At 43.2% G+C, this 230,686-nt stretch carries 197 protein-coding genes, 6 rRNA genes, 3 pseudogenes and 8 riboswitches (2 of these 214 only partly in view); of the genes and pseudogenes, 151 read left to right on the forward strand and 55 right to left on the reverse strand.

Going from position 1 to position 230,686, the window contains the following annotated elements; genetic code table 11:
• The 3 genes from esaA to ABE28_RS01770 form a co-directional block, all read left to right on the forward strand.
• Positions 1-1,875: the 3' portion of a type VII secretion protein EsaA gene (gene esaA, locus ABE28_RS01760; RefSeq protein ID WP_064462413.1), read on the forward strand. Its footprint begins 1,056 nt before the window's first position; the window shows 1,875 of its 2,931 coding nt (coding positions 1,057-2,931); its start codon lies beyond the left edge, outside the window; it ends in the stop codon at positions 1,873-1,875.
• Positions 1,862-2,338: a type VII secretion protein EssA gene (gene essA, locus ABE28_RS01765; protein WP_064462412.1), complete on the forward strand. Its 477-nt coding sequence runs from the start codon at positions 1,862-1,864 to the stop codon at positions 2,336-2,338. The genes esaA and essA overlap by 14 nt, the downstream gene beginning before the upstream one ends.
• A 202-nt stretch (positions 2,339-2,540) precedes the next feature.
• Complete coding sequence (locus ABE28_RS01770) at positions 2,541-3,698, forward strand: IS256 family transposase (protein ID WP_064464241.1); 1,158 nt, start codon at positions 2,541-2,543, stop codon at positions 3,696-3,698.
• Positions 3,699-4,634: 936 nt separating this feature from the next.
• Here the strand turns inward: ABE28_RS01770 and ABE28_RS01775 are convergent.
• Together ABE28_RS01775 and ABE28_RS01780 are read right to left on the reverse strand one after the other, a co-directional pair.
• Positions 4,635-5,582: an ABC transporter substrate-binding protein gene (locus tag ABE28_RS01775; RefSeq protein WP_064464225.1), complete on the reverse strand. Its 948-nt coding sequence runs from the start codon at positions 5,580-5,582 to the stop codon at positions 4,635-4,637.
• Positions 5,583-5,597: 15 nt separating this feature from the next.
• The gene (locus ABE28_RS01780; protein ID WP_064464239.1) at positions 5,598-6,092 is read right to left on the reverse strand and encodes a hypothetical protein; all 495 of its coding nucleotides are present in this window, start codon (positions 6,090-6,092) and stop codon (positions 5,598-5,600) included.
• Positions 6,093-6,293: 201 nt separating this feature from the next.
• Positions 6,294-6,511, reverse strand: a riboswitch (cobalamin riboswitch).
• Positions 6,512-6,698: 187 nt separating this feature from the next.
• On the opposite strand from ABE28_RS01780, the gene ABE28_RS01785 reads away from it, so the two are divergent.
• The 15 genes from ABE28_RS01785 to ABE28_RS01855 all read left to right on the forward strand — a co-directional run bounded on the left by ABE28_RS01785 (position 6,699) and on the right by ABE28_RS01855 (position 29,531).
• The gene (locus tag ABE28_RS01785; RefSeq protein ID WP_064464227.1) at positions 6,699-7,655 is read left to right on the forward strand and encodes an AAA family ATPase; all 957 of its coding nucleotides are present in this window, start codon (positions 6,699-6,701) and stop codon (positions 7,653-7,655) included.
• Complete coding sequence (locus ABE28_RS01790) at positions 7,655-8,851, forward strand: DUF58 domain-containing protein (protein ID WP_064464229.1); 1,197 nt, start codon at positions 7,655-7,657, stop codon at positions 8,849-8,851. Before ABE28_RS01785 ends, ABE28_RS01790 begins: the two co-directional genes overlap by 1 nt.
• On the forward strand, positions 8,848-11,046 hold the full coding sequence (locus ABE28_RS01795) for a DUF4129 domain-containing transglutaminase family protein (RefSeq protein WP_064464231.1): 2,199 nt from the start codon (positions 8,848-8,850) through the stop codon (positions 11,044-11,046). Before ABE28_RS01790 ends, ABE28_RS01795 begins: the two co-directional genes overlap by 4 nt.
• 36 nt (positions 11,047-11,082) lie before the next feature.
• Positions 11,083-11,184, forward strand: a riboswitch (purine riboswitch).
• Positions 11,185-11,362: 178 nt separating this feature from the next.
• Entirely contained in the window at positions 11,363-12,883 is a 1,521-nt protein-coding gene (guaA, locus tag ABE28_RS01800; protein WP_167353425.1) for a glutamine-hydrolyzing GMP synthase, read from the forward strand.
• A gap of 222 nt (positions 12,884-13,105) precedes the next feature.
• A riboswitch (purine riboswitch) is annotated at positions 13,106-13,207 on the forward strand.
• A gap of 99 nt (positions 13,208-13,306) precedes the next feature.
• Positions 13,307-14,638: an NCS2 family permease gene (locus ABE28_RS01805; protein ID WP_064464233.1), complete on the forward strand. Its 1,332-nt coding sequence runs from the start codon at positions 13,307-13,309 to the stop codon at positions 14,636-14,638.
• 149 nt (positions 14,639-14,787) lie between these two features.
• Positions 14,788-15,630 carry a glucose PTS transporter transcription antiterminator GlcT gene (glcT, locus tag ABE28_RS01810; protein WP_064464235.1) on the forward strand — a complete coding sequence of 281 codons (843 nt, stop codon included), beginning with the start codon at positions 14,788-14,790 and terminating at the stop codon, positions 15,628-15,630.
• A gap of 212 nt (positions 15,631-15,842) precedes the next feature.
• The gene (gene ptsG, locus ABE28_RS01815) at positions 15,843-17,912 is read left to right on the forward strand and encodes a glucose-specific PTS transporter subunit IIBC (protein WP_064464237.1); all 2,070 of its coding nucleotides are present in this window, start codon (positions 15,843-15,845) and stop codon (positions 17,910-17,912) included.
• 372 nt (positions 17,913-18,284) lie between these two features.
• A 16S ribosomal RNA gene (locus tag ABE28_RS01820) occupies positions 18,285-19,835 on the forward strand.
• Between the two features lie 173 nt (positions 19,836-20,008).
• Positions 20,009-22,941, forward strand: a 23S ribosomal RNA gene (locus ABE28_RS01825).
• 64 nt (positions 22,942-23,005) lie between these two features.
• Positions 23,006-23,121 (forward strand): 5S ribosomal RNA (gene rrf, locus ABE28_RS01830).
• Together the 16S, 23S and 5S rRNA genes form the textbook arrangement of a ribosomal RNA operon.
• Before the next feature lie 833 nt (positions 23,122-23,954).
• Positions 23,955-25,160, forward strand: a complete 1,206-nt coding sequence (locus ABE28_RS01835) for an MFS transporter (protein WP_064463736.1) — start codon at positions 23,955-23,957, stop codon at positions 25,158-25,160.
• 55 nt (positions 25,161-25,215) lie between these two features.
• Positions 25,216-25,977: a type I 3-dehydroquinate dehydratase gene (gene aroD / locus ABE28_RS01840; RefSeq protein ID WP_064463734.1), complete on the forward strand. Its 762-nt coding sequence runs from the start codon at positions 25,216-25,218 to the stop codon at positions 25,975-25,977.
• 68 nt (positions 25,978-26,045) lie between these two features.
• Positions 26,046-26,930: a quinate/shikimate dehydrogenase gene (locus ABE28_RS01845; protein WP_064463732.1), complete on the forward strand. Its 885-nt coding sequence runs from the start codon at positions 26,046-26,048 to the stop codon at positions 26,928-26,930.
• 255 nt (positions 26,931-27,185) lie between these two features.
• Positions 27,186-28,394: an MFS transporter gene (locus ABE28_RS01850; RefSeq protein ID WP_064463731.1), complete on the forward strand. Its 1,209-nt coding sequence runs from the start codon at positions 27,186-27,188 to the stop codon at positions 28,392-28,394.
• A 123-nt stretch (positions 28,395-28,517) separates the two neighbouring features.
• Complete coding sequence (locus tag ABE28_RS01855; protein WP_064463729.1) at positions 28,518-29,531, forward strand: LacI family DNA-binding transcriptional regulator; 1,014 nt, start codon at positions 28,518-28,520, stop codon at positions 29,529-29,531.
• A 101-nt stretch (positions 29,532-29,632) separates the two neighbouring features.
• On the opposite strand, the gene ABE28_RS01860 is transcribed toward ABE28_RS01855, so the two are convergent.
• On the reverse strand, positions 29,633-30,190 hold the full coding sequence (locus ABE28_RS01860; protein ID WP_064463727.1) for a shikimate kinase: 558 nt from the start codon (positions 30,188-30,190) through the stop codon (positions 29,633-29,635).
• Between the two features lie 609 nt (positions 30,191-30,799).
• Here ABE28_RS01860 and ABE28_RS01865 point away from each other — a divergent pair.
• The 16 genes from ABE28_RS01865 (at position 30,800) to purD (ending at position 49,159) form a co-directional block, all read left to right on the forward strand.
• A 16S ribosomal RNA gene (locus ABE28_RS01865) occupies positions 30,800-32,350 on the forward strand.
• A 172-nt stretch (positions 32,351-32,522) separates the two neighbouring features.
• Positions 32,523-35,455, forward strand: a 23S ribosomal RNA gene (locus ABE28_RS01870).
• 63 nt (positions 35,456-35,518) lie between these two features.
• A 5S ribosomal RNA gene (gene rrf / locus ABE28_RS01875) occupies positions 35,519-35,634 on the forward strand.
• 201 nt (positions 35,635-35,835) lie between these two features.
• On the forward strand, positions 35,836-36,036 hold the full coding sequence (locus tag ABE28_RS01880; RefSeq protein ID WP_064462245.1) for an NETI motif-containing protein: 201 nt from the start codon (positions 35,836-35,838) through the stop codon (positions 36,034-36,036).
• Between the two features lie 74 nt (positions 36,037-36,110).
• Positions 36,111-36,212: riboswitch (purine riboswitch) on the forward strand.
• A gap of 178 nt (positions 36,213-36,390) precedes the next feature.
• Positions 36,391-36,879 (forward strand): 5-(carboxyamino)imidazole ribonucleotide mutase, encoded by a 489-nt coding sequence (gene purE, locus ABE28_RS01885; protein WP_064462246.1) that lies wholly within the window; start codon positions 36,391-36,393, stop codon positions 36,877-36,879.
• Positions 36,863-38,023: a 5-(carboxyamino)imidazole ribonucleotide synthase gene (gene purK / locus ABE28_RS01890; protein WP_064462247.1), complete on the forward strand. Its 1,161-nt coding sequence runs from the start codon at positions 36,863-36,865 to the stop codon at positions 38,021-38,023. Before purE ends, purK begins: the two co-directional genes overlap by 17 nt.
• A complete protein-coding gene (gene purB, locus ABE28_RS01895; protein ID WP_064462248.1) occupies positions 38,020-39,312 on the forward strand; it encodes an adenylosuccinate lyase in 1,293 nt (430 codons plus the stop codon). The genes purK and purB overlap by 4 nt, the downstream gene beginning before the upstream one ends.
• Before the next feature lie 102 nt (positions 39,313-39,414).
• Positions 39,415-40,134, forward strand: coding sequence for a phosphoribosylaminoimidazolesuccinocarboxamide synthase (gene purC, locus ABE28_RS01900; protein WP_064462249.1), 720 nt, complete (start codon positions 39,415-39,417; stop codon positions 40,132-40,134).
• Positions 40,127-40,381: a phosphoribosylformylglycinamidine synthase subunit PurS gene (gene purS / locus ABE28_RS01905; RefSeq protein WP_064462250.1), complete on the forward strand. Its 255-nt coding sequence runs from the start codon at positions 40,127-40,129 to the stop codon at positions 40,379-40,381. Before purC ends, purS begins: the two co-directional genes overlap by 8 nt.
• Entirely contained in the window at positions 40,378-41,064 is a 687-nt protein-coding gene (purQ, locus tag ABE28_RS01910) for a phosphoribosylformylglycinamidine synthase subunit PurQ (RefSeq protein ID WP_064462251.1), read from the forward strand. The genes purS and purQ overlap by 4 nt, the downstream gene beginning before the upstream one ends.
• Positions 41,048-43,270 carry a phosphoribosylformylglycinamidine synthase subunit PurL gene (purL, locus tag ABE28_RS01915; protein WP_064462252.1) on the forward strand — a complete coding sequence of 741 codons (2,223 nt, stop codon included), beginning with the start codon at positions 41,048-41,050 and terminating at the stop codon, positions 43,268-43,270. The genes purQ and purL overlap by 17 nt, the downstream gene beginning before the upstream one ends.
• Entirely contained in the window at positions 43,255-44,670 is a 1,416-nt protein-coding gene (gene purF / locus ABE28_RS01920; RefSeq protein WP_064462253.1) for an amidophosphoribosyltransferase, read from the forward strand. The genes purL and purF overlap by 16 nt, the downstream gene beginning before the upstream one ends.
• 42 nt (positions 44,671-44,712) lie before the next feature.
• Positions 44,713-45,738 carry a phosphoribosylformylglycinamidine cyclo-ligase gene (gene purM, locus ABE28_RS01925; RefSeq protein ID WP_064462254.1) on the forward strand — a complete coding sequence of 342 codons (1,026 nt, stop codon included), beginning with the start codon at positions 44,713-44,715 and terminating at the stop codon, positions 45,736-45,738.
• The gene (purN, locus tag ABE28_RS01930) at positions 45,738-46,313 is read left to right on the forward strand and encodes a phosphoribosylglycinamide formyltransferase (protein WP_064462255.1); all 576 of its coding nucleotides are present in this window, start codon (positions 45,738-45,740) and stop codon (positions 46,311-46,313) included. Before purM ends, purN begins: the two co-directional genes overlap by 1 nt.
• An 18-nt stretch (positions 46,314-46,331) precedes the next feature.
• Complete coding sequence (gene purH / locus ABE28_RS01935) at positions 46,332-47,867, forward strand: bifunctional phosphoribosylaminoimidazolecarboxamide formyltransferase/IMP cyclohydrolase (RefSeq protein WP_064462256.1); 1,536 nt, start codon at positions 46,332-46,334, stop codon at positions 47,865-47,867.
• Between the two features lie 20 nt (positions 47,868-47,887).
• Positions 47,888-49,159 carry a phosphoribosylamine--glycine ligase gene (gene purD / locus ABE28_RS01940; protein WP_064462257.1) on the forward strand — a complete coding sequence of 424 codons (1,272 nt, stop codon included), beginning with the start codon at positions 47,888-47,890 and terminating at the stop codon, positions 49,157-49,159.
• A gap of 54 nt (positions 49,160-49,213) precedes the next feature.
• Here the strand turns inward: purD and ABE28_RS01945 are convergent, their stop codons facing one another.
• The gene (locus ABE28_RS01945) at positions 49,214-49,480 is read right to left on the reverse strand and encodes a YgaP-like transmembrane domain (RefSeq protein ID WP_064462258.1); all 267 of its coding nucleotides are present in this window, start codon (positions 49,478-49,480) and stop codon (positions 49,214-49,216) included.
• A 147-nt stretch (positions 49,481-49,627) separates the two neighbouring features.
• Here ABE28_RS01945 and ABE28_RS01950 point away from each other — a divergent pair, with 147 nt between their 5' ends.
• The 16 genes from ABE28_RS01950 (at position 49,628) to ABE28_RS02025 (ending at position 67,740) form a co-directional block, all read left to right on the forward strand.
• Positions 49,628-51,373: an adenine deaminase C-terminal domain-containing protein gene (locus ABE28_RS01950; RefSeq protein WP_064462259.1), complete on the forward strand. Its 1,746-nt coding sequence runs from the start codon at positions 49,628-49,630 to the stop codon at positions 51,371-51,373.
• Positions 51,374-51,416: 43 nt separating this feature from the next.
• Entirely contained in the window at positions 51,417-52,454 is a 1,038-nt protein-coding gene (locus tag ABE28_RS01955) for a DUF3048 domain-containing protein (RefSeq protein ID WP_064462260.1), read from the forward strand.
• 26 nt (positions 52,455-52,480) lie between these two features.
• Complete coding sequence (locus ABE28_RS01960) at positions 52,481-52,795, forward strand: YerC/YecD family TrpR-related protein (protein ID WP_057913894.1); 315 nt, start codon at positions 52,481-52,483, stop codon at positions 52,793-52,795.
• Between the two features lie 230 nt (positions 52,796-53,025).
• On the forward strand, positions 53,026-53,709 hold the full coding sequence (locus ABE28_RS01965; protein ID WP_064462261.1) for a heptaprenylglyceryl phosphate synthase: 684 nt from the start codon (positions 53,026-53,028) through the stop codon (positions 53,707-53,709).
• 61 nt (positions 53,710-53,770) lie between these two features.
• A complete protein-coding gene (gene pcrA / locus ABE28_RS01970; protein WP_064462262.1) occupies positions 53,771-56,017 on the forward strand; it encodes a DNA helicase PcrA in 2,247 nt (748 codons plus the stop codon).
• 104 nt (positions 56,018-56,121) lie between these two features.
• Positions 56,122-58,128, forward strand: a complete 2,007-nt coding sequence (gene ligA, locus ABE28_RS01975; RefSeq protein WP_064462263.1) for an NAD-dependent DNA ligase LigA — start codon at positions 56,122-56,124, stop codon at positions 58,126-58,128.
• Positions 58,129-58,139: 11 nt separating this feature from the next.
• On the forward strand, positions 58,140-59,309 hold the full coding sequence (locus ABE28_RS01980; RefSeq protein WP_064462264.1) for a CamS family sex pheromone protein: 1,170 nt from the start codon (positions 58,140-58,142) through the stop codon (positions 59,307-59,309).
• Positions 59,310-59,630: 321 nt separating this feature from the next.
• Positions 59,631-59,921: an Asp-tRNA(Asn)/Glu-tRNA(Gln) amidotransferase subunit GatC gene (gene gatC, locus ABE28_RS01985; protein ID WP_034306082.1), complete on the forward strand. Its 291-nt coding sequence runs from the start codon at positions 59,631-59,633 to the stop codon at positions 59,919-59,921.
• Positions 59,922-59,933: 12 nt separating this feature from the next.
• Positions 59,934-61,394 carry an Asp-tRNA(Asn)/Glu-tRNA(Gln) amidotransferase subunit GatA gene (gatA, locus tag ABE28_RS01990; protein ID WP_064462265.1) on the forward strand — a complete coding sequence of 487 codons (1,461 nt, stop codon included), beginning with the start codon at positions 59,934-59,936 and terminating at the stop codon, positions 61,392-61,394.
• A 12-nt stretch (positions 61,395-61,406) separates the two neighbouring features.
• Complete coding sequence (gene gatB / locus ABE28_RS01995) at positions 61,407-62,834, forward strand: Asp-tRNA(Asn)/Glu-tRNA(Gln) amidotransferase subunit GatB (protein ID WP_064462266.1); 1,428 nt, start codon at positions 61,407-61,409, stop codon at positions 62,832-62,834.
• 171 nt (positions 62,835-63,005) lie between these two features.
• Positions 63,006-63,548: an RNA polymerase sigma factor gene (locus tag ABE28_RS02000; RefSeq protein WP_064462267.1), complete on the forward strand. Its 543-nt coding sequence runs from the start codon at positions 63,006-63,008 to the stop codon at positions 63,546-63,548.
• A complete protein-coding gene (locus tag ABE28_RS02005; RefSeq protein WP_064462268.1) occupies positions 63,545-64,009 on the forward strand; it encodes a hypothetical protein in 465 nt (154 codons plus the stop codon). The genes ABE28_RS02000 and ABE28_RS02005 overlap by 4 nt, the downstream gene beginning before the upstream one ends.
• Positions 64,002-65,072 (forward strand): hypothetical protein, encoded by a 1,071-nt coding sequence (locus ABE28_RS02010; protein WP_064462269.1) that lies wholly within the window; start codon positions 64,002-64,004, stop codon positions 65,070-65,072. The genes ABE28_RS02005 and ABE28_RS02010 overlap by 8 nt, the downstream gene beginning before the upstream one ends.
• On the forward strand, positions 65,069-65,998 hold the full coding sequence (locus ABE28_RS02015; RefSeq protein ID WP_064462270.1) for a LiaF transmembrane domain-containing protein: 930 nt from the start codon (positions 65,069-65,071) through the stop codon (positions 65,996-65,998). Before ABE28_RS02010 ends, ABE28_RS02015 begins: the two co-directional genes overlap by 4 nt.
• A gap of 182 nt (positions 65,999-66,180) precedes the next feature.
• Entirely contained in the window at positions 66,181-67,095 is a 915-nt protein-coding gene (locus ABE28_RS02020) for a diacylglycerol kinase (RefSeq protein WP_064462271.1), read from the forward strand.
• A gap of 66 nt (positions 67,096-67,161) precedes the next feature.
• On the forward strand, positions 67,162-67,740 hold the full coding sequence (locus ABE28_RS02025; RefSeq protein WP_064462272.1) for a GNAT family N-acetyltransferase: 579 nt from the start codon (positions 67,162-67,164) through the stop codon (positions 67,738-67,740).
• 35 nt (positions 67,741-67,775) lie between these two features.
• On the opposite strand, the gene ABE28_RS24295 is transcribed toward ABE28_RS02025, so the two are convergent.
• The gene (locus ABE28_RS24295) at positions 67,776-67,994 is read right to left on the reverse strand and encodes a hypothetical protein (RefSeq protein WP_057913908.1); all 219 of its coding nucleotides are present in this window, start codon (positions 67,992-67,994) and stop codon (positions 67,776-67,778) included.
• 189 nt (positions 67,995-68,183) lie between these two features.
• Between ABE28_RS24295 and rlmD (ABE28_RS02035) the strand changes: the two genes are divergently transcribed.
• On the forward strand, positions 68,184-69,557 hold the full coding sequence (rlmD, locus tag ABE28_RS02035) for a 23S rRNA (uracil(1939)-C(5))-methyltransferase RlmD (protein WP_064462274.1): 1,374 nt from the start codon (positions 68,184-68,186) through the stop codon (positions 69,555-69,557).
• 180 nt (positions 69,558-69,737) lie between these two features.
• Positions 69,738-70,286, forward strand: a complete 549-nt coding sequence (locus ABE28_RS02040) for a YitT family protein (protein ID WP_306807322.1) — start codon at positions 69,738-69,740, stop codon at positions 70,284-70,286.
• An 11-nt stretch (positions 70,287-70,297) separates the two neighbouring features.
• On the opposite strand, the gene ABE28_RS02045 is transcribed toward ABE28_RS02040, so the two are convergent.
• The 4 genes from ABE28_RS02045 to ABE28_RS02060 all read right to left on the reverse strand — a co-directional run bounded on the left by ABE28_RS02045 (position 70,298) and on the right by ABE28_RS02060 (position 72,772).
• Positions 70,298-71,158 carry a DUF421 domain-containing protein gene (locus ABE28_RS02045; RefSeq protein WP_064462276.1) on the reverse strand — a complete coding sequence of 287 codons (861 nt, stop codon included), beginning with the start codon at positions 71,156-71,158 and terminating at the stop codon, positions 70,298-70,300.
• A gap of 30 nt (positions 71,159-71,188) precedes the next feature.
• On the reverse strand, positions 71,189-71,395 hold the full coding sequence (locus ABE28_RS02050; protein ID WP_064462277.1) for a DUF1657 domain-containing protein: 207 nt from the start codon (positions 71,393-71,395) through the stop codon (positions 71,189-71,191).
• A 26-nt stretch (positions 71,396-71,421) separates the two neighbouring features.
• Positions 71,422-72,444, reverse strand: a complete 1,023-nt coding sequence (gene spoVAD, locus ABE28_RS02055; protein WP_064462278.1) for a stage V sporulation protein AD — start codon at positions 72,442-72,444, stop codon at positions 71,422-71,424.
• 124 nt (positions 72,445-72,568) lie between these two features.
• Complete coding sequence (locus ABE28_RS02060) at positions 72,569-72,772, reverse strand: DUF1657 domain-containing protein (RefSeq protein WP_061140543.1); 204 nt, start codon at positions 72,770-72,772, stop codon at positions 72,569-72,571.
• Positions 72,773-73,131: 359 nt separating this feature from the next.
• Here ABE28_RS02060 and ABE28_RS02065 point away from each other — a divergent pair, with 359 nt between their 5' ends.
• The 3 genes and pseudogenes from ABE28_RS02065 (at position 73,132) to ABE28_RS02075 (ending at position 74,930) form a co-directional block, all read left to right on the forward strand.
• The gene (locus tag ABE28_RS02065; RefSeq protein ID WP_064462279.1) at positions 73,132-73,374 is read left to right on the forward strand and encodes a hypothetical protein; all 243 of its coding nucleotides are present in this window, start codon (positions 73,132-73,134) and stop codon (positions 73,372-73,374) included.
• Positions 73,371-74,657, forward strand: a pseudogene (locus tag ABE28_RS02070) (ammonium transporter). The gene ABE28_RS02065 and the pseudogene ABE28_RS02070 overlap by 4 nt, the downstream one beginning before the upstream one ends.
• 36 nt (positions 74,658-74,693) lie before the next feature.
• Entirely contained in the window at positions 74,694-74,930 is a 237-nt protein-coding gene (locus ABE28_RS02075) for a hypothetical protein (RefSeq protein ID WP_064462280.1), read from the forward strand.
• A gap of 393 nt (positions 74,931-75,323) precedes the next feature.
• Here ABE28_RS02075 and ABE28_RS25925 read toward each other — a convergent pair whose 3' ends face one another.
• Positions 75,324-75,641 carry a hypothetical protein gene (locus tag ABE28_RS25925; protein ID WP_373921330.1) on the reverse strand — a complete coding sequence of 106 codons (318 nt, stop codon included), beginning with the start codon at positions 75,639-75,641 and terminating at the stop codon, positions 75,324-75,326.
• A 382-nt stretch (positions 75,642-76,023) separates the two neighbouring features.
• Here ABE28_RS25925 and ABE28_RS02085 point away from each other — a divergent pair, with 382 nt between their 5' ends.
• From ABE28_RS02085 to ABE28_RS02105, 5 genes and pseudogenes are all read left to right on the forward strand, one after another.
• Positions 76,024-76,680 carry a 5-bromo-4-chloroindolyl phosphate hydrolysis family protein gene (locus tag ABE28_RS02085; protein WP_064462281.1) on the forward strand — a complete coding sequence of 219 codons (657 nt, stop codon included), beginning with the start codon at positions 76,024-76,026 and terminating at the stop codon, positions 76,678-76,680.
• Positions 76,677-77,855 (forward strand): toxic anion resistance protein, encoded by a 1,179-nt coding sequence (locus tag ABE28_RS02090; protein WP_064462282.1) that lies wholly within the window; start codon positions 76,677-76,679, stop codon positions 77,853-77,855. The genes ABE28_RS02085 and ABE28_RS02090 overlap by 4 nt, the downstream gene beginning before the upstream one ends.
• 13 nt (positions 77,856-77,868) lie before the next feature.
• Positions 77,869-78,438, forward strand: a complete 570-nt coding sequence (locus ABE28_RS02095; protein WP_064462283.1) for a nitroreductase family protein — start codon at positions 77,869-77,871, stop codon at positions 78,436-78,438.
• Positions 78,439-79,015: 577 nt separating this feature from the next.
• A pseudogene (locus ABE28_RS26175) lies at positions 79,016-79,093 on the forward strand (SEC-C metal-binding domain-containing protein); the annotation flags it as partial.
• Between the two features lie 302 nt (positions 79,094-79,395).
• Positions 79,396-80,394 (forward strand): S8 family peptidase, encoded by a 999-nt coding sequence (locus ABE28_RS02105; protein WP_064462285.1) that lies wholly within the window; start codon positions 79,396-79,398, stop codon positions 80,392-80,394.
• 42 nt (positions 80,395-80,436) lie between these two features.
• Here the strand turns inward: ABE28_RS02105 and ABE28_RS02110 are convergent, their stop codons facing one another.
• Both ABE28_RS02110 and ABE28_RS02115 read right to left on the reverse strand, forming a co-directional pair.
• On the reverse strand, positions 80,437-81,084 hold the full coding sequence (locus tag ABE28_RS02110) for a YcnI family copper-binding membrane protein (RefSeq protein ID WP_180319975.1): 648 nt from the start codon (positions 81,082-81,084) through the stop codon (positions 80,437-80,439).
• A gap of 18 nt (positions 81,085-81,102) precedes the next feature.
• Entirely contained in the window at positions 81,103-82,743 is a 1,641-nt protein-coding gene (locus tag ABE28_RS02115) for a copper resistance protein CopC (RefSeq protein ID WP_064462287.1), read from the reverse strand.
• 279 nt (positions 82,744-83,022) lie between these two features.
• Between ABE28_RS02115 and ABE28_RS02120 the strand changes: the two genes are divergently transcribed.
• Entirely contained in the window at positions 83,023-84,270 is a 1,248-nt protein-coding gene (locus ABE28_RS02120) for a cadherin-like beta sandwich domain-containing protein (protein ID WP_064462288.1), read from the forward strand.
• 121 nt (positions 84,271-84,391) lie between these two features.
• Here the strand turns inward: ABE28_RS02120 and ABE28_RS02125 are convergent, their stop codons facing one another.
• The 3 genes from ABE28_RS02125 to ABE28_RS02135 form a co-directional block, all read right to left on the reverse strand.
• The gene (locus ABE28_RS02125) at positions 84,392-86,023 is read right to left on the reverse strand and encodes a PAS domain-containing sensor histidine kinase (protein ID WP_064462289.1); all 1,632 of its coding nucleotides are present in this window, start codon (positions 86,021-86,023) and stop codon (positions 84,392-84,394) included.
• A gap of 115 nt (positions 86,024-86,138) precedes the next feature.
• Positions 86,139-86,795, reverse strand: coding sequence for a TVP38/TMEM64 family protein (locus tag ABE28_RS02130; protein WP_083231915.1), 657 nt, complete (start codon positions 86,793-86,795; stop codon positions 86,139-86,141).
• Positions 86,796-86,915: 120 nt separating this feature from the next.
• The gene (locus ABE28_RS02135) at positions 86,916-87,401 is read right to left on the reverse strand and encodes a QueT transporter family protein (RefSeq protein WP_064462291.1); all 486 of its coding nucleotides are present in this window, start codon (positions 87,399-87,401) and stop codon (positions 86,916-86,918) included.
• 5 nt (positions 87,402-87,406) lie between these two features.
• A riboswitch (PreQ1 riboswitch) is annotated at positions 87,407-87,451 on the reverse strand.
• A gap of 163 nt (positions 87,452-87,614) precedes the next feature.
• On the opposite strand from ABE28_RS02135, the gene ABE28_RS02140 reads away from it, so the two are divergent.
• Both ABE28_RS02140 and ABE28_RS02145 read left to right on the forward strand, forming a co-directional pair.
• Positions 87,615-88,088 carry a YbaK/EbsC family protein gene (locus ABE28_RS02140; RefSeq protein ID WP_064462292.1) on the forward strand — a complete coding sequence of 158 codons (474 nt, stop codon included), beginning with the start codon at positions 87,615-87,617 and terminating at the stop codon, positions 88,086-88,088.
• Between the two features lie 100 nt (positions 88,089-88,188).
• Positions 88,189-89,001 carry a hypothetical protein gene (locus ABE28_RS02145; protein ID WP_064462293.1) on the forward strand — a complete coding sequence of 271 codons (813 nt, stop codon included), beginning with the start codon at positions 88,189-88,191 and terminating at the stop codon, positions 88,999-89,001.
• An 86-nt stretch (positions 89,002-89,087) separates the two neighbouring features.
• On the opposite strand, the gene ABE28_RS02150 is transcribed toward ABE28_RS02145, so the two are convergent.
• Entirely contained in the window at positions 89,088-89,384 is a 297-nt protein-coding gene (locus ABE28_RS02150; protein ID WP_061140562.1) for a DUF3892 domain-containing protein, read from the reverse strand.
• A gap of 263 nt (positions 89,385-89,647) precedes the next feature.
• Between ABE28_RS02150 and ABE28_RS02155 the strand changes: the two genes are divergently transcribed.
• The 6 genes from ABE28_RS02155 to ABE28_RS02180 all read left to right on the forward strand — a co-directional run bounded on the left by ABE28_RS02155 (position 89,648) and on the right by ABE28_RS02180 (position 94,935).
• The gene (locus ABE28_RS02155) at positions 89,648-91,045 is read left to right on the forward strand and encodes a M28 family peptidase (protein WP_064462294.1); all 1,398 of its coding nucleotides are present in this window, start codon (positions 89,648-89,650) and stop codon (positions 91,043-91,045) included.
• A 233-nt stretch (positions 91,046-91,278) separates the two neighbouring features.
• Positions 91,279-91,704 carry a YwqH-like family protein gene (locus ABE28_RS02160; RefSeq protein ID WP_156775662.1) on the forward strand — a complete coding sequence of 142 codons (426 nt, stop codon included), beginning with the start codon at positions 91,279-91,281 and terminating at the stop codon, positions 91,702-91,704.
• A complete protein-coding gene (locus ABE28_RS02165; protein ID WP_064462296.1) occupies positions 91,704-91,991 on the forward strand; it encodes a YwqI/YxiC family protein in 288 nt (95 codons plus the stop codon). The genes ABE28_RS02160 and ABE28_RS02165 overlap by 1 nt, the downstream gene beginning before the upstream one ends.
• A complete protein-coding gene (locus ABE28_RS02170) occupies positions 91,988-93,880 on the forward strand; it encodes a ribonuclease YeeF family protein (protein ID WP_064462297.1) in 1,893 nt (630 codons plus the stop codon). The genes ABE28_RS02165 and ABE28_RS02170 overlap by 4 nt, the downstream gene beginning before the upstream one ends.
• Positions 93,881-93,892: 12 nt before the next feature.
• Positions 93,893-94,363: a hypothetical protein gene (locus ABE28_RS02175; protein WP_064462298.1), complete on the forward strand. Its 471-nt coding sequence runs from the start codon at positions 93,893-93,895 to the stop codon at positions 94,361-94,363.
• A gap of 380 nt (positions 94,364-94,743) precedes the next feature.
• A complete protein-coding gene (locus tag ABE28_RS02180) occupies positions 94,744-94,935 on the forward strand; it encodes a hypothetical protein (protein ID WP_064462299.1) in 192 nt (63 codons plus the stop codon).
• A gap of 156 nt (positions 94,936-95,091) precedes the next feature.
• Here ABE28_RS02180 and ABE28_RS02185 read toward each other — a convergent pair whose 3' ends face one another.
• Both ABE28_RS02185 and ABE28_RS02190 read right to left on the reverse strand, forming a co-directional pair.
• Positions 95,092-96,348 carry a DUF445 domain-containing protein gene (locus ABE28_RS02185; RefSeq protein ID WP_064462300.1) on the reverse strand — a complete coding sequence of 419 codons (1,257 nt, stop codon included), beginning with the start codon at positions 96,346-96,348 and terminating at the stop codon, positions 95,092-95,094.
• Between the two features lie 228 nt (positions 96,349-96,576).
• Entirely contained in the window at positions 96,577-97,551 is a 975-nt protein-coding gene (locus ABE28_RS02190; RefSeq protein WP_064462301.1) for a bile acid:sodium symporter family protein, read from the reverse strand.
• A 257-nt stretch (positions 97,552-97,808) separates the two neighbouring features.
• On the opposite strand from ABE28_RS02190, the gene ABE28_RS02195 reads away from it, so the two are divergent.
• From ABE28_RS02195 to ABE28_RS02260, 14 genes are all read left to right on the forward strand, one after another.
• Positions 97,809-98,486, forward strand: coding sequence for a response regulator transcription factor (locus ABE28_RS02195; RefSeq protein WP_064462302.1), 678 nt, complete (start codon positions 97,809-97,811; stop codon positions 98,484-98,486).
• Positions 98,483-99,862 (forward strand): sensor histidine kinase, encoded by a 1,380-nt coding sequence (locus ABE28_RS02200; protein WP_064462304.1) that lies wholly within the window; start codon positions 98,483-98,485, stop codon positions 99,860-99,862. The genes ABE28_RS02195 and ABE28_RS02200 overlap by 4 nt, the downstream gene beginning before the upstream one ends.
• A gap of 99 nt (positions 99,863-99,961) precedes the next feature.
• On the forward strand, positions 99,962-101,065 hold the full coding sequence (locus ABE28_RS02205; RefSeq protein ID WP_064462305.1) for an ABC transporter permease: 1,104 nt from the start codon (positions 99,962-99,964) through the stop codon (positions 101,063-101,065).
• Positions 101,065-101,775: an ABC transporter ATP-binding protein gene (locus tag ABE28_RS02210; protein WP_064462307.1), complete on the forward strand. Its 711-nt coding sequence runs from the start codon at positions 101,065-101,067 to the stop codon at positions 101,773-101,775. The genes ABE28_RS02205 and ABE28_RS02210 overlap by 1 nt, the downstream gene beginning before the upstream one ends.
• Positions 101,776-101,993: 218 nt before the next feature.
• Positions 101,994-102,833, forward strand: a complete 840-nt coding sequence (locus tag ABE28_RS02215) for a YitT family protein (protein WP_061140576.1) — start codon at positions 101,994-101,996, stop codon at positions 102,831-102,833.
• Positions 102,834-103,043: 210 nt separating this feature from the next.
• Positions 103,044-103,244: a hypothetical protein gene (locus tag ABE28_RS02220; RefSeq protein ID WP_064462309.1), complete on the forward strand. Its 201-nt coding sequence runs from the start codon at positions 103,044-103,046 to the stop codon at positions 103,242-103,244.
• A 351-nt stretch (positions 103,245-103,595) separates the two neighbouring features.
• On the forward strand, positions 103,596-104,888 hold the full coding sequence (locus ABE28_RS02225) for an ABC transporter substrate-binding protein (RefSeq protein WP_064462311.1): 1,293 nt from the start codon (positions 103,596-103,598) through the stop codon (positions 104,886-104,888).
• Between the two features lie 123 nt (positions 104,889-105,011).
• Positions 105,012-105,872 (forward strand): carbohydrate ABC transporter permease, encoded by an 861-nt coding sequence (locus ABE28_RS02230; RefSeq protein WP_064462313.1) that lies wholly within the window; start codon positions 105,012-105,014, stop codon positions 105,870-105,872.
• Positions 105,872-106,690 carry a carbohydrate ABC transporter permease gene (locus tag ABE28_RS02235; protein WP_064462315.1) on the forward strand — a complete coding sequence of 273 codons (819 nt, stop codon included), beginning with the start codon at positions 105,872-105,874 and terminating at the stop codon, positions 106,688-106,690. The genes ABE28_RS02230 and ABE28_RS02235 overlap by 1 nt, the downstream gene beginning before the upstream one ends.
• Positions 106,691-106,747: 57 nt before the next feature.
• Positions 106,748-107,791, forward strand: a complete 1,044-nt coding sequence (locus ABE28_RS02240; protein WP_064462317.1) for a LacI family DNA-binding transcriptional regulator — start codon at positions 106,748-106,750, stop codon at positions 107,789-107,791.
• Between the two features lie 192 nt (positions 107,792-107,983).
• Entirely contained in the window at positions 107,984-108,712 is a 729-nt protein-coding gene (locus tag ABE28_RS02245; RefSeq protein WP_064462318.1) for a ThuA domain-containing protein, read from the forward strand.
• A gap of 13 nt (positions 108,713-108,725) precedes the next feature.
• On the forward strand, positions 108,726-109,748 hold the full coding sequence (locus ABE28_RS02250) for a Gfo/Idh/MocA family protein (protein ID WP_064462320.1): 1,023 nt from the start codon (positions 108,726-108,728) through the stop codon (positions 109,746-109,748).
• Between the two features lie 17 nt (positions 109,749-109,765).
• Positions 109,766-110,806, forward strand: coding sequence for a Gfo/Idh/MocA family protein (locus ABE28_RS02255; protein ID WP_064462322.1), 1,041 nt, complete (start codon positions 109,766-109,768; stop codon positions 110,804-110,806).
• 21 nt (positions 110,807-110,827) lie between these two features.
• On the forward strand, positions 110,828-111,796 hold the full coding sequence (locus ABE28_RS02260; protein WP_064462323.1) for a sugar phosphate isomerase/epimerase family protein: 969 nt from the start codon (positions 110,828-110,830) through the stop codon (positions 111,794-111,796).
• Positions 111,797-112,089: 293 nt separating this feature from the next.
• Here the strand turns inward: ABE28_RS02260 and rluF are convergent, their stop codons facing one another.
• Both rluF and ABE28_RS02270 read right to left on the reverse strand, forming a co-directional pair.
• The gene (gene rluF / locus ABE28_RS02265; RefSeq protein WP_064462325.1) at positions 112,090-112,797 is read right to left on the reverse strand and encodes a 23S rRNA pseudouridine(2604) synthase RluF; all 708 of its coding nucleotides are present in this window, start codon (positions 112,795-112,797) and stop codon (positions 112,090-112,092) included.
• A gap of 244 nt (positions 112,798-113,041) precedes the next feature.
• Positions 113,042-113,974, reverse strand: a complete 933-nt coding sequence (locus tag ABE28_RS02270; RefSeq protein ID WP_064462327.1) for an aldo/keto reductase — start codon at positions 113,972-113,974, stop codon at positions 113,042-113,044.
• Positions 113,975-114,230: 256 nt separating this feature from the next.
• Here ABE28_RS02270 and ABE28_RS25395 point away from each other — a divergent pair, with 256 nt between their 5' ends.
• The 5 genes from ABE28_RS25395 (at position 114,231) to ABE28_RS02290 (ending at position 121,570) form a co-directional block, all read left to right on the forward strand.
• Positions 114,231-114,404 (forward strand): hypothetical protein, encoded by a 174-nt coding sequence (locus ABE28_RS25395; RefSeq protein WP_164468807.1) that lies wholly within the window; start codon positions 114,231-114,233, stop codon positions 114,402-114,404.
• Positions 114,405-114,835: 431 nt separating this feature from the next.
• On the forward strand, positions 114,836-117,577 hold the full coding sequence (locus ABE28_RS02275) for a GTPase domain-containing protein (protein WP_257390681.1): 2,742 nt from the start codon (positions 114,836-114,838) through the stop codon (positions 117,575-117,577).
• A 97-nt stretch (positions 117,578-117,674) separates the two neighbouring features.
• Positions 117,675-117,780, forward strand: a riboswitch (SAM riboswitch).
• Positions 117,781-117,894: 114 nt separating this feature from the next.
• On the forward strand, positions 117,895-119,007 hold the full coding sequence (locus ABE28_RS02280; protein WP_064462329.1) for a sugar ABC transporter substrate-binding protein: 1,113 nt from the start codon (positions 117,895-117,897) through the stop codon (positions 119,005-119,007).
• Positions 119,008-119,064: 57 nt separating this feature from the next.
• Positions 119,065-120,567, forward strand: a complete 1,503-nt coding sequence (locus ABE28_RS02285; protein ID WP_064462331.1) for a sugar ABC transporter ATP-binding protein — start codon at positions 119,065-119,067, stop codon at positions 120,565-120,567.
• Between the two features lies 1 nt (position 120,568).
• On the forward strand, positions 120,569-121,570 hold the full coding sequence (locus ABE28_RS02290) for an ABC transporter permease (protein ID WP_064462333.1): 1,002 nt from the start codon (positions 120,569-120,571) through the stop codon (positions 121,568-121,570).
• A gap of 363 nt (positions 121,571-121,933) precedes the next feature.
• Here ABE28_RS02290 and ABE28_RS02295 read toward each other — a convergent pair whose 3' ends face one another.
• Entirely contained in the window at positions 121,934-122,290 is a 357-nt protein-coding gene (locus ABE28_RS02295) for a hypothetical protein (RefSeq protein ID WP_064462335.1), read from the reverse strand.
• 166 nt (positions 122,291-122,456) lie between these two features.
• On the opposite strand from ABE28_RS02295, the gene ABE28_RS02300 reads away from it, so the two are divergent.
• The 3 genes from ABE28_RS02300 (at position 122,457) to ABE28_RS02310 (ending at position 125,111) form a co-directional block, all read left to right on the forward strand.
• Positions 122,457-123,143, forward strand: coding sequence for a hypothetical protein (locus ABE28_RS02300; RefSeq protein ID WP_064462337.1), 687 nt, complete (start codon positions 122,457-122,459; stop codon positions 123,141-123,143).
• 162 nt (positions 123,144-123,305) lie between these two features.
• Positions 123,306-124,535 carry a S1C family serine protease gene (locus ABE28_RS02305; RefSeq protein ID WP_156775664.1) on the forward strand — a complete coding sequence of 410 codons (1,230 nt, stop codon included), beginning with the start codon at positions 123,306-123,308 and terminating at the stop codon, positions 124,533-124,535.
• Between the two features lie 270 nt (positions 124,536-124,805).
• The gene (locus ABE28_RS02310; RefSeq protein ID WP_061140594.1) at positions 124,806-125,111 is read left to right on the forward strand and encodes a hypothetical protein; all 306 of its coding nucleotides are present in this window, start codon (positions 124,806-124,808) and stop codon (positions 125,109-125,111) included.
• 19 nt (positions 125,112-125,130) lie between these two features.
• Here ABE28_RS02310 and qoxD read toward each other — a convergent pair whose 3' ends face one another.
• The 6 genes from qoxD to ABE28_RS02335 all read right to left on the reverse strand — a co-directional run bounded on the left by qoxD (position 125,131) and on the right by ABE28_RS02335 (position 130,675).
• Positions 125,131-125,415, reverse strand: coding sequence for a cytochrome aa3 quinol oxidase subunit IV (qoxD, locus tag ABE28_RS02315; protein WP_064462407.1), 285 nt, complete (start codon positions 125,413-125,415; stop codon positions 125,131-125,133).
• Between the two features lie 7 nt (positions 125,416-125,422).
• Positions 125,423-126,019 (reverse strand): cytochrome aa3 quinol oxidase subunit III, encoded by a 597-nt coding sequence (gene qoxC / locus ABE28_RS02320; protein ID WP_064462341.1) that lies wholly within the window; start codon positions 126,017-126,019, stop codon positions 125,423-125,425.
• Complete coding sequence (qoxB, locus tag ABE28_RS02325; RefSeq protein ID WP_064462343.1) at positions 126,016-127,965, reverse strand: cytochrome aa3 quinol oxidase subunit I; 1,950 nt, start codon at positions 127,963-127,965, stop codon at positions 126,016-126,018. Before qoxB ends, qoxC begins: the two co-directional genes overlap by 4 nt.
• 57 nt (positions 127,966-128,022) lie before the next feature.
• The gene (qoxA, locus tag ABE28_RS02330; RefSeq protein WP_064462345.1) at positions 128,023-128,949 is read right to left on the reverse strand and encodes a cytochrome aa3 quinol oxidase subunit II; all 927 of its coding nucleotides are present in this window, start codon (positions 128,947-128,949) and stop codon (positions 128,023-128,025) included.
• A 472-nt stretch (positions 128,950-129,421) separates the two neighbouring features.
• Positions 129,422-129,556: a BA3454 family stress response protein gene (locus ABE28_RS24815; protein ID WP_156775665.1), complete on the reverse strand. Its 135-nt coding sequence runs from the start codon at positions 129,554-129,556 to the stop codon at positions 129,422-129,424.
• 261 nt (positions 129,557-129,817) lie between these two features.
• Positions 129,818-130,675 (reverse strand): DMT family transporter, encoded by an 858-nt coding sequence (locus ABE28_RS02335; protein WP_257390682.1) that lies wholly within the window; start codon positions 130,673-130,675, stop codon positions 129,818-129,820.
• A 129-nt stretch (positions 130,676-130,804) separates the two neighbouring features.
• Positions 130,805-130,850: riboswitch (PreQ1 riboswitch) on the forward strand.
• A gap of 107 nt (positions 130,851-130,957) precedes the next feature.
• On the opposite strand from ABE28_RS02335, the gene queF reads away from it, so the two are divergent.
• The 7 genes from queF (at position 130,958) to ABE28_RS02370 (ending at position 138,954) form a co-directional block, all read left to right on the forward strand.
• Positions 130,958-131,455, forward strand: a complete 498-nt coding sequence (gene queF, locus ABE28_RS02340) for a preQ(1) synthase (protein WP_064462349.1) — start codon at positions 130,958-130,960, stop codon at positions 131,453-131,455.
• A 559-nt stretch (positions 131,456-132,014) separates the two neighbouring features.
• Positions 132,015-133,361 (forward strand): aspartate kinase, encoded by a 1,347-nt coding sequence (locus tag ABE28_RS02345; protein WP_064462350.1) that lies wholly within the window; start codon positions 132,015-132,017, stop codon positions 133,359-133,361.
• A gap of 315 nt (positions 133,362-133,676) precedes the next feature.
• Positions 133,677-134,870: a sensor histidine kinase gene (locus tag ABE28_RS02350; RefSeq protein ID WP_083231916.1), complete on the forward strand. Its 1,194-nt coding sequence runs from the start codon at positions 133,677-133,679 to the stop codon at positions 134,868-134,870.
• On the forward strand, positions 134,867-135,526 hold the full coding sequence (locus ABE28_RS02355; protein ID WP_064462353.1) for a response regulator: 660 nt from the start codon (positions 134,867-134,869) through the stop codon (positions 135,524-135,526). Before ABE28_RS02350 ends, ABE28_RS02355 begins: the two co-directional genes overlap by 4 nt.
• A 141-nt stretch (positions 135,527-135,667) precedes the next feature.
• The gene (locus ABE28_RS02360; RefSeq protein WP_064462355.1) at positions 135,668-136,603 is read left to right on the forward strand and encodes an ABC transporter ATP-binding protein; all 936 of its coding nucleotides are present in this window, start codon (positions 135,668-135,670) and stop codon (positions 136,601-136,603) included.
• 12 nt (positions 136,604-136,615) lie between these two features.
• A complete protein-coding gene (locus ABE28_RS02365) occupies positions 136,616-137,809 on the forward strand; it encodes an ABC transporter permease (RefSeq protein WP_064462357.1) in 1,194 nt (397 codons plus the stop codon).
• The gene (locus ABE28_RS02370; RefSeq protein ID WP_064462359.1) at positions 137,806-138,954 is read left to right on the forward strand and encodes an ABC transporter permease; all 1,149 of its coding nucleotides are present in this window, start codon (positions 137,806-137,808) and stop codon (positions 138,952-138,954) included. Before ABE28_RS02365 ends, ABE28_RS02370 begins: the two co-directional genes overlap by 4 nt.
• Before the next feature lie 77 nt (positions 138,955-139,031).
• Here the strand turns inward: ABE28_RS02370 and ABE28_RS02375 are convergent, their stop codons facing one another.
• A complete protein-coding gene (locus tag ABE28_RS02375) occupies positions 139,032-139,592 on the reverse strand; it encodes a nitroreductase family protein (protein WP_064462360.1) in 561 nt (186 codons plus the stop codon).
• Positions 139,593-140,052: 460 nt separating this feature from the next.
• Here ABE28_RS02375 and ABE28_RS02380 point away from each other — a divergent pair, with 460 nt between their 5' ends.
• From ABE28_RS02380 to ABE28_RS02395, 4 genes are all read left to right on the forward strand, one after another.
• The gene (locus tag ABE28_RS02380) at positions 140,053-141,801 is read left to right on the forward strand and encodes an ABC transporter ATP-binding protein (protein ID WP_064462362.1); all 1,749 of its coding nucleotides are present in this window, start codon (positions 140,053-140,055) and stop codon (positions 141,799-141,801) included.
• A complete protein-coding gene (locus tag ABE28_RS02385) occupies positions 141,776-143,560 on the forward strand; it encodes an ABC transporter ATP-binding protein (protein ID WP_257390683.1) in 1,785 nt (594 codons plus the stop codon). The genes ABE28_RS02380 and ABE28_RS02385 overlap by 26 nt, the downstream gene beginning before the upstream one ends.
• 221 nt (positions 143,561-143,781) lie before the next feature.
• Positions 143,782-144,363 (forward strand): TetR/AcrR family transcriptional regulator, encoded by a 582-nt coding sequence (locus ABE28_RS02390; RefSeq protein ID WP_064462366.1) that lies wholly within the window; start codon positions 143,782-143,784, stop codon positions 144,361-144,363.
• Between the two features lie 25 nt (positions 144,364-144,388).
• Positions 144,389-145,591 (forward strand): MFS transporter, encoded by a 1,203-nt coding sequence (locus ABE28_RS02395; RefSeq protein WP_064462368.1) that lies wholly within the window; start codon positions 144,389-144,391, stop codon positions 145,589-145,591.
• A gap of 166 nt (positions 145,592-145,757) precedes the next feature.
• Here ABE28_RS02395 and ABE28_RS02400 read toward each other — a convergent pair whose 3' ends face one another.
• The gene (locus tag ABE28_RS02400) at positions 145,758-145,970 is read right to left on the reverse strand and encodes a hypothetical protein (RefSeq protein ID WP_064462370.1); all 213 of its coding nucleotides are present in this window, start codon (positions 145,968-145,970) and stop codon (positions 145,758-145,760) included.
• Positions 145,971-146,379: 409 nt separating this feature from the next.
• On the opposite strand from ABE28_RS02400, the gene ABE28_RS02405 reads away from it, so the two are divergent.
• From ABE28_RS02405 to ABE28_RS02440, 8 genes are all read left to right on the forward strand, one after another.
• Complete coding sequence (locus tag ABE28_RS02405; RefSeq protein ID WP_064462372.1) at positions 146,380-148,437, forward strand: carbon starvation CstA family protein; 2,058 nt, start codon at positions 146,380-146,382, stop codon at positions 148,435-148,437.
• Between the two features lie 13 nt (positions 148,438-148,450).
• A complete protein-coding gene (locus ABE28_RS02410; protein ID WP_064462374.1) occupies positions 148,451-148,654 on the forward strand; it encodes a YbdD/YjiX family protein in 204 nt (67 codons plus the stop codon).
• A 233-nt stretch (positions 148,655-148,887) separates the two neighbouring features.
• A complete protein-coding gene (locus tag ABE28_RS02415; protein WP_064462376.1) occupies positions 148,888-150,102 on the forward strand; it encodes an ammonium transporter in 1,215 nt (404 codons plus the stop codon).
• A gap of 15 nt (positions 150,103-150,117) precedes the next feature.
• Entirely contained in the window at positions 150,118-150,480 is a 363-nt protein-coding gene (locus tag ABE28_RS02420; RefSeq protein WP_064462378.1) for a P-II family nitrogen regulator, read from the forward strand.
• Positions 150,481-150,540: 60 nt separating this feature from the next.
• Positions 150,541-150,723: a hypothetical protein gene (locus ABE28_RS02425; RefSeq protein WP_064462380.1), complete on the forward strand. Its 183-nt coding sequence runs from the start codon at positions 150,541-150,543 to the stop codon at positions 150,721-150,723.
• Positions 150,724-150,980: 257 nt separating this feature from the next.
• Positions 150,981-151,631 (forward strand): LytTR family DNA-binding domain-containing protein, encoded by a 651-nt coding sequence (locus tag ABE28_RS02430; RefSeq protein WP_064462382.1) that lies wholly within the window; start codon positions 150,981-150,983, stop codon positions 151,629-151,631.
• Between the two features lie 131 nt (positions 151,632-151,762).
• Positions 151,763-153,289 (forward strand): succinyl-CoA:acetate CoA-transferase ScpC, encoded by a 1,527-nt coding sequence (locus ABE28_RS02435; protein WP_064462384.1) that lies wholly within the window; start codon positions 151,763-151,765, stop codon positions 153,287-153,289.
• Positions 153,290-153,743: 454 nt separating this feature from the next.
• A complete protein-coding gene (locus ABE28_RS02440; protein WP_064462386.1) occupies positions 153,744-154,850 on the forward strand; it encodes an AI-2E family transporter in 1,107 nt (368 codons plus the stop codon).
• Between the two features lie 47 nt (positions 154,851-154,897).
• On the opposite strand, the gene ABE28_RS02445 is transcribed toward ABE28_RS02440, so the two are convergent.
• The 5 genes from ABE28_RS02445 to ABE28_RS02465 form a co-directional block, all read right to left on the reverse strand.
• Entirely contained in the window at positions 154,898-156,316 is a 1,419-nt protein-coding gene (locus tag ABE28_RS02445) for an NAD-dependent succinate-semialdehyde dehydrogenase (RefSeq protein WP_064462388.1), read from the reverse strand.
• 207 nt (positions 156,317-156,523) lie between these two features.
• Complete coding sequence (locus ABE28_RS02450) at positions 156,524-157,792, reverse strand: dicarboxylate/amino acid:cation symporter (RefSeq protein ID WP_064462389.1); 1,269 nt, start codon at positions 157,790-157,792, stop codon at positions 156,524-156,526.
• Positions 157,793-157,974: 182 nt separating this feature from the next.
• The gene (locus ABE28_RS02455) at positions 157,975-158,895 is read right to left on the reverse strand and encodes a ketopantoate reductase family protein (protein ID WP_373921315.1); all 921 of its coding nucleotides are present in this window, start codon (positions 158,893-158,895) and stop codon (positions 157,975-157,977) included.
• A 146-nt stretch (positions 158,896-159,041) separates the two neighbouring features.
• Entirely contained in the window at positions 159,042-159,602 is a 561-nt protein-coding gene (locus ABE28_RS02460) for a 3D domain-containing protein (RefSeq protein ID WP_064462391.1), read from the reverse strand.
• A gap of 885 nt (positions 159,603-160,487) precedes the next feature.
• Positions 160,488-161,552 (reverse strand): M20 family metallopeptidase, encoded by a 1,065-nt coding sequence (locus tag ABE28_RS02465; protein ID WP_064462392.1) that lies wholly within the window; start codon positions 161,550-161,552, stop codon positions 160,488-160,490.
• 162 nt (positions 161,553-161,714) lie between these two features.
• Here ABE28_RS02465 and ABE28_RS02470 point away from each other — a divergent pair, with 162 nt between their 5' ends.
• Positions 161,715-162,221 carry a general stress protein gene (locus tag ABE28_RS02470; RefSeq protein ID WP_064462393.1) on the forward strand — a complete coding sequence of 169 codons (507 nt, stop codon included), beginning with the start codon at positions 161,715-161,717 and terminating at the stop codon, positions 162,219-162,221.
• Positions 162,222-162,271: 50 nt separating this feature from the next.
• Here ABE28_RS02470 and ABE28_RS02475 read toward each other — a convergent pair whose 3' ends face one another.
• From ABE28_RS02475 to ABE28_RS02485, 3 genes are all read right to left on the reverse strand, one after another.
• Complete coding sequence (locus ABE28_RS02475; protein WP_064462394.1) at positions 162,272-164,263, reverse strand: methyl-accepting chemotaxis protein; 1,992 nt, start codon at positions 164,261-164,263, stop codon at positions 162,272-162,274.
• Positions 164,264-164,467: 204 nt separating this feature from the next.
• A complete protein-coding gene (locus ABE28_RS02480) occupies positions 164,468-165,934 on the reverse strand; it encodes a PH domain-containing protein (protein ID WP_064462395.1) in 1,467 nt (488 codons plus the stop codon).
• A 2-nt stretch (positions 165,935-165,936) separates the two neighbouring features.
• Complete coding sequence (locus ABE28_RS02485; RefSeq protein WP_064462396.1) at positions 165,937-166,431, reverse strand: PH domain-containing protein; 495 nt, start codon at positions 166,429-166,431, stop codon at positions 165,937-165,939.
• 133 nt (positions 166,432-166,564) lie between these two features.
• On the opposite strand from ABE28_RS02485, the gene dacB reads away from it, so the two are divergent.
• Positions 166,565-168,055, forward strand: a complete 1,491-nt coding sequence (dacB, locus tag ABE28_RS02490; protein ID WP_257390684.1) for a D-alanyl-D-alanine carboxypeptidase/D-alanyl-D-alanine endopeptidase — start codon at positions 166,565-166,567, stop codon at positions 168,053-168,055.
• Here dacB and ABE28_RS02495 read toward each other — a convergent pair.
• Positions 168,038-168,718, reverse strand: a complete 681-nt coding sequence (locus ABE28_RS02495) for an HAD hydrolase-like protein (RefSeq protein WP_064462410.1) — start codon at positions 168,716-168,718, stop codon at positions 168,038-168,040. The genes dacB and ABE28_RS02495 overlap by 18 nt on opposite strands.
• A 119-nt stretch (positions 168,719-168,837) precedes the next feature.
• On the opposite strand from ABE28_RS02495, the gene ABE28_RS02500 reads away from it, so the two are divergent.
• A complete protein-coding gene (locus ABE28_RS02500) occupies positions 168,838-169,410 on the forward strand; it encodes a uridine kinase family protein (RefSeq protein ID WP_064462397.1) in 573 nt (190 codons plus the stop codon).
• Positions 169,411-169,770: 360 nt separating this feature from the next.
• Positions 169,771-171,513: a glycosyl hydrolase family 18 protein gene (locus ABE28_RS02505; RefSeq protein WP_064462398.1), complete on the forward strand. Its 1,743-nt coding sequence runs from the start codon at positions 169,771-169,773 to the stop codon at positions 171,511-171,513.
• 76 nt (positions 171,514-171,589) lie between these two features.
• Here the strand turns inward: ABE28_RS02505 and rpoN are convergent, their stop codons facing one another.
• Positions 171,590-172,963, reverse strand: coding sequence for an RNA polymerase factor sigma-54 (gene rpoN, locus ABE28_RS02510; RefSeq protein WP_064462399.1), 1,374 nt, complete (start codon positions 172,961-172,963; stop codon positions 171,590-171,592).
• 359 nt (positions 172,964-173,322) lie between these two features.
• Between rpoN and ABE28_RS02515 the strand changes: the two genes are divergently transcribed.
• From ABE28_RS02515 to ABE28_RS02525, 3 genes are all read left to right on the forward strand, one after another.
• Positions 173,323-174,648, forward strand: coding sequence for an aminotransferase family protein (locus ABE28_RS02515; protein WP_064462400.1), 1,326 nt, complete (start codon positions 173,323-173,325; stop codon positions 174,646-174,648).
• Between the two features lie 18 nt (positions 174,649-174,666).
• Positions 174,667-176,100, forward strand: a complete 1,434-nt coding sequence (locus tag ABE28_RS02520) for an aldehyde dehydrogenase family protein (protein WP_064462411.1) — start codon at positions 174,667-174,669, stop codon at positions 176,098-176,100.
• 189 nt (positions 176,101-176,289) lie between these two features.
• Positions 176,290-177,810, forward strand: a complete 1,521-nt coding sequence (locus ABE28_RS02525; protein ID WP_064462401.1) for an aldehyde dehydrogenase family protein — start codon at positions 176,290-176,292, stop codon at positions 177,808-177,810.
• A 415-nt stretch (positions 177,811-178,225) separates the two neighbouring features.
• Here the strand turns inward: ABE28_RS02525 and ABE28_RS02530 are convergent, their stop codons facing one another.
• Entirely contained in the window at positions 178,226-180,271 is a 2,046-nt protein-coding gene (locus ABE28_RS02530) for a molybdopterin-containing oxidoreductase family protein (protein ID WP_064462402.1), read from the reverse strand.
• 357 nt (positions 180,272-180,628) lie between these two features.
• Between ABE28_RS02530 and ABE28_RS02535 the strand changes: the two genes are divergently transcribed.
• Both ABE28_RS02535 and ABE28_RS02540 read left to right on the forward strand, forming a co-directional pair.
• On the forward strand, positions 180,629-181,906 hold the full coding sequence (locus ABE28_RS02535) for an ATP-binding protein (protein WP_064462403.1): 1,278 nt from the start codon (positions 180,629-180,631) through the stop codon (positions 181,904-181,906).
• Between the two features lie 47 nt (positions 181,907-181,953).
• On the forward strand, positions 181,954-183,093 hold the full coding sequence (locus ABE28_RS02540) for a DEAD/DEAH box helicase (protein WP_064462404.1): 1,140 nt from the start codon (positions 181,954-181,956) through the stop codon (positions 183,091-183,093).
• Between the two features lie 62 nt (positions 183,094-183,155).
• Here ABE28_RS02540 and ABE28_RS02545 read toward each other — a convergent pair.
• Both ABE28_RS02545 and ABE28_RS02555 read right to left on the reverse strand, forming a co-directional pair.
• A protein-coding gene (locus ABE28_RS02545; RefSeq protein WP_373921307.1) for an IS3 family transposase occupies positions 183,156-184,321 on the reverse strand; the annotation gives its coding sequence in 2 pieces (ribosomal slippage) (positions 183,156-184,045 and positions 184,045-184,321; 1,167 coding nt in all).
• A gap of 124 nt (positions 184,322-184,445) precedes the next feature.
• Positions 184,446-184,898, reverse strand: coding sequence for a MarR family winged helix-turn-helix transcriptional regulator (locus ABE28_RS02555; RefSeq protein ID WP_064464192.1), 453 nt, complete (start codon positions 184,896-184,898; stop codon positions 184,446-184,448).
• A gap of 124 nt (positions 184,899-185,022) precedes the next feature.
• On the opposite strand from ABE28_RS02555, the gene ABE28_RS02560 reads away from it, so the two are divergent.
• From ABE28_RS02560 to megL, 3 genes are all read left to right on the forward strand, one after another.
• Positions 185,023-185,463: a GNAT family N-acetyltransferase gene (locus tag ABE28_RS02560; protein ID WP_064464190.1), complete on the forward strand. Its 441-nt coding sequence runs from the start codon at positions 185,023-185,025 to the stop codon at positions 185,461-185,463.
• A gap of 20 nt (positions 185,464-185,483) precedes the next feature.
• On the forward strand, positions 185,484-186,113 hold the full coding sequence (locus ABE28_RS02565; RefSeq protein ID WP_064464223.1) for a YczE/YyaS/YitT family protein: 630 nt from the start codon (positions 185,484-185,486) through the stop codon (positions 186,111-186,113).
• A 166-nt stretch (positions 186,114-186,279) separates the two neighbouring features.
• On the forward strand, positions 186,280-187,455 hold the full coding sequence (gene megL / locus ABE28_RS02570; RefSeq protein WP_064464188.1) for a methionine gamma-lyase: 1,176 nt from the start codon (positions 186,280-186,282) through the stop codon (positions 187,453-187,455).
• 15 nt (positions 187,456-187,470) lie between these two features.
• Here megL and ABE28_RS02575 read toward each other — a convergent pair whose 3' ends face one another.
• Positions 187,471-188,202, reverse strand: a complete 732-nt coding sequence (locus ABE28_RS02575) for a TspO/MBR family protein (RefSeq protein ID WP_064464186.1) — start codon at positions 188,200-188,202, stop codon at positions 187,471-187,473.
• A gap of 194 nt (positions 188,203-188,396) precedes the next feature.
• Positions 188,397-188,527: riboswitch (FMN riboswitch) on the forward strand.
• Between the two features lie 144 nt (positions 188,528-188,671).
• On the opposite strand from ABE28_RS02575, the gene ribE reads away from it, so the two are divergent.
• The 4 genes and pseudogenes from ribE (at position 188,672) to ABE28_RS02595 (ending at position 192,228) form a co-directional block, all read left to right on the forward strand.
• Positions 188,672-189,310 (forward strand): riboflavin synthase, encoded by a 639-nt coding sequence (gene ribE / locus ABE28_RS02580; protein ID WP_064464184.1) that lies wholly within the window; start codon positions 188,672-188,674, stop codon positions 189,308-189,310.
• Between the two features lie 19 nt (positions 189,311-189,329).
• Positions 189,330-189,968 (forward strand): annotated as a pseudogene (gene ribB / locus ABE28_RS02585) (3,4-dihydroxy-2-butanone-4-phosphate synthase); the annotation flags it as partial.
• A gap of 64 nt (positions 189,969-190,032) precedes the next feature.
• Positions 190,033-190,503 carry a 6,7-dimethyl-8-ribityllumazine synthase gene (gene ribH / locus ABE28_RS02590; RefSeq protein WP_064464182.1) on the forward strand — a complete coding sequence of 157 codons (471 nt, stop codon included), beginning with the start codon at positions 190,033-190,035 and terminating at the stop codon, positions 190,501-190,503.
• Positions 190,504-191,061: 558 nt separating this feature from the next.
• A complete protein-coding gene (locus ABE28_RS02595) occupies positions 191,062-192,228 on the forward strand; it encodes a DHH family phosphoesterase (RefSeq protein ID WP_064464180.1) in 1,167 nt (388 codons plus the stop codon).
• A 68-nt stretch (positions 192,229-192,296) separates the two neighbouring features.
• On the opposite strand, the gene ABE28_RS02600 is transcribed toward ABE28_RS02595, so the two are convergent.
• A complete protein-coding gene (locus ABE28_RS02600; protein WP_064464178.1) occupies positions 192,297-193,160 on the reverse strand; it encodes a YihY/virulence factor BrkB family protein in 864 nt (287 codons plus the stop codon).
• Between the two features lie 692 nt (positions 193,161-193,852).
• On the opposite strand from ABE28_RS02600, the gene ABE28_RS02610 reads away from it, so the two are divergent.
• From ABE28_RS02610 to ABE28_RS02645, 8 genes are all read left to right on the forward strand, one after another.
• Positions 193,853-194,740: an alpha/beta hydrolase gene (locus ABE28_RS02610; RefSeq protein ID WP_064464174.1), complete on the forward strand. Its 888-nt coding sequence runs from the start codon at positions 193,853-193,855 to the stop codon at positions 194,738-194,740.
• Positions 194,741-194,842: 102 nt separating this feature from the next.
• Positions 194,843-195,823, forward strand: coding sequence for a phytoene/squalene synthase family protein (locus ABE28_RS02615; protein WP_257390686.1), 981 nt, complete (start codon positions 194,843-194,845; stop codon positions 195,821-195,823).
• On the forward strand, positions 195,801-197,309 hold the full coding sequence (locus tag ABE28_RS02620; RefSeq protein WP_064464172.1) for a phytoene desaturase family protein: 1,509 nt from the start codon (positions 195,801-195,803) through the stop codon (positions 197,307-197,309). Before ABE28_RS02615 ends, ABE28_RS02620 begins: the two co-directional genes overlap by 23 nt.
• Positions 197,302-198,699, forward strand: a complete 1,398-nt coding sequence (locus tag ABE28_RS02625; RefSeq protein WP_064464170.1) for an aldehyde dehydrogenase family protein — start codon at positions 197,302-197,304, stop codon at positions 198,697-198,699. Before ABE28_RS02620 ends, ABE28_RS02625 begins: the two co-directional genes overlap by 8 nt.
• 57 nt (positions 198,700-198,756) lie before the next feature.
• Positions 198,757-199,242: a glycosyl-4,4'-diaponeurosporenoate acyltransferase CrtO family protein gene (locus tag ABE28_RS02630; RefSeq protein WP_083231919.1), complete on the forward strand. Its 486-nt coding sequence runs from the start codon at positions 198,757-198,759 to the stop codon at positions 199,240-199,242.
• A 33-nt stretch (positions 199,243-199,275) separates the two neighbouring features.
• A complete protein-coding gene (locus ABE28_RS02635; protein WP_064464168.1) occupies positions 199,276-200,802 on the forward strand; it encodes a phytoene desaturase family protein in 1,527 nt (508 codons plus the stop codon).
• A 39-nt stretch (positions 200,803-200,841) separates the two neighbouring features.
• Complete coding sequence (locus ABE28_RS02640) at positions 200,842-201,948, forward strand: glycosyltransferase family 2 protein (RefSeq protein ID WP_064464166.1); 1,107 nt, start codon at positions 200,842-200,844, stop codon at positions 201,946-201,948.
• 112 nt (positions 201,949-202,060) lie between these two features.
• Positions 202,061-202,258 (forward strand): gamma-type small acid-soluble spore protein, encoded by a 198-nt coding sequence (locus tag ABE28_RS02645; RefSeq protein ID WP_064464164.1) that lies wholly within the window; start codon positions 202,061-202,063, stop codon positions 202,256-202,258.
• Between the two features lie 452 nt (positions 202,259-202,710).
• Here the strand turns inward: ABE28_RS02645 and ABE28_RS02650 are convergent, their stop codons facing one another.
• From ABE28_RS02650 to mreBH, 4 genes are all read right to left on the reverse strand, one after another.
• A complete protein-coding gene (locus ABE28_RS02650) occupies positions 202,711-203,937 on the reverse strand; it encodes a cation:proton antiporter (RefSeq protein WP_064464161.1) in 1,227 nt (408 codons plus the stop codon).
• A gap of 6 nt (positions 203,938-203,943) precedes the next feature.
• Positions 203,944-204,441, reverse strand: a complete 498-nt coding sequence (locus ABE28_RS02655) for a cation:proton antiporter regulatory subunit (protein WP_064464159.1) — start codon at positions 204,439-204,441, stop codon at positions 203,944-203,946.
• Between the two features lie 51 nt (positions 204,442-204,492).
• A complete protein-coding gene (locus ABE28_RS02660; protein WP_064464157.1) occupies positions 204,493-205,056 on the reverse strand; it encodes a tyrosine-type recombinase/integrase in 564 nt (187 codons plus the stop codon).
• A gap of 223 nt (positions 205,057-205,279) precedes the next feature.
• Entirely contained in the window at positions 205,280-206,287 is a 1,008-nt protein-coding gene (gene mreBH / locus ABE28_RS02665) for a rod-share determining protein MreBH (protein ID WP_064464155.1), read from the reverse strand.
• A 275-nt stretch (positions 206,288-206,562) separates the two neighbouring features.
• Here mreBH and ABE28_RS02670 point away from each other — a divergent pair, with 275 nt between their 5' ends.
• The 6 genes from ABE28_RS02670 to map all read left to right on the forward strand — a co-directional run bounded on the left by ABE28_RS02670 (position 206,563) and on the right by map (position 211,376).
• Positions 206,563-207,660 (forward strand): AbrB family transcriptional regulator, encoded by a 1,098-nt coding sequence (locus ABE28_RS02670; RefSeq protein ID WP_064464153.1) that lies wholly within the window; start codon positions 206,563-206,565, stop codon positions 207,658-207,660.
• Positions 207,661-207,945: 285 nt separating this feature from the next.
• Positions 207,946-208,737 (forward strand): flagellar motor stator protein MotA, encoded by a 792-nt coding sequence (gene motA / locus ABE28_RS02675; protein WP_064464151.1) that lies wholly within the window; start codon positions 207,946-207,948, stop codon positions 208,735-208,737.
• Positions 208,730-209,485 carry a flagellar motor protein MotB gene (motB, locus tag ABE28_RS02680; RefSeq protein ID WP_064464149.1) on the forward strand — a complete coding sequence of 252 codons (756 nt, stop codon included), beginning with the start codon at positions 208,730-208,732 and terminating at the stop codon, positions 209,483-209,485. Before motA ends, motB begins: the two co-directional genes overlap by 8 nt.
• A 45-nt stretch (positions 209,486-209,530) precedes the next feature.
• Entirely contained in the window at positions 209,531-209,806 is a 276-nt protein-coding gene (locus ABE28_RS02685; protein ID WP_064464147.1) for a late competence development ComFB family protein, read from the forward strand.
• A 194-nt stretch (positions 209,807-210,000) separates the two neighbouring features.
• On the forward strand, positions 210,001-210,516 hold the full coding sequence (locus ABE28_RS02690; RefSeq protein WP_064464145.1) for a type 1 glutamine amidotransferase domain-containing protein: 516 nt from the start codon (positions 210,001-210,003) through the stop codon (positions 210,514-210,516).
• Between the two features lie 113 nt (positions 210,517-210,629).
• Entirely contained in the window at positions 210,630-211,376 is a 747-nt protein-coding gene (gene map / locus ABE28_RS02695) for a type I methionyl aminopeptidase (protein ID WP_064464143.1), read from the forward strand.
• A 204-nt stretch (positions 211,377-211,580) separates the two neighbouring features.
• Here map and mobB read toward each other — a convergent pair whose 3' ends face one another.
• The 3 genes from mobB to ABE28_RS02710 form a co-directional block, all read right to left on the reverse strand.
• A complete protein-coding gene (gene mobB, locus ABE28_RS02700) occupies positions 211,581-212,147 on the reverse strand; it encodes a molybdopterin-guanine dinucleotide biosynthesis protein B (RefSeq protein ID WP_064464141.1) in 567 nt (188 codons plus the stop codon).
• On the reverse strand, positions 212,141-213,406 hold the full coding sequence (locus ABE28_RS02705; RefSeq protein WP_064464139.1) for a molybdopterin molybdotransferase MoeA: 1,266 nt from the start codon (positions 213,404-213,406) through the stop codon (positions 212,141-212,143). Before ABE28_RS02705 ends, mobB begins: the two co-directional genes overlap by 7 nt.
• Positions 213,407-213,496: 90 nt before the next feature.
• The gene (locus ABE28_RS02710) at positions 213,497-213,721 is read right to left on the reverse strand and encodes a DUF1128 domain-containing protein (RefSeq protein ID WP_064464137.1); all 225 of its coding nucleotides are present in this window, start codon (positions 213,719-213,721) and stop codon (positions 213,497-213,499) included.
• A 228-nt stretch (positions 213,722-213,949) separates the two neighbouring features.
• Between ABE28_RS02710 and ABE28_RS02715 the strand changes: the two genes are divergently transcribed.
• Both ABE28_RS02715 and ABE28_RS02720 read left to right on the forward strand, forming a co-directional pair.
• Positions 213,950-214,351 (forward strand): hypothetical protein, encoded by a 402-nt coding sequence (locus ABE28_RS02715; RefSeq protein ID WP_064464135.1) that lies wholly within the window; start codon positions 213,950-213,952, stop codon positions 214,349-214,351.
• Between the two features lie 16 nt (positions 214,352-214,367).
• The gene (locus ABE28_RS02720) at positions 214,368-215,207 is read left to right on the forward strand and encodes a YihY/virulence factor BrkB family protein (protein WP_064464133.1); all 840 of its coding nucleotides are present in this window, start codon (positions 214,368-214,370) and stop codon (positions 215,205-215,207) included.
• 224 nt (positions 215,208-215,431) lie between these two features.
• On the opposite strand, the gene ABE28_RS02725 is transcribed toward ABE28_RS02720, so the two are convergent.
• Together ABE28_RS02725 and ABE28_RS02730 are read right to left on the reverse strand one after the other, a co-directional pair.
• Positions 215,432-217,354 (reverse strand): heavy metal translocating P-type ATPase, encoded by a 1,923-nt coding sequence (locus ABE28_RS02725; RefSeq protein WP_064464131.1) that lies wholly within the window; start codon positions 217,352-217,354, stop codon positions 215,432-215,434.
• Between the two features lie 334 nt (positions 217,355-217,688).
• Positions 217,689-218,855 (reverse strand): MFS transporter, encoded by a 1,167-nt coding sequence (locus ABE28_RS02730; protein WP_064464129.1) that lies wholly within the window; start codon positions 218,853-218,855, stop codon positions 217,689-217,691.
• 190 nt (positions 218,856-219,045) lie between these two features.
• On the opposite strand from ABE28_RS02730, the gene cax reads away from it, so the two are divergent.
• Positions 219,046-220,104, forward strand: a complete 1,059-nt coding sequence (gene cax / locus ABE28_RS02735) for a calcium/proton exchanger (protein ID WP_061143636.1) — start codon at positions 219,046-219,048, stop codon at positions 220,102-220,104.
• A gap of 456 nt (positions 220,105-220,560) precedes the next feature.
• Positions 220,561-221,373: a YfkD famly protein gene (locus ABE28_RS02740; RefSeq protein ID WP_064464127.1), complete on the forward strand. Its 813-nt coding sequence runs from the start codon at positions 220,561-220,563 to the stop codon at positions 221,371-221,373.
• A 33-nt stretch (positions 221,374-221,406) separates the two neighbouring features.
• Here the strand turns inward: ABE28_RS02740 and yfkAB are convergent, their stop codons facing one another.
• Positions 221,407-222,534, reverse strand: coding sequence for a radical SAM/CxCxxxxC motif protein YfkAB (yfkAB, locus tag ABE28_RS02745; protein WP_064464125.1), 1,128 nt, complete (start codon positions 222,532-222,534; stop codon positions 221,407-221,409).
• Positions 222,535-222,684: 150 nt separating this feature from the next.
• Here yfkAB and ABE28_RS02750 point away from each other — a divergent pair, with 150 nt between their 5' ends.
• Both ABE28_RS02750 and ABE28_RS02755 read left to right on the forward strand, forming a co-directional pair.
• On the forward strand, positions 222,685-222,873 hold the full coding sequence (locus ABE28_RS02750) for an SE1561 family protein (RefSeq protein WP_064464123.1): 189 nt from the start codon (positions 222,685-222,687) through the stop codon (positions 222,871-222,873).
• Between the two features lie 417 nt (positions 222,874-223,290).
• Positions 223,291-224,859 carry a fumarate hydratase gene (locus ABE28_RS02755; protein WP_064464121.1) on the forward strand — a complete coding sequence of 523 codons (1,569 nt, stop codon included), beginning with the start codon at positions 223,291-223,293 and terminating at the stop codon, positions 224,857-224,859.
• A gap of 47 nt (positions 224,860-224,906) precedes the next feature.
• Here ABE28_RS02755 and ABE28_RS25400 read toward each other — a convergent pair whose 3' ends face one another.
• Positions 224,907-225,044, reverse strand: coding sequence for a hypothetical protein (locus tag ABE28_RS25400; protein WP_167353375.1), 138 nt, complete (start codon positions 225,042-225,044; stop codon positions 224,907-224,909).
• Between the two features lie 112 nt (positions 225,045-225,156).
• Here ABE28_RS25400 and ABE28_RS02760 point away from each other — a divergent pair, with 112 nt between their 5' ends.
• The 5 genes from ABE28_RS02760 to ABE28_RS02785 form a co-directional block, all read left to right on the forward strand.
• Complete coding sequence (locus ABE28_RS02760; protein ID WP_061143622.1) at positions 225,157-225,342, forward strand: hypothetical protein; 186 nt, start codon at positions 225,157-225,159, stop codon at positions 225,340-225,342.
• Between the two features lie 1,010 nt (positions 225,343-226,352).
• Positions 226,353-227,138: a delta-lactam-biosynthetic de-N-acetylase gene (gene pdaA, locus ABE28_RS02770; RefSeq protein WP_064464117.1), complete on the forward strand. Its 786-nt coding sequence runs from the start codon at positions 226,353-226,355 to the stop codon at positions 227,136-227,138.
• A 123-nt stretch (positions 227,139-227,261) separates the two neighbouring features.
• Positions 227,262-228,146 carry a DNA-3-methyladenine glycosylase family protein gene (locus ABE28_RS02775; RefSeq protein ID WP_064464115.1) on the forward strand — a complete coding sequence of 295 codons (885 nt, stop codon included), beginning with the start codon at positions 227,262-227,264 and terminating at the stop codon, positions 228,144-228,146.
• Positions 228,143-229,531, forward strand: coding sequence for a 23S rRNA (uracil(1939)-C(5))-methyltransferase RlmD (gene rlmD, locus ABE28_RS02780; protein WP_064464113.1), 1,389 nt, complete (start codon positions 228,143-228,145; stop codon positions 229,529-229,531). Before ABE28_RS02775 ends, rlmD (ABE28_RS02780) begins: the two co-directional genes overlap by 4 nt.
• 184 nt (positions 229,532-229,715) lie before the next feature.
• A protein-coding gene (locus ABE28_RS02785; protein ID WP_064464111.1) for a tRNA dihydrouridine synthase crosses the window boundary here: on the forward strand, positions 229,716-230,686 show its 5' portion. It continues 10 nt past the right edge of the window; 971 of the gene's 981 nt are visible here — the first part of the coding sequence; its start codon is at positions 229,716-229,718; its stop codon lies off the right edge, out of view.

Genomic DNA, 230,686 nt, shown 5'->3' on the forward strand with positions numbered 1-230,686 from the left:
ACGGAAGAATTTGATCTTGATAAGCTTCAGGCGTCCATGCTTGCGCAAAGAAAAAACCTCGCAAGCGATTCTGGTGATGGGACGGATGTCACTGGAGGGAGTGGGACACAGATAGAGGATATCGAAACCGAAACCGGAAAGGGTGAATCGGCCGGTGCCCCTTCAAGGAAGGATCCAATCGATGAGCTCTCGCTTCAGGCATTGCTCGACCAAATAACGGGCATCCACACGGCGCTGGAAGGTTTGGTGCCGGCTGAGGGGAGTGAAGGAGCTGCTGAGCAAATCAATATTCTTACAGCAGAACTTCAAGCAGAAATCAATAGTCTCAGCGGAACGGTGAACGGCAGAACCGAAAATTATAATCAAGTGATAGTGGAGTTCAATACACTTGTAGATTCATACAATGAACTGCTGGCACAGCATACACAGCTACAAGCTGATTATAATGAACTTGGTGCCGATTATAAGGATCTTGGTGATCAATGGAAAAAATCACAGGAGGATATAGAAGAACTGAAGAACCTCCAAAATATGACCATTGACGAGGCCATTGCGGAAATCAAGAGTTCGGAGCAGAACCTCCTTGAAAAAGTGGGGGGAGAAAGGCGAGCGGCGCTAGTGTCGGTTTTTAATGATTCCATTAATAACCGTAATGCAAATGAGCTTCTTTCCTATTATGGCTCGCTTTCCTCTTATAGTGAATTGGCTGAACGAGTCACGGCAGCGAAAGTGGATAAGATATTTGCCGCTAATATAAAGGAATTGGAAAACTTGAAAAATGGGGTTTCTCCAAACGTTGATCAGGGAGCGAACCTTGTCAAAGCAAGTTTAGCAGGAGTCGATGATAATCTCGGCGCATTCTCCAACTCCATTATCGGTTATATGAATGAATATGATGCAAACGTGAAAGCGGGGCAGGAAGCCACGTTAGCCGAATTGGCGTCAATTACCGCGCAAGCCCAAGAAGTATCTGCCGATATGTCGGAAAATATGGAGAGACCTGAAATGGAACCAGAACCACCGGTGAGCCTTGATGGTGAAATGTTTGTATCGCTTCAAGATAAAACAGCGACAAACATGGGCTTCATTTCCGACCTAGTCAATTCGGTGGCAGAGCGTCAAGATACGGTTACGAAGGATACCGCCGACCTGCAAGTGAAAGTGGGCTCCGTACAGGAAAGGGCCGATCAGCTTAATGATAATTGGTCAAAAAATGTAGATTCGACCGTTCAAATCAAGACGGACGTATACAGCGTCTTGAATAACACACTAGTCGATGATCAGCAGAATGGATATGTGTATGAATATTTAGCCAACCCCGTTCAAATCAGCGGTGAGGTCCTTCATCAGGAAAAGGTTAATATTCCACCGATCGTCATGTTGGTGATCATACTCATTTCCGGATTATTGATCGGTTTCTTCCTGCATCATTATGGAACCTTACCAATGATGGTCCATGCGGCACTGAACGCTTTATTGAATTTAATTGTTGGTTTGATCATCAGCATCTATGGCTTGAAAATATATCCCCTGGGGGATATGCAGGAGATTAAATGGACCGCTTTCACCGTCCTGCTCTTATTCTTCTGTTCTGCCTGTACACGGCTCGCCTTCTCCATCGGGCCGTTTGTCGGAGCAATCCTTGTGATTGGTTTGATCAGTTTCTTCACCCTTCCATTATTGGATTTGATCATGCCTAATTTCAACATCGATCACCCGGTGGCAGACGTTTACATGTCCATCCAATTCGGTGATCAGTCGGCTTTCACTCCGGCCATGATCATCTTGTTGATACTGACGCTCATCGGATCAATCCTTCCCTATATAGTGAAGCGTTTTTCCGAAAGAAGAGAAATGGCCCATGAAGCGGAATAAATACGTTTTTGCCATTTTGTTCATCTTGTTTTTAAGCCTTAACCCTCATGTTCACGCCGAGGATCCGATGGTGGAGCCTAATGAATATCAAGAAAAGGATATTGATATTCAAACGGAGTACTTCCATGAGGAAGGCTTGCTGGAGCAAAAGAAGACACTGCCGGAAGAGCAAAAGGCACTAACCTTTGAAAGGGGGAAATATGATGTCATCGATTCGGTGACGGACTCACTGTTTCTTTCCCCGGTTACGGAGAATAATAATACCATCGCTTCAAAGGCGGAACAGCTTGGATTATTCGAAGAGGTAGGCAAGAGAATGACAAGCGAAGAAGAAGCGGAGCTTCCGCTTCATTTTGACCTGACGATTTTGCTCGGTATCATTTTAGTGCTTGCGGTCGTATGTCTGTTTTTTATTATCATCCCGAAAATGGGCAAGCTCAATGGAGACGCTAAGCGAAAATGAAAAAAAGTTTTAGCTAAAATGTACCCTGCAGGTAGATGCTTTGAAAAAAGTCTATCTTGTAGGGTACTTTTGTTTGTAATATGTAGCGTTGCATGCGACTTTAGATTAAGTCCGTATAATTGTGTAAAAAAAGAGAGTCATTTCGTTCACTCTTGGAAACAATGTTTTCTACCACAGAAATCACATTGAAAAGAGGAATAAAATGACTCAGTTACAGTTTAACCTTGATCTCGATCTTTTAAAAGTATCCATTATGAATTCTACAATGGATGACGTGATTAAATCAGCGGTTGTATTAATCTTAAATGAGTTTATGGAGAAGGAGAGAGACGCCTATCTACAAGTTTCATCTTATGAGCGTTCCTCCGAACGTCAGGATTATCGGAATGGCTATTATGAACGTGACTTTACGATGAGTATTGGGAAGATTAAATTGAAGGTACCCAGGACGCGTACTGGTGACTTTTCCCCTTCTGTTTTTGAAAAATATGCCCGGTGTGATCAGGCGCTTATCCTTTCCATGTTGGAGATGGTGATCAATGGGGTCTCTACACGGAAAGTCACCCATGTTGTCGAACAGCTTTGCGGAGAAAGTGTTTCAAAGTCTTTTGTTTCCTCGCTTACCCAAAAGCTGGATCCCATTGTTAATGGCTGGGCAACTAGGCCCCTAAATATCACATACTATCCCTTTATTTTCGTGGATGCCATGTATATCAAGGTGCGTGAGCACCAACAGGTTGTTTCAAAAGCCGTATATATCGCCACAGCTCTTACCAAACAAAATAAGCGGGAGATTATAGGGGTACATATCGATCATGTTGAAAGTTTTGAATGCTGGTCCCAGTTCTTTAAACAACTAAAATCTCGTGGCCTTCAATCCCCTAAGCTGGTGATTTCTGATGCCCATCAAGGATTACAAAAAGCGATCCAACGCGATTTCATTGGAACCTCCTGGCAAAGATGCAATGTCCATTTTAAGCGGAACATTTTAGAGAAACTGCCCAAAAAGGGATCATCCGACATTCGTTTAATGATTAAACGGGTATTTGAGGCTGTCACGATTGAGGATTGTCGTCTATTCAAAGCGGAGTTAATCGATAAATTCGGGGAGGAATTAAAATATGAAAAAGCCCTTCAAATTTTAGATGAAGGGTTCGAAGACACCGTTCAATACATGAATCATCCAGAAAAAATCAGGCAGCACATCCGCAGTACCAACTCGCTGGAACGTTTAAACCAAGAAGTTCGTAGAAGAGAAAGAGTCATCCGAATCTTTCCTAATACCCAATCAGCCTTCCGATTAATAGGTGCCGTATTAATGCAGTATCAAGACACGGTTTACGCTAAGAAAAAAGGATAGTCCAAGTACCTATTTTGTGAAACTTTCATCATGAATAATTTCACATTCGAACAGGACCGTCAAAGTGAAAAGCCTTTGACAGCCCTGCCCGAATGTGAGAGAAGATGATCATGAAAGTTTCGCAAAAAAATGTGTCAGGATAGAGTTTTGCGTACCTCTAAAACAGCTTTTTAATCTGAGGAAACATCAAATTATATGGTTGAAAACATTGTGTTAGTGAATTTACACAATAATAAGGGCTTGACTCGACTTTAGGTGAAAATGCAGATGGAATCTGATTAGCGACATATAGCTGGCGGGGAACGATACAAAAATTGCGATTATACGATCCAAAACGTAAACTCGCGAGTAAAGTCGTTAAATTGGCGAGTAAAAGTGACAAATTGGCGAGTAACGCTCCGAAATGGTGAAAGAAAGCAGTAATTTATAAGAGAATCCAGACCGAATTCGGGAGTAACGCAAGAATTTAACGAGAAACGGCCCCAATTGCGTGTGAAAAGCGCAATTTTGATGAGAACCCACCTCACATTGAGCGTTTCACTATACTGCACTCTTCATGGGTACTTAAAGATAATTAGATCAATTTCAGCCTATGAAGTAGTCGATAAGGTCACCTTACAGGCTCTCTTATTTACAAAAATCAATCTTCGGTATAAGGAGAAAGTGGAACTAAAAGAAGATGCCGTCTGTATATTGCAGACAGCATCTCCTATTAGTTTTTTTGCTATAAGTCCATAATGGTTCTAAGAAGCCCTAAGAGAAGGGCGATTGCCAGGACCCAAATGAAGAATCTTTTAAACATGTCGATACCTCGGCTATTCTTTGTGTTTGAAATGCCTTCATTTTAGCATAAATAAAGGAAGAAAGGCAGAGGCCATTGCCATCCCTTAATGTATGGAAGGATGCTTCAATATATTGGAGCATCCTTGTTCCATATTATTTAAATAAATCCGGGTAAACGGTTTTAGCAGCAAGCTCTACTGCTTCACCGATCCTTGGTCCGGGACGGGACATGACACTTTCATCAAGCAGATGGACATCATCGTTTTTCACGGCATCGATATCTTCCCAACCTTTACGTGACTTAATTTCACCGACGGCATCTTTAACATAGGTGGCAGTCGTAAGGATCGTTTCAGGGTTGCGCTTGACGACTTCTTCACCAGATATTTTTACCCAGCCCTTTTGGTCGTCAAAGACATTTTTAATGCCAGCGGTTTTCAGGATTTCTTGTTGGAAGGTTTCATCACCTGTTGTATAGATTTCTGGGGCAGGACTGATTTCAAAGTATGTTTGCTCTTGTTCATCCAGCGTTCCCACTTTTTCTTCGACACTTGCAATTTGGGATTTGATATCCTTCACCAATGCATCGCCTTTTTTACTAACTCCCATCACTTTGGCAATTTGTTCGATATCGCCGTATACGTCCTCGAAGTTGGCAGCCGATTTAATGATGAATATAGGAATGCCAGCATCTTCGAGTGGTTTCAGCGTCTCTTCATCGCCAACGGTATAAGCGATGATGGCATCAGGCTTCAGGGCAATGATCTTTTCTGCATTGATATTGACTGAATCGGAAACATGTTCTATTTTTTTGGCTTCCTCGGGATAATTATCGAAGTCCGTCACGCCAACCACTTTCTTCCCTTGTCCTAGGGCGAATAGAATTTCCGTATTGCTTGGCTGTAGTGAAACGACTTTCTCTGGTGCTTTATCGAATGTTATTTTCTTTCCAGTATCATCCGTAACTGTATAGGTCTGAGTCTCTTTCGCTTTGTCCGAATTTTTATCATCTTTTGCAGATTGATCCGTTACGCCACATCCTGTAAGGAAAAGGGCAAGCATAAGCACGGAAATCCAGCTGAATCTTTTAGTGAATTTCATTATTCATTCCTCCGTCTATTTTTTCATTGGTTTAGTAGGATAAGATTTGCTAACAAAAGGTATTTCTTCAATGCCTTGTCGCTTGTTGATATAGACTGCCATTACGAATAAAACGTTTGCAAGCAAGTGGGTGTAATCGAAAAGGATTCCTGGAACTTCCCTTTCCAGACTGACTTTGTGCAAAGCGCGAACGGACTTTTTGGCTTCGCTGCGACAGGCATGCAGGGCACAGGCCGCTGTTGACCCTTGGGGTAGCACAAATGTCTCGATCTGTTCTTTAACTTCTGCGACATACCGGTCATAAATCGAACTTAAATGATCCAAATCATCTTCGGTGATGGCTAGTTTTCCACGGACTGAACCATTTAGATGGTAGGCCATGGGCAGCAGATCCATTAAATCCCGGTAAACGTCAGGAGCATCCTTCATCAGCGATGCGGCCAAGCCGATTTGCGTCGTCAATGAGTCTGTTCGTATCTCAAAATCGACTGTGGAGGCGGATTCGCGCATGTATGGATAGCATAAAAAACGAAGATCTTTCTTTGCCAAAACTTTTCCTCCTTTACGTGGTTTGGTGAATGAGCTCCCGTATCGCTTTTCGCATCAAAACAAAAAGCCGACCAAGAGTTTTGGTCGGCATCGAGCATCCATGTATTCCCAGTAGAAAAAAAGATGGAAGACTGCCGTACAATCTCCTATCTTCCGAAGAGCATGATACGATAAAAAAAGGCAGGTCTCCTGGCTTGTGCGTCATTTTACTCTAAGAACCTTCCCATTTGAATCATTGAATGGCACTTAAAGTACGATCCATCATCAAATAGTGGTATGCATCTTATTTCATTAGCACTTACAGTTGCGGAAACAGCTTCGGATTAGAACCGAATTCCCTTTTAAGCTGACAAGGCAGCACCCTTTTCTGCAAGGTTCATATTCACTTAGGAATAGTTTACCATACCTTTTTCCTTAAGCTGCATTAATATTTTTGGAGAATTTCGTTTATGGTTTCCCGAATATCTAGTAAACTTACAATGTAAGGATTAATTGGTTGTTACTGTAAAGGTAAGCGGGATATAGATTGGAAATGAAATAAGTAATAGATTTCCCAGGAGGTAGAGAATGATCTTTAAGCAGGCAAATCAAAAACTTGAGAAGGTTCTAGGGAATATTGAAAAAGTGATTATCGGTAAGCGGGATATTGCAGAACTGAGCATTGTGGCACTGCTTTCAGGTGGTCATGTTTTATTGGAGGATGTTCCGGGAGTAGGCAAGACGATCATGGTCCGGGCACTTGCAAAATCGATAGGGGCAAGCTTTAAACGTATACAATTCACACCTGACTTACTGCCGTCTGATGTAACGGGTGTTTCGATCTTCAACCCAAAGGAACAAGCTTTCATTTTTCGGCCAGGACCGATAATGGGCCATATCATTTTAGCGGATGAAATTAACCGGACCTCGCCAAAAACGCAGTCTGCCTTGCTTGAAGCGATGGAAGAGGCAAGCGTGACGATCGATGGCGTCACAAGAGGATTGGAGAAGCCCTTTTTTGTCATGGCGACGCAGAATCCCATTGAGTATGAGGGAACATATCCGCTTCCGGAGGCACAATTGGATCGATTCCTGCTAAAAATGAAAATGGGCTATCCGAGTGCTGCGGAAGAAATTGAGGTCCTGCAAAGGGCTCAATACATGGCTCCGCTTGAAGAGTTGGAATCGGTCATCACTTTGGACGAATTGAGAGCTTTGCAGGCAGAGGCTAGAACGGTGATAGTGGATGACACGATAAAAGGCTATATTGTTGAACTCTCCAATCGAACGAGAAGCCATCTATCGGTCTATCTAGGCGTAAGCCCGCGTGGATCGATTGCCTTGATGAAGGCAGCCCAAGCGTATGCACTGGTCCAAGGGAGGGACTATGTTCTGCCTGACGATGTTCAATATTTAGCTCCGTACGTGTTTTCACACCGCCTGATTTTAAAACCTGAAGCGAATTATGATGGCTTCGATGCGGAAATGGTAATCCATGAAATTCTCGCGAAAACTCATATACCTGTGAAGCGGGCTCTGACATAATGCGACGCTTTTTTAATCTTCTAAAGAAAAACATGAATGCGTTCGGGCTGGTATTCCTTATGGCCATTTCTTTTTGCTTTGCGATGTTTCAAGGCGGTTTTGTCAGTTGGTTCATATTTTATTCATTTTTGCCGTTCGCTGCGTACGCCGCGATTTTGCTTTTTTATCCCCTACATGCCATTACGGTTGAAAGAAAGGCCAGCAAAAGGGAATGTCAGGCAGGTGAATCCGTTGAAATCGTCCTGACGTTCACCCGGAAAAATCGGCTGCCTCTCTTATTTATGGTGATAGAGGAGGAAATGCCAGACGAATTGGAAGATAGGGGAATTCATAGGAGGTTACTGACCTTCCCTGGATTCAAGCGTACCATCAGTATGTCGTATGTTTTGGAAAGCCTGCCGCGTGGTGACCATAGTTTTCAATCGATTCGCTTTTGGATAGGCGATTTCTTTGGGATGATTGAAAAGGAAGCGATATTCGATTCTCCATTGAATATTACTGTTTTCCCCCCATATCATGAGCTTGATTCCTTATATCTTGATCGATTGTTCAATCAGGGACAAGCAGGGTCGACAAAGAAAATACAGCGGGAACATTCAGTGGTATCTGGAGTAAGGGAATATCAGCCAGGTGATCAGCTGTCATGGATTAACTGGAAGGCGACGGCTAGAACGAGTGAAATCATGACGAAGGAATTCGAAGTGCAGAAGAATCAGGATGTATGGATCATCCATGATGATCAGCCATCGATTTTATTTGAGGAGACCATTGAAGTGGTCGCTTCCTTTGTGCACAGCATGTTAAAAAAAGGCATGAGGGTTGGGTATGCGAGTACGGGTTCGAGTCTAATCCTGCCTGCAGGGGGAGGCAGGCACCAGAGGCGGAAGATTTTTACACGTCTTGCTAAAGAAGGACCGGGTGCAACGAATGAATTGGCCGAGAAAGGTAGGAAGGGGGATTTGCCGGCAAACGCTGCCGTTATTTTCATCGTTTCCGAAATAACCCGGGAAAAGGTGGATATATTGAATGCTTTCCGCACTAATCAAGGGTTAACGATGTTATCCATGAAGAATCCGGCAATTCTATCCGATGAGGGAAAACAGGCAATGACTGCAGCTATAACAAAAGGAATCAAGGTAAGTTTCATTGAACATGAGCAGCTGCTGTTCGACAGAACGGAGGCGATGGCAAAATGACCGTCACTCCAAACAAGCTGGAAAGGTTCATGCATGTCATCCTGTATATTTTTGGCCTGATCTTGATCACTGAGTGGCTAAGACCTGTCGATAAACTCACGGATACAGGTAATGTTTTCATTTTTGTGCTGTTTTTAATCTTTTCCCTGCTGCTGCACTATTTTCGGATTCATTGGTCAATCCGCCTTATTCTCAATTCCGCTTATATCCTGCTTTCATTACAGCTCCTTTATTCAGAAATTGCATTACCATGGATGAAAGGACTTCTAGTGGATGTTACGGCTAATGCTGGGTATGTATACAATGGAAATTGGGAGCTTATCACCAACCCATTTCGAACGTTGCTATTTTTTGTGCTTCTTTGGCTTGTTACGTATTTGATCCATTACTGGGTTATGGTGAGGCAAAGCATTTTTTTCTTTTTTATTTTAACGGTGATTTTTGTATCTGTACTTGATACATTCACTCCCTACGCGGGGGACATGGCAATGATAAGAATCATCATCATTGGATTTTTAATGCTCGGTCTGCAGTCCCTGCTTCGTCTGATGATACAGGAGCAACTTGCATGTACGGCGACGTCCATCAAAAAGTGGGGCATGGTGCTGATTGGCGTGATTTTGTTAAGTGTCCTCGCTGGCTTCGGTGGCCCCAAGCTTTCTCCCCAATGGCCCGACCCAGTTCCTTATATCACTTCTTATTCAAATAAAGCGTTGAAGGAAGGCGATGGTTCCAAGGACAAAAGCGTCGGTTACGATGAAGATGATTCTAGTCTTGGCGGTTCGATAGAGCCTGATAGCTCCGTCGTTTTTTATAACAATGCAACTGAGGGGCATTATTGGAAAGTGGAAAACAAAGATGTTTATACAGGGAAGGGTTGGGTTTCCATTGAGGAACCGGACGTTGCCTCCTTTTCCATTGGTCAGGATATAGGCCCACTGGATATTTATGAAGTTCCTGAAGTGATGAAAACGAAGGAAATGACAGCGAAAGTATCCATGGAAGAAATGTATCCACATATCCTGCATCCTCAATCCGGGTATTTAAAGAAAATTGAGGGTAACAGCAATGCCGAAATGAATTTTATATATTATCTAGGTATGGACAAAATCATTACCGAGTGGCAAAATGGCGAACCTCAATTAATGAAACAATATGAGTTGACCTATGATATGCCTAGTTTCGACATAGCAGAGCTAAGAAACGTCACGGAACCCGATGAATCAATGGATTTGGTAATGGAAAAAAACACGCAGCTTCCAGAGGGATTGCCTAACCGGGTCTATGAATTGGCATCACGGCTTACGAGAGATGAAACGAATTGGTACGATAAGGCAAAGGTCATCGAGAATTATTTCGATCGACCTGAATTCATTTATTCAAAAGATGATATTCCCTATCCAGACACCAGTCAGGATTATGTCGATCAATTTTTATTCGAGTCAAAGATAGGGTATTGCGATAATTATTCGACAGCCATGGTCGTATTACTACGTGCCGCCAATATACCTGCCAGGTGGGTGAAGGGCTATACCGAAGGGGATAAAACCGTTTATCGAGGCGAATCCGTTTATAAAGTCACCAATAATAATGCACATTCCTGGGTCGAGGTTTATTTCTCGGGGATAGGCTGGGTGCCTTTTGAGCCAACAAAGGGATTCAACGGCGAAGTGGAATTTTTTGACTCGGAATTGAAACAGGAAGATATCAAGGATCCAGAGGAGGCTCCCGCTAACGCAGAGCAACCAAAGGAAGAGGCAAAGGAACGCCGGGATACACCCGATCAGGAAGACAAATCCGCAGGGGCAACTGGTGAACACGGACTGAAAGGGCCATTGAAATGGATCGCAATCGTACTTGCGAATGTATTGATTATCACGGCAATCGGCTATTTCTTCAGAAGAAAATGGGTGCCGCGTCTGCACATCCTAATGTTTAGGCGGAAATCCGGCCCGCATTTCACAGCTGCCTATTCCATATTATTGAAACAATTAAAACGGGCTGGGTTAATTCGTCCAACTGGGCAAACTTTAAGGGAGTACGCAGCTTATGTCGATGCAGTGTATGGTACAAGTGATATGAGCGAATTGACGGCTGGATACGAATTAATGATATATCGCGGAGACGTGGAAGATGGCGAATGGGAGCACTTACAAAGCGCCTGGGAAAGGCTGATGAAAAAAACTAGCTCTTGACCAGGTTTTTATTATATTGATACAATAACAAAAACTAACTTAAACCAATATATCCTTCATATATCCTCGATAATATGGATCGAAAGTTTCTACCGAATCACCGTAAATGATTTGACTATGAAGGCGGATTTTAACAGGAAAGCTGAAAATCTGCCTTCGTCTGTACTTTTTGTGTATTTTTGAGGGTGGATTTTTAGTTTTTCTTTTTTTATGATAATATTTTTCTTAAGAAAGTATCACTCGGTTTTACGGGTGAATTACATTAATAGAGGTGACGTTTGTGCCGGGGAAAACAGAATTGCAAAAAAACCAGGAAATGATCGTAGTACTAGATTTTGGAAGCCAATATAATCAATTGATCACTCGACGTATCCGTGAATTCGGTGTGTACAGTGAGCTTCATCCTCATACAATCACGGTAGAGGAAATCGAGAAAATGAATCCTACCGGAATCATATTCTCAGGAGGCCCGAACAGTGTTTATGATGCTGCCGCGTTTGGCTGTGATGAGCGCATTTTCGAAATGGGTCTGCCGATTTTCGGTATTTGTTATGGCATGCAGCTTATGACCAAACATTTTGGCGGAAAAGTCGAGCCGGCGAAAAACCGTGAATACGGAAAAGCTACACTTGCCATCCAAAATGAATCTAAGCTATTCAGTGACCTGCCGCAAGAGCAAATCGTCTGGATGAGCCATGGCGACTTAGTGGTGGAGACACCTGAAGGCTTCACCGTCGATGGAACCAACCCATCATGCCCGATTTCTGCTATGAGTGACGAGTCACGTAAATTATACGCGGTGCAATTCCATCCGGAAGTCCGCCATTCGGTATACGGAAACGATATTTTGAAAAATTTCGTATTTGGCGTTTGCGGCTGTAAAGGCGACTGGTCCATGGAGAACTTTATAGAAATAGAGATGGAGAAAATCCGTCAAACGGTCGGAGATAAAAAGGTATTATGCGCTTTAAGCGGCGGTGTCGATTCTTCCGTTGTTGCCGTATTGATCCATAAAGCGATTGGCGATCAGCTGACATGTATATTCGTTGATCATGGACTGCTTCGTAAAGGTGAAGCTGAAGGCGTAATGGAAACATTCAGTGAAGGCTTCAACATGAACGTGATCAAGGTCGATGCATCTGAGCGTTTCCTATCGAAACTAGCTGGCGTATCCGATCCGGAGCAAAAACGGAAAATCATCGGTAACGAGTTCATCTACGTATTCGATGACGAAGCAACGAAGCTTGAAGGCATCGATTTCCTTGCACAAGGAACGCTATACACGGACATTATTGAAAGTGGTACGGCCACTGCGCAAACAATTAAATCGCATCACAATGTTGGCGGCCTGCCGGAAGATATGCAATTTAAATTGATTGAGCCTTTGAATACGCTATTCAAGGATGAAGTGCGTGCACTTGGAAGTGAAATGGGCATTCCGGATGAAATCGTATGGCGTCAACCATTCCCAGGTCCAGGTTTAGGTATTCGTGTATTGGGTGAAATCTCTGATGAAAAACTTGAAATCGTTCGTGAATCTGACCATATCTTGCGCGAAGAAATTAAGAAGAATGGTTTGGAACGAGAAATTTGGCAATATTTCACGGTGCTGCCTAACATCCGCAGTGTCGGGGTCATGGGAGATGCCCGTACGTACGACTACACCATTGGCATCCGTGCGGTTACATCGATTGACGGGATGACTTCGGATTGGGCACGTATTCCATGGGATGTACTTGAAATCATCTCAACGAGAATCGTGAATGAAGTGAACCACGTAAACCGCGTCGTGTATGACATTACATCCAAGCCACCTGCAACGATCGAGTGGGAATAGAAGCATGAAAGCAAGTAACCAGTGAAGGGTGACCTTCACTGGTTTTTTTCGTTCAATGAAAGGGGAAATTGCGTGAAGTGGTTATATTTCACGTATGATGGTGAACGTATAACCAAAATTAGTCAGTAATATAAGGTGAAACGCGAACGTTGCCTATTTTTACATAAAAAATATTCGTGAGATATATTGACGATTATTTTTGGGGCGTGTACACTATACCTATAATAATAAAAACATAATCGTCGTATAATGTTGGGGATATGGCCCAAAAGTTTCTACCAAGCTGCCGTTAACGGCTTGACTACGATGTGAATGGATTGGCCTAAGGGTCATTTCTTTACATAAATAGTAGTCAAGTCCCGTTCGGAAGCGAATCGGGCTTTTTATCGTTGGCATACGACCTTATGATAGGGGAGACTCATAATGAAGAATTATTTCCGCTTTAATGAACTGGGAACGAATTATCGCCGTGAAATACTTGGCGGTCTAACGACGTTCCTTTCTATGGCATATATCCTGGTCGTTAACCCTGTGATGCTGACTTTGCAAAGCATCGAGGACTATCCAGATGAATTGAGAATGGATTACGGAGCCGTTTTTGCAGCGACCGCCTTGGCAGCCGCAATCGGCTCGATATTGATGGGACTCATAGCCAGGTATCCAATCTCGCTTGCACCAGGGATGGGATTGAATGCTTTCTTTGCTTTTACCGTTGTGCTTGGTTTTGGAATTCCTTGGCAGACAGCTTTATCGGGAGTATTGATTTCAGGTATTATCTTCGTTTTGCTTTCCCTATCGGGAATACGTGAGAAAATCATTAATGCAATTCCAGTCGAGTTGAAATACGCAGTTGGTGCCGGTATCGGTTTATTCATTACTTTTGTAGGATTTCAAAATGCTGGAATCATCACGAATGATGACAGCGTTCTTGTCGGACTGGGCGACTTGACATCAGGAAACACTTTATTGGCTGTGTTTGGGATTGTCGTAACCGTCATTTTAATGACGAGAGGCGTCAAAAGCGGTGTGTTCATCGGAATGGTCATAACAGCCATTGCAGGAATGATCTTTGGTCAAGTGCCAGTTCCGGAGAAAATCATCGGGGCTGTCCCAAGTATAGCACCAACATTCGGAGTTGCATTTGATGCCTTCGGAAATCCTGGTGACCTCTTCACTGGACAAATGTTAATCGTGATTTTGACCTTCTTGTTCGTTGCTTTCTTCGACACGGCTGGTACGTTAGTGGCTGTAGCGCAACAAGCAGGTCTTATGAAAGATAATGTTCTTCCGAGAGTGGGAAAAGGACTGCTGGCTGATTCATTGTCCATCGTTTCAGGAGCCATCCTTGGTACATCTACAACTACATCATATGTTGAGTCAACATCCGGTGTAGCGGCTGGTGCTCGAAGTGGATTTGCGGCTGTGGTAACAGGTTTGCTGTTCATCCTATCGCTTTTCTTCTTCCCGCTTCTTTCGGTCGTTACATCTGCGGTGACCGCTCCGGCATTGGTCATAGTCGGTGTGCTGATGGCATCATCACTTAAAAATATTGACTGGCACAAGTTCGAAGTTGCCGTACCAGCCTTCTTTACCGTTATCATGATGCCGATGACCTATTCCATTGCCACGGGGATAGCTTGCGGATTCATCTTCTATCCGATCACGATGTCGATGAAGGGAAGAGCAAAAGAAGTTCACCCAATCATGTGGGGCCTTGGGGTCGTCTTCCTTCTATATTTTATATTTTTGAAGTAATGATATGCATTGTTGAGAAGAGCCTTGTTTTAAGGGCTCTTCTTTCTGTTGTAAGAGAAAGGATATATCGTGTATAGTAAAGGGACTAAGCACTAAGTACTTTATCCTGTGGGCATAAGGCTGACTTTGTGAAAAAATGAGGGAGAAAAATGAGCGGTTTTATCGTTGAAAAGGTATTGAACAATAACGTGGTGATTGCCACGCACCCGTCGTACGGTGAAGTGGTCTCCATTGGAAAGGGCATAGGCTTCAACCGAAAGAAAGGCGAGGAGTTAAGTCCGCAACTTTTTGATAAAACGTTTGTTCTAAAAGATGTCAAGGAGCAGGAAAGTTACAAAAAACTTTTGCCGCAGATCGACCAAAATCTACAAGCTGCCATAATAGAATCCATTCATCTTATTGATGATCGAGTGTCAGGGAAACTCAATGAACATATACATGTCGGATTAACCGATCATTTGTTGTTCGCCCTTCAGCGTGTTTCGCAAGGAATGACTATCAAAAACCCATTTCTGAAAGAAACGATTACCCTCTATCCTTTTGAACATGATATCGCCGTCGATGTCATCGATTTAATTCAAGACAAGACAGGGATTGGCCTGCCGCAAGGGGAAATCGGTTTCATAACGCTTCACATTCATAGTGCAATAGCCAACAAGGACTTATCGGAAGTCAATCAGCATTCGCAATTGATCTACCATCTCATAAAAGTTGTTGAAGAACAGTTGGACGTACAAATAAATAAGGAAAGCATCGATTATTCCCGCTTGGTCCGTCACTTAAGATTCATGATAGAAAGGGTCCTGGCCGGGGAAAAAGTAGATGAACCAGAAAAAATCGCTTTGCTATTGAAAGAAGAATATCCTTTGTGCTACAATATCTCATGGAAGCTAATAAAAATTATGCAAAAGAAATTAGGTAAGCCGGTTTGTGATGCGGAAGCTGTCTATTTAACGATGCATATTCAACGATTACAAAAGAAAATAAAATAAAAATACATTATCTTACGTGTTACTGATTCGATCAGGCATAAGTGGGGAGAATGATTGTTGTGAAAAAGGGTATTATATACCTGATTTCATTTCAATCCTATCTTTGCTTATGCCTTTTTTGTATTGATGAAATGCTGCGTGGGAAGATGCATTCTATCGCCAAATGTAACCGTTTTTATTAGCGTGGGAATTTTTAAAGAGGAGGAAAATATATGTTTAAGAAGTTGTTTGGTGTGTTGCAAAAGATTGGTAAAGCTTTGATGCTACCTGTAGCCATTCTACCAGCGGCCGGAATCTTGCTTGCGTTTGGTAATGCGCTGCAAAACGAGACTTTGTTGGATATCGCCCCGTTCTTAGCGAGTGGCGGAGTTGAAATGGTTGCATCCGTCATGGAGAATGCCGGGAATATTATTTTTGGCAATCTTCCCTTGCTGTTTGCTGTTGGGGTCGCGATTGGGTTAGCTGGCGGAGATGGAGTTGCCGGACTTGCTGCTATTATAGGATTTTTGATCATGAATGTAACGATGGGGACAGTGCTTGGAATTGATGCTGTCGACATTAAGAACAATGGTGCGATGTATACGAATGTTCTTGGAATCCCAACATTGGGAACAGGTGTCTTTGGCGGTATCATTGTCGGTGTCATGGCTGCTTTTATGTATAATAAATTTTATGAAATTGAACTGCCTCCATATTTAGGATTCTTTGCGGGTAAACGGTTTGTACCGATTGCAACAGCTGTAAGTGCAGTTGTTCTTGGGCTGTTGATGATATTGGTTTGGCCGACTATACAGTCCGGTTTAAATGCCTTCTCTGAAAATATGTTAGGTGCCAACCTAACGCTTGGAGCATTTATATTCGGGGTAGTGGAACGTGCTTTAATCCCGTTTGGTTTGCATCATATCTTCTATTCTCCGTTTTGGTATGAATTTGGAAGCTATGTCAATTCAGCTGGTGTTGAGGTTAAAGGTGACCAACGTATTTTCATGGAACAAATCAAAGATGGTGTACAAAATCTAACGGCAGGTACCTTCATGACTGGTAAATATCCATTCATGATGTTCGGTTTACCAGCTGCGGCTTTAGCCATTTATCACGAGGCCAGACCGGAACGTAAGAAAATCGTCGGCGGATTGATGGCCTCTGCAGCACTTACGTCGTTCTTGACGGGGATTACGGAACCACTTGAATTTGCATTCTTATTTGTTGCGCCGGTACTTTTCGGTATCCACTGTGTATTTGCGGGTCTTTCTTTCATGACGATGCATTTACTTGATGTAAAAATCGGGATGACATTCTCGGGTGGATTGATTGACTATGTCTTGTTCGGTTTGATCAATCCGCAAACGAATGCATGGATTGTCATTCCAGTCGGTTTAGTTTTTGCGCTTATCTACTACTTCGGATTCAGGTTTGCCATCCGGAAATTCAACTTGAAAACTCCGGGACGTGAAGTGGAAGAAGAAGAGGACGCTGAAACTTCAGGATCTGCAAGTACAGCTGGAAGTCTGCCTGGTGATATCCTTGATGCCATGGGCGGAAAAGAAAATATCTCTCATTTAGACGCGTGTATCACTCGTCTTCGTGTATCTGTGAATGATATCGGCAGCGTCGATAAAAACAGGTTAAAGAAACTCGGAGCTGCTGGGGTTTTGGAAGTGGGCAATAATATCCAAGCTATCTTCGGACCGCGTTCGGAAACGATCAAGGGACAAATGAAAGATATCATGGATGGAAAAAGACCTCGTAAGGTTGAGGCCTCTCAAGAAAAAGGCGTCGAAAACCAAATCGAGGATATCATTCCGAAGCCGTTACGGACTGAAGGGGTAACTGATCACTTCGTTTCACCTATAAAAGGGGAATTGAAGCCGATTACGGAAGTGCCTGATGCAGTTTTTGCAGAGAAAATGATGGGGGATGGATTTGCCATCCTGCCACTTGAAGGGCTGGTTGTTTCCCCCGTGGATGGCACGATCGTTAATCTGTTCCCGACCAAGCATGCAATAGGCATCGTCTCCGATGCGGGACGTGAAATCTTGATTCATGTCGGAATCGATACGGTTAAGTTGGAAGGCAAAGGCTTTGAGGCGCTTGTCTCCCAAGGTGATAAGGTGAAAAGCGGGCAGCCGTTGCTTAAAGTTGATTTGGAGTATGTTAAAAATAATGCTGCTTCCATCATCACGCCAATCGTCTTTACGAATCTTTCCGAGGGGGAAAGCGTGAAGATTGAAAAGGCGGGTAAAGTAGATAGGGAAGAAGCGAACGTTATTTCCATTGAATAATGATGAAACAGGAGGGCGGCCGTCATGGCTACCCTCCTGTTTCATTTCATTTCATTTTATTTTTGGTAACGATTAAGCAGGAAGGATAACTTATAATAGAAGAAGATTGCAACTTCATAAAAAATGAAATATTTAATTGACTTGTCTTAGTTCCAATGATAATATATTAAATACACCGCTTGAGACATTAATATCATGTTTTAATAAACGAAACTTTTTGTTGACATGTTATTGAGAGGGTGTTATAATCATAAAGTTGCTAAAGCGACGATGTGATTGATTGCTCTTTGAAAACTGAACAAAACAAAGCGCCAACGTTAAATTTTAAGTGAGCACACACTATAAAAAAAGCAAATGAGCAAGTCAAACATTTCTTCGGAGAGTTTGATCCTGGCTCAGGACGAACGCTGGCGGCGTGCCTAATACATGCAAGTCGAGCGAATGGATGGGAGCTTGCTCCCTGAAGTTAGCGGCGGACGGGTGAGTAACACGTGGGCAACCTGCCTATAAGACTGGGATAACTTCGGGAAACCGGAGCTAATACCGGATACGTTCTTTTCTCGCATGAGGGAAGATGGAAAGACGGTTTACGCTGTCACTTATAGATGGGCCCGCGGCGCATTAGCTAGTTGGTGAGGTAATGGCTCACCAAGGCGACGATGCGTAGCCGACCTGAGAGGGTGATCGGCCACACTGGGACTGAGACACGGCCCAGACTCCTACGGGAGGCAGCAGTAGGGAATCTTCCGCAATGGACGAAAGTCTGACGGAGCAACGCCGCGTGAACGAAGAAGGCCTTCGGGTCGTAAAGTTCTGTTGTTAGGGAAGAACAAGTACCAGAGTAACTGCTGGTACCTTGACGGTACCTAACCAGAAAGCCACGGCTAACTACGTGCCAGCAGCCGCGGTAATACGTAGGTGGCAAGCGTTGTCCGGAATTATTGGGCGTAAAGCGCGCGCAGGTGGTTCCTTAAGTCTGATGTGAAAGCCCACGGCTCAACCGTGGAGGGTCATTGGAAACTGGGGGACTTGAGTGCAGAAGAGGAAAGTGGAATTCCAAGTGTAGCGGTGAAATGCGTAGAGATTTGGAGGAACACCAGTGGCGAAGGCGACTTTCTGGTCTGTAACTGACACTGAGGCGCGAAAGCGTGGGGAGCAAACAGGATTAGATACCCTGGTAGTCCACGCCGTAAACGATGAGTGCTAAGTGTTAGAGGGTTTCCGCCCTTTAGTGCTGCAGCTAACGCATTAAGCACTCCGCCTGGGGAGTACGGCCGCAAGGCTGAAACTCAAAGGAATTGACGGGGGCCCGCACAAGCGGTGGAGCATGTGGTTTAATTCGAAGCAACGCGAAGAACCTTACCAGGTCTTGACATCCTCTGACAACCCTAGAGATAGGGCGTTCCCCTTCGGGGGACAGAGTGACAGGTGGTGCATGGTTGTCGTCAGCTCGTGTCGTGAGATGTTGGGTTAAGTCCCGCAACGAGCGCAACCCTTGATCTTAGTTGCCAGCATTCAGTTGGGCACTCTAAGGTGACTGCCGGTGACAAACCGGAGGAAGGTGGGGATGACGTCAAATCATCATGCCCCTTATGACCTGGGCTACACACGTGCTACAATGGATGGTACAAAGGGCTGCGAACCTGCGAAGGTAAGCGAATCCCATAAAGCCATTCTCAGTTCGGATTGCAGGCTGCAACTCGCCTGCATGAAGCCGGAATCGCTAGTAATCGCGGATCAGCATGCCGCGGTGAATACGTTCCCGGGCCTTGTACACACCGCCCGTCACACCACGAGAGTTTGTAACACCCGAAGTCGGTGAGGTAACCTTCATGGAGCCAGCCGCCTAAGGTGGGACAGATGATTGGGGTGAAGTCGTAACAAGGTAGCCGTATCGGAAGGTGCGGCTGGATCACCTCCTTTCTAAGGATAATACGAGTGCGCTTTTGTTTTGTTCAGTTTTGAATGAGTAATTCATTCAATCACGGAAGAAGCATCACGTTGTGATGGGTTCTTTCCACTTTGTTCCTTGAAAACTAGATAATAGATAGAAGGCAATTAATTTTTTTAAAAAGCATCTGTAAGACTTTTTTAACGGTTAAGTTAGAAAGGGCGCACGGTGAATGCCTTGGCACTAGGAGCCGATGAAGGACGGGACTAACACCGATATGCTTCGGGGAGCTGTAAGTAAGCTTTGATCCGGAGATTTCCGAATGGGGAAACCCACTGTTCGTAATGGAACAGTATCTTTACCTGAATACATAGGGTACTGAAGGCAGACCCGGGGAACTGAAACATCTAAGTACCCGGAGGAAGAGAAAGCAAATGCGATTTCCTGAGTAGCGGCGAGCGAAACGGAATTAGCCCAAACCAAGAGGCTTGCCTCTTGGGGTTGTAGGACACTCAACATGGAGTTACAAAGGAACGGGGTAAATGAAGTGATCTGGAAAGGTCCGTCAAAGAAGGTAAAAACCCTGTAGTTGAAACTTCGTTCCCTCCTGAGTGGATCCTGAGTACGGCGGGACACGAGAAATCCCGTCGGAAGCAGGGAGGACCATCTCCCAAGGCTAAATACTCCCTAGTGACCGATAGTGAACCAGTACCGTGAGGGAAAGGTGAAAAGCACCCCGGAAGGGGAGTGAAATAGATCCTGAAACCGTGTGCCTACAAGTAGTCAGAGCCCGTTAATGGGTAATGGCGTGCCTTTTGTAGAATGAACCGGCGAGTTACGATTTCATGCGAGGTTAAGTTGATGAGACGGAGCCGCAGCGAAAGCGAGTCTGAATAGGGCGAATGAGTATGAGGTCGTAGACCCGAAACCAGGTGATCTACCCATGTCCAGGGTGAAGTTCAGGTAACACTGAATGGAGGCCCGAACCCACGCACGTTGAAAAGTGCGGGGATGAGGTGTGGGTAGCGGAGAAATTCCAATCGAACCTGGAGATAGCTGGTTCTCTCCGAAATAGCTTTAGGGCTAGCCTCAAGATGAGAGTATTGGAGGTAGAGCACTGATTGGACTAGGGGCCCCCAACGGGTTACCGAATTCAGTCAAACTCCGAATGCCAAATACTTATTCTTGGGAGTCAGACTGCGAGTGATAAGATCCGTAGTCGAAAGGGAAACAGCCCAGACCACCAGCTAAGGTCCCAAAGTATACGTTAAGTGGAAAAGGATGTGGAGTTGCTTAGACAACCAGGATGTTGGCTTAGAAGCAGCCACCATTTAAAGAGTGCGTAATAGCTCACTGGTCGAGTGACTCCGCGCCGAAAATGTACCGGGGCTAAACGTATCACCGAAGCTGTGGATTGACACCATTAGGTGTCGATGGTAGGAGAGCGTTCTAAGGGCGTTGAAGTCAGACCGGAAGGACTGGTGGAGCGCTTAGAAGTGCGAATGCCGGTATGAGTAGCGAAAGAAGGGTGAGAATCCCTTCCACCGAATGCCTAAGGTTTCCTGAGGAAGGCTCGTCCGCTCAGGGTTAGTCGGGACCTAAGCCGAGGCCGAAAGGCGTAGGCGATGGACAACAGGTTGATATTCCTGTACCACCTATACATCGTTTGAACGATGGGGGGACGCAGAAGGATAGGGTAAGCGCGCTGTTGGATATGCGCGTCCAAGCAGTTAGGCCGGAAACGAGGCAAATCCCGTTTCCATCAAGGCGGAGCTGTGATGGCGAGGGAAATATAGTACCGAAGTTCCTGATTCCACGCTGCCAAGAAAAGCCTCTAGTGAGATGTAAGGTGCCCGTACCGCAAACCGACACAGGTAGGCGAGGAGAGAATCCTAAGGTGTGCGAGAGAACTCTCGTTAAGGAACTCGGCAAAATGACCCCGTAACTTCGGGAGAAGGGGTGCTTTTTAGGGTGAATAGCCCAGAAAAGCCGCAGTGAATAGGCCCAGGCGACTGTTTAGCAAAAACACAGGTCTCTGCGAAGCCGCAAGGCGAAGTATAGGGGCTGACACCTGCCCGGTGCTGGAAGGTTAAGGGGAGAGGTTAGCGCAAGCGAAGCTTTGAACCGAAGCCCCAGTAAACGGCGGCCGTAACTATAACGGTCCTAAGGTAGCGAAATTCCTTGTCGGGTAAGTTCCGACCCGCACGAAAGGTGTAACGATCTGGGCACTGTCTCAACGAGAGACTCGGTGAAATTATAGTACCTGTGAAGATGCAGGTTACCCGCGACAGGACGGAAAGACCCCGTGGAGCTTTACTGCAGCCTGATATTGAATTTTGGTACAGCTTGTACAGGATAGGTAGGAGCCTGAGAAGCCGGAGCGCTAGCTTCGGTGGAGGCGTTGGTGGGATACTACCCTGGCTGTATTGAAATTCTAACCCGCGCCCCTTATCGGGGTGGGAGACAGTGTCAGGTGGGCAGTTTGACTGGGGCGGTCGCCTCCTAAAGAGTAACGGAGGCGCCCAAAGGTTCCCTCAGAATGGTTGGAAATCATTCGTAGAGTGTAAAGGCACAAGGGAGCTTGACTGCGAGACCTACAAGTCGAGCAGGGACGAAAGTCGGGCTTAGTGATCCGGTGGTTCCGCATGGAAGGGCCATCGCTCAACGGATAAAAGCTACCCCGGGGATAACAGGCTTATCTCCCCCAAGAGTCCACATCGACGGGGAGGTTTGGCACCTCGATGTCGGCTCATCGCATCCTGGGGCTGTAGTCGGTCCCAAGGGTTGGGCTGTTCGCCCATTAAAGCGGTACGCGAGCTGGGTTCAGAACGTCGTGAGACAGTTCGGTCCCTATCCGTCGCGGGCGCAGGAAATTTGAGAGGAGCTGTCCTTAGTACGAGAGGACCGGGATGGACGCACCGCTGGTGTACCAGTTGTCTTGCCAAAGGCATAGCTGGGTAGCTACGTGCGGACGGGATAAGTGCTGAAAGCATCTAAGCATGAAGCCCCCCTCAAGATGAGATTTCCCATGGCGCAAGCTAGTAAGATCCCTGAAAGATGATCAGGTTGATAGGTCAGAGGTGGAAGCGTGGCGACATGTGGAGCTGACTGATACTAATAGATCGAGGACTTAACCAACGCTTTTCAAAAAATGAAATACCTTCTTATTATCTAGTTTTGAAGGAACAACGTTCCTGATATGTTTGGTGGCGATAGCGAAGAGGTCACACCCGTTCCCATTCCGAACACGGCAGTTAAGCTCTTCAGCGCCGATGGTAGTTGGGGGTCTCCCCCTGTGAGAGTAGGACGCCGCCAAGCCCATTCAAAAAGATCAGCCATCCGGCTGGTCTTTTTTTCGTTATGATAGGATGATTTGTGAAATTGGAGGAAAATCAGTAGTTTAATTCGGCCTAGAAGCAATAATCGACTCAGTCAGCAATTAATTCGACCCCAATCAACAATAATTCGTCCCAAGCAGCAATTAATCCGACCTAATATGCAATAATTCGTCCCGATCAGCAATTAATCCGACCTACCAGCGATTTGGACCTACCGCAACCAAATCGATGCAAAATTGGATATAAGTTAACTGCCTTTCATTTATTTTAGTTAAAAAGTAATTTATTCAGTATTTGGAAAAGAAAATTGCTTATGGAAACACCAAAATAGTATAGAAGGCGAGAATTATCATGATTCTGAAGACAAAGAGGAGCATGGAGCTACCCTCAAATAGTAAAGGATGGTGCAAGTATAGCGTTTAAGGCGAGACCAAGGACTTTTTCATAGGTTTGACACAATTAAATTAGAGCAGTATAATAACTCAGGTAGAACGATATACTTAATAAAGTTAACAGATCCTTTTTTGGTACCCTTTATCCAATGGATTTTGAAATAAGGTTAGTAGAACGATATACCAAATGGAAACTTCGTTAGTAGAACGATATACTAATAAAAATGAATATTTAGTAGAACGATATACTAATTACTAACAACCAACTACTAACAACCAAGAAATCGTTAACTAAATACAGTTTATCGTTTTAGTCGCACGTAATTTGTTTCCTGAATTCATTATATGGGGCAAGGGGAAACTTCTGAACGATTTAAGAATCAAATTACATTTGAATAACTATCATAGGGGTGTGTGTTTCATGAAAAATCCATTTATAAAAATGGCAACAGGTTTATATATTAGCTATTTTATTTTGGGGATGATCAATGTCATCATCGGATCGAATATGGAGAACTTATCGGAGCAATTGAATACAAGTGCTTCAAGTATTAGTTACTTGGTCTCTGCTATAGGAATCGGTAAGTTGGTTTCATTATTTTTTGCTGGTAGACTGTCGGATAAATTAGGAAGGAAGCCATTTGTCGTTGCAGCATCTTTTATCTACCTAATCTTCCTCGTGGGCATTCCTTTGGCTCCTAACTATACGTTGGCATTCATATTCGCCATATGTGCTGGTATGGCAAACTCATTTTTAGATGCAGGTACGTATCCTGCACTTATCGAAGCGTTTCAAAAGAAAGCGGGATCCGCTACTGTTTTAATAAAAGCGTTCGTTTCCGTCGGGGCGGCCTTGCTTCCATTCATCATGGCATTCTTCATCGCCAGAGATATGTTTTATGGATATACATTTTTCTTAATGGCTGCTGTATATCTCGTTAATGGATTTTTCTTGCTTAAGGTTTCATTCCCGAACCATAAAGCACCGATTAATAACAAAAATGATGAGCAAGTTGCAACGGTTCAATACCAGTTCCTTTCAAAACCTAAGTTCGCTCAGGAAGGGGTGGCGGTCGTCCTTTTAGGATTCACTTCAACAGCTTTATTCATGCTTGTTCAAGTTTGGCTGCCGAATTTTGGACAAGAGGTATTGGGGCTAACCCAGGCCAAGGCTGTTCAATTGCTCAGTTACTATAGCATTGGCTCCCTTGTTTCCGTCATTTTACTGGCAGTACTATTAAATAAGGTAATAAAACCAATTACCGTCATGATCATTTATCCAATCATAGCTGCATTATCTTTATTATCTCTCATTTACATCGAGCAGCCATTGATGACTGTTTTGAGCACTTTCTTCATCGGACTTTCAACTGCAGGAGTGTTCCAGCTAGCCATGACAATAATTACTGAATTCTTCCCAGCAAAAAAGGGGACGATTACTTCATATGTAAACATCGCGGCAAGTTCTGCTTTTATTATCATTCCTTTCGTTACAGGGATCATTTCCAAGAGCGCGGGTTTAACTGCAGTCTTCTTATTCGACGTTGCGATTGCGGTAATTAGCTTTCTATTGGCCGTATTTGTAGCTTATCGATATAAAAAAGTAATTAAGGTTTCGTCCAATTAAGAAGTCGAGCCATCAATCACATAACAGTTGTTAATGATATAAGGGGGAAATAACGATGCAAAACATCACCATCAAGGACGTAACGATTGGCGAAGGGGCACCTAAGATCATCGTTCCACTAATGGGGACAACGAGGGAAGAGCTGCTTATAGAAGTAGAAACGGTAAATGCATTAGCGCCGGATATCATAGAATGGCGAGCGGATGTTTATGATCAGGTTGAAAACTTAGAGGACGTTTCCGAAATGATTACTGAACTTAAGCGTGCTTTGCCAAGTACCCTGCTTCTTTTCACTTTCAGAAGCCATAAAGAAGGCGGAAACAAGGAAATCACTGATGATCTTTATTTTAGCCTGCTTCATACAGCCATCATAACAAAGGCTATCGACCTCGTTGACGTAGAGTTATTTTTTGAGGAATCTGCAGTAAAAGAGACAGTGAAGATAGCAGAAGAAAATGGAGTCTACGTAATTATGTGTAACCATGACTTCGATAAAACACCGGATAAGGAAGAAATCATTTACCGCTTGCGTAAAATGCAGGAACTTGGAGCTCATATTCCAAAAATTGCAGTAATGCCTCAAGGCGTTGAAGATTTACTCGTTTTATTGGATGCAACCCATACGATGAGAACAAAATATGCGGACAGGCCGTTCATTACGATGTCTATGTCAGGTACAGGTCTTGTCAGTCGATTGGCTGGTGCGGTGTTTGGTTCTGCATGTACATTTGGTGCTGGAAAAGAAGCGTCTGCACCTGGACAAATTCCAGTGAGTCAATTAAGAAGTGTATTGGAAATCATCGATCAAAATATTTAATTCATTAAAATTTCTTCCAAGAAGGAATTTATATATAAATTCAATAAAAACATCAGGGGGAATCAAACATGGAAAATTTAGCACGCATCAATGGGAAAACGGAATTAGTCGGTTTACTGGCAACACCTATCGGACATTCTTTATCACCCGCCATGCATAATATGGCTTTCGATAAATTGGGATTGAATTGCGCCTATTTAGCTTTTGAAGTAGGAAATGAAAAACTTGAAGATGCTGTGAAAGGAATGCGCGCATTAAATGTAAAAGGGTTTAACGTATCCATGCCGAATAAAATGAAAATCCTTCCTTACCTCGATGAATTGGCAGATAGCGCCAAATTCTCAGGAGCCGTTAATACGGTTGTCAATATCGATGGGAAATTCGTCGGTCACAGTACGGATGGAATGGGCTATACACGGAACCTGAAAGAACATGGTATTGATATTAAAGGAAAGAAAATGACGCTTATTGGTTCTGGCGGGGCAGCCACACCTATCGCTATTCAATCAGCATTGGAAGGAATTGCTGAAATCAGTATTTTTGCACGTGATGATGCTTTCTTCCCGCAAGCGGAGGAGAATGTACGAATCATCAATGAAGATATGAAGCATTTAAACGTGAAAGCTAACGTATACCCTCTAGAAAATGTTGAACGATTAAGAGCTGAAATATTAACTAGTGATATTTTGGCAAATGGTACAGGCGTTGGAATGAAGCCGCTTGAAGGGTTAAGCGTCATTCAAGACGAGTCAATGTTACGCCCTGATTTAATCGTAACCGACGTTGTTTACATTCCGCGCAAGTCCAAACTGATGGAACAAGCCGAAGCTGCTGGCGCTACTGCCATTAATGGTCTTGGAATGATGCTTTGGCAGGGTGCATTGGCCTTTGAATTATGGACTGGCCAACAGATGCCCGTCGATTATATTAAAGAGCAACTGTTTGCAGAATAAGGAGACTTCAATTCCGGATCGTCCTCCATTTTATCGTAATTGGGGTTTTTGATACTTGCGGTGCAGTAAACGATTAGGGTAAACCTCGGAGCTAAGAAAAACAAGGGATTGAAATGCCTTGTTTTTCTTAGCATTTTTTTTTGAAAGTGGTTTTTCAATTAAATGGATACCATATAGGGGAGACTTATATACCTGTATTTTTGGGTGTAAGCATTATAGGGGAGTAATATCATTGTGATTTATAGGGGTGTAATAATGAAAAATCAGTATTATAAAGCGGCATCAGGCTTATATATTAACTACTTTCTACTTGGGATGGTCAATATAATCCTAGCCTCGAACATGTCCTCATTGACCGAACAATGGAATACGGATTCTACTGGCATCAGTTATCTCATTGCTGCAATAGGTATTGGGAGATTACTTACGTATGGGCTCTCGGGAGTGCTGTCAGACAAATTCGGCAGGAAGCCATTAATCATTGTCTCTTCAATCTTAATGGGAGTTTTTTTGCTTGGTATTCCATTTTCATCCACATATGAAATGGCGTTTGCATTTGCGTTACTAGCGGGTGTCTCCAACTCAGCCATGGATGCAGGCACTTATCCGGCATTAACGGAAATGTTTCCTAAATCGGCTGGTTCAGCCAGTGTCATGGTAAAGGCATTTGGCTCACTTGGTGCAACCATCCTACCGTTCATCATCTTATTTCTTTCCAACAATAACTTATTTTATGGCTTTGCCTTTTTAATTCCTGCTGCCATCTATTTCATTAATATGTTTGTTATAATTTCCGCTTCATTTCCGAAAAGCAAATCCGATACTGCTAGCAGTGAAGGAGATTTTCAAATGAGCCGCTTCATCTCCGAGCCTGAATTTTGGGGTGAAGGGCTGGCGCTGATCATAATTGGATTTACATCGACTGCACTATTTACGGTTTCACAAATCTGGTTACCGAGCTACGGTTACGAAGTCGCAGGGATGTCCCATGCAGGGTCGATTAAATTATTGAGCTATTATAGTGTCGGGTCACTCATTTCAGTCTTGTTATTGTCCATTTTATTAAACAAATGGGTCAAACCAGTGTGGGTGATCTTACTTTACCCAATGATTACGTTACTTACAGTCATCATTATCTTAAAAGTCCATACACCCATCGTCCTAATAATCACTTCCTTTTTCCTGGGCGCCTCAACAGCTGGGATATTTCAATTAAGCATTGCCATCATGACTGAACTTTTCTGGAGGAGAAAAGGAACCGTAACAGGGATCGTTGCGACGGCCTCCAGTTTGGCAAGTGTCATTTTGCCAATTGCAACAGGGCTAATTGCCAAGGGCGGGGATATATCGCATATATTTTTCTTCGATTGCTTTATTGCAACTCTGGGCATTCTGGCTGCAGCATTTGTTAATTATCGATATAGAAAATTGACACGGCATGAGATGACCAGGAACCATGTGTAATGATGGGGGACTGAAAACCTTATGTTCCAAGGGTATGCTAATGCCAGTAACTATATTATTATTATAGTAAGAACATGATATGAATATATACATTAAAAATACATTCAAGATGGTGATGGAACTATGAAGCAATCAAAAAAAGGGCGGGTCACATTGCAACAGGTGGCTAAACATGCTGGTGTGTCCACTTCCACGGCATCCCTTATTGTTCGCAATAATCCGCGGATCTCGGATGCGACACGAAAAAAGGTCTTGAAATCGATGCAGGAACTTGGCTATGTGTACGACAGAGTTGCCGCGAATTTAAGGTCACAAAGTTCTGATACGGTGGGAATCATTATTACCGACATTTCGAATACCTTTTTCTCTGAATTTCTGATTGGTGTTCATGACGCATTGGATGAAGTCGGTTACACGGTGTTACTTGGGACAACATTCGATTCGGTTACCAAGCAAGACCATCTCCTTTCAACGATGCTGGAACATAGGGTTGGAGGGTTAATTCTGTGTCCTGTCTCTGAGAGTACACAGGAGACGGTGGATCGATTAAATGAAATTGACACGCCGATGGTTCTTGCGGTTAGAGAATTGCCTGGAGTGAATAGCGACTATGTTGGAATCAATTATCCAGAAGGTGCCCGAATTGCCGTTGATCATCTTATAGAGAAGGGGCATAAAAGAATTGCACTGCTTGGGGGCATCAGGGAATCTTCAACATGGATCGAAAGAATGGAGGGGTATCGTAAAGCACTTTCAAGTGCGGGTCTGGAAGTGGATGAATCGTTAATGATAGATAGTGCACCGACACGTGAGGGTGGCTTGGAGGCTGTATTGAAAGTACTTGAAAATCCTGAACCTCCAACTGCCATCTTTTGCTTTAGCGACTTAATTGCTTTTGGCGTCATGCAAGGATTAAGGATGAAAGGATTTACTCCTGGAAAGGATATGGATATCGTAGGGTTCGATAATGTTCCAGTAGCAGAGATCTATCATCCTCCTTTAACGACCATTTCTTCATTTCCTAGACGTACGGGAAAAGAGGCAGCAAATCTTTTGTACCAGCAAATGGAAAAAATCAAACGTGAGCAGCAGCGCATCATATTAACTCCGGAATTGATTGTCAGGGAGTCTTCCTAATACCGAATAATGAAAAGATACGGGGGTGGTAAACAGCCGCTGTATCCTTTTCATCTTTTTAGCACTCTCTTATGCGGGATTTTCATAACGTCAAGATGTAATTATTTCAGCGGTTCATAAATATCCCAAGCGACCTTTAGCGAATCAACAATGAAGTCTGCCACTTCGTCCACATCAAGGTCATTCGTATTCACTTTTGAATGATGATAGGAGTAAATTTCCTGCCTGGTGTAAAAAAGCTCTTCGATTTCTTCAAGCGTACGGCTTTGTAAAACCGGTCTGCTATCAATAAGCAAGCCTATTCTCTCTTTCCAATAGTCCCAAGATAAATCGAGGTAGAAAACAATGCAGTTGGATAAACAGATATTCCGTATATCCTCCTGTAAAAATGCCCCGCCGCCTACGGAAATTATTTTCAATTGTTGTTTACTAAAGCTATCTATCATGCTTTTTTCTTTTTCTCGAAAAACTTTTTCACCAAACGTTTTAAAGATTTCTGTAGTGGGCATATTGAATTCCTTTTCAATCTCCCGATCTATATCCACAAAATCCCTATATAGCTTCTGCGCCACCTTTTGACCGATTGTCGTTTTTCCAACCCCCATAAAACCAATAAAAACGATACTTTGCATCCTCAAAGATGTGTTTTTATTAATCATTTATAAATCCCTCTCCCAACTATTTTTATAATGATTAAAAGCCTATCCTGAAATTTTTAAAATAAATTTATTATAGTACAAGAAAGTAAAATTGTAAAAAATATTTTTTAATATTTGGACAAAGAGAGGGATGCTCCTGAGGTTTTAATCCTTGAAGTGTTCGGTGGATAAAATGAAAAGATTAACGTTGGCTTTTTGCGATGGAGCTAAAGGGCTTGAAGGATTACCTTTATAGCTGCTATATATTGAATAAATAAATGACTAAGAAATCGCTTGAAAACTAGTTGACTTTAATGGGGAAAAGGATTAATATAAAAAAGCACTACAACTTCATCCCTTTTGGTAGACTACTGAAAGAAATAAAAACTGTTGACTTCTTACTATGAAAATGATAAGATGAAATGGTCGCTGAGAAACACAGCGATTTAAAATAAGTTAAAAACTTCGCAGAAGTTGACAACTAATCAATAGCGTGTTATGATGAATCAGTAAGCCGCCAAGTGAGGCGATTACGAAATTGCTCTTTGAAAACTGAACAAAACAAAGCGCCAACGTTAAATTTTAAGTGAGCACACACTATCAAAAAAGCAAATGAGCAAGTCAAACATTTCTTCGGAGAGTTTGATCCTGGCTCAGGACGAACGCTGGCGGCGTGCCTAATACATGCAAGTCGAGCGAATGGATGGGAGCTTGCTCCCTGAAGTTAGCGGCGGACGGGTGAGTAACACGTGGGCAACCTGCCTATAAGACTGGGATAACTTCGGGAAACCGGAGCTAATACCGGATACGTTCTTTTCTCGCATGAGAGAAGATGGAAAGACGGTTTACGCTGTCACTTATAGATGGGCCCGCGGCGCATTAGCTAGTTGGTGAGGTAATGGCTCACCAAGGCGACGATGCGTAGCCGACCTGAGAGGGTGATCGGCCACACTGGGACTGAGACACGGCCCAGACTCCTACGGGAGGCAGCAGTAGGGAATCTTCCGCAATGGACGAAAGTCTGACGGAGCAACGCCGCGTGAACGAAGAAGGCCTTCGGGTCGTAAAGTTCTGTTGTTAGGGAAGAACAAGTGCCAGAGTAACTGCTGGCACCTTGACGGTACCTAACCAGAAAGCCACGGCTAACTACGTGCCAGCAGCCGCGGTAATACGTAGGTGGCAAGCGTTGTCCGGAATTATTGGGCGTAAAGCGCGCGCAGGTGGTTCCTTAAGTCTGATGTGAAAGCCCACGGCTCAACCGTGGAGGGTCATTGGAAACTGGGGGACTTGAGTGCAGAAGAGGAAAGTGGAATTCCAAGTGTAGCGGTGAAATGCGTAGAGATTTGGAGGAACACCAGTGGCGAAGGCGACTTTCTGGTCTGTAACTGACACTGAGGCGCGAAAGCGTGGGGAGCAAACAGGATTAGATACCCTGGTAGTCCACGCCGTAAACGATGAGTGCTAAGTGTTAGAGGGTTTCCGCCCTTTAGTGCTGCAGCTAACGCATTAAGCACTCCGCCTGGGGAGTACGGCCGCAAGGCTGAAACTCAAAGGAATTGACGGGGGCCCGCACAAGCGGTGGAGCATGTGGTTTAATTCGAAGCAACGCGAAGAACCTTACCAGGTCTTGACATCCTCTGACAACCCTAGAGATAGGGCGTTCCCCTTCGGGGGACAGAGTGACAGGTGGTGCATGGTTGTCGTCAGCTCGTGTCGTGAGATGTTGGGTTAAGTCCCGCAACGAGCGCAACCCTTGATCTTAGTTGCCAGCATTCAGTTGGGCACTCTAAGGTGACTGCCGGTGACAAACCGGAGGAAGGTGGGGATGACGTCAAATCATCATGCCCCTTATGACCTGGGCTACACACGTGCTACAATGGATGGTACAAAGGGCTGCGAACCTGCGAAGGTAAGCGAATCCCATAAAGCCATTCTCAGTTCGGATTGCAGGCTGCAACTCGCCTGCATGAAGCCGGAATCGCTAGTAATCGCGGATCAGCATGCCGCGGTGAATACGTTCCCGGGCCTTGTACACACCGCCCGTCACACCACGAGAGTTTGTAACACCCGAAGTCGGTGAGGTAACCTTCATGGAGCCAGCCGCCTAAGGTGGGACAGATGATTGGGGTGAAGTCGTAACAAGGTAGCCGTATCGGAAGGTGCGGCTGGATCACCTCCTTTCTAAGGATAATACGAGTGCGCTTTTGTTTTGTTCAGTTTTGAATGAGTAATTCATTCAATCACGGAAGAAGCATCACGTTGTGATGGGTTCTCTCCACTTTGTTCCTTGAAAACTAGATAATAGATAGAAGGCAATTAATTTTTTTCAAAGCATCTGTAAGACTTTTTTAACGGTTAAGTTAGAAAGGGCGCACGGTGGATGCCTTGGCACTAGGAGCCGATGAAGGACGGGACTAACACCGATATGCTTCGGGGAGCTGTAAGTAAGCTTTGATCCGGAGATTTCCGAATGGGGAAACCCACTGTTCGTAATGGAACAGTATCTTTACCTGAATACATAGGGTACTGAAGGCAGACCCGGGGAACTGAAACATCTAAGTACCCGGAGGAAGAGAAAGCAAATGCGATTTCCTGAGTAGCGGCGAGCGAAACGGAATTAGCCCAAACCAAGAGGCTTGCCTCTTGGGGTTGTAGGACACTCAACATGGAGTTACAAAGGAACGGGGTAAATGAAGCGATCTGGAAAGGTCCGTCAAAGAAGGTAAAAACCCTGTAGTTGAAACTTCGTTCCCTCCTGAGTGGATCCTGAGTACGGCGGGACACGAGAAATCCCGTCGGAAGCAGGGAGGACCATCTCCCAAGGCTAAATACTCCCTAGTGACCGATAGTGAACCAGTACCGTGAGGGAAAGGTGAAAAGCACCCCGGAAGGGGAGTGAAATAGATCCTGAAACCGTGTGCCTACAAGTAGTCAGAGCCCGTTAATGGGTAATGGCGTGCCTTTTGTAGAATGAACCGGCGAGTTACGATTTCATGCGAGGTTAAGTTGATGAGACGGAGCCGCAGCGAAAGCGAGTCTGAATAGGGCGAATGAGTATGAGGTCGTAGACCCGAAACCAGGTGATCTACCCATGTCCAGGGTGAAGTTCAGGTAACACTGAATGGAGGCCCGAACCCACGCACGTTGAAAAGTGCGGGGATGAGGTGTGGGTAGCGGAGAAATTCCAATCGAACCTGGAGATAGCTGGTTCTCTCCGAAATAGCTTTAGGGCTAGCCTCAAGATGAGAGTATTGGAGGTAGAGCACTGATTGGACTAGGGGCCCCCAACGGGTTACCGAATTCAGTCAAACTCCGAATGCCAAATACTTATTCTTGGGAGTCAGACTGCGAGTGATAAGATCCGTAGTCGAAAGGGAAACAGCCCAGACCACCAGCTAAGGTCCCAAAGTATACGTTAAGTGGAAAAGGATGTGGAGTTGCTTAGACAACCAGGATGTTGGCTTAGAAGCAGCCACCATTTAAAGAGTGCGTAATAGCTCACTGGTCGAGTGACTCCGCGCCGAAAATGTACCGGGGCTAAACGTATCACCGAAGCTGTGGATTGACACCATTAGGTGTCGATGGTAGGAGAGCGTTCTAAGGGCGTTGAAGTCAGACCGGAAGGACTGGTGGAGCGCTTAGAAGTGAGAATGCCGGTATGAGTAGCGAAAGAAGGGTGAGAATCCCTTCCACCGAATGCCTAAGGTTTCCTGAGGAAGGCTCGTCCGCTCAGGGTTAGTCGGGACCTAAGCCGAGGCCGAAAGGCGTAGGCGATGGACAACAGGTTGATATTCCTGTACCACCTATACATCGTTTGAACGATGGGGGGACGCAGAAGGATAGGGTAAGCGCGCTGTTGGATATGCGCGTCCAAGCAGTTAGGCCGGAAACGAGGCAAATCCCGTTTCCACCAAGGCGGAGCTGTGATGGCGAGGGAAATATAGTACCGAAGTTCCTGATTCCACGCTGCCAAGAAAAGCCTCTAGTGAGATGTAAGGTGCCCGTACCGCAAACCGACACAGGTAGGCGAGGAGAGAATCCTAAGGTGTGCGAGAGAACTCTCGTTAAGGAACTCGGCAAAATGACCCCGTAACTTCGGGAGAAGGGGTGCTTTTTAGGGTGAATAGCCCAGAAAAGCCGCAGTGAATAGGCCCAGGCGACTGTTTAGCAAAAACACAGGTCTCTGCGAAGCCGCAAGGCGAAGTATAGGGGCTGACACCTGCCCGGTGCTGGAAGGTTAAGGGGAGAGGTTAGCGCAAGCGAAGCTTTGAACCGAAGCCCCAGTAAACGGCGGCCGTAACTATAACGGTCCTAAGGTAGCGAAATTCCTTGTCGGGTAAGTTCCGACCCGCACGAAAGGTGTAACGATCTGGGCACTGTCTCAACGAGAGACTCGGTGAAATTATAGTACCTGTGAAGATGCAGGTTACCCGCGACAGGACGGAAAGACCCCGTGGAGCTTTACTGCAGCCTGATATTGAATTTTGGTACAGCTTGTACAGGATAGGTAGGAGCCTGAGAAGCCGGAGCGCTAGCTTCGGTGGAGGCGTTGGTGGGATACTACCCTGGCTGTATTGAAATTCTAACCCGCGCCCCTTATCGGGGTGGGAGACAGTGTCAGGTGGGCAGTTTGACTGGGGCGGTCGCCTCCTAAAGAGTAACGGAGGCGCCCAAAGGTTCCCTCAGAATGGTTGGAAATCATTCGTAGAGTGTAAAGGCACAAGGGAGCTTGACTGCGAGACCTACAAGTCGAGCAGGGACGAAAGTCGGGCTTAGTGATCCGGTGGTTCCGCATGGAAGGGCCATCGCTCAACGGATAAAAGCTACCCCGGGGATAACAGGCTTATCTCCCCCAAGAGTCCACATCGACGGGGAGGTTTGGCACCTCGATGTCGGCTCATCGCATCCTGGGGCTGTAGTCGGTCCCAAGGGTTGGGCTGTTCGCCCATTAAAGCGGTACGCGAGCTGGGTTCAGAACGTCGTGAGACAGTTCGGTCCCTATCCGTCGCGGGCGCAGGAAATTTGAGAGGAGCTGTCCTTAGTACGAGAGGACCGGGATGGACGCACCGCTGGTGTACCAGTTGTCTTGCCAAAGGCATAGCTGGGTAGCTACGTGCGGACGGGATAAGTGCTGAAAGCATCTAAGCATGAAGCCCCCCTCAAGATGAGATTTCCCATGGCGCAAGCTAGTAAGATCCCTGAAAGATGATCAGGTTGATAGGTCAGAGGTGGAAGCGTGGCGACATGTGGAGCTGACTGATACTAATAGATCGAGGACTTAACCAACGCTTTTAAAAAATGAAATACCTTCTCATTATCTAGTTTTGAAGGAACAACGTTCCTCATATGTTTGGTGGCGATAGCGAAGAGGTCACACCCGTTCCCATTCCGAACACGGCAGTTAAGCTCTTCAGCGCCGATGGTAGTTGGGGGTCTCCCCCTGTGAGAGTAGGACGCCGCCAAGCACAATAAAAAGATCAGCCATCCGGCTGGTCTTTTTTTGCATGTAAAGAGGCTGAAATCCGGACAAAAGGAATCGATCCTCAACAAATTTAATCCGTTTGGTTTTAATGTCTTGCCTTTCCTTGTTCTATTCCTTATACTAGGAAGAATTTCATTGAACGGAAAGGCAACAATAAATAATAAAAAAGAAAGGAAACGATAGTGTGAGTAAAAAGAGTAAGGTGAAATTTGAAGTTAATGAGGGAGAGACAATTGATGCTTGCCTGGACCGTATGAAGGCCGCGGGGTACTTTCCTGTAAGAAGGACGGAAGAACCGATATTTGCAGAGAGAAGGGAGAATGGCAAAGTCCATTATGAGCCAATTGGTCGAAAAATCGTATTCGAAGCAAAATTAATCGAGTAAAACACGAACAATCAATTAGTGTTTTAGTAAAATATTCGATTTTAACTTGACATTAAAATAGCCGAAAGGTAATATGAAGGTACATTAATACATCTCATATAATCATGGGGATATGGCCCAAAAGTTTCTACCTGATGACCGTAAATCATCGGACTATGAGAGAAGCATCTGACTAATTCGGAATTTAGCCAAGTCTTTTTGTGTTTTTTTACGAAGGCTTTCTTTTCCGGACAGATCGCTTCCTCGATGAGGAAGGGATCTGTCCGGTTTTTTAATTTATATGTTATAGATAATGAGAAGCGTCCATCTGCATACTCTGGACGCCACAATTTGAGTGTTGGAGGGATAGATGATATGAAGCCGCAGGTTGGGGTTATTATGGGAAGTGCCTCGGATTGGGAAACGATGAAATATGCTTGTGAATCATTGGAACAGCTTGAGATTTCCTATGAGAAAAGAGTCGTTTCCGCCCACAGGACGCCGGATTTACTATTTGAATATGCAGGAAGTGCAAAAGATCGAGGCATTAAAGTGATCATCGCCGGTGCAGGCGGGGCAGCGCATCTTCCAGGTATGACAGCCGCCAAAACGATTGTCCCCGTGATTGGTGTACCGATACAATCAAAGGCATTGAATGGGATGGATTCATTATTATCAATTGTTCAAATGCCTGGCGGTATACCGGTTGCGACGGTGGCGATCGGAAAAGCCGGAGCAGTCAATGCCGGTTTGTTTGCGGCTCAAATGTTAGCGGCTTTCGATCCTGAAATTGCCGGGAGATTGGAAGCTTTAAGAGACGAAACCAGGGAAAAGGTGTTAAGAAGCAGTGAACAACTTAAATAATAAAACCATTTTACCGGGACAGACCATTGGAATAATCGGCGGAGGGCAATTAGGCAGGATGATGGCTTTGTCGGCAAAGGCATCAGGATTTAGGATAGCCGTCCTTGAGCCAACTGCAGATGGTCCGTGTGCACAAGTTGCAGATATTGAAATAATTGGTGCTTATGACGATATAGCTGCATTGAAAAGGTTGGCAGAGGTAAGTGACGTCATAACTTATGAGTTTGAAAATATCAGTTCGGAGGCGCTGGATTGGTTAAAGCAGCATGCATATCTTCCGCAGGGCTCCGAATTATTAAAGCTGACACAGGATCGCCTTACTGAAAAAAAGGCCATTTCTGATGCAGGGGCATCGGTTGCTCCCTATCAGGAAATACAGGATATTTCGGAAATATACCTTCATATAGAAAAAATAGGGTACCCTAGTGTGTTAAAAACGACCCGGGGCGGTTATGATGGAAAAGGGCAGTTGGTCATTAAGGAAAAAGCAGATATCAAAAAGGCTGAATCCCTGCTCGAAACAGGTGTATGTGTGCTGGAAGCCTGGATTCCTTTCGTAAAAGAAATCTCCATTATCGTGACGCGTAAAGCAAATGGGGAGGCAACTCATTTCCCGATAGCGGAAAACATTCATATTGATAACATTCTTCATAAAAGCATAGTTCCCGCCCGTATTAGTCAACAAGCTCAAAGGAAAGCTATCGATAAGGCTTTACAGCTTGCTGAGAACCTTGATTTGATCGGGACATTGGCAGTCGAAATGTTTTTAACCGATCAGGATGAAATCATCATTAATGAATTGGCGCCAAGACCTCATAACTCGGGCCATTATACAATGGAAGCTTGTGAGACTTCACAGTTTGAACAGCATATAAGGGCTGTCTGCAATTGGGAGCTAGGAAATACGGCGCTATTGAAGCCGGTTGTAATGGTCAACATCCTAGGAGAGCATATTGGGCCTTTGATGGATGGAATTCCTACGCTTTCGGATTGGAAGGTTCACCTTTATGGTAAGAAAGAAGCCAAGCTTAAGCGGAAAATGGGGCATGTGAATATTTTACGTCCAACGATTGAGGAAGCTCTTTTGGAAAGTGATCGAAGCAAAATTTGGAAACAACAGGTTGAAACGGAGGAAGTAAAATGATTGAACGTTATACCCGCCCAGAGATGGGAAACATTTGGACAGAGACGAACCGCTTTAATGCATGGCTGGAAGTCGAGATATTGGCTTGTGAAGCGTGGTCTGAACTTGGTGTCATTCCGAAAGAAGATGTGAAGCTTCTTCGTGAAAATGCTACGTTCGATGTGGAGCGCATCAATGAAATCGAAAAGGATACCCGACACGATGTCGTAGCCTTTACACGTGCAGTTTCTGAAACGTTAGGGGAGGAACGGAAGTGGGTACATTACGGCTTGACTTCGACTGATGTAGTGGATACAGCCCTTTCATATGTGATCAAGCAAGCGAATGAAATCCTTTCAAAGGATTTGAATAACTTCGTCGAGATCCTGAGAAATAAAGCAAAAGAACATAAATACACGGTTCAGATGGGACGTACGCATGGAGTTCATGCAGAACCGACTACCTTTGGTTTGAAGCTGGCTCTATGGTATCAAGAAATGAAGCGCAATGTCGAACGCTTTGATGAAGCGAGAAAGACCATCGAGGTCGGGAAGATCTCCGGTGCTGTTGGAACTTATGCAAACATCGACCCGTTCGTTGAAAAATTCGTTTGTGAAAAGCTTGGACTTGAAGCAGCACCCATTTCGACCCAAACATTGCAGCGCGATCGCCATGCACATTATATGAGCACCTTGGCGTTGATTGCGACATCAATTGAAAAGTTCGCAGTCGAAATCCGCGGCTTGCAAAAAAGCGAAACACGTGAAGTGGAAGAGTTCTTTGCAAAAGGACAAAAAGGTTCGTCGGCAATGCCTCATAAACGGAATCCGATCGGCTCTGAGAATATGACAGGGATGGCCCGTGTCATCCGCGGTTATATGATGACAGCTTATGAGAATGTGGCATTATGGCATGAGCGTGACATTTCCCATTCTTCAGCAGAACGCATCATCTTGCCGGATGCAACGATTGCATTGAACTATATGCTTAACCGCTTCAGCAACATCGTTAAGAACTTAACCGTGTATCCAGAAAACATGAAACGCAATATGGACCGTACTCTAGGGTTGATTTTCTCGCAACGTGTGTTGCTTTCCCTTATCGATAAAGGGCTTGTCCGTGAAGAAGCTTATGATACGGTTCAGCCAAAAGCGATGGAAGCATGGGAACAGCAGGTGCCATTCAGAAGCCTGATCGAAAAGGATGATAAGATTACAAGCCTGCTTACAAAAGAAGAGCTTGATGATTGCTTCGATCCTACCCATCACTTGAAAAATGTTGATGTGATCTTTGATCGTTTAGGTTTATAAAAAAGCAGGCGGCAAACATGGGCATGTAGCCTGTCCCATGTTTGCCAAGCCTGACAAATGACAGGAAAATTCATAATATTCACAATGTGGGGGTCTTGACAGATGGAAAAACGAGAATTGTTGTATGAAGGAAAAGCGAAGCAGATTTATGCAACGGACAACAATGAAATAGTATGGGTGGAATATAAGGATTCGGCAACAGCGTTCAATGGTGAGAAGAAGTCAGAGATTGCCGGAAAAGGCAAGTTGAACAACCAAATTACCAGCTTACTATTTTCAAAGCTTGCCAAAGAAAATATTCCGTCCCATTTTATTGAAATGCTTTCCGAACGGGAGCAGTTGGTCAAAAAAGTCTCCATCATCCCCCTTGAAGTCGTCGTCAGGAATACTGCTGCGGGAAGCTTCTCTAAAAGAACCGGCATAAAGGAAGGCCAACCCCTAAAGAAGGCACTGACTGAGTTTTACTATAAAGATGACGAGCTCGGCGATCCACTGTTAACGGAAGACCATATTGAAGAATTGGAACTAGCCAGCAAGGAAGATGTAGCCATTTTAAAAGAAAAGGCACAGGAAATAAATACAGTCCTAACCTCATTTTTCAAAGAGCTGGATATTAGATTGATAGATTTTAAATTAGAATTCGGAAAAACATCGAATGGAAACATTCTGCTGGCTGACGAGATATCACCTGATACGTGCCGGTTATGGGATGTAACAACGAACGAAAAGTTAGACAAAGATGTATTCCGTCGTGATTTAGGCAGTTTAACAGATGCCTACGAAAAAATTCTAGCAAAATTGGAGGGCATTCAACATGCATAAGGTTAAGGTATATATCACACTAAGGGAAAGTGTACTGGATCCACAGGGAGCGGCAGTCCAACAATCGCTTCATAGTTTGACTTATAACGAAGTAAGTGACGTTCGGGTGGGGAAATACATTGAACTTACAATTGAGGATACGGATCGTGATTTAGATCAACTTGTAAAGGAAATGTGTGAAAAACTATTGGCCAATACGGTTATTGAGGCTTACCGTTATGATGTTGAGGAGGTTATCACCCAATGAAATTTGCTGTCATAGTTTTCCCTGGCTCCAATTGTGATGTCGATATGTATCATGCGATAAAGGATGCACTGGGGGAAGAAGTGGAGTATGTATGGCATTCCACAGACAACCTAGATCAGTATGATGGGATTCTCCTTCCTGGGGGCTTCTCTTATGGAGACTATTTACGCTCAGGAGCGATTGCCCGTTTTTCCAATGTGATGGTCGAAGTCGTAAAAGCGGCTCAAGCAGGGAAACCCGTTCTTGGTGTCTGCAATGGTTTTCAGATTTTGCTTGAAGCAGGACTTTTACCTGGCGCGATGCGTCGTAATGAAGGCTTGAAATTCATTTGCCGCAATGTTGGATTAAAGGTTGAAAATAATCAATCGATGTTTACGTCAGGCTACGAGTTGCAGGAATCGATTACGATCCCGGTTGCGCACGGTGAAGGGAATTATTACTGCGATGATGAAACATTGGCTGTATTAAAACGGGATAACCGCATCTTGTTCACTTACGACGGCGACAATCCAAACGGAAGCTTGGAACGGATAGCGGGTATTACGAATGAACAAGGAAATGTCCTCGGAATGATGCCTCATCCCGAACGTGCTGTTGACTCACTGCTTGGCAGTAAAGACGGCTTAAAGATTTTTCAATCCATCGTAAAAAACTGGAGGGAATCACATGTTATTACAGCTTGAACCAAGTCCGGATAAAATTAAATCGGAGCGATTGTACGCAAGTATGGGGCTTTCCGATGAAGAATTTGCCATGGTGGAGAAAATCTTAGGCAGACTGCCGAATTATACGGAAACAGGATTGTTCTCCGTTATGTGGTCAGAGCATTGTTCCTACAAAAACTCAAAACCCATCTTAAGGAAATTCCCGATTACGGGTGAAAAAGTGCTTCAAGGTCCTGGTGAAGGAGCGGGAATCGTTGATATCGGTGACGACCAGGCCGTCGTTTTTAAAATCGAAAGTCATAACCACCCGTCGGCAATCGAACCTTACCAAGGTGCAGCCACTGGTGTAGGCGGCATCATCCGTGATGTATTCTCCATGGGTGCACGTCCGATTGCGATGCTGAATTCACTTCGCTTTGGAGAACTGGATAATGATCGCGTGAAATACTTATTCAAAGAGGTCGTAGCAGGGATTGCCGGATATGGAAATTGTATCGGGATACCGACTGTCGGCGGTGAAATTCAATTCGATCCGTCTTATGAAGGAAATCCGTTAGTCAACGCCATGTGTGTCGGGTTGATCGATCATAAGGACATAAAAAAAGGCCAAGCGCATGGAGTAGGCAACACAGTCATGTATGTGGGTGCCAAAACTGGACGCGATGGCATTCATGGGGCAACGTTTGCATCTGAAGAGCTGTCAGAGTCTTCCGAAGAGAAGCGCCCAGCCGTTCAAGTGGGAGATCCTTTCATGGAGAAGCTGCTTCTAGAGGCATGCCTTGAATTAATTCAAAACGATGCGCTTGTTGGCATTCAGGATATGGGTGCGGCTGGACTCACCAGTTCATCTGCAGAGATGGCGAGCAAGGCGGGATCGGGCATTATAATGAACCTGGATTTGGTGCCGCAGCGTGAAACGGGAATGACGGCTTATGAAATGATGCTTTCGGAATCACAAGAGCGGATGCTCATCGTAGTCACGAAAGGCCGTGAACAGGAAATCGTTGATTTGTTCACGAAGTATGATTTAGAGGCAGTGGCAGTCGGCGTAGTGACGGACGATAAAAACTTGACCTTGACACATCAAGGTGAAACCGTTGCAGAGGTTCCGGTCGACGCCTTGGCGGAAGAAGCCCCGATCTATCATAAGCCATCCGCGGAACCGCAATATTTCCGTGACTTCCAAAGCATGAAGGCTGAAATGCCAGTCATCGAAGATCATAAAGAAACACTATTGGCATTATTGAAGCAACCGACGATTTCAAGCAAGGAATGGGTCTACGATCAATATGATTACATGGTCCGCACGAATACGGTAGTATCACCTGGTTCGGATGCAGCTGTAGTTCGAGTCAGGGGAACGAATAAGGCTCTTGCGATGACGACGGATTGCAACTCGCGCTATATCTATCTTGATCCTGAAACAGGCGGGAAAATCGCAGTCGCTGAAGCAGCCCGCAATATCATTTGCTCAGGAGCCGAGCCATTGGCAATAACGGATTGCTTGAATTTCGGGAACCCGGAAAAACCTGAAATCTTTTGGCAGCTGGAAAAAGCGGCTGATGGCATGAGTGAGGCTTGCAGAAGCTTAAGCACACCGGTCATTGGCGGAAATGTCTCGCTTTACAATGAAACGAATGGTGAAGCGGTTTATCCGACACCTGTAGTCGGAATGGTCGGTCTTATCAGTGACCTGCAGCATATCACGACGCAAACGTTTAAAAATGAATCTGACTTGATTTATGTAGTCGGTGAAGCAAAAGTTGAATTTGGCGGCAGTGAATTGCAAAAAATGCTTGAAGGAAAAATCTTTGGACGCGCACCGGAACTTGATTTGACGGTTGAACAAAAACGTCAGCAGCAAATCCTTGCGGCGATCCAATCTAGTCTTGTTGCATCTGCACATGATCTTTCGGAAGGCGGTTTGTCCGTTGCCTTAGCTGAATCTTTATTCGGATCAGGCCAGCTTGGGGCAAAAGTTAATATTTCCGGTGAAGCGGTATCCGAACTATTCAGCGAAACGCAATCACGGTTCTTGCTTTCCATCAAACCTGAAAACAAAGAGGCCTTTGAAGCCCTTGTGGAAGATGCGATTTGCATAGGCTCTGTAACGGAGGATCGTAAGCTAATCGTGACGGCAGGCAGTGATGACCTTGTATTGGAAGCGGACGTTGATGAATTGCAAACAGCTTGGAAAGGGGCCATACCATGCTTGCTGAAATAAGAAGCCTTAACGAAGAGTGCGGCGTAGTCGGAGTCTGGGGACATCCTGATGCGGCTCAGCTTGCGTATTACGGGTTGCATAGCCTGCAGCATCGTGGACAAGAGGGTGCGGGCATCGTCGTCACGGACGGTGAGCAGATGTCCATCTCTAAGGGGGAAGGACTCGTCACTGAGATCTTCACTGCTGAAAAAATGCAAGCACTATCCGGTACAGGAAAAGCGGCAATCGGCCATGTCCGCTATACAACGGCAGGCGGCGGCGGCTATCAAAACGTCCAGCCTTTCTTGTTCAATTCACATACAGGCGGCCTGGCACTTGCCCATAATGGGAATATCGTCAACGCAAATCAGCTAAAAGCACAGCTTGAGGGACAGGGAAGCATCTTTCAAACGACATCGGATACGGAAGTGCTTGCCCATTTGATTAAAAGGTCCGGCTACTCGGATGTCAGGGATTCCGTGAAAAACAGTTTAAGCATGCTGAAGGGTGCGTATGCTTTCGTCATCATGACGGAAAACCAAATGATCATGGCAAGAGATCCGCACGGTTTCCGCCCCCTTTCATTAGGGAAATTGGGCGATGCGTATTTTGCTGCATCCGAAACCTGCGCCCTTGATATCGTAGGTGCAGAATTCATCCGCGATATTGAGCCCGGAGAACTCGTTGTCATCAATGATGAGGGAATCTCATCCGAGTACTTTTCACTTTCCAGTCAACAGGCTATGTGCACGATGGAATATGTGTATTTTTCCCGTCCCGATAGCAATATCGATGGAATCAATGTCCATACGGCCCGCAAAAACCTTGGTAAGCAAATGGCACTTGAAGCGAGGATTGAAGCAGATGTCGTCACGGGTGTACCCGATTCCAGCATATCGGCAGCGATTGGTTATGCGGAGGCAGCAGGCATTCCATATGAAATGGGCTTAATCAAAAATCGATATGTGGGCAGGACATTCATTCAGCCATCGCAGAGCTTGCGTGAACAAGGCGTGAAGATGAAGCTTTCACCTGTAAGAGGGGTAGTAGAAGGCAAACGGGTGATAATGGTTGATGATTCCATTGTCCGTGGGACAACGAGCAGAAGGATCGTCGGCATGTTAAAAGACGCAGGAGCGAAGGAAGTGCATGTTGTCATCAGCTCGCCCCCAATCAAGAATCCTTGCTTTTACGGAATAGATACGTCTAAAAAAGAAGAACTGATAGCGAACTCTAAATCTGTGGAGGAAATCAGGGAAATAATTGGTGCGGATTCCTTGACTTTCTTAAGTGTCGAAGGCATGGTCGAAGCTATTGGCCGTCCTTTTCCAGGAGAAACGCGCGGTTCATGCCTAGCTTGTTTCACCGGAAATTATCCGACTGAAATTTTTGAATACGAACGGGAAAAAACAAAATGTTGAGCATGTCGGAAATGCAGAATGATTTTCTGAGGGGGATTCAAAATGGCTAATGCGTATAAACAGGCCGGCGTGGATATTGAGGCTGGTTATGAAGCGGTAAATCGAATGAAAAAACATGTGAAGCGCACACTCCGTCCAGAAGTGATGAACGGGTTGGGCGGTTTCGGGGGCATGTTTGATTTGTCGTCCTTGAACCTTAAAGAACCGGTGCTCATTTCAGGTACGGATGGAGTGGGTACGAAACTTTTATTGGCTTTCATGATGGATAAACACGATACAATTGGAGTGGATTGTGTAGCGATGTGCGTCAACGATGTTGTCGTTCAGGGTGCTGCACCTTTATACTTTTTAGATTACATTGCCTGCGGAAAGGCCGACCCGGCACGAATTGAAATGATCGTCAAAGGGATTGCAGATGGCTGTGAACAAGCGGGCTGTGCTCTAATCGGCGGGGAAACGGCGGAAATGCCGGGGATGTACGAAACCGAAGAATACGATGTGGCAGGTTTCACTGTCGGTGCAGTCGAAAAATCACGTCTGATTACGGGTGAGTCCATTCTTGCGGGCGATGTCGTGATTGGACTCTCTTCGAGCGGCATCCATAGCAATGGCTATTCCCTTGTTCGTAAAATCCTTCTTGAAGAAGCAGGGATGAATCTTCAAGATTTCGTGCCACAGCTTGATTGCAAGCTAGGCGAGGAGCTGCTGAAACCGACCAAAATTTATGTCAAGTCGATTTTATCGACCTTGGAAAAATTTGAAATCAAGGGTCTTGCCCATATTACGGGGGGCGGATTCATCGAAAATATACCACGCATACTGCCTGAAGGATGCGGTGTGGAAATCGAGCATGGCAGCTGGGTCATTCCACCTATATTCTCCTTCCTTGAGGAAAAAGGAAGCCTTGTGAAAGAGGAAATGTTTAATATATTCAATATGGGAATCGGAATGACGGCCATCGTAAAAAAAGAAGAAGCAGCTGATGTGCTGGCGTACCTTAAAGACTGTGGTGAAGAGGCATCGGTCATCGGGACGATTGTGGCTGGAAATGGAGTGTCTTTCAAATAATGAAGCGTCTTGCTGTCTTTGCATCAGGTAACGGTAGTAATTTTCATTCAATTACAAATGCGATAAAAAGCGGAAAGGTGAAGGCGGAAATCTGTCTGGTCGTTTGTGATCGAAAAGACGCATATGTGCTAGAGAGGGCGAGACTCGAAAATATCCAATCTTTCTCCTTTTCAGCGAAGAATTACTCGAACAAGGCTGAGTTTGAAGAGGAAATCCTCACTGAACTTCAGCAACGTGATGTGGACTTGATCATTCTGGCCGGCTATATGCGTTTGATAGGTCCTACATTATTACAAGAGTATCCACAAAGCATCGTGAACATCCATCCATCTCTCCTTCCTGCTTTTCCAGGCAAGGATGCAGTCGGTCAGGCTTTTGCAGCTGGAGTGAAGGAAACTGGGGTCACAATACATTACGTCGATGAAGGAATGGATACAGGACCGATCATTGTCCAAAAAACGGTGCCGATTCTCGAAGGAGATACGATTGACATTCTTCAGAAAAGGATTCAGGAAACGGAGCATGATTTGTATCCGTCCGTTTTGCAGCAGCTTTGCCAACAGCAACTTACTTAATGGAGGGACCAACATAACATGAAAAAACGTGCTTTAATAAGTGTATCGGATAAAACAGGTATCATTGAATTTGCTCAAGGATTGATTGAGGCAGGATTTGAAATCATTTCAACAGGCGGTACGAAAAAAACGCTGCAGGATCATGGTGTTGATGTGATTGGTATTAGTGATGTCACTGGATTTCCAGAAATCCTTGATGGTCGTGTCAAAACACTTCATCCGAATGTCCATGGTGCGGTGTTGGCCAAACATGATGACAAGAATCATGCGGCGCAGCTTGCAGAGCATAATATCGAACCGATTCAATTAGTCTGTGTAAATTTATACCCATTCCAAGCGACTATCTCCAAGCCGGAAGTCACTGTGGAAGATGCGATTGAAAACATCGATATCGGCGGACCGACAATGCTTCGTTCTTCTGCTAAAAACCACGAATATGTGACCGTTATCGTCGATTCCAATGACTACCCTACCGTATTGACCGAGCTGAAGCAAAACGGTGGCGTATCAAAAACCACGAATCGCCGTCTGGCAGCAAAAGTATTCCGTCATACTGCAGCCTATGATGCTGTCATTTCAGAGTATATGACAGAGCTTGCCGACGAAGAAAATCCTGAATCATTGACTGTTACCTATGAATTGAAGCAGTCACTTCGTTATGGGGAAAATCCACATCAAAAAGCTTCATTCTATAAAAAACCGCTTGGTTCCGTTTTTTCAATTGCCAATGCGAAGCAATTACACGGGAAAGAGCTTTCATACAACAACATCAATGATGCAGATGCAGCCCTTCAAATCGTTAAGGAATTCGATGAGCCTGCTGCAGTTGCCGTCAAGCATATGAATCCTTGCGGCGTGGGGGTAGGGAGAACGATTTTAGAAGCTTATGAAAAGGCTTATGAAGCGGATTCCACCTCCATTTTCGGCGGCATCATCGCCTTGAACCGTGAAGTTGATAAGGCGACCGCAGAGAGGCTTCATGAAATTTTCCTTGAAATCATCATTGCTCCTGGATTTACGGGTGAGGCAGTGGAAATCTTGACGAGCAAGAAAAACCTTCGTTTATTAACGATTGAATTCGATATCGCCAATAAAACGGAACGTAAATTGACTTCGATAGAAGGCGGCTTACTTATTCAAGACCGTGATTCATATTGCTTAAAGGATGCAGAAGTGAAGGTAGCAACGAAGCGTGAGCCAACACCTGCAGAATGGAAGGCTTTAGAGCTTGGTTGGAAGATCGTGAAGCATGTGAAGTCGAATGCCATTGTCGTCTGTGATGAACAAATGACCTTAGGAGTTGGCGCAGGTCAAATGAATCGCGTCGGAGCGGCGAAAATCGCACTTGAGCAAGCTGGAGAAAGAGCGAATGGAAGCGCATTGGCCTCGGATGCCTTCTTCCCGATGGACGATACCGTTGAAGCCGCAGCGAAAGCGGGAGTTACGGCAATCATTCAGCCTGGTGGCTCTGTAAAAGATCAAGATTCGATCAGGAAAGCTGATGAATACGGAATCGCAATGGTATTCACAGGGATTCGTCACTTTAAACATTAATCAAAGGATGAGGTGCGATAATGAATGTACTAGTGATTGGCCGGGGTGGCAGGGAGCACGCTATAGCTCGTAAACTATTTGAAAGCGAGCGAGTCGGGACGGTTTTTGCGGCTCCTGGAAATCCAGGCATGATGGATGTGGCGACGCTTGTGCCAATTTGTGAAAGCAATCATGGGGAATTGATTGCTTTTGCCAAGGCAAATGACATTTCATTGACTGTGGTTGGACCAGAAACACCATTACTGAACGGGATCGTTGATGATTTTACGGAAGCGGGCTTAAAGGCTTTCGGTCCTAATAGCCGTGCTGCGGTCATTGAAGGAAGCAAATCATTTGCTAAAGATTTAATGAAGAACTATAACATTCCAACAGCCGAATATGAAACATTTACCGACTATGATCTTGCAAAGGATCATATCGAAAAAATCGGGGTGCCCATCGTAATCAAGGCGGATGGACTTGCTGCTGGGAAAGGCGTCGTTGTCGCAATGACGATGGAAGAGGCGTTGGACGCCATTCACGATATGCTTGTCGGCTCTAAGTTTGGAGAAGCCTCTGCCAAGGTCGTGATAGAAGAATTCCTTGACGGCGAGGAATTTTCGCTAATGGCATTCGTCAATGGGGATAAGGTGTATCCGATGGTCATTGCGCAAGATCATAAGCGGGTTTTTGATGGAGATCAGGGACCGAACACAGGTGGAATGGGCGCTTACTCACCGGTACCGCAAATTACTGATGAAATGGTTCAATCTGCAGTCGAAATGATTCTCAAGCCGACCGTAAATGCGATGATTTCCGAAGATCGACGTTTTACAGGCATATTATATGCGGGGTTGATCGCTACTGAAAAAGGAACGAAAGTCATAGAGTTCAATGCCCGTTTTGGCGATCCGGAAACGCAAGTGGTCTTACCGCGCTTGAAGACGGATTTCATTGAAACGCTCGAAGCGGTCCTTTCTGGAGCTGATTTACAACTTGAATGGCATGAAGAATCCGTTCTTGGTGTGGTCGTGGCAGCCGAGGGATATCCTGGTGATTATACAAAACAATCCATTATTAAAGGCTTGGAAAAGATTGATGATGGAGCCCATATTTATCATGCTGGAACAGCTCTCAATAGCGAGGGGGAGTTCATCTCCAACGGGGGGCGTGTTCTTCTGGTTGCAGCAAAAGGGAAAGATTTGGCCTCAGCCCAAGCTCACGTATATAAAGAGTTAGGTTGCTTGGGAAAATCAGGGTTGTTTTGGCGTACCGATATCGGTTATCGTGCAATCCAATACAATTTTTCTTGAAAAATGAAAGAAGCTGACTCTCATCGGAGTCAGCTTCTTCTATAGGAGCGAAAATTAATTGCTCTCTGATGGATGCGTGACTTTTTCCTGAATGCGTTCCTTCTTCATTGTAGCTTGCCCATTTTCCATAACATCTACGATTGGGCAATAGCGGAGGATACCTTCGCCTATTTTCATGGCAGACAGCATGACGACTACTAGGTAGGATTGTTTTTTCCATGGTTTTTTCACCATTTTTGCCGCTGCCCATGTGAGCAAGGTTAAACCGCAGGTAATGCGCATTAATGCATTAATTATACTGATATTTTGTTTGAATTTCATGATTATGTCCATCCCTTCACAAAAATTTAACAATATTCCGGTTAACATTACTGTTCTAATGAGACAAGTATGTTACTATGAAATAAAATTGGATTGAAAATGGTTTTTTTTATACATTTGTTTCTAAAAATTATGGGGGAATGTTTTATGCTTGAACAGCGCTATAGATGGAAAAATAAACATCTTAGAGAACATATAGATGTGCTGGATGGCAATAGGGCACCACACATTCTGCTTAAAAATACGACTTATTTAAATCAAGCTTTACGAAAATGGATGAAGGCGAATATATGGATATATGAGGATCGCATCATCTATGTTGGCGAAAAGCTTCCTGATAATATAGATAATTGTGAAATGGTCGATTGCACAAACCAGTATTTGGTACCGGGATATATTGAGCCGCACTCACATCCTTCTCAACTATATAATCCCCTTTCTTTTTCACGTTATGCATCTCATTTTGGCACAACGACACTAATCAATGATAACCTGCCATTTCTATTGCAATTAGAAAAAAAGAAAGCGTTTTCTCTTTTGAAAGAATTACGTAACATTCCTGTCACGATGTATTGGTGGAGCCGTTTTGACGGTCAGACTGAATTGATTGATGAAGATACGGTATTCTCCCATGGTGCGGTCAAATCCTGGCTGGAGCATGATGCCGTATTACAGGGCGGGGAACTGACGGGATGGCCGAAGCTTCTTGACGGGGACGACATGATGCTGCATTGGATTCAGGAAGCGAAGCGAATGAGAAAGAAAATTGAAGGGCACTTTCCAGGAGCATCCGAGAAGACGTTAGCAAAAATGACCTTATTCGGTGCTGACTGTGATCATGAAGCAATGACGGGTGATGAAGTCATGTCCCGCCTGTTGCAGGGCTTTTATGTATCGCTGAGGCATTCTTCGATACGTCCGGATTTGCCGAAGCTGATTTCCGAAATCCATGAACTTGGCATCGATCAATACGATAAATTCTTTTATACGACAGATGGATCGCCGCCATCTTTTTATGAGGGTGGTTTCATAGACTGCTTGATCAAAATAGCGATAGAGCACGGCGTACCTGTCATCGATGCTTATAATATGGCAACGATCAACATTGCTCGTTATTATAATATTGAGTACCTGCATGGAAATATTGCTACTGGAAGGGTGGCGAATATCAACTTCCTTACCGATATGATGGAGCCTGCGCCAGTTTCGGTAATGGCGAAGGGGAAATGGGTGAAGAAGGATGGTGAAGTCATTCCAGATGAACAGGAAATCGAATGGAGCGATTTCGATTTTAAGCCACTTGATCTTGATTGGGATCTTAGCTTAAAGGAGGATTTTGAGTTTTCAATGCCTTTTGGGATCGAACTGGTCAATAACGTAATTACGAAGCCTTACTCCCTTTCCAATGATGTGGGGCATGAAGAGCTGACCTTTGATGATGACGAATGTTTTTTCATGCTTATTGATCGGGAAGGGAAATGGCGCATAAATACGATCTTGAAAGGTTTTGCCAATAAGCTTTGTGGCTTTGCTGGATCGTATACAAATACGGGCGACATCATGCTGATCGGCAAGCGGAAACGGGATATGCATTTGGCATTTAAACGTTTGAAGGAAATTGGCGGTGGCATCATTTTAACGGAGCACGGCGAGGTGATCCATGAACTGCCTCTAAAATTACAGGGAATCATGTCTACCAAGGAGGTTCCTGAACTGATCGAAGAAGAAAATGAGCTGAAAAGCTTGCTATGCGAGAGGGGATATCGCTTCGACGACCCCGTGTACACACTTTCATTCTTTTCGACGACCCATCTTCCTTATATAAGGTTGACCCAGCGAGGCGTGTATGATGTTATGAATAAAACTATACTCTTTCCTACTATAATGCGTTAAAATATAAGAGAAGAAGATGCTAGTAAATCAGGGGAGTGGAAAGATGAATCTTAAGGGAGTTCTTTTCATCGTTTTGACTATTTTACTGTTGTCAGGCTGTTCGGCAAAAGAAGAACCTGCATTGGATGACAGTAAGACGAAAGACCAGGCTGTCAAAGAAAACACGGATGTGAACGATGAATCTCGCAATAAGTTTCCACTTACTGGTGTATCGACCGGTGAAAGTATGGAGCAACGGGCTGTAGCCGTGATGATTAACAATCATCCAAAGGCAAGGCCGCAATCCGGCCTCTCTGAAGCCGATTTGGTATACGAAATGCTCGCAGAAGGTGATATAACCAGATTTTTAGCCATCTTCCAAAGTGAAAAGCCTAGCCAGATCGGACCGATACGGAGCGCAAGGGACTACTATATCGAAACGGCTAAAGGCCTCGATTGCATCTATGTGTGTCATGGGAACAGCCCCGATGCGAAAACCATGCTCGACAAAGGGTATATTGATAACTTGAACGGATTATATTATGATGGTACTTTGTTTCAACGCTCGGACGATCGAAAGGCGCCCCATAATTCCTATATCTCCTTTTCTGACATTTTAAAAGGCGCTAAAGAAAAGGGATATGAAATGAAGGGTGCACCAGAGCCATTCACTTTCCTTTCAGAGAAAGAGGCAGCTGGACTTCAAGGAGAACCGGCACTCAGAGCCGAGATATCCTATGGTTTACAAGAGTATGATGTTGAGTATGAATACGATGCCACGGATAAGAAATATAAACGTTATTCGAATGGGGAGCAAACAGTCGAATATAAATCGAACAAACCGATTTTACTGGATAATATATTGATCATTGAAGCCACTCATCAAGTGATTGACGAAAAGGGACGTCGCAAAATCGATTTGAAAAGCGGCGGAAAAGGTTATTTACTTCAACAAGGGAAAGTGAATGAGGTAGAATGGGTTAATAAGGATGGGCGGATCATTCCAGTGAAAAACGATGAGGAAGCAGGTTTGGTCCCAGGGAAAACTTGGATCAATATCATTCCTGATCAACCTGGTTTAGGAAAGGATGTCTCATTCTGATACCCGTGAAATTGAGGGGGAGTAACATGCAAATTGATAAGTTAAGAGGAAAAGAAACGGATCAGCTGTTCAAGTCGATCCTTTCCTTGCGTGATTTGGACGAATGCTATCGATTTTTTGATGATTTATGTACAGTTAACGAGATATCATCTTTAGCGCAGCGTCTAGAAGTGGCACGGATGCTTGAGGAAGGTAAAACCTACCATAAGATTGAAACGGAAACAGGTGCAAGCACTGCTACGATTTCCAGGGTGAAACGCTGTTTGAACTACGGAAATGACGCATATACAATGGCTCTTAACCGCATTAAGGAAAACGTTGAGGAAACAACTGAATCTTAATGCTATCGATTTTTTATATGGTGAATTAGAAAAAGCCGAGGAATCCATCCCCGGCTTTTTCTTTTGAGTTCAGCACATGCCAGGTTTTGTTTTTAGACTGTTTCGTTCATGTTGAGGTTTTTTAAAATTGGCAAATTTTTTTTGGTGAAGAATTTATCGATACTTCTCTTTTTTAATGAAAAATCTTAATGCTATAATGGTGTAATGGAAAGTGTGAATGGAGGATAATAATGTACGATTTTCGCGAGTGGAAACATGTTTTCAAGCTCGATCCAAATAAAGAAATAAGTGATGAGGCGTTGGAAAAAGTCTGTGAATCCGGTACTGATGCAATCATGGTCGGAGGAACGGATGGAGTCACGCTTGAAAATGTGCTTCATCTGATGGCACGGATCAGACGGTATACGGTCCCTTGCGTAATGGAGATCTCTTCAGTTGAAACGGTGACGCCTGGATTCGATTTATATTTCATCCCAAGTGTCCTCAATAGCACCAATCCGGATTGGATGATGAAACTGCATCAGCAGGCAGTCAAAGAATATGGATATTTGTTGAATTGGGATGAGATTTTCGTAGAAGGCTATTGTATCCTGAATCCCGAGTGTAAAGCGGCGCAACTGACGGAAGCCAATGCCGATCTGGATATGGATGATGTCGGAGCCTACGCAATGATGGCTGAAAAGATGTTCAACCTGCCGATTTTTTACTTGGAATACAGCGGTGAGTATGGCGATGTCCGGATGGTGGAAGCGGCCAAAGAAAGCTTGGAGACTACCGTTTTATTTTATGGCGGTGGGATAAAGTCGGTTCAACAGGCAAAAGAGATGGCGGAGTTTGCGGATGTCATCGTTGTCGGAAATGTGATTTATGAGGATTTGAAGGTAGCACTTGCCACAGTTGCGGCAGTGAAATGAAAAAACGGAACAAATGTAGTATACTAAAACGAAAACGAATGTTCGTATAGGTGGTGTGATAATGCAATATTTAGCGGAAAAATTATTGACGGGTTTGAACGAACAGCAACAAAAAGCAGTAAAATCGACAGATGGCCCACTATTGATCATGGCTGGGGCTGGTAGTGGAAAGACGCGTGTGCTGACTCACCGAATAGCTTACTTGATGGTCGAGAAGGAAATAGCACCTTGGAATATTCTTGCAATCACGTTTACCAATAAAGCGGCACGTGAGATGAAAGAGAGGATTCGCGCCATATTGGGTGGGGCCTCGGAGGATATCTGGATTTCAACGTTCCACTCGATGTGTGTCCGCATTTTGCGTAGGGATATTGATCGAATCGGATTTAATAGGAACTTCTCGATCTTGGATACGACTGATCAGCAGTCGGTCATCAAGCAGATCATGAAGGAACGGAATATGGATACGAAGAAATATGATTACCGTGCCATACTGGGCAGTATCAGTTCAGCGAAAAATGAGTTGGTCGGTCCTGAAGAATATATGAAGACGGCATCGGATTTCTTCACTAAAATAACGGCCGATGTTTATACGGAGTACCAAAAACGTCTGCGGAAAAATTCAGCACTCGATTTCGATGATTTAATCATGATGACGATCCAGCTTTTCCAACTTGTACCGGAAGTGCTTGAGTATTATCAGCGCAAGTTCCAATACATTCATGTCGATGAGTACCAAGATACGAATAGGGCACAATATATGCTTGTTAAACTAATGGCTTCACGTTTCCGTAACCTTTGTGTCGTCGGGGATTCAGATCAATCGATCTACCGTTGGCGCGGTGCGGATATTGCGAATATCCTTTCATTTGAAAAGGATTATCCGAATGCCAACATGATTTTTCTTGAACAGAATTATCGCTCGACGAAAAAGATTTTGGAAGCGGCGAATAAGGTCATCGATAACAATCAAAACCGAAAGCCTAAAAACCTTTGGACCGAGAATGCAGATGGCAATAAACTATTTTATTACCGAGCGGATAATGAACAAGGCGAAGCGCAGTTTGTAGCCGGGAAGATCAATGAGCTAGTTCAGGACGGCAGCAGAAAATATTCCGATATAGCGATTCTTTACAGAACAAATGCGCAATCCCGTGTGATGGAGGAAGTGCTGCTTAAATCCAATATTAACTATGCAATCGTCGGCGGCACCAAGTTCTATGACCGGAAAGAGATTAAGGACTTACTTGCTTACCTCCGCCTGATTGCCAATCCTGATGATGACATCAGCCTTCGCCGTGTGATCAATGTTCCAAAACGCGGTATTGGTGCAACTTCCATGGATAAAGTCGCAGATTATGCGAATCAATATGATGTTTCCATTTATAAAGCACTCGAATCTGTGGAAATGGTCGGAATAAGCGGGAAGGCCACCAAGGCTGCAAGGGAATTCCATACGTTAATTACGAACTATACGAACCAGCAAGAGTACTTATCGGTGACGGAACTGGTGGAAGAAGTGATCAAGAAAACCGGTTACCGAGAAATGCTGCAGGCAGAAAAAACGATTGAGTCACAAAGCCGGCTTGAAAATATAGATGAGTTTTTATCCGTTACGAAAGCTTTTGAAAGTAACAGCGACGACAAGTCATTGGTCGGTTTCTTGACAGATCTGGCGTTAGTGGCCGATATTGACCAGCTTGATGAGAATTCCGAAGAGGCTACAAATACGGTAACGTTGATGACGCTGCATTCAGCGAAGGGATTGGAATATCCGGTAGTCTTTTTACTTGGGCTCGAGGAAGGAGTTTTCCCTCATAGCCGATCGCTCATGGATGAAGAGGAAATGGAAGAAGAACGCCGCCTTGCTTATGTAGGAATTACAAGGGCTGAAAATGAGCTATTCATAAGCAATGCCCAAATGCGGACATTGTATGGGCGTACGAGCATGAATCCCGTTTCACGTTTCATTGGTGAAATACCTGCGGAGCTTCTTGAAGACCTCAAACCGAAACCTGCTCCAAGAGCAAGGCAAACACCTTTCAGTTCGGCGAGAACGGGGACTTCTTCAGCAGTCTCGACAAGAAAAATCCCTTCATTCGGAAGGGCTGTGTCTGCACCATCTGCAACGGGCGGTGAAGAGATTGGCTGGGCTGTCGGTGACCGTGCATCGCATAAGAAGTGGGGAGTAGGTACCGTTGTGAGCGTTAAAGGGGAAGGTGAAGGAAAGGAACTGGATATTGCCTTTCCAAGTCCAATAGGCATCAAGCGCCTATTGGCGAAATTTGCACCAGTTGAAAAAGCTTAAGCTATTATTATGCTTCTGCTGGTAAAGAATAGGGATATCTGACTTTAGACACCGCTCTTCTAAATAGAAGTGCGGTGGAGTCTTCTTTAGAAAGGATTGAACGTATGGACATTAATGCTGCAAAGAAGAAAGTGCTCGAACTGCAAACGTTATTGAACCAATACAGCTATGAATATTATGTGATGGACCAACCATCAGTGCCTGATGCTGAATATGACCGACTGCTCCGTGATCTTATTGAGTATGAGGAAAAATTTCCTGAGCTGCAAACGCAAGACTCTCCGACACAACGGGTCGGAGGAGCGATTTTGGATATGTTTGAAAAGGTGGAGCATACGACACCGATGCTTAGCTTGGGAAATGCTTTCAATGAAAGTGACCTGCGCGATTTCGATAGGAAGGTCCGCCAAGCTGTTGGTGATGATTTTTCCTATGTGTGTGAACTGAAAATTGATGGACTTGCCGTCACGCTGCAGTATGAGAATGGATATTTCGTAAGGGGGGCAACCAGGGGAGATGGAACGATCGGCGAGGATATTACGGCCAATCTGAAAACGATCAAATCAATTCCATTGAAGCTGCGGGAGCCCATTACAATAGAAGTGCGCGGCGAGGCATTCATGCCAAAGAAATCATTCGAGTCTCTGAATATGGTTAAAGAGGAACGTGGTGAAGAACCGTTCGCAAACCCGCGGAATGCGGCGGCTGGTTCATTAAGGCAGCTTGATCCAAAGCTTGCTGCGAAAAGGAACCTCGATATTTTCCTTTATGCGATTGCGGATTTGGGTGAAACGGGCGTCCTAACCCAAAGTGAGGGCATGGATCTATTGGATCGCCTGGGGTTCAAGACGAATCGGGAAAGAAAAACATGCTCCAATATAGAGGAAGTGCTAGCCTATATAGTAGAATGGACGGAGCAGCGGCCAAACTTAGCTTATGATATTGATGGAATCGTCGTAAAAGTAAATTCCCTTGAACAACAAGGTGAATTGGGTTATACTGCCAAAAGTCCGCGCTGGGCCATTGCATATAAATTCCCAGCGGAAGAAGTCATTACGACACTAAGGGATATCGAGCTGAATGTTGGCCGTACCGGTGTCTTGACGCCAACTGCCATTTTGGATCCAGTTCGGGTGGCGGGCACGACTGTCCAACGGGCATCGCTGCATAATGAAGACTTGATTCGTGAAAAGGACATCAGAATCGGAGACCAAGTGGTAGTGAAAAAAGCTGGCGATATCATCCCAGAGGTGGTCAATGTACTGGCAGAGCGCCGCACTGGGGATGAGGTGGAGTTCCATATGCCGACTGAATGCCCGGAATGCAGCAGTGAGCTCGTCCGTCTCGATGGGGAGGTTGCTTTACGCTGCATCAATCCAAAGTGTCCAGCACAGATACGGGAAGGGCTGATTCACTTTGTATCCCGGACGGCAATGAATATAGACAGCCTAGGTGAGAAAGTGATCAGCTTGCTGTTTAAAGAAGCGCTGATACAAGATGTGGCTGATATTTATAAGCTTACATACGACCAACTGATTGCCTTGGAACGGATGGGGGAAAAATCGGTCAATAAACTCCTTCAAGCGATCGAGGCTTCAAAAACGAATTCATTGGAAAAATTGCTTTTCGGCTTGGGGATTCGGCATGTTGGGTCGAAAGCGGCCAAAACATTGGCTCGGGAATTTGGCACGATGGAAGCCTTAAGTAAAGCAACCCGTGAAGAATTAACGTCCATTAATGAAATAGGTGATAAGATGGCGGACTCCATCGTTGCATATTTTGAATTGGAAGAAGTCCATGCGCTATTGAATGAGCTGGAAGCTGCAGGCGTGAATCTTGCTTACAAAGGGGCAAGAGCTGTACCCGTTGAGGAAATCGATTCATTTTTTGCCGGGAAAACGGTTGTGTTAACTGGTAAATTACATCAGCTAACACGAAATGAAGCAAAAGAAAAATTAGAGGCGCTTGGAGCTAATGTTGCTGGAAGCGTCAGCAAGAAAACCGATTTGGTCGTAGCTGGGGAAGATGCAGGATCAAAACTGGATAAAGCCGAGAGTTTAGGCGTCCTGGTTTGGGATGAAGAGAGACTGATTGAGGAACTAAAAAAATAAGAGGTGTAGCTATGAGGAAACACTCTATTTTGGGGATGGTTCTTATACTGCTTCTTGCTGGGTGTGCGCCTAGTTTCGAGGAAAAGCAAGAGGTAGTCCAAGATTCCAAAGACAAAAAAGAAACGGCAATCATTCCGAAGTATAAAATTTCGGAAGAATATTATCAAACAATCCTTCCATTTGAACCATCAAAGGCCCGCGGTTTAGTCGTATCGAACTTAAATACGCGCTACGATATTGAAGAGTTCGAAAATGGACTGATGCGGTTGGCCCAAACCCAATTCGATCCGGAAGATTACCTGTTTCAAGAGGGGCAAATGCTGGATAGTTCCACGATATCTTCCTGGCTGAATAGAAAATATACAGATAGTCAGTTGAAAGAAAAGGATATGAAACCCGCACAGAATGAAGGTTTGAATCCAGTTGATCCAGGTAAAGGTGACATCGATAAGCGGAATGAAGAAAATCCGATTTATCTTGCTCATATTTTAGAACATAATTACTTGGTCAAAACAAAGGATAACTCGGTAAAGCTTGGCGGAGTCGTAATAGGTCTTGCATTGAATTCAGTGCATTACTATCAAAAAGAGGCATACGGTGCCACCTATGAGAAAAAAATTGATAGTAAAGAGCTAAAGCAAGAAGGGGAGAAAATTGCTGCAGAGGTTTTAAAAAGGCTGCGTAAGATGGACAAGTTGAAAAATGTCCCGATTACGATTGCCTTATTCGAACAGAATGAAAAATCCTCAGTAGTGCCAGGGAATTTCGTTTCTTATACCAATGTCGGCCAAAACTCCAATAGTATTGGAAAGTGGAATGACCTGAAAGAAGAGTATTTCCTATTCCCTTCAGCGGGTGCTGAAAAGAAAAACCGGGATGACGTCAATACCTTCACGAGCTTCAAAGAAGATGTCGAAGAATATTTCCCTAACTTTAACGGAGTCATCGGCAGGGCGTTTTATATGGATGATCAATTACAGAGCTTGAACATCGATATCCCCATTCAATTTTATGGGAACTCGGAAGCAATTGGCTTTACCCAATATGTAGCTGGACTTGTAATGGAACGTTTCCCTAAATACATTTCCGTACAGGTATCGATTACTTCTGTCAATGGGCCTGAAGCGCTCATTGTCCGTGAGGCGAATCAGGACGAACCAACCGTGCATATATATGAATGATCAAAGATGAAGCTTAACGGCTTCGTCTTTTTTTTTAGGAAGCAAAATAAGCGGTGAAACCTTCCATATCAGGAAGTGATGTCGCAAAAATAGGAAAAGGTTTGTCGAATTTTACGTACTTAATGCCATTTCCCCGGAAATTCCGTCAACTTTCTCATATTTCCCGGAAAATATCATATTTTCGTTATCGAATATTTGATTTTCGACATTGTATCTCCTGTTGCTTTACTGTGTAATAGTTTGATATGATTTAAACGATGATTTTATGGAGAAAAGCGGCGAATTTCAGTCGATTTGGATATTTTTTCGGAGGTGAAGAGAATGTCACGTATTTCAATGGAACAAGTTAAACACGTTGCCCATTTGGCACGTTTGGCCATTACGGAAGAAGAAGCGAAGCAATTTCAGCATCAGCTTGATCAAATGATTTCATTTGCGGAGCAGTTGAATGAGCTTGATACAGATCAAGTGAACCCGACTTCTCACGTTTTGGATATGAAGAATGTAATGCGGGAAGATGTTGCAAAGCCTGGATTGCCAGTGGAAGAAGTAGTGAAAAATGCACCGGATAGCAAAGAAGGATATATCCGTGTACCATCCATAATTGAATAAGGAGGGACAATGATGTCGTTGTTCGAACAAAAGGTTTCTGAGCTGCATGAGCGCTTACATAAGAAGGAGATCAGTGTTACCGATCTCGTTAACGAATCGTATAAGCGAATTGGCGAGGTAGAAGACAAGGTGAATGCATTTTTGACTCTTGATGAGGAAAACGCCCGCACTCAGGCAAAACAATTGGATGACCAATTGGTAAAAGGCGAGAACGAAGGCGCTTTATTTGGTATGCCAATCGGAGTTAAAGATAATATTGTCACGAAAAATTTAAGGACGACTTGTGCGAGTAAAATTTTGGAGAACTTTGATCCGATTTATGATGCAACCGTCGTGCAAAAGTTACAAAAAGCCGAAACGGTGACCATCGGTAAATTGAATATGGATGAATTTGCGATGGGGTCTTCAAATGAAAATTCAGCCTATCAGGCCACACGCAATCCATGGAACACGGATTATGTACCTGGCGGCTCTTCTGGCGGCTCTGCTGCATCGGTCGCTTCAGGTGAAGTCCTATTCTCTTTAGGCTCAGATACTGGTGGATCTATCCGCCAACCTGCGGCATATTGCGGTGTAGTCGGCCTGAAGCCTACATATGGACGGGTATCACGCTATGGGCTTGTGGCATTCGCGTCTTCATTGGACCAAATCGGACCGATTACAAGAACTGTAGAAGATAATGCCTATTTGCTTGAGGCTATTTCAGGTGTAGATCCAATGGATTCCACTTCCGCCAACTTGGACGTGCCGAATTTTGTGAATTCATTAACAGGCGATGTTCGTGGTTTGAAAATTGCCATACCTAAAGAATATTTAGGTGAAGGTGTTGGTGAAGAAGCGCGTAATTCCGTTTTAGAAGCGTTAAAAGTATTGGAAGGACTTGGAGCTGAATGGGAAGAAGTATCCTTGCCGCATAGCAAATATGCCTTAGCTGCCTATTATCTGCTTTCCTCATCGGAAGCCTCGGCTAACCTTTCCCGCTTCGATGGAGTTCGGTTCGGACACCGTACGGATAATGCAGAAACGCTTATAGAGATGTATAAACAAACGCGTGCCGAAGGATTCGGTGACGAAGTGAAACGCCGTATCATGCTTGGAACGTTCTCCTTAAGCTCAGGCTATTATGATGCTTATTATAAAAAGGCTCAAAAAGTACGTACCCTAATCAAGCGGGACTTTGAAGATGTTTTTGAGAAGTATGATCTAATCGTTGGCCCGACCACGCCAACTCCAGCATTTAAAATTGGGGAAAAAGTTGACGATCCATTAACGATGTATGCGAATGATATTTTAACGATTCCAGTGAACCTTGCTGGTGTACCAGGGATATCCGTGCCGTGTGGATTCGGTGCGAACGGACTTCCGCTTGGACTTCAAATGATTGGAAAGCATTTTGATGAAAGCACGATTTATCGCGCTGCACACGCTTTCGAGCAAGCAACAGATTTTCATAAACAATTTCCTAAGCTGTAAGGGGTGAAAAAAATGGACTTTGAAACGGTAATTGGTTTAGAAGTACACGTAGAATTAAAAACGGATTCAAAAATATTCTCAGCGAGCCCTAATCATTTCGGTGCCGCTCCGAATAGTAACACGACCGTAATTGACCTAGGCTACCCAGGGGTATTGCCTGTCGTCAATAAAAAGGCTGTTGATTTCGCAATGAAGGCAGCCATTGCATTGAATTGTGAAGTAGCGGAAATTACGAAATTCGACCGGAAAAACTATTTTTATCCGGACAATCCTAAAGCGTACCAAATTTCCCAGTTCGATCAACCAATCGGTGAACATGGCTGGATAGAAATTGAAGTCGACGGCAAGAAAAAGAAAATCGGCATCACGCGGATTCATATGGAAGAGGATGCAGGGAAGCTGACCCATAAAGGGAACTACTCACTATGTGACTATAACCGTCAGGGAACTCCTCTTGTCGAAATCGTTTCAGAACCGGATATCACTTCCCCTGAAGAGGCATATGCTTATCTGGAAAAATTAAAATCGATCATTCAATATACAGGCGTTTCCGATTGTAAAATGGAAGAAGGCTCACTTCGCTGTGATGCCAACATTTCCTTGAAACCTGTCGGGCAAAAGGAATTCGGCACGAAGACTGAACTGAAAAATTTAAATTCCTTCAACTTCGTTCGCAAAGGGCTGGAACATGAAGAAATCCGCCAAGCGGAGATTTTGAATGAGGGTGGCATAATCGAACAGGAAACACGCAGATTCGACGAAGCCACAGGCAGAACCGTCCTAATGAGGATCAAAGAAGGTTCCGACGATTACCGCTACTTCCCTGAGCCGGATTTATTGACGATCCATATCGATGAAGAATGGAAAGCTCGGATCGCTGCACAAATACCAGAGCTTCCAGATGCCCGGAAAAAACGGTATATCGAAGAATTTGGCTTACCAGAATATGATGCTGCAGTCTTAACGGTAACGAAAGAAACGGCTGATTTCTTTGAAGCGACAGTAGCATCCGGAGCGGATGCAAAACTTGCATCCAACTGGATCATGGGCGAGGTTTCGGCATTCTTGAATGCCGAAGGAAAAGAACTGCATGATGTCCAATTGACTGCCGAATCATTGGCAGGCATGATCAAGCTGATTGAAGATGGGACGATTTCTTCTAAGATTGCGAAAAAAGTTTTCAAAGAATTGATTGAAAACGGTGGGGATGCAGAAACGATCGTCAAGGAGAAGGGGCTTGTCCAAATCTCCGATGAAGGAGCATTGTTGACAGCGGTTGAAGAAGCGCTGAATAATAATCCTCAATCAATTGAAGACTTTAAAGCCGGAAAGCAAAAGGCGATCGGCTTCCTTGTCGGGCAGATCATGAAGGCGACGAAAGGACAAGCTAATCCACAGCTTGTTAATAAAATTTTGGTCGAGCAAATCAATAAGCGTTAATTATGACCGTACCACTTTTAAGGTGGTACGGTTTTCGCTTGATTTGGAATAGGACTTAACGAGAATAATGAAAAGGAAGCCTTCAACGAAAAAAAATTGGAGTTATCTGTAGGGGTAACTCCTTTTTGTGTCGTCTATTACATGAATGTTTAACGGAAAGGAGGAAGAGAAGTGACGGATGAGCTAGTGGAGAAGGTCAGGGCTGGGAATGATCATGCATTTCGGATATTGATTGAAACGTATAAACAGACGATATATCGAACCGTCTATTCCGTTTTGCGCAATCAAAAGGATGCAGAAGATGTTACCCAGGAAGTCTTTATCAAAATCTATACTTCTCTTCCTCAATACAAAAATCAAGGCTTCAAAACGTGGATTACCCGGATAGCTGTTAATCATGCAATCGATCTTAAAAGAAAAAGGCAACGCCAAAAGGAAGAACCGCATGATGAACGATCAACGGAAGTGGATTTGGGCGTATCTGACGATGCAGAGGCCGTATTTTTTCAGAATGAAAGACGAAAGCAGATATTAAGGAAGCTTAAAGACCTCCCGGAGGGGTATCGTGACGTGGTGTATGATTATTACATAAGCGAAAAGACATTTAAGCAAATTGCAGAGGAACAGCAAATCCAAGTGAAGTCTGTCGAGGTTAAGCTATATCGTGCAAGAAATTGGATGAGAAAACATTGGAAAGAGGAGGATTTTTCATGAATCATGTTCCTAAGGCGGGATGGGTTACCTATTTGGCTGATGAAATACCTGAGGATTTAAAAATAGAATATGAAAATCATTTATACTCCTGTGACGAGTGTTTGTCCGTTTATCTGGAAGCGATGGAAATGGAAGCAGACAGCCTTTTCATTAGTACCGATATTGCAGGTTCTGTCATGGACTCGATCATGCGGCAAAAAAGCGCACCTTTGGAAGAGGCAGCACAAATCCGGAAAGAGAAATCTCTTCGGACGATTGCGAGACATTATTTGATAGCGGCCGGATTTACGGTCTTATTGATGGCGGGCGGAGTATTTCAATCATTGACTGAATACGTGGATTCCGTTGAATCGAGCAGTGTTAAGGAAACCAAATCCCTGACAGATGGGATTATAGATAAGACGTTTAATTGGATGGACTCGATCGAAAAGAAAAATAAGGAGGGGTTTAGAAATGAATAAAAGTCCGGTAATCGCTTTTTTATTATCGTTTCTTCCGGGATTCGGGCATTTTTATCTTGGAAGGACATATAAAGGGTTATTTTATTTTCTTGCTGCGTTCGGGTTAGGTCTTGGAGGGCTTATGCTAGCCTTGATCAGCCATACGGATGCATTCCTGGCCTTTTCCGTGATTGGCCTGGTGCTTTATCTCATTAGTATATTTGACTTGGTGGTTACCTCATTAAGAAATCCCCAAGGTGCAGCAGATAGAGAGAAAATGGCCGCTCAGCCGGAAGCGGAAAGATTTTATGTGATCATTCTTTCATTCGTTCCGGGAGTCGGGCATTTTCAGCTTGGTCTCATGAATCGGGGACTCATTTTTCTTATCGGTTTTTTAGGACTGGGAATTATGGTCGTATTCCTGAGCATGATGACACGGATGGAGGGTCTGTTAATATTCATGGCGCTATTGCCTGTTATCTGGATATACAGTTTTTTTGATTCGGTTCAACAGTTGAATAAAAAGCAAAGAGGAGAGGAGCTAATCGACCGGACCGTGCTGGAGGATTTCGAGCAAAGGCGGGAATCCGGCAAGAAGAGTAAATCGATCGCTACTTTATTTTCCATCTTCCCTGGAGCCGGCCACTTATATTTAGGCCTGCAAAAACGCGGGATTCAATTGATGGCAGGTTTTCTATTCGCGATTTACATATTGGATTTACTTCGGTTGGGCTTCTTCTTTTTCCTTATTCCGATCATTTGGTTTTATAGCTTTTTTGATGGTTTGCAAAAAGCCTCGAAAATGGAAGAGGGTCCTGTTGAAGATACGCCGATCATTTCGGGAGTCGTCGATCAACAAAAATGGATAGGTTTCGGCTTGATGGGACTTGGAATCTATTTCTTGACGAGTAATATCATCATTCCGGCGATTGCTCCCCATTTAAATGAGTGGATGGGAAGAAACTTGGAATATTGGTTTAGGGATTACTTTCAAAAAGGATTGGTGTGCATCCTTCTTATAGGCGGGGGAATCAAGCTGATGGCGGGAAGTAAAAAAGCAGGGGTGAAGGAGGAGACAAAATGAGAACATGGAGAGTCGGAACGATTTCAATGGGCGCGGCCCTTGTTGGTTTGGGTGTGGTTTTACTTGTTTCACAATTCCTGCATCTGGATTTGACGACCATTTTGTTATCATGGTGGCCGTTAGTATTCATCATCTTGGGAGCGGAGATCCTTTTCTTTGTCTTTTTCTCGAGAAAAGAGAGCTCCTTCGTAAAATATGATATCCTTAGTATTCTTTTCGTGGGCTTGCTTGGGATGATGGGAATTGTGTGCCTGCTGCTAACATCAAGCGGTTTGATGGAGCAGGTCAAAGCTGCGGTGAAAAGCGAAGATAAAACCGTCAATTTACCTGGCTTCAATGAAATGGCCGGCAAAGGAATACAAAGAGTCGTCTTGGATTCAGGTTCATATCCCTTGACGGTCGAAAGTGGGGCGGAAGAGTCGGTTTCCATTTTCGGAACATATGAAGAGCGGGGAATGGAGAATGCAGAACCGTTGTTGAAACGAACGGATGATTATTTAATGGTTAAAAGGAAGGGTGATACGCTTTATATCAGCTTCAAGGATATGCCGATCACAAACCGGCTTTTGGACAGCGGCAGGATGAATATGGAGGCGACACTCATCATCCCTGCTGATCTGGCATTGGAGATAGACGGACGAAGTACCGATCTTGTCTTGAAGCCAAGGAAGCTTTTGAATGATTGGAATGTGAAGGACGGCGGGAACCTTCGTGTATACCTTCAAGACAATAGCGATATCAAGATAGAGGCAAGAGGGGCCGACAAACTTGAAGGCCCAAAAGACGGCTGGAAGGTCAATGATGTCAAACTGGAAGCCGCAAGTGAAGAGGAGCCTGTTAAAAAGAACGGAATATTCAAGGTGGGAAAAGGGAATCATATTTTAACGGTCACAGATACGTACCATGTTACTGTCCATGAACCGTGAATGAAATCATTTACTAGAATAAAATGATAAAAAGGATTATAATTTCCCTGATAACAATTCTGGAAAAATGCATATAAAGATATGGACCGAAAGTTCGGTCCTCTTTTTTTTCGAATATTGCTTTTCATGTAATGAAGGATTAAGATGTAAATTATGGAATCAATATGTAAGGATGATGGGAAATGAAAAGAGCAAGGTTGATTTACAACCCGACTTCGGGCCGGGAAGCCATTAAGAAGAGTCTGCCGAGTGTGCTAGCGAAACTCGAGGAAGCTGGTTATGAAGCTTCTGCACATGCAACGACTGGTGCTGGTGATGCGACGAATGCGGCTAAGATTGCAATTGAACGGGGCTATGATATCGTCATTGCAGCAGGGGGCGACGGTACGATTTATGAGGTTGTTAATGGACTGGCCACTGCAGAAAAACGTCCGAAGCTAGGGATCATTCCAACGGGAACGACGAATGACTTTGCGAGGGCACTGCATTTACCGAAGTCAATTGAAGGTGCTGCCGAAATTATTGCCCGCGGGCATACGATGCCGATCGATATTGGTAAAATGAACGATAAATATTTCATCAATATCGCTGGCGGAGGGCGATTGACCGAATTGACATACGACGTGCCGATCAAGCTGAAAACGATGCTTGGGCAGTTGGCATATTATATAAAAGGAATTGAAATGCTTCCTTCGATTAAGCCGACGGAGGTTTCCATTGAATATGATGGTAAGCTTTTTGAAGGAGAGATCATGCTTTTCTTGGTCGCTAACACGAATTCGGTCGGCGGCTTTGAGAAATTGGCTCCTGATGCATCGTTGAATGATGGCATGTTCACGCTGCTCATTTTGAAAAAAGCCAATCTCGCAGATATCGTCCGTGTTGCAACTTTGGCGATGCGCGGAGAACATATTCATGATAAAAACGTCATTTATGAAAAAGCGAACCGGATTAAAGTACAGGCCAAAAAGGACATGATGCTTAATTTGGATGGGGAATTTGGGGGGATGGCCCCGGCTGAGTTCGTAAATCAGTACCGCCATTTTGATGTATTCATCCCACAAGGAATATTGCCGGACGATCCGACAAATAAATGACATAAAAAGGTCACGGAAATCCGTCGGCCTTTTTCCGTAAAATGGTTGCAAGGAGAATGTGTAAATATGTATATCAGGAAAGCGACACCGGAAGATGCGAGCAAGGCAGCTGTATTGATCCGGTTAGCGATTAAGGAAATTGCAGAGGCATTAACTGGAGAAACGGATGAAGAAAAGATCCTTATCATTCTTGCCGGTTTTTTCAAGAAAAGCGGCAACCGGATCAGTTATGAAAATACATTCGTAAGTGTTCATGATGGGGAAGTATCGGGATTGATCATTGCCTATCATGGTAAGGACGCGCAGGAATTGGATGCACCGATCGTCGAGCACTTAAGGCAAAAGCTGAATGATCCAAACATTACGATTGATAAAGAAGCGGAAGCGGATGACTTTTATTTGGATACGATATCCGTCGACCCGAATTACCAAGGAAAAGGGATTGGGAGCGCATTGATCCAATATGTTGAGGAGTATGCTAAACAAAAGGGATATTCCAGGGTTTCCTTAGTCGTTGAAAATGTAAATGAAGGGGCGAGCCGTCTCTATAATAAATTAGGTTATAAAGAACTTAAAACGGTTACCATCAGTGGCTATGATTTTGGCTATTTGATTAAACAAATAGAAGAACCTCCTGTTTTTTGACAGGCGGTTCTTTTTATATGCTTCTGCTATTATGGTTACATTTGCTGTCCATTCATGGCCGCCCAGTCCGCATAAGTTCCGCTGCCATTACAACCAGGACAATCATGGATATCGGAAAAATGATATTCCGTTGGCACGAAGGAGCTGTATCCACGTCCGTAACAATCCGGACAGAGGCCTTTTTCCTCCATACTTGCTCGATGTTTTTCTAACCGTGTTGCGTTCCAGGCTGATATAGAGTTAAATAAACCCATTTTTCTCACCTCACCTATTTTTCCTTATTTTTCTTTTTTTATCGTACTTTTATGCATGGAACTATGAAAAACCATAATTCCTTCCACTATATTTTTATGAAAAAAAGGGTAATTTGGTGAGTCGTTTTGTGGCAGGGCTCGGATTGTGGTAAAATACAGGCTAGCATAAAAAAGAAAAGAGAAGATGATATGAAAAAAACAGCACCTGTTGCTAAAAACGATATAATAGAGGTTTTATTCGAGGATTTAACACATGAAGGAGCAGGAGTGGCTAAAGTCGATGGCTATCCAATCTTTGTTCAGAACGCCCTTCCTGGTGAAAAAGCGAAAATTAAAGTGATGAAGGCGAATAAAGGATATGGCTTCGGTCGATTGATGGAGATTATAGAAAATAGTCCATATCGTGTAGAGGTTAAAGCGGAAGACTTCCATAAATATGGCGGATGTCAGCTGCAGCATATGAGCTACGAAGGACAGTTGGAATTCAAGGAAAAACAAGTCCGTGAAGTGATGGCGCGGATTGGCAAATTGGAGGGCGCGGTTGTCCATCCGATCATTGGCATGGAAAATCCGACCCATTATCGAAATAAGGCGCAAGTGCCTGTCGGCGAAAAGGATGGAGAGTTAATCGCTGGATTCTTTAAACCACGGACACATGAGATTGTTGAAACGAAAGAAAGCATCATCCAACATGAAGTGATCAGTGAGGCTGTTCAAGTTGTGAAGGAGGTCTTCAGTAAGCTGGGTATCCCTGCTTACGATGAGGAGTCACACAAAGGTGTATTACGGCACATCATGGCCCGTTACGGCAAGCAAACAGGCGAATTGATGATCGTACTCGTTACAAGAACGAAAAGTATCCCATTCGTTGAAACGATCGTGAAGGAAATCGTCGATCGCCTGCCAAAAGTGAAATCCATCGTGCAAAACGTGAATTCCAAGAAAACGAACGTCATTTTAGGTGATGACATGACCTTGTTATGGGGCGACGAAGTGATTCATGATATGATCGGCGATGTGAAATTTGCCATATCCGCTAAATCCTTCTATCAAATAAATCCCGATCAAACAAAGGTCCTTTATGATAAAGCTCTTGATTACGCGGGATTGACAGGTGAGGAGACAGTGATCGATGCCTATTGCGGCATTGGTACAATCTCGTTATTCCTAGCTAAAAAGGCGAAAAAAGTCATCGGTGTTGAAGTGGTGGAAGAAGCAATCGAAGATGCTAGGCGCAACGCTGAATTGAATCAAATTACGAATGCTGAATTCATCGTTGGCGATGCAGGGAACGTCATCGCTGAATGGTACCAAAAAGGAAACACGGCTGATGTCATCGTCGTCGATCCTCCTCGTAAAGGCTGTGAAGAGTCTCTTTTGAACACGATCATCGAGATGAAAACGAAAAGAGTGGTCTATGTATCATGTAACCCTGGCACTTTAGCTCGTGATCTTCATATTTTGGAGGCAGGCGGATATAAAGCGGTCGATATCCAGCCGGTGGATATGTTCCCGATGACGACACATGTGGAAAACGTTGTGTTACTTGAACTTAAATCATGATCTAAAAAGAGTCCAGTCCTCGTGACGGGGCTCTTTGTCTTTTAGGAACCCATGCCTTTTAGTTCTGCAGGTAAAAGGAAGAGTTTTTTTTCACCAGTATATTCTCGACTCCCTAACTTGGACATATATTAAGGAATATGAAATGGGAGGCAAGGTGATTTTATTAATTTTCAAAAAGTATTGGCTGTAATCGTTGGTAGCTTTTTGGTGGGTATTGGAATAAATGGTTTTTTAGTCCCTCATCACCTGATAGACGGCGGCGTTATCGGAATTGCCCTCATCCTACATTATTTCTTTGATTTTCAAACGGGACTTTCCATGTTAGTCCTTAGTGTGCCTATATTTTTATATGCATGGTGCTATGAACGGCCCTTTTTCTATAGCAGTGTTCACGGTCTGCTTTTGACCTCGCTTTTCATGGATTGTCTAAACCCGCTTAAGAAGGTTTTTTCCTTATCGATACTGACAAGTTCCTTGATTGGCGGAGTTATAATAGGACTGGGCATCGGGCTCATGCTTCGGTATGAGACAAGCAGCGGGGGAACGGATATGCTAGCCAAAATCATCTCCAAATCATCCTCCATAGATATCGCTTTAGCAATCATCCTTATAGATACACTCATCATTTCAGCGGCTGTCTTCACCCTGGGTGTGGAAATATTTTTGTTTTCATGTGTGACGATCGTCATTATAGGACTGGTCACCTCATTCATGAAGGTGAGGGAATGAAATTTTGGCATTCAGTTTTTTAAAATAAATGCTACCTTATCAATTGCCTTTTGCAGCTTTTCACTATTTTTGCTATACATCTCTTTAGCTTCCTTTGAATCTGTTCCAAGGGCAAATAACTCCAAGTCAGCCTGGCATTTTTTCAAGGTTGCCAGCATTAAGGGTTTTTCCTGCGGAGAAGGAACCTTGAGTTTATCATCAAAAAGATCGACCGTTAATTCACCATTGGAATTTGCTTGGGCAAGAAAAACATTTTCAAGGATCACACCCAGCTTATCCAGTTCAGTATGAAGCCAATGTCGATTCAGTCCAATCGTAGAAAGAGGTTCATCGAGTATGAGACCGTCCATGACGATTGTTTGTGGCTCCTTGACGGCAGCGACTGGGATGTTAAGATCTTTAGGTGTCAAAGGCTGATTTTGCTTCTTTAACATTACCGAAAAATCCCCGTTTGCCTCCAATAAGGCAAACTCGACTTCCGAGACATCGAATACATCCTTTTTCCGGAGCAAGGCCAACAATTCATCGATTGTATATTTCTCTTTTTTTAGATTATCTTCCATGACCTTTCCATCCTTGATGAAGACGGATGCCTTCCCTTCTACAAGATCACGAAACGTTTTGCTTTTCAGTGATATCGAGCCTGCAAGGAAGGGCGCTAAGGCAAAAACGAGGATGGACAATACACCATGTATAATATTTCCTTCCACTTTGGTAGCCAATTCCGCCCCAACATTACCAATGGTTATGCCCGTTACATATTCAAAAAAGGAAAGCTGGGATAATTGCTTTTTTCCTAATATTTTCGTGATCAAGAAAAGAACAATCAAAAAGAATAGTGATCGCATTACGATTTCTAACCAATCCGGCATGACCTAATACCTCCTGCATAATCCATTTTTCTAAAAACCTTTATATTGCGGTTCTTCCAGCTCCAGTTCTCCCACTCTTTTCTGTACCTGCTTCATCACTTCATTCACCACCAGCATCGTTTCATGCAAGATACGCTGCGATTCATCATCTTGGGTTCGTAGTGCCAAGCTGGATAAGCCGGCTTCAATCCCTTTTAGGCTCGAGACACATTGCTTCACTTCCGATGCTATCGTCATGCTGCATCCTCCTTTTTATACAAAAATCATGGTTGCTCTTCATCACAATCATATTCAATCGATACAGCATGGGCAATGGCTGGAATCGTTTCATTTTGTTGAAAGGAAAGGGGAGATAACAAGGCTCCGGTGGCCACGACGAGCATTTTTTTGATTTCACCGGTTTTCATCCGATTCAATAAATGTCCATAAACGACGGTTGCCGAACAACCGGGTCCGCTTGCCCCGGAGAGGACAGGCTGCCCGTCCCGGTATATCATCGTACCGCAATCCATATACTGTTCTTTCTTGATTTTGATTCCGTGATTATTCAATAGCTCCAAAGAAACATCATGACCAATCTGTCCTAAGTCACCGGTCACAATTAAGTCGTAATGGGATGGTTCCAAGTTACGCTCTCTTAAGTGGGCTTCAATCGTATCCACGGCTGCGGGGGCCATCGCACCTCCCATATTGAATGGGTCGGTCAACCCCATATCGATGACACGACCGATCGTAGCCGAAGTGACCTTAGGGCCTGTACCAGTCTTGCCTAATAAAGCTACGCCTGCACCTGTAACGGTCCATTGTGCGGTTGGAGGTTTTTGGCCGCCATATTCAGTAGGGTAACGGAATTGCTTTTCGACTGCGGCGTTATGACTCGAAGCCCCTGTCAATAAGTAATCTGCTCCGTTCGTATTGACCAAGTATGCACCGAGAGCAAGACCCTCCATGGATGTGGAGCAGGCTCCGAATAAGCCTAGATAAGGTGTACCCAAAGTGCGGCAGGCGAAGCTGGTGGGCGTCATTTGGTTAATAAGGTCGCCTCCAAGGAAAAATTGGATCTGTTCCTTCTTAAGGCCGGCTTTTTCGATTGCTTTCGTACACGCATCTTCCAATAAGACTTTATGAGCTTTTTCATAGGTATCTTGATTTATCCATAAATCCGAATGAAGCAGGTCGAAGTCATCGGCAAGCAATCCGTTCGCCTCGAATGGTCCGCCGACGGTTCCGGTTGAGACGATGACGGGCTTCTGGTCAAAAACCCAAGTGCGATACCCTGTATGCATAAAAAAACCACCTCGTTTATGACTATTGTTTTAGGATAGGCCCGTTGAATTGCTCGTATGTATTAACGGGCCCTTTTATAAAAAAGGTTGATCATAAAAAAACCAACCTTTTTTATAGTAATTTTTATTGTTTGTATTGTGGCTCCTCGTTCTCGATTTCATTGATGCGAGGAGTGATGCTGTCCACGATCGTTTGGGTTTGTTGTGCAGCTTGCTGGTAAAGCTGTTTGGCTTGCTCGTTATCCGTGGAAAGGGCGAAGGTTTCAAAGCTTGCTTGCGCACTTTTTAGTCCGGCTAAAGTAGTCTTGACATCATTTATTACGGTCATTACTGGATTCCTCCTTGTTTTATATTGCCTTGTTAGCGTAAGGAAATTACGGCTTTTATATACATGCTAATTTTTCCACTAATCAAACGTTTGATTAATAATGGCAGGAGAACAGAGTTCGGCTTTAATATTCACTCAATTCAGAATACTTCATATAATTATTAAAAAATATTACGTCGTTTCGTGAGGTGATATAACATAAAAATTGTGGATGATGTATATTATAGAACGGTTCTGGGGCTTTCATCCGAAGAAGCGGTAAAAGACTTGCGCTTCATTAAAAGCAAACAGGAGTTTGAAATTGACTCGATTAAATCCAAAATTCATAAGTACGAACAAAAGCGAAGTGCGGAGGAAGCTTGGTATCAATCTCTTTCCCCGCTGAAACGTTTTTTTACCGGGCATCCCCTAAGCCAGTGGAGCATTTGGTTAATGTTAAGGATAGATATAAAAAAATCGAGATGATAAAGCGAAAAATCGCTTTTTTAGATGAGATGATTGGCATACTGGAAGAGGAACCGGAAAAACGGGAAATGCATTTGCCAGCTGATATCATTAAAGAGATGATCGCCAGTCAGGAAGATGAGGGACGATCAATATGACAATAGAAACGTTGAACTCGGGCTTGGATACGATTTGGGTCGTTTTGACAGCAGCGATGATTTTGCTGATGGAGGGTGGCTTTGCCTTATTGGAGGCTGGTTTCGTTCGCACCAAGAATAATGTGAATATCATCATGAAGGTTTTTGCCGATATTACAATCGGGACTTTATGTTATTTTGCCGTTGGTTTTGGCTTAATGTATGGGACCGATCTATTTGGACTTGTCGGAGCAAACGGCTTTTTTCTCAAAGGTGACTTATCCCACATCGACCTGACGATTTCGATTGATGCGTATTGGTTATTTCAGGGGGCATTCGTCATTGCTGTCATTTCCATCGTTTCCGGGGCGGTTGCGGAAAGAATTAATTTTCGGGCATACCTCATTTTTGTCGTGATGATGACGGCCTTCATCTATCCCATAGCAGGACACTGGATTTGGGGGGGCGGCTGGTTAAGTGAGTTAGGCATGCAGGACTTTGCAGGGTCGGCCTTCATTCATGCGCTCGGTGGATTTTCTGCACTGGCCGCGGCCATTGTCATTGGGCCAAGAGCAGGTAAATTCCCCACAGCAGGAACGAGTTCCATATCGCTTCCAAGCAATCTCCCGTTGGCATCTGTCGGAGCCTTTCTCTTATGGTTCGGCTGGTTTGGCTTTAATGCTGGAAGCACATTGCAGGCTACGGATGGACGCATTGGCCATATCGCCATCGTCACGATGCTCTCAGCTGCATCTGGAGGGGCAATGACGCTGCTTTATACACTTTTCAGGTATGGTTAGATCTGATGCACCTTCCGTCATCAATGGTTCCCTTGCAGGCCTAGTAGGGATAACGGCAGGCTGTACATTCGTTAGTGATCTGGCTGCCATACTGATCGGAGGCATTTCCGGGATGCTTATGCTTGCTGCAACAATTTGACTTGAGGTCCGTAAAATTGATGATCCGGTGCGCCTTTCCCGTTCATGCGGCGTCTGGCATATGGGGAACGATAGCCTTAGGCCTTTTCTCCACCGAAGGCGGATTGTTTACAGGAGGAGGATGGCATTTGCTTGGGGAGCAATCCTTAGGATTAGCGGTACTGTGCATATGGGGGCTTTTCTCTGACATGGTTCGTGTTCAAAATTATCAATATATGGGTCCCTACAAGAGCCACTGAAGAAGAAGAAGAACTAGGATTGGATATCAGTTATCATGGAATCCTGGCTACACATACATCACCAGAATTCATCAAGGTCGAAGATTACGTGAAGCGGGATGAAAAAGTGAAAGATGTGCGACGTTAATACAAATGATAGAATTAAGTAAGAGGTGATATAGAAATGGGCACATGCAACCTTAATCATTCAAAGCAGGATGTCAGGCTGAAGTTTCATGCTCAACAGGCATTCTTACCAACAACATTGACACAAGCATTAAACCTTTTCCTCGAAAAAGACCATCCACAGGAAACATTGAATGAACTTTTTCATCTATTAAAGAAATATGACTTGTCCTCCAAGGAGGAACAAGAATCAAGAAACCAAAATATGAATAAGATCATGCTGGAACGGGAGTAAGCCCGTTCGTTATTAATTCTGTTCTTGCTTTAAAACGGTATCAACTCGTAATTTTCAGTTAATCAATCGATTGATTAATTTTGTACAGAAGATCGAATTTTTGTTAGTAAATTGCCATAATCACGAGCGGAGACACCAAGATCAGGAGTTAGCGAGCATACATGAGCAAACCACCGGAATTAATGATGAACGCTCCAATTCGCGAGTAAACAGCGGAAACTGGCGAGTAAACGGCCGAAATTCGCTAGTAAACCACCGAAATTGGCGAGTAAACAGCGAAAACTAATGAAAAAAACCTAACTCTGGAGCAAAAGCCGGAAAATCACGGGTACACTAAACAACTAGCAAATAGCGGATAAAAAAAGGAGCCCGCATTGAGCTCCTTTTTTTGATTTAAAAGCCATCATCTGTTGCGTTGAAAGGAATGTTGAGGTTCCTTTCGACTGCACGCAGGCGTTGATTGAGCCTGTTCAGCCTATTCGTATGGCGTTGATCGGTTTGACTTAGCCGGGATATTTCTTGGTTAACACGGTTCACTTCTCGGTTTACACGTGTGATTTCTTGGTTGAGGCGAGTGAGTTCTCGGGTCTGTCGCTCATTTTGCCGTTCAAGTTCCCGTACCCTTCTTTCGAGTTGCTGGGATTGCGGCGGCTGCCTGTCGGGATCGTATGGCTCTGTCGAAGAATTAAATGAGTTTTCTTGATTCTGCAGGAGGTTCCAGTCTTGCTGAGGAATATAATCATGATCAAATCGTTCTGGTTGGTGAAAATTCGGGTTGAAATTCGGCTGAATGTATTGCTGATTTCCGTTCTGTTGTGGAAAAGGATAAAATCCGGATGAATTCATCGTTAACTCTCCTTTCAAATTCAGGATGGATACGTAATAACTTATGTAAGTTTCAATGAAGTGACTAGGCGATAGCCCATAAATCCCAGTTGGGTGAGTGTGTTGAAAAGAAAAAATTTCAATAAATTTGCAGAAATCAATCTGTTCCTATATCGTTTAGGGTAGGGGGAAATCTTCGCATATTGAAACTTATCATAAGGATAAACCGTATATATAGAAAAGCGTGTAAGTCAGGAGTGTAATGATAATGAATCGATTTCTAACTGATTTAATGTCCATATTGGTTGCATTTCCAGTCGTATTGCCGGTATTGCTGATCAGCTATTTTGCTTTGAATCTGCCGCTAGTTGCCTCAGTTGCACTTTCCATAGCGGGAGGGGCACTTTCATACTGCCTGAGTTCGGTTTACTTTTCTTCACGATTCCTTAAAAAGCATGGATTGACGAGAAAAGAATATCAATATATAAAGAAAAATATAAGTGAAGCAAAACCGAAAATATGGCGGGTGCAAAAGGCGTTAATATCGGTCAGGCATATTTCTTCTTTTAAGCAAAGGAAGGATATGATTAAAATGATCAGGAAAATATATAGTCTTACGAAAAAAGAACCGAAGCGGTTTTATCAGGCTGAACAATTCTACTATTCCCATCTGGATTCTGCCACGGAACTTGCGGAGAAGTATGTTTTTTTATCACAGCAGCCCAGAAAGAACAGGGAACTCGAGCTATCTTTAGCGGAAACCCGAAAAACATTGAAGGAACTCACTAAAACGATAGAAAAGGATTTATATAATGTGATTGCCGATGATATCGATAACCTTAATTTTGAATTGGATGTAGCAAAGCAAACGATCAAAACGAGAAAAGAAACACAAGTAATAGATGAAAGCAGGAGGTTAAAATGAATAATAACGATCCAAACCTGTTAAATAAAACGGATAATGCCAATTTGCTCGATGATCTCCTAGCCAATCCATTCAATGAGGTGCAGGAGCTTGAAAAGGCACCGTCATCCTCAAAGGAAGCGAAACCGGTTAAATTGATTGATGTCATCCCTGAGGAGAATCGGGCAAAGGCCTATCAGCTTGCCGAACAAATAGACCCAACGAATCATCAGGCAATGATTTCCTATGGCACGCCTGCCCAATCGAAGCTCTTGACTTTTTCCAATTCGATGCTTGAGCATGTTCAGAAAAAGGATGTCGGTGAAGTCGGGAGCATCATCAGTGACTTAATGAAAAAATTAAATGAATTGAGCCCTGATGAGCTTAAACAGGATAAACCCTCTTTTTTTGCGCGTGTGTTCGGCAAGATTTCCGGGTCAGTTCAGGAAGTGCTATCCAAATACCAAAAAACGGGAGCCCAAATTGACAGGATCGGTGTGAAGTTGGATAGGAGCAAGAATATCCTGCTTTCGGATATCGTGATCCTTGAAAAACTTTATGAAACGAACAAGGAGTATTTTCAGGCATTGAATGTCTATATTGCTGCCGGTGAAATCAAACTGGAAGAAATTCATGGGAAAACGATTCCAGAGCTGAAGAAATCCGCTGAATTAAGCAATGACCAAATGAAGTTTCAAGAGGTCAATGATATGCGCCAATTTGCCGAACGCTTGGATAAAAGGTTGCATGACTTGAAATTGAGCCGTGAAATTACGATCCAAAGCGCACCGCAGATCAGACTGATTCAAAACACGAACCAGGCGCTAGTCGAGAAAATACAGTCTTCGATCATGACAGCCATTCCGCTTTGGAAAAATCAGGTGGCGATAGCCTTGACCTTGATCAGGCAGCGGCATGCTGTAGAAGCGCAAAAGCAAGTTTCCAAGACAACCAATGATCTGCTCTTGAAAAATTCCGAAATGCTGAAAATAAATACCATTGAAACGGCAAAAGAAAATGAACGGGGACTTGTCGATATCGAAACATTAAAGAATACTCAAGCTAACTTGATCTCGACTCTCGAGGAAACCATGAGGATTCAAGAGGAAGGCAGGCATAAACGGCGACAGGCGGAACAGGAACTAGCATCGATGGAAAATGAATTGAAGCAGAAACTATTGGAGATAAAGGGATAAGGGGAGAAAAAACATGGAAACGATTGAAGCTATAAAAACGAGAAGAAGCATAGGAATCGTAAAGCAGGATCCTGTTCCTAAAGAAATGATCGAGCAAATCATCGACGCGGGTACATATGCCCCAAACCATCATCGGACGGAGCCTTGGCGTTTTTTTGTATTGACAGGGGATGGCAGGAATAAACTTGGTCATGTCTTCGAAGAAATAACAAAGATTGAAAATGCAGATGATACACCGGAAAATTTAATCAGCAAACTTGAGAGGCAAAAGAAGAATCCACTAAGGGCACCCGTCATCATTGCAGTGGGCATAGAGCCGAGTGAAAAGGATAATGTTCTTGTAGCTGAAGAATATGCCGCAGTCAACAGTGCCATCCAAAATATGCTGCTTGCTGCACATTCCCTTGGCCTGGGGGCGGTGTGGAGAACAGGGAAAATAACTTATCACGAGAAGGTGAGGGACTTCTTCCATTTATCCTCAAAAGGAGAAGTGCTGGCATTCATTTACTTGGGCTTTCCTGATATGGAGCCGAAGCCTGCCAAGAAAACATCGTTTGATCAATTGACCACTTGGATCGGGTGAAGTAGCGGCTGCAGCAGTGCAACATACTGCTGCAGCTTTTTTATTGGAGGATATTCAGTAAGGGCAGCCTTCATTTCAAGTGACGATTGCGGATTTAGGTTGTACAATACATAGGAAGAATAAATTTTGATGAATTAGGATGTGTCTATAGATGAGAACGATTGATCCATTTGAGATTCTCGATGGAAAAGCGATTAAATTTTTGGATGTTTTTGGCGTTGAGGATGGAATTGCTTTAAAGAGTAAATATGAAGATAAAACGTACTGGATATATGATTATTATTGCATGCATCAGACATGTGATTGTCAGGAAGTGTACCTTGAATTCGCGGAGGCCGGCAAAAACAACCAGGCAGGGCAGCATTTTGGGATTCGCGTTTCTTTCAGCGATAATCAATTCACGCTGGAGGACTATAATATTTCCAAACAAAAGGCGATGGATATTGCGGAAGACACGTTAAAGCACAGCAAAGACATCATGGCGTTATTTAAACAGCGGTACCAGCAAATGAAGGAAAAAGGAACGCAAATCATCATGGAAAGTGCCAAGGCTGCCAAAATGCCTCATGTTCATACAGAACCGATTATCGGAAGAAATGAGCCTTGTCCTTGCGGAAGCGGGAAAAAATACAAAAAATGCTGCGGTGCAGCTTGAATAAACTTGGAAGGTGACTCGATATGGGTCACTTTTTTTTTGGACAATGTTGAAAAATGAGTAGCTTAATAAGAACGTTTGTTCTATAATGGAAAGAACCAGATACTAACAGATAAAGAAATAAAAAGTAGTATTTTAGACCGAATTTTCAAAATACTTCTTTTTTATTTTCAAAAATCTGGTATATATAAGAGAGAAGAGTTTTTTGATCTCATCTCTTTCAACGGTAGACGGCAACCAGACGGGATGTGAATCCCTGCACTGATGGCAGCTTATTATTGAACGAAGGAAGGGGTAATCAAATGACAAGGGAAAAAAGATTAATACCTTACAAAGTTCTTGAAGTGATGGAAACGGTGAAAGAAAAGATCCCAGAGGGTATCGAGCTTGTTAAAGCCCCGGCAGTATGGGAAAAAAGCAATTATGGTGAGGGTGTTGTAGTCGCCGTCATCGATACAGGCATCGATAAAGAGCATCCAGACCTCAAAGAGAGAATCATTGGCGGAAAGGATTTTACCAATACCGGCGATTTTCAAGATGATAACGGGCATGGAACGCATGTATGCGGGACTATATTGGCTTCCATTAATAAGGTTGGTGTAGTGGGAGTGGCTCCAAAAGCCAGCATCTTGGCGTTGAAGGCATTAAATGGTCAGGGCCAAGGCGAGATAGATTGGATCAATGGGGCTTTGGAGTATGCAATCAATTGGCAGGGGCCGAATGAAGAAACAGTTTCAGTCATTTCACTGTCACTTGGAGGGCCGCCGGATGAGGCGGAACATAAGCTGATTCAAAGGGCTCTTAAGAAAGACATTCTTGTTGTTTGCGCGGCTGGGAACAGTGGGGATGGGCGTCATGATACCGATGAATTGGATTATCCAGGTGCGTATCCAGAGGTAGTGGAAGTCGGGGCTGTGGATTTAAGCAGAAATTTAGCGGATTTTTCAAATACGAATGATGAAATTGACTTGGTTGCGCCGGGGGTCGATATACTCTCTACGTATCCAGGTAATAAATATGCCAGACTAAGCGGAACATCAATGGCAACACCGCATGTAAGCGGTGCAGCAGCTCTCTTGAAAGTGATTGCCGAACAGGACTTTGGCCGCAAGCTGACTGAAGCTGAACTGTATGCACAGTTAGTGAAAAGTACGGAAGATCTGGGAATTAGCAAAAAAGCGCAAGGCAATGGGCTGCTCAACTTAACCATTGCCGACCAAAGAGCTGAAAAATCAATCAAGATTACTATAGAGTCAGAGAACCTTAAATTACCGAGTAAATCAGTGGTCATGGAATATTAACAAAAAAGGTGTCCCAGGATTTAGGGACACCTTAATCAATAATTATCTTTTATTTTTTCTTAGCGCCGCAAAAAGGGCTACAAGGGACAAGATCAGTGCTATGACGGATAGGGTGATGATCAGTGTTCCGTTACCATTACTTTTATCATCTGCTGTTGCCGTGTCCTTTGAATCGTCGGTTGCTTTGGAATCATCGGCGTGACCGTGGTCAGCGGGTTCTGAATCAGTTTTTGGAGCGACGGAAATTTGCGTTACCGAATGAGGCAGGTCTGAACCTTCATCACCGCTCCATTCGACGATTTCACCATCTTCGTAATATTGAAAGGCATCCCAAGCCACTTTCGTTTCTTCTTTAGGGTTTTGGGCAATGAATGAGAATTGTTGGAATTGTCCCGCGGATATGCCTTCATCCGTTGCTGCCCAAGTTACCGTTTTAACATCTTTACCGCCTTCGGTCGTCACTTTCCAACCTGGTACAGGTTGATAGCTTACAAATGTAATTCCTTCAGGAACCTTTAAAGTCACCTTTGTTGTTGCAGTTTCTTTTTCCACTGGAACTTTAATTGTGTAGGTTTCCCATGCCTCAGGCGCAGATGTACTAGGTTTGACCGTAACGTGTGCATTCGCCGAACCAGCGAATATGAATAATGCTGCAAATGTAGTGATGAGTAGCTTTGTAATATTTTTCATCAGTATAATTCCCTCCAGTTATGAATTCCCTATAAAAATTGTAAAATCAGCATTGATTGAATCGAGACTTTCCGTTAAACCATGAACATGGATGTTCCACTTCCCTGGCGAGGTAAGTAAAGATTTTGAAGTGAATTTCCCTTTAGTTTTCGCCTGCAACTGGAGCTTTATTTCACCGCCACCGCCCTGTGAATCTGCTGGCTGCATCGTGATGGTTATCTGCTCAATATCAGTAATGGGCTCGCCTCCATTTGCCAGTTCCACTTGAATTCGGTTATCTCCGACCTCATTTGGAGTGACCGTTAAAGTCACCTTATTGTTTTCTTCCGTCTTTATCGTTTTTTCAAATGGTCCTGGAGAGGACATCGCAGTTTGAACATTTGTCAAAAGAGCTGCAACAAGGAGTGCGGCGATCCCTAAGCCAAGCTCGATTCCTGCGCTATAGCCCAGTTTGTTCGTTTGCGTTTTGCTCTTGAAGAAATGCCATGCTCCTAAAACGGTCATGACTGACATGAGACCGACTTTCGCAAGCAATAGTTGTCCATATGTTGTGTGGAACAAGGAATGGATGGTCGGTACATGCTGAAGGCTGCTGTATATGCCGCTGACGATCAACACGATTACAAATGCAAAAGCCCATCTAGAAAACCTTTGAATGATGGTCCAGTAAAAGATTTTTTTATCCTCTTGAACACCCTGCCGTCCGGCAAGCCCAGGCAAGATCACCAATAAGGCCATAAGTCCGCCCAGCCATAATGCCATCGACAATATGTGGAGGAAATCCATCAATACGGCGAGAACGTGATTAGGAACGGCTGCAGTATGTCCAGTTAAAGCCTTACCAAGCATTAAGAAGACCGTCATGATTAGAGAAAGGAAGGGCAGAGATTTATTCAAGGGATTATCAAGCATGAAATAAAGAGCTAAAAATAGAAGGATCAACATGAGTATTTGAATGATCCAGATGGTACCGAAGTTTGTACCATTCAGTATTTCCTTGATATATGTCCCATTAAAAGCATCCGTCCAACCTACGCCAGCGTCAATCGTCACCTTTAGAGGGAGACTGCTGAAAATGGCAAGGGCCAAACCAACGTATGAAATCCATAGATATAGACGTGCTCTTCCGCTAGCTTGAAAAAGGCGGTAGTCCTTCGTTAATGATAAGCGGAAAAAAAGAATACCTGCAAGAGCCGCGAAGCTTATGTATTGAAGGCCTTGCAAGAACACATTAATGGAACTCGGAAAACCTGCGTTCACATTTGAATTATCTTGGTCTGATAGGGAGGCCGAGTCTCCTAATTGAAAGGGGATTGTCCCTTCGATCGGATGGCCGTCACTCGAAACCACTCTCCATTTAATATAATAAACGCCTTCATCGACAGTGCCTTTCCACTTAGCTTCCAATATCTTTTCGCTTTGTTCCGAAATTGCGCTTTTTTGAACTGGAACCTTCTGCCCATCTTGACTGAAGACTTCAAGCGAATGGAAAGCCGGCTGTATATTCTCGCTGAATTGAATGCTGATCTTTTCAGGAAGAGTATCCATGGCTTCGTTCGGGCTAGGATTGGAACTAGTTACTGTAGCATGACCAAAAGCCATTGCCGGGTATAATAGCAAGCTAAATAGGCTGATTACCAGCCATAAGTAATTCTTCATCTTGGTAAGCCATCACCCTTTCATTAGGTTGTGTAAGCTTATTATAAAAGGAAAATGTGAAAAAACAGTGAAAATAAATGAAGCATCCAGAGGCAGTTTACAAGGCTCGATGGATTTAAATAACGATAATGTTAGAGTGGCCTAGCTCCAGCCATTATAGACATGTAAATAATAAGGTGACAATGGAAAGTTGCAGCTTATGCACCACATTAAGAAATAATTAAGGTTCCTTTAGTATTATGACCCTATTATGCCGGCAGGAATCATAGGGGGGATAGGATGCTTAAGAAAGGTGCAAAGGGAAAAAGCATGAAGGTGATTTTGGCTGGTTCTCTCATAGGAATGGGAACAATCACTGGCTTGCCTGATGTTAAGGCTGCAGAAGAAACGGGCATCATTCAAGAGGTTGACACAAAAGTGGGTCTTTCAAAGTTGGAAATAGACGGGGCTACACTCAATCAAGGTTTTTCAGAAAGTATACTAGACTATCGTGCAACAGCCGAAAATGATGTTGAAAAAATCACTTTACAAGCCGAGAGCCGAAGTGGCGATGCAACCATTTTCGTGAACGGTACTAAGCTGACAAATGGCATGGCTAACCTGCCTCTTCAAACGGGCATGAATACGTTTGAAATCACCGTAAGCGATGATGTAAATGAGACGGTCACATATACTGTCAAAGTCGAAAAACTTCAAAGTGGTGATAATCATTTAAATTCGATTGGGTTATCTCAAGGCTCTCTGGCCTTCGATCCCAATGTGACAGCCTATTTTGCTTCGGTGGAGAATAAAGTTAAGAGCGTTACAATATCTCCATCATTGCGTGATAGTAATGCTCATGTAATGGTCAATGGAATGGATGCAGTGAAAAGTGGTGTGAAGGTGGAACTCCCAATCGGTGAAACAGCAGTGAAGATTATCGTGACTGCAGAAAATGGGGACGAAAGAACATACACGCTTACGCTAACAAGGGCTGACGTCAAGAAACAGGAAAAGGAAGAGGCGGTTGTCTCTAAGGATGTTAAAAGTCAAAAGCAACCGGCAATCGAAAAGCCTTCCTCCACTGAAGGAGATAAACCAGTTACACTTTCAGCTCGTTCATTCAATGATCAAAAACCGACAAGTGTCAGTCAAACAGTGAAGGTAGCGCAGCCTGAAAATCCTCTAACCAAAAAAATGAGTACCGGTATAGATGAGGGATCGGCAACGGAACATTTAGAAAAAGAGGATGAGGCACCTGTATTGCACAGTTTGACAGCATCAACAGGATCATGGAATAAATCCTTTGATTCTAATGAACATACGTACCATATTGAAGTCAATGATGATATCACCTCAGTTGAGTTACAAGGTGCTGCAGGATCAAATGGGGCAACCATCGAATATGACGGTGGAAATAAAAAAAAGGTGAAGTTGAAGAACAAAGCGAAGACAGCCATTTCCGTTACCGTTTCAAAAGATGGGAAGCGACGTACCTATGTGCTTGTTTTCGAGAAGGATATCAAGGTGGAAATGGATGAGGAATAGTCTGCGGATGATAACGAACATTAAGGATGCCAATGATTAGGCGACGCATGGGAAAATGGAGTTCAAGCAATCTGCGACATTAAGTTTTTTATAAAAAAAAGGACAAGTTCCAATGCTTGTCCTACGCTTTGTAAGGTAAAATGATTTCGACTTCGGTTCCTCGATCCGGCTCGCTGTTAAAACGGACCTTTCCTCCGTGTGCCTCAATGATCCTGCAACTGACCGTCAAACCTAGACCGGTGCCTCTCTCTTTAGAAGAATAGAAAGGCTCTCCAAGATGCTTCAAGCGCTTTTTTTCTATTCCGCTTCCATTATCTTTAATGATGATCGAAATGCTATCGTCCTTGTGCTCAAAGTCAATCCAAATGCGATCGGCGGCAGCCTCCATGGAATTCTTGAGCATGTTGATGAATACTTGCTTTAGTTGATTTCCCTCACAGGAAAGCATCGGTATGTCATTTTTAACAGCCGTTGATATTTGTGCGGAGAATGAATCTGCCTCTGGCTTCAATAATACTTGGACTTCATTCATCAGTTCGACGATTTGGTGCTTGCTGAAAGGAAGCTCCTGTGGCTTTGCAAGCACGAGTAATTCGCTTACGATAAGATTGATCCGGTCCAATTCACTTAGCATAATGGAATAGTATTGTTCATGGGGATGGTCATTCTTTTTAAGTAATTGTACGAAACCTTTTAATGAAGTCAGCGGGTTGCGTACTTCATGGGCAACGCTTGCGGCCAGCTCACCGACTATGGACAATTTCTCGCTTCTTCTTAAACGGGCTTCGGTTTCCCGGATTTGCGTGACTTCTTTGGCATAAGTGATGATTCCGACCAATTCGACACCAATCATCATCGGGACGAACGAACATGAAAGCAGGATCGACTTCCCGTATTTCGTTATAAATTGTATATCTTTTCCTTTTTTTATTCCTTTACGGTTTTCCACGACATATTCACAGGATGTACGAATCAGGTCTGCATCTTCTGGTGAAAAGTCCAGCTTAATGAAGGGGGAGCCGTGAATTTCTGCTTGTTGAAAGCCTGTAACCGTTTCGAACCTTGGATTTACGGTTGTGATCAATCCGTTTAAATCAAGCATGAGCATCGGGTATGGGTTGTGTTCGAATAATGATTTATAGCGTTGTTCACTATCGAATAATTGTTTCTCAGCAGCAACCCTCTCAGTAATGTCCCTGCCAATGACGACGAGCCCTTTTCGGGAACCATCCTCAAAGAACAATGGAACTTTGATCGTATCAAAGGTCTTGTGGTGGCCATCTGGAAGGGGGATGATTTCCTCGCATCTTGAGATTTCCCCTTTTACCCACGTTTCCTCATCGGAAATTTCACAGTAGATCAGCGATTCTTTGTAAAATTCAGTGTATTCCGCAAGCTCACTGTCTTTTTTGCCCTTATAGTTCACATGTTCCAATTGAAATAATTTTAGACCAAAGGAATTGGATTCCAGCCAACGACCATCGCCATCCTTGAAGTTAACGAAATCGACCATCGAGTTAATAAGTGTACGCCGGCGTTGCTCCGCTTCCTTTAATTGCTTGAATTCTTCCCTTTTAGCCAAGTAAAGGTATAAGACCAGGCCTATCGATAAAAGAAAGAAAATGCCTTCCACTCTCTGTAGCTGAATGAAGACTTCTTTGTTTTGAATATTTGTCGTTAAGAAATAGTCGAACACGACTAGTATAAGAACCCCGGAAAGGATATATATACTTAAAATGGAGCGCTTGGACATGGAGATTCTCCCTGATTTTAAGACATTGCAATGGTAAAATTACATACACATTTTAACAAACTATCGAAGAAAAATATATGCACAATCATAAATTAAAAAACAGGAGACGAGGTGGTCACCTGTTTTTTCGGAAGATGCGTTGGTTCTTTTTCTTTTTAACCCGTTTGTAGATCACGAAAAATAATAAAAAGAGCAGTGCGAGTGCAGCTAACGTATATTGGTTCATTTCAACTGTAAGCAGGCCATATGGAATTAGCGATAGAAAGAAAAAGTAAATCAGGTTTCCGAGTGTCGTCGCCACTAAAAAATCCTTGAATGTAACCGAACTGACTCCTGCCGCCAAGTTGATCAGGCTTGTTGGGATAAGCGGGAAAACCCTTCCTGTAAAGACGTACATAAACCCGTGCTCCACAACACTTTCTTGCCACTTTTTATCCAGCTTCTTTAAAAGGAGGTCTTGAAACCAGTTTCTTGCTGCATAGAAGATCAAGCCTGATGCTACTACACTCGAGAACCAACTCCAAAGGTAACCATATAAGAAGCCGAATATCGTGACATTGATCGTCAGGAGCAAAATTAAGGGTATGATTGTAAAAGAATTCTGAACAAACATCAATACGAATGTGACCAAAAAGGTGAGTGAAAGGTTTTCCTTCAATATGCCAATAACTGACTCCAGGTCACTTTTCCATACTAAAGTGAATAGTTCTGCATTTGTTAAAATAAATATTGCGATACCCAACAAAATGATCAAAGTCAGGAATTTTTTCAAAGAGTCACCACCATTCTTACTTATAGTTTACCAGCTCAAGGTTAATTGGTGAAAAAAGAGCTGTCGCATAATGCAGACAGCTCTTTTACAGTATAGTAGGTTCAGGAAGCGATGATTCCTTTAAAGCCACTTTTCAAACTGAATTCTTTTGTCCATTGCATAAATGACGGGTGCACCAATCAAAAGGACAACGAATTCACCAACGGCTGTGGTGCCCCAGCCTAACCAGAATGGTAAACCAAAGGCAAGGTTCAGTTCGATTGCAATCAAGAACATTGTGAACGTGAAAAAGATAATCGTCGCGATCATCCGTCCTTGGACGCCTTTAATGAACCGCGAAACAAAAATGATCAGAAGCAAGGCGAGTATGGATTGCCCGACCCCGAAAACCAAGTCAAATGGAACCATAGGTGAAAAAAGCAGATTCGAAATGAATACACCGCCTACGATGCCATAGATATATTTTTTATTGAATACAATCAGATGGTTCAGTATTTCCGGAACCCGAAATTGGTACGCGCCAAAAGATATTGGTTGAAACACGAATGAGACCGCCACATATAAGGCAGCCAATATCCCGCTTATCACGAGGGTACGATTATTCATTTTTTTCTCTCCTAGTTTTTTATCGTGGGATGGTTACGAACCACGTATAGGTTTTTGCCCGAAACTTAATAGTAGTCGATATATGCCTATTTCGTCAATGTGTAAAGAATGGTTATTGCATGACAAAGCCTCATGTAAGCCAAACGGATTTTTGATTTCTTGCATGGAAGGATGATATTATTTTTATAGAGAAGCAGAAGGAGTGAGAGTGACGTGTCAATTGAAAGTGTCAAACATCATTTTGAAAAATGGAATCTGGAAGGCGAAGTGATGGAGTTCGAAACGTCAAGTGCTACGGTTTATGAGGCAGCGGATACCATTGGCGTCATCCCAGCACGGATCGCTAAGACTCTATCCTTCAGGGGAGAAGGGGACAAGGCGATTTTAGTTGTAGCAGCCGGGGATGCAAAAGTCGATAATAAGAAGTTTCGCCAGACATTCGGCTTCAAGGCAAGGATGCTGGCTCCAGATGAAGTGCTCCAACAGACTGGGCATGCTATCGGCGGCGTTTGCCCATTTGGATTGGCGAATGAGCTGGATGTTTTTCTTGATATATCGATGAAGCGCTTTGAATCAGTATTTCCCGCTTGCGGCAGTACGAATTCTGCGATAAAGCTTACACTTGCACAATTATTTGAATATTCAGGTGCTAAGGAGTGGGTTGATGTGTGTAAGGATTGGGAATAAGCGGGGAGCAGGGATGAAAAGGATATTTTTAAGAAACGGAATTACGCTAGGGTGGACTTAAAGATGATCGTGAAGAAAATTCATAATTGGAGTGTGAAGGATGTTAAGCGGAAGTCATCGAAAAAACAATAGTAGCTACCTTAGTCTTAAAACTCTTTATGAAGAAAACATCACGGTTAAGAGTGTAGCCCAAGAGCTTGAGGCCTGTCATAAAAATGATGAAGCGCTCGTTATACGGAAGGCGCTGGAGAGTAAGAATTTCGATATAATGGCAGTGCAAGATCAAGGGGATATCATCGGATATATCGAAAGGGAAGAGCTTGGTGAAGGGAGGATCTCGAAGTATTTGAGAAGCTTTTCTCCACGGGAGCTTGTTTCGGATTCTACCCCTTTGATTCAACTTCTTCATATTTTTAAAAATAAAACAAGAGTGTTCGTTTTGGAGAATAATTCAATTAAAAAGTTGATAACTCATGCAGACCTTCAAAAGCCGCCCATCAGGATGTTGATATTCGGATATATCACCCTTTTGGAAATGAGGCTGAGCGACATCATTTTGCATAGATTCGGTGATGGTAGCTGGCACTCCATGATCAGCGAGGACCGTTTGGATAAGGCAACTGAATTATATCGGCGCAGAATTGATAAAAATGAAGATATCAACATCATAGAGTGTCTTCAAATCAGTGACAAGTTCGATATTATCCATAAAGATCAGGAAATGAGGCACTTTTTCCAAATTCCCTCAAAAAGTAAGGGAAGGAAGGATGCGAATGCCATCCGGAAATTACGGGATAAAATATCGCATGCTAATGAATTGGGGCTGGACATGTCATGGATGGAGATCATTGAAGTGGTCGAGTGCTGTGGACATCTGCTCGAACTCTCCGAATCATATCAATATGAGAATTAAGAAACCGGCAATCATGCTGGTTCTTTCTCGTGTTTGGAGCTAGATGCCAGAAAAAGCTGCCCATATTAGGCAGCTCCCCCAAGATATCAAAACTCTGGCAGTTGGTCGAGATTGTTTTCCTTGATTCCATCAGGCTCACTCCGCAATATGTCACGTCCATATTTATGGAAGACATCAACATTGGCAAGTTGACCTGCCTTAGCCTCGGAAAGGGCAGTCGGGTAGTCGAGTTCGCGGCCGGAATTCGTCTTGATGGCAATGATATTGTCATCTTCATTTTTCCTGACAGCAATGATTTCTTCCTTTCCAGTTGAATCAGGTTGATTTGCTTGCGGTGTACCCTGCTGTTTATAGGATTCATAGGCTTTTTCAAATTGGTCCATCGTTTAGACACCTCCTATGTATAGGGTGAGCCATTTGTTCTGCAATATACAAATCTCATCCAGGCACTTCCTTGCCAGCCGCATTCAGTATTTACATACGTCTACAGGGTTGACTTTCGGCACGTTTCGAATTCCTTGGAAGTTTCTATATTTTGTAAAAAAAGTAACTTTCGGCATGGGTGAACAGGGATAAACCTACCTAGTTAGAAATCTCCTTATATTGTAAAATGGTGGAGTGAAACTATGAAACTGGGAGGCAATCTATGAAAAAACAATTTCTATCATTTACATTAGCTGCTGGAATGGTATTTGGTGCATCAGGGACAACGACTGCATTGGCAGCAACACACCCTGCTCCAGCGCATCATGCAGCGTCCGCAGATAAGCAGGTCGTTAATAGGATCGAAGTCGACAAGATCTACAGAAATATTGCATACCTCTCAAAAACACCTCGAGTGGCCGGGACTGAATCAGAGTACAAGGCCGTCCAGTTCATCAAAAAGCAATTCAAATCATATGGTTATAAAGCCAATATCGAAGAGTTCAATTTTTTATCCTATACTGATCCAAATCGGGTCGAGCTATCCATTGATGGCTTTGATGCGGAAATCAAGCCAAATCATTTAACTTATTCAGTGAATGGAAATCCATCAGGTGAAGTGGTCTATGCCGGCCTAGGAACGAAGGAAGAGCTTGAAGAAGCAAGTGTCACTGGGAAGATTGCCCTTATTCAAAGAGGAAGTTTCACTTTTGCAGAGAAGGTATTGAACGCAGCAGAAAAAGGGGCGGCTGGTGTCATACTGTACAATAATGCAGATGGCGAATTGAACGGGACCCTCGGAGGGGTTAATGATCAATTTATTCCTTCTATCACGATAACGAAAAAGGATGGAGAAGCCCTGCTGGAAAAATTGAATGCAGGAGTCAATTTGACCGCATCATTAAAAATAGAGGGGGCCCATGCTGGAGAGAAAACCTCTTATAACGTGGTGGCCATGAAAAAGGCTACGAAGAACGTGAAAGCAAAAAAAAGCGATATCATTTATATCACAGGTCATCATGATTCAGTTGCAGGAGCACCGGGAGCGAATGATGATGCATCGGGAACGTCCGTGACACTTGAACTTGCCCGGGTATTAAAGAATCTTCCCACTGATACGGAAATCCGTTTCGTTACTTTCGGCGCTGAGGAGAACGGACTGCTAGGTTCGCAGCACTATGTCGGCAACCTCTCTGCTGATGAGATCAAGCGGACGATTGCCAACTTCAACCTCGATATGGTTGGAAGCAGGGACGCAGGAGATTTGGTCATTTTGAGTAATGATGGTGAAATGAATCTTGTGACCAAGCTTGCCCAGGCATCAAGCACCAGACTGAATGGAACGCCGACTCCATATGGACAAGGCGGCCGAAGCGACCATGTATCCTTCGCCGAAGCGGGTATTCCTGCGGCCTTATTCATCCACAGTCCTTCAGAACCTTGGTATCATACTCCTGATGATACGATTGATAAGATATCCAAGGAGAAGCTTCAAGATGTAGCTGAAATCGTCGGCACCGCCGTTTATGACCAAGCTAAAATCGAAAAGAAAAATCCATTTCCACCTCATGGAAAAAAAGTAAAGGCTCCTCATTTAGCTGAAGAGAAAGACTTCAAGTGAAAAAGAGGAAAGGAGTTTTGAAGGGTGCAGGCTGCATCCTTTTTTATGTTTAAAAATGGAAAAATAGGGGTAAAAAGTCTAAGTTGCAATTTGTTTTTTATGAGGGGATCATCCTAATGATTTAGCTTAAATAGCTTATTTATCCCTATTTAACTGTAAGACTATAATCCTTATAATAAAAAATATGAAAAATATGACAATAATAAAGAATGGTTTTTTGAGGTGATTACGAAGTGCATGCAAACACTTTAAGGGAGATTCACTCGGCCATCTCGGGTAGAATGTCCGACGTGAGTGAAAAAATCAATCGCTTGGAGCAGGCTAAACGACAAATCAATGAAGAACAAAATGCATGCTTAGGGGAAATCGGGAAAATAAAATATCCGGAATTGGCAGGAAGCTGGATGGGAAAACGAGCCGGTGACTTCCAAGATGCCCGCAGCGATGCGTACAAGGCCATGTCTACGATCATTCATGTTGATTATGACGACTACCAAGAGAAAATCGAAGGAAAGATCACGATGTTGAATATAGAGAAAACAGCTTTGAATGCAGCTGGCACCATTGCCCATGAAGCGGATGCCCTTTTAGGTAAAGGAGAGACCTTCATCGAACAATTGGAAAGTAAAATATCATATTTAAAAGGGTGGTTGTTTTAATGACGACAATCAAACTGAATCATCCTGCTGTAACAAAGCAGGTCGATCAGGTGAAGACGGCGCTTGGAGGCGTCACGCTTGGAAATCTGCCGGCAGGGGAGCTGGGCAGCAATAAATTGGAATTTACCTCGAAGTGGATTGATCGGGAAACGAACCTTGAGAAGGTTTTTGAACAATATATTAAAATCGTCCAAAAAAATGTGGAAGATACCCGTGCCAACATTGATTTATTAAAAGAGCAGGACGAGGCCATGGCCCATACTTCAAATGGATATCCTTCGCGATGAAAATCTTCGAAGCACAAAGCTTGCAGGCCGCAACCAAGTCACGCGCCAAGCAATATGAAGAATTAAAGAAGCAAACCGATGCCCTGAAAAAGGAATTTCAGGGCATCGTCGGCCTGGATAACGAGTTTCAGGGAGCCGGTGCTGCAGCCATCAAAAGCTTCTATGAAGCGCAAATCGAGGTGGCGGACGCCTGGATGGAACTATTCACGACCCAAATCAGTTTTTTGGAAGGCGTTCCGGCAAGTCTGGAAGAAGCGGACCTTTCCGGGAGGACAGTGGTCGAGGTTCCCTTTTTAGATGCAGAAGTATCGAACGGAATCAACCAAGCGAAGTCGCTTGTCGACCAACAAGCGAACGATCTCCAAAGGATCCTGAACAGCATTGACGATATCCTTCCTCTGGATATGTTCGACCAACAGGAATTTAATGAAAAAATCACGCTTGCCGGACATAGACTGGATGACACCGTGACAAAAGTCGAGAACGTCGACCGGCAATTGGTCGAGGAATATGAAGTGTCAATCGGGCAGGAAAATGTGGCAGTTGGCCTCTTCCGGGCCTTGCTTGATTCCACTAAACAGGACGGCAGCATTTCGCCAATGACATTCAACCAATCGGCATTCAAGAATAGTGACGTCTACCAAGTGAAGGATGAGGTCGCCGGTCAGATGAAGGACTATCAGACCTTCAAGAAGCAGCAAGCAGAAGCACGGAAAATCGAACAGGAAATGGAAGAACTCGAAAACCGCCCATGGTACGAAAAGGCCTGGGATACGACAAAAACCTTTACAGGGGAATTCACGGGTTATTATGATTCAATCAGGGCATCGACCGGAGTCGATCCAGTAACGGGACGCAAGCTGTCCGATGCCGAGCGAATCGCCGCCGGCGCGATGGCCGCCGCTGGATTCATCCCCGTCGTCGGCTGGGCCGGCCGTGCTATCAAGGGCGGCCGCGCCATCTACAAAACGGCAAAAGGACTGAACGCAGCGAACCACGCACTCGACGCTTATAAATCGGCTAAAGGCTTTAGCCTTCTCCAGAAATCCGAATACGGAATATATGGACTGCTCACTGCCAACGGCCTCGGTGAAGCCGCCACCGGAAAAGACATGTTCGGCAACCAGCTAACCGAGGAACAGCGCCAGAACGGGCTGTTGATGGCACTTGGAATCGGCGGTGTGGCAGGTGCCGCTAAATATGTGGATCACAAGTTTAAATTGAACAGAAGCTTATCCACAACAAAAGTAATTTCAAAAACAAGTGATGGTATAAAAAAGGTAGTGAATCAAAATGGTTATGAAGTCGATGAATTTATAAAGTTATTACACCCCGATAAAGTACTGAATTTAACAGAAGAAGATATAGTAGCTTCAATTAGGAATCAAATCGGCATTCCAATTAAAGGGACAATAATGGCTAAAACTATTCCACAAATGGATATTTATAAATACTTATATGACCCTGATTATAATGGTGTTAGAGGCTTTACTGCTGTTAAAGATGATTCTATACAATTAAAGAGTTTACATGACCATTATGAAGGAGCCAGATTGGATTATAACAATACAGCCTATAAAGTTACACATGGTGTAGATGGAATTTCCCAATCTATTGGAGGACCAGATAGATTTTATGGTGTGTTTGAATATCGGTTAAATGACCCAAGTAAAATTTCAATCCCAAATTGGGATCCAACTCCTGACTCTTATCCATATACAGGTAGAGGATTTACTGGTAGTAAAGAAGTTGTATTACCAGAATATTATCATCCACCTAAACAATTTGAAGATGGTGATATCCTTGATATTAAGGATGCAACTACTGGTGAAAAGCAAATGAGCTTTATATTTGATGGAGATATTATGGAATGGGTACCTAGAAAATGAGGTGAATAAAATATGAAATATGCAAAATATAATCAAAAGGATTATCATTTGAATATTCGAAATGACATGTTAAGGCTGAGAAGTAATACACCAGATCCAGGATTTCAAGAACTTATTGACTTAGCAGGAAATAAACATCCTCATCTATATATCAAGGTGGTACCTATAGAAGAAGTGGACTTTGCTTATGAGCTAGATTTTTTAGTGACTTATAAAGGGAAAGAGTTTGGTCCTTATTCATTAGGCAGGCATATCTTGGATAAAAATGAGATTTCTTTATTCAGTATGGATAGTAATGATGTAGACCTATATGGATTCGAGAAGCAGGAGCAATTTGTTTTTAAAAAAGAAGTGCCTCTTGACGAAATAGAATCAATAATAGAGGTGAAAAAACCAATATTAATATTTGGAGATATACCTGAAAGTAAGAAGGTTATTCCAAAGGGAGAAATTAGAGACTATTTAATGAAGTTGGATAATTAATTTTGCGCTTTAGAGTTGTTGTATATGTTCAATGTAGGAAGCGATTATTAAGACTGGTCTACTTATTTACATGAACATGGAGCAAAGTTAATAAGGTTGAAAATGGGAAAGAGGTATTGGTTGGAAGATATGTGGAATGGGATGAAGTGGTGATAATGGAGGAAAGGAAATCTTATTCAAATAGAATAAATCCTTATTTAATACACATATAAGGGTATGCGCTTAATTTTGCCAGTACAAACCGTTTCCATTAAACGAAAAGCAAACAAGCGATTATTTCTTCAAAAAGCGGGTATAAAGTATTGAGCGTTCTTTCATTTAATAGCTAGCACTAAGTTTTCTTTATGTTGAATAAGGAGAATTTGGTGGGAGGTGATTAAATGAGGAAAGCCTATGGTATAAAAAGTTTGATAGTTTACCTTGAGTCGGTAAATCATCCAATTACCGAAGAGGAAGTCAATGATCTGATAGTAAATAAAAAGATACCCCATCTCAGACCCATCAATAATTTGCTGATTTTTAATTTAGATCATATTGATGGATGGCTTCGTGATCAACCATCCAAACCTTAGCTAATCGAAGGTACTGCTTTATTAAAACAAACAAATGAAGATGAAAGTGAGCCGGCCAAGGTGTTTCATGAACCCTTGGCCGGCTCATTTCTTTTTCATATTAGTGGCAAACCTATTGGATTAGGGAATTAAAGGAAGCACCAACTGGCGCATGGTTCATATAAGGGTAAGCAGGGCTTGGATTCCGGTTAGGATGATCCCGATTATGAAACCACATACGGCTCCGTTCACACGAATCCATTGCAGGTCTTTTCCTACACCATTTTCCATCATATCAATCAGCGTTTCGTTGTCTAGCTTATCCAGATTTTCCTGGACCAGATTGCCGATTTGGGTATGATTATTTTCAATGAGAATAGTGATTTGTTTCTGGATCCATTGATCGATGCTGGTGCTGTTTTCTTTTAAATTAGCAAGGATGCGCTGCATGATGGGATTCAAATAAGCGTCCATGAAATGTTCACCTTCGACGAAATTCAAGGCTTCTTGTTGAATTTGTTCTAGGGTTCCCGTTATTGTTGCCTCAGGCTCCCATTTTGTTAGAAGCTGCTGCTTCCATTTTTCAACGCCTTGTAATAGTTCCTTGTTATCATTGATGCCTTGAATTTCTTTCCTGATATATAAAATTAATGCTTCTCTATTTGGTTCATTCTCATTTTTTAAATTATTTACGACACTTAACAGAAGATTTTGGATGATATTGCCCAATTTCTCTTCGTTAAGCAAGCTTTGAATTGATTTAACGGCAAACTGAAGCATGCCCTCCAGTTCAACCTTGCTGAGTACATCCATGGAAACAGTGCCTAGTCGGTGACCGGTTTGTTTTTGCTTCAACCAATCTTCAGCTTTTTTCAAAACATGGTCCAAAGCCTTCTTATCAAACTCTTCGTTTAGTAACTGTGAACTCACTGCATGGAGAATCTTGCTCATGTCCATGTTAGAAAGTGATCCCTTTATTTTTTTTGCAACGAAAGGTGTAACCTTTTCTACATCTATATAACAAATCATTTGCTTAATAAGTTTAATCAGGACTTTTCTAAACGTGGCACTTTGTGTCTCTTTTACTATAACCGGGATCAATTTTTCTGTAAAAGGAATGTTTTTGACTTTATCCTGAATGCTCTCCTTAGACAGCCAATCGTTTTTCAGCATCGAAACGAGTGCATTGGTCATTCTTTTCCGGTTGTTGGGCAAGAGAGCAGTATGGGGGATTGGAATTCCAAGCGGATGGCGGAATAGTGCAGTGACGGCAAACCAATCTGCTAATCCACCGACAAGTCCTGCCTCAAACCCTCCGTGTAATAAATCCAGTGGCAAGGAACCTAGAAATGGAGTGGTTGCAATATATCCCGCTCCCATGAACATTAATGAATACCGAGCTATTTTTCTTGACGATTTTATTTTTGGCGACATTTTATTCCCTCATCCTTAACATGATATTCCATTACTATTATCGAATCATCAACGTGTTTTATGTCTTACTTTTATTTAGTAGTATAGCAGGTAGTTCAAAAAAATACCCACAACAAAGGTGTAAGTTCATATTTCAGCAATGGGGGAACCGGTTATTAAGAAAAAAATATTTGCAATCCAATAAAAAGAGCCGATCATTTCAATCGGCTAAACGTTCAAAGTTCATCATTATACACTTTTTTTAATCGAATCGTTTTTAACGTCCACAATCTTTTTCCTATCTTTCATGCGGCTGAAAATGTAGGCTAATATGGATCCGGATATATTATGCCAAACGCTGAAGATGGCACTTGGTACAGCTGCCAAAGGAGAGAAGTGGGCGGTTGCTATCGCTACACCCAAACCGGAATTCTGCATGCCGACCTCCATGGCAACCGCCTTCTGTTTAGCCAAATCCATCCCGCATAACCGGGCAAAGAAAAAGCCGAGAATGAAGCCAAGAACGTTATGAAGCACGACGACCGCGAAAATCATCAACCCGGTTTTAGCCAGTTGATCTTGGCTGCCTGCCACGACGGCAGATACGATCAGCACAATCGCAATGACGGACACTAGTGGCAAAGCCTTTGCACCGGCCTCTGCTTGTTTGCCGAAAAATTTCTTGACGATGAATCCAAGCAGGAGCGGGATGATCACGACTTGAACGATGGATATGAATAATGATCCAATGCTGATATTGACCCATTTGCTTGCCAAGAGCAGAATGAGAAGCGGGGTGACGATGGGAGCCAGGATGGTGGAAACGGAGGCGATGGCAACCGCAAGCGCAACATTTCCTCTTGCTAGGAACACCATCACATTTGAAGCTGTTCCACTAGGGCAGCAACCGACCAAAATGACGCCAACCGCCACTTCCTTCGGTAAATCGAATCCGAGTGCTAATGCAAACGCCAATAAAGGCATGATGATGAAGTGTCCCGCCACCCCAAGTGCTACCTCTTTCGGTCGCCGGAAAACTTCTTTGAAATCCGCGGCGGATAGTGTAAGACCCATGCCAAACATGACAATTCCCAATAAAGGAACGATATACGCCCCGATCCATATAAAGTGATTAGGCAAGATATACGCTATGACTGCAAATATCATGACCCATAAGGTAAATGTTTTACCAGCAAATGCGCTGACTTTCTCTACTAAACCCATAATGACCTCCCTGATTTATAAAATAAATCAATTATAGTTTATATTCTGAATATTTAAAACCCTTTGGTGATAAAAAAAATCCATGCGGTTTAAACCGCTAGCTTACTGTGTTTTTTTGGTGATGTTTGGATTGGTGAGTTGTAAGAACAAAATTAGCATGCTTATGAAACTACAATCAGTATAAGTTGTTTTAAATGGCCAATTATTGCTATTGTAAGAATATTGACGGTAATACATGAAGTGGAGATGTGGGTGCTTTGATACATATATTAATTGCGGATGATGACCGACATATTAGGGAATTGCTTAAATTCCACCTGGAGAAGGAAGGATACATCATTTTTGAGGCGAGGGATGGGAACGAGGCCTCGCTGGTACTGGAGAACGAGCGCATCCATCTAGCCGTTGTCGATATTATGATGCCTTATAAAAACGGACTGGATCTTTGCAAGGAAATACGTGATCAATATGACTTGCCGGTGATTTTATTGACTGCTAAAGATCAACTTATCGATAAAGAACATGGTTATTTTGCCGGTACCGATGATTATCTTATCAAGCCATTTGAGCCAAGGGAGCTAATGTTTCGAATAAAGGCTCTATTGCGAAGGTACCGAATGGTTAATTCAGAATCAATCGCATTGAACGAAACGATTATTGACCGTAAAAGCTATGAGGTGCGAATACAGGGGAAGACATTGCTCCTGCCGCTTAAGGAATTTGAGCTGCTGGCACAGTTAGGGAGTTTCCCGGAGCGGGTTTTTACGCGTGAGCAACTGATTGAACTCGTATGGGGTGCTGATTTTGTAGGAGATGACCGAACGATCGATGTTCACATTAAACGATTAAGGGAGCGCTTCTCCGGGCGGACAGATGATTTTTCCATCACCACCGTTCGTGGCCTCGGTTATAAGCTGGAGGTTAACAAAAAGTGAAAACACTCTATTTCAGGATAGTTATTCAAACCATACTGATCATGGTGCTCGCAAGTGTCATCGCCTTTTTAATTTCCAATGTATACTACCATAAGGTTCAAAAGCCCTTCAATGGTGAGAAGATAAGCAAAGTCGCGAGTGATATCGTTTCCTTATATGAGGAAAATCCAGGTCAGGATATCGATGCCTATTTAAACCATATAGCAGGATTGCACTATCAGATATATTTGTTTAATGAGCAGGGTGAAGGAACTCTATATGGGGAGCCGTTTCGGGAAACCGTCTTGGATTCAGGCACGATTTCTGGAGTTTTGAACGGCAAGACATACCAAGGGATCGCCAGCTATAATAATGGGCTATTCATTACCGGTTTTTTTGATGATGTACTAATCAATAGCATCGGCGTCCCCATTAATGTCGATGGCGAGAAACATGCCCTGTTTGTAAGACCGAATATAGAATTGCAGTTTGGCGAAATACGCTTTTTCCTTGCCGTTTTGCTAATACTTACACTTCTTCTCAGTTTTTTATTCGTGATCATCAATACACGTTTCATCGTCAAGCCGATTACGAAATTGACTGAAGCTACAAAAAGAATCGCAGATGGAGATTATGGAAGTGAATTGAATGTTTCACGAAGTGATGAAATCGGGGATTTGGCACAGCATTTTTCGAAAATGACCCATAGTATCCAGAGGCTGGATGAGATGAGGCAGGAGTTCGTATCGAACGTTTCTCATGAAATTCAATCGCCGCTTGCATCCATCCAAGGGTTTTCGCAAACCCTGCAATCAGAGGAATTAACAAGGGAACAAAGAAATCAGTACTTGTCGATAATCGAAAAAGAGAGCAGGCGTATGTCTTTGTTAAGTAAACAGCTGCTTCAGCTAGCCTCGTTGGATAAAGAGGAAGACCCGCTGCAGCGGTCCAGTTTCGATTTGGCGCAGCAAATTCGGCAAGTGATGTTCATGCTGGAATGGAATTGGCGGGAGAAAGAAATGTTGATCGAAATGGATGTGCCCTCAACCGTTGTTTTTGCAGATGAGAGACTTATGAGTCAAGTATGGACGAACTTGATAACCAACAGCATTAAATATTCCGAAACCGGCAGCTCTATTTACATCCGCCTTACAAAACTGGACCATTTTACTGAAGTGATGATTTCAGATACTGGCTTGGGAATTTCGGAAGAAGACCTCCCGTATATCCTGGATCGATTTTATAAAGTAGACAAAGTGCGGAATCGCAGTGAAACGGGCAGCGGTTTAGGGCTTTCAATTACGAAGAAGACGATCGACCTGCATGGTGGAACGATCGAAGTTCAAAGCGAACTTGGCAAGGGAACCACTTTTTATATCCGTTTGCCCCTTATGTAATCATCCGTTCATCTTCCATTCATATTGGTTGAGTACAATCCAGTCATACCGATCGAAGCGCATATGAATCGGTTAAGAAAAGGAATGGGAGATGAAATCATGTTTTTAGCCATCCGTGAACTTAAGCATTCAAAGTTACGTTATTTGCTGATTGGATTGATCATAGTATTGGTAGCTTTGCTTGTTTTTATCATTTCAGGATTAGCCAATGGACTTTCTTCAGATAACGCTTCATCCATACAAAACATGAAGGCTGACTATTTCGTCATGGAACATGACTCAAAAAACAAATTGAACCGATCGATCATATCCATGGACATGCTGGAAGAACTCCGTGAACCTGAAGTTCAAACGGCTGAAGGTCTGGGGCAAATGATGGCCACCTTAAATAAAATCGGTTCAAATGAGAAAACGGAGGTCACGATTTTTGCCACCAATGGCAGAGGTATATTGGCACCGGAAGTCATGGAAGGAACAAGCTACGATGATAAGAAGCAAGGTGAGGCTGTTGCGGATCGTTCTTTAAAAGAGGTCGGCTATAAGTTAGGTGATTCATTTCAAGATGAGTTGTCAGGAAAGGTTTTCACCATAGTTGGTTTTACGGAAAACCAATCTTACAGCCACGCGCCGGTTGTCTACATGAATGTTGCAGGATGGAGGGAAATCAATCCTGTACTGAAAAACCATGCAAAGAATTCGATAAGTGCGCTAGCTGTGCAGATGGATGCAAAGGATGAAGAGACTATACGTGAGGCATTACCTGATGGCGTAACACTTCTATCAAAAGATGAAATGCTTCAGAGTATCCCAGGGTTCAAAGAAGAACAGGCCACATTGACAATGATGATCGCCTTCTTGTTTGTCATTGCAGCGTTTGTCCTGGCGGTATTCTTCTATGTGATTACCTTGCAGAAAACGAATCAATTCGGAGTCCTTAAAGCACTTGGTGCCAATACGGTTTATCTTGCAAAAAGCATCGTTGGCCAGGTCATGCTGCTTGCCGTTGTATGCATCGTAATTAGTGTGGCACTGACATATGGAGTCACTTTAATCATGCCAGAGGGGATGCCCTTTGAATTGCGTCCAGATTTGGTCATTAAATATTCCTTGTTACTTTTGGTTGTTTCCGCATTAGGTTCAATTCTATCACTCTATCGAGTAGCGAAGATAGATGCGCTTGATGCAATAGGGAGGGTTTCGTGATGGTAGATAAGTTATTGTTTGAAAACATCAGTAAAATTTATGAAGAAGGCGATGAGAAGGTGACAGCCCTTGATGATATTTCCCTAAATGTAAGGTCGGGGGAATTCGTTGCCATCGTGGGACCATCTGGTTCAGGAAAAAGTACGTTCCTTTCCATAGCCGGTGCATTACTTTCACCGAGTAAAGGCCGTTTTCTGCTTGATGAGAAAGATATCACATCATTATCTTCAAAGGAATTGACCCGGGTCCGGCTTGAAAAAATCGGGTTCATTTTTCAATCAGCGAATCTAGTTCCATATCTGAACGTACGTGACCAGCTTCTGCTACTTTCTGAATTGGTTGGCAAGCGGGATAAAAAAGCTGTGATTAAAGCGGATGGTTTGCTTAGCCATCTTGGTCTTGAACATCGGGCAGATCACTTGCCGGAGGCGCTGTCAGGTGGAGAGCGGCAGCGTGTAGCCATCGGCCGATCGCTTATGAATGATCCGGAAATCATTTTAGCCGATGAACCAACCGCAAGCCTTGATACCAGAAGGGGAAGGGCTGTAGTCGAAATGCTTGCGCATGAGGTGAAGTCAAGAAATAAAGCGGCGATCATGGTTACACACGATGAAAGAATGTTAGATTTATGTGATCGGGTGATCCATATCATAGACGGCAAGGTTTATACAAATGGTGATAGGGGAAAACGCGTGAACCTGCATAAGTAGAATGGTTAAAATAAAGAATGGGGCTGCTTTATTCCGGTAAGACAAGGAATATGGCAGCCCTATTTGTTCATGTCTTGAAAAGAAGACAGTCGGTGAGTGGACGAAGCATCTGGAAAAGAAAAAATCTTTGAAGGAATAAGGTGATTTCCATGTTACTATAGAGCAGTGAAATTAACCTATCTTTTCACATTAACCATACTTAAAGGAAGGTAATAACCATGAAAAAGATTTCTTTAGATGTTTTCTTTATAGTAATAGGGGCCTTTATTTTCGCCTTGGCAATAAACCTTTTCGTTATTCCGAATGAACTGGGAGAAGGGGGAGTCACGGGGATAACCATCATTTTATTTTATCTTTTTGAATGGTCGCCTGGGCTTTTAAGCTTGATCATCAATGCTTTCCTGCTCATTGTCGGTTATAAATATTTGTCAAAAATGACCACGATTTATACGATCGTTGCGGTTGCATTCAACTCGTTATTCCTTCATTTAACGGAGAGCTGGAATATATCTTCCGATGAAATTGTCATCAATGCGATTTTTGGCGGTGTGTTTGCCGGTGCAGGAATTGGGATGATCATTCGAGTGGGCGGCACGACTGCCGGTACAACGATCCTGGCCAGAATCACCAATAAGTATTTGGGATGGAGCTTAAGTTATGGACTTCTGTTTTTTGATTTGATCGTTGCGTTCTCATCTTATTTCATCATTGGCGCAGAAGGTCTTATGCTTACAATCCTCATGCTTTATATTGGAACGAAAACGATGGAGTTTATTATAGAGGGCTTGAATCCGAAAAAAGCGATTACCATCATATCAAATGAAGCAGACCAGATTGCAAGTCAAGTAACCGTATTGATGGATCGAGGAGTTACCGTTTTTAGCGGTCATGGATATTACACAAAAGCTTCAAAGGATATTTTGTATATCGTGATTAGCAAGCAGGAGGTACTCAAGCTAAAGAGAATCGTGAAAGCTACCGATAGCAATGCATTTATTGCGATTCACGATGTCCGAGACGTATTCGGTGAAGGGTTCCTCGATATATCGAAGTCCTGAAGGGATCGATTAACTGGCAGGCAAAAGGGTTTTGGAATGTTTCCATTCTGAAACCCTTTTTATATTTTCGAGGGCGGTTAAATGGAGATCGCCTCAGATTTTGTCTGAATGTGTCATGAAATTTTTTGTAAAATAATCTATATATTCATAATTATTTGTTATATCATGTAATTCAGAAGTTTTACATCCTGAGGAGTGCAGCCATTAACAATGGAGGTGTTCAAGGTGATCCTTTTGAAAGTGGATGACAGGAAATTTGGGAAAAGAGATATCAAGTACAGTGTGGTTGATAAGGAAACGAATGAATTGATCATCAGCGGCATATTTGAAGAATTTGGTCAAGCAAGCGATAAATATTATGAATTGAAAGATGAATATGGATCTTCCAATGTGAAGATGGTATTGAAATGATAGAAGGGAGACCACTGGTTTCCCTTCTTTTGGTAGATAATAAACCCGGCCGATTATTTTAATGATTGCATATAGGAATAATTCCTGACTTCCGAATCATATAAATAAGTTATATCATCTTATTTAATCCTTTTTTTGCAAAAATATTCAAAAATATTGAAAAGTGTGGGATTTGGTGGTAATATAAAGCGCATAAATGTAAACGTTTGCAAAGGAACCGTTTGAGGAGGTGGTGTAAAGAGTCAGGATAGTTTGTATATATGATAGATTAAAAGATTTTTATTTTCTTTTTTTATGCAAACGTTTTCTTTAAATTGCATGAATTTTATGAATAAGGGGGAGTCGGTAGGCATGAAGCGTAAAAAATGGTACGGGGGAATCTTTTCTATTTTATTGATATTCAGTGTGATTCTGGCTGGGTGTTCTTCTTCAACGGGCGGGGACGGCGGCTCTAAGGATGATGTGACTCTTGATGTATTTCAATTCAAGGTAGAATTCAAATCGCAATTCGAGGCTTTGGCCAAGCAGTATGAAAAAGAAAACCCAGGTGTGAAAATCAAAATATCGACAGTCGGCGGCGGAAATGATTATAAATCAGCCATTACGGCAAAATTCGCTTCGGGTGAAGAACCAGCCGTTTTTAACATTGGCGGGCCGGTGGATGTCGAACAATATAGAGATAGATTATTAGATTTAAAGGATACGAAAGCGGCAAAAGCTGCCCTTGATGGCACTTTGGATGGTGTGAAAGAGGACGGGCAGATTCTCGGACTTCCATTCAACCAAGAAGGGTACGGCTTGATTTATAACAAGCGTATCTTTAAAGAAGCCGGAATTGACCCTGAACAACTCACAAGCTATTCAGCGCTCGAGGCAGCGGTCAAGAAAATCGATTCACAGAAGGATAAATTGAAGCTTGATGCGGTTTTCGCCTATCCGGTCAAAGAGAAGTGGGTGACAGGTAATCACTTATCCAATGTGTTTTTAGCTCCGGAGTTCGACGGGAATGTATTGGAAGCTAGCAAATCCCCTACTGTTAAATTTACGGATGGCGATAAGTTCAAGCAACTTGTCGATATCCAAAATAAATATTCCGTCCAGCCGACAGCGAGTCTTGATTACTCTCAACAAGTGGAAGAATTGTTCTCGTTGGAAAAGGTTGCAATCATTCAGCAAGGAAACTGGGTGTATAACACCGTGTACGATATGGATCCCGAGCTAGCGGAAAAAGGAATTGGCATCATCCCGATTCCTAATGGTGAAAAAGCTACGGGTATGCCGGTCGGCGTCCCGAACTATTGGGCAGTGAACAAGAAATCCGATGAAAAGGTACAGAAGGAAGCGAAGAAGTTCCTTGATTGGATGTATACATCCGACGAAGGGAAAAAAGCCGTCCTGGAAGATTTCAAATTCATTCCTGCTTATGAAGGATATGACGTGGAAAAGATAGCCGATCCAATTTCTAAGGAAATCTATAAATATTCCCAAGCAGGAAATACGACAGGCTGGGTGTTTAACGGATATCCTGTCGGCTGGAATGATGAACTTGGTGCCAGCGTCCAAAAATACGTAACCGGAAAGCTGACATGGGAAGAATTCGTTAAACAGAACATTGAAAACTGGGAAAAGATCCGTAGTAAATAATGGCTTGAAAATGACCAATCGGCATGAAAGCATGTCGATTGGTTGTTCCTGATTGGATTGCATCCAACCGCTGATTATAAACAAAGCTACCTACATTATTTCTTCTTAAGGAGGTCGGTTCCGTTGAGAAATCGGGATGCCGCATATTGGCTGTTTTTGACACCTGTTCTTGCAGCACTCATATTGGTGGTGATTGTGCCGCTTATCTATGGTTTTTACTATTCCTTTACGAATTGGAACGGCCTTGGAACCCCGGACTTCATCGGGCTCAAGAACTATATTGATTTGTTCACCGATAAAGGGTTCCTGGATACTTTCTGGTTCACCATCAAATTTTCCGTAGCCGCAATCGTGGTCATCAATATCATTGGATTAAGTTTGGCCCTTATCGTGACTTCGAAAATCAAATCAAGCAATATCCTGCGGACCGTTTTCTTTATGCCCAATTTAATTGGCGGCTTGATCCTCGGGTTTATCTGGCAGTTCATATTCATCAAAGTCTTCGGAGCAATCGGTGATTTAACAGGCATAGAAGCATTCAATGGCTGGCTGTCAACGACTGACACCGGGTTTTGGGGCTTGATCATATTAACTTCCTGGCAAATGGCGGGATATATCATGATCATCTATATCGCCTATTTGCAGGCCGTTCCTGAAGACTTGATCGAGGCGGCAAAAATCGATGGTGCCAACACCTTCCAGCGTTTCCGCCATATTACCTTTCCGCTTGTAGCACCGGCATTTACCGTCAGTCTGTTTTTGACGCTGTCCCATTCGTTCAAGATTTATGATCAAAATCTTTCGTTGACGAACGGTGCTCCTTATAATTCAACGGAAATGGTCGCGATGAATATCGTGAAATCGGCCTTCACGGAAAATGACATGGCCTATGCACAGGCAAAAGCGGTTATCTTTTTCGTGATCGTGGCGGTCGTTTCATTGACGCAAGTGTATATCAACAAGAAAAGGGAGGTAGAGCTGTAATGAGGGAAAAATGGAAATTGTGGCTGCTTGGCAGCATTGGCTTCATTTTGGCGATATTATGGCTCACTCCATTTTATTTAATGATTGTGAATGCATTTAAAATGAAGCGTGATATTTTTGCCGATACACTTGGTCTGCCTTCGGCCTGGACATTCGAGAACTTCGTTCAAGCCTTCGAACAGCTGGATTTTCTCCGGACTTTATTCAATTCTTTATTGATATCGGGTGTGAGCGTCGTCATCATCATCATCTTTTCGGCGATGGCAGCTTATGCACTTTCACGAAATAAAAGTAAAATAAGCTCCTTGCTTTTCTTCGTGTTTGTAGCAGCGATGCTGATTCCTTTTCAGTCGGTTATGATACCGCTAGTTGCCCAATTCGGTCAGTTTGGGATGCTGAATAAGGCGGGATTGATTTTCATGTATTTGGGATTTGGCTGCAGTCTTTCCATATTCCTCTATCATGGTACATTGAAGGGAATTCCCATCTCGTTGGATGAAGCGGCAAAAATCGATGGTGCAAACCGTTTTCAAGTTTTCTGGCATATCATCTTTCCACTCTTGAAGCCGATGTCGATAACCGTTGGGATCTTGAATGTCATTTGGATATGGAACGACTACTTGCTGCCTTCCCTTGTAATTGGCGGCGCAGGCTCTGAGACCATTCCGCTAAAATTGTTCTTCTTTTTCGGACAATATACGAAGCAATGGCATCTTGCCCTGGCCGGACTAACATTATCCATCATCCCAGTCATCATTGCGTACTTTTTTGCTCAGAGGCAAATCATTAAAGGGATTGCGGATGGAGCCGTTAAATAACTATTTAAATATAGGGAATATTAAACCATATGCGGTGGACGGGGAGTGTTGATGAAGATGTCTGTAACAATAAAGGACGTCGCCAAAAAAGCGAATGTCGCTCCATCTACGGTATCGCGTGTAATCCATAACAGCCCGGCAATCAGTGAAAAGACAAAGCGTAAAGTACGCAAGGTATTAAAGGAAATGGGTTATCATATGAACGAAAATGCCAGGAATTTGGTCACAAAGTCGACCAAGGCCATCGGCATCGTCATGAAAAGCTCAGCGAAGGAATCACTTTATAATCCATTTTTTCCTGAGGTGATCCGTGGAATCGGGGACTTTTGCAATAAAGAGGGGTTCAGTCTTTCCTTGACAACGGGTGAAACGGAGGATGCCATCTTTGAGGATGTCGTGAAGATGGTGCAAGGCAGAAGAGTGGATGGCATGATTGTTTTATACTCGAAGAAGGATGACAGGGTTGTACCGTATTTGCTGAAACAAGGGTTTCCGTTTGTATTGATAGGAAAGCCAAGTACGAACATGAGCGGCATCACCTTCATAGATAATGATAATGTTCAAGCGGCAATGGAAGTAACTGAGTTTGTCATCGAGCTTGGACATGAGCGGATTGCCTTTTTAGGAGGCAGCCCGGAGTTTGAGGTGATTTCCGACCGCTTGATGGGATTCCAGCAGGCGGTGGAGCAGGCAGGATTGGATGTGCCACCGGATTACATCAAACTCATTCCTTTGAATCGGAACGATGGAATCAAGGCAATTGACGATTTACTGGAATCAAAAGCAACACCGACCGCTTTTTTGGTTACCGATCTTTTGTTGGCGGTTCTTTTGCTCGGAGTGCTAGCTGAAAGGAATATAAAAGTGCCTCAACAGGTCACTGTCGTCTGTTTCAACCATTCCGAATTCATTGAATTCTTAAGTACGCCGCTGACGACGGTTGATATCCATACCTATCAGCTTGGATATGAGGCGGCCAAATGTGTATTCGATTTGATTTCAACTCCGGAAATGATGGAAAAAAACATAAGGATTCCTACCAAAATCATAAAGCGTGAGTCGCATTTTGCAGTCAAAAAGGAAATTAAAAGAAAAATGTAGAAATGTTTTCTCAATTAAAGCTTGATTTTTATTCACTAAAATTTACAATAAAGGTTATCACGAACATTTTTAATAATTCGTACTATTCGATTAAATGAAAGGTGTTCAAATATTGATCAATTGAAACGCAAACGTTTGCGTGAACGAAAATGAGGTATTAGATAATCAAACGAGGCAGGGAGGAGATTATTCATGAGGGTCCTTGTATGGAATGAGTTTCGCCACGAGAAATCCAAGCCTGAAGTCGCTGAAATATATCCTGATGGAATCCACGGCGCAATTGCTGATTTTTTACAAAGTGAACAGATTGAAGTGAGGACTGCCACTCTTGATGAAGCAGAGCATGGGCTGACGGAAGAAGTACTGAATCAAACCGATGTACTTCTTTGGTGGGGGCATGTTGCACATGACGAAGTGCGTGATGAAATCGTTGCAAAGGTCCACAAGCGGGTCCTCGAGGGAATGGGCCTCATTGTTCTCCATTCTGGACACTTTTCAAAGATATTCAAACAATTGATGGGCACGACTTGCGATTTGAAATGGCGTGTGGCTGACGAGAAGGAAAGACTCTGGGTAATTGATCCCAGCCACCCGATCGTTGAAGGGATCGGAGAATATATAGAGCTAGAGAAGGAAGAGATGTACGGGGAGCACTTCGATATTCCAGCACCAGATCAATTATTATTCGTGAGTTGGTTTGAGGGTGGGGAAGTATTCAGGAGCGGCTGCACGTATCAACGGGGAAAAGGGAGGATCTTTTATTTCCGACCAGGCCATGAATCATATCCGACTTACCACAATTCGCAGATACAGCGCGTCATTAAGAATGCCGTCAAATGGGTCAAGCCGGAGTCCGGCATGATGACGAATTATGGAAGGTCCGAACCGTTGGAAACCATCTCAGATAAAGAGCTGAAGTGAAGGAGAGAGCATTATGGGCAAAGTGAAGGTAGGAGTCATTGGATGCGGGAGCATTGCGAAAAATAGGCATTTTCCTGAGTATGAAGCACATCCCCGAACAGAGATCATCGCCGTTTGCGATATTGTGCCAGACAGGGCGAATGCAGCAGCACAAAGGTATGGCGCGCGAGCATATACTGATTATATAGAACTTTTGAAGAATGAGGAAATTGACGTAATCAGTGTATGTACACCGAACTACCTGCATGCACGCATTACCATTGCGGCACTGGAAGCAGGCAAGCATGTGCTTTGTGAAAAACCGATGGCCACTTCATTAGATGACGCGGAAAAAATGAACGAAGCCGCAGCGAAAAGTGGAAAAACCTTAATGATTGGCCATAATCAGCGATTCGTTCCCTCCCATCAAAGAGCAAAACAGCTCATCGAGAGCGGTGAGGTTGGGAAGGTTTATAGCTTCCGGACGGCTTTTGGACATTCCGGTCCAGAGACATGGAGCGTGGACGGGCGAGAAAGCTGGTTTTTTAAAAAAGATCAGGCTGTCATTGGTGCGATGGGAGATTTAGGAGTTCACAAAGCTGATTTATTAAGGTATATCCTTGGAGAAGAATTTGTTGAGGTGGGTGCGTTTGTAGAAACGACAGCCAAGAAAAATACAGACGTCGATGACAGTGCCGCCTGTATCCTGCGGACTGCGAGCGGTATCATTGGGACCCTTACCGCCAGTTGGTCTTATGCGAAGGAGGACAATGCGACAATCATCTATGCGGAGAAAGCCGTATTGCGCCTGGAAGACGATCCGACTTATTCACTGATCATCCATCATGATGATGGAAAGACGGATACCGTCAAATTAGGAAGCATCCAGACGAACGAATCCGAAGGGCAGCATGACTCGGAAGTGATCAGCCATTTCGTTAAATGCGTGGAGGACAATGAGGAGCCCCTAGTCTCGGGAGTGGAAGGATTAAAATCTTTAAAAGTCATTCTTGGCGCGATGGAATCAAATGCAACCCGAAAAATCATCCGCTTATAAAGGGGTTAACGATCATCATGTACAAATTGAAAATGGGTATTATCGGTGCTGGCGGAATTGCCCAAAAAAGGCATATCCCAGCTTTTCAAAAATTTCAAGACAAGGTAGTATTATACGCCATCCATGATATAGACGAATCGAAGGCTAGAGATGTAGCAAGGGAATTTCATATCGAGAAAGTCTTCACCAACTACGAAGAAATGTTTGCAGAGGTCGATGCGGTTACGATTGCAACACCAAACAAATTCCATGCGGAGATTTCGATTGCGGCCCTGCAAGCGGGCGTACATGTGCTCTGCGAAAAACCGATGGCCATTACGACTGAGGAATGCAAGGCTATAACCGAGGCTGCCAATCTATCAGGTAAAGTGCTGTCGACCGCATATCATTACCGTTTCATGAAGGAAGCACAGGCCGCCAAGAAAATGATTCAGGCAGGGGAAATCGGCGAGCCCTATGTAGCGCGTGTACAGGCAATCAGACGGCGCAAAGTCCCTGGCTGGGGAGTATTCACGAGCAAGGAATTGCAAGGCGGGGGAAGCGTGATCGATTATGGTTGCCATTTGCTTGACTTGGCCCTATGGCTCATGGATGATCCAGAACCGATTGAAATCGTGGGCTCGACATATAATTATGTCAGTAAGGGAGTCGATCAGGTCAATCTATGGGGAAATTTCGATGCGTCGGTATTTGAAGTCGATGACCATGCCACGGCGTATATCAAATTTGCCAACGGAGCATCCTTATTATTCGAAACCTCTTGGGCCGCGAATATTCGTGAAGAAGCGACAGTTTTGAGCTTATCCGGAACGCAGGGCGGGCTGGATGTATTCCCGTTAGTCCTGAACCAGGCTAAGCATGGCATGCTTTTAAACAGTGAAGCCGTTTGGATGCCTGGGGAGGATACACCAGACTTGCAACAGGCGGAGAACTTCATCAATAGCTGCTTGGGGCTGGCGGAACCTTTGGTAAAGCCAGCGGAGGCCATGAAAGTTTCAAAAATAATCGAAGCCATATATCAAAGCTCGGCAAGTGGGAAGGTCATGAGCATAAACTAAATAAAAGGTGAGGTGGGGCTTGTGAAGTTAGGAATCTTTACAGTGTTATTTGCTCAAAAATCATTCGAGGATATGCTTGATTATGTGGCGGATTCTGGATTGAAAACAGTCGAAATCGGTACAGGCGGGTATCCAGGGAATATCCACTGTCCCCTCGATGAGCTTTTGGAAAGTGAAGAAAAACGTCAAAAATACTTGGAAGCCATTCAATCAAGAGGATTGTCGATCAGTGCATTCAGCTGTCACGGCAATCCAATCTCACCGGATGAAGCATTCGCTAAAGAAAGTGACGAAACATTGATCAAAACGATTAAGCTTGCATCCTTACTCAACGTCCCTGTCGTCAATACCTTTTCAGGTACTGCTGGTGATCATGAGGGGGCAAAACATCCGAACTGGCCAGTCGCACCTTGGCCGAATGAGTATTCGGAAGTGCTGAAATGGCAGTGGGAGGAAAAACTAATTCCCTACTGGAAAAGAGTTGCAGCCATAGCCGATGAACATCATATTAAGATCGGACTTGAGCTGCATGGCGGATTTCTCGTTCACACACCTCATACCTTGCTAAAACTGCGTGAAGCTACATCAGATGCAATTGGAGCTAACCTAGATCCAAGCCATCTTTGGTGGCAGGGCATCGAGCCGGTCGGCGCCATCAAGATTCTCGGCAAGGCGGGAGCCATCTATCACTTCCATGCCAAAGACACGTACCTGGATCAGGATAACATCAACATGTATGGATTAACCGATATGCAGCCATACGGAAATGTCCAGAGTCGTGCCTGGAATTTCCGCTCGGTAGGATGCGGACACAGCCTGCAAGAATGGTCCGATATCATGAGCGCCCTCCGTACATACGGATACGACTATGTCGTCAGCATCGAGCACGAAGATCCGCTGATGTCAGTCGAAGAAGGGTTCCAACGGGCAGTGACCAATTTGAAAACAGTCCTCATCAATGAAAGCCCCACTGAATTATGGTGGGTATAATACATGATTAAAGCAGCCTCAAGCAGGCTGCTTTATATTTATGTCTGAATGAGCGAAATGATTGAATTGGCGAGTAAAGCGGGCAAACTCGCGAGTAAAGCCCCGAATTAACGAGTAAACCCCAAAGCTCGTGCGTTAACATCCTAAACTCAAGAACAAACGTCCCGAAATCCCAAGAACAAGCAGTAAATTGTGGACTATCATAAGAAAACACCCGATTTAATCTGTGGATACCAAGCTTACGAGTGAAGATACAAATAAAAGATGCCCCATTATTGGGGCATCTCTGCTGTTCATCTTTGCCTAGGTTTATAGTTCAATTCGGTAAATAGATCCTTTAGTTCATCTTCGGTCAGGTCACGCCATTGTCCGAGCGCCAGTCCATCTAAATGGATGTTCATGATTCGGATTCGGTGTAAATCACGGACTTCATAGCCTAAAGCTGAACACATACGGCGGATTTGTCTGTTCAGTCCTTGCATCAAGGTGATGTTGAATGTATATTTGGTCAACTGCTTAACTTTACAAGGAAGTGTCTTCGTATCCAAAATCTCTACACCAGATGACATTTCTTTAACGAATGTAGCGGTAAGCGGCTTATCCACAGTTACGATGTATTCTTTTTCATGTTTGTTCTCTGCACGCAGGATTTCATTTACGATATCTCCGTCATTCGTAAGCAGGATCAGTCCGCTTGAGTCTTTGTCGAGTCGGCCGATATGGAAAATGCGGAGCGGATGGTTGACAAAATCAACAATGTTTCCTTTAATATGTTTTTCCGTCGTACTGGTAATCCCGATCGGCTTATTCAAGGCAATGTAGACATTTTGCTGTTCCACTTTTATCGGTTTGCCGTCCACGCGAACATCATCACCCAGTTGGGCTTGACTGCCGAGCTCAGCTACAGCTCCGTTAATCGTAACGCGGCCCTCGGCTATCCATTTATCTGCGCCTCGTCTCGAGGTAATTCCTGATTCACTAATATATTTATTGATCCTCAACTAAAGCACACCTTTTCATTCGAATTTTCTTCCTTAAAGGATAACGTAAATCATGCTCGATAGACAAGGGCTGATGAGATTTTCCGAGTATTTATTACCCGGTTTTCGTAACAGGGCGATATGACGTTTTCTTTTTACTTGTCAAATAGACAATTAAATATTCATTTTAGCTCTAGCTTGAATCTAATGAAAAAAGCTGCTCAGCCTGAGCTGAACAGCTTTTCCCTATCTGTTAAAATCGCGATCAAGCAAAGATGGCGCTGATTTCGGCTATTTCATCCATCGTTAGCTCGACATCCAATGCCTTCAAGTTGCGTGTCACCTGTTCCGGTTTTTTTGCTCCGGGAATGAGGACATCGATCGAGTGCCGGGTTAAATACCAAGCAAGGACGACGTCGGCGACATCGGCATTCTTTCTGCGTGCGATGGTGCGGACTTCTTCCACTTTTTGCAAGTTGCTTACAAACTCCTGTCCTTGGAAGAGTGGACTTTGTGCGCGTCCATCATCGAATTTTGATTCTTGATTATATTTACCGCCAAGCAGGCCGGAAGCTAAGGGGAAATAGGGAATGAAAGAGATATTGTTTTCAGCTGTATATGGCAGCAAGTCCAGCTCCGCTTCGCGTTTGAATAAGTTATATTCGGATTGCAGGACATCGACATAGCCGTCTTTATTCGCTTCTTTTAATTGCTCGAACGTAAAATTGGAAACGCCGATTGCCTTGATTTTCCCGGCATCCTTCAATTCCTTCAAGGCACCTACCGCTTCATCCTTTGGTGTGCCTTCATCAGGGAAATGGATGTAGAATAAGTCGATATATTCGGTTTGAAGTCTTTTTAAGCTCGAGTCCACGGCATTTTTCAGGAAGGCGGGAGAATTATCTAGGACGACTTTGCCATCGATGAATTTATGGGCTCCTTTAGTGGCAAGGACTACGTTTTCACGTTTGCCCGTCTCTTTAAGAATTTCCCCGATAAGTTCTTCTGATCGCTCAGGACCGTAAATGAAGGCTGTGTCCCAAAAGTTAATTTCCTCTTCAAGTGCCGTTCTTAAGACATCCCTTCCGGTATCCTCGCTTAAATTGGGAAATAGGTTATGTCCGCCAATGGCATTCGTGCCAAGGCCAATCGGATTAACGTACAAATCTGTTTTGCCAATACGGGTTTGCTTCGACATACTGCTTATCATCTCCTTTCACTCATCATAACAAAAAGCCGGTGAAGATTTCCAAAATAAAGCAATGTGAAACGCAAAGAAAATAGTCTATAAAAACGTTCGCAGCCCCATTTATCGTCATGGAGGAGCAGGAAATTAGTCACCAGTTGGCGAACCTTCTTTTATCGGGGATAAAAGGACCTGGAATAACTCCCTATTATCTTTCTAACCGCAACTATATTATAATAGAAGGCAGAACACTAAAGGAGATAACAGTATGTCTGAAAATAAAAAGTTAAGCCTGGCAGATGCGGTCAAACAAAAACTGGCTCAAAAGCAAGCAGGTTCAAGTAAAGATAAATTGGAAACCGGCGTAGTGAAGAAAACGAAACAGCTTAAAAGCCAGTTGACTAAAAAGCCGAATAACCAACGTAAGCGTACAGGGGTATAATCCTATTTCGTCAAGGGACAACGACTGTTCGGAGCTTATTAAAGAGCAGTGACCTTTCATGATGTAGAGGTGCTGCTTTTTTATGTTTTTCATGTGGGAATCATTATTCGTTTTTCAGTGATTTTAGGTCTGATGTCCAGTGGCACATGGATCAGGATCAAATAAAACAAATTTTCTCGAATATGGAAATGACTTCTCTGTAACGGTTTATTAAAATCATTACAATGGCGATCGGTTCTGTTTTAAAATTGTAAGAGTGGTGACATCTTGTTACCATATTGTTTTGTTAAAATAATATTTTAAGGTTTTGAAAATAATTTTCTTAACTAAAGGAACGTATAGAGCTCTTTGCGCGAAAAGCTCCAGGAAGGCTTAAGCAAATCAGTGAACATCCTTTAATTGAAAATATGAAATATATCGGGGGAATAAAGATGGACGAACGTCTAATCGAAAAAAAGTATTATGAAACGATGATCGAGGATGTATCGAAGCATCCGATTCTAGCTTTAGGTGAAATGTTTCTCGTGGAACAAAAAAAGGAAAGAGCGGACTTAACCGCCATTCGATATGCACAAGGAGAAGTATACTTTCAGCACCATGACTATGAAGCTGCCATTTTCAAATGGGAAAACATTGAAGGTGAACTGGGATCGTGGGCGAAGAAGAATATAGCTGATGCATATTTTGAACTGGAAATGTATTCAACGGCAGAAGATATCTATAAATCCGTCGATACCGCTGAAGCGGTGTTGAAAACGGAGGTTCTGTTGCAATTGTTTTCCCTTTACATAGTGGAATCAAGAAATGACCTGGCGTCAAAAGTCGTGAAGGAAGCCGTAGAGTTTCAACCGGATTACCCGAATGTCACGGAAATCGCACGCGCCTTTTTTGAAGAACAAAAGGATTGGAACAGTGCTGTCGTTCTAGCTTCGGACGAAAGTATCCGTACACAATCGATGAGCTGGTTCGATGTACTGAAAACATATATCCAGCAGGGTGTCGCTCAATCTGTTGCCCCGGATTATTTTTCAACGGTACTAGGTTCGCTATATGCGCTCGACCAGGATCGTTTCGAAAAGATGACGGTTGTCCTTTGGAAAAATTATAAATATACCGACTTCTATTTCGAATGGCTAAAAGTGATCAATAACTTGATAGATACGATTGAATTAAGCCAAGGAGATGTCTGGGAAGAGCTTACAGCCCTATACCGAGATGCTTATGCAGGGCTGTTGGAAGGAACGCATTTGATCAAGGATCTGAGTCCTGTCGTGCCAAGACTGCTGGAAAACTGGTTGAAAATCGCAGATGGGGAGCTTTCGTTGTTTGCAGCAGCCTCCGCGTTGTCCTGGAATGAAATTTTCCCTGATACGATTAATGCGCTAGTCATTCAGGACGCAGAAAGCCTGTTGGCGAAGTCCCCTAAATTGGGTGGCGGGCTCGAAGCGGGTGAAAGACTGTTCCATTCGATTATCCAATGGGCTGAAGAGAACGATTTAAAGGTTGGCAACAAGCTGAAGTGGATGGTCGAGGGGCTTAATGATACCGGCAACTTCAATCTCCTGCTTGTGGGGAGTGCAGGCAATGGCAAGACATCCTTCATCCAGTCCATTGTCGGCGAAAGTATAGCCGCCGAAGATCATTCTTCCTTGGTCAGTGTTAAAGACGGGGATGATTTGGAAATCCTCGAAATCACCGACACGGAGCGCAAGGCTGTTTTGGAACTAACGGATTTGGATGAAACTCGCCGTCAGCGCGGGACGATTGTCGATGTTACTCTTATTAGTGATTATCTGAAGAATAATCGCTTGCGCCTCTTGGATACACCAGGATTCAATGGGGAAAAAAGCGTGGAATCGGATTTCCAGGGCTACTTGCATGGCAGTGATGGCCTATTGTTCGTCCTTGATGCCCGTGCCCCTTTCACAGGCAGTGAGCGGGATCTGTTATTGGAGATTCAAAAACTGGCTCCAAAGCTGCCGATCCATTTCTTATTGAATAAGATGGATACGATCTACAGCGATCAAGTGGCAGTGCGGATGGAAGACGAAACGTGGGATAAGGTGAATGCATATTTCCCGCATGCGAAAGTATTTGCTTTCTCCAAGCTATATGATAGCAAGCAGCAGTTGAAGGACCTTTCAGCATTCCTTCAAACGAATTACCATGATGGTAATTGGATGGAGAGAAGATCTGAAAAAATTCTTGCCTTCATTCGCAAAACATTATCTTACCTGTTAGAAAAACGAGCGGCCAACGAGCGGAAATGCGAGCATTCCATATCTTGGAATGAACAGATGGAGGTCAAGCTTAATGGTGCCGTCAACCAGCTGGGAGATTTGGAAAAAGAAAAAAGTGAAAATATCATCAGGGCATACCGTTTGCTCAAGGATGAAGTGAAAAATCAGCTTTCTTCTAAAATTCCCGAATTACTGAGGGACTGTTCCAAATCGTTAACGGAAAGCAGTGATTTCAGTCAGGTTCATATTGAGTTAAATCAGGAAATGAATGATCGGATCCAAGCCCTCATATCTGATAAAATCATGCCTCAATATTACCGTTCGCTGCAAGATTGGATTGCCAGTTCCCAAATGGAATTCACACAAAGCCAACAGTTTATGGATGAGATGAGTTCGGGGTTCAATGAATTGTACAAAGAAGAACGGATCATGCTTGCCGGGGACTTCAGGGTACTGGATGACTGGCGCCGTGATGCGGATCGGATGACTAGCAGCATCCGCATTGAAAACGTCAATATTTTATTGCGCAGGACACCATCGCAGCTGCTGCTTAAAGGCGCAGGAAAACTATTTGGGGCGATTCCGCAAAATAAAGCCAATATGTACAACCGTTATAAGAAATACTTGGAAGGCGAAGATTATCAGGATGTAGCGGAGATGATCACGGAACGCTTCCTGACCCAATTCGGCCTGTTTGAAAAATCCTTGGATCGGGACATCTCACTTTTCTATCGCAGTTCATTTGCCTTACTGCAAAAAACGATAGAGCAAACGCAGACTGAAATTAAAGACTACCAGGCAGCATTGGAGCATATGAAGGAAAATCCGGAAGTGTACCGTGACCCTATCACGCTGTTCGAAGTGAAATTGCGCCAGCTGGAGAAGCTTGAAAAAATCGAGAAAAAGCGTCTAGCTCAACTGCAAAGAAAATAAATAGTCACGACGAACATTTTAAATATTCAAAAATCTATTGACTTTACGACTATATCCCTATAAAGTGGTAATTACGAAAAACGTAACACATTATATTCTCTTATCAAGAGTGGCGGAGGGACTGGCCCTAAGATGCCCAGCAACCGTTCCATTAGGAATTGGTGCTAAATCCTGCAAAACAGAAATGTTTTGACAGATAAGAGAGGGACAAGTCCGCAAACAGCTGATTAAACCTCTCTATTACTAGAGAGGTTTTTATTTTAGGATTTACACCAACTTAACGGATAAGAATAATAAAATGACATGGAGGAAACAGGATGAGAAAGACCATTAAAGCTACATTCATTACAGCTATCGCTTCTGCTTTGCTTTTAACAGGTTGCTCTTCAGGACAGAGTTCAACAGAGACGAAGAAAGAAGAAAAGGTATCGTTTGAAAATGTTCCGGAAAGATTTGCCGATGGGCAGGGAGCGAAGATCAAAGTAATCCGTAAAATTGGCGGGGATGATCATACGGCCCAGTATCTGGCCGGAGCGAAGGAAGAAGGAGAATCCCTGGGGTTTCAAGTGGATACATATACAGCAAATGGTGATACGGCTAAATTCCATGATGCCATAGCCCAGGCTATGCAACAAGATTATGACGGCTATATCATCTCCCATGGTGATGATGCAGCAACAGTCAATGACGTTCAAAAGCTGGTGGATGCAGGAAAAAGCGTGGTCACCTTCGATTCGATAAACGACCTGTCCAAGATAGAAGGTGTGACATTAACTTCACAGGACGATGAAGCGTTGGCAGCACTTGCTTTGGATAAATTGATAGAAGAGCAGAAGGGTAAAGCGGCAATCGCTTATCTGTGGGTGGATGGTTTTCCCCCGATGGTAAGAAGAAATGCCGTCTATCAGAAAAAATTGAAAGAGAATCCTGGTATAAAAGAAGTCGAAAGGTTCGGGGTGGCATCTGCTGATACATCTGTTCAGACACAGAATGCAGTCGCCGCAATGCTGAACAAATATCCTAAAGGTGAATTGGATGCCATTTTTGCAACGTGGGATGCTTTTGCTATCGGAGCGGCACGGGCGATAAAAGAAGCTGGCCGTGAAGAGGTGAAGATATACGGAATTGACGTATCGAACGCAGATCTTCAGGAAATCCACTCTGCTGATAGCTCGTGGGCTTACACGGCAGCAGTCGATCCGAAGTTGATCGGTGCAGTGAATATGAGGATATTGGCAAAAAAATTAGCTGGAGAGGATACGCCGCAAACATATGATTTAAAGGCTTCACTTATTTCACAAAAGCAAATCCAGGCTTCAAAAGAAGCGGTAAACATGACAAACCTATCTGGGATTGTTAATGGCTGGGGCGAATCAAGCGAATTTGAAGAAGATTGGATGAAAGTCTTGAAAGCTCACTATAAAAAATAAAAAGAGGCACTCTCTTTCCTAGGAAGGGGGGTGTCTGTTCAGGTAGGGGGTATGAACATGGGCACACGAGTGGATATGAAGGGCATTTCGATTGAATTTCCCGGAGTGAAGGCTCTTAGTGATGTTGATTTTTCAGTACGGACAGGGACGGCTCATGCATTGGTCGGCGCAAACGGGGCAGGAAAATCCACGTTAATGAAAGTTTTATCTGGGGCACATGTTCATTATTCAGGTGACATTTATCTGGATGGGATAAAGCGGCAAATCCGTTCGCCAAAGGAGGCTCAGGGACATGGCATTCAGATCGTTTATCAGGAGGTGGATACGTCACTCATCCCATACTTAACCGTTGGTGAAAATGTAATGCTGAATGAAATGGTCCAAAACATGGGCCAGAAACAGCTGGTAAAATGGAAAAATCTGCATAATGCGGCCGCGCAGATACTTCAAGATATGAACATTCATGTTTCATCGAAACAACTGGTAAAAGATCTTACCTTGGCCCAAAAACAGATGGTTTTAATAGCAAGGGCCGTTTCGACTGAATGCAAATTCTTGATTCTCGATGAACCGACTGCTCCGTTAAGCCATAGGGAGACGACAGAACTTTTTCGAATTGTAAATGAATTGAAGCAAAAGGATGTAGGAATCATATTCATCTCCCATCGTCTCCCTGAGATCTTTGAGATTTGTGAGGATATTACGATCATGAGGAACGGAGAGCATGTCACATGTCGTAAAACGGGGGATATCAACCAGAAAGATGTGGTTGAGCTCATGCTGGGAAAAACGATGGATGAACAGTTCCCTGAAGTGAATGCAGCAATTGGTGACATCGTTTTGGAAGTGAAGGGATTATCAGATGCAGGGAAGATCAAGGATGTGAACCTGCATTTGAAGGCAGGAGAAATAATTGGCTTGGCAGGGTTGGTCGGGGCTGGGAAAACGGAGCTGTGTAAAGTCCTTTTTGGGCATACTTCCATTCGTGTTGGCGAAGTGATCCTGAATGGCAGAAGGCTTTCCTTGAAAACACCGCATGATGCCGTAAAAAACGGTTTGGCACTTGTACCGGAGGAACGCAGGAAAGAGGGGGTCCTCGTTCAGGAATCGGTGACGTCGAACCTGACTGCAGCCAGTCTTGGTGAATTTAGCAGCACGTTAAGTTTCCTCAATCGAAAGGCGGAAAAGGAAAAAGCGACGGAGATGATCGCTAGTCTCGGCATTAAAACGCCATCGGGTGAAGCAAGGGTCGAGCATCTCTCAGGCGGCAATCAGCAAAAGGTCGCCATAGGAAAATGGCTTATAGCCGATGCGGATGTATACATATTCGATGAACCGACAAAAGGTGTCGATGTTGGTGCCAAAAAGGATATATTCCACTTGATTGCGAAGCTTGCCAGAAATGGGAAAGCAATAATATATGCATCCTCCGAGCTTTCCGAAATCATAGGGATTACGAATCGGACATATGTGTTATACGATGGAAGCACAGTAATCGAACTAAAAACCAATAAAACCAATGAAGAAGAACTACTATACTATTCAACAGGAGGAGAATAGGATGAGCACAACCGTTCCTGTTACAGCCAATGTGAAAAAGCGAAAGTTGGAGCTGTTCGAATTTTTCTATAAATACGGCACGATACTGACCATTATCCTTTTAGTTGGGGTCTTCGCCGCTACCAACCCATCTTTCATTCAGACCACCAATCTAATTAATATCCTTCGTTCGATTTCAATCGTGACGATCATTGCCATCGGCATAACGATATCTTTAACGGTGGATGGATTCGACCTTTCCGTCGGTTCTGTCGCTTCAATGGCCAATGCCATCGTCATTTCCATGTTTGTCTGGTTTTCACAGGATACCTTGATTGCCATATTGGCTGCAATCGGGGCCTCACTTGTCGTGGGGGCATTGAATTCTTTCATGATTGTTAAATTGAGAATCCCTGACATGCTGATGACATTGGCTACGATGTTCATTATTCAGGGCATTGCCCTTACCTATACAAAAGGGGCGACGGTTTCGCAAAATATGGTCATGCCTGATGGGACGTTCGCGACAGGGCTTATCAGCCCGCTTTTCGCCAAAATCGGCCAAGTGCCATGGATCATCGGGATCATGGCAGTCATAGTGGTGGCCACGCATATCTTTTTGACGTATACGAAGCACGGTCGTTATATGTACATAATCGGAGGAAATAAGGAAGCGGCGAGACTCTCCGGGATATCGGTCAATAAATATAAGGTGCTGGCCTATCTCCTATCCGCTTTATTTGCTGCCATCGGGGGAATTGTCCTTGCTTCAAGGGTCATGACGTCTGAAATTAATTCAGGGTCGCCATATTTAATGGATGCAGTTGCTGCAGCCTTCATAGGTTCCTCTGTTTTGGGGGCAGGTAAACCGAATGCCTTTGGAACCTTTGTAGGAGCCGTCCTGATCGGAATCCTTCAAAATGGGCTGATCATGATGTCTGTGCCTTATTATGCGATGGATATTGTCAAAGGAACAGTGCTGGCCCTTGCGCTAGCAATTACGTACTACAAACAAAAACAGTAGAATGAATGATCATGGTTCAGGCCCTCTTGTGATCGTGAACAAGGGGGCGGATTCATTTCAGCATAATAATAGAATATCCATCACTTTTATCTAAGGTGGGATTTATAATCCGACATAGAAGCAATAATTCGGCCTAATATGCAATAATTCGACCCAATCAGCAATTAATTCGTCCCAATATGCAATAATTCGTCCCAATCAGCAATTAATTCGGCCAACAAGCGTCTGATCAATTGTCGATACAGTTAGGAAGGATGTTTGAAAGCTGGGCGCTCTAACGATGTTCATATTTCACGAGCGAATGGGTAGGGGGTGTTACTATAAAAAACAGAACCCATTGGATGTCAGGTTCTGTCGATGGTTTTATTTGAAATTCCTCACTTCCTGATCGCCCTCGAATTTATTATCCTTCAATATGCCGATTTCCTCTATATGCTTGCGGGCATTTTCATCTCCTAATTGATAAATGATGGCATATAGTTTTTTCATGGCTGCATCGTATTTATCATTTGCTCGGTCATGGTGATAGAGGAGATAGGGCACATGTGAACGGGCATATGACTCCAGATCATTTGTGTGGTGCTCCTCCAAGCATAGTTTCAACTCCGCCAATTCCTCATCCGTTGCGTGTATCGTGAAGCTTGGATTTTCTTCGAGTTTCTGTCCGAGTACATCGCCACTGACCAAATCGACGTGATAAGTCTGTTTTTTTTGCATCATTGTGCTGATCATCCTTTCAATCGTTTATCTATGATGTACCACTATTTGTAAAAGATAATCATGAAACAAAAGGTTTTCATGAAAAAAATCTTACAAAATAAAGAAATCTTATCGTGATCAATCGTTTAAAATAGATTTATAGATTAGAAAAATGGGGAGTGATACGGTGAAGAGCTCATTCGTGATCATTGTCTTGATAACAATGATTGCTTCCGGATGCGTAACAAGGAATTTCGATTCGAATATGGATTTGGGGAAAAGTCATTTGCATGAGGAAAATTATTTAGAGGCACACGAGGCATTTGAATTAGCCTATAAAGAAGCGAAAACGTCGAAAGCAAAAGAGTTGATGGATCTTTCCGGCTTTCTTGCAGCTGGAATGAAGAAATATGATGAACAGGATTTTAAGTCGGCCCAAGTTGAATTTAATGATGCATCCGCCTATAAAGCAAAATCGGGCGAGGGGAAGCTCCTGGTTTCAAAGGCAACGGAGATGACCTCCGTATCTCAATCCGCCAGTATTGAACCAGGTGAAGGAAATGTTGAAAGTAACACTGCCGAGGAGTCTGATGACCCCAATTCAGGCTCGTTAAAATCCAGTCCGGAGAAGCAGGGTGAACCAGTGAAGGACAAACCGCTGAGTGAACATGAGGCAGAAAAGCTTGTAAGAGCATACGTGGAGATGGAAAAATTCCCGCATTTACAAATCGAATATGCTCGGGAGGATAAAAGGGGAAATTATATTTTCCAGGTTTTCGAAGCTGATCAAAAAAGCAAGGGGAGCGGTCACGGGGCGACTTGGGGCTGGTATGGCGTGAATGCGGAGACGAAAGAGGTATTTGAAGTCATGTAAGAAGCCAAGAGCAGGGAGCCCGGATACCGCCTTTCATATTGCACCCTTCGATTAATATAGCTAAAGAATTACAAGTTTTTTGGAAAAAGATTGATTTCTTAAGAATTTTTTAATAATCCCCGTTTAATATAGTATCCATCAAAGGAATTCCTAGGAGGGATTATGATGGAGAATTATAATGGCAATGAGCAAGTCCAGGTGAAGGAAGAACGAAAAAAGGGGAAATCGCTTTGGATGACTAGTCTTGTTTCCGGCACGGTTGCTTCCGTGGTTACATCTTCTGTATTTATATTTGGCGGCGATTTCATAGATCAAGAAAAAAATTCAGTGGCTGATTCAGCCCAGACGGCAAGTGTTACGCAAACGGAAAAGGATGGTGGCGCCACTCCGCAAAAGCTGTCGGCAAGCACCGATTCAAAGGATCGGGCAAATATGGTTGAGTCGGCATCGAAATCGATTGTAGGGGTCGTGAATTTACAGGAAACACAAAACCAAAACCCGTTCCAGCAACAAAGCACGGAAAGTGAAAAGGTCGAGACAGGAACCGGATCAGGGGTCATCTACAAAAAAGACAATGGAAAGGCCTATATCATTACGAACAATCATGTCATTGAAGGCGCCAAGGAGGTCGAAATTTCCTTGTATGACGGACAAAAGGCAACAGCAGCCGTTGTAGGCGCCGATGCTTTGACCGATTTGGCGGTTTTGACCATCGATGCTTCGAAGGCACCGGATGGCATCAAGTTTGGAAATTCGGATAGCATGCGTCCAGGTGAAGAGGTGCTGGCCATCGGAAATCCACTGGGACTTGATTTTTCACGTTCGGTAACACAGGGAATCGTCAGTGCGACGGGGCGCTCCATATCAGTCGATACATCGGATGGAGCTTGGACACTGGATGTCATTCAAACGGATGCTGCGATAAATCCTGGAAATAGCGGAGGGGCATTGATCAACACGGCTGGTGAGGTTATCGGTATAAACAGTTTGAAGATATCCGAAAGTGGCGTGGAAGGCTTGGGATTTGCGATACCAAGCAATGATGTGATCCCGATCGTGACGGAATTGATCGAAAAGGGTAAAATCACGCGCCCATACTTGGGTGTCAGCTTGGCCAGTATCGAAGAGCTGCCGCAGTATTATCTTCAAGATGTACCTGAGGCTGCAAAAACAGGGGTAATGATCACGAGTATAGAAGCAGGTTCGGCTGCTGATAAGGGAGGACTTAAGCAACAGGATATTATCATGGAACTTGACGGAACGAAAATCAGTACAGCTGCAGAATTGAGGAAATACTTATATACCGATAAAAAGATCGGCGATAAAGTGAAGGTTAAAGTGTATCGTGGTAAAGCAGAGAAAACGGTAACGATTACTTTGCAAAAGTCATAGTAAGAGATGGGGGCCCCTGAAGCAATTCAGGGGTCCTTTATTGATAAGATGAGCCATCCTGATAGTTGGTGTATAGAATGGGAGGATTCAGGAAAAAATAATAGTGTATATTTCCTGTTTTGCAGAAATTCCCATCTAGTCATGAATGCCTAAAGGCAAGCAGTGGCTTCATCTGCTTGTCAAGAATTTATACTGTTTATATGTTGAAAAATAGAAAATATTTGACAAATTTGTGAATTGTAATAAAATAGAAAGAAAGGGGATGAAATTATGGAAGCTAATCAGAAGATGTTGGATGCAGTGAGATGGGTATCGGGCACAGGTTGTGTAATCGGAATTTTCATTTTTTGTTTAAGTTTTTTTGTAAGCGATTACAATAGAGATTACATACTAACCGCTGTTGGTATGGCCATCACATTAAGCGCAGCTGCCATTTTTCTAGTTGGTATATTTTTTGTCCTGACCGAAGAAATGGTGATGAATACACATAAGGGTGAAAGAGTTGAACCGGAGACGACCAAGATCATCAAAATAAAAACAAAAGCGAAAACAAAAAGAAGAAGGGTGTCAATATGACACCCTTCTTTTTAAGCTATTATTGGTAGCCCCAAACCATTGTAAGCAGTGTACCGAATATGGTAACTAATGCAATGAATAGAGCGTAGTAAACGTTTGTGTAGATGGCTTTCTTATCCTCGGATTCACCAGCATGCATGAACATGACCAGCTGAACGCCGGCTTGCATGAATGCAGTCACTAAAAGGACGATCATACCCGTTTTGAAAGAAAGTTCATATACAACTACACCAAGAGCAACGGCTGTAAGAACCATGGAGAATATGAATCCCATAACATGTCCACGTGGGAATAGCTGTTTCATATTCATATTACATCATTCCTTTCAGATAGACGAAGCTGAAAATGAAGATCCAAACAACGTCTAGGAAATGCCAGTATAGAGAGTAGATGAACGCTTTGTTCGTAGTTTCCGGTGTCAAACCGCGCTTCTTGACTTGAAGTACGATGAATGTTCCCCAGAATAAACCGAGCGTTACGTGAGCTCCATGCGTTCCAAGCAATGTCAACAAAATGGATGTGAACGCACTTACTTGCAGTCCTGCACCGATATGAACATAGTGCTTGAACTCAAAGATCTCAGTGCCAAGGAATCCTGCTCCAAGAGCAAGAGTGATGATGAAAAATACCATCATTGCATTCTTGCTGCCATGGCGCATTGCATTGATTCCAAGACCGATGGTGAAACTACTAGTCAATAGCAGGATCGTTTCAATTAGTACTGGTGTAACCTCGAAGATATCTCCACCAATAGGGCCATTTCCAGTCCTGTTAACTAGTGTGAAGTACGTTGCAAAAAGTGTTGCGAAAAGCGCGATTTCAGCTCCAAGGAAAATCCAGAAACCTAAAATCTTTAATCGATTTTCTTCTGTACTATATTCAAGTGGCAGCGAGTTATCTATTTTCATGCGTTAGCACCTCGCAATTTTTTTTCTGTTTCTTCTATCTCTTCAACGGAGATGTGATGACCGTGATCTTTTTCAAATGAACGGTGGGCCATGCAAGCAAAGATTCCAAGTGTCGAAATGATAGCGAAGATCCACATGCTGAATACCATTGCAAATCCCCATACGAAGAAGATGATACCCAGTACGAACGGAACGCCGCTGTTGTTAGGCATGTGGATTTCTTTGTACTTGCCTTTGAATAATGCGGGACCATTATTTTTTGAATCCCAGAATGCTTGTGAAGAATCAACTTCAGGTACGATAGCGAAGTTGTATTCTGGAACTGGACTGTGAGTAGCCCACTCCAATGAACGTGCATTCCAAGGATCGCTTGTAATATTTCTTGGTGCATAACGAGTGCTCCAGTAAATGTTGTACACAAGGAATGCGAAACCAATCAATAAACCAAGTGCACCGACGAATGAAAGCAGGTTCAATGGACCATATCCTGTTGCTTCTGAATATGTGTACATACGACGTGCTTGACCATCCAGCCCTGTGATGAACATAGGGAAGAATGTTACGTTAAATCCGACTACGATGAACCAGAAAGCCCATTTCCCAATTCTTTCGCTCAATTGGAAGTTGAAGATTTTTGGCCACCAGTACGTAAACCCAGCAAGTACGGCAAACACTGTACCCGGAATCAATACGTAGTGGAAATGCGCCACCAAGAACATGGTGTTGTGGTATTGGTAATCGGCACTTGCCATTGCAAGCATGACTCCCGTTACCCCACCGATCGTGAAGATCGGAATGAAAGCTAATGAGTAAAGCATTGGAACGGTAAATTCGATTTTCCCTCTCCAAAGCGTGAATAACCAGTTAAAGATCTTGATTCCCGTCGGAACGGCAATCGCCATCGTTGTAATCGAGAAGATCCCGTTAACCATCGCACCGTGACCCATCGTGAAGAAATGGTGAGCCCATACAACGAATGATAGAACGGAAATGGCAACCATAGAGACAACCATTGATTTATAACCATAAAGGTTACGACGTGCAAATGTAGAAATGATCTCACTGTATATACCGAAGGCAGGCAAGATAACGATATATACCTCAGGGTGTCCCCAAATCCAGAACAAGTTAGCCCAGAGCATATCCGATCCGCCGTTAGCCATTGTAAAGAAATTGGTTCCAAACAGACGGTCCATTGTCATTAACGCTAGTGCCACTGTCAAAACAGGGAAAGCGAAGACGATGATAAGGTTCGTGATAAGAATTGACCATGTGAACATCGGCATTTTCATCAATGTCATACCAGGTGCTCTCATTTTCAATATTGTTACGATAAAGTTGATACCAGTCATTAATGTACCGATACCTGCGATTTGAATCGCAATTGCGTAATAGTTCATCCCAACGGATTCACTGAATTCAACACTCGCTAATGGGAAGTAAGCTGTCCAACCTGCATCAGGAGAACCACCGACTACGAACGAGATGTTGAATAACATCGCTCCCCAAAAGAACAACCAGAAAGATACTGCGTTCAAACGAGGGAAGGCTACGTCACGAGCTCCAATTTGTAGAGGAGTGACGATATTCATTAAACCGATAATGAATGGCATGGCCATGAACAGGATCATAACGACCCCGTGTGTTGTGAAAATCTCATTGTAATGCTGTCCATCCAACAATCCATTATCAGGTATTGCTGTTTGAGCACGCATCAATATTGCGTCGGCTCCACCACGGAAAAGCATAAGTAGTGCAGCGAGAATGTACATGATACCAATACGTTTATGGTCAACCGTTGTGAACCACTCGCGCCATAGGTAGCCCCACTTTTTAAAATAGGTTACGCCTACTAGTATTGCTAGTACTGTAACCGCGATTGCGATCTGTGAACCGACAATCATAGGGGAGCTGTGTGGTACGGCAAATCTATCAAAGTAATCCATACTCTTTGTGACTCCTTTCGAAAAGTTATTCTAAATAACTGCTTGTGATTTTAAATCTTAATGTTGATGCTCTGTTTCTGCTTCATCTGCTTTTTTTGAATCTTCGTGATCAGAGTGTTCGGAGTGTTCGGATTCACCATTGCCTGAAGCACCGTGATTATGTTCAGGAGCAGGTCTGAAGTCAAGATGTGTTCCGTTAAATGTGTATTGTCCAACGTGACCTGGTTCCAATAGTTTATCAAATTCACTTTCCGTCAATTTCTTAGCGGTACCGTGAATTTCATCTACCCACTTCGTGAATTCTTCTTCAGGCATTGCCTTGACATTGAAAGTATGCTCAGCGAAACCTGAACCACTGAAGTTTGCGTTTCGTCCCATATACTCACCAGGTGTTTCTGCTGCTAAGTGTAAAGTGTTCACCATGTCACTCATCGCATATTTTTGTCCGCCTAGCTGTGGAATCCAGAAGCTTGAGATCGGTCCGTAAGAATAAAGCTTAAATTCGATTGGTCGGTTTGTTGGTAAGAACAAGTAGTTTACTGTTTCGATATCCTCTTCTGGATAACTGAAATGCCACTTCCAATTTGAAGATGCAGCATAAATGATTAATGGTTCTTGATCTTCATATCCTTTTGGTGTAGCCTCGACTTCATTTGTCGAGCGAACACTGACAACTGAAAGGAATATGACGATAAGGATCGGGATGATTGTCCAGATCGCTTCGAGAACGTGACTTCCTTCCACGTGAGGTGGTACATAGTCATCGCTTGACTTGGAAGCGCGGTATTTAAATAACATAATTGCATAGAGAATGACAACGACTAAGACAATAATCAACATCGTCCAAATTGAAATCATGATCACATTAGCTTGGTTTGCTGCTACAGGACCTTTTGGATCCAACACAGCTAATGGGTTATCGCAACCAGTTAGTACAGTCGCGATGGAAAAAATTATAGTTAATAAAGCCCATTTCATTTTCATATAGATACCCCTTTCTTTCTTTATTGGAAATTCTAAATAACAAGTTATTCAGAGTGAGTGTTACATTGTTCACAAACTGACGTCTCTATATTAGTATCATATATGGAAAAAAACAATCAAAAGTGACATATGTCACAAAAAGTTCATGAAGAGATAGTGAAAGAATGGGATATGAGGTTATTAGTTGGATATATAATAAGAAAAGAAGTATAATAGCTTATTAATTTAATACATTTTAAAGGTGTTTTTAAATGAAATTTATTCTCAAAAGAACCGTTCTTGAATTGGTAAAATTTCAATAAAATTACATTAGAATAATATTCCATATGAGGGAGATGAATAAGACGAGGGGGATAAGCGTTTTATTTGTTTTTTAATATAAAAAGACAACGGATCATCAAGCGTATAAATTGAGGAATTTAGCCTAAAAACATAAAAAAAGCAGGTATCTGAAAACGATGCCTGCTTCTTATTATTCACTCCATTGCTTCTGGACTTGATGAAGGGCCTGCTGTAAAATCTGTTCCTGGTTTGCACTAGGATCCGTGAGGACGTTCGTTTGATAGGATTTCCCTTTATAATCAACTTTCACTGTAACTTTTACCATGATTCATCTTTCCTTTCTTGAATGCTTAGTTTAATGGGATGGGTGTACGGTTCTTGTATACCCGGGGGTGAGGATTTATCAAACATTTCGGCGTAACGACGATGTTGCTTAATATTCATAATTATCTGATATATTGTGAAAATTGTCAATATTTTAATGATAGCATGGACATTAAAAGTGAAATTTTAGTGCAGGAAATGGAAAATCATCCTCGGTAAAATGAAAACGGCCTTGCTGTGTTATGGAAGCAAGGCCGTTTCTTTATATTTTAGTTAAGATAATCCCTATCAAGGCTGCCAAAACCCCTGCAATTTGATAGGACTTTAGTTTTTCCTTGAATAAGTAACAACCGGCAAAAACTACGATTAAACAGTTCAAGCTCACCACTGGAAAAATGATGCTGGCAATTCCGGTATTTAAAGCGAAGAAATAACATACATAAGCAATGATGCTCAACAAGCCTACTAGAGAGCCGATTTTCACTTCGTTTAACTTGAGTTTTTCATTCTTCATGCCCGATGCGGCCATCAAATAAAGTGTTCCGCCGCCATACATCGATACCAGGATATCAAGTGAGTTCAAATGAAGGCGCGTGGTCGTTGTCATTAAGATCCCAAGTACACCGAATGAGAATATTGCAAATGATGTATGCATCATCCAGGGGAAATATTGATGATTGCCCTTCGCGTTAGGGGTATACTGAATGACAAGGGTAGCAAGGAGCATACAGGCGATCCCGGTCCACTGCAACGAAGAAATATGCTCATGAAAAATGATCGCAGCACAAAGGATGGGGAAGATGGCATTGGCCGCAATCAACGGTGATGTCAAGCTTGCCGGTCCCTTTTCAAACGCACTGCCCATCTGGATATTCCCGTTAGCATTAAGGATCCCGATAGCAGCTCCAAGCAAGATGGATAGCCAATTTGTGGTCAAACCATCTACGATCCCGCCATACAATAGTGCCATGATGAAGGCCGTAAAGTAAAAGAAAAATTGGATATGTATCTTGGAGTAACCTTTTCCGCTGCTCCACTTGAAAATGCTGTTATTGATACCGAAACATATACTGGTGATGAGTGCAGCAAAAATCCACATTTGTATACTCTCTTCCTTCAATTAGGATATCTTCCTCTCCATTCTAAGCGGAATATGGATAGGAATCAAACTCATTTTACGAGAGCTGGATTGACAGATTGATTTTTTTTTTCTATATTTACTATGGCTATTTCAATATATTTCCCGATAATGGGAGAGGTTCATAGCATCACCCTCTTAAAAAAACTATGGCTTTGATATTTTTCGCGAATCAACCATATCTTTTTAGAGATATGGTTTTTTGTTATATAGAGGCCCATTTTATGAATCTCCCCCGACAAGCGTGGAAGAGGAGGACTTTTTATGTCTGGAAGAAAAGAAGAAGAATTAAAGGAAATAACATTGCTTGGGAATCAAGGAACAAAATATCCATTCGACTACGCTCCAGAAATTCTCGAGTCGTTCGATAACAAACACCCTAACCGGGATTATTTTGTCAAATTCAATTGCCCGGAGTTCACTAGCTTATGCCCGATAACCGGACAGCCGGACTTTGCAACCATATACATCAGCTATATTCCAAGTGTGAAAATGGTCGAGAGCAAGTCCTTGAAGCTGTATTTATTCTCATTCCGTAACCACGGTGATTTCCATGAGGATTGCATGAACATCATCATGAATGACCTAATTGAATTGATGGACCCAAAATATATTGAAGTATGGGGCAAGTTCACACCCCGGGGCGGCATTTCCATCGATCCATACACAAACTACGGAAGGCCAGGGACGAAGTATGAAGAAATGGCGGATTACCGCTTGATGAATCATGACTTATACCCTGAAACCGTGGATAATCGTTAAAAAGGAAGAAATATCAAAAGGGTTTCGAAGGATTTTACTTTCGAAATCCTTTTGAATAGTATTGATTCCCCTTTAAGCAGCCTGCGCATTCATGCTTTTCATCCATATCGAATAACCGCCAATCCTTCTTTTCACTCCGCATTTTATCTGCTTTTCCCTAAATTGCTACCAACTGTGGCGTGTCATCCTTCACTAAGAATCCTTGCTCATTCACACGAACATGAAAATGAATAAGCGGTGCCGGTACCCCTCTGGATAAGTGAGTGCCTGCAGTGGAAGCAACCGTCTAATCACCGCAACACAGACCTATAGGTAAATGGTATTCTATCTTTTTTCAAGCAAAGCTGAATGAAATCCAAGCTCCGGAAATTTAAAAATTGAGAGCGATGGAACGTTTTTTCCTTTCCCTGTCATCATACAGTTTTATGGTCGTATTGTCCTTTTTGAAAATACATTTGTCCTCCTCTAAAGGAATTTGTTCTTGATTGTTTCGTTGAAAAACGTAATAATAGGGAGAGTTAATGTTGACAGAATTTTTATAATAATAGGGGATGTCGAGATGAAGGTTGCGAAGTTTGGCGGAAGTTCACTGGCGTCAGGTGAACAAATCAAGAAGGTATTCGAAATTGTGACAGCTGATCCGGAGCGGAAGTTTGTCGTCGTTTCGGCTCCCGGAAAACGCAATTCCGATGATATAAAGGTGACGGATTTATTGATTGAAGCTGCAAAACAGCAGCTGCGCGGGGATAACGGCGAACCTTTAATCGAAGATGTGGTCGCCCGCTATGGAAACATTGCTAAGGAACTGGATATATCCGAGGAGGTCATCACTGCGATCCGCGAAAATTTACAGGCATTGCTGCATGCAGATCAATCCGAGCCAAAGCGTTACTTGGATGCTTTAAAGGCCAGTGGCGAGGATAATAATGCGAAGCTGATTGCCGCTTATTTTCAAAGGTGCGGTGTCGAGGCGCAATATATCAATCCGAACAAGGCTGGCTTGATCGTATCGGATGAAGATGGGTTTACCCAGGTGCTACCAGAATCGTATGATCGGCTATATAATCTGCATGATGTGCCTGGAATCGTCGTATTTCCAGGGTTTTTCGGATATACGTTAGATGGCGATGTTTTAACGTTTTCAAGAAGCGGCTCGGACATAACGGGCTCGATTCTTGCAAATGGCGTCAAAGCCGACTTGTATGAAAATTTTACCGATGTGGATGCCGTTTATGCGGTTAATCCAAATGTGGTTCCCAATCCGAAGGGGATCAGGGAATTAACCTATCGCGAAATGCGTGAGCTTTCTTATGCCGGTTTCTCGGTATTCCATGATGAAGCGCTCATTCCAGCCTTCCGGGCAGGAATACCCGTTCATATTCAAAATACGAACAACCCAGCGGCACAAGGGACTCGCATTGTGAGTACCCGCGATAATACGAATGGACCGGTCATTGGAATTGCGAGTGACAAGGGATTTTGCAGTATTTATGTCAGTAAATATTTAATGAACCGAGAAGTCGGCTTTGGCCGAAAGCTGCTGCATATCCTTGAAGATTATGGAGTTGCTTATGAGCATATTCCATCGGGAATTGACGATGTGACACTGATTCTGAGACAGGACCAGATGAAGGGCGATTCCGAGAAAAAAATCATTACGCGAATCATGCAAGAGCTGCATGCCGACGAAGTGATTGTGGAGCATAACTTGGCGTTGATCATGGTGGTGGGCGAAGGTATGCGGCATAATGTCGGAACGACGGCAAGAGCCTCGAAAGCGTTGGCGGATGCCAAGGTCAATATCGAAATGATCAACCAAGGTTCTTCGGAGGTAAGCATGATGTTCGGCGTCAAGGAACACAGTGAAGAGATGGCCATCCAGGCATTGTATCACGAGTTTTTTTGATGATTCATATTTAGGGCCCTCTTTAACAAGAGAGGCCTTTTTACTGCTGCCAAACTTTCTTACCGTAAATGAAATGGCGAAGTCTGGAAGATGAAAATTTAGGTCATTGGCTGCGGGATTTTGGATGTCTTGAAGGAGACTTATAGGTTGACTACCCAGGACTATGGCGGTTAGTAAAAGGGAGCATGTAGAAGAGGGATGTGATTTATAAATCGCGAATAATCATAGCGAGTGGGGATATTTCATTTATGTCCTTTATTTTCAGCTATAATTTAGGCATGATTAAGCGAGAGAAAATGAAAGAGGGCGGACGATATGAGTATGTGGTTAATAAATCTTCGGATAGTCATGTTCTTGATGATTAGCTTTTTCTATTACTGGAGGTTGCCTGAATCCGATGCTTCTAGATGGTTTGTCGTAGTGGCGGCTGTAGGTTTTATCCTTAATCATTTTTTGATATTTCATAAGGAATCATTTACTTATAAACTGCGGATCATCTATCTGGATGGAATACTTAGTTTTGGATTCGGTTTTTTGTTTCAGAAGTCCACTCTCTATTTGATCATGGTTGGCGTGGTAACCATTACCTTGTTCATTATTGTCTCAGATTTCAAGAAACTTAAGTTATACTCTCTGATTATAGTCTTACTGTGGCTAATGGTTATGGGCACAACCTATTTTCAATCAGGGAAACTGGACATCATTGATAACTTGTCGAGCATCTCGTTTGTAGCGTTTTCAGCTATCGTTGGTGATTTGATCAGGAAACTTATTGAAGCTAGAGACGTGATGAGTGAACAATTCCTGCAATTGAATGTAGCGCATGAGGAGCTATCAGCGGCCCATCAACAACTGCAATCATACTCGCAAGAAGTTGAGGAAGCGGCTAGAATCAGAGAACGAAATCGAATTGCTCGGGAGATTCATGATACCGTCGGACATAAGATGACGGCTTTATTTGTCCAAATGGAACTTGCGGATGAACTAATCAAATATGACTTGGTTAAAACGAAGGATACGCTGAAAGTTTGCAGGGATTTGGCTCAGGGGGCGTTGGAAGAGGTCCGTTTTTCCGTCCGGGCATTGAAGGTGGAAGAGGAAGCAGCCTTTTTACCAAGTGTACGCAGATTACTTGATGATTTTTACCAATCAACAAGCTTGAGGTCGACTCTTGATTTAAGAGGTGATCCAAGCAACATACCAAGCGCACTTCAGCTAACGATCATTCGGCTGATACAAGAGAGTTTAACGAATGCAAAGCGCCATGGTGATGCATCGATGAGTGCAATCAAGCTTGATTGTTTGCCAGAAAAGGTTTTGATTAATATTGAAGACAACGGTAAAGGTACAAGCGTGATCATTCCTGGGTTTGGATTAAAAAACATGAAAGACCGAATCTTTGAAATGGGTGGCGAGTTATTATACGAAAGTGCAGTGAACCAGGGATTTCGCATATTTGTTGAGTTTCCGCTGATCGAAAAAAAATGGGTTGTAGGAGGGACGTCATGATAACGGTATTGATTGCTGATGATCAATCACTTATACGGGAGGGGTTAGCCGCGCTTTTGAATTTACGTCCTGAACTTGACGTGATTGGGCTTGCGAGCAATGGAATGGAAGCCTATGAAATTTCCTTGGAAAGGGAGCCTGACATTGTTCTCATGGACATCAGGATGCCTGGGATAAATGGTGTCGAAGGTACTAGGTTAATCACATCTCAGCTTCCAAATACGAAAGTGCTGGTGCTGACGACTTTCCAGGATAGCGAGCTCATTTTCTCTGCGCTTGAAGAAGGAGCAAGTGGGTATTTGCTGAAAGATATGTCAGCAGACATGATTTCAAATGCAATCAAGACCGTTCAATCAGGAGGAATGGTACTTCCGCCGGAGGTCACCATTCACATGCTGCAAGAGTTAAAGAGAAATAATGAAACGAAGGTGAACATTCAGCCTGCTGTTCTTCGTGAACTAACAAAGCGGGAGCATGATGTCCTGAGGAATCTTGGCTATGGTAAAAGTAATAAGGAAATTGCAGCTGCCTTGTCAATTACCGAAGGAACCGTGAAAAACCATGTTTCGAATATAATCAGTAAACTGGAATTGCGTGATCGAACTCAGGCAGCCGTCTTTGCCGTTCGGTATCGGATTACCACGTTTTCAGAGTGAAGGAACAATCGCTCAATTTATAGATGACTTTCAGCATAGCTGAAGGTCATTTTTTTTTGAACTTCTACCCTGAGGCAGATGGATTATTTTTAACTTAAACATATGATTAAGAGAAATTGGATAATTAGGAGGAATGAATAGATGCTCGAGGTAAGGGGAATTAAAAAATCATTTGGAAAGAAAGTCGTTGTTGGAGGCGTTTCTTTTTCAGTGGAAAAAGGGGAGTCATTCGGTTTGTTAGGTCCAAACGGAGCTGGAAAGTCTACAACGATTGCAATGTTGTGCGGTTTGTTACCTTATGAGGAGGGCGAAATCCTTATTGATGGGCTTTCTGTGAAAAAGTCACCACGTCATGTAAAAAAGAAAATAGGGATTGTTCCGCAAGAAATTGCTTTGTATCATTCGATGTCAGCGATAGATAATCTTCTTTTCTGGGGAAGGATGTATGGGCTAACCAGGGCAAAGGCCAAGAAAATGGCTGAAGTGGTACTGGAAATCGTCGGACTGAAGGATAGGGCCAAACATAAAATCGAGACGTTTTCCGGTGGAATGAAAAGAAGGATCAATATCGGTGCTGCCTTGATGCATGAGCCGGAACTATTGATCATGGATGAACCGACGGTGGGCATTGATCCCCAATCACGCAATCATATTCTAGAAACGGTAAAAAAGCTGAATGCGGACGGGATGACGGTGATCTACACAAGCCACTATATGGAGGAAGTGGAGTATATATGCGACCGGATATGCATAGTTGATGAAGGGAAAATCATCGCGCTTGGAAGGAAAGAAGAGTTATTTGGTTCGTTAAAGGATGGAGTGGTGATTACTTTGCACGTTAATTCCCTGGAAGGTAATTGGGTCAAGGACCTTGAACAAATAGCGAGTGTAGAAAAGGTTATCGCTAATGCAGAAAAAAATTCATTAGAAATCGTCGGCAATAATCATGCAAATATCGTCTCCGATATTATTTCGTGTGCTGTAAAAGCAAATGTAAAGGTGTCGTCCTTTGAAAGGAAGGAGCCCAACTTAGAGAGTCTTTTTTTACAGTTAACAGGGCGCTCACTGCGTGATTAGGAGGGGAAGAAAATGAAAAGTTTTTTTATAGCATGGAAGGACTTTAAGGTTCGGGCCACTGATAAAAGGGGATTTACGATGATGCTCATCATGCCAATCATTTTAACGATGATCCTTGGAGCAGCGCTGAAAGATATCATGGGCGGAGAAGAAGAATTTCAGCAAACGTCAGTCGGTTTGTACGTGGCAAAAAAAGATCAAATGGCAGAATTATTAAGACGCGATGTATTGGAGAAGACGCAATTCATTACGGTAAAACTTGTAGACAGTGAGGAAAAGCTTAAAAAGATGGTGAAAGCAGGTGATCTAGAGGTAGGTATCTCGATTCCTGCTGATTGGAGTGCCCATCTTGAAGAAGCCGTCCTTTTCACAGATAAAGATAAACAGTTGAAGGCAGCGGTCATCGAGTCGATCATCACTGCTTTTACAGACAGGGTACAGTCGATTTCAACAGCTTCCCAAGCCGTAATGGCAGATTTGGCTACAGCACATAGCAGTTCAGCAAATCGAGGGAATTCCGGGCAGACGACAGAGAATATAATGAAGGCGTTAGCGGGCAGCGGTGAAGAACCTATAGAAATCACCAAGCAATCCATCGGTGTAAAACAGGTATCTTCGATGCAATATTATGCTGCTGCGATGCTTGCGATGTTTTTACTTTATAATGTGACCCTCGGGGCCAAATCTGTCATACAAGAGCATCATACGGAGACCCTTGCACGTTTAAACAGTACACCGATAAGTAAATGGGATATTGTTCTCGGAAAGTTTTTAGGCACTCTTTATTTTGCTTTTATACAGTTTTTGCTTTTTTATATAGTCACTGCAATGTTATTGAAGGTGAACTGGGGTGAAAATCATTGGGAGGTCGTTGCTATCGGGTTTACTTACTCTGTGGCGGTTGCAGGTCTCTCCATGTTATTGGCTGCCTATATTACGCAGGAAAAAACAGCTGATTTAATCAGCGGGATCGGTATCCAGGTTTTTGCGATAATTGGGGGTTCAATGCTGCCCATTCATTCGTTTCCAGACTGGTTTAAGGGCATCGCTGCTTTTGTGCCGAATAATTGGGCGTTAACCAGTTTCCTTGACATCATGTCAGGTGTAGGCTGGGGCGGGCTTCTGCTGCCGTTGTTCGTATTAGGGGCGATTGGTGGCCTGTCATTGCTTATAGGAGCTTGGCGTTTAAGGGGGAGATACGTTTGAAGGTAATTTGGAACATTTGCCGATGGGAAATGCAAAGGATATTCAAAAGGCCTCAGAGCTATTTGGTCATGTTTGCCATGCCTCTTATTTTCACTCTTTTGTTTGGCACCTTTTTTGGAGACGGAGGACAAAACAAGCCGATCATTGCATTAGTGGACAACGATGGCACAGTATTATCAAAGTCATTATACAAAGGGATTCACGAAGATAATTCTTTGTTCAAGTTAGAAAAGAGAACGCACAAACAAGCGCTTCAGGAAATTGAAAAAAATAAAGTGGCGGGAATCATCTTCATCCCGGAAGGATTTGAAGCCGAATTGCATGATGGGCGGGCTCCTGATATCGCATTTCAACATATACCTGAATTCACAACGTATCCAATGGTTACAGGGTTTCTATCAAATAAGCTTTCAAAGCTGAAAATAGAATCGACTGCAGCGGTTGTCTGGAGTGAACAAACTGGAGCACCTTGGCAAGACATGTATGAAAAAATAGCGAAGAATCGAAACAATGAAGGTGTGAAAATCAAAAAGGTCATCATTGAAAAAGGAGCGTCTAATGAACGAAGTGAAGTATCCGGCAATGCTTCCGGCTTCTCGATCATGTTTCTGATGATAACCATGGTGAGTGTGACCAGTACGATATTAGAGGCCAAAAGCAATGGTGTGTGGTACCGGCTGATGTCAACACCCGCATCACGGTTTGATATAGCGGCTGGGTATTTCTTGTCCTTTTTCTTAATCGGTTGGATACAATTTGGTTCATTGATTGTTGCCACGTCCTTCCTTTTTGACGTCAATTGGGGAAATCCATTATCGTTAATAACTCTCGTTTCAGCTATGATGCTGGCGATAGTAGGACTGGGACTCATGATTGCCGGTTTTGCCAAAACGGTGGAGCAGCAATCTGCAGCGGGTAACCTCATCATCATTTCCAGCTGTATGATTGCCGGCGTCTACTGGCCTCTTGAGATAGAACCCGCTTTTATGCAGAAAATGGCTGATTTCCTGCCACAGACCTGGTCGATGAGAGGGCTGAAGGAAATTGCGGCGAATGGTACCTTACCTGTTGATTCTCTTGTTATTTTATTGGCATTTGCGTTCGTTTTTTTAATGGTTGGAATGAGAAAAATGAAGTTTGAGTAATCTGAACGAAAGTCTTTTTATTTATTCCACCGAAATGAAGAAAAAGCCTCCAATTGAATATTGGAGGCTTCAGTTCATTAATCCATAACGGTTAACAGTTGATCGATTTCTTTCCTCGGTCTCGGCGTGGGAACCATATCAGGGTAGCCAACGTGAAGACTTCCGACTATTTTTTCGCCTGGTTTCACCGCTAAAGCATCACGAAATTCCGTGCTATGGATCATGCCATAAGTTTCCCATATCATACCGATGCCTTGTTCCCAGGCAAGTAGGCTGAAATTCTGGATCAAGGCACTTGTAGCTGCATAATCTTCTTCCCGTACCATCGGGTTCGGATTTTCTTCCATGATAACCGCGACAAACATCGGAACACCGCTCAGTTTATTGAATCCACGCTGTCCAGCTTCCTTTTTCTTTTCTGGATCTTTTTCCTTGCCGGCCATGAATGCGCGGGTTGCTTCTGCTAGTTTTAGGCGACTATCCCCATGCACTACGACGAAGCGCCATGGTTGGGTCATTTTATGGTTCGGAGCCCATGTAGACGTTTCCAATAATCCCTGAATGGTATCAATGGGAACAGGGATGTCCTTGAAACGCTTAATGCTGCGCCGTCCTTTTATGATATCTTCTAATTTCATATTCATCCTTCTCCTTCAAAAATCAATATATATGTAAGGTTTATATGTTTTTAAAAAGAAAAAATCCCCGGCTGCCTAATATATGCTTCCAACGTGAATAAATTACTTGAATAAAGAGGGGGCAATATTCTAGTGACATGCATTCGCTAATGAGCATATAATTTTTCTAGGCACAGAGAAAGCCGGGGCGACATTGTAGCTATGTACAACATCAACAGGGTACGATAAGGGAATATCGTAAAAGTTTATCAAATTTCAGAGATCGATAATGAAATTGAAAATCATTATCAATTAGAATTTTCGCTTATTTCCTTTGATTTGTCAATAGTATTTATTAAAAAAAATCAAATTATCTAACAACACTTTAAATCAGTTAAAATCTTTTAATAAATCTGTATAAAAATGTATAATAAGATGATAAAGATGCTTTCTACATATGAAGAATCGAAGGGTGTCATAGATGAAAAAACTGTCCTCATTCCTTAAGCCGTACTGGCTCCTGATCATTCTTGCTTTATTCTTGATGATTGTCGAGCTTGGTGTGGAATTATTACAACCTTTATTTATTGCAAAGATAATTGATGATGGCATTTTACAGAAAGATTTGTCGGTGGTGATTAAATGGGGAGGCATCATGGTCGGCCTTTCCATCTTTTCTTTTTTGGGTGGGATTGTTAATTCCTTTACTGCATCACATGTAAGTCAAAGTTTCGGGCATGATGTTAGGAAAAGTCTATTCAGTAAAATACAGGCGTTTTCTTTTGCTAATCTGAATAATATCCCGACCTCTTCTTTGATTACAAGAATGACGAATGATGTAACCCAGCTTCAAAATACGGTCTTTATGGGATTGCGCATCATGGCGCGGGCACCATTGATCGTAATCGGCGGTGCGATCATGGCCATGACGGTTGATCTTAAGCTATCACTCGTTCTGGTAATATCGATTCCTATTCTTGTTTTCTTCCTGGTATGGGTCATGAAAAGGGCAGCGAAGTTGTTTAAGCTCGTTCAGAAAAAGCTTGATGGTGTCAATAATGTCATGAGGGAAAACCTTACAGGCATGCGCTTGATCAAAGCTTTCCTTCGCAAGGAGCATGAGATTGGACGGTTTGACGGAGCCAATGATGAACTGAAAAGAAAGACAATGACCTCGCTTCGATTAATTGAAACGACCATGCCTGTGTTGATGCTTGTCATGAATGGGGCGATCTTGGTCATTCTCTGGCTTGGAAGCGGATATATTACAACAGGGGATATCCAGGTAGGGGAAGTAGTGGCAATCGTTAACTATGCAACGAGGATCGCTGCCTCACTTTCGGTTTTTTCCTGGCTGATCACTGTCATCTCCCGAGCGAAGGCCTCGGCCGATCGTGTAACGGAAATCTTCGAGACCCCTATAGATATCTACGAAGGAAAAAAGGAAATCAGAAGTGATGGTATCAAGGGTGGAGGCATCAAATTCCTTGATGTATCCTTCCGTTATCCAGGTACTGATAATGCCGTATTGAAGCACTTGAACTTCTCTATTGATCCCGGGGGTTCGCTCGCCATCATGGGAGCGACGGGGTCTGGGAAAACATCTCTGTTCCAGCTGATTCCGAGATTATATGAAGCTGATGGAGGCTCCATCCTTATTGATGAACAGAATGTGAAGGATTTCCCCCTCGATACGCTGCGGAAAAAGATCGGCTATGTGCCACAGGAAGCCTTACTTTTTTCAGGAACGATAAAAAATAACATCGCTTGGGGAAAAGAAGGGGCCACGGATGAAGAAGTCAAGGAAGCGGCGATGCATGCCCAAGTCCATGGGACGGTCATGAAGCTCCCAAAGCAATATGAAACGTTATTAGGGCAAAAAGGAGTGAATCTCTCGGGAGGGCAAAAGCAGCGGCTGTCGATTGCGAGAGCTTTAGTGCGCAAACCGAAGATTCTCCTTCTAGACGATAGTACAAGTGCGTTGGATTTGAAAACGGAAAGCAAGTTGCTTAGCGCTTTAAAATCCTATACATGCACGACAATCATCATTACTCAAAAAATCAGTACAGCGATGGAGGCGGATAAAATCTTATTGCTGGAAAATGGTGAAGTGCTTGCTGAAGGGAAACATGAAGAATTGATTCATACGAGTGAGCTTTATCGGAAAATCGTTCACTCGCAGTTTGGGGAGGAGGGGATTGCGATTGAGCCGAAGAATTTCTCCCAATAAGGCTAAACCGCTCAACTCATGGAGTACGATAAAAAGGATCATCCCTTACTTGGCAACGAATAAAGGTCTTCTACTTTGGGTCCTGTTCATGGTACTGGTAAGCTCGGCACTAGGCTTGCTTGGCCCCTTTCTGGTCGGCAGGGCCATTGATGATTACATTGTCACAAAGGAAAGTGCCGGGCTATTTAGCCTTCTTTTCGGGCTGCTTGGTGTTTATATATTCTATTCCCTATCGATGTGGCTTCAAAATTATTGGATGATCGGCATTGCCCAGGATACGGTCTATGTCATGCGAAACCAATTGTTCAAAAAGCTTCACCAGTTGTCCATTCCTTTTTTTGACCGCCGTCAGCACGGGGAATTGATGAGTAGGGTCACGAATGATATCGAGAATGTCAGTTCCACATTGAATAGCTCTGTCATCCAGATTTTTTCTAGTGTGCTGACACTCATCGGGACAGTCGGGGTCATGCTTTATTTGAGTCCTTTGTTAACTTTGTTGACCTTGATCATCGTCCCGCTCATGTTCTTCGGCTTGAGATGGATAACGAACCGGACCGGGAAGCTTTTTAAGGAGCAACAGAAAAATCTGGGGGAACTGAATGGGTTTATAGAAGAAACGATTTCCGGTCAGCGGATCGTAAAGGCTTTTTCACAGGAAGACAAGGTGATTCGTGATTTTATCACCAGGAGTGAAAACTTGAAGAAGGCAGGATTTTTATCCCAATCGTATTCGGGGTTGATTCCAAAGTTGATGAATTTATTGAACAATTTAAGTTTTACGGTAATAGCCGCAGTCGGAGGGTTTTTGGCGTTGAGCGGGATAGGAACGGTCACCATCGGGGTGATTGTCATCTTTACCGAGTATTCGAGGCAATTCACCCGGCCGCTCAATGATCTGGCTAATCAATTCAATACACTACTATCGGCCGTTGCTGGTGCGGAACGGGTTTTTGCGATTCTGGATGAGAAAGAAGAAGAAGTGGATGAGGTTCAAGCCTCTGAGCTTCGGGATGTCAGTGGTCAGGTTGATTTCGAAGGAGTGTCCTTTTCCTATAATGAAGATGACCAAACGATACATGATGTCAGCTTTCATGCAGAAAAAGGCGAAACCATCGCGCTTGTAGGGCCAACCGGTGCTGGTAAGACGACGATCATTAACCTTTTGGCCCGTTTTTACGAGCCGAACAGCGGCAGGATCTTGATCGACGGGCAGAATATCCAGCAGGTTACGCGGGCAAGTCTCCGAAAGCATATGGGATTCGTTTTACAGGATTCCTTTTTGTTTCAAGGTACGATTCGTGAAAATATCCGCTATGGCCGTTTGGAGGCGGGCGATGAAGAGGTGGAGGAGGCAGCCAAGCTTGCCAATGCCCATTCCTTTATCATGAAGCTTCCGGATGGATACGGGACCATCCTGAGTCAGGATGGCAGTGGGATCAGTCAGGGGCAGCGTCAGCTTTTGTCGATTGCGAGGGCCATTTTAGCCGATCCCATCCTTTTGATCTTGGATGAAGCGACAAGCAGCATAGATACGATCACCGAGCTTAAAATCCAGGAAGCATTACAGCGCTTGATGGAAGGAAGAACGAGCTTCGTCATCGCCCATCGGTTGAATACGATTCAGCAAAGTGACTTGATCCTTGTTCTTGATGAGGGAAGGGTCATTGAAAAGGGGTCACATGAGGAGCTGCTGCGGCAAAGGGGTTTTTACTACAACCTATACCGCAGTTCAATAAAGGAAATTCAGACAGGATGATGTAAGGAATGTGTGCCGATAGGCGCGCATTTTTTGCTTTGTACGTGGAAAACTAACTTGAATAATGAGATTTTTTTATTTGGATCTATCCTAGTGCTCTCTAATTCAATTTCCAAATGCCGGGAGAAAAGGTTTTAGGATTAATCGTTTTCTGCTTGCTTAAATGTATATAATTTGCTAATATAACTGACGAACGTTCGTTAAAATTCGAGGTGAAAGTATTGAAAAGCAACGAAATTAAAGAAGCTGCCCTGAAGTATTTTACGATTCATGGATACGAAGGAGCATCTCTTTCACAAATAGCTGAAGAAGTCGGCATGAGAAAGCAATCCATTTACGCCCATTTCAAAGGGAAGGATGATCTTTTTCTCAATGTTTTGCGTGATGCGAAAGAGACGGAGCTAACGTCCAAACTTCAATATTTCAGTAAAGTCGATTCAAAAGATCCTGAGAAGGATTTATACGGATTTTTACAATTGAGCATCGATCTTTTTCAAAAAAATGAGCATGTAAAGTTTTGGCTGCGCATGTCTTTTTTTCCGCCGGCACATCTGGAAGAAGCGATTTCAGAAGAAGTCATGGATATAGAGGATAAGGTGCAGGTCATCCTTGAAGGGAAATTTCAGGATTGGATCAATGCCGGGATAATCATTGAAGAGGCAGCGATCACGCCTACGTTCGCTTTCTTGGGAGTTGTGGATTCGATTATGCTGGAGCTTGTTTACGGCAATGATGAAAAGCGGCTGAAGGACAAAGTGGCAGCCTCCTGGACAGTGTTTTGGAGAGGTATATCGCCTAAATGATCTACATGAAAAGAGGTGTTACTATATGGTTAAACCAATTAAAGAACAAAAGGCGGTATTGATCATACTGCTAAGCAATATATTCATTGCCTTTCTAGGAATCGGGCTCATCATTCCCGTCATGCCCTCCTTGATGAATATCATGCATTTATCAGGAAGTACGATGGGGTATCTTGTGGCCGTATTTGCGGTTTCACAGCTTATCATGTCCCCGTTCGCAGGTCGTTGGGTCGACCGATATGGCAGAAAGAAAATCATCATTATCGGCTTACTCCTTTTTGGTGTCTCGGAGCTTATTTTCGGTCTAGGCACAGACGTATCCGTATTTTATCTATCAAGGATCTTGGGAGGGATAAGTGCAGCGTTCATCATGCCGGGTGTCACTGCATATGTAGCGGATATTACATCCGTTCAGGAACGTCCAAAAGCGATGGGGTATATTTCCGCCGCCATTAGCTTGGGTTTTATTATAGGACCGGGCATTGGTGGATTCGTGGCGGAATACGGGATACGTTTGCCTTTCTTCCTGGCGGGCATCATTGCTTTTATGGCCTGCCTTACATCGATATTTATTTTAAAAGAGCCGCTGACGAAGGAGCAGCTTGCGGCAGTCTCTGCTGATGCAGGGCAAACGAACTTTGTGGACGATTTTAAAAAATCGCTTAAACCACTTTACTTTATTGCCTTTATCCTAGTCTTTGTATTGGCATTTGGATTATCGGCCTATGAAACTGTCTTTAGTCTATTTTCTGATCATAAATTCGGTTTCACTCCAAAGGATATTGCAATGATCATTACAATAAGCTCGATATTCGGTGTGGTTGTGCAGGTATTCATGTTTGGAAAAATGGTCGACTTCCTCGGCGAAAAGAAACTTATCCAATTATGTTTAATCGTCGGTGCGATATTCGCAGTGGCCTCGACTTTAATCTCCAGTTATATGGCCGTTTTGGTGGTGACGTGCTTCGTCTTCCTGGCATTTGATTTGCTTCGTCCGGCATTGACGACATTTTTATCAAAAGCGGGCGGGAAAGAGCAAGGATTCGTTGCGGGCATGAACTCAACCTACACAAGCTTAGGGAACATTGTCGGACCGGCGATGGGCGGAATGCTTTTTGACATAAACATTAACTATCCCTATCTTTTTGCTGCGGTCATTATGGTCATTGGCCTTGGGATTACAGTCATCTGGAAGGAAAACCGCTTGGCGGAAAGCTTGGCGCAATAATTCGTTTTTCCAAATCGATAAAGACCCGGATGATCGCTATTAAAAGCACAAAGCCCCCTTGTCCATTTCGGAAAGGGGGCTTTGCTACTGAAAACTATCACCAGAACTACTGATAGGCAGGAAAATTGAGGGTGTTCCCAAACCATGAAATAATAGATTGATTGCCTCAAATTCGGTTATATTTCCTTTCAATTCTTTTAAGCTCATCTGAAAGTCCGAATAAGGTGTGTAGTACGGCAGTTTGGATATATAGATTCATATAATTATCATTGCTCTTCTTTTGAAAGGATAAATCGTGCTTTTCATCAATTATTCTAGAGATGCAATCATTGATTTCAGTCCACAATTCTTTCGTGCTTTCTTTCGTTTTTGTCTCCATATTCTCCCACTCCTTTTTTATCATTTTATCCACTCTATTAAATTCTTATACTTATTTTCACTTATTTTCATGCTTCAATTTACGACAAAATATCAGTTATCTATCATTCTTGCGTGTGGGATGACCAGTAAGGATATATCGCCCGGTCCTTATTTTTAGAAAGGTGAATTCGATTTCAGTTATGTGTATTAACTAGTTGATGAAAAAGAGATATATCGACAAAATGATAGTGAATTCATTACAAATTGACTAAATTTATATTGCTAAAAATCCATTTAATAACATATAATTCAGAATATAGATAAAATTCTTTAAATTAAATGGTGGCGGGAGTGTCAGGACCTGATACCAAGTGAAATGAAGATTTTTTATAGTAAATCATTCGTTCCAATGAGAGGAGATGGTAAAAATGAAAGCGCTTAAATCGGTCATTCTTTGGGGGATCATATCCGCTGTAGGGGCAGTGAGTTTTGGCTTCGTCGCTTTAAATCGCGGGGAAAGCATTAATGCCATGTGGATCGTCACTGCAGCACTCTGTGTTTATTCTATTGCCTATCGCTTTTATAGTAAATTCATTGCACAGAAAGTGTTTGAGCTGGATGATGATCGCCAGACCCCAGCAGAGGCTAATAATGATGGAAAGGATTACGTACCTACAAACAAATGGGTTCTGTTTGGTCACCATTTTGCAGCAATTGCTGGGGCCGGGCCGCTTGTAGGCCCCATTCTCGCAGCCCAGATGGGATACTTGCCAGGTACACTCTGGCTTGTAGTCGGAGTTGTATTGGCTGGTGCCGTTCAGGATTTCATCATTCTCTTCGGTTCGATGCGCCGTAACGGTAAATCCTTAGGGGAAATGATCAAAGAGGAAATTGGGCCCGTTACTGGCTTGATAGCGATGATCGGAATCCTTGGCATCATGATCATCTTATTGGCTGTACTTGCCCTCGTTGTCGTAAAGGCACTGGTAGGAAGCCCTTGGGGGATGTTCACGATTGCCTCGACAATACCGATTGCCGTCCTTATGGGCATTTATATGCGCTATATAAGACCGGGGCGTGTCGGTGAAGGTTCCATCTTAGGTATCATCCTATTGATGCTGGCGTTATATTTCGGACGTTTTGTTTCGGAAAGCGCGACATTGGCGCCGATGTTCACGTTCAGTGGGGAAACGATCGCGATCATGTTGATTGTATATGGCTTCGTTGCTTCCGTTTTGCCGGTATGGATGTTATTGGCACCGCGTGATTACTTAAGTACGTTCTTGAAAATCGGTACGATCATCGGACTTGCGCTTGGCATCTTTATCGTCATGCCTAGCCTTGAAATGCCAGCCGTCACCCAATTCATTGATGGAACAGGCCCTGTCTTCTCAGGGAACCTATTTCCATTCCTATTCATTACCATCGCTTGCGGTGCCGTGTCAGGATTCCACGCACTCGTTTCATCAGGTACGACTCCTAAGATGATTGAACGCGAATCCCATTCCCGTCCAATCGGTTACGGGGCGATGCTGACTGAGTCATTTGTTGCCATCATGGCGATGATTGCAGCCTGTGTCCTGACGCCAGGGATTTATTTTGCGATAAACAGTCCAGGTGCGGTTGTCGGAACGGAGCCGGCCCAAGTGGCGGCTACGATATCGGATTGGGGTTTCGTTTTGACACCTGAGATGATCACGGGCCTTGCGGATGATGTTGGGGAAGAGACCATTTTATCCCGTACTGGAGGGGCGCCAACCTTTGCGATCGGGATGGCCCATATCTTCTCGCAAGTGATTGGCGGAGCATCGCTGATGGCGTTTTGGTATCACTTTGCCATTCTGTTCGAGGCGCTGTTCATATTGACGACCATCGATGCAGGAACAAGGGTGGGGCGTTTCATGATCCAAGATATCATCGGAACCTTCTATAGGCCATTTGCCGAAACGAATAAGTGGCTGCCCAATATCATTGCGACGGCCATTTGTGTGCTTGGCTGGGGATATTTCCTTTATCAAGGGGTCATCGATCCGCTTGGAGGGATCAATACACTTTGGCCGTTGTTTGGTATAGCGAATCAGATGCTTGCTGCCATTGCGTTACTGCTCGGCACGACTGTCCTCTTCAAAATGGGGAAAAAAGCATACAGTTGGGTCACTCTTGTCCCAACTACATTCTTATTGATCGTGACCATGACGGCTGGCTGGCAAAAGCTGTTTCACGAAAATCCGGCAATTGGCTTTTTAGCGCATAAGGATAAATTTAAAGCAGCCTATGATAAAGGGGAAATCCTCGCACCTGCAAAAGATTTAGCTGAAATGAAGCAGGTCATCGTCAATGATTATGTCGATGCCGCACTTTGTGCCATTTTCATGATCGTTGTGATCACTGTCCTCATTTCCGCAATAAGGCTGTGGATAAAAGTGCTGAAGAACCAGAAAATAGACTTACATGAATCGCCTTATGTATCGAGAAGGACATCATGAGGGAGGGACGGTCATGTTGAAAAGGCTGGTCAAGATACTCAGCTACAGAAAACAGTTTGTCAGTTTGCTTGTTGGTGTGCCGAGTTATGATACCTATGTGGCACATATGAAGATTCATCACCCGCAAGATCCCGTAAAGACGAGAAAAGAATTTTTCTGTGAAGCGCAAGATGAACGGTATAACGCAAAGGGTGGCAAAGTGTCTAGATGCTGTTAAATAAATATACGATTGGAGGCTCCTCAATTTTGGGGAGCTTTTTGTTTTGGCTTATTGTAGTTAAAAAGGAATCAGGAAAGGATGTAATGGGTTATTGTGTTAAGTAATCTTACATGTTGTTAAAAAAAACGGAAAAACATGTTGAATTGTTAGAAAATTAAGTATATGATAAAAAACATAACATATATTTGTTACATAACATAACATATATAAAAATAAGGGGGAAAAACAATATGCAAATGGCGGATTCGGTTTTTATGTTTTTGGCGACGATGATGGTTTGGCTAATGACACCAGGGATTGCCCTATTTTATGGGGGGATGGTGAAGAGTAAAAATGTCCTGAATACGGCCATGCATAGTTACATGCCTCTGGCTGTCATTTCAATTCTTTGGGTGCTGGTTGGATATTCGTTATCGTTTTCAACAGGTAATGCTCTTCTGGGAGGGCTGGATTGGGTTGGATTAAAGGATGTAGGCTTTGCCCCTGGTCCTTACAGCGAAACGATTCCTCATAGCTTATTCATGTTATTTCAAATGACTTTTGCCGTTTTAACCGTATCGATCATTGCAGGAGGGATTGCCGAACGGATGAAGTTTTCAGCTTTTTTAATTTTTACGATCTTGTGGTCTTTATTGGTATACGCACCCGTTGCTCACTGGGTATGGGGAGGCGGCTGGCTGGCGCAACTAGGTACTTTGGATTTTGCTGGAGGCAACGTTGTTCATATTTCTTCAGGGGTTGCCGGGTTGGTTTTGGCGATCATGTTAGGCAAAAGGAAGGAATCTGGGGACAGTGCGCCGCATAATCTACCGTTAACGTTCCTTGGGGGCTCTTTAATCTGGTTTGGGTGGTACGGTTTTAACGTCGGAAGCGCTTTGACGATCAATGCAGTGGCCATGACGGTATTCGTCAATACAGCCGTTGCTGCAGCTGCGGGCATCATAGGCTGGCTTATCGTTGAGTATATGGCTAATAAAAAGGCGACGTTGCTTGGAGCGGTATCAGGAGCGATTTCCGGGTTGGTTGCCATTACACCTGCATGCGGTTTCGTGACGCCTGCATCGTCCATCATCATAGGAATCGTCGGCGGAGCCGTATGTTTCTGGGGCGTATTTTTCTTGAAGGATAAACTGGGATACGACGATGCACTGGATGCATTCGGTCTGCATGGGATAGGCGGAACATGGGGCGGCATCGCTACAGGTTTATTTGCAACGACTTCCGTTAACGAAGCTGGGGGAAATGGCTTATTTTATGGGGATTTCAACTTACTGTGGAAGCAGCTTGTGGCAATCGTTGCGACATATATTTTCGTTGCCGTGGTCACTTATGTCATTGCTAAGGTCATTAACGTATTCGTTCCATTACGTGTCAGTGAAGAAGATGAGTCAATGGGGTTGGATCTTACGCTTCACGGAGAAAAAGCCTACCATGAATCAATTTAAAAGGAGGGTGAAAATATGTCAGAGGTTTTAACGAAAATCGAAATCATTACACGTCCGATCAAGTTTGAACAATTCAAAGCGGAATTAGCAAAAATAGGGGTAAGCGGAATGACCGTATCGGAAGTGAAAGGAGCGGGACTCCAAAAAAGCTATGTTGAAACGTATAGAGGCAGGAATCGGGAAATGTCCTTACATGACCGTTTGAAAATCGAAATTGTCGTGTGTGAAGTTCCGGTTCAGGAAGTTGTCGATGTTGCGAGAAGGTTCTTGAGTACAGGTAAACCTGGTGACGGGAAAATCTTCATATATGAATTGGCGAACGTTGTGAATATCCGCACTGGAAAAGAAGGACATGATGCGCTGAAGAATGAGTTTTAATGCACTGTGTAAAACCGACCGGAGCTAATATGAATAGATTTATGAAAGGGAGCAAACAAAATGGGAAGATTGGTCCGAATCGTTAATGCAAAAAAGCAGAAGATTGCCTCGACTCTCATATCGGAAGGGATTTATCAACCTGATGATCGATCCTTTTTATTGGAGTTACCATTAAAGAATTTAGAGGAAATTCTGTCGCTTCGCACTAAATCCTCCTTTCACAATCCCCGTTCAAAAAAATGACCCTTTAGCCGTTCTCCATGAGCGGCTTCTTTTTGCTTTTCTTGAAACACCCATGGAAATCATGAAGCTTTACAACTATAATGGGTAAGGGCATAATTTAAATCCAGTTTTTTTGCTTTTTTTGACACTTTTCGCTTAGTTAGTTCGATTTTTCTTTATTTTGCAAAAGTGAAAGTGAGAGAAGGAAATTTAATTCAAGAATGCACTTTTTCATAATGGGTAAATTATTAATATGTTTTATTAAGAGGTGAAAGGAAATGGACCAATTTACGGTCGAATCCGTTTTAAATATCATCAGGGAGTTTGTACCGAAGGGTGCTTCAATATCCGTGGCTGATTCTGAAAAATACATTTATTACCAACCTAGCAAGCAAGTTGACTTAAGAATAAAGCCGGGTGATTTGATAAGTGAGAATACAGCTACATACCAGGCGTTAAGTATCCGAAAAAAAATTGGGGTGCAAGTCGAGAGTAATGTATTTGGCGTACCGTACTATGGGTTGAGTGTACCGATCATGAATGAGGGCAATCCTCTAGGGGCTGTCACGGCGATCTTGCCTTCAAAGCCAATGATTTTACCAACATCATTCCTGACAATTAAAATAGATGACCGCTGGATTCCGCTTCCATATGGTGAAATTATGTATTTAGAAGCACAAAACAGGAAAACGAAAATTCAGTCCGAACTTGTGAGTGGATACCATAAAATGAACTTAAGTGAACTGGAACTCATATTACCAAGCGATTCGTTCATTCGGGTGCATCGTTCTTATATCGTGAATATCAATTATATACAAGAAATCCTTCCGGATTTTCATTCAACGTTTTTACTGATAATGAAGGACAGCTCCAAAATACAAGTCAGTCAAACATATGCAAGTCAATTCAGGAGAGCGCTCGGTTTTTAGTGCTCTTCTTTATGTGTTGAAAATGCTGTCTGATGCCCAAATAATGCCTTTTCATTCGGAAAGGAATGTGACATTTACACTCGCTTGATAAAATTGGGTGTAGAAAAAGCGAAAAAATGGGGGTCTTTTGGATGAAAGAAAGCGTTTTCAATAAAATTCGCAATGAACAATTTAAGGGGAAGGTTGTTACAGCGGAGGAAGCCGCTTCATGGATAAAAGATGGGATGAAGCTTGGTATGAGTGGATTCACTCGTGCGGGTGATGCAAAAGTCATCCCGATGGCTCTGGTTGAAAGGGCTAAAACTGAAAAATTCAAAGTTGACGTATATACTGGCGCATCCTTGGGGCCGGAAGTCGACCAACATATGGCGGAAGCCGGAATCATCAATAAACGGCTGCCGTTCCAAGCAGATAAGGGAATTCGAAACAAAATCAACGCTGATGAAATCACTTATGTGGATCAGCATTTATCTCATACAGCTGAACAAGTCCGTCAAGGCCTTGTCGGTCCTATTGATTTTGCAATAATTGAAGCTTTGGCCATTACGGAAGAAGGATTAATCATTCCGACAACTTCTGTAGGTAACTCAGCCATCTTCGTTCAAGAAGCTAAACATATAATTATTGAATTGAACGTGTCCCATCCAGAAGGATTGGAGGGGATGCATGATATATATACACCAGCCCGTCAAGGGGAGCGCCAACCCATTCCAATGACCGCCACAAGCGATCGCTTAGGTTCCATCGGCATCCCGGTTGACCCTGAAAAGGTAATGGGGATCGTCGTTTCGACAGATCTTGATGCACCCTCGACAATCGTGCCTCCTGATGAAGAAACGGCAACGATTGCCAGCCACTTAATAAATTTTCTTCGTGAAGAAATCAAGGCAGGCCGTTTAACGGAAAGTCTTGCACCGTTGCAATCAGGTGTTGGTTCAGTGGCAAATGCCGTATTCGCGGGATTCCTTGATTCTGAATTTACGGATTTGGAAGTATACTCAGAAGTATTGCAAGACGCAGTTTTCGATTTAATCGATGCTGGGAAAGTCAAATTCGCTTCAGGGTGTTCTATTACATTAGCTGAAGAAAAAGGAAAGCAGGTATACGGTAATCTTGATCAATACCGTGATAAACTCGTTCTTCGCCCGCAAGAAATATCCAACCATCCAGAAATCATTCGCCGTCTTGGATTGATTTCGATAAATACGGCGTTAGAATGTGATATATACGGCAATGTAAACTCTACACATGTTTCCGGGACAAGGATGATGAATGGAATAGGTGGTTCAGGAGATTTCGCCCGTAACTCGCGCCTAGGTATATTCGTAACGAAATCATATGCAAAAGGCGGCAAAATATCCAGTATCGTTCCTTTTGTTTCTCATGTTGATCACACTGAGCATGATGTGGATGTACTAGTGACGGAACAGGGCATCGCTGATTTGCGCGGTCTGGCACCAAAAGATCGCGTAGAATTAATCATCGAAAACTGTGCCCATCCTGACTACCGCCCTCAGCTTCGTGCTTATTTCACGGAAGCCGTCGCGCAAACCGGGGGACACCAAACTCCGCATATTCTTGAAAAAGCCTTCTCGTGGCATACGAATCTAATGAAAAATGGCACAATGCTTGAAGCTGTCCTTCAAGTTCAAAAATAATCATCAAAGCCCTGCATGCAGCAGGGTTTTTTATTTCGTTCGAAATCCCGGTATGGAAATTTCCGTCACTACCTGTAAAGAGCTTGCGTCCGAATACACATCTTCTTCCATTTGGTCATTATTGGAATAATCGTAAATTGGATGTTAAAATGAATTAGGTCACACATCGTCAAAAATTAAGGGTCGATCAAGAGTTATCTGGAAGATTGACTACGTGGCACCGACAGGTCCTATCGTAATGTAAAACTGATTGAAAAGATGATTGACTCTGATTGGAAAAGGGAAAGGAATCATGGGAGGTTTCTTGTATATTTGCAATTAATTATACATTCGGGTTATGGAAATATGGTAAACTGCTAACAATGAATGATTATCATACATAAAGCTTTTTCGTAATGATATTATTTCGATATAAAAAAGAGTTAGATAGAATGGCTATAGTGGAGGAGATAACTTGTTCAAAACAAAACTGCATTTTTGGACGTTGGAATTACTATTATTATCTTTACTTTTTTATGTTGGTACGAAGATCTCTTTTCTTTTCGAACCAATCGTGATATTTACTTCAACTTTGTTTTTTCCAATCTTGATATCGGGTTTTCTCTACTTTTTGTTCAACCCAACCGTTGATTTCCTCGCTAAAAGAAAAGTGCCAAGAGGATTGGCGATATTATTGCTTTATGTATTTTTCCTTGGATTAATCAGTTTGCTGGTTGGTCTGGTTGGTCCGTCCCTTTCCAAACAGGTTACTGATTTAATCAATAACCTTCCGGATTATTTCAATCAAACAAGGAAGTTCATTGAAGATTCGGCCCAGTCGAAATGGTTTTTGTGGACGATGGAACAAGATTATGTGGACTTGAAAAAAGTAGGAGATTCGCTGCAAGAATATTTGACGGATTTACCTACTAATATAACGAACAGCTTATCTTCCGTGTTCAGTGTAGTCACGAACATTACATTAGTGGTGGTGACGGTTCCTTTCATCTTGTTTTATATGTTGAAGGATGGAGATAAGCTTCCGAGCGCGATCATGAAATTCGTACCAGTCGGCTATAGGAAGCCGGCCTTGACCGTTCTTCAGGAAACGGGGGAAACGCTTACCACATACATACAAGGACAAATGCTTGTCTGTATGTTTGTGGGAATTGGAACATTCATCGGTTATTTGATCATTGACCTGCCTTATGCATTCCTATTTGCACTGATTGGTGCCGTTACGAACATCATTCCGTATGTGGGTCCTTTCATTGGGGTGGCTCCCGCGGTCATTGTGGGGCTGATCCATTCGCCGACTCAAGCGTTATTGGTCATTCTTGTTGTAACGATCATCCAGCAGCTTGATGGTAATGTCATTTCGCCTTTGGTAATCGGGAAAAAATTGAATACACATCCGCTTACCATCATCATCCTTTTGCTCGTTGCCGGAAACATAGCCGGTATCATCGGTATGATTTTGGCGGTTCCGACTTATTCCGTCGTTAAAACGATCGTGTTGAATATCGTGAAGTTCATCAGGATCCGGAAAGAGGAAAAGCTAGAAGAAGATATATTGGAATGAAAAAAAGGGATCGGCTCAGATGAGCCGGTCCCTTTGACTTTCGCAAATTACAAACCTAAAGAAATGTATTTAACTTCCAGGAACTCCTCGATGCCTTGGTGACCGCCTTCACGGCCAAGTCCGCTTTGTTTGAAACCGCCAAATGGAGCTTGGGGAACGGATGGAAGTCCATCGTTCAAACCTACGATCCCAAATTCAAGTGCTTCGGTGAATTGGATTCCTTTGGTGATATTTTCAGTGAAGACGTATGCTGCCAATCCGAAAATGGAGTCATTTGCCCTTTGGATTGCCTCTTCATCCGTCTTGAAGGAGGCGATGGGAGCCAGCGGTCCGAATGTTTCTTCCTTCATGCAGAGCATGCTGTCATCGATGTTGGAAAGGACGGTTGGTTCAAGAAAAAGGCCGTCGATGGCTTTCCCGCCTGCTTCGAGCTTAGCGCCGCTGTTTAGCGCTTCATCAATTTGTTTTTGAACCTTATCCACAGCATTTTGGTCGATGAGCGGTCCAATATCGACACCATCTTCCAATCCGTTACCTACTTTAAGTTCCTTGACTTTGGCAACGAGCTTTTCAATAAAGGCATCTTGAATGGCTTCGTGCACAAATATGCGATTTGAACAGACGCAGGTTTGCCCGGCATTCCTGAACTTGGAACTAATGATGCCATCGACCGCCTTATTAAGGTCGGCATCCTCAAGAACGATCGCTGGTGCATGGCCTCCAAGTTCAAGCGATATTTTCTTAACCGTGTCAGCCGATCCCCTCATTAACGTTTTGCCGACTTCTGTAGAACCCGTGAACGTCAATTTGCGGACCCTTGCATCTTGAAGCCAAGTTTCCCCTATTTCAGGTGATTTGCCTGTCACGACATTGATGACACCTTTTGGAATGCCAGCTTCTTCAGCTAATTCAGCCATTTTTAAAGCGGTGATGGGCGTCAGGTTAGCCGGTTTAATGACGACAGTGCAGCCTACAGCAAGGGCAGGCGCGACTTTCCTGGTAATCATCGCTGCAGGGAAGTTCCATGGTGTAATGACAGCAACGACTCCAACTGGCTGTTTGGTCACGAAGAGCCGCTTATTGGATACGGAGGCAGGAATCGTTTCGCCATATACACGTTTTCCTTCTTCCGCAAACCAAGATAAAAATCCATTGGCATAGGTCATTTCACCAAGGGCTTCTTTAAAAGGTTTTCCTTGTTCTTCGGTCATGATTTTAGCTAGTTCTTCTTTATTATCATCAATTAATCGATGCCATTTCCAAATCAATTCAGCCCGTTCGTAGACCGAGCGTGCTGCCCAATCGGTAAAGGCTTCGTATGCGGCATCTGCAGCCTTCGCTGCTTCGGCCGCACCGCCTTTTGGAACGGTGGCAACAACTTCATTCGTTGCAGGGTTTGTCACTTCAATTTTGTCCAATCCAAAATCCGACCACTCACCATTAATGAATACTCCGTAATCTTTCATGATAAAACCTCCAATTTTGGTTTAATTCATCAAACTACTAAAATAACTTTCAACTTTATACCTTTACCTGTTAGGTAAAAGTATAAACACTTTTTAGCGATTCCGACATTTATTTGATTGGCTATTTTTTGAAAATGATAGATTGATTGAAAAAAACTTGAAAAAAGAGGGGGGCAAGTGTGCACCCCTCCCATTTCATCTTGCCATTTATTTTTCGGATGATACGGCCACTTCACCGATATTTTCGGAGAGAGCAGGATTTGGATTGAATTCACCTTCTGATTTAGAGATGACCACTGTCGCGACGCTGTTACCGATAAGATTCGTGATGGCACGCGCTTCTGACATGAATCGGTCGACCCCGAGCAGCAGTGCCATACCTTCAACTGGAATCATCGGGAAAGCCGCTAATGTTGCAGCCAATGTAATGAATCCAGAACCTGTTACACCGGCAGCTCCTTTGGAGGTTAACATCAAGATCCCGAGAAGGGTCAACTCCTGCCAGATGCTTAAATCGACGCCGTAGGCCTGGGCGATGAAAATGGCTGCCATGGACAAGTAAATCGATGTTCCATCAAGGTTGAAAGAATAACCAGTTGGGACCACCAAACCGACCACCGGTTTTGAACAGCCGTATTTCTCCAGTTTTTTCATCACGCTTGGCAGAGCGGATTCAGAGGAAGATGTTCCTAACACTAAGAGGATTTCTTCTTTTAAGTAGCCAATGAATTTGAAAATATTAAAGCCGTAGAGTTTTGCTATTCCGCCAAGAATAAGAATGATGAAAAGCGCCATGGTGATATACACGCTCCCCATCAATTGCCCTAATGAGCTTAAAGAGCCGAGTCCGAATTTACCGATCGTATATGCCATCGCCCCAAAGGCTGCCAATGGGGATACCTTCATGATCATACTGACGATGCCAAAGAAAATATCGGCAATATGCTGAAGGAGGGACACGACTGGCTGTACTTTCGGTCCCATGGCTGCCATGGATAAACCGAACAAAACGGCAAAGAAGAGGATCGGAAGCAAGTCTCCTCCAGCCATTGCGGCAACGGCATTATCAGGAATGATATTGGAAATGAAGGCAATCGCGCCATGTTCCGTTTCTGAAGCGGCTGTCGTATATTGTGATACATCCCCGCCTTCGACTGAGTCGATGTTGAAGCCTTTACCTGGTCCGAGCAGATTGACTACGATAATTCCAATCGCAAGGGCGAAAGTGGTAACGATTTCAAAGTAGAGCAAAGCCTTTCCGCCGATGCGACCAACTTTTTTCATATCACCCATACCGCCAATTCCGATTACGACGGTTAGGAAGATGATCGGTGCAATAACCATTTTTATCATTTTAATAAATAAATCAGCCAATACCTTCAGCTGTTCACCAAAAGCTGGGAAAAAGAAACCGACCGTTATCCCCAGAATGATGCCGATAATGACTTGAACCGTTAAATTTTTCAATAGTTTCATGGGGTATTCTCCTTTGTTATATGATAGCGCTTTCTTAACTTGAATTCAGTGTAACAGAAGGAGGAGTTGTAATATTCTTTTGGTGATATTGTTCTTTTAGGTCTTTTTGGTCTTAAGGGTACAATGCGGAGAAGGGCGAGCAGCCATAAAAAAAATACCGGCTGAGCACCGGTATCATGAAATCAATTTTCAAATGGCTTTATGAGGGCATAAAGCGTTCCAATCACGGGAAGCTCCAATCCGACCTTGTCAGCGAGACGCAGTGCGCCGCCTTGCAAATGCTCCACCTCGAGGGTTAGGCCTTTCCGGCGATCCTGATGCATGGAGGAAGTGGATTCCTCCGGCAAACCTGCCATATTCTCCATGGCCTGGGCAACATTCTGTTTGGTTATCCCGATGTCATAAGCGTTTGCAAGTTCCATCATTTCGCTAAGTGCTTTTTCCAATAATCCATTGGTTTCCGGAAACCTCCGAATCGTGCCGATAGGGAGGTTGGATGCGGTAGTTACACCGGAGAAGGCGGTGATGAACATGTATTTGATCCACATTCTGACTAATATGTTTTCCGTCCTGCTTACCGCCAGGATAGCTGATTTTGCAGCTTGTTCAAATTCATCACATACCGATGCCTGGGATGGGTGAAGTGGACCAAAGATTAAATCATGATGATCATTCGAATGAATGATATGGCCTTTTTCGTCAAGGGTGGCAATGATGAAGGCGCTGCCCCCGAGAACGGCTTCCTCGCCCAGTTCATCCTGTAAAATGGAAATATGCTCTAATCCATTCAAAAGCGGGAGGACCTTGGCGCCCTTTTCAACAAGAACCTTTAAATCGGCGAGGGCGCCCTGCAGATGCTGTCCTTTTACGGCAAGAATGACCAGGTCCGCTTTTTCAATATCATGCACGTTCTCTGAGATATGAAGTTCGTTAAATTGGTAGTTTCCGTGAGGGCTGGTTATTGCAATTCCATTTTCCTTCATTTGCTTGGCACGGTTTTGCCGTACCAAGTATTGAACATGCTGTCCGGACTGCTGCAATCTGCCCCCAAAGTAGCAGCCGAGTGCCCCGGCCCCCATAACGACAATATTCAAAGTGAACACCTCTTTTTGTAAGATGTACCAATCATATCATTGTCGTAATTTTCAGTAAATGTTTATTGTGCAAGGACAGATAGATGGTTTGAAAAGGGTGAAGATAGGGAAAAAGAAAAAAACAGCCCGATAGATTTCAGGCTGATCTTTTGGATTTATTTATAGACTTTGACTTTTACCGTTTTTCTGCCCCAATCAAGTGCTTTTGATTGAGAAGAGTAGAAGACGTCAATTTTATTTCCTTTGATTGCTCCGCCTTTATCTGCCGCAATGGCTTCACCGTAGCCTTCCACATGAACTTTCGTTCCTAGCGGAATGACCTTGGGGTCGACGGAAATGGCTTTTACTTTAGGATTTTTCTTTAAGTTTAGACCCGTTGCCGTAATCCCGCTGCAACCTTTACAATTTGCTGTGTACGCGGTTGCCTTCACGGTGATCGTTTTATATTTCTTGGCTGAGGATGATGTAGTTTTAGCTTTTGGTTTAGCAGAACTAGAAGGCTTCTTAACCTTTAGGACTTGTTTTGGATGAATGTTATCTTTTTTTAGGTTGTTCCAACTTTTGAGTTGATTGACTGTTATATTATGTTTATTGGCGATACCCCATAGTGTGTCGCCACTTTTGACTTTGTATGTAGTAGTAGCAGCCGATGAAACTCCGGAAAAACTAAATACCAGGAAGAAAGCAGTGAAGATTGGAAGTAGTATTTTTTTCAAAATGAATAGTCTCCTTTGTTTTAAATCGTAGACTTAGAATAACAGGTCTATGTGACAATAATGTTTCGATGGAATAGTAATTGTGTTACAAAAACGTTTCCGTTGATAAATGAACGTAATATAAATTAGGTAAAAAGGACTTGGTGAAGATTATTTCGATATGTTTTTTAATGATTGGAAATGTCGGTTTTAAAGCTTTTTTTGTAGATTTAATGGCGTTTTTTGTTTAATTATATAATATTTGGATATATTACAGCTGGTTTAAAAGACCTATGGATTTTTGTAAAAAAAGTAGCCCGATTATGACTGGATTATTGCTATATAATTGATGGTTTTTGGGAGAGGGGAGAGAATCCGGTATCCATTTTAAAAAGATCTAATATAAACACTAAGGTTAGAAGTACCTTCCGTTTCACTCCACCCTGGGTGAAACGAAGCTGAAATCTCCATTGTCGGCAGTATGGGGGAATCTGTAATTGGACCGTTTCATTGCACTGCACTCTTCTGCATTTTAAAAAAGATAGTCCCCCGATTCCTGCGGTTTTAGAAGATTTAGATCTTGCCCGTTGCGTTCTGCATTAGAATAAAAGCTAACATTCTTAATTGCTCTTCTTCAACCGTTCCCTCTCAAGTAAAGCTTGCTTTTCTAAAGACTTGCACTCCGCCTGTAAGTGCCGATTGTATGCTTCTAATCGTGCGAGATAAACCAATGTCTCCTGTGGAAAAAAATGAGTGATTTTAAAGATTCCAAAAATGTGATTTTGCGTGTAGATGATCGTGGATTAGAATTTGGTTGATCAAATAGTTGAACCAGCATCGAGGTAATGAGACCTAAAAAGATGCCGTCTGCAATATGCAGACGGCATCTTCAAATTATCCAATCTATTAAACTAATGTGAATTCCGTTGCAAAATCAACTAGCATTTTTTGATACACGGCAACGGATTCCAGGTCCACGCATTCCCTGTCACCATGCCAATTCTCTCCTTTTGGCCCAAATTCAATGGCTGGTATATCATAGGCTGCATAGAAGACAGTGTCAGCCGAACCATGCTGTCCAAAGATCACAGCATCCTGGTTGGTGTTTTTTTTGATGATGGGACGAAGCAGTGAGATGAAGGGGTCCGACTCTTCCGTTTTTACAGGTTTGCTGTACATATTGATGAAAATATTCTTACCCGTCACACTTTCGATTTGAGTGACGACTTCTTCCATTGTTTGCGTAGGTAGATAGCGGATATCGAGGCTGAGCAAACAGGCATCCGGTACCTTATTATAAACATCCCCGCCTTTTATTTTTGCTAGGTTAAGTGAGGGGGAGTCATAAAGGGGGGTATGATCCCTAGTGAAAGGAAGCTCTTTTATTTTTTGATAGAGCTCATATGCCTTCTCGATTGCATTCACGCCTTCCCAAGGGCGGCTTCCGTGTGCGGATTTGCCGGACACCTCAATATCAAGGCGCAGGGCGCCCTTTGCCTGAAGGCCAATTCCCAATTGGGTAGGTTCAGCACAAATCACAAAGTCTCCTCTATAACCGTGTTTTGCTAAATAACCAGAACAATTCAGCCCGCCAATTTCTTCATCCGATACGATCTGTAGCTGAATTTTCAAGCCTAAGTTCATATCTTTCAGTTCGGTAAACGCACACATCATTCCGGCAACCCCTGCTTTCATATCGGCTGCACCGCGTCCGTATAGATGCCCTTCATGAACCTGTGGGAAAAATTGATCCGGAGTCCCGCTGACAACATCGACGTGGCCATTCCAAATGATGGTTTTATCCCCCTGGCCAATCTCGCTAACGAGCATTCTATAGCCGTTATTTACGATTACATTCACGGTGAGTCCTTGCTTTTTAAGCCAGTCCGCACAGTATTCAACTGCTTCGTTGGCGCCTTTTTTCGATGAACTGTCAATGGATACTAGATCTTTAAGTAACTCGATGAGCAAAAAGAAAACCTCCCAAAAATATGCATACTATCATTATATATACCCCTCCTTTCCAAGTGTTAACTCGAAAATTTTTTCCTGTCCCCAAACGTTTAGGACTTCCACTTTCTGGGGTATGTAAAGAGGGAGCGAAGTTTACATTCTTTAAGGAGGATGATAGAAATGGATAAACGCATAATAGGGGTATATGAAACTGGAGAAGAAGCCATTAAGGCTGTTGAAGCCTTGCAGGCCGATGGATATAACCGTGATGAGATTTCGGTGGTAGCGAAAGACAAAGAGGAATTAAGGACAGTGAATGAAGAAACCGGTACGAAGGTCGAAGAGGGCCTCGCAGCTGGTGCAGCGACCGGCGGTATCTTGGGCGGGGCAGCTGGTTTATTAGCAGGAGTGGGTGCATTGGCGATACCGGGAATCGGACCGGTACTTGCAGCAGGACCGCTTGCTGCAACATTGGCTGGTGCAGCTGTGGGTGCTGGTACAGGTGGTTTGGCCGGTACACTGATCGGGATGGGCTTACCGGAAGATGAAGCGAATCGGTATGAAGCGGATGTGAAAAGCGGCAAGCTGCTTGTGCTCGTCGATGCAGATGCGCGTAAATCGAATTCTTCTTATTCAGGCATTACGGAAACGGATGAAACGTTAACGCACGGCAGAAGAACGCTATGAAGACAAATGGAAAAAGGACGGAAACCCTTTAGGGTCCGTCCTTTTTTTGATTAGAATATGAATTTTCGAATCTCTTTATGCATTTCCTGTGATAAGGTATCCAGGTCACTGGCAAGGGCATTCAATTGTTCCATGGAAGCGTTCGTTTGTTCGATCGAAGCGGATACTTCTTCGGTTCCCGCCGCTGCTTCCTGGCTGATCGAGTTTAATTGTTCCGCATTGCCGGCCATCCGTGTGACCTCTGATACCATATCGTTCATCATCGTTTTAATTTCGTCAAAATTGCTGAATGTATTCCCGATGATCGTTGCGATGTGACTGAAGGCACTTTCTGTATCCGTTACCGATGTATCTTGGTGATGGATTTTTTGATTGACTTGATCAATCAGGTGTACTGTATTGCTTGTATCGGCTTGCATCGCTTGAATGATTTCCGAGATTTCCTTTAAAGAATATTCCGTTTGCTCGGCTAACTTCTTCACTTCATCAGCTACCACGGCAAACCCTTTTCCATGCTCACCAGCCCGTGCCGCTTCAATGGCAGCGTTCAAGGCGAGTAGGTTAGTTTGGCCGGCAATGCCGCTTATCGTCTTTACGATCGCACTAATATCACGGGAACGTGCATCCAATGACGTAACGGCTGTACTCATCTTATTTGAGATCAGCGCCGTTTCATTGAATTGCTGTTTGAGGTCCTGCACTTGAGTGATGCCGCTTTCGGAAGCTTTGAACATGTTGTCGGATTCCAACGCCATCTTGCTAGTCTCTGCATCAAGAACATTGATTTTGTCTGCCAAAAGCTTTACGGCATTTTCATTATTTTGACCGACTTCAATCTGATCTATCGCACCCGACGCAATTTGTTCCATCGTCAAGGCGACCTCGTTTGCCGCAGCCGAATTTTCCTCTGCACTTGCCACTAGCGTCATGGAGGAATCGGATACTCTATCGGAAAGGGTATTGACCTTTCCTAGCATCTGGCTCATATTACTGGCCATCATGTTCGTATCTTCTGCAAGCTGCCCTATTTCATCGGTCCTTGAAATGGAATTCCTGGCTGTGAAATCGCCGCCAGCCATCTTCCGTATCGATTCTTGCAGCTTTTTAATCGGATTCGTCAAGGATCTAGTGATGAAGATGGCAGATAAGGCAGTGATCGTAAAGACGACCAACAGTGTGATGATATTATCTTTGATCATCGGGGTTGCTCGGACTATCACTTCATCTTCATCCATCAATCCAGCTATTTTCCATCCGGTAGTCGGGTTGGTGGCGTAGCCGATGATCCGTTTTTTTCCTTCATAATCCTCGATCATCGAGCCGGATTCACTTTTCATTTTCTTGAAAATGCTCTCCTTGGGAATTTCCTGTTGGATTTTCTCCTTATCAGGATGTGTAACGAAGGCTCCTTTGTTATCCAGCAAAACCGAATAACCGGTTTCGCCAAACTTGGTTTGATTAACCATCTTGACCAATGTGTCAATCGAAATGTCGACACCGAGCACGCCGATTACTCGGTCACCCTCATATATGGCCCTGGCTGCAGTAATGACAAGAGTATTTGTAGCTTGATCTGTATAAGGTTCGGTCCAAATGGTTTCATTTTTTTTCTTCAACGCCGATTGATACCACTCCCTTTGCCTAGGGTCAAAGTCAGCCGGTAATTCAGCTTTAGGGAATATTATTGTTTTTCCCTCTTTTTGTGTGCCTAGATATAAGCCGTTTATTTCAGAATTACTGGACTGGGTATGTGAAAACTCATCGATTATCGATTCAGGCTTTTTTTCATAAGTGACCATGCTGGGATAACTACTGATCCTATCCAATTGATCTTCTGTTTTTTTAAAGAATATTTCAAAGGATTCATTCATTGACTTGACTTGCTCTTCCGTCGTTCCAGTAAGTTCATCCGTCGTTAACTCGATGCTGTTTTTATAGCTCATGTAAGAAATGGCCAATCCGCTTATCATGATTAAAGCTAAAAAGGGGATCAATATCTGTTTTTTTAGCGAATTAAAATACCAACCTGTAATTTTATTCATGACCGATGCTCCTTGTATAAATCTAATTTAATTTTGGCTTCTATTAGATATTTCGGAGCGCATTCATAATTTTGAAGCTCCTATTCGGAAAACTGCCATAATAAATCATGAAACTTGAGCATCCGCATCATCACAGGGTTTCGGGAGCCATATAATGGAGAAAGAAGAGGAGACTGTATCAGTCACCTCTTCTTTAGAAAAGACTTATTCGGTTTGAATATGTTGGGTTCTGCCTAAATACCAAGTGTGAAAATCGTCCGCATATTCAACGGGCACATCACGGATTTTTGTGTGATGCACAGGTATTGAGCGGTTGATCGTTCCGATGCTGGCTAACCCGAAAACCTTCTGCAGCTTGGAGCGCTTGACTTCAATTTGAATGACCTTGCTTCTTTTGGTTAAGAACAGTGAGGTACCTAAGCTTCCGGTTTTAAACTGTACAAACTCGCCCTTTAACAAGTAGCGGCTACTTTTGTAATCGAGTATCCTCAACGTGTAAATGAGGACAAGTAAAATCAGCGAGATATACCACAAAGCTATATCGAAAAAACAGATGGCGGCTGTCGCAAGAAGCCAGAAAAAGCTGGGACGCAGCATTCTAATTTTAAATGCTTGTTTCGAGAGCGGCTCCATCGAACGTTCCACCTTGTAAGCTGGCAAAATCTCCTCTATCATCCCATAGGCACGCTCAACCGATAAAAAAGGATAGAGAACATTCGTATCAAGCTCTTCATCGCCGGTGCTTCCTGCGCTTATCAGTTTCACTTCTGCTAAACCCAGCATCCTTTTGATCATGGATTGGGTGATTTCGACAGCTTGCACCTTTTCTTTCCGAATGGAAAAAGAAGATTCATCCAGTATACCTTTCCTGATATGGATTCGCTCCTGATCGGATGAAATTTCATATTTTCCATATTTAACAAAGGTGGAAACGATTCCGAAGGTGACCGCTATACAGATGAAAGCGGTGATGGCGATGGTGACGATCCACCATGTATCCAATACCTGGGCTGCGTATCCTTCGGCATTTCTTAAATCGATGAAATCATCGAGTGTATTATATAATGTAGCCAAAATGGGAATGAGGGCCAGGAAACTAAGCGATGTAAAGGAGGCCTTCAGAACGTCCCGGGTGGTAGGGGTGAAATGAATCGTTTTTTTCGTGACTGATTCAAGGTCTGCAGAAGATCGTTCCACGTAAACTTCCGCATCCAGGATCGAATCATGACTTGATGAATATGTCTGCTCTAACCGTTCGGCCTCTTTTTGGGAAATCACCTCGAAAGGTACGCTGCCCTCGTCGCCGCTATTACCCGTTTCGAATGTCAAGGAGGTTAATTTAAAGATCCTGTGGAATACCGTCGTCCGTCGTTGGATATTTTGCACCTTATGTAGCGGTATCGTTCGATATGATTTCGAGATGAGTCCTGAAGTAATGTGAATGGTACCTTCCTTGATTTGATATTTATAGGTATACCATTCAAGGATGATCGATGAGACTCTCCAAACCAAATATATGAGAAAGGCGATCTGGAGTAGCTTCATATACATTTTTTCCGATCCGAAGTTCAATATATAAAGCATGATGATGAAAAAAATATTCCCCTTCAGCAATTTTCCCATTTCAAAAGGGATTTTAAAGGGGTGAAGCCGTTTTGCCTGTTCGTCCATCGTCAGTCCACTTCCTTAATTTTTGCATAATAGGCGATTTTGTCCCGTAAATCATAGGCTTCTTTCTCTGGGATGGCAGGTATCTCGTGAGAGTCGCCCATTGTGCCGATGCTTAGGGAGTATAAGTTATATTTTCGCAGCAAAGGACCTTGGTCCAGCTTGACGGATTGCACTTTCGTCATCGGTATGAGTTCATGCGTTTCATACCAGGCTCCTCGTTTTGTATGGATGAATTCTTCATTCACATCGTAACGCCAATATTTTTGCAGCAAGATTGGTTCAATGAAGATGGACCAGATAGAATGGAATAAGGATAGCAGGACAAATCCGATTAACATCCATCCGATCCATTCTTTCCAAGTAAAATAGTTGTCTGCAATTAATAGAAGGATAAGGATGGCAATGATAATGAGGTGGATGATGGCTTCAGAAATCCGCCAAACCTTCACCGCTTGTTTGGAAATCTTCTTAGTAGGTGGTTTAATCTTTGAATGCATATATTCACTCCTTTTGTGTCTTCATACCTTATACGGTTTATCTTTTGAAAAAGTTCCCGGTTTGTCTTCCTATTAGATGGCGGTAAAGTGGACAAGATAGTAGGAGGCAGTTTTTCGGGTAGGAGTGATAGGTTTGACATATAAAAGGAAGGTAAGCTTCATCTTCTTCCTGTTATTGATTGGCATTTTTCATGGTGAATCGATGCAGGCGGCGAAAGAAGATGGAACGGTGGGACAGGAAATTCAACGTATCTTGAATGATTCCCCGGCATTATCAGGGGCGTTAACGGGAATATCGATCCGGTCCGCAGAAACGGGTGAACTGATTTATGAAAGAGGTTCGCAAACGCGCTTGCGTCCAGCGTCCAACCTTAAGCTTTTGACGGCAGCGGCTGCACTGGAAACGTTGGGGGAGGATCATGTATTTCTGACGGAATTATTCGTAAAAGGCGTGCAAGTCGGCCATGTCCTGCAGGGAGATTTGTATTTGAAAGGAAAGGGAGATCCAACATTGCTGGAAGGTGATTTCGATGAGTTGGCGGCTTCACTGAAGCAAAAAAAAGTGAAGCTCATATACGGAGATTTAGTTGGGGATGATTCCTGGTATGATGATGTCCGGTATTCAAAAGACTTGGTATGGAGTGATGAACAAGAATATTACGGAGCGGCCGTTTCGGCTTTGACCGCTTCCCCGGATGAAGATTATGATACCGGAACCATCATCGTGAAGATTAGGCCAGGTGATAAAGCGGGGAGCCAGGCAGTGGTGAAAATGATACCGGAAACGGATCATGTGAGGATCATCAACAAAACGAAAACGGTGGCGGCTGACGGTCACAAGAAAATCGAAATCGACCGATCTCATGGAAAACGGACCGTTACGGTGACCGGAACGATTCCGGAGAATGCAGGAGAGTTCAAGGAATGGGTTTCGGTAAAAGATCCGACCGAATATGCGTTGAGCCTATTCGAAAAATCATTGACAAAACAAGGAATAAAATTTGTGGGCGTAAGGAAAAAAGGGGAAACGCCTATAGACGCGAACTTAATTGCCACTCATCGGTCCATGCCCCTTTCACAGCTTCTCATTCCTTTTATGAAATTCAGCAATAACAGTCATGCTGAGATCTTGATAAAAGAAATGGGTAAAGAGGCTGGTGGAAAAGGAAGCTGGAAGGATGGATTGAAGGTCGCCGGAAACGAGTTGAAGAGTTTGGGGCTCGATATGCAAACGATCGAGATGCGTGATGGCTCCGGCATATCCCAAGTCAATATGATTCCAGCGAATGAAATAACCAAGCTGCTATATGCCGTACAGGAAAAAACGTGGTTCCCCGCTTATTTGAATGCGTTGCCGGTGGCAGGAATCGAGAATCGTATGGTAGGAGGCACGCTAAGAAAGAGGATGAAGGGGACCATTGCAGCTGGGAATGTCCGGGCGAAAACGGGGACGATTACAGGCACAAGTTCCTTAGCTGGTTATGTGACGACTAAACGCGGGGAAAAAGTCATATTTTCAATCATCTTGAATAATTTTGTGGAAGAAAAAGGCATCACGTCCATCCAGGATAAGATAGTCGTAATGCTGGCAGAACAGGATCGCGTATTAGCCACTGCACGTTAGGAGCCAATTGGATACGTAGGTTTGCAGTTCACGGAAATCTGCGATGAGTACATCCGCCTCTTTTAATTCCTGTTCCCCTGCAAATCCGAATTGGCAGCCTACAGCAGTTAGGCTGTTTTTCTTTGCTGCTTCAATGTCTGATTTCCGATCTCCGATCATCATTGCATTTTGAATGTGATGGTCATTCAATAACATCCTAACCAAGTCGGACTTGGAGCCTTCCACAGTTCTTTGGATACTGTAAATGTCGGTAACATATCGATGCAGTCCAAAGTATGAACAGATTTCATCCAAATACTTTTCCAGTCCGTTACTAGCTATGAAAACGGAAATACCAAGCTCTTTAATCGTTGATAACGTCTCCAGCACATAAGGAAAAAGCTGCCCTTTTCCTTCTTTGATTTCCTGATTCAAGCATTTTAAAAAAAGACGGTCCGCCTGTTGGTGAATATGATCAGGATGTTCTGGCATCAGTGTTTCCCAGACAACGCTCAATGGGACGCCCATTATCCTTTGATAGGCTGCAAGCGGGGTAATCCCGGCCCAGTTTCCTTCTGCCCGAAGAATATCGAATGTTCTTTCAAGTGAGGAACCTAAAATTTCGTTTGTTTGAAATAAGGTGCCGTCCATATCAAAAATGGCGGCAAATTGGATAGTGTCCATTAAATGCACCTTCTTTTCAGCTTTTCTTTTTTCCTCCAAAGGAAACACGGGAGAATGAATGGAAATAAGTAATATAGGAGGAATGCTCATGAAATTTCCAACTTAACGGTCCGCTTACGATTGAAGGCCTTATAGCCGAAATTCACTTAAAGTCCCAAAAGCGCTTTTCTTATTTGATTGCCATAGATGGGAGGGGTGGGTCTGGAAAAAGTACACTAGCTTCCCTTATGCATGCCGCATGTCCAGGGAGTTCCATTGTTCATATGGACGATTTCTATTTGCCTTCTTCACAGCGCATCCCGTTACCCCCAACCCAAAAGAAGATCGGGGCAGATTATGATTGGAAGCGGTTGTTTCGGCAAGTCCTTAAACCGCTTTCCGAGGGGATGGAAGCAAGATATCAGCGGTATGATTGGGATAAGGACGCTTTAACCGAATGGCAAGTGGTTCCTTCTTTAGGACTGGTCATTATCGAAGGAATGTATTCAACTCGTATAGAATTGGCTGGACTTTATGATTTCACTATTTGGGTCGAATGTCCCCGTGATCGCCGTTTGGAACGCGGCCTCGAACGGGATGGCGAAGAGGCGCGTCAGATGTGGGAAGATAACTGGATGATTCAGGAAAACCTTTATGTGGAAGCTCAAACGCCGCAAGAAAGAGTGAAGCTTGTAGAGGATGGAACATGCTGAACCCGGTGAAATTTTCAAGTCAATTTAATTGTAAAGGTTTTCCTGGGAAAATCATATCAATTTTCACGGGGATTTCTAATTGAGTTATAAGGGAGGAAATGATGTTCACTGGTGCAGAATGGTTTTACGTATGTAGTGCGAAATCCCCGATTTTGGGGATTTTTTTATGAGATGCCCTTTTCAGTACCAAATACTTCATATGGATTTTTTTTACATAAACAGGCCTTTCCTACTGTACAAATAATTTGTAATAACATGTAAAATATTAGTATCATACAAATTTATTCAATTGCATCCTTGTGGCTCGTTAGTTTAATAGATTCAATCTAGTAACTGTAAAAATCGGGAGGGGGATATGTAATGAAAAAAAGTAAGTGGATGTATTCTTTGGGGATGCTTATGGTCTTGATTACTTCATTAGTGATTGGAGGGGCGGAAACGTCACAATCAGTAGAAGCCGCCAGTAAATCGGTGAAGAAAGTCGTCGGTTATTATACTTCCTGGGGAGCTAAGGACCGGGGCTTCCAGGTGGAGGACATCGATGGCAAAAATATTACCCATATCAACTATGCTTTTGCCGATATTTGCTGGGATGGAGTGCACGGCAATGATTCTGTTGATAACCCAGGTTCAAAGACATGGAAGTGCCAGGATAAATCGATTCCACTGCAAAGTAAAAAAGTACCGAATGGGACTGTCGTCTTAGGTGACCCCGATACTGACGTTAAACGGTCTTATGGGAAAAAGACAGTGAAGCAATGTAGTCGTGCGGAATGCGGAAACTTCGCAAAACTCAATGATTTGAAAGAAAAGTACCCACATATAAAAACGCTTATCGCTGTCGGTGGCTGGTCATGGAGCAACCGTTTCTCCGATGCGGCAGCGGACCCTGTAACACGAAAGGTATTTGCCAAGTCTTCGGTCGAATTCATTCGAACATACGGATTTGATGGCGTCGACCTTGATTGGGAATATCCTGTTGAAGGGGGGCTGGCGGGAAACTCTCTTCGCCCGGAAGATAGGGAAAACTATACATCATTGCTTCAGGAAATTCGCAATGAATTGGATAAAGCCGAAAAAGAGGACGGAAAGCAATATTTATTGACGATTGCAGCAGGCATAAGCGGCTCGTTCATTAAAAATACGGAACCTTCAAAGATTGCGGGAATTGTGGATTGGATCAACTTGATGACCTACGATTTCCACGGTGGCTGGGAAACGACTACAAATCATAATGCCCCGCTATATTTTTCAAAAAATGATCCTAATCATAATTGGGGATTGACGGTCAAGGAGTCGGTTGAACGGTATAAGGCAGCGGATGTGCCCATGGATAAAGTCACGTTAGGTTTGCCGTTTTATGGAAAAGGGTGGACTGGTGTGGATGATGGAGGGGAAAATGGCGAATACCAAACAGCCACACCTGGAAACAATGGCTCTTTCCTTCCTCGGGGAACGTGGGATGATGATGAATCTGGCATAACCGGAATATTTGATTATGGAGACCTTGCAGCGAACTATGTAAATAAGAAAGGCTACAAAAGATATTGGAATGACGAAGCAAAGGTGCCTTTCCTATATAACCAAAAGACGAAGTCGTTCATTTCATATGACGACCGCGAGTCCATCGGATATAAAACCGATTTCATCAAGTCACAAGACATGGGAGGGGCAATGATTTGGGATTTAAGCCTAGATTGCAGGACTTCAGAGAAGTATACATGCAAAGGCGATACCCTCCTTCAAAAAATTTCTGATGATTTGCTCGAAGGCGGCATTAATGGACCAGAGGATGGCATCGACCATGTAAATGTCACATATGCCATCACTTCTAAGTGGGGCACAGGTTCCATTTTCAATATCAGGATTAAAAACACTGGAACAGCACCTATTGAGGATTGGAAGGTTGAGTTCGATTACGCGGGGGAAATGCAGCAAATATGGAATGGGAAGATCATCAGCAAATCACAGCATCACTATGTGATCAGAAATGATCAATGGAATAAAAAGATCCAACCGGGAGAATCGGTTACGATAGGGGGAGAGGGCAGAGGACAGGCGCCTGCTGTCATCACCAATGTGGTCGTCAATGAAATGAAATAAGTAAAGCATATAAGACTTTTCCAAATGGATATGCCTTTTGGAAAAGTCTTTTTTCATGGCATGGATTAATTGGACCTTAAAATCTGCGCCGCTTGGAAGAACCAGGTATACCAAGATCTTCACGGTACTTTGCAATGGTTCGGCGGGAAATCATCGTTCCTTCACTTTCGAAGATTTGGCATAGCTTCTGATCTGAAAATGGTTTTATTTTATCCTCATCGGCAATCAAAACCTTTATTTTTTCTTTAATGGTAGTAGTTGATTCACAGTCTTTGCCGTTTACATGTTTTAACCCTCTCGTAAAGAAATTCCTTAATTTAAAAAGTCCATGCGGTGTCTGGATGTATTTATTACTCGTCGCCCTGCTGACCGTTGATTCATGAAGCTGAATTTTTTCGGAAATGTCCTTAAGTGTCATCGGTTTCAATCCAGCCATTCCCCTCAGGAAAAACTCCTGCTGCGCTTCCACGATTGTCGCCGTCACTTTGTATAGAGTCATTTGCCTTTGTTCGAGCCCCTTAATCAACGATTGAGCATCATGTAGTTGAGCCTTAACGTAGTCATTAGCTCGTTTTTCATGTTTCATGGCGATGTAGTCCTTATAGTAAGGATTAATGGACAGCTTGGGTAGGAAGCCATCGTTAACCGTTATCGAATATCCATCTTTTTCTTTTTCCACGAATACATCCGGTACGATGTAATGAATCATCTCATCGGAAAAGTGACTGACTGGGCGTGGGTTCAAGGTACGGATGAAATCGCCTGCCTCCTGAACTTCCTGAATGGTCACTTTGTAAAGGTCCGCAATTTTCCGGTAACGCTTTTCGGCTAAGTCCGTTAAGTGGTTCTCGACGATCGTATAAGCCAATCGATTGTCATTTTCTTGATTGCGAATTTGAAGAAGTAAGCAATCAGTCAGATCTTTAGCGCCGACGCCAATGGGGTCAAAGGTTTGCAATACTTGGATCATCGTTTCCATTTCCTCGCTGGACACCGAAAAAAGCGAGGCTGTCCAATTCATATCAATATCAAGAAAGCCATTTCCATTTAAGCTTCCTATTAGGAATTCAACTATTTTTGTTTCACTGTCTTTCAAGGATCTGAACAAACTCAGCTGCTCCAATAAGTGTGCTTCCAACGTTACCGTGGTGCAGGAATAATTTTGGATTGGGTTGTAATCATTATCTGTACTGTATCTATTCCCTTTGCGAGAAGTTTCACGTATGCGATAGTCCATCATATGTGTACGAATATTAGGTTCAGAGAGTGAGGTGTGAGGGGCATTAGCCGCTGCGGCCATTTCGAGAACAGGATTTTCATTAGCCTGCTCTTGTAGGAAATCGTTTAATTCATGTGTGGAATATTGCAGGATATTGATTGCCTGCTGTAATTCAGGGGTTAATGATAATTTCAAGGATTGTTTTAGCTGCAATTCAAAACCTGCCTGCATATCTATCAACTTCTTTCGTATTAGATTAACTAAGTGAACAAAAGGATAGTATCGATAATAATACAAATCTTCCGAAAATTCAACGTTTAATGTTAGATTATATAACATCATATGTTTTATCCAAGGAATCTATGATAGGAATGAGGTAATTAAGTCGAATGATTCGAATATGAATTGTTTGATTCTGAAATAAATCATCATGTGTTCGTTTTGATTTGATTATGAATCGTTTTAAGTCGAATACCTTTAATATTAGGTTCATATACTTTGGCATGCATCTTGCAATATCTAAAAATATAAAAATAAATTGGTTCAGCAAAATATAAAAAATCCATTATTTAAGAAGGGTGTTTTTTTACATGATTAAAGAGAAGACGGGTATTCAGGAATTAATCGATTTGGACAAAAAGCATTTCATTCATCCGACTACGGCAATCGAACAGCAGCAGGCAGATGGGCCAAGTTTCATTTTTAAAGAAGGCAAGGGAATCTATCTAACGGACGTTAAGGGCAGAACAGTCATCGATGGCATGTCTTCGCTTTGGAATGTGAATATTGGACATGGGCAAGAAGAGCTGGCTGATGTGGCAAGAGAACAAATGGCGAAGCTGGCCTTCACCTCTAATTTCGCTACCTTCAGCAATGAGCCGGCCATTCGTTTGGCAGCCAAGATCGCTTCAATCGCTCCTGGTGATTTGAATGCCGTCTTCTTCACTTCGGGCGGATCGGAGTCGAATGATACGGCGTTCAAACTTGCCCGCCATTACTGGATATTGAAAGGCCAGCCCAATCGCCAAAAAATCATTTCACGCTCGAAGTCCTATCATGGAGTGGCGATGGGAGCGACAAGTGCAACTGGGCTGAAACCGTTCCGTGACTTCACGAACTCCATCGCTCCTGATTTTTGTTATGTAGACGGTTCCTCGATCGAAGAGCTGCGCAAGGCCATTGAAAAAGAAGGTCCGGAAACGGTTGCGGCATTTATCGCGGAGCCGATCCAAGGAGCTGGCGGCGTGAATCTGCCTCCAGAAGGCTACTTTAAGGAAGTACGGGAGATTTGTGATGAATACGGCATTTTAATGGTGACGGATGAAGTCATTACAGGTTTCGGAAGAACAGGGGTTTATTTCGGCATTGAACACTATGGCGTCGTTCCGGATATGATGTGTTTTGCAAAAGGTGTGACAAGCGGGTACGCCCAATTAGGCGGTGTGGTCCTGAATGATAAGCTGCACAAGGACTTCATTTCCCTTTCAAAAGGCACGCTTTTACATGGCTACACATACAGCGGTCACCCGATGGCTTGTGCAGTTGCTTTGAAAAACATTGAAATAATTGAACGTGAAAATCTGATGGAAAACTCGAAACAGCGTGGGGAAGAGTTGCTTGCCGGCTTTAAGAAGCTTCAGGGCAAACACCAGATCATTGGTGATGTCAGGGCGCTTGGACTGATTGGAGGCATCTCCATCGTGAAGGACAAAATGACGGGAGAAGGCTTTAAGACACAATTAGCCCCAAGACTTGTGGCTGAAGCGGCGAAGAATGGCTTGATTTGCCGTTCTGTCACGTTTGATCAAGATACACTCGTATTCGCCCCGCCCTTAATCATTACTAAAACCGAGGTCGAAAAGATCATTGATATTCTTGATAAAACATTTACAGCTGTCGAAAAAGAAATTTTATAAGAGGTGAAAGTGATGGAAATGACGGAAACGCTGAAGAAGAAATTATTCATTGATGGTAAATGGCAAGAAGCTGAACATTTCACGACGCTTAAATCTCCGTATAGCGGGAAAGTACTAGCGGAAATTCCTTCGGCAAGCGTGGGAGATGTGGAGCTGGCGATAGAATCAGCTCATCAAGCGAGAAAAACGATGGCAGCCCTGCCTAGCCACAAACGTGCTGCCATACTTGAACAACTAGCAAGTCTGTTGGAAAGCCGCAAGGATGAAGCAGCAGAAATCATCGCTAAAGAGGCAGCGAAGCCGATTAAAACGGCGATGGTGGAAGTGTCCCGAACGATTGCCACATATAAGTTTGCAGCGGAAGAAGCAAAGAGGATACATGGGGAAACGCTGACGATGGATGCTACAGCGGATGGGGAGGGACGGATCGGCTACACAGTCCGTGAACCGATTGGTGTCCTTGGTGCCATCACGCCTTTTAATTTCCCGATGAACCTGGTCGCCCATAAAGTTGGCCCGGCCATTGCTGCTGGTAATACCATTGTGTTGAAACCTGCCAGCCAAACACCACTATCCTCGATCTTTCTTGCAGAGCTATTGGCGGAGACGGATTTGCCTGCCGGAGCATTCAATTTAGTTACCGGAAGCGGCTCTGTAATCGGTGATAAATTAGTCACTGATTCACGGGTGAAAAGCATATCCTTCACTGGCAGTCCTGCTGTAGGGATCGGAATCCGCAATAAAGCGGGATTGAAGAAGGTGAGTCTTGAACTTGGTTCCAATGCGGCCGTGATTGTCGATAAAGGGATCAATATCGATAAAATCATCCAGCGCTGTGTATCGGCAGCATTCGCTTTCCAAGGGCAGGTCTGCATTTCCTTACAACGTGCATATGTTCATGAAGACGTATACGATGAGTTCACCAAAAAATTCATAGCAGCAACAAATGCCTTGAAGCTTGGTGATTCTTTGGATCCTTCGGTCGACATCTCTGCGTTAATCAGTCCTGGTGATGTGCAACGAAGCCTCGACTGGATCGGGGAAGCTAAACAACATGGAGCGGTCGTTGCAGCAGGAGGCAAATCTGAGGGGAATATCCTGCATCCAACCGTGTTATTGGAAGTCGATTCGATGCTTAAGGTATCCTGTCAGGAAGTCTTTGCTCCGATCGTATTAATAAACAAGGTTTCGTCCGTTGAAGAAGCGATCGATTTAGTCAATGATTCGGAATTCGGCCTGCAGGCTGGGATTTACACGGATAATATTAACTTGGCGCTTTTTGCCGCAGAGAAATTGGAAGTCGGCGGTGTGATCATTAATGATATCCCTACTTACCGCGTCGATAACATGCCATACGGTGGAGTCAAAAAGAGCGGAACGGGCCGCGAAGGACTGAAATATGCAATCGAGGAAATGACGGAAATGAAATTGGTCATTATCAATCGGAATTAATGAGGAGATGGGCAAAAGCCCATCTTCTTTTTTGGCGAAAAGTTATGCAAAAATGAATAGATAATTCACAAATGAATGTAAATGGACCACAGATAGGTTAGAAAAATAGAGTTAGCAATCTTTTAAAATGGCATGAAACTTGCTCGTATATATTAATAGGTAAATCACTTTAACCGAGGAGGAATTTAAATGCAGGAAACTTTACAAAATAACACGAAAAAAGAAGGGACCGGAGCACTGGACTTAAAAATGTTCATTAATGGGCAATGGGTGAATTCGTCTTCAGGTGAAAAAAGGGATGTGTTGAATCCAGCCACGGGAGAAGTTATTGCTACAGCTGCGGAAGGAACGAAGGAGGATGTCGATAAAGCGGTTGAGGCAGCCAAGTATGCCTTCTATGAAGGAGGATGGTGGGGAACGCCGGCAGTCGAGCGTGCCCGCATTTTATTCAAGATCGCCGACAAGATTGAAGAAAAGGCCGAAGAGCTTGCTGCTTTGGAAACGCTGGATAATGGGAAGCCGTTACGCGAGTCCCGTTTTGATATTGATGATTCAGCAGCCTGCTTTAGATATTATGCAGGTTTGGCTACGAAACCGACAGGACAGACTTACGAAGTTCCAGACGGTCAACAGGCGATGGTCGTAAGGGAACCGATTGGTGTATGCGGGCAAATCGTTCCTTGGAATTTCCCTTTGATGATGTCAGCGTGGAAACTTGCACCGGCGCTTGCCGCAGGGAATTCCGTCGTCTTCAAACCATCAGAGATTACACCAGTGACAGCGGTCAAGCTGTTTGAAATCATGGCTGAAGTCGGTTTGCCAAAAGGTGTCGCGAACCTTGTGCTAGGGGCTGGACCTGTTGTCGGACAGGCCATTGCAGAGCATGAAGAAATTGATAAAGTAGCTTTTACAGGAGGAACGGCAACGGGACGTAAGATCATGGAGGCGTCGCTTGGAAATTTAAAGAAAGTGACATTGGAGCTTGGCGGAAAATCCCCCAATATCGTATTTGCTGATGCTGATTTTGAGACAGCCGTCGACTATGCGTTGTATGGAATCTTCTGTAATCAAGGACAGGTTTGCTCGGCCGGCTCGCGTTTACTTTTGGAAGAGTCGATTTATGATCAGTTCATAGCAAGCCTGACTGCAAAAGCGAAACGTATCAAGGTAGGATCAGGATCGGATGGAAAAAGCCAAATGGGACCTGTCGTTTCAGAGGCGCACATGAACAAGATCTTATCCTATATCCAAATCGGGAAAGAAGAAGGAGCTAAATTAATCGTTGGTGGAAATCGAATTAAAGGGGAAGGCTTGGAAAACGGATACTTTGTCGAGCCAACGATCTTTGTCGATACGAAACCTGAAATGCGAATCGTACAGGAAGAAATTTTTGGACCGGTACTTGTCGTTCAAACGTTCAAGGATGAAGCGGAGGCTCTCCAACTCGCAAATGATACGAAATATGGTTTGGCCGGAGCCGTGTTCACCAATGATATCGCCAAAGCAAACCGCGTCATTAAAAAGGTCCGTGCGGGCATTACGTGGATTAACTCTTATCACCCGACTTATAACGAAGCTCCGTGGGGCGGCTTCAAGCAAAGCGGTAATGGGCGCGAACTAGGCACGTTCGGATATGAAGCATACACAGAATTGAAGCAAATCAATAACAACCTGGATATCCAGCCAACAGGCTGGTTTGATGAAGAATAAAGGTTAGTTTTAGCAAAAAAGGCCGTTCTATGAGGAATGGCCTTTTTGCGTGCAGATGGTAGATCCCATCTTTGTCGATAAATACGGCAGAATTGCAGATAAATCACTGGAATCGTCGATAAAACCAGAAAACCGCAGATAAATTGCCAGAATCGTAGATAAATCCAGAAAATCTGCAGATAAATTGCCAGAATCGTAGATAAATCCTGAAAACCTGCAGATAAATTGTCAGAATCGAAGATAAATCCACGAAACCAGCAGATAAATTGCCAGAATTGTCGATAAATCCGGAAAACCTGCAGATAAATTGTCAGAATCGAAGATAAATCCACGAAACCAGCAGATAAATTGCCAGAATCGAAGATAAATCCACGAAACCTGCAGATATATCGACGATTCGAAATTTATTTACACCTCAATGCGAAGCTTTTTCAAGGTCAACTCGTCCTGAAAAGAAAACGGCGCCATTACCCATATCTGATAGGCGATCTGGTGTAAGGACATTGATGTGCTGCTTCGTGTCGGGCGTCTTTTGCCATAAGCCTTGGCTGACCAGTACGCCGGGCAATACATTTTCGCCTGGTGCTGCCTTGAGCAGGCATTCACCGCGGTCGTTCCAGATTCTGACCATATCACCGGAAGCAATCCCTAATTGTTTGGCATCAGCTTCATTCATATGCAGTTTCGGTTCCTTTTCCAAAGAGATATGCTTGGCATTATTGGAAAAGGTCGAGTTCAAGAAGTTATGGTTAGGTGCCGGTATGAATAAAAAGGGCAGGTCGCTGTCCTTTATGATTGGTTTATAGGTCGGCAATGGTTCGTATCCTAGCTGTTTCATCCGTTCGGAATAAAGTTCGATTTTTCCGCTAGGTGTTTTCAGCTTGCCCGGGAATAGCGGCTTCATCTTGGCCTTGACATATTGACTTTTCGAAAGGGATTCATAGGTGATGCCGTCTAGATATGGGTTATCTGAAAAATCGAGAGCCTGTCGAATCATGTCTTCCTCTGAATCTTTAAAAGCTTGTTCTTGAAAGCCCATCTCGATTGCCAATAGTTTAAACACTTCTACGTTCGATTTCGACTCGCCATATTTTTCGATTACAGGCTTTTGTATTTGGATGTAGTTATGCCAGTATGAATTATAAAAATCCTCCGTTTCATAAGATGATGCGGCAGGAAGGACGATGTCGGCATACATGGCCGTTTCGGTCAAGAATAAATCATGAACCACTGTGAAAAGATCATCGCGCATAAGTCCTTCCTGCACCTTATTAGCACTCGGGGCGACTAGTGCCGGGTTGGAGCCATATACAAACATGGATCGAATCGGGTTTTCACTTTCCAAAAGAGCCTGGCCGATTTGGTTCATATTGATCGTCCGGGTCGTTCTATCCTGTAATAAGTCAGGACGTCTCAATGCATCTGTATTGAATGCCAGGTATCCTGAATTGCCTTTGGTCGCTCCGCCTCCTTTTGCCATCCATTGGCCGGTAAGTGCAGGGAGGCAGGCAATGGTACGTACTGCCATGCCCCCATTGTCATGGTGCTGCAGACCGTTGCCGATTCGAACGAATGATGGGGTGGTCGTTCCATACATCCTGGCTAATTCATATAAATCCTCTATTGGTACACCTGTGATTCCAGATACGGTCGCAGGATCGTATTGGCGGACATGATCGCGCAATTGCTCGGCACCCACTGTATATGCATCCAGAAAAGGCTGGTCGATTAGATTCTCTGCATACAGGATGTGCATTAAACCGAGGGCGAGGGCGCTGTCGGTTCCAGGAAGGATTGGGATGAACCAGTCCGCCCATTTACCTGTTTGGTTTTTATGTACATCAATGACGACTATTTTGGCACCGTTTTTTCGAGCTTGCTGGGCGAGCGTAACTTGATGCATATTGGTACTCACTGCGTTAATGCCCCACATGATGAAAAGCTTTGTATGTATCGTTTCTTCAGGGTCGATGCCGAACGACCCACCCATCGTATAGCCGTAGCCGGCAGATCCAGCCGCATTGCAAATGGAACGCTCAAGCATGCTTGAGCCGAGCTTATTAAAAAAACGGCGATCCATCCCCTCGGCACTGAGGTTCCCCATATTTCCGTAAAAGCTATAAGGAAGAATGCTTTCAGGACCGTGCTTTTTGATTAAATCTTTCCAATTGGAAGTGATGGTGTCAATGGCTTCTTCCCAGGTGATTGGGGTGAAGGCACCTTCTCCTTTTGCTCCGATGCGCTTTAGCGGCTGCTTTAGGCGTTTTGGATCGTATAGGCGGTCTGTCATATTCCTTACTTTGTTGCAAATATTCCCTTTTGTGACTGGATGGTCCGGGTCTCCTTGAACCTTGATGATTTTTCCATCTTTCTTGTGCAACAATAAACCGCACTGATCCGGACAATCAAGAGAACAAACTGAGGGAAAGACCCCATCAGACTGATTGATGTAGGATTGCATGGCCAGATTCCTCCTAATTATCTAATCTCGTAATATGAAAGTGGTGAAAGGTACAAGCTTAGCCTATTTTTCCGATAGTGATGTTTGACTTAATTCTAGTACCAGCGGTCACAATTGTAAATATCGGCGCTTGGGATGATCCCCCCTTAATTATAAGTTCTCCAATTGCAGGATATGCCCGATTGCGCCACAACCACCCTGTTGAAGATGTCATCTGATTTTTCATGAGATATTCAAAAGAATACAAAATTTTATGGTACAATATCAATAGAGTCCTTATGTTTAAAACATGAGGGCTTTTTTTGAGCAATTTGGGAATGATAAACCAAAAACCAAAAAACATATAAAGGATAAGATATGAACCAATCTCATAAAATTGCAGGTAAAGTAGCCATTATATATATCATCATTGGGGTCTTATGGATTTTCGTCTCAGATTACTTCTCAATGACACAGGCAAAGTCGGATGTTGAAACATATGCAATGTTTCAACATTCCAAAGGATGGGCATTCATTTGCATAACAGGGATATTCTTATATTTCTTAATTCGGTATTGGACGGAAAAAATGTTAAGGTCGCAGCAGGAATTCAATCTTAAGGATGAACAATATCAGTCGCTGTTCAAGCATAACCCGGATTGTGTCATCGAATTGAACCTTGAAGGAAATGTCGTTTCCATCAACCCTGAAGCGGAAAAGCTGTTAGGACAGCAAAGTGATAACCTGACAGGGAAGAATTGCAATCACCTCATTAAATGGAATGATGAGGAAAAAACGACTGCTTATTTTGAACATTCGCTTCAAGGCGAAGCTGTTAAATTCGAAACAACCTTTCAAAATATGAGAGATGAAAAACGGATCATCCGTGTAACCTTTTTACCGATCATCGTCCAGGGGGAAATGCTTGGTGTTTATGCAATCGTCAGGGATATTACTGAAGTGAGGCGAGAAGAGGAATTGATGGTTTTGTCTGAAAAGCTATCGGTCATCGGACATCTGGCAGCTGCCGTCGCCCATGAAATAAGGAATCCCCTGACCTCGTTAAAAGGATTCGTCCAGCTAATGGATATGACGAAGGAGGTCGATCCCTTGCATACTGATATCATGTTGAAGGAGATCGATCGTATCAACATCATTTCTAGCGAATTGCTTATACTTGGAAAGAAACAGGATATCGCTTTCCGCAGAATCGATCTTGCAGACAGCGTACAGCAGGTGTTCACATTGATGAAAGCTGAGACGAATTTAAATAATATCGAGATGGTGCTTAAGGTTAAAACTGCAGAGCCCATTCATATAATGGCTGATCCAATAGAACTCAAACAGCTGATCATCAATATATTGAAAAATAGCATTGAAGCGATTGCCGACAATGGGGAAATCGATATATCCTTGCAAATCATCAACGGTGAAGCTGTAGTCAGCATCAGTGATAATGGCAGCGGGATGGCGCCGGAACGACTTGAACGGATCGGTGAACCTTTTTATTCGACGAAAGAAAAGGGGACTGGGATCGGTCTGGCAATTTGCCGCAAGATCGTACACCGGCTTGATGGGGAGCTGCATTTTGAAAGTATGGTCAACGAAGGGACGACCGTTACAATTCGGATTCCGTTGGCTACTGGACAAGAATAAATGGTACTATGGGTGATAGGAAAAGTTTTTTATTAAAGGAGAACGATATGAGCGAATTACCTGCATTATTGAACGATAGAAAACCATATATCCAAGAGGTTTGGAAAAAGTCTGGATTCGGGCAACTTACACCGATTCAAGCGAAAGCGATTCCCGTAATCGTTGAAGGAAAGGACATCATGGCTGAATCACCGACTGGAACGGGAAAAACATTAGCGTATTTATTGCCATTGCTAGAAAAAATAGATCCTGAAAAAAAATCCCCCCAAGCTTTGATTTTGGCATCATCCCGTGAGCTGGTCATGCAAATCAATGAAGAAGTCCGGATTTGGTCAGAGGGAAGCGGCATAACCGGGGCAGCATTCATCGGCGGCGCTAACGTAAAAAGGCAATTGGACAAACTGAAGAAGCACCCGCAGGTCATTGCTGGGACACCAGGACGGATTTATGAATTGATTGCCCAAAAGAAATTGAAGATGCATGAAGTTAAGACAATAGTGCTTGATGAAGGGGACCAATTGATTACCGCTGAGCACATGAGTACGATCAGTAATATCATCAAGGCTACGCTTAAGGACCGGCAAATCTTGGTGTTTTCAGCTACTTTGCCGGAGGAAACGGAAAAAGCGGCCCGTTCATTCATGAAGAATGAACCTGAGCTGATCAAGGTCGATAAGAATGAAAAAATGGAATCGAAAGTGGACCATCTTTACTTTGTTGTAGAGCGAAGGGAAAAATCCAAGATTCTTGAAAAAATCACAAGACTTAAGGATGTGAAGGCCCTTGCCTTCCTTAACGATATAGCAGAGCTAAGCGTTTTACACGAAAAGCTGAGCTATAAAGGTATTGAGATGGGGGTCCTACATGGAGAATCCAATAAAGTCGATCGGGAAAAAGCGTTGCGTAAGCTTCGTTCCGGCAAATCGCCGATGCTAATTGCAACGGATGTAGCGGCAAGGGGACTTGATATTAAAGGGCTGACCGCAGTCGTTCATCTTGATATGGCTGATAATATCGACCAATATATTCATAGATCAGGAAGAACCGGCCGTGCGGGTGCTAATGGCACCGTTATATCAATCGTGACGGAAAGGGAGGAGCGCGAGTTGAAAAAAATGGCTCGTGAACTGGATATCCCCCTATCGAGAGTGACCTTCTATGGTGGAAATATCGTGGACGACGAATAGTTCCCCGAAAAAGCGACGGCCAAATTGAACTGACCCATCGAATTGAGACTTAGAAAAAACACTCATGCTGCCTGCTCTCCAAACTCAATTGGAGACAGGTAGTTTAATTTTGCTTGAATACGTATTTGGTTATAATAATACATGTATTGATTTACCATTTGCACTACTTTAGAATTAGATATAGATGCTCTTCTTTGAGTGTTGAATCCTTCCGACTTTAGCGAGGAGTGAAAGGATTCTATGACGGCATTATCATGGCAGTTTCCTTTTCGGGACATGCTTGTGATGATGCCTTTTTCTTTAGCTAAATTTTGAAAAACATAAGATGTATAAACAGAACCTTGATCAGTATGAATCAGTAACCCATCTTTTGGTTTTCTTTTCTCTACAGCTTCATTAAGTGTATTTTTAACCAAATCTACATCCTGAGTCTCACTCACTTTGTAGGTTACAATCTCGTTATTATAAAGGTCTATGATTGTTGATAAATACAACATTTTTGATCCATATGGTAAATAAGTGATGTCCGTTACCCATTTCTCATTAGGCTTGGCAGCTGTAAATTCTCTATTTAGGATATTTTTCACCACAATGTTACTCTCACCATTTAAATATTTTGGTCGTTTAACTTTAATTTGACACTGCACTTGATATTTCTGCATGATCTTTTGAACTGTTTTTCGATTAACTTCAATTCCATGTATTCTTTTTAGAAGAGCCTTGATTTTCCTATGACCATAATGAAAATGACTCTCTCCGCATAGGAGAACGACTACTTCTTCAAGTGGGCTCATAACGGATCTTGTATACTTTTTCTTCCACCTATAATAGGTGGCCTTAGGTACTTCTAATACTGTTAATATATCAACGATTTTGTACATGGAAGACAGTTCCTTGACTACTTGTACAACAATTTGTGGCTCCAACTCCTCTCGATCTCTTGGTACTTTTTTAAGATTTCCAACTGTGCTTTTAATTGCTTATTCTCTTGTTTTAAAGCATCTTTTTCACTTAAACCAGCAGGTCCTTTTCCATACGTATATTGTTTTCCTACAGGCTGAGAGAATCGATGGGTTTGCCCTTCATCATGCCATTTCTTCCATGTTTTAATCTGGGATACATTTTTGATTCCTAACTGTTTCATTATTGCTTTATTACTCATTCCTTGTAACTTTAATTCTACAGCTTGCCATTTTACTTCCTCGGGGTAGTGAACTCTTGTGCCCATGAAGAAAAACACCTCCAAAATCGTTTAGATAACTAATACGACTCAAGGGGTGTTTTTTCCTTGTCTCATTTTACTGGGTCACTCTAAAATGGCTGTCGCTTTTTTTATTGTAATGAATGGCAGATCAGTACTCTCTTTTGTTTCCTTTCTTCACATACTCCCAATCAACCTCAATATTCTTTCTGACTTTTTGCAGTAGATCTAACATCGTTTCGGTTTCATCTGGAGATAAACCGGCTAATGCGACTTTGTCGGTATACTCGCCTTCTTTTTTTAAAAATGGATAAACTCTTTCGCCTTTAACGGTAGGAAATAATTTTTTGATTTTTTTGTTGTAATCATCATTTTTCTTTACAATGAAACCTTGATTCTCAAGTTTTTTAATGGCACGGGCTGCCGTCGTACGGTCAACCTTTATCATTTCCGCTACCTTTTCTTGAATGATTCCAGGATTTTCACATATTCGAACAAGATACAAATACTGACCTTTCGTCAGGTCAAAATCTTTGAATTCTATGTTACTAACCGAGTCCAATGCCCTAGCGATCATTCCGATTTCGCGAAGTATTTCCTTCATTTAAAAACCCCTGCTTTCTTTTTGTTGTATTTACAACAAAAATATTTTCGTTTATACTAATAAAAGGTTATGAATTTATTATGACTTGTCTCAAGGAATAAATCTAGAAAGGCGATGAGGATCAGTGGATTCAAAGAAAATAACGGTGGCTGACGATTTGGATTTGGCTTTTGCCATCAGAAAAGAAGTATTTGTTGAGGAACAAGGTTACCGATTGGAAGATGAATTTGACGAATTTGATACACTCGATGGTCAAGCTGAGCATATTTTAGTTTTTCATAATGATCAGCCTGTCGGAACCGGAAGGCTAAGGATCGTCGAAGATTTAGGGAAATTGGAAAGAATCTGTATCCTCGAGCCTTACCGCAAGTTCGGCCTAGGGAAAACGATCATAAAAACGTTGGAAGAAATCGCAAGGGAAAAGGCAATATCGCGGGTCAAATTACATGGGCAAACTCAAGCTGAGGGATTTTATCAAAAGCTTGGCTACCGGACTTCTTCAGATGTCTTCATTGAAGACGGCGGCCCCCATATTCTCATGATAAAAGAATTGGTCAATGAATAAGGCTGTTTAACGTGGGTAAAATGAGATTCATCCACTATGTAACGGGAATCATGATTTTGACACTAGGCTGTTCCTTAACGATTCAGTCGGATATCGGAACATCACCATTTGATGCCCTTTTGGTCGGACTGACCACACAAGTCGGCCTAACGGTTGGAAGCTGGGAGGTCATCATAGCGGCCATAATGATAGTTTTTCATGCCTTATTAAACAAGCAGAGGCCTGAAGTGTTAGGATTAATGACAGCTTTTATAACAGGTATTGGGATTGATCTATGGCTTTTTTTATTGCAGCCCTTGATACAGCCGGAGCATTTGCTCACCAAACTCTTTTGTGTACTGGTCGGATTAACAGTTCTCGGGTTAGGAACGGCTATCTATTTATTTGCAAACTTTGCCCCGATTCCTGTAGACCGTTCGATGTTAATCATTCAGGATTTAACTGGCATGAATATACTATACTCAAAAACTTTAATTTATCTTTTCTTCTTGGGGATGGCACTCGCTTTCAGTGGGCCAATCGGTATCGGAACACTTTTAACCGTTTGTTTGGGTGGGCCGATTCTGAACTATTTTTCCCCGCTGATTCGCAATAGGTTAAGTACTCTCAGCCCATCCACAAATGATAAAGGAAAAAACCATTCGCTCTAGGATGGTTTTTTTCGTTCTGGCGCATCAATAAGGTTGAACGGACGTTAGCGGGATGGAGGGGGCCATATCCGACCTTGGGAAATAGGATAAACACTTCTTGAAAACGCTTCCACAAGAGTTATTTCTGACATAAGATAGAAATAGATATAGAGTGGGGGGAGATAATATGGCAGATAGGCATAAACGATTCGAAACGGCAGTCATTCATGAAGGATATGACTCCAAGGAGCATTTAGGGAGTTTGACCACACCCTTATTCCAAACTTCTACTTTCACTTTCGAAACGGCGGAGCAAGGGGAACGGCGGTTTGCGGGCTTGGAGGACGGCTATATATATTCTCGGCTGGGCAATCCGACGGTACAAGTGCTGGAAGAAAAGATCGCCGCTTTGGAGGGAGGGGAAGCAGGACTTGCTTTCGGTTCGGGGATGGCTGCAGTTTCGGCTGTGCTTTTTGCTTTGACAAAAACGGATGATCACATCCTTTGTTCACAGGGATTATATGGTTGCACCTTCGGCCTTCTGCAGCTAATGAAAAACAAATATCGCATCGCCCATGATTTTTGTGAAATGGATACAGAGGAGCAGGTAAGGAAAATGATCCGGCCGCAAACGACCTGCATTTATGTGGAAACCCCGATAAATCCGACGATGAAAATGATCGACCTGCAGATGGTGGTGAGAGTTGCGAAGGAATATAATGTGACGGTCGTAGTCGATAATACCTTTTGCACCCCCTACTTGCAGAGACCCCTTGAATATGGCTGTGATATCGTTCTTCACAGCGCTACCAAATATCTTTGCGGCCATGGGGACGTCGTTGCCGGGCTTGTGGTAGGCAGCAGAGGTTTTATAGATCACGTAGCGGGAACGACACAAAAAGATATAGGCGGGATCATCTCACCATTCGATGCCTGGTTACTGCTGCGGGGGTTAAAGACTTTGCCAGTGAGGATGGATCGGCACTCGGGCAATGCAATGGAAATATTTTGCGAGCTTAAGAAGCATCCAAAGGTAAAAAAGGTATACTATCCAGGGGATGAAACGCATGAGGATCATTATATTATGGAAAAACAGATGAAACATGGCGGAGGGCTTATTTCTTTTGAATTGCATGGTACAAAAGAAGATGCCCAGGAATTTCTCAATAAGCTTCTATTAGTCAAGATTGCCGTCAGCCTAGGGGATGCCGAAACATTGATCCAGCATCCTGCTACCATGACGCACTCGGCCGTACCTGAAGAATCGCGCAGGCAAATGGGCATCAGCGATCAACTCATCCGTCTATCTGTTGGCCTTGAAGCTTGGCAGGACATCTGGGATGATCTCCTGCAAGCCTTTTAAGGAACGTATTCTTGTTTATTTATTTCTCCGATACCTGATGAAGATGATCACGGCGATGATCAAGATGACAGCGGCAAGGATATAAGAAATGGTCGTAATGACTGGGTAGTTGGCCTCGTTGCGAACCCCGATGCCGATGAACGCCCAAACGAACACGAGCGGATAGCCCCAATCCCGGTTTTTACTTGCAAAGGCAAAAGCCAGGATTGTTGCTACAATCAGCATAGTGATCGTCCAGGCCACTTTGGAAATCCCAAAACCGTCCCATTCTATATAAGTGAGGTAATAAGAAATGTCAGCGATGGTGGCAACGCTTACCCAGCCTGAGTAAATGGAAAATGGGAACAGGTCGAAACCAGTATGCGCAACCTTTTTAATATGTGTATAAATGACCAATAGCGTAGCCAAAAGTGCAACGATGATGAAAACGGATAACAAAAAGTACTCGTAATGCCATGCCAGTAGCCACGCACCATTCAGCACACAGCTTAAAGCGAACCATGGAAATGATGCCTTGGTGGCAGGGCTGTTTCTATGTTCGCCTGTAAATTGCCTAAAAACCCAAATGGCCAGTAAAAGATAGATGAAGCCCCATATCGAAAATACATAACCGGCAGGGGTGAAAAGAACATCCAGTTTATCGGAGACCTCTCCAGATGTTTGGCCGTTGAATGGAAGGAAATTGGCTAAAAAATTCATGGTGATGACGAATAAGTAAAAAATCAAGTTAAAAAAGACTATAAGCATGGGACTCCTCCTTGAACGTATTGTGACTTTTATATCTTATTCCACTATTTTTACTTGAATAACCTTTTTGGAGCACATCGGAGGTTTTTTATCAGTTCTTGTAAGGGGGGCGATTCTGTAACAAATGGACCATTTATAGTAAGAAATTTTACATCCGTACTTTAAGGTGATAAAATATTTAAAGATTCATATTATTAGTCCTTCGGGGTCGGGTGAAAATCCCAACCGGCGGTGATGAAGAAATTCTAAGCCCGCGAGCCTGATAAAGGCAGGATTTGGTGAGATTCCAAAGCCGACAGTACAGTCTGGATGGGAGAAGGACGTGTGGAACCCAAGTGTATACGTACGCCTAATTTTTCAAAAATGATAAAATTAGGTTTCTTAGGTATACCATTTTTCACTCATTTCTCCTGCTAACTCCTTAGGTCATTCTAAGGGGTTTTTTATATTCCATAAAAGGGGGAAAAACATGTTTACGGGAATCATTGAGGATATTGGTACGGTCCATTCCTTAAAAAAAGGAAAAAGCAGTATGGAGTTGACGATTCGTTCCGAGAAGATCCTTGAAGATGTTCATCTGGGGGATAGTATATCGGTCAACGGTGTCTGCTTGACGGTAACCTCCTTCACGAAAAGTTTGTTTGCTGTCGACGTAATGCCAGAAACGGTCAAGGCTTCGACGATCCGGACATTAAAAGTGGGATCACTTGTGAACCTCGAGCGTGCCATGAGTGCAGAGGGCAGGTTTGGCGGCCATTTCGTTTCAGGTCATATCGACGGCACCGGAACAATCATTAAGAAAGAGCGAAAAGAAAATGCCGTTTACTATGTCATCCAATTGGAGGAAGGGCTTAGTGCCTTTTGCATTCCAAAAGGATCGGTCGCCATCGATGGAACGAGCTTGACGATATTTGGGATTGAAAGAAACCTTTTGACGGTCTCCTTGATTCCATTGACGCATCAGGACACCATTTTGGGGCAGAAAGCGGCTGGGGATATTGTTAACATCGAAAACGACATGATTGGGAAATATATTATACATCAAATGAAAAAAGGCGACTCAAAACCAGGAATAAATCTAGAGTTTTTAGCAGAGCATGGATTCTAATATAAAGGCGGTGTAAGGGATGTTCTCTACAATAGAAGAAGCGATTGAAGAATTGAAGTCTGGCAAGGTAGTAATTGTATCGGATGATGAAGACCGTGAAAATGAAGGGGATTTTGTAGTACTCGCTGAAAAGGCGACACCGGAAGCGATTAATTTCATGGCGACTCATGGACGAGGTTTGATATGTACAACCATAACCGAAGAACTGGCAGCCAAGCTTGACTTGCATCCTATGGTTGGAGATAATACCGACCATCATGGAACGGCTTTTACAGTAAGTGTCGACCATAAGAGCACGTCTACAGGAATTAGTGCTTTTGAAAGGTCCTTGACCATTTTAGAGCTTCTTAAAGAAGATTCGGTTGCTGGAGATTTTCAAAGGCCTGGTCATACTTTTCCAATAGTTGCCAAAGAAGGCGGCGTACTTAACCGGGCAGGGCACACGGAGGCTTCTGTCGATCTGGCCAAGTTATGCGGTGCCAAACCGGCTGGGGTCATCTGTGAAATCATGAATGAAGATGGATCGATGGCACGGGTATCCGATTTAGAAGTCATTGCCGAAAAATTCAACTTGAAATTCATCACGATCGCCGAATTGATTCGATACCTTGAGAAAGCTGCAACAAGCAGAAAACATGAACTTGAACTGAACCTTCCGAATTCGTAAGGTTTAACGCATGAACAAAAAAATGAAATGTTTTATAAATTAGGAGGAATTGGACATGGGGAATATCATTGAAGCACAATTAATCGGATCAGGTTTAAAAGTGGGAATCGTTGTAGGCAGGTTCAATGAATTTATCACAAGCAAGCTTTTGGGCGGGGCCTTGGATGGTCTCAAGCGTCATGGTGTGGATGAAAAAGATGTTGATATCGCTTGGGTTCCTGGTGCTTTTGAGCTTCCGTTAATTGCGAAGAAACTTGTGAACACAGGTAAATATGATGCAGTAATCGGTCTTGGAACGGTAATCAGGGGAGCTACCTCACATTATGATTATGTATGCAATGAAGCAGCTAAAGGCATGGCGGCCGTGTCCTTGGATACAGGTGTACCGGTTATCTTCGGTTTATTGACGACCGAGAGTATCGAGCAAGCCATCGAACGTGCCGGAACTAAATCTGGCAACAAAGGCTATGAAGCGGCTGTTAGTGCAATTGAAATGGCTAACCTTGGGAAGCTGATAGAGCAATAAATATCATTCAGGAAAGCCGCAGGGAGGATATCCCTGCGGCTTTCCTATGAACATTTCCATAATATTCTGATTTTCGAAGCTCGCGGCAAATTCTTAAGTATTAGAACAGCAAAACAAACGATCAATCCCGTAGCGATTATCATGTTTTCGATAATCACTTACAGAGTCACACTATCCAATTTTCTAGGCATTCCCGGTAATCCTTTTTAAACGAAGAAATGGTCACGTTTTCTTCCTTATCTCATAAGAATTTGTTTCCATATTGATTCTGTCCGAAAGCATTATATCATTTGAATTGCTGTTGAGCGGAAGTCAGGTAAGGTCACTTAAACCTTAGAGGAATATTCAATTTCTAATTAATGGGTTTTTACTGCAAAATAGATCTGGATTGGGTAAACAAAGAATTTTTCGGTCGTTTATAAAAAAATACGCAAAAGCAACAGGTAATGAAAGCATTTTAAAATATGCGGACATGATTATGCTACAATTGTAAAGATTGCAATTGAAATTCATATCTTTAGGGAAAAGTAAACTTATTAGTTATTAGGAGGGGTTTGTGTGTACCATCTCTTTACACATAATGATTTAGATGGAGTCGGCTGCGGCATTGTGGCTAAGCTGGCATTCGGAGAAGAAGTAGTGGTTAGTTATAATTCAATCGGCCGGCTTAACCAGAACGTAGGAGCATTTCTGGAGCAGGCTAAAATTGAAGATACATTGATTGTTACCGATCTTTCGGTTGATGAAGATAACGAAAAGATGATTTCGCAGTTTGTTGAAGATGGAGGCAAGGCGCTGCTGATAGACCATCATAAGTCCGCACTGCATTTGAACGAACATGACTGGGCATCCGTGACGGTCGAGCAGGAAGACGGTAAACAGACGGCAGCGACTTCATTGTTTTATCAGTATGCAATTGAAAACAATCTGCTGGAGCCCTCAAGCATTGTAGCGGAATTTGTGGAATTGGTTCGTCAATACGATACATGGGAATGGGAAGTTAATAAAAATGCAACGGCAAAACGGTTAAATGACTTATTTTTCATGATTCCAATTGAGGAGTTTGAGATGAAAATCGCTCAAAAGCTTTCCACGGCCGAAAGCTTTACATTTGATGAAGTGGAGCAAACTCTTCTCAAAGTGGAAGAGAGTCGCGTCGATCGATACATAAACAGGAAGAAGAGAGAAGTTTATCAGGCTACTGTCGGCCCTCATACTGCTGGAGTGGTCCACGCCGAGTCATATCACTCGGAATTAGGCAATGAGCTATCGAAGGAATTCTCGCATTTGGATTATATCGCCATCCTGATGGTCGGAAGTAAAAGAATCAGCTTCCGGACAATCCATGATGACATAGATGTTTCCGAGGTTGCCGGAAAGTACGATGGGGGAGGACATCAAAAAGCCGCCGGGTGCACCATGTCCGAGAAGGCATTCAGTCAATTCGTCGAAAAAACGTTCTTTGCCGATCCCTTGAAACGCGATGCTCACAAAAATCAATTGAATGTAAAAGAGTCCCCAGAGGGCTGTCTCTATTCGACGAGGGAAAAACAGGACATATTCATCTTTGAAGACGAGGAAGAGCAATGGATTGTTGAGATCAACGGAAAACAACTGAAAAAAGCGTTCGATACTTTTATGGAGGCGGAAAAATACATGAAGCGGAAATACGCGGCATGGCTGGCCCATGACGAAAGGTATGAAGAGTTCGTCAATAAAGGTTGAATAAGAAAGCGGCTGTCCGAATGGGACAGCCGCTTTTGCATGATTCTCCTATGAATATAGAATAGTGTTCACCTTTTAAGAGGGACGGGGTGTACAAGCGTACGTGACTTTTTGTTTGGTATGTTTTTTTGATGAAGGATCGCATTGATCTCTCCTCCGACGACAAAAATCAGTCCACTTAAATACAGCCACAGCATCAAGATGATGACCCCTCCCAAACTTCCATAAGTGGAGGAATAGTTGGCAAAGTTGCTGACATAGAAAGAAAATCCTATGGAGATCGCTAGCCAAAGTACTGTTGCGGTCAATGCACCAGGGAAGACATGTTTAATTGGAAAGCTCTTATTCGGGGCGAAGCGGTATAAAAAGGTAAGAACGAGTGCTATAACCACAACCGCTATGACCCAGCGTAATAAGCTGAATAAGTTCTGCATTTCTTCCGGGATGGGAATGACTTGCTGTAATAGATCAATGATGATTTTCCCGAAAACTGGAAGTCCCAGCATAACGATGAATGCCACAACCAGGCCTAATGTCAAAGCAATCGAAATGAAACGGGCTTTAATGAAGTTCCTTGTTTCTTCGACATCATAAGCGATATTCATGGAATGGATGAACGCGTTCATGCCATTTGAAGCGGACCATATTGAGGCAAGGAAACCAAAAGTCAGTAAACCGCCATTCCGTTCACTCAATATTTTAATGATATTTTCCTCGATGACTTCCATCGTTTCTGCAGGCATAAAGGTTTTGATCGTATCCAACGCCGTTTGAATATCGATATTCAGGTATGGCAATATGGACAGCAGTAATATGAGCAATGGAAATAGTGCGAGTAAGTAATAATATGCTTGTTCTGCTGCCAGTCCTGTGACACGATCTTCCTTTATTTCTTTGATAAGCTTTTTCGAAAACCTTATCGATTTATCCATCTGGGAATCACTCCTGACTAGTTACTTAGTTTATCTGCTTCTTTTCCCTTTGTTGCGAAAAGTTAATCCCTATATTAAAAGAAATTGTATGTTTTTTCGGAACGGTATATGATCTTGCATGGTTAGGGTTTATCCGTTTAATTTCCATTGCACGGAAAAAGGGATTCAGATTACCCGCAGTTTTGCTGGATGTAGACTGGCCGTGCCGTTGTACTGCCGACACTTGGCTTTCCAGAGGCGGCCGGTGAGCCGCCTTTAAACCGCTTTTCCGCAGGATTCTCGCGCCTTCCGCTTCATTCCAATTCATGTGAGAATGAAGCCGGAATATGATCATGGGCCACCCCCTCGTACCAGAACAGAGCGAAAGTGCAGGAAAAGGAAATCAACCAAAGATAAAAAGGATAATGAATATTTAAAATCTGCTTTAACCTCAAAAACTATCTTGGCGCTCTAAACAGACGAACAGCTGCACAAAAAAGGAAGAAAACGAGCTGGAATTGCGTTAAGAAAAGGCGTTGAACAGATGAAAACTGAATCAACAGGGTAATCTTAAAGCAGGGTTACGCCTCTTTTTGTGGAATAGATAGTTAAGTAGCATTATCAAATTTAAAAATTATGTGTTGGTGACATGAAAGGGGGAGTATAGATGCGTTTCATTCAAGCTATACTGTTAAAAAAGTGAGGTTACTTCTATGTTCACTACAATTATTGCAAAATTACTGCGTCTCCTCCCCAATGAAGCAAAGAAAACACCTATGATTCCACTGCAACAAGTAAAAATGAAAAAAAATGTGCTAGTAGAGACATCTGTTCAACGTACTTATCTATCTTTATATTATCCTCTGGAAGCAATACAGGAAAAGCTCCCTGTTTACATCAACTTCCATGGCGGAGCGTTCATAATGAATGAAAAGGAGATGGATGACCCTTATTGCCGCTTCTTGGCCAATCAGGCAGAATGTGTCGTTCTTAATGTCGATTATGCCAAAGCACCGGAGTACCCGTTTCCCAAACCGATTGAACAGGGCTATGACATTATTCAATGGGTGAAGGGAAGAGCTGATGATTTGAATATAGATGCGGGTAAAATCATGGTTGGCGGACAAAGTTCAGGTGCAAATATCGCAGCAGCTATTTGTCTCTACCTTGAAGAGAAAGGGGACGATCAGCCGCTGCTCCAAGTGCTATCCTGTCCGATGCTGGATTTTGTCACCCCGCATGGAGATAAACCAGAACGAGATAAGTGGCGTTCCCGATACCCTCAAGTTGCCCATTTTATAAATATGTGTTACGTACCCAACAAGGAATTGGCAGGGCATCCTCACGCTTCCCCTGTTCGTGCTGAGATCAGTGACCGCTTAGCTTCTGCTCTTATCCTCATAGCGGAGTACGACGCATTTAGACCAGAAGCCGAATGCTATGCTGAGAAATTAAAAGCAGCAGGGATAAACGTTCAAGATGTGCTATTCAAGGACTGTTCTCATGCTTTTACCCATCTAGGCCCAAAAGAAAGAGCTGAAGAGGCTTGGCAGCTGATCGCATGGAAAATCAAAGAAGTGATGGAATCCTTTGAAAATTGAAACACTTCCTCCGTTGTTCCTTCCTTATATAATGTTTCAGCACATTCAAGTTTTTTTTTGAGGGAACCAGGACTTAAAATAAGTTTTAAGGATACAGACTTGGTGGCAGTAGATAAAAATATACGTACCCAATCGGCACTTTATTATATTTCAATGATCTGCATAATAGATCAGAAGGAGATGGATATGGATAAAGAGCAAAGGCAAGCAGATTTTGATCATTGTGAAAGAATCATAAAGAAACATTCCAAAATCTTTTACTATGCATTTTCACAGCTCCCTAGTGAAAAAGCAAAAGCCGTTTATGCCATCTATGCTTTTTGCAGGACCGCAGATGAGTGTGCAGATGGAAGCCAGTCATCCAAGAAAAAGGTTCAGTTGCTGAGACAATTAAAGAAAGAACTTGATTTGTTCAATGAACATGAGGAATTGGATAAACCATTATGGCGCGCACTCAGACATGTATTTAATACGTATGATATGGATATCGGCCCATTTTATGACCAGCTGACTGGGCAATCCATGGATTTGACATTTACACCCCCGAAAACAATGGAAGAACTGGAAAGGTACAGTTACTATGTAGCTGGGTCTGTTGGTTTAATGCTTGTTCCTGTCATCGCTTCGGGATCTTCTGCGGAATTGCATTCATCAGTGATAAGTCTTGGCGTTGCCATGCAAATAACGAATATCCTGCGTGATATCGGAGAAGATTACCGTGAGAAAAACCGCATCTATCTACCCGAAGACGGACTAACCCATGTCCACTATTCACATCATGATTTACATAACGGCACGATCAATGAAAATTTCATCGAACTATGGGAAAAGCTTGCTGCTCGAGCTGAGTCATTATATAGCAAGTTCTTGTTCAACATAGAGCTGTTGGATCCAGATAGCCGCATACCCGTCTATCTGTCGGCCCACGTTTACAGAGGCATACTTGACGCTGTGCGAAACAATGGATATCAGTGTCTAACTAAACGAAACTATGTTACAAAAGCAAAAATGGCTCAGATCAATGCTGCAGCCAACAACGCCTTTGGTTTGAGGGAAGGAGATGCATTTACAGTTGAAAAATAAAAACGTAATCATCATCGGAGGCGGACTCGGTGGACTGTCAGCTGCCATTTCACTTGCGCAAGCAGGATACGATGTCTCCTTATATGAGAAAAACGACCACATTGGAGGAAAATTGAACCGGCTGGATCAAGATGGCTTTGGTTTTGATCTTGGGCCATCCATCCTGACGATGCCCCAGATATTTGAACGATTATTTACCGCCAGTGGAAAATCCATGAAGGATTACGTCCCGATTGAAAAGCTGGATCATCAATGGCGCTCCTTTTTCCCTAATGGAAATGTCATTGACTTATATGAAGATCTGAACGAAATGCAAGAGAAGAACCCAGCCCTGAGTGAAAATGATATGCGTGAATATCAAGATCTGCTTCACTATTCGAAAAGACTTTATGATATGACGGATAAAGTCTATTTTCAGCAAGGCGTTGATACGACGAGACAAATCATGAAACATACTGGTTTGTTCACTGCTTTGAAGAACTTTGATCTGTTTTCAACGGTTCATGGAGCCATTAATAAACGGATCAGTAATGAGGAGCTCCGCGTGATGCTCTCCTATTTTATCAAGTACGTGGGTTCTTCCCCTTACGATGCACCGGCCGTGTTGAATATGATGATCTACATGCAGCATGACCAGGGTGTATGGTATGTACCCGGCGGTTTGCACAATCTTGCCAGTGGCCTGGTGAAGCTGGCTGAGGAAGTGGGCGTTACCTTCCATTTGGGAAGGCAAATCGTAAAACTGGAAAAAAAGAATGGCAAAGTTAACGCAGCCGTTTTGGAAGACGGTACAAAACTAACAGCAGATTATTTTGTTTCCAATATGGAAGTCATACCGGTTTACGAACGTTTACTTAAAGAAGATAGCCATTATGTAAAAAAACTGAAAAAGAAATTCGAGCCTGCCAGTTCGGGACTTGTGATGCATTTGGGAGTGAAAAAGAGCTATCCGCAGCTGCGCCATCATAATTTCTTTTTCGCAGAAAATATGAAGCAGCAAATGCAATCGATCTTCCATCGCCATGAGCTGCCGGACGACCCGGTCATTTATTTGGTCAATGTCAATAAGACGGACCCGACACAAGCTCCTGCAGGATATGAAAATATAAAAGTACTGCCCCATATTCCCTATATTCGGGATCAACAACCTTATACACAGCAGGATTATGAACAATTCTCTGAGCGGGTCTTGATCAAGTTGGAAAAAATGGGGCTGCATGACTTACGGGATAATATAGTCACAAAGGATGTATGGACGCCGGAAGATATCAGAAGGATGTATGGCTCCGACCGCGGTGCGATTTATGGAACGGTGTCAGACCGCAAGAAGAATAAAGGATTTAAGCATCCGAAACAGAGCGAACTCTACGATAATCTATATTTTGTCGGCGGAACGGTAAACCCCGGCGGCGGAATGCCAATGGTTACCTTAAGTGGTCAGCTTGTAAGCGAGAAAATTGTTCAGAGGGATGTATCCAATGCCTGACAATGACGGTCATTTTCTTAAAACATTACCGGAAAGGCAGAGAGAGGATCTATTTTCCAGTGCCGACCTTTCAGTTGAAACGCGTAAAAAAAAGCTATTGAAGCTGAAGACCATTCTTTTGGAGCATGAAACGGCATTCATTCAAGCCCTTTATTCAGATTTGGGAAGACCGCCATTCGAAACCATTTCTTCTGAAATTACAGTTTTATTAAATGAAATCGATTATGTATGCAAGCATTTAGCAAAATGGAGCAGGCCTGTTCGGTCCAGATATCTAAAATTTGGATATGTGGAATCAATCAAAAGAATGAGGCATCCATACGGGAGTATACTCATCATTAGTTCGTGGAATTATCCGCTCCAGCTTGCATTGATGCCTGCCATCGGAGCGATAGCCAGCGGAAACCGATGTGTGATCAAACCATCCGAACATGCACCGGCAACTGGTGAACTGCTTAGAGAGGTCATTAATCACGTATTTCCTCCCGAACAATTAACAGTTGTTACAGGAGATGCTCAGACCGCCAGCCTATTGACTTCATCACCTTTTGACCTGATTTTTTTCACAGGCAGTCAGCAGACAGGAAAAGCGGTAGCGCGGCAGGCGGGCAGCCAACTCACTCCGGTGATACTGGAACTCGGCGGCAAAAACCCCTGTATCATGGATGAAACAGGCTTTTCAAAGGCTTCAATCCAGCAAATCATTTGGGGGAAGTTTCTTAATGCAGGACAAACCTGTATTGCGCCGGACACACTTTTTGTCCATCAGTCCATTTACGAAAAAACACTTTCTGAAATATCGGCTTCGCTTTCGGCTTTCTACGGAGATCGACCCCAGGAAAGCGCTGATTATGGTAGGATTTGTAACGATGCACATTTTCAGAAGGTGGTTGATTTAATCGGGAAAGGGGATGTCTGGCATGGCGGGCAGTATGATAGGAACGATCGGTTCATTGAACCAACGGTGGTTACTAATTTGAAACCGGGGAGTTCCATCTTTCAGGAAGAGATATTTGGCCCTGTACTCCCTGTCATTCCATATACAGACATAAGAACATTATTATCGAGTGATATGATACAACGTGATGCACTAACAGGATATATATTCAGTAAAGACAATAAACAAATCCTGCAGTTCACGGAACACATGAAGTCACCAACCATTAGCGTCAATCAAGTGATACATCATGCTGCGAATCCCCATGTCGCATTTGGAGGGATTGGAAGAAGTGGATACGGTGCATATCATGGAAAGACTGGTTTTCTAGCCTTCAGTTATGATAAAACAGATTACAAAGCATATCATTACATCCATGTTCAAGGTAAATTCCCGCCTTATTCCGATAGAAATATGAAGTTATTGAAGAAGTTAAGAAAGTGGCTGTTGTAATTAGGAATCATAGCACACGATGTTACCTGTGAAGCATAGAAAATGAGGGGAATTAACATGATTGTTTCATTTCCTAACCATTGGATCATTATCATTGACATTTTAGCATGGACATTTTTTCATTTGTCCATTTCTGCGATTTGTTTGAAACTGCCTTTAGTATGGTTTCTGAGAGATCACTTTTGGTTTCAGATTTTCTCTTGGGAAAAATCCGGAGAATTGTGGCAGCGTTTATTCCGGGTAAAAAGATGGAAAGGCTATATTATAGATGGCACGATTTTTCTTAAAAAGGGTTACAGTAAAAAGGGCTTACATGGCATCGGGTTGAGGGACTTGACGATATTTGCTGCGGAAACAAAACGTGCGGAATTCACACATTGGCTCTCCATTTTGCCTGCTCCGTTGTTCTTCTTGTGGAATCCAGTATGGGCGGGCTGGGTGATGATCTTGTATGCCCTTGTATTCAACCTTCCCATTATCGTTGTTCAGCGCTACAATCGCGGGCGTATTACTGCCATTACTTCAAAATTTGTTAAGAAATGAAGCGGCATACTGTAAGGAAATGAGGGAATGTACATGAGTAAGAAGGTTATTGTCGTGGGGGCAGGTGTTGCAGGGCTTGCCAGTGCAATTAGACTGCAGCAAGCGGGGTACCAGGTGGAGATATATGAAAAAGGATCAACTCCCGGTGGCAAAATGAATCGAATTGAACTGGATGGCTATACATTTGATTTGGGGCCGAGCATCGTCATGATGCCGGAATTATATCGGGAGATCTTCGAACTATGCGGACGTAACCCCGATGATTATATTCCTATGAAAAAATTGAACCCGATTTATCGGGCTTACTTCAGTGATATTCCCGACACTCCTTTTGATATCTCCTCAGACCTTACCGAATTGACAAAGATGATTGAATCGATCAGCGAAGAGGATGCGGAAGGTTTTTTTCTATACCTGCATGATATTTACAAAAGCTTTGTCGTTGCAAAGCATCACATTCTTCAAAGGCCGTTCCGCAAAAAAGCTGATTTTTATAACCTTCCCATGTTGAAGAAAGCTTTGAAGCTAAAAGTATACGGCACTGCAGATTCTTTTATAGGAAAATATATCAAGAATGAACGGCTGAAGCAGTTAATCAGTTTTCAAACGTTATACATAGGCATTTCCCCAATTGAAAGTCCATCTTTTTACAGCATGATTCCCATGATCCAATTTTTATATGGAGTATGGTTCATCAAAGGCGGTATGTATACGATGGCACTTGCTATGGAGAGGCTCTTCATGGAACTTGGAGGAACCGTTCACTATAGCAAAGATGTGCAGGAAATATGCATTCATAATCGCAAGGCGACGGGGATAATCGTGGATGGCAGAAAAATCACCGCGGATTTTGTCGTTTGTAATGCAGACTTCCCATATGCCATGAAACACTTGATAAAAGACAAGGCCGCCAAAGGGAAATATACGGATAGGAAGATTGACAGCATGAAATACACCTGTTCATGTTTTCTTTTATATCTCGGTATGAATCGAAAATATGAAGAAATTGACCATGTACATAATTTTATATTCAATGAAAAACTAAATCAGAATCTGGAAGATATTTTTGACGGGAAGAAACTGACGAATGCCTCCTTTTATGTATACATAGCTTCTAAAATGGATCCTTCCCTTGCGCCCGAGGGAAAAGATGGATTGTATATCCTGATGCCCGTCTCGAATGTAGCAACAGCCAATTATCAATGGGATGAGGAAACCATTTCTTATTATCGCAGCTACATTTTAGATGAATTAAAAAAAATTCGTGGTTTTGAAAACATTGAAAATGAGATTGTGACCGAAACGTATACAACACCAGTGGATTTTGAGTCGAAGTTCAATGCATACAATGGCGCCACTTTTGGTTTGCAACCAACCCTGGCCCAAAGCAGCCACTTCCGTCCGCAAAGCAAAGCAACACATTGTGAAAATTTGTATTTTACCGGAAGCAGCACACATCCTGGAGCGGGTGTCCCTATCGTCCTATTATCCGCGAGGATCACTGCACAGGAACTGATACAAGACGATACAGGTGAAATGTTTGATTATTCAGGAAGATGAAGTCTTTGTGTTGACTCATAGTTAAAGGAGGCGTTTTATATGACAGCTTTAGAATTGATTAATCTCGCTATTGGTTTACTGGCAGTTATGATTGGCATTATCATATTTTGGTCTTTGCCAGTTCCAGTTTTCTCCTCCGGTAAGAGTACCGGTCTTCCGTTTCTGTCAATCATCATTCCTGCCAGAAATGAAGGAGGCAGGCTCTCACCGTTATTGCAATCCTTGCAGGAACAACGATTCAAGCAATTTGAAATATTGGTCGTTGATGACCATTCAACTGACAATACTGTGGCTATTGCGGAAAGCTACGGTTCAAAGGTTCTCCAAAATGAAGGGTCAGGGAAGTCATCGGCATGCTGGCGTGGTGCGAAGCATGCAAAAGGGAGTTGGTTATTGTTTTTGGATGCGGATACTTCGTTCATCAATCAGGATGGTTTAAAAAATCTGCTGCATTTCTACCAGGGAAAAGGAGCTAGGGGCATTTTATCCTTACAGCCATATCATACAGTTAATCGCTTATATGAACACCTCTCTGTAATATTTAACATTATTGTCATTGTGGGCATGAATGTATTTACCATTTGGGGATCACGGTTCAAAACCGCTGGCTCGTTCGGTCCGTGCATTTTATGCAATAGAGACGATTATCTTTTGTCAGGAGGGCATAAAAAGATCGAAGGGGAAATCATGGATGATCTGGCACTGGGCCAGGCATTTCTTGACCATAATCTCCCGGTTCATTGCTTGGGTGGTAAAGGGATCATCTCTTTACGCATGTACCCGGAAGGCTTGGGCAGCCTTATAGAAGGCTGGTGCAAAAGTTTTGCCGTCGGTTCCAAGTCTACTCATCCAGTCATTATGTTGATGGTTATATTCTGGGTCGCCGGCAGTTTTATCACTACGGGAGCGTTGATCTCGTCAATTATTGAATTAAACACTCCCGTTATTATATTCAGTGGAGTATTGTATATCCTCTATACGCTTCAAACGGCATGGTTTGCCCGTAGGGTCGGAAATTTCAGAAGGGCGGTATTCCCTCTTTATCCACTATTGTTTTTATTTTTCACAGGAGTATATGTATATTCCTTCTTCCGTGTGAATGTTTTACGTTCTGTAAAATGGAAAGGACGTAAAATAAATGTCTAGAAATCCAATCAACAAGGTCAAGATCTTGTTGAACGAATAATCCACTCGTTAAGGAAGTTTCGGATACTCCCTCACGTTGTTGGTTAAGTTACTATCGTGGAGGTGAATTCAAATGGAAAAGAAAAATCAATCTGGTGAATTTAGACAAAATGCTACTCAATCTGAAACTGAGTTTGCAAGTGAAACAAATGCCATGGAAGTGATACGTCAAAACAAACAATCGACTAAAGGAAAATTCGAAACGGAGTTTGCAAGTGAAACAAATGTCCAGGAAGTAAAAAAGCAAAATCAACAATCAGAAAGCAGATAATGTATTAAACACTTTAATGCAGGTTAAGAAACAAAATCGAGTATCCGAGCAATGTTATCAGTAGCCAAAGGAAATTTATAATTTTCGGGCCACTCATTAGCTAGTTCATTTTAATTTTTATAAATTTGATGATACTGAGTGTGATCAGTTATATCAGGTCCGTGTGCGTCTGGTCATTTAATTTTTGAAATAGAAAACAGCTGTTTAACTAAAAATGTTCTAGCTGCTAAAGATTGAGCCTTTAAGGCTTAAAATTTAAAGGATAGACATTTTGATAACCTCAAGAAATAAACTTTAGTATGATCAATAAACAAGTTGGGATTATGTAAGTGTATGAAGGTCTATGCTCACCCACTTCTCCACCCAGATCTATAACAAAAAGGTTCGGAATGAGACGATTCCGAACCTTTTTGTTTTCATGCTGAGCCAGACAGCGTTGTCTGGTTTTTTTATTAGTGCACTTCTTTTTCTTGTTCCCTTTCAATCTTCGGAGGGGTCCATTTGAAGACTTTATTAAGGATATTATAGATGTGTTTGGATTCCTTGGTCATGATAGGCCCAAGAATCGCTAAGGTCAACACATATAATGCTGCAAACGGGGTGAGTATAGGCATTAAACCGCCGGCAATGCCTAGATTCGCTAAAATGATGGAGAATTCACCACGTGAAACGATCGTTAAACCGATATTGGCGGAAGCCCTGTGAGATAGGCCCGATTTGCGTCCAGCTATCATACCAGCGGCAAAGTTGCCGATTATAGTGATGATGACGGCCCCAAGAACCATCCAAATGGCTCCGCCAAGGGAAGTCGGATCGATACTTAAGCCAAAGCTGAAGAAGAATATGGCCCCAAAGAAGTCTCGGAAGGGGATGACAAGCTTTTCGATCCTATCGCTATGGTCCGTTTCAGAAAAGACTAAACCGAGCAATAATGCACCAATGGCTTCTGCAACATGAATCGTTTCCGAGAAACCTGCAATGAAGAATAGTAAAGCGAACACGACAATGATGAATATTTCATCTGAGGATATATTGAATAATTTATTCAGTACCCCAGAAGCCTTTCGGGCTATCACGAAGAATATCAGCATATACCCGATCGCGATGAAAGTAGAAAGTAGTGTTCCCCATACGGAACCAGAAGAGCTTAATACCAATCCGGATACGACTGATAAATAAACAGCGAGGAAGATATCTTCAAACATGATAATACCAAGGATTAGCTCCGTTTCATTATTACCGGTCCTTTTCAGGTCCACCAGTACCTTGGCCACAATGGCACTTGATGAAAAGCTGATAATCCCTGTTAGTATCAGGACTTCTTTTAATGGGAGTCCTAGGAGGAATCCGTAGATGAGGGCCATACCTACGTTGATTAAGATGTAATAGGTTCCGCCAGTCACGATATTTTTCCCTGATTTCATTAGCTTTTTAACGGAAAATTCAAGCCCTAAATAAAACAGGAGAAATAAAATACCGACTCTTCCGAGGAACGCTATGATTTCATCGCTTTCAATGAATCGTAGATCGATCAGCCCGAAGTGCGGGGCATGAGGGCCAACGAGCATCCCTATGATAATGAGAATTGGGACATTGGATACTTTGAATTTACCTGCAATGAGAGCAGCAAATGCTACTAGAAGCAGGGCAGTTCCCACTTCGAAGACTAAATGGTCCATATGAGCTTAGTCACTCCTTTCGTCGGTCAATAATTCTCTTGTCAGGTTACGGATATCTTTTCTTTCACCAGATATCACCAGTGTATCGCCTGTTTCGATGATGGAGTCAGGACCGGGATTATTCAGTTGTTTTTTACCCTTTTTCGAATGGGCGATGACGGTAACGTTATAATTGCTCCGGATATCAATCGAACCAATCGTTTGATTGATGGCTTTTGAGCCCGGTTCCACCTTGAACCATTCAATCACCAGGTCACCCAGGGACATTTCAATCGTTTCAAGGGCTTGTGGTTTATAAACCATGCCGCCAATGATGGAAGCCAATTGCCTTGATTCCTGATCGTTAATGGTAATGCTTGAAATGACATCCTCGTGCTCTTGATCAAAATGGTATAATTCCCGCCGGCCGTCATCGTGAATGACGACTACTAGCTTTTCATCATTTCTGGTTATGATTTCGAACTTTTGGCCAATACCAGGAAGTTCACTTTCTCTAATTTTCACTGGAATTCCTCCTTAAATTTGTTGGTTAGAGTTAACAGAAGATAGAAATGTTCATAAGTTTACATCAATAATCGTCTTGAATTTCTTCTCCTTGGATATGCCGATGTATTTCAGTGTCTCCGATGGGCTTGAATGATGATAATGCTTTTGGATCAAAGCTAATGATACACCTTGTTTATAGGCATGATAGCCGAAAGTTTTACGCATCGAACTTGCCCCGAATTTACCTATCAGTCCTGCACCCTCCAAAGCATCATGGATAATTCGGTGCGCCTGCTGACGTGTGATTGGCTTTTTTGTCTTTGGGGAAAGAAATAAAAATTGACCCTCGATAACTTTGGAGCCTTTAAGATGCTCTTGTAAAGCGGTACGAACCTTTAGGTTTAAGAAAATTTGAGTGACCTCGTCATTTTCCATCCGTTGTTCATAAAACTCCTTGATTTTGCCCGTTTCATCAAGAACGTCGGCGATTGTAATTTCCAGCATCTCATTTATTTTCATGCCTGTGTTGATGCCAAGCACGAACAATAAATAATCCCGACTGGAGTGAGCTCGTAAATAAGTCTTTATTTTGCTGATTTGATTGATGTCCTTAAAGGCTTCTACATATTCCATACATCTTCTCCTCTTGCCAATGTAACATAATTATATTATATCATAAATTATGTAACATTGCATGCGATAAGTCCTGTAAGAGGAATCCTTCTCATAAAGCATTGTAACGTGGACTGACAAACGCTGTTTCTTATTCTCTGCACAATCAAGTGAAAATATATCCGTTTCTTTTGAAAACATCGCTAAAAGGATAAAAAAAGGAGCCCCGAGTGGGGGCTCCTTTTTAATATACCGCTTTTTGTAATTTGTGAATGACCTCAAGTGAAAGTCCGGTTCCGATGGCAACTGATTCAAGCGGATTATCTGCAAGTCGGACAGGGACGACAATTTCATTCGTCAGCCATTCTTGTATCCCGTTGAGAAGGGCACCCCCACCTGACAAGATGACACCTTGATCGACGATATCCCCGCTTAATTCAGGTGGACAGTCTTCCAAAGTTGCCCTGATCGATTCCAAAATGTGAAGAAGTGATTCCTGGATGGCTTCCTGAACGTCAGTGGATGATATTGTAATTGGCTTCGGGAGCCCCGTTACGAGATCGCGGCCCCTTACTTCCATGGTTATCACGGAATGTTGAACAAGTGCATAGCCTATTTCTTTTTTTATTGCCTCGGCTGTTCTTTCACCAATCAGCACATTATGTTTTTTCCTGACATATTGGCTAATATCTTCATCCAATTGATCGCCGCCAATTCTGATTGAATTGCATGATACTACTCCGCCGTATGATATGATTGCAACCTCAGTCGTACCGCCGCCAATATCGACGATGACATTGGCAACAGGCTCTTCGACAGGAAGCCCTGAGCCAATTGCTGCCGCCACCGGTTCCTCGATGAGATGGACCTGTTTGGCTCCGCAGCTTTTGACTGCATCCTGAATCGCCCTTCTTTCGACAGACGTTGAGCCTGATGGCGTACATACCACTACACTAGGTTTCCGAAGAGATAATCCCAGTGCCTTACTTGCTTTTTTCATGATTTCACGAAGCATTTGTGCGGTTACATCAAAATCTGCAATGACACCGTCCTTCAGCGGACGAATTGCCACGATATTTCCAGGTGTTTTCCCAATCATGTTTTTTGCATCCACACCGACTGCCAATACTTTATTAGACTCTATATCAATGGCCACCACTGATGGCTCATTAAATACGATTCCTTTATTTTTACTGTAAACTAGCGTATTTGCAGTTCCTAAGTCAATGCCTATTTCTGTATTTGATAACATTTAGTCACCCCTCCATAAGAGTTTGACCCCTATATACTCATTCTACCTTCTATAGGATGTTTGTGGGGGTGGTAATTCTAGTAAATCGCCGAAGGGGGAAATAGGCCCTTTTTTTCGATGAGCAAAATGATCATAAGCTGCTGTTGTAAACCCTTCATACTGCGAACAAAACCGGAATGCCCTAACCTTGTCCTAAGCAAGCGCGGCTGAACCTTTGGAACGGCCCACTGTATGTTAAGATATAAAAATGAATATTTGATAAAGAAGGTAATATTGTGCGAACATATTTAATGAAAAGTAAGAGTGTTAAAGTCATATTTACATCTATCCTGGCTTTCCTTGGTGGTTATACGTTTGAATGGCTTGGCGTATACTTGCCGTGGATGCTTGGGCCTTTATTTGCAGTCATGATCGCCAAAGTGAAGCTAGGGAATTACATGATCTGGTCTAAGCCCTTCAGAAGCTGTGGGCTGGTCATTCTTGGCCTGCAATTGGGGAGTTCATTCACGAAACAATCTTTAAACGAGATGGGTGAGTATTTGCCTGTCATGCTTTTTACAACAATCGCCATCATTTTATTTTCAATGTTGACCGGATGGGTTGTCGGGAAAAGAATGAATTTATCTCTAAGCACTTCCATGCTTGGCAGTTTTCCCGGCGGTCTTTCCCAAATGGTGGTTTTAAGTGAGGAAATGAAGAATAGTGATCAAACGGTCGTAGGTTTCATGCAAACACTTCGGATCATTCTCGTCATTTCCACCGTACCTTGGCTGGTGACCCATGTGATGTCAGTTGAATCAGGCGGGGATGCGGCCATGGTTGAAAGACCGTTTTTTTTATTTGCTTATGACGGAAAAATGGCCATCTTGATGTTGTTGACTTTGCTATCATTCATCTTCATCACAAAGAGACTGAATTTTCCACTGCCTTTTTTACTGGGTCCCTTAATGGCTGCGGCCATATTCAATTTAGTCGGACCGGGTGCCCCGGAAATACCTGACTTTTGGCTGAGCATGTCACAATTATTGATTGGAACCCATTTAGGCTACACATTGAAGGTGGATAACCCACGACTTTTCAGAAAAATGTTCGGAGCGGTATTCTTAAGTAATATGCTATTGATCGGTTTTTGCTATTTTTTATCGATTCAGTTGGCTCCGCAGCTATCTTTGCACCCGAATGAATTGTTTCTGAGCATGGCCCCTGGCGGTGTGGCGGAAATGGCGGTCACTGCGATGTCCGTGCATGTCGATTTATCCGTTGTCACAAGCTTTCATTTATTCAGGATATTATTCATATTATTTCTTCTTTCGCCCGCCATTAAATGGCTGGATGGAAGAAATGAAAGGAAACAGGAACAGGGGCAAAGCTGACTAGCTTTGCCTTTGTTTCGATCTGGGGGAATTCATGAGAAAGCGCTAAGACGTACGAATAACAGCCGGATTTCGACATATGAAGCTCCAGTCGTATGGAATAATTTTCATTTGTGCTCGTAACGGTGGATATATGCAATATAATCCGCATTAGCAAGGAGAAAAGTAGGTCGATTTTGTGGCATTTGAGGTAATTTAAAGCGGAATAGTAAAATAATCCTCATTTTTTTCAAATATCATCCGATATAAAAAGAAAACGAGACTATAAATGAATGGGTGAATATTATGGATATAACTTCAATTTTGGGTGTAGTTCTGGGTATTGTGGCCATCTTGGTCGGGATGGTGTTGAAGGGAGTAAGTGTAACGGCGTTAATTAATCCGGCTGCCATTTTGATCATTATTGTAGGGACGATTGCCGCAGTCGTAACGGCTTTTCCTTTGTCGGAATTAAAAAGGCTACCAAAAATATTCAAGGTTTTATTCCTGCAGCAAAAATTGACAAAGCCGGAGGAATTAATCAAAACTTTTTCGGAATGGGCGGTCATTGCCAGGAAGGAAGGCTTATTGGCCTTGGAAAGCATTTCGGATCAAGTGGATAATACCTTTTTAAAAAATGGCTTGAATCTTGCTGTTGAAGGTCAGAGTGCCGATTACATTCGGGATATTTTGGCTGAGGAAATCGATGCGATGGAAGAACGTCATTTAAGCGGGGCAGCGATTTTCAGTCAAGCGGGAACCTATGCACCGACACTCGGAGTGTTGGGTGCAGTAATCGGATTGATTGCTGCGTTAGGGAATATGGCTGACACGGAGGCATTGGGACATGCAATATCTGCCGCGTTCGTTGCAACCTTGATGGGGATTTACACGGGGTATGTGTTATGGCACCCCTTTGCCAATAAGCTGAAGCGGAAATCGCAGCAGGAGGTCCGGATCAAGGAAATGATGATAGAGGGGATTCTGTCAATCATCGAAGGAGAAGCGCCAAGGACGATTGAACAGAAATTGACATCATATTTACCTGCTGGCGATCGGAAAAAATGGCTGGAAGGCGATGTGAGAGAGGATGGCTAGGCGGAAAAAGAAACATAGGCATGAAGAGCATATCGATGAGTCCTGGTTGGTTCCGTATGCAGATATCTTAACATTGCTTCTAGCTCTTTTTATCGTTTTATTCGCTTCTAGTTCGGTGGATGCAGTAAAGTTCCAGCAATTGTCCAATGTCTTTAACCAGGTGTTTACGAGCGGATCGGGGTTTATGGAATTCCCGAGTGATTCACCGAGCAATGAGCCGACATCGCCAGAGCAAAAAGCAGGGGCTGAGGATCTTGAGAAATTAGGAAAAAATGAGCAGGAAGAGCTTACAGAAGTGAAGAGGCGTGTGGATGCGTATATCGAAAAGAATGATTTAACGGATAAATTGGATACGAGCCTTACGGATGAAGGCATGTTGATTTCGATAAGGGAAAATGTTCTGTTTGAATCGGGTGTTGCTGAGGTTAGAAGAGCAAATCGGAAAATCGCTAAGGAAATATCCACTTTATTGGTCATGGACTTACCCCGAAACATTATTGTAAGCGGGCATACCGACAATATCCCGATCAAGAATTACCAATATGAATCCAATTGGGATCTGAGTGTGATGCGTTCCGTCAATTTCATGAAGCTTCTTCTCGAAAATAAAAATTTGGACCCTGAGATGTTCAGTGCTAAGGGACATGGGGAATTCAAGCCAGTGGCTTCTAACGAAACGAAAAAAGGAAGAGCGAAAAATCGGAGAGTTGAAATCCTGATTGTTCCGCGGACAGCAATAAATGAGTGAAAACCTGTCTGGAATGGACGGGTTTTACTTTTTGAAGGAGCATAAATGGATAGAGAATATATAAATGTGATGGAAGAAATCGTTGTCACATGGGTTCAGGTTTTAATGTCAGGCATGGAATACCAAACCTTTTGTTCATGCAGGAAATGTAAAAATGACATCATCACATTATCATTGAATAACATGCCAAACTACTATGTAACCACAGAAGAAGGACGTATGCGGATATTTGAAAATCTGAATACGGAAGAAAATCGGAAATGGATCAATAAGAGGATCATCAATGCCATACACGTTGTGGGCCAATATCCGAAACATTGACTAACAAAAGGGAAGATAAGGTATAAGCTGCCTTATCTTTTTGGATTTTGCCTGATTAATGAAGCGATCAGTGGATGATGTAGCGATGATTTTAGGAACATAATAATTTATGTGTTTTATTTATGGTATAGGAGGGAAGATAAATAGTGTACTAAAGTAGGTTCATTCGATCAAAATGAGGAGATGAATTTTATATGAGTAAAAAAATTGCATGTGTAGTGACGAATATGTTTGAGGATTCGGAATATAGTGAACCGGCCAGGGCTTTTGAGGAAGCTGGCCATACGGTAACGACAATCGAAATGGAAAAAGGGAAAACGGTTAAAGGAAAACAAGGTGAAGTTGAAGTCAAGATTGATGAAAGCATAGATTCGGTTAAACCGGAGGATTTTGATGCATTGTTCATTCCTGGCGGTTTCTCGCCTGACCAGCTGCGTGCAGACGAACGCTTTGTAACATTTGCGAAGGCGTTCATGAATGATAGAAAACCCGTCTTTGCAATTTGTCACGGACCGCAGCTGCTGATTACGGCTAAGGCACTTGAAGGGCGCCACGCAACAGGCTATACCTCGATTAAAGTCGATATGGAGTATGCAGGTGCCACCTATTTGGACAAGGAGGTTGTGGTTTGCGGCAACCAGCTTGTGACAAGCAGAACACCTGAAGATCTTCCTGCTTTTAACCGGGAATCGCTGAACTTATTAAAATGATAAAAATCCGGCAGCTGCCGGGTTTTTTTATGGAATAATCTTTAAAGGATTCATATACTTCCATCTTTGCAGTAAAATAAAAGGAGAGACGAATAAAAAAGGAAGTGTCACGATTGATCGTATTAAAGTCAGCACGTGAAATTCAAGCGATGCATGAATCAGGTAAAATTTTGGCCGCTTGTCATAGGGAAATCGCTAAAATGATCGCTCCTGGTGTGACCACGTGGGAAATAGAGGAATTTGTCGAGGGGTTTCTAAAAAAACATGGAGCGAAGCCTGAACAAAAAGGATACAAAGGGTATGAATATGCGACATGTGCAAGCATAAATGAAGAAATCTGCCATGGATTCCCTCGTAAAACACCTTTGAAAAATGGAGATATCGTAACGATTGATATGGTCGTCAATCATAATGGAGCCCTTGCCGACTCGGCCTGGACGTATACGGTCGGAAAGGTTTCGAAGGAAACGGAACATTTAGTGCAAGTGACGAAGGAATCTTTGTATAAGGCCATCGAAGTTAGTGTGGTAGGCAATCGGATAGGTGATATTGGTCATGCCATCCAATCATATGTCGAGGCGGAGGGCTTTTCGGTCGTTCGTGATTTCATCGGACATGGGATAGGAAATGTCATTCATGAAGAGCCTCAGGTTCCGCATTATGGGCTTCCGAATAAAGGTCCGCGCCTTAAGGAAGGCATGGTATTCACGATCGAGCCGATGGTCAACGTAGGTACATATAAGGTCAGCCGGGATGCGAATGGATGGACGGCTTCCACTGCAGACGGGAAATACTCGGCCCAATATGAGCACACAATCGCCATCACAAAAAACGGTCCGCTTATCCTTACGGAGCAATGAAGATTGGCCGCTGCATCATGCTGCCGTAGAAAGGTTTCGGAATGGTCTCATTCCGAAACCTTTTTAATTTACGAGCGATATAAAAACGAATGGCAGGCTGTGGATATACTCAATGATCAAAGAGTTTATCCGCACCTGTTCGCGTTTCGATTTATAAAAATGTTAGCATAATCAGAAGACAGCGATATTTTCGGAATGAATGTTTCATTGGTCTTCTTCTACAATTTTATTTATAGCAATTGAACGAGCATTGTGCCAGCCTAAAATTTGTTCTAAAAACCAATCAAAGAATTGATTTGAATCCAAAGGGAAGACGGGGACGGAAGCCTGTTTCCTGGTTCGTTCGAGACATTTCGGCCAAGCAACAGCCGCTTTGACATTCACAAGCCCTTCCAGTAAAAGCAGGTCGCTTTCTTCTTTGATTAAAATGACTTTAGGAAAGTCCTCTTGCTTATACCCTTCAATTAAAATCACATCTGGATGAAATAACTCCAATAAGTGAATCAGCTCAGTAATTGAAGCGCCAGCGCTGAAGTTGCCAAGTAATTCCATAGTACCGTCGCCTTCAACAAGTGAAGCTACCGCACCGGCATGGAAGTGATTATGTGAATCCTTCAATTTGGCGATATCTGGTTTTCCTCCGTGACCATGATGCTTCAGTACAGCCACGTCTACGTTCAATTCGCGAAGATTCTCCATAAGCTTTTTAATGAATGTCGTCTTGCCTCTATTCTGGTAGCCGGCAACTTGAAAAACAAAGGGCTTCACCACGGGCACTTACTTCCTTGCTGGTCTTCAAGCAACAGGATATCCACAGTGTCTCCCGAGCGGAAATTACGTGTCCCCCCAGGTAGGACGGTCAGTGAATTGGCACCAGCCAGGCTTGTTGTAATATTGGATTTATCCACACCGCTTGGAGTTACCTTCAACTGGCTTGATTCGTAATATAATTGTGTTCTAAGCAAACGTGTGAATGGGTTGGGCTTTAAGACATCCTTTGCCAGTTGAGCTGTTTCTTTGCGTAAATGCGGCTGTTCGGAAAAAAGCATCGTCCGGATGATCGGTCTCGCAAAAAGTTCAAAACCAACATAACAGGCAGATGGATTACCCGATAAGCCAAATAAAAATTTATTTTGATAAACGGCTACAGTCGTAACGCTTCCGGGGCGCATGGCCACCTTGTTGAATAACACATCCGCTCCAAGTTTTTGATAAACATCAGGAAGGAGGTCAAAGTCACCGACGGATACGCCGCCAGTCGTGATGAGCAAATCAACTTCCTCCAAGGCCTTTGAGATGGCAGTGTAGGTCGTTTCAAACTCATCCTTAAGCTTTCCATAGTAACGGACTTCTCCTCCAGCCCTGCGAATTTGGGCGGAGATGGCAGGCGAGTTGCTATTTCGGATTTTCCCTGGCTGCAAAGGTTCATTAGCATCGAGAAGTTCCGAACCTGTAGCGAATAATCCAATGACAGGCTTCACGGCCACGGGGACTTCTGCATAACCGAAAGTTGCAAGTAAACCAATGATTCCCGGATTGATATATGCCCCTTTTTTTACGAGGATATCCCCAAGTCGTGCATCCTCCCCTTGGAAGGACACATTTTCCCCTTCTTTGAGGGAGCGTTTAAATGATATGTATTTCCTTCCGTCGATGTCCAATTCCTTAGTAAGCTCGAGCATGATCACGGCATCGCATCCAGCTGGCATCTGTGCCCCGGTCATGATCCTTACCGCCTGGTTTTGTTGAACGGGAACGGTCGATACCATCCCTGCAGCCAACTCTTCCACCACCTCAAACTTGAGAGGGCCATGTACGGAAGCTTCGATGGTATCCTTTGACCTGAGAGCGAATCCATCATACGGCGAGCGGTTAAAATGAGGAACATCATGTGTAGCAGTAATATCTTGTGCCAAAAAACGATGCTGGCTTTCTTCCAATGAGACCCATTCCACTTGTCCCGCTAATTTATATTCCATCACTTTATTAACTGCTTGTGCAATACTGATCGGCTTCCTACTTTCCACCATGCTTTCCACTCCTGTCTCTTTTACATATATCAAATGTAGCAGAAATCCACAAAAAAAAAAATCCTCACCGATCCGGGAGGATTTGCTCGTTCACTTATTGCGCAGTTTGCCAAGTTCTTCAGCGATCGCTTCCATTTCACGGACACTGAAATTCGTTTTCTTCATGACCATTCGGTAAATGTCATGCAGTTCTTCGTACATATCAATATCAAAATGAGTTGATTTGATTGCGCCGAAGTTCATCACTTTTAATTTATCTTTAATTGCTTCCACCATAAACTCGACGCTTTCGGCCGTGTTTTGAGTTAAATCCATTTCCCTCATCCTCTCAAGCGTTCCTAAATTATTTTCATCTTTGCATGATTGCCATTAGAAGTCAATGGATATTGGAGTTGAAAACAAGCATGAAACATAATTCACTTAAGTCTCCGCGTTTTAAAGTGAGTAGGTTTGGGAAAAGATAGGAAAAATCTTGTGTAAACATTGTATAATGGAGAAAGATACCAATATCCATCAATCAATATATGACGAGGAGGAGAATATATGAGCAACATTCGAGAAGAATATAGAAGTGCCAAGAAAAGTAAATTTATGCAAGCGGTCATCATTGGGGCGGTTGCAGGAGCAGTAGTGAGCCTTTTTGATAAAACTACGCGTATGTCTGTATTGGATAACGGTAAAAGTTGCATCGGTAGTATGAGGGGATTCGTAAAGAATCCGAATCAGGTTCTTTCACAAGTGCGTGAAACTTCAACGAAGGTCCGCTCAACGGTTCAAAGAATTTCCGATGATGTATCTTTCATTTCCCAAAAAGTGGAGGAAATGAAGGATATTCCAGCGCAGGTTGCCCAAGTGGTGATGGAGACGAAGGAAGTCTTTACTGCAGAGAACGATGATGAGTCGTCTTCAAATGATCATCCAGAAGATCGGATTTCCTTAAATTAAAAAATGGGGTGGAGATATGGCCAGTAGAAAGGAATGGCTGAAAGGCTCATTCTTCAAGGCTTTCATAAGACGGTTAAAGGTGGATGAAGTGACGGGATTAGCTGCTCAGCTGTCGTATTTCTTCCTGCTTTCCTTGTTTCCGTTATTAATTTTTTTGTTCACTTTATTGGCCTATCTGCCATTTTCCCAAGAAGATATATTAAATACGGTCCGTTCCTATGCACCTGACGATTCAATGAAAATCATTGAAAACAATCTTTCCGAAGTGATGGAAGCGAACGGTACATTATTGTCGTTTGGTATCATCGGCACGATATGGTCAGCTTCAAATGGGATGAATGCAATCATAAAAGCGTTCAATCATGCGTATGGTGTAAAAGAAAGTCGAACTTTCTTTATTTCCCGGGTAATGTCGATTTTGCTCACTTTAGCGATGATTTTTGTTTTTGTTGTCGTATTGCTGCTTCCGGTATTCGGTAAGCAGATCGGGGTATTCCTGTTTTCTGAAATCGGACAATCCGATGAATTTCTAACAATTTGGAACCAGCTGCGTTGGGTGGTCAGCACGATTGTATTCCTAATCGTGTTCACAATCCTATACTGGATTGCACCGAATAAAAGGTTGAAATGCCTGACCATACTCCCTGGTGCTATCTTTGCAACGGCAGGCTGGAGCCTCGTTTCCTTTTTGTTTTCTTTTTATGTCGATAAGTTCGGTAATTATTCCGCGACATATGGAAGTCTTGGTGGAATAATCGTTCTAATGGTCTGGTTTTATTTATCAGGACTCATCATCATCCTGGGCGGGGAAATAAATGCCCTCCTAAGCGAAAAGAAAAATCCAAATTGTGAATGAACTTCCTTGACTTCCCGTAATGTCGATCCATCCTGCTGTAGATACTATTCAAGAAATGACAACTTTTGTAGAGGAGGAGTTTTTTCATGAACAAAAAGGATGGCAGCACCAAGCAAAAAGGGAAAAAAGGTTCGAACCATAAAACGTCTGGTTCTGCAAACGGTAAGAACGGGTATCATTAACGAGCCCAATATAAAAAAGGAGCCTTTGGCTCCTTTTTGCATTTAGTTCCTCAATAGCCTTAAGCTATTCAGGATAACTAAGATCGTGCTACCTTCGTGGCCAATGACCCCATAAGGAAGGTCCAGGAATTGAAGGAAGTTGGATGCGATGAGAATCATGATGATTGAAATCGAAAAAATGACGTTTTGTTTGATGATACGATTCATTTTTTTGGATAGCCTGACGGCCTCAGCAATACGGGGCAGGTCATTCTTCATCAGGACCACATCGGCTGTCTCCAGGGCAACGTCCGTTCCTTCGCCCATTGCGATCCCGACAGAAGCCGTTGCAAGTGCAGGTGCATCATTAATCCCATCCCCAACCATTGCTACAGTGCCGAAATGCTCTTTCAGCCTTTTCACTTCATGAACTTTCGTTTCAGGCAGGCATTCCGCAATATATGCATCAATATGGCTCTCCACAGCTATGGCTTTAGCCGTTTTTTCACCGTCACCTGTCAGCATCACGGTATGGATGCCTTCATTCTTTAAAGCTTCGATGGCGGCAATCGTTTCTGTACGCACGACATCTTTCAAGGTGAGTATACCGGCAATTCCTTTATTGTCTTTTGCATAAACGACCGTCTTACCTTGTTCCGCCAATGTTAAGGCAACCCCATCGTTGAATTGTTCTGCTTCATTGCGACCGACGAAATCAGCTTTCCCGACTTTCCAAAGCACTCCGTTGATATAAGCTTGAACACCGTTTCCTGAAATATCTTCCATATTATCTGGTTTAACGATGTCAGTGGCCAATTTCGTTTTGGCATAACGTACAATTGATGTTGCCAGAGGGTGGTTCGAATAGTTTTCGACGGATGCAATATGGAATAAGAAATCCTCTTCAGATAATCCTTCTCGAATGATAACATCGGTTACTTCTGGCTTTCCTTTTGTCAATGTACCGGTTTTGTCTAAAGCGATAGCCTGGAGGTTGCCCAAATTCTCCAGATGGATGCCTCCTTTAAATAATATGCCATGTCGTGCACCGTTTGAAATGGCGGATAAGGTAGCTGGCATGATGGAAGCCACAAGGGCACAAGGCGAAGCGACAACGAGCAGTATCATCGCCCTGTAAAATGTTTCCGTCCAGCTCCAAGCCAATAAGAAGTGGGGCAGGAACATCATCAACCCGACCACAGTCAGCACGACCTTTACATAAGTACCTTCAAACCGTTCAATGAACAGCTGTGAAGGGGACTTTTCGCTCTGGGCGGACTGTACGAGGGTAATGATCTTTTGAAATAAAGTTTCACTTGCTGGCTTGGTGATTTCCACGGTAATCGTGCCACGTAGATTTACCGTCCCGGCAAATACTTCATCATCCAATGATTTACTGACCGGGATCGATTCACCAGTGATGGCAGCTTCATCGATATTTGTACGCCCGTCGATAATTTTTCCATCAGAAGGCACTCGCTCTCCTGGCTTCACCAAGATCGAATCCCCAATATGGAGCTGGGAAACGGATACGGTTTCTTCATATCCGTTGGTGATGCGAAGTGCTTCTTCCGGCTGCAAATCCATAAGCGCAGATATTTCTTTATGGCTTTTATTCATCGTGTACGTTTCAAGTGCGCCGCTTAAAGCAAAGATGAATATTAATATCGCGCCTTCGGTCCAATAACCAATAATTGCAGAGCCGATGGCTGCGAGGATCATCAGCATTTCAACATTCAATTCGCGTTCGGCAATCGTATCTTCGATGCCTTCCTTTGCTTTGGCATAACCACCAATCAGGAAAGAGGCCAAGTAAATGACGATGGAGGTGGAATCCATGCCATTCTTTGAAAGGACCCAGCCCACAGGTATTAATATACCGCTGAATAATGCAGCGATAAGTTCAATATGTGGTTTTGCCTTTTCCAACCAAGTGGTTTTGCATGCAGCCGCCGGTTGGGTTAATTGTTTCGTTTCTGTAATCATAAGATTTCCCTCCCACATTCTTCTTCATTTTTGTGTAATTGATATAGATTATCATTAACCCACTATCTAATTGAGAAAGATAATCAACGTCATTTTTCTCCGTAAAATATGAAAGCTGTCATCGGAATTGCGATGACAGCAACGTTTTAATGGGCTGTTGATATGGTTTGTTTTTTGATAATACTATATTACCACATATCCTATTCGGAAATAAAGAAGAATGATTCTAATCTAGTAAAAAATATAAACTGCAGTTATTTCTAAGGGAAAATGTGATTAATAAAAGGCTTTTCAATTGAATAATTAATCAAGTAGTCCAGATAATAAAACTAAACTATTTACTTGCAGCAGGCATTTTTTCCTTGAAAAGAACTAATGCAATGAAGACCAGGAAAAGCATGATGCTGATCATATAAAAAAAATTCCCACCCTGTATATGCTCTATGACAAGGCCGCCAAAGAATGGACCGCCGATGCTGCCTAGACTATAAAAGATACTGCATAACAAATTACCAGCAGGCAAAAGATTTCGAGGCAATAAATCTGCCATGTAACTGATACCCAGTGAAAAAGTCGAACCCACCATCATTCCGCCAAGCATAAAGCAGAAGAAAAGGCCGATTACGGAATGGGAGTAAATCCCTGCCAAAGTGAATATGGAAAACCCTGAAAAAACGATGAACAGCAATGTCCTTCGCCTTCCATAACGGTCACTGAGCATTCCGAGTGGAATCTGCGTTAGCAGCGCACCTCCTGAAAAAGCAGGAATGATAATCGAAACGGCGGTTAAATCGATTCCCGATCGCAATGCGAATACTGGAAAGTTGCTGTTCAATGAAGCTTCGAGCACACCAAAGATGAAGGGCAATAAAAAAGCGATCCAGGCGATGCGGCTGACTTTCGTGAACCTTTTGAATGTGCCAAGTAAAGATGTGTTTGCCGAATCATCACGTTCAGGAAGCTCATTTCTAATCAGGAATACGGTTAACCAAGTGAGCAGGCTGATTATGGATGTGATGATGAAAGGTAATGATTGATTGATTTCGAGCAGCTTCGTCATTAGCGGACCAACCGTGAAGCCAAGACTGAAGAAAAGGCCGTAAATGGCAAGATTCCTTCCTCGCTTCGCTATGGGTGAAATAGCCGTGATCCAAGTCTGGGTGGCAAAGTGAAGTGTGTGATCGCCGACCCCAATGAAGAAACGCAGCAGGAACCACAACCAGAATGATTTCCAGACAGGAAATAGGGCCAAAGAAAGGATGACGGTGATTCCGCCAAATAAAATCAATGGTTTATATCCGTATTTACGGAGGGGTGCTTCCATAAAAGGAGAAATCAATAGGATCCCAATATAAAGCGATGCAGCATGAAACCCATTTAAGGAAGAGCCGACTCCGTCACTTTCAAAAATGATGGCAATGATCGGCAAAAGCATCCCTTGGGAAAAACCGGATATCCCGACAATTAAGATTAAAACAAATAGTAGCAGTTTCTGATTCATAAATTCTTGTCTCCTATAAAATGTGTACCATGTTGATGTTACATCTTACGAACAGGGTTAAGCAATAGAATTTTGGGTAAATATTGACAAGAAGGAGTGCTGTGATAAAATTTTCCTTTGGCAATGCCCAAGATTATGTATGATAGTTTTTGTTATATAAAAAAGTACATATAAGATTGTGAGGAGAAGTATCGTGAATAAAATATTTTTGGGACTTGTTGTACTGGGTGTCCCTTTATCGGTCATTGGTTCTTTGCTGCATTGGCCGAGCGTAATCATGTTCATCGTCTATTGCTTGACGATCATTGCGCTTGCAGGATTCATGGGCAGGGCGACGGAAAGTTTAGCGATTGTCATGGGGCCGAGGATAGGCGGTCTATTGAATGCTACCTTTGGCAATGCAGTTGAATTGATCATCTCCATCTTTTCTTTAAAGGCGGGACTTGTGGGGGTCGTACTGGCTTCCTTGACGGGTTCGGTTTTAGGAAACCTGTTGTTGGTGGCAGGATTATCCTTCTTTATCGGGGGTACGAAATACAAACGGCAGAAATTCAACGTTTTCGATGCGAGACATAATGCGGGGTTGCTGATTTTTGCTGTTATTGTGGCTTTCGTGATCCCGGAAGTATTCACACAAAACATGAGTGAAACAAGCACCATGTCGTTAAGTGTCGGAATTTCGATCATTTTGATTTTATTATACCTTGCTGCATTATTCTTTAAATTGGTCACTCATCGCGGTGTCTATCAGCATAATGAGAAAAAAGAGGAGCATGAAGATGAAGTCCCGGAGTGGAGCAAGAAGAAGGCGATTATCGTTCTTGCCCTTGCTACTTTGGCTGTTGCTTATGTATCGGAGAAACTTGTCCATACGTTTAGCGAAGTGGGGGAAACCTTCGGGTGGACGGAATTATTCATCGGTGTCATTATCGTTGCGATTGTAGGTAACGCAGCTGAGCATGCATCAGCCGTTATTATGGCGTATAAAAATAAAATGGATGTCGCTGTGGAGATTGCGGTCGGTTCCACGCTTCAAGTCGCGATGTTCGTAGCTCCCGTACTCGTGCTGATTTCGTTAATGTATCCGACGCATATGCCGCTTGTTTTTACATGGCCAGAGCTCATTTCAATGGTTACGGCCGTCTTTTTGATGATCATGATATCGAATGATGGGGAAACGAACTGGTTTGAGGGACTAACGCTATTGGCTGCTTATTTCATTATGGGCATTGGATTTTATTTGTTATAGGAATACAGGCCTTCCATTGCGGAAGGTCATTTTTTTACAAATAAAAATGACTCTGCTCAGGTTGGATTTAGCAGAGTCATTTCTATATTAGTAAATTACCATTCATAAGTTAATCCAAAATTTTTCATCATGCTTTGTGAAAGTTGAGAAATATTCTAGAGTGTTACACCATCCTTTTACATCAGATTTAAGTATTGGCGATTTCGTTTTCTGTTATCCTTTAAAAGGTGTCTGGATTGCTCGATAAGCATACCCCCTGAGTGTGTAATAGGTATGAACGATTTCGCCTCCTTTTTATAATGTAAATGAAGTATAACAGATTCCAAAAGAAAAGTAAATATTCTGAACTTTACAAATTCATTACAAAACCGACATTTGATTGAAATGTATAGAATGCTGCCTAAAAACAAAATCTATAAACAAAATGATTGAACCCTTGAAAAGGAGTGCGACAGCATGAGAGGAATAATTCTTTGTACGATGATTGCGCTACTTGCTTTCATTCAGGTGAATGTAAGCTTTGCAGCCGATAAACCCGGAGATAAGGCAGCTCCGACTAAGGTGAAGATCCCACCTTCCGTATTGAATATTGCAAAGGAAAACACGTACCCTAACTCGACTCAAGATCTTCCGATGCTCCAGCCCAGTAAGTTTGCCGAACAATTGATCGATTCGTCTGATATCAAGATTGAAAATCCAGAACTTATCCATATGCTGAATGAATCGGCAATTGCAAAGGCCCCGCTTGCTTTTGGTTACAGGGCAACCATTTATCTTGGTCATTGGGCATTGAATTATGAGTCATCGGAAACGGCACCGAACTGGGAATATCAAAAAATCAATATGAATTATTATGATAATCGCGGCGGAGAAGTCCCATATAGGATCCGTTACGTCCAGGAAAGCCAGAAGGCAGTAATCGGAGGATTGACGGCCAAAATTCCGAAGGCTGAGGACGTTCAGAAGATGATGCTATTGAAAGCCACCGAAAAGACGAATTTGCCATTGGCCTTCGAAACCATCGTCGGAGCGGGTACGAAAAAAGATGAAGTATACAATGTGGCTTCGAACAGGATAGGTTACTTATCCAGTTATGCTTCGGCCGTAAATGAAAAAGGTAAGGTCACATACGGGGAAGTATACTTGAACCTGAAAGGCAATAAAAGAACGATCACGATCAAGAACATCACTTCACAGGGCATCGGGGCCTGGATACCTGTTCAGGACCACGTTTCCTTTAGCTTCACCGTATCGCAGCAGCCGAGGTAACGAAAAGAACTCGCCTTGAACGGCGAGTTCTTCTCATATGTTTGAGCTTCTTGTCCTGAAGTCTTCCTTCGGATAATAGGCGTTTTTGACGAGAACATTCGGACCTAGGCATTTGACTGCCGGGCAGTGGCAGTTCAATTCATTGGCCAGTCTCGAATTCATCCAGGTGTCATACGATTCGGTCAATGGTTGGTCTTTAATATTTCCCAAGGTTGGCGCATCCCCGAAATCGGTCACGATGACTTCGCCGGTAAAAATATTGATATTCAAGCGTGAACGTCCATCGGGGTCATTGCGGACTGTCACTTTAGGCGTTCCGTAAAGGCGCTGTAGAAGTTCGATATCCTCCTTGTTATCATTACAAGGATAAAATGGCAATGTACCGAAGAGCATCCAAACATTTTCATCACGAATATCAAGTAAATGATGTATGGCTTTACGCATTTTGTCCAAAGACAATGTCTCAAGGGCCGATGCGAAATCACTTGGATACATCGGATGTATTTCATGCCTTTGACAGCCCATTTCATCGACGATCTGTCTGTGGATGTGCTCAAGGTGCGGCAAGGTGCGTTTATTGAGCATCGTTTCTGCCGAAACCAGCACACCAGCTTTTGTCAGGGCACGTGAATTTTCAATCATTTTATCAAATAGTTTCTTACGCTGTTCCCGTGATGGTTTACGATCCATCATGGCAAAGCCGATATCGATGAATTCATCAATCGTTCCCCAGTTATGGGAAATGTGCAGAACATCCAAATATGGAATGATTTCCTCGTACCGTTCCAAATCCAGGGTCAAGTTGGAATTGATTTGTGTCCGCACTCCCCGGCTACGGGCATATTTCAATAGAGGCAATACATAATTCTTCACTTGTTTCCTTGATAGCATCGGTTCCCCGCCTGTTATGCTGAGTGAGCGAAGCAAGGGAATTTCATCAAGCCGTTGAATCAGCAATTCCAGAGGAAGGGCATCCGGGTCTTTTGGCTGCAGGGTGTAGCCGACAGCACAATGCTCGCATCGCATATTGCAAAGGGTGGTGGTGGTGAACTCCACATTGGTCAAATTAATCTTTCCATATTGTTCAACGTCCATATATGCTTCCCAAGGATCATGCTTGGGTGTAATTGGTGTTAAAAGATCTTGCTTGATTATTGACATGTTTAAAACTCCTTACGTAATAGTGCACTAACCCATTATGAACAATGCGGACAAAAATTGTCAAATGGCGAAGAGCTGCATTTTAGCTTGCCATTGCACTTTCAATCAGATTTAGATACGATGATATGGAGAACGGAAGGAGAGTGCCTCATGGGAAAATCCATTACAGGTAAAAACGAACAATTAACTTATCTAAAAGAACGCCTCACGATGTTTATGGAGGTTCTTGATCATATTGAACCGGAAAATACGGAATTGGAAGATATAGACCGTTTGATCGGCATGTTAGATGATTTGGAAGGAAAAGTCGAACAATTCAAAACCCGCGAGGAAGATTGATATCTGTTTCGATAATATGATGTTTTCGATATTTTTATTCATGAAGGGATGGCAAGTAACATATGCCATCCCTTTTTCCATGATTTTATTGAACTCTGTTCTTCCACTCCAGTATGTCATTAACTGCCAAAATACTTCGTTTCCGTTTTCGAAGTAATGCAGTGTGGTTAATTTCCCGGAGCCTTTTCGGCCTGAACGGCTTGTTACCTGTTAAGCTTCTTTCGCAGGAGACCACTAACCGCTTCAATCAACCTAAAATCCTTTTGTTTTAAATCAACAATTTTTTTGAAAAGAGCCTTTCATTAATTACTTGTTTTCGAAAGAATATGTTAGATGTATAATAAAACGGGTGTTGCACCATACAGAGAAGCAGGGAAAAGTTTTTAATATAGGGGAAATAAGAGGGGGAAGAGAAATTTGGATATTCAAAAATTCCAAGAAAGTATGTACAGCCTTATCGTTGAAACTTCAACGAACCTTCCAAAGGATGTTCGTCGGGCAGTCAAAAGCGCTAAGCAGCGTGAAAATGCCGGTACTCGCTCAGCGTTGAGCTTGGACACCATCACCAATAACATTACAATGGCTGACGACAATGTATCTCCAATTTGCCAGGATACAGGTCTGCCGACTTTCAAAATTAAAACTCCAGTTGGCGTGAACCAACTTGAAATAAAAAAAGCAATACGAAATGCCATCATTTTAGCGACGAAAGGCGGAAAGCTCCGTCCTAACGCCGTTGACTCCCTGTCGGGTGAAAATAGCGGGGATAACCTTGGGGAAGGTCTTCCTGTCATGAAATTCGATCAGTGGGAAAAAGACTACATCGATGTCCGCCTTATTTTAAAAGGCGGCGGATGTGAAAATAAAAATATCCAGTACAGTCTGCCTATGGAACTAGAAGGATTGGGAAAAGCAGGCCGTGACTTGGATGGAATCCGCAAATGCGTGCTGCACTCCGTTTACCAAGCACAAGGACAAGGCTGCAGTGCAGGCTTCATCGGGGTTGGTATCGGGGGAGACCGTTCATCCGGATATGATCTGGCTAAAGCCCAACTTTTCCGCAGTAATGAAGATGTCAATCCGAATGAAGACCTTCGCAAACTTGAAGAGTACATCATGGAGACAGCCAATGAGTTGGGAATTGGAACGATGGGCTTTGGCGGCGAAACCACGCTGCTTGGCTGTAAAATCGGTGTCATGCACCGTATTCCGGCAAGCTTTTTCGTTTCCGTTGCCTACAATTGCTGGGCATTCCGCCGTTTAGGAGTGAAAGTGAATCCTGAAACAGGTGAAATCAATGAGTGGTTATACCAAGAAGGAGATAAAATCGACTTTGCTCTAGAAGCTGAAAAAGCGTCTAAGGAGGAGGTGGCGGCAGCTGTTGAATCAGACGTTGAAGCTCCACGCGAAATCACCTTGCAAGCACCAATAACGGAAGAACAAATTCGTGAATTGAAAGTTGGGGATGTAGTTCATATTAGCGGCAGGATGTATACCGGCCGGGATGCCATCCACAAGCACTTATCTGAAAACGCTGCACCAATTGATCTTGACGGTCAAATCATCTATCATTGTGGACCGGTCATGCTGAAGGATGAGGAAGGTAAATGGCATGTGAAGGCTGCAGGACCGACAACAAGTATTCGTGAAGAGCCTTATCAAGGCGATATCATGAAACGCTTCGGCATACGTGCCGTTATCGGCAAAGGTGGAATGGGACCAAAAACGCTAGAAGCCCTAAATCAACACGGTGGTGTTTATCTTAACGCAATCGGCGGCGCTGCCCAATATTATGCAGACTGCATCAAATCCGTCGAAGGTGTGAACTTCACCGAATTTGGTATTCCAGAAGCGATGTGGCATCTGAATGTCGAAGGCTTCACAGCCGTAGTTACCATGGATTCGCATGGAAACAGCCTGCATAAAGATGTTCAGCAATCTTCATTGGAGAAGCTAACACAATTCAAAGAACCAGTATTTAAATAAGTGTATGTAAAAGACGCTCGCCCCTTCGGCTGAGCGTCTTTTTAACTTTATTCCTCTATATCTGGCAGTGGATCGACCTTTGATGCATCCTCTAAATCCAAACCACTTTTCACAAAATGCACAAACACCCCTGCACCTAAGCCTAGACAACCAACGAAGCCCAATGTGATTACCCATTCCAGCATGTCATCCGCCCCCTTAGTCCATGTATATGAAAAAAAAGGCGATAATTGCCTCTGAAAAGTACAATCTTTTGGAACGGACGCACATACATTAATAAAGAAAGGGGGGATTTTCATGCAGAATAATTACTTCTTATTCTTTATTGCCATGTTAACCGGTTTTGCTTTCATCCAACTTCCTGTAGCTGGTACAATTTTCTCCGGTCTTGAAACATTCCTAGATGTAGTCGGAATTGTAATCGTTATCATTTTCGCTATCGCCATTGTTTGGAAGGCGGCACAAGCGTTATTTAAGGGATAAAAAACATGGGGGGCCAATCCTTATTGGAGGAATGGCCCTTTTTTTGTTGAATTCGGCCGCAGTTCAGCTGAATTCGTATTTCAAGCCCATGATCTGGTGGAACGCGGAAGGAATTCGCGCTTTCAGCGAAAATATTAACCAAACCGTAAAAAAAATCATCCAAACCTATATAGAATTCCATCTACGCGGCAATAAACCGGCCAAAGCTGGGAGGAATCCGTCCAACCTGCGAGTAATTCGACCAAATCCGGAAGGAATCCGTCCTACGTGTGAATAATTCGACCAAATCCGGAAAGAATCCGTCCAACGCGTGAGTAATTCGACCAAACCCTGAAGGAATTCGTCCTACGCGTGAATAATTCGACCAAATCTGGGAGGAATCCGTCCTACGTGTGAATAATTCGACCAAAGCCGGAAGTAATTCGTCCAACGCGTGAATAATTCGACCAAAGCCGGGAGGAATCCGTCCTACGTGTGAATAATTCGACCAAAGCCGGAAGTAATTCGTCCAACGCGTGAATAATTCGACCAAAGCCGGGAGGAATCCGTCCAACCTGCGAGTAATTCGTCCAAATCCGGAAAGAATCCGTCCAACGCGTGAATAATTCGACCAAATCCGGAAAGAATTCGTCCAACGCGTGAATAATTCGACCAAAGCCGGAAGTAATTCGTCCTACGTGTGAATAATTCGACCAAAGCCGGAAGTAATTCGTCCTACGCGTGAATAATTCGACCAAAGCCGGAAAGAATCCGTCCAACCTGCGAGTAATTCGACCAAAGCCGGAAAGAATTCGTCCAACGCGTGAATAATTCGACCAAATCCGGAAAGAATCCGTCCAACCTGCGAGTAATTCGACCAAAGCCGGAAAGAATCCGTCCTACACTTGAATAATTCGTCCAAAGCAGAAAAGAATTCGTCCTTACCCGGAGGGAAAATCGACCGTAAGATAGCATGCATATAAATCTTCATGTTCCAAACACTAAGAAAAAGGACATGGGGGATATACCGAATGAAAAAAAAGGCGATTTTAACTGTTTTTGTTTGCTTGATTTGTTCTTTGGGGAGCCCGGCTTATGCGGAATCCTACAACTGGGGTTTCAATAAAGGGAAAAATGGGTTGCCTGCCGATGCAGGAAAAAACTTCAATGAAATGCTTCCTGAATATGAAGCGATTTACAAAGGGGATACAACGAAGAAAGATATATATTTGACGTTTGATAACGGGTACGAAAATGGCTATACGGCACAGATTTTGGATGTTCTGAAGAAACATAACGCTCCTGGGGCTTTTTTCGTTACGGGACATTATTTGAAAACGGCACCTGAGCTGGTTGTCCGGATGGCGAATGAAGGTCATATCGTCGGGAACCATTCCTGGAACCACCCTGATATGACGAGTGTCACGGACGATGTCATCCGCACTGAGCTTATACGGGTTAAAAAAGCGACGGAGAAATTAACCGGGCAAAAGGAAATGAATTATTTGCGTCCTCCTCGCGGGGTATTCAATGAAAGAACGATGGAGGTTGCCAAAAAGGAAGGATATTACCACATTTTTTGGTCTCTAGCCTATAAAGATTGGATCGTTGACCAGCAGAAGGGAGCGGCATTCGCACATGATGAAGTGCTGAAGCAGATTCATCCGGGCGCCATTTTATTGCTCCATACAGTTTCCAAAGATAATGCGGAAGCACTGGATTCCATCTTAACTGATCTTGAAAAGCAAGGATATACATTCAGCAGTCTGGATGATTTAATGATCGAAAAACAACTGCCTAACAGAATGCTTTATTAAAAATGAAAAGCGGGTACCTGAAGAGACATTCAGGTCCCGCTTTTTTCCATTCTCCTTAAATTCAAGTAATATTTCAGGAAACATGCTATAATACGTGGAAAACTGCAAAAGGATGGATCAGTTGTGTGGACAGAAAAATTACAGGTTCAAGGACCTTATAATTTCGATCTAGTTCTCGACCGATTATCGTTAGACCCTCTTCAAGTAGTTGATATTACTAACAGGACGGTAAAAGTTCCCCTATATATAGAAAAAGAACCAGTCGTTTTGCAGGTTCAGGCAATCGGAAGCATCGAAAAACCTATCTTTTTCATTAAAGGACATTCAGAAACTTACAAGTATAAAGCAATTGACCGGTTAAAAAAGGTCTTTCATTGGCATCAGCCATTGGAGGGTGTATCCAGGCATTTCAGGGAATCCGATTTGAGTGATATCTTCGAAGAACATCGCGGAACGGCGATTGTTCTGGATTTTGATTACTACAGCTGCCTCGTCAAATGCATCATACACCAGCAATTAAATTTATCCTTTGCTCATACGCTCACGGAACGGTTCGTAAAAAATTTTGGTTACCAAATGGATGGTGCCTGGTTCTATCCCACGCCGGCGACGACCTCCCAACTGAGGATAGAACAATTGAGAGCGATTCAGTTCAGCGGGCGGAAAGCGGAATACGTCATCGGGCTTTCCGAGCAAATCGCCCAAGGTCATCTCCAGCTTGAGTCGATGGAAGAGCTATCCGATCAAGAGGTTATGGATACACTAATAAAAATACGCGGTATCGGCAGATGGACGGCTGAAAACTTTCTGCTTTTCGGACTCGGAAGGCCGAATCTATTTCCTAAAGCTGATATTGGCATTCAAAATGCCCTTAAAAATTTATACGGCTTACCGCAAAAGCCGACACAAGAAGAAATGGAGACCTATAGTGTAAACTGGGCTCCATATCTAAGCTACGCTTCCCTCTATCTATGGAGAAGCATTGAAAAACGGAGTGAAAAGAAATGACAAACATTCAAGATACAAAACTGGAAGTGAACGAAACCCTTCCACTGACCATTAAAAGACTTGGCATTAATGGAGAGGGAGTCGGTTATTTCAAAAAGAAAGTCGTCTTCGTCCCAGGAGCCTTGCCAGGTGAGGAAATTGTAGCCTCGGTCACAAAGGTACAGCAAAACTTCACAGAGGCAAAAATTAAAACCATCCGGAAAGAATCACCGCATCGAATTGCGGCTCCTTGTCCGGTTTACGCAGAATGCGGCGGCTGTCAATTACAGCATTTAAGCTATGATCAGCAGCTTGTTGAAAAACGTGATATCGTCGTTCAAGCGATGGAGCGATATACGAAACTTCCGGTTTCTTCATTAAATATAAAAGAAACGATCGGCATGGAAGACCCTTGGAACTATCGGAATAAAAGTCAGTACCAAGTCGGCCTAAAAGATGGGAAATTGATTGCTGGCCTATACGGATTGAATTCCCATACATTGATCGATATTCCGAACTGCCTTGTACAGCATAAGGCAACCAATAAAGTGACACGGACAGTGAAAAAGATCCTGAAAAACTTGAACATCTCGATTTATAACGAAAGAAAAAGAAAAGGTGTAATCCGCACGATCATCACACGAGTAGGATTTGAAACAGGCGAGGTGCAGGTCGTCCTCGTAACAGGAGCGGAAGAAATTCCCCAAAAGGAACAGCTGCTTAAACAAATTCGTGATCAGCTTCCTGAAGTGAAATCTGTCGTTCAAAACATCAACAACCAAAACACCTCGCTTATTTTTGGTGAGAAAACGATTCATCTTGCTGGCGGAAAAGTCATCAACGAAACATTGGGTGACTTATCATACGAACTATCAGCCCGGACCTTCTTCCAGCTTAATCCTGTCCAAACGGTCCGCATGTATGATGAAGTGAAAAAGGCGGCAGCCTTGACCGGTACGGAAAAAGTTGTCGATGCCTATTGCGGCGTGGGAACGATCGGACTTTGGCTATCCCAAGATGCAAAAGAGGTTCGTGGAATGGATGTCATCAAGGAATCGATTGAAGACGCCAAGAAAAATGCAAAAAAACATAAGAGAAGCAACATGCACTACGAAACCGGAAAAGCAGAAAATATCCTGCCGCGCTGGGTCAAAGAGGGCTGGAAACCGGACATGCTCGTCGTCGATCCACCGAGAACAGGTTGCGATCAAGCGCTGCTGCAAACAATCTTGAAGGCGAAGCCGAAAAAGATTGTCTACGTTTCCTGCAACCCGTCCACACTGGCAAAGGACCTGCAAGAATTGAGCACAATTTATGAGGTGCAATCCATACAGCCTGTGGACATGTTCCCGCAAACGAGCCATGTTGAGTGTGTCTCGCAGCTTATTTTAAAAGAAGGCAACTAACCCTATACGGGAGTTGCCTTTTCCTTATTAATCCGGAGTGAATAGGAAAAACAGTCGAAAAACCATGCGATCTGCTTTTTTTTACGAACGATTTTCGTTAAAATGAACATTGCCGATTTTCCCATACGTAAAAAGGAAGTAGATTATAGAGGCTATATCCATAGTGAGAGGATTTGAGTTAGAAATGATAGATAATTTTTGGCGTGATTTACCACGACCATTTTTTGTACTTGCACCGATGGAAGATGTGACGGATGTTGTGTTCCGTCACGTAGTAAGTGAAGCCGGACGACCGGATGTATTTTTCACGGAGTTTACAAACTCGGATAGCTATTGTCATCCAGAGGGGATGAAAAGTGTTCGGGGCCGTTTGATGTTTACAGGAGATGAACAGCCAATGGTGGCACATATTTGGGGGGATAATCCCGATTATTTTCGCCAAATGAGTATTGGGATGGCCGAGCTAGGGTTTAAAGGCATCGATATTAATATGGGCTGCCCTGTACCGAATGTGGCATCGAGAGGGAAAGGCAGTGGCCTTATTCTGCGTCCAGACGTTGCGGCAGACCTTATTCAAGCAGCAAAGGCGGGCGGGCTGCCTGTCAGCGTGAAAACACGACTTGGCTTTGAAGAGGTAAATGAGTGGGAGGAGTGGCTAACGCATATTCTAAAACAGGATGTTGCGAACCTTTCCATTCATTTACGTACAAGAAAGGAAATGAGCCAAGTGGATGCACATTGGGAGCTGATTCCGGAAATTAAAAAATTACGTGATCGCCTTGCACCCAATACGTTACTAACAATCAATGGAGATATCCCTGACCGTGAAACGGGGCTGCAGCTTGCTGAACAATATGGGATTGATGGCGTTATGATCGGGAGAGGCATTTTTAAGAACCCTTTTGCTTTTGAAAAAGAACCAAAAGAGCATAGCAGTAAAGAATACCTTGATCTTTTAAGACTTCAGCTTGATCTTCAAGATCAATATGCGGAAGTGCTGCCACGTTCCATTACAGGTCTTCATCGCTTTTTCAAAATTTATGTCAAAGGATTCCGTGGAGCTGGTGAATTAAGAAACCAACTAATGAATACGAAATCGACAGATGAAGTCAGGGCATTGCTTGATAACTTTGCAAAACAAAACGGCGACAGTGA

It is taken from the genome of Peribacillus muralis (genome assembly GCF_001645685.2).
GTDB lineage: Bacteria > Bacillota > Bacilli > Bacillales > DSM-1321 > Peribacillus > Peribacillus muralis_A.

Coding starts and splice junctions, on each gene's coding strand:
- essA (WP_064462412.1), top strand. CDS start 1,862: ATGAAGCGGAATAAATACGTTTTTGCCATTTTGTTCATCTTGTTTTTA.
- ABE28_RS01770 (WP_064464241.1), top strand. CDS start 2,541: ATGACTCAGTTACAGTTTAACCTTGATCTCGATCTTTTAAAAGTATCC.
- ABE28_RS01775 (WP_064464225.1), bottom strand. CDS start 5,582: ATGAAATTCACTAAAAGATTCAGCTGGATTTCCGTGCTTATGCTTGCC.
- ABE28_RS01780 (WP_064464239.1), bottom strand. CDS start 6,092: ATGCGCGAATCCGCCTCCACAGTCGATTTTGAGATACGAACAGACTCA.
- ABE28_RS01785 (WP_064464227.1), top strand. CDS start 6,699: ATGATCTTTAAGCAGGCAAATCAAAAACTTGAGAAGGTTCTAGGGAAT.
- ABE28_RS01790 (WP_064464229.1), top strand. CDS start 7,655: ATGCGACGCTTTTTTAATCTTCTAAAGAAAAACATGAATGCGTTCGGG.
- ABE28_RS01795 (WP_064464231.1), top strand. CDS start 8,848: ATGACCGTCACTCCAAACAAGCTGGAAAGGTTCATGCATGTCATCCTG.
- guaA (WP_167353425.1), top strand. CDS start 11,363: ATGATCGTAGTACTAGATTTTGGAAGCCAATATAATCAATTGATCACT.
- ABE28_RS01805 (WP_064464233.1), top strand. CDS start 13,307: ATGAAGAATTATTTCCGCTTTAATGAACTGGGAACGAATTATCGCCGT.
- glcT (WP_064464235.1), top strand. CDS start 14,788: ATGAGCGGTTTTATCGTTGAAAAGGTATTGAACAATAACGTGGTGATT.
- ptsG (WP_064464237.1), top strand. CDS start 15,843: ATGTTTAAGAAGTTGTTTGGTGTGTTGCAAAAGATTGGTAAAGCTTTG.
- ABE28_RS01835 (WP_064463736.1), top strand. CDS start 23,955: ATGAAAAATCCATTTATAAAAATGGCAACAGGTTTATATATTAGCTAT.
- aroD (WP_064463734.1), top strand. CDS start 25,216: ATGCAAAACATCACCATCAAGGACGTAACGATTGGCGAAGGGGCACCT.
- ABE28_RS01845 (WP_064463732.1), top strand. CDS start 26,046: ATGGAAAATTTAGCACGCATCAATGGGAAAACGGAATTAGTCGGTTTA.
- ABE28_RS01850 (WP_064463731.1), top strand. CDS start 27,186: ATGAAAAATCAGTATTATAAAGCGGCATCAGGCTTATATATTAACTAC.
- ABE28_RS01855 (WP_064463729.1), top strand. CDS start 28,518: ATGAAGCAATCAAAAAAAGGGCGGGTCACATTGCAACAGGTGGCTAAA.
- ABE28_RS01860 (WP_064463727.1), bottom strand. CDS start 30,190: ATGATTAATAAAAACACATCTTTGAGGATGCAAAGTATCGTTTTTATT.
- purE (WP_064462246.1), top strand. CDS start 36,391: ATGAAGCCGCAGGTTGGGGTTATTATGGGAAGTGCCTCGGATTGGGAA.
- purB (WP_064462248.1), top strand. CDS start 38,020: ATGATTGAACGTTATACCCGCCCAGAGATGGGAAACATTTGGACAGAG.
- purC (WP_064462249.1), top strand. CDS start 39,415: ATGGAAAAACGAGAATTGTTGTATGAAGGAAAAGCGAAGCAGATTTAT.
- purS (WP_064462250.1), top strand. CDS start 40,127: ATGCATAAGGTTAAGGTATATATCACACTAAGGGAAAGTGTACTGGAT.
- purQ (WP_064462251.1), top strand. CDS start 40,378: ATGAAATTTGCTGTCATAGTTTTCCCTGGCTCCAATTGTGATGTCGAT.
- purL (WP_064462252.1), top strand. CDS start 41,048: ATGTTATTACAGCTTGAACCAAGTCCGGATAAAATTAAATCGGAGCGA.
- purF (WP_064462253.1), top strand. CDS start 43,255: ATGCTTGCTGAAATAAGAAGCCTTAACGAAGAGTGCGGCGTAGTCGGA.
- purM (WP_064462254.1), top strand. CDS start 44,713: ATGGCTAATGCGTATAAACAGGCCGGCGTGGATATTGAGGCTGGTTAT.
- purN (WP_064462255.1), top strand. CDS start 45,738: ATGAAGCGTCTTGCTGTCTTTGCATCAGGTAACGGTAGTAATTTTCAT.
- purH (WP_064462256.1), top strand. CDS start 46,332: ATGAAAAAACGTGCTTTAATAAGTGTATCGGATAAAACAGGTATCATT.
- purD (WP_064462257.1), top strand. CDS start 47,888: ATGAATGTACTAGTGATTGGCCGGGGTGGCAGGGAGCACGCTATAGCT.
- ABE28_RS01945 (WP_064462258.1), bottom strand. CDS start 49,480: ATGAAATTCAAACAAAATATCAGTATAATTAATGCATTAATGCGCATT.
- ABE28_RS01950 (WP_064462259.1), top strand. CDS start 49,628: ATGCTTGAACAGCGCTATAGATGGAAAAATAAACATCTTAGAGAACAT.
- ABE28_RS01955 (WP_064462260.1), top strand. CDS start 51,417: ATGAATCTTAAGGGAGTTCTTTTCATCGTTTTGACTATTTTACTGTTG.
- ABE28_RS01960 (WP_057913894.1), top strand. CDS start 52,481: ATGCAAATTGATAAGTTAAGAGGAAAAGAAACGGATCAGCTGTTCAAG.
- ABE28_RS01965 (WP_064462261.1), top strand. CDS start 53,026: ATGTACGATTTTCGCGAGTGGAAACATGTTTTCAAGCTCGATCCAAAT.
- pcrA (WP_064462262.1), top strand. CDS start 53,771: ATGCAATATTTAGCGGAAAAATTATTGACGGGTTTGAACGAACAGCAA.
- ligA (WP_064462263.1), top strand. CDS start 56,122: ATGGACATTAATGCTGCAAAGAAGAAAGTGCTCGAACTGCAAACGTTA.
- ABE28_RS01980 (WP_064462264.1), top strand. CDS start 58,140: ATGAGGAAACACTCTATTTTGGGGATGGTTCTTATACTGCTTCTTGCT.
- gatC (WP_034306082.1), top strand. CDS start 59,631: ATGTCACGTATTTCAATGGAACAAGTTAAACACGTTGCCCATTTGGCA.
- gatA (WP_064462265.1), top strand. CDS start 59,934: ATGTCGTTGTTCGAACAAAAGGTTTCTGAGCTGCATGAGCGCTTACAT.
- gatB (WP_064462266.1), top strand. CDS start 61,407: ATGGACTTTGAAACGGTAATTGGTTTAGAAGTACACGTAGAATTAAAA.
- ABE28_RS02005 (WP_064462268.1), top strand. CDS start 63,545: ATGAATCATGTTCCTAAGGCGGGATGGGTTACCTATTTGGCTGATGAA.
- ABE28_RS02010 (WP_064462269.1), top strand. CDS start 64,002: ATGAATAAAAGTCCGGTAATCGCTTTTTTATTATCGTTTCTTCCGGGA.
- ABE28_RS02015 (WP_064462270.1), top strand. CDS start 65,069: ATGAGAACATGGAGAGTCGGAACGATTTCAATGGGCGCGGCCCTTGTT.
- ABE28_RS02020 (WP_064462271.1), top strand. CDS start 66,181: ATGAAAAGAGCAAGGTTGATTTACAACCCGACTTCGGGCCGGGAAGCC.
- ABE28_RS02025 (WP_064462272.1), top strand. CDS start 67,162: ATGTATATCAGGAAAGCGACACCGGAAGATGCGAGCAAGGCAGCTGTA.
- ABE28_RS24295 (WP_057913908.1), bottom strand. CDS start 67,994: ATGGGTTTATTTAACTCTATATCAGCCTGGAACGCAACACGGTTAGAA.
- rlmD (WP_064462274.1), top strand. CDS start 68,184: ATGAAAAAAACAGCACCTGTTGCTAAAAACGATATAATAGAGGTTTTA.
- ABE28_RS02045 (WP_064462276.1), bottom strand. CDS start 71,158: ATGCCGGATTGGTTAGAAATCGTAATGCGATCACTATTCTTTTTGATT.
- ABE28_RS02050 (WP_064462277.1), bottom strand. CDS start 71,395: ATGACGATAGCATCGGAAGTGAAGCAATGTGTCTCGAGCCTAAAAGGG.
- spoVAD (WP_064462278.1), bottom strand. CDS start 72,444: ATGCATACAGGGTATCGCACTTGGGTTTTTGACCAGAAGCCCGTCATC.
- ABE28_RS02060 (WP_061140543.1), bottom strand. CDS start 72,772: ATGACCGTAATAAATGATGTCAAGACTACTTTAGCCGGACTAAAAAGT.
- ABE28_RS02075 (WP_064462280.1), top strand. CDS start 74,694: ATGGGCACATGCAACCTTAATCATTCAAAGCAGGATGTCAGGCTGAAG.
- ABE28_RS02085 (WP_064462281.1), top strand. CDS start 76,024: ATGAATCGATTTCTAACTGATTTAATGTCCATATTGGTTGCATTTCCA.
- ABE28_RS02090 (WP_064462282.1), top strand. CDS start 76,677: ATGAATAATAACGATCCAAACCTGTTAAATAAAACGGATAATGCCAAT.
- ABE28_RS02095 (WP_064462283.1), top strand. CDS start 77,869: ATGGAAACGATTGAAGCTATAAAAACGAGAAGAAGCATAGGAATCGTA.
- ABE28_RS02105 (WP_064462285.1), top strand. CDS start 79,396: ATGACAAGGGAAAAAAGATTAATACCTTACAAAGTTCTTGAAGTGATG.
- ABE28_RS02110 (WP_180319975.1), bottom strand. CDS start 81,084: ATGAAAAATATTACAAAGCTACTCATCACTACATTTGCAGCATTATTC.
- ABE28_RS02115 (WP_064462287.1), bottom strand. CDS start 82,743: ATGAAGAATTACTTATGGCTGGTAATCAGCCTATTTAGCTTGCTATTA.
- ABE28_RS02120 (WP_064462288.1), top strand. CDS start 83,023: ATGCTTAAGAAAGGTGCAAAGGGAAAAAGCATGAAGGTGATTTTGGCT.
- ABE28_RS02125 (WP_064462289.1), bottom strand. CDS start 86,023: ATGTCCAAGCGCTCCATTTTAAGTATATATATCCTTTCCGGGGTTCTT.
- ABE28_RS02135 (WP_064462291.1), bottom strand. CDS start 87,401: ATGAATAATCGTACCCTCGTGATAAGCGGGATATTGGCTGCCTTATAT.
- ABE28_RS02145 (WP_064462293.1), top strand. CDS start 88,189: ATGTTAAGCGGAAGTCATCGAAAAAACAATAGTAGCTACCTTAGTCTT.
- ABE28_RS02150 (WP_061140562.1), bottom strand. CDS start 89,384: ATGGACCAATTTGAAAAAGCCTATGAATCCTATAAACAGCAGGGTACA.
- ABE28_RS02155 (WP_064462294.1), top strand. CDS start 89,648: ATGAAAAAACAATTTCTATCATTTACATTAGCTGCTGGAATGGTATTT.
- ABE28_RS02165 (WP_064462296.1), top strand. CDS start 91,704: ATGACGACAATCAAACTGAATCATCCTGCTGTAACAAAGCAGGTCGAT.
- ABE28_RS02170 (WP_064462297.1), top strand. CDS start 91,988: ATGAAAATCTTCGAAGCACAAAGCTTGCAGGCCGCAACCAAGTCACGC.
- ABE28_RS02175 (WP_064462298.1), top strand. CDS start 93,893: ATGAAATATGCAAAATATAATCAAAAGGATTATCATTTGAATATTCGA.
- ABE28_RS02180 (WP_064462299.1), top strand. CDS start 94,744: ATGAGGAAAGCCTATGGTATAAAAAGTTTGATAGTTTACCTTGAGTCG.
- ABE28_RS02185 (WP_064462300.1), bottom strand. CDS start 96,348: ATGTCGCCAAAAATAAAATCGTCAAGAAAAATAGCTCGGTATTCATTA.
- ABE28_RS02190 (WP_064462301.1), bottom strand. CDS start 97,551: ATGGGTTTAGTAGAGAAAGTCAGCGCATTTGCTGGTAAAACATTTACC.
- ABE28_RS02205 (WP_064462305.1), top strand. CDS start 99,962: ATGTTTTTAGCCATCCGTGAACTTAAGCATTCAAAGTTACGTTATTTG.
- ABE28_RS02210 (WP_064462307.1), top strand. CDS start 101,065: ATGGTAGATAAGTTATTGTTTGAAAACATCAGTAAAATTTATGAAGAA.
- ABE28_RS02215 (WP_061140576.1), top strand. CDS start 101,994: ATGAAAAAGATTTCTTTAGATGTTTTCTTTATAGTAATAGGGGCCTTT.
- ABE28_RS02220 (WP_064462309.1), top strand. CDS start 103,044: ATGGAGGTGTTCAAGGTGATCCTTTTGAAAGTGGATGACAGGAAATTT.
- ABE28_RS02225 (WP_064462311.1), top strand. CDS start 103,596: ATGAAGCGTAAAAAATGGTACGGGGGAATCTTTTCTATTTTATTGATA.
- ABE28_RS02235 (WP_064462315.1), top strand. CDS start 105,872: ATGAGGGAAAAATGGAAATTGTGGCTGCTTGGCAGCATTGGCTTCATT.
- ABE28_RS02240 (WP_064462317.1), top strand. CDS start 106,748: ATGTCTGTAACAATAAAGGACGTCGCCAAAAAAGCGAATGTCGCTCCA.
- ABE28_RS02245 (WP_064462318.1), top strand. CDS start 107,984: ATGAGGGTCCTTGTATGGAATGAGTTTCGCCACGAGAAATCCAAGCCT.
- ABE28_RS02250 (WP_064462320.1), top strand. CDS start 108,726: ATGGGCAAAGTGAAGGTAGGAGTCATTGGATGCGGGAGCATTGCGAAA.
- ABE28_RS02255 (WP_064462322.1), top strand. CDS start 109,766: ATGTACAAATTGAAAATGGGTATTATCGGTGCTGGCGGAATTGCCCAA.
- ABE28_RS02270 (WP_064462327.1), bottom strand. CDS start 113,974: ATGTCGAAGCAAACCCGTATTGGCAAAACAGATTTGTACGTTAATCCG.
- ABE28_RS25395 (WP_164468807.1), top strand. CDS start 114,231: ATGTCTGAAAATAAAAAGTTAAGCCTGGCAGATGCGGTCAAACAAAAA.
- ABE28_RS02275 (WP_257390681.1), top strand. CDS start 114,836: ATGGACGAACGTCTAATCGAAAAAAAGTATTATGAAACGATGATCGAG.
- ABE28_RS02280 (WP_064462329.1), top strand. CDS start 117,895: ATGAGAAAGACCATTAAAGCTACATTCATTACAGCTATCGCTTCTGCT.
- ABE28_RS02285 (WP_064462331.1), top strand. CDS start 119,065: ATGGGCACACGAGTGGATATGAAGGGCATTTCGATTGAATTTCCCGGA.
- ABE28_RS02290 (WP_064462333.1), top strand. CDS start 120,569: ATGAGCACAACCGTTCCTGTTACAGCCAATGTGAAAAAGCGAAAGTTG.
- ABE28_RS02295 (WP_064462335.1), bottom strand. CDS start 122,290: ATGATGCAAAAAAAACAGACTTATCACGTCGATTTGGTCAGTGGCGAT.
- ABE28_RS02305 (WP_156775664.1), top strand. CDS start 123,306: ATGATGGAGAATTATAATGGCAATGAGCAAGTCCAGGTGAAGGAAGAA.
- ABE28_RS02310 (WP_061140594.1), top strand. CDS start 124,806: ATGGAAGCTAATCAGAAGATGTTGGATGCAGTGAGATGGGTATCGGGC.
- qoxD (WP_064462407.1), bottom strand. CDS start 125,415: ATGAAACAGCTATTCCCACGTGGACATGTTATGGGATTCATATTCTCC.
- qoxC (WP_064462341.1), bottom strand. CDS start 126,019: ATGAAAATAGATAACTCGCTGCCACTTGAATATAGTACAGAAGAAAAT.
- qoxB (WP_064462343.1), bottom strand. CDS start 127,965: ATGGATTACTTTGATAGATTTGCCGTACCACACAGCTCCCCTATGATT.
- qoxA (WP_064462345.1), bottom strand. CDS start 128,949: ATGAAAATGAAATGGGCTTTATTAACTATAATTTTTTCCATCGCGACT.
- ABE28_RS24815 (WP_156775665.1), bottom strand. CDS start 129,556: ATGGTAAAAGTTACAGTGAAAGTTGATTATAAAGGGAAATCCTATCAA.
- queF (WP_064462349.1), top strand. CDS start 130,958: ATGTCTGGAAGAAAAGAAGAAGAATTAAAGGAAATAACATTGCTTGGG.
- ABE28_RS02345 (WP_064462350.1), top strand. CDS start 132,015: ATGAAGGTTGCGAAGTTTGGCGGAAGTTCACTGGCGTCAGGTGAACAA.
- ABE28_RS02350 (WP_083231916.1), top strand. CDS start 133,677: ATGAGTATGTGGTTAATAAATCTTCGGATAGTCATGTTCTTGATGATT.
- ABE28_RS02355 (WP_064462353.1), top strand. CDS start 134,867: ATGATAACGGTATTGATTGCTGATGATCAATCACTTATACGGGAGGGG.
- ABE28_RS02360 (WP_064462355.1), top strand. CDS start 135,668: ATGCTCGAGGTAAGGGGAATTAAAAAATCATTTGGAAAGAAAGTCGTT.
- ABE28_RS02365 (WP_064462357.1), top strand. CDS start 136,616: ATGAAAAGTTTTTTTATAGCATGGAAGGACTTTAAGGTTCGGGCCACT.
- ABE28_RS02375 (WP_064462360.1), bottom strand. CDS start 139,592: ATGAAATTAGAAGATATCATAAAAGGACGGCGCAGCATTAAGCGTTTC.
- ABE28_RS02380 (WP_064462362.1), top strand. CDS start 140,053: ATGAAAAAACTGTCCTCATTCCTTAAGCCGTACTGGCTCCTGATCATT.
- ABE28_RS02395 (WP_064462368.1), top strand. CDS start 144,389: ATGGTTAAACCAATTAAAGAACAAAAGGCGGTATTGATCATACTGCTA.
- ABE28_RS02400 (WP_064462370.1), bottom strand. CDS start 145,970: ATGGAGACAAAAACGAAAGAAAGCACGAAAGAATTGTGGACTGAAATC.
- ABE28_RS02405 (WP_064462372.1), top strand. CDS start 146,380: ATGAAAGCGCTTAAATCGGTCATTCTTTGGGGGATCATATCCGCTGTA.
- ABE28_RS02410 (WP_064462374.1), top strand. CDS start 148,451: ATGTTGAAAAGGCTGGTCAAGATACTCAGCTACAGAAAACAGTTTGTC.
- ABE28_RS02415 (WP_064462376.1), top strand. CDS start 148,888: ATGCAAATGGCGGATTCGGTTTTTATGTTTTTGGCGACGATGATGGTT.
- ABE28_RS02420 (WP_064462378.1), top strand. CDS start 150,118: ATGTCAGAGGTTTTAACGAAAATCGAAATCATTACACGTCCGATCAAG.
- ABE28_RS02425 (WP_064462380.1), top strand. CDS start 150,541: ATGGGAAGATTGGTCCGAATCGTTAATGCAAAAAAGCAGAAGATTGCC.
- ABE28_RS02430 (WP_064462382.1), top strand. CDS start 150,981: ATGGACCAATTTACGGTCGAATCCGTTTTAAATATCATCAGGGAGTTT.
- ABE28_RS02435 (WP_064462384.1), top strand. CDS start 151,763: ATGAAAGAAAGCGTTTTCAATAAAATTCGCAATGAACAATTTAAGGGG.
- ABE28_RS02445 (WP_064462388.1), bottom strand. CDS start 156,316: ATGAAAGATTACGGAGTATTCATTAATGGTGAGTGGTCGGATTTTGGA.
- ABE28_RS02450 (WP_064462389.1), bottom strand. CDS start 157,792: ATGAAACTATTGAAAAATTTAACGGTTCAAGTCATTATCGGCATCATT.
- ABE28_RS02470 (WP_064462393.1), top strand. CDS start 161,715: ATGGATAAACGCATAATAGGGGTATATGAAACTGGAGAAGAAGCCATT.
- ABE28_RS02475 (WP_064462394.1), bottom strand. CDS start 164,263: ATGAATAAAATTACAGGTTGGTATTTTAATTCGCTAAAAAAACAGATA.
- ABE28_RS02480 (WP_064462395.1), bottom strand. CDS start 165,934: ATGGACGAACAGGCAAAACGGCTTCACCCCTTTAAAATCCCTTTTGAA.
- ABE28_RS02485 (WP_064462396.1), bottom strand. CDS start 166,431: ATGCATTCAAAGATTAAACCACCTACTAAGAAGATTTCCAAACAAGCG.
- ABE28_RS02495 (WP_064462410.1), bottom strand. CDS start 168,718: ATGGACACTATCCAATTTGCCGCCATTTTTGATATGGACGGCACCTTA.
- ABE28_RS02505 (WP_064462398.1), top strand. CDS start 169,771: ATGAAAAAAAGTAAGTGGATGTATTCTTTGGGGATGCTTATGGTCTTG.
- rpoN (WP_064462399.1), bottom strand. CDS start 172,963: ATGCAGGCAGGTTTTGAATTGCAGCTAAAACAATCCTTGAAATTATCA.
- ABE28_RS02515 (WP_064462400.1), top strand. CDS start 173,323: ATGATTAAAGAGAAGACGGGTATTCAGGAATTAATCGATTTGGACAAA.
- ABE28_RS02520 (WP_064462411.1), top strand. CDS start 174,667: ATGACGGAAACGCTGAAGAAGAAATTATTCATTGATGGTAAATGGCAA.
- ABE28_RS02525 (WP_064462401.1), top strand. CDS start 176,290: ATGCAGGAAACTTTACAAAATAACACGAAAAAAGAAGGGACCGGAGCA.
- ABE28_RS02530 (WP_064462402.1), bottom strand. CDS start 180,271: ATGCAATCCTACATCAATCAGTCTGATGGGGTCTTTCCCTCAGTTTGT.
- ABE28_RS02535 (WP_064462403.1), top strand. CDS start 180,629: ATGAACCAATCTCATAAAATTGCAGGTAAAGTAGCCATTATATATATC.
- ABE28_RS02540 (WP_064462404.1), top strand. CDS start 181,954: ATGAGCGAATTACCTGCATTATTGAACGATAGAAAACCATATATCCAA.
- ABE28_RS02555 (WP_064464192.1), bottom strand. CDS start 184,898: ATGAAGGAAATACTTCGCGAAATCGGAATGATCGCTAGGGCATTGGAC.
- ABE28_RS02565 (WP_064464223.1), top strand. CDS start 185,484: ATGAGATTCATCCACTATGTAACGGGAATCATGATTTTGACACTAGGC.
- megL (WP_064464188.1), top strand. CDS start 186,280: ATGGCAGATAGGCATAAACGATTCGAAACGGCAGTCATTCATGAAGGA.
- ABE28_RS02575 (WP_064464186.1), bottom strand. CDS start 188,202: ATGCTTATAGTCTTTTTTAACTTGATTTTTTACTTATTCGTCATCACC.
- ribE (WP_064464184.1), top strand. CDS start 188,672: ATGTTTACGGGAATCATTGAGGATATTGGTACGGTCCATTCCTTAAAA.
- ribH (WP_064464182.1), top strand. CDS start 190,033: ATGGGGAATATCATTGAAGCACAATTAATCGGATCAGGTTTAAAAGTG.
- ABE28_RS02600 (WP_064464178.1), bottom strand. CDS start 193,160: ATGGATAAATCGATAAGGTTTTCGAAAAAGCTTATCAAAGAAATAAAG.
- ABE28_RS02610 (WP_064464174.1), top strand. CDS start 193,853: ATGTTCACTACAATTATTGCAAAATTACTGCGTCTCCTCCCCAATGAA.
- ABE28_RS02620 (WP_064464172.1), top strand. CDS start 195,801: ATGCATTTACAGTTGAAAAATAAAAACGTAATCATCATCGGAGGCGGA.
- ABE28_RS02625 (WP_064464170.1), top strand. CDS start 197,302: ATGCCTGACAATGACGGTCATTTTCTTAAAACATTACCGGAAAGGCAG.
- ABE28_RS02630 (WP_083231919.1), top strand. CDS start 198,757: ATGATTGTTTCATTTCCTAACCATTGGATCATTATCATTGACATTTTA.
- ABE28_RS02635 (WP_064464168.1), top strand. CDS start 199,276: ATGAGTAAGAAGGTTATTGTCGTGGGGGCAGGTGTTGCAGGGCTTGCC.
- ABE28_RS02640 (WP_064464166.1), top strand. CDS start 200,842: ATGACAGCTTTAGAATTGATTAATCTCGCTATTGGTTTACTGGCAGTT.
- ABE28_RS02645 (WP_064464164.1), top strand. CDS start 202,061: ATGGAAAAGAAAAATCAATCTGGTGAATTTAGACAAAATGCTACTCAA.
- ABE28_RS02650 (WP_064464161.1), bottom strand. CDS start 203,937: ATGGACCATTTAGTCTTCGAAGTGGGAACTGCCCTGCTTCTAGTAGCA.
- ABE28_RS02660 (WP_064464157.1), bottom strand. CDS start 205,056: ATGGAATATGTAGAAGCCTTTAAGGACATCAATCAAATCAGCAAAATA.
- mreBH (WP_064464155.1), bottom strand. CDS start 206,287: ATGTTATCAAATACAGAAATAGGCATTGACTTAGGAACTGCAAATACG.
- motA (WP_064464151.1), top strand. CDS start 207,946: ATGGATATAACTTCAATTTTGGGTGTAGTTCTGGGTATTGTGGCCATC.
- motB (WP_064464149.1), top strand. CDS start 208,730: ATGGCTAGGCGGAAAAAGAAACATAGGCATGAAGAGCATATCGATGAG.
- ABE28_RS02685 (WP_064464147.1), top strand. CDS start 209,531: ATGGATAGAGAATATATAAATGTGATGGAAGAAATCGTTGTCACATGG.
- ABE28_RS02690 (WP_064464145.1), top strand. CDS start 210,001: ATGAGTAAAAAAATTGCATGTGTAGTGACGAATATGTTTGAGGATTCG.
- ABE28_RS02705 (WP_064464139.1), bottom strand. CDS start 213,406: ATGGTGGAAAGTAGGAAGCCGATCAGTATTGCACAAGCAGTTAATAAA.
- ABE28_RS02710 (WP_064464137.1), bottom strand. CDS start 213,721: ATGGATTTAACTCAAAACACGGCCGAAAGCGTCGAGTTTATGGTGGAA.
- ABE28_RS02715 (WP_064464135.1), top strand. CDS start 213,950: ATGAGCAACATTCGAGAAGAATATAGAAGTGCCAAGAAAAGTAAATTT.
- ABE28_RS02720 (WP_064464133.1), top strand. CDS start 214,368: ATGGCCAGTAGAAAGGAATGGCTGAAAGGCTCATTCTTCAAGGCTTTC.
- ABE28_RS02725 (WP_064464131.1), bottom strand. CDS start 217,354: ATGATTACAGAAACGAAACAATTAACCCAACCGGCGGCTGCATGCAAA.
- ABE28_RS02730 (WP_064464129.1), bottom strand. CDS start 218,855: ATGAATCAGAAACTGCTACTATTTGTTTTAATCTTAATTGTCGGGATA.
- ABE28_RS02740 (WP_064464127.1), top strand. CDS start 220,561: ATGAGAGGAATAATTCTTTGTACGATGATTGCGCTACTTGCTTTCATT.
- yfkAB (WP_064464125.1), bottom strand. CDS start 222,534: ATGTCAATAATCAAGCAAGATCTTTTAACACCAATTACACCCAAGCAT.
- ABE28_RS02750 (WP_064464123.1), top strand. CDS start 222,685: ATGGGAAAATCCATTACAGGTAAAAACGAACAATTAACTTATCTAAAA.
- ABE28_RS25400 (WP_167353375.1), bottom strand. CDS start 225,044: ATGCTGGAATGGGTAATCACATTGGGCTTCGTTGGTTGTCTAGGCTTA.
- ABE28_RS02760 (WP_061143622.1), top strand. CDS start 225,157: ATGCAGAATAATTACTTCTTATTCTTTATTGCCATGTTAACCGGTTTT.
- pdaA (WP_064464117.1), top strand. CDS start 226,353: ATGAAAAAAAAGGCGATTTTAACTGTTTTTGTTTGCTTGATTTGTTCT.
- rlmD (WP_064464113.1), top strand. CDS start 228,143: ATGACAAACATTCAAGATACAAAACTGGAAGTGAACGAAACCCTTCCA.